This window comes from Luteimonas fraxinea, assembly GCF_021233355.1.
Lineage (GTDB): Bacteria > Pseudomonadota > Gammaproteobacteria > Xanthomonadales > Xanthomonadaceae > Luteimonas > Luteimonas fraxinea.
This window is the reverse complement of record NZ_CP089507.1, coordinates 3,771,051-3,999,806: the sequence shown is the minus strand read 5'-3', so window position 1 is coordinate 3,999,806 and position 228,756 is coordinate 3,771,051. Positions and strand designations below refer to the sequence as shown.

209 protein-coding genes, 2 tRNA genes and 2 pseudogenes (2 of these 213 running past the window's edge) are annotated in these 228,756 nt (G+C 65.5%); 119 read left to right on the top strand and 94 right to left on the bottom strand.

Annotation, left to right across the window (positions count from 1 at the left end; all coding sequences use genetic code 11):
* Positions 1-1,259: the 5' portion of an ATP-dependent nuclease gene (locus tag LU699_RS18245; RefSeq protein ID WP_336246135.1), read on the bottom strand. The gene continues 832 nt to the left of window position 1, outside the view; 1,259 of the gene's 2,091 nt are visible here — the first part of the coding sequence; the start codon lies at positions 1,257-1,259; its stop codon lies off the left edge, out of view.
* 845 nt (positions 1,260-2,104) lie between these two features.
* On the opposite strand from LU699_RS18245, the pseudogene LU699_RS18240 reads away from it, so the two are divergent.
* From LU699_RS18240 to LU699_RS18225, 7 genes and pseudogenes are all read left to right on the top strand, one after another.
* Positions 2,105-2,931, top strand: a pseudogene (locus LU699_RS18240) (DUF932 domain-containing protein).
* 78 nt (positions 2,932-3,009) lie between these two features.
* Entirely contained in the window at positions 3,010-3,273 is a 264-nt protein-coding gene (locus LU699_RS18490) for a ParB N-terminal domain-containing protein (protein WP_425491647.1), read from the top strand.
* Positions 3,249-3,800: a ParB/RepB/Spo0J family partition protein gene (locus LU699_RS18485; protein WP_425491646.1), complete on the top strand. Its 552-nt coding sequence runs from the start codon at positions 3,249-3,251 to the stop codon at positions 3,798-3,800. Before LU699_RS18490 ends, LU699_RS18485 begins: the two co-directional genes overlap by 25 nt.
* Positions 3,801-4,118: 318 nt before the next feature.
* Complete coding sequence (locus tag LU699_RS18480; protein WP_425491645.1) at positions 4,119-5,048, top strand: hypothetical protein; 930 nt, start codon at positions 4,119-4,121, stop codon at positions 5,046-5,048.
* A 749-nt stretch (positions 5,049-5,797) separates the two neighbouring features.
* Positions 5,798-6,109, top strand: a complete 312-nt coding sequence (locus tag LU699_RS18230) for a DUF736 domain-containing protein (RefSeq protein ID WP_232580399.1) — start codon at positions 5,798-5,800, stop codon at positions 6,107-6,109.
* Positions 6,110-6,284: 175 nt separating this feature from the next.
* Positions 6,285-6,491 (top strand): helix-turn-helix domain-containing protein, encoded by a 207-nt coding sequence (locus LU699_RS18475; RefSeq protein WP_425491644.1) that lies wholly within the window; start codon positions 6,285-6,287, stop codon positions 6,489-6,491.
* The gene (locus tag LU699_RS18225; RefSeq protein WP_232580398.1) at positions 6,488-6,805 is read left to right on the top strand and encodes a hypothetical protein; all 318 of its coding nucleotides are present in this window, start codon (positions 6,488-6,490) and stop codon (positions 6,803-6,805) included. The genes LU699_RS18475 and LU699_RS18225 overlap by 4 nt, the downstream gene beginning before the upstream one ends.
* Positions 6,806-6,920: 115 nt before the next feature.
* Here the strand turns inward: LU699_RS18225 and LU699_RS18220 are convergent, their stop codons facing one another.
* Positions 6,921-7,742 carry a hypothetical protein gene (locus LU699_RS18220; protein ID WP_232580397.1) on the bottom strand — a complete coding sequence of 274 codons (822 nt, stop codon included), beginning with the start codon at positions 7,740-7,742 and terminating at the stop codon, positions 6,921-6,923.
* Positions 7,743-7,746: 4 nt separating this feature from the next.
* Positions 7,747-8,079 carry a helix-turn-helix domain-containing protein gene (locus LU699_RS18215; RefSeq protein WP_425491643.1) on the bottom strand — a complete coding sequence of 111 codons (333 nt, stop codon included), beginning with the start codon at positions 8,077-8,079 and terminating at the stop codon, positions 7,747-7,749.
* A gap of 279 nt (positions 8,080-8,358) precedes the next feature.
* Between LU699_RS18215 and LU699_RS18210 the strand changes: the two genes are divergently transcribed.
* The 9 genes from LU699_RS18210 (at position 8,359) to LU699_RS18170 (ending at position 15,838) form a co-directional block, all read left to right on the top strand.
* On the top strand, positions 8,359-8,709 hold the full coding sequence (locus tag LU699_RS18210; protein ID WP_232580396.1) for a DUF2958 domain-containing protein: 351 nt from the start codon (positions 8,359-8,361) through the stop codon (positions 8,707-8,709).
* A 337-nt stretch (positions 8,710-9,046) separates the two neighbouring features.
* Positions 9,047-9,844 (top strand): DUF2285 domain-containing protein, encoded by a 798-nt coding sequence (locus tag LU699_RS18205; RefSeq protein ID WP_232580395.1) that lies wholly within the window; start codon positions 9,047-9,049, stop codon positions 9,842-9,844.
* An 83-nt stretch (positions 9,845-9,927) separates the two neighbouring features.
* Positions 9,928-10,212 (top strand): helix-turn-helix transcriptional regulator, encoded by a 285-nt coding sequence (locus LU699_RS18200; protein WP_033938359.1) that lies wholly within the window; start codon positions 9,928-9,930, stop codon positions 10,210-10,212.
* A gap of 26 nt (positions 10,213-10,238) precedes the next feature.
* Positions 10,239-11,072 carry a replication initiator protein A gene (locus LU699_RS18195; RefSeq protein WP_232580394.1) on the top strand — a complete coding sequence of 278 codons (834 nt, stop codon included), beginning with the start codon at positions 10,239-10,241 and terminating at the stop codon, positions 11,070-11,072.
* 265 nt (positions 11,073-11,337) lie between these two features.
* Entirely contained in the window at positions 11,338-11,976 is a 639-nt protein-coding gene (gene parA / locus LU699_RS18190) for a ParA family partition ATPase (RefSeq protein ID WP_182060299.1), read from the top strand.
* Positions 11,973-12,260, top strand: a complete 288-nt coding sequence (locus LU699_RS18185) for a chromosome partitioning protein ParB (RefSeq protein ID WP_232580570.1) — start codon at positions 11,973-11,975, stop codon at positions 12,258-12,260. The genes parA and LU699_RS18185 overlap by 4 nt, the downstream gene beginning before the upstream one ends.
* Entirely contained in the window at positions 12,257-12,814 is a 558-nt protein-coding gene (locus tag LU699_RS18180; RefSeq protein WP_232580387.1) for a DUF2840 domain-containing protein, read from the top strand. The genes LU699_RS18185 and LU699_RS18180 overlap by 4 nt, the downstream gene beginning before the upstream one ends.
* Positions 12,811-13,398: a S26 family signal peptidase gene (locus LU699_RS18175; RefSeq protein ID WP_232580386.1), complete on the top strand. Its 588-nt coding sequence runs from the start codon at positions 12,811-12,813 to the stop codon at positions 13,396-13,398. The genes LU699_RS18180 and LU699_RS18175 overlap by 4 nt, the downstream gene beginning before the upstream one ends.
* A gap of 448 nt (positions 13,399-13,846) precedes the next feature.
* Positions 13,847-15,838: a relaxase/mobilization nuclease domain-containing protein gene (locus LU699_RS18170; protein ID WP_232580384.1), complete on the top strand. Its 1,992-nt coding sequence runs from the start codon at positions 13,847-13,849 to the stop codon at positions 15,836-15,838.
* Between the two features lie 14 nt (positions 15,839-15,852).
* Here the strand turns inward: LU699_RS18170 and LU699_RS18165 are convergent, their stop codons facing one another.
* The gene (locus tag LU699_RS18165; RefSeq protein ID WP_232580382.1) at positions 15,853-16,782 is read right to left on the bottom strand and encodes an AraC family transcriptional regulator; all 930 of its coding nucleotides are present in this window, start codon (positions 16,780-16,782) and stop codon (positions 15,853-15,855) included.
* Positions 16,783-16,896: 114 nt separating this feature from the next.
* Here LU699_RS18165 and LU699_RS18160 point away from each other — a divergent pair, with 114 nt between their 5' ends.
* The 21 genes from LU699_RS18160 (at position 16,897) to LU699_RS18060 (ending at position 36,474) form a co-directional block, all read left to right on the top strand.
* Positions 16,897-17,868, top strand: a complete 972-nt coding sequence (locus tag LU699_RS18160; RefSeq protein WP_232580381.1) for an SDR family NAD(P)-dependent oxidoreductase — start codon at positions 16,897-16,899, stop codon at positions 17,866-17,868.
* 143 nt (positions 17,869-18,011) lie between these two features.
* A complete protein-coding gene (locus tag LU699_RS18155) occupies positions 18,012-19,109 on the top strand; it encodes an MFS transporter (RefSeq protein WP_232580380.1) in 1,098 nt (365 codons plus the stop codon).
* 65 nt (positions 19,110-19,174) lie between these two features.
* Positions 19,175-20,119 (top strand): LysR family transcriptional regulator, encoded by a 945-nt coding sequence (locus LU699_RS18150; protein WP_232580379.1) that lies wholly within the window; start codon positions 19,175-19,177, stop codon positions 20,117-20,119.
* Positions 20,116-20,379, top strand: a complete 264-nt coding sequence (locus tag LU699_RS18145) for an EexN family lipoprotein (protein ID WP_232580378.1) — start codon at positions 20,116-20,118, stop codon at positions 20,377-20,379. Before LU699_RS18150 ends, LU699_RS18145 begins: the two co-directional genes overlap by 4 nt.
* Positions 20,380-20,615: 236 nt before the next feature.
* A complete protein-coding gene (locus tag LU699_RS18140; protein WP_232580377.1) occupies positions 20,616-22,613 on the top strand; it encodes a conjugal transfer protein TraG in 1,998 nt (665 codons plus the stop codon).
* Entirely contained in the window at positions 22,610-23,074 is a 465-nt protein-coding gene (locus tag LU699_RS18135) for a CopG family transcriptional regulator (RefSeq protein WP_232580376.1), read from the top strand. Before LU699_RS18140 ends, LU699_RS18135 begins: the two co-directional genes overlap by 4 nt.
* A gap of 68 nt (positions 23,075-23,142) precedes the next feature.
* Positions 23,143-24,114: a P-type conjugative transfer ATPase TrbB gene (gene trbB, locus LU699_RS18130; RefSeq protein ID WP_425491663.1), complete on the top strand. Its 972-nt coding sequence runs from the start codon at positions 23,143-23,145 to the stop codon at positions 24,112-24,114.
* Positions 24,111-24,494, top strand: a complete 384-nt coding sequence (locus LU699_RS18125) for a TrbC/VirB2 family type IV secretion system protein (protein WP_232580374.1) — start codon at positions 24,111-24,113, stop codon at positions 24,492-24,494. Before trbB ends, LU699_RS18125 begins: the two co-directional genes overlap by 4 nt.
* Entirely contained in the window at positions 24,491-24,760 is a 270-nt protein-coding gene (locus LU699_RS18120; protein ID WP_003487982.1) for a VirB3 family type IV secretion system protein, read from the top strand. Before LU699_RS18125 ends, LU699_RS18120 begins: the two co-directional genes overlap by 4 nt.
* Positions 24,761-24,772: 12 nt before the next feature.
* A complete protein-coding gene (trbE, locus tag LU699_RS18115) occupies positions 24,773-27,220 on the top strand; it encodes a conjugal transfer protein TrbE (protein ID WP_232580373.1) in 2,448 nt (815 codons plus the stop codon).
* Positions 27,217-27,945, top strand: a complete 729-nt coding sequence (gene trbJ / locus LU699_RS18110; protein ID WP_232580372.1) for a P-type conjugative transfer protein TrbJ — start codon at positions 27,217-27,219, stop codon at positions 27,943-27,945. The genes trbE and trbJ overlap by 4 nt, the downstream gene beginning before the upstream one ends.
* A gap of 12 nt (positions 27,946-27,957) precedes the next feature.
* Positions 27,958-28,260, top strand: coding sequence for a hypothetical protein (locus LU699_RS18105; RefSeq protein WP_232580365.1), 303 nt, complete (start codon positions 27,958-27,960; stop codon positions 28,258-28,260).
* Positions 28,257-29,648, top strand: coding sequence for a P-type conjugative transfer protein TrbL (gene trbL, locus LU699_RS18100; protein WP_232580364.1), 1,392 nt, complete (start codon positions 28,257-28,259; stop codon positions 29,646-29,648). Before LU699_RS18105 ends, trbL begins: the two co-directional genes overlap by 4 nt.
* Before the next feature lie 12 nt (positions 29,649-29,660).
* Complete coding sequence (gene trbF / locus LU699_RS18095) at positions 29,661-30,365, top strand: conjugal transfer protein TrbF (protein ID WP_232580362.1); 705 nt, start codon at positions 29,661-29,663, stop codon at positions 30,363-30,365.
* Positions 30,362-31,351, top strand: coding sequence for a P-type conjugative transfer protein TrbG (trbG, locus tag LU699_RS18090; RefSeq protein WP_232580361.1), 990 nt, complete (start codon positions 30,362-30,364; stop codon positions 31,349-31,351). Before trbF ends, trbG begins: the two co-directional genes overlap by 4 nt.
* A 2-nt stretch (positions 31,352-31,353) precedes the next feature.
* Positions 31,354-32,646 (top strand): TraB/TrbI/VirB10 family type IV secretion system protein, encoded by a 1,293-nt coding sequence (locus LU699_RS18085; RefSeq protein ID WP_232580359.1) that lies wholly within the window; start codon positions 31,354-31,356, stop codon positions 32,644-32,646.
* Positions 32,643-32,903, top strand: coding sequence for a DUF2274 domain-containing protein (locus LU699_RS18080; protein ID WP_232580358.1), 261 nt, complete (start codon positions 32,643-32,645; stop codon positions 32,901-32,903). The genes LU699_RS18085 and LU699_RS18080 overlap by 4 nt, the downstream gene beginning before the upstream one ends.
* Before the next feature lie 94 nt (positions 32,904-32,997).
* A complete protein-coding gene (locus LU699_RS18075; protein WP_232580356.1) occupies positions 32,998-33,735 on the top strand; it encodes a type IV toxin-antitoxin system AbiEi family antitoxin in 738 nt (245 codons plus the stop codon).
* Complete coding sequence (locus LU699_RS18070) at positions 33,732-34,652, top strand: nucleotidyl transferase AbiEii/AbiGii toxin family protein (protein ID WP_232580351.1); 921 nt, start codon at positions 33,732-33,734, stop codon at positions 34,650-34,652. The genes LU699_RS18075 and LU699_RS18070 overlap by 4 nt, the downstream gene beginning before the upstream one ends.
* Positions 34,653-35,284: 632 nt before the next feature.
* Positions 35,285-35,875 (top strand): hypothetical protein, encoded by a 591-nt coding sequence (locus tag LU699_RS18065; protein WP_232580349.1) that lies wholly within the window; start codon positions 35,285-35,287, stop codon positions 35,873-35,875.
* Positions 35,815-36,474 (top strand): class I SAM-dependent methyltransferase, encoded by a 660-nt coding sequence (locus tag LU699_RS18060; protein ID WP_269781312.1) that lies wholly within the window; start codon positions 35,815-35,817, stop codon positions 36,472-36,474. The genes LU699_RS18065 and LU699_RS18060 overlap by 61 nt, the downstream gene beginning before the upstream one ends.
* Positions 36,475-36,686: 212 nt before the next feature.
* Here LU699_RS18060 and LU699_RS18055 read toward each other — a convergent pair whose 3' ends face one another.
* A complete protein-coding gene (locus tag LU699_RS18055) occupies positions 36,687-37,823 on the bottom strand; it encodes a PIN domain-containing protein (RefSeq protein WP_232580340.1) in 1,137 nt (378 codons plus the stop codon).
* Between the two features lie 377 nt (positions 37,824-38,200).
* Positions 38,201-39,288 (bottom strand): IS3 family transposase gene (locus LU699_RS18050; protein ID WP_232580339.1). Its coding sequence is split into 2 segments (ribosomal slippage): positions 38,201-39,036 and positions 39,036-39,288, totalling 1,089 coding nucleotides; the frame shifts between segments, so codons are not numbered across the junction.
* Positions 39,289-39,484: 196 nt separating this feature from the next.
* Between LU699_RS18050 and LU699_RS18045 the strand changes: the two genes are divergently transcribed.
* Genes LU699_RS18045 through LU699_RS18035 form a run of 3 tightly spaced genes read left to right on the top strand, consistent with a single transcriptional unit; the run spans position 39,485 to position 42,346 of the window.
* Entirely contained in the window at positions 39,485-39,943 is a 459-nt protein-coding gene (locus LU699_RS18045) for a hypothetical protein (RefSeq protein WP_232580337.1), read from the top strand.
* Positions 39,937-41,208 carry a DGQHR domain-containing protein gene (locus LU699_RS18040; RefSeq protein WP_232580336.1) on the top strand — a complete coding sequence of 424 codons (1,272 nt, stop codon included), beginning with the start codon at positions 39,937-39,939 and terminating at the stop codon, positions 41,206-41,208. Before LU699_RS18045 ends, LU699_RS18040 begins: the two co-directional genes overlap by 7 nt.
* A 4-nt stretch (positions 41,209-41,212) precedes the next feature.
* Positions 41,213-42,346: a ParB N-terminal domain-containing protein gene (locus LU699_RS18035; RefSeq protein WP_232580335.1), complete on the top strand. Its 1,134-nt coding sequence runs from the start codon at positions 41,213-41,215 to the stop codon at positions 42,344-42,346.
* A gap of 14 nt (positions 42,347-42,360) precedes the next feature.
* Here the strand turns inward: LU699_RS18035 and LU699_RS18030 are convergent, their stop codons facing one another.
* The 5 genes from LU699_RS18030 to dndB are packed head-to-tail and all read right to left on the bottom strand — an operon-like array spanning position 42,361 to position 48,418.
* Positions 42,361-43,521, bottom strand: a complete 1,161-nt coding sequence (locus tag LU699_RS18030; protein WP_232580333.1) for a cysteine desulfurase family protein — start codon at positions 43,519-43,521, stop codon at positions 42,361-42,363.
* Complete coding sequence (gene dndE / locus LU699_RS18025; RefSeq protein ID WP_232580332.1) at positions 43,521-43,892, bottom strand: DNA sulfur modification protein DndE; 372 nt, start codon at positions 43,890-43,892, stop codon at positions 43,521-43,523. The genes LU699_RS18030 and dndE overlap by 1 nt, the downstream gene beginning before the upstream one ends.
* Positions 43,879-45,867, bottom strand: a complete 1,989-nt coding sequence (gene dndD / locus LU699_RS18020; protein WP_232580331.1) for a DNA sulfur modification protein DndD — start codon at positions 45,865-45,867, stop codon at positions 43,879-43,881. The genes dndE and dndD overlap by 14 nt, the downstream gene beginning before the upstream one ends.
* Entirely contained in the window at positions 45,867-47,303 is a 1,437-nt protein-coding gene (dndC, locus tag LU699_RS18015) for a DNA phosphorothioation system sulfurtransferase DndC (protein WP_232580330.1), read from the bottom strand. The genes dndD and dndC overlap by 1 nt, the downstream gene beginning before the upstream one ends.
* Positions 47,300-48,418 (bottom strand): DNA sulfur modification protein DndB, encoded by a 1,119-nt coding sequence (gene dndB, locus LU699_RS18010; protein ID WP_232580329.1) that lies wholly within the window; start codon positions 48,416-48,418, stop codon positions 47,300-47,302. The genes dndC and dndB overlap by 4 nt, the downstream gene beginning before the upstream one ends.
* 963 nt (positions 48,419-49,381) lie before the next feature.
* Here dndB and LU699_RS18005 point away from each other — a divergent pair.
* Positions 49,382-49,687, top strand: a complete 306-nt coding sequence (locus tag LU699_RS18005) for a helix-turn-helix domain-containing protein (protein WP_232580569.1) — start codon at positions 49,382-49,384, stop codon at positions 49,685-49,687.
* Positions 49,688-49,705: 18 nt separating this feature from the next.
* On the opposite strand, the gene LU699_RS18000 is transcribed toward LU699_RS18005, so the two are convergent.
* Positions 49,706-50,005: a helix-turn-helix domain-containing protein gene (locus LU699_RS18000; RefSeq protein ID WP_232580328.1), complete on the bottom strand. Its 300-nt coding sequence runs from the start codon at positions 50,003-50,005 to the stop codon at positions 49,706-49,708.
* A gap of 348 nt (positions 50,006-50,353) precedes the next feature.
* Between LU699_RS18000 and LU699_RS17995 the strand changes: the two genes are divergently transcribed.
* Positions 50,354-52,738, top strand: a complete 2,385-nt coding sequence (locus LU699_RS17995) for a TonB-dependent receptor plug domain-containing protein (protein ID WP_232580327.1) — start codon at positions 50,354-50,356, stop codon at positions 52,736-52,738.
* Between the two features lie 67 nt (positions 52,739-52,805).
* Positions 52,806-54,863, top strand: coding sequence for an Atxe2 family lasso peptide isopeptidase (locus LU699_RS17990; RefSeq protein WP_232580326.1), 2,058 nt, complete (start codon positions 52,806-52,808; stop codon positions 54,861-54,863).
* Positions 54,864-54,875: 12 nt separating this feature from the next.
* On the opposite strand, the gene LU699_RS17985 is transcribed toward LU699_RS17990, so the two are convergent.
* The 4 genes from LU699_RS17985 to LU699_RS17970 all read right to left on the bottom strand — a co-directional run bounded on the left by LU699_RS17985 (position 54,876) and on the right by LU699_RS17970 (position 58,242).
* Positions 54,876-56,615, bottom strand: coding sequence for an asparagine synthase-related protein (locus LU699_RS17985; RefSeq protein WP_232580325.1), 1,740 nt, complete (start codon positions 56,613-56,615; stop codon positions 54,876-54,878).
* Entirely contained in the window at positions 56,615-57,268 is a 654-nt protein-coding gene (locus LU699_RS17980; RefSeq protein WP_232580324.1) for a lasso peptide biosynthesis B2 protein, read from the bottom strand. Before LU699_RS17980 ends, LU699_RS17985 begins: the two co-directional genes overlap by 1 nt.
* A 52-nt stretch (positions 57,269-57,320) precedes the next feature.
* Complete coding sequence (locus LU699_RS17975) at positions 57,321-57,467, bottom strand: benenodin family lasso peptide (RefSeq protein WP_232580323.1); 147 nt, start codon at positions 57,465-57,467, stop codon at positions 57,321-57,323.
* Between the two features lie 154 nt (positions 57,468-57,621).
* Positions 57,622-58,242: a GntR family transcriptional regulator gene (locus tag LU699_RS17970; protein WP_232580322.1), complete on the bottom strand. Its 621-nt coding sequence runs from the start codon at positions 58,240-58,242 to the stop codon at positions 57,622-57,624.
* 502 nt (positions 58,243-58,744) lie between these two features.
* Between LU699_RS17970 and LU699_RS17965 the strand changes: the two genes are divergently transcribed.
* From LU699_RS17965 to LU699_RS17945, 5 genes are read left to right on the top strand one after another with little or no spacing between them, the layout of a single operon-like run.
* A complete protein-coding gene (locus tag LU699_RS17965) occupies positions 58,745-59,806 on the top strand; it encodes an alpha/beta hydrolase (protein WP_232580321.1) in 1,062 nt (353 codons plus the stop codon).
* A gap of 31 nt (positions 59,807-59,837) precedes the next feature.
* Positions 59,838-60,326 (top strand): (R)-mandelonitrile lyase, encoded by a 489-nt coding sequence (locus LU699_RS17960; RefSeq protein WP_232580320.1) that lies wholly within the window; start codon positions 59,838-59,840, stop codon positions 60,324-60,326.
* The gene (locus LU699_RS17955; RefSeq protein WP_232580319.1) at positions 60,304-61,083 is read left to right on the top strand and encodes a carboxymuconolactone decarboxylase family protein; all 780 of its coding nucleotides are present in this window, start codon (positions 60,304-60,306) and stop codon (positions 61,081-61,083) included. Before LU699_RS17960 ends, LU699_RS17955 begins: the two co-directional genes overlap by 23 nt.
* 17 nt (positions 61,084-61,100) lie before the next feature.
* A complete protein-coding gene (locus tag LU699_RS17950; protein WP_232135090.1) occupies positions 61,101-61,985 on the top strand; it encodes an aldo/keto reductase in 885 nt (294 codons plus the stop codon).
* A gap of 53 nt (positions 61,986-62,038) precedes the next feature.
* Positions 62,039-63,220 (top strand): aldo/keto reductase, encoded by a 1,182-nt coding sequence (locus LU699_RS17945; RefSeq protein WP_269781311.1) that lies wholly within the window; start codon positions 62,039-62,041, stop codon positions 63,218-63,220.
* 33 nt (positions 63,221-63,253) lie between these two features.
* Here LU699_RS17945 and LU699_RS17940 read toward each other — a convergent pair whose 3' ends face one another.
* On the bottom strand, positions 63,254-63,832 hold the full coding sequence (locus LU699_RS17940; RefSeq protein ID WP_232135092.1) for a flavodoxin: 579 nt from the start codon (positions 63,830-63,832) through the stop codon (positions 63,254-63,256).
* A gap of 137 nt (positions 63,833-63,969) precedes the next feature.
* On the opposite strand from LU699_RS17940, the gene LU699_RS17935 reads away from it, so the two are divergent.
* On the top strand, positions 63,970-64,872 hold the full coding sequence (locus LU699_RS17935; protein ID WP_232135094.1) for a LysR family transcriptional regulator: 903 nt from the start codon (positions 63,970-63,972) through the stop codon (positions 64,870-64,872).
* 29 nt (positions 64,873-64,901) lie between these two features.
* On the opposite strand, the gene LU699_RS17930 is transcribed toward LU699_RS17935, so the two are convergent.
* From LU699_RS17930 to LU699_RS17915, 4 genes are all read right to left on the bottom strand, one after another.
* A complete protein-coding gene (locus tag LU699_RS17930) occupies positions 64,902-67,088 on the bottom strand; it encodes a xanthine dehydrogenase family protein molybdopterin-binding subunit (protein WP_232135097.1) in 2,187 nt (728 codons plus the stop codon).
* 34 nt (positions 67,089-67,122) lie between these two features.
* Complete coding sequence (locus LU699_RS17925; protein WP_232135099.1) at positions 67,123-68,070, bottom strand: FAD binding domain-containing protein; 948 nt, start codon at positions 68,068-68,070, stop codon at positions 67,123-67,125.
* A gap of 1 nt (position 68,071) precedes the next feature.
* Entirely contained in the window at positions 68,072-68,713 is a 642-nt protein-coding gene (locus LU699_RS17920) for a 2Fe-2S iron-sulfur cluster-binding protein (protein WP_232135101.1), read from the bottom strand.
* A gap of 435 nt (positions 68,714-69,148) precedes the next feature.
* Complete coding sequence (locus LU699_RS17915; protein ID WP_232135103.1) at positions 69,149-70,042, bottom strand: LysR family transcriptional regulator; 894 nt, start codon at positions 70,040-70,042, stop codon at positions 69,149-69,151.
* Positions 70,043-70,211: 169 nt separating this feature from the next.
* Here LU699_RS17915 and LU699_RS17910 point away from each other — a divergent pair, with 169 nt between their 5' ends.
* A complete protein-coding gene (locus LU699_RS17910; RefSeq protein ID WP_232580318.1) occupies positions 70,212-71,573 on the top strand; it encodes an FG-GAP repeat domain-containing protein in 1,362 nt (453 codons plus the stop codon).
* Positions 71,574-71,739: 166 nt separating this feature from the next.
* Here LU699_RS17910 and LU699_RS17905 read toward each other — a convergent pair whose 3' ends face one another.
* From LU699_RS17905 to LU699_RS17895, 3 genes are all read right to left on the bottom strand, one after another.
* Entirely contained in the window at positions 71,740-72,117 is a 378-nt protein-coding gene (locus LU699_RS17905; protein WP_232135106.1) for a hypothetical protein, read from the bottom strand.
* Between the two features lie 136 nt (positions 72,118-72,253).
* The gene (locus LU699_RS17900; RefSeq protein ID WP_232135108.1) at positions 72,254-72,814 is read right to left on the bottom strand and encodes a hypothetical protein; all 561 of its coding nucleotides are present in this window, start codon (positions 72,812-72,814) and stop codon (positions 72,254-72,256) included.
* Positions 72,811-74,001 (bottom strand): RNA polymerase sigma factor, encoded by a 1,191-nt coding sequence (locus LU699_RS17895; protein ID WP_232135111.1) that lies wholly within the window; start codon positions 73,999-74,001, stop codon positions 72,811-72,813. The genes LU699_RS17900 and LU699_RS17895 overlap by 4 nt, the downstream gene beginning before the upstream one ends.
* Positions 74,002-74,004: 3 nt before the next feature.
* On the opposite strand from LU699_RS17895, the gene LU699_RS17890 reads away from it, so the two are divergent.
* The 4 genes from LU699_RS17890 to LU699_RS17875 all read left to right on the top strand — a co-directional run bounded on the left by LU699_RS17890 (position 74,005) and on the right by LU699_RS17875 (position 77,200).
* Positions 74,005-74,883, top strand: a complete 879-nt coding sequence (locus LU699_RS17890) for an amidohydrolase family protein (RefSeq protein ID WP_232135113.1) — start codon at positions 74,005-74,007, stop codon at positions 74,881-74,883.
* Complete coding sequence (locus LU699_RS17885; RefSeq protein WP_232135115.1) at positions 74,880-75,161, top strand: hypothetical protein; 282 nt, start codon at positions 74,880-74,882, stop codon at positions 75,159-75,161. Before LU699_RS17890 ends, LU699_RS17885 begins: the two co-directional genes overlap by 4 nt.
* A gap of 303 nt (positions 75,162-75,464) precedes the next feature.
* Complete coding sequence (locus LU699_RS17880; RefSeq protein ID WP_232149382.1) at positions 75,465-75,905, top strand: helix-turn-helix transcriptional regulator; 441 nt, start codon at positions 75,465-75,467, stop codon at positions 75,903-75,905.
* Positions 75,902-77,200, top strand: coding sequence for a type II toxin-antitoxin system HipA family toxin (locus tag LU699_RS17875; RefSeq protein WP_232135119.1), 1,299 nt, complete (start codon positions 75,902-75,904; stop codon positions 77,198-77,200). The genes LU699_RS17880 and LU699_RS17875 overlap by 4 nt, the downstream gene beginning before the upstream one ends.
* A 280-nt stretch (positions 77,201-77,480) precedes the next feature.
* Here LU699_RS17875 and LU699_RS17870 read toward each other — a convergent pair whose 3' ends face one another.
* The 4 genes from LU699_RS17870 to LU699_RS17855 are packed head-to-tail and all read right to left on the bottom strand — an operon-like array spanning position 77,481 to position 81,315.
* Entirely contained in the window at positions 77,481-78,752 is a 1,272-nt protein-coding gene (locus tag LU699_RS17870) for a hydroxymethylglutaryl-CoA reductase, degradative (protein WP_232135121.1), read from the bottom strand.
* A gap of 37 nt (positions 78,753-78,789) precedes the next feature.
* Positions 78,790-79,554 carry an enoyl-CoA hydratase/isomerase family protein gene (locus tag LU699_RS17865; protein ID WP_232135123.1) on the bottom strand — a complete coding sequence of 255 codons (765 nt, stop codon included), beginning with the start codon at positions 79,552-79,554 and terminating at the stop codon, positions 78,790-78,792.
* On the bottom strand, positions 79,554-80,777 hold the full coding sequence (locus tag LU699_RS17860) for a CaiB/BaiF CoA transferase family protein (RefSeq protein ID WP_232135125.1): 1,224 nt from the start codon (positions 80,775-80,777) through the stop codon (positions 79,554-79,556). The genes LU699_RS17865 and LU699_RS17860 overlap by 1 nt, the downstream gene beginning before the upstream one ends.
* 46 nt (positions 80,778-80,823) lie before the next feature.
* Positions 80,824-81,315 carry an Lrp/AsnC family transcriptional regulator gene (locus LU699_RS17855; RefSeq protein WP_232135127.1) on the bottom strand — a complete coding sequence of 164 codons (492 nt, stop codon included), beginning with the start codon at positions 81,313-81,315 and terminating at the stop codon, positions 80,824-80,826.
* Positions 81,316-81,844: 529 nt separating this feature from the next.
* On the opposite strand from LU699_RS17855, the gene LU699_RS17850 reads away from it, so the two are divergent.
* Positions 81,845-82,930 carry a helix-turn-helix domain-containing protein gene (locus LU699_RS17850; RefSeq protein WP_232135129.1) on the top strand — a complete coding sequence of 362 codons (1,086 nt, stop codon included), beginning with the start codon at positions 81,845-81,847 and terminating at the stop codon, positions 82,928-82,930.
* A gap of 31 nt (positions 82,931-82,961) precedes the next feature.
* Positions 82,962-84,311, top strand: coding sequence for an alpha/beta hydrolase (locus tag LU699_RS17845; RefSeq protein WP_232135131.1), 1,350 nt, complete (start codon positions 82,962-82,964; stop codon positions 84,309-84,311).
* Positions 84,312-84,485: 174 nt separating this feature from the next.
* Here the strand turns inward: LU699_RS17845 and LU699_RS17840 are convergent, their stop codons facing one another.
* The 3 genes from LU699_RS17840 to argE form a co-directional block, all read right to left on the bottom strand.
* Positions 84,486-86,609, bottom strand: a complete 2,124-nt coding sequence (locus tag LU699_RS17840) for a TonB-dependent siderophore receptor (protein ID WP_232135133.1) — start codon at positions 86,607-86,609, stop codon at positions 84,486-84,488.
* 135 nt (positions 86,610-86,744) lie between these two features.
* Positions 86,745-88,067 carry a spinster family MFS transporter gene (locus tag LU699_RS17835; protein WP_232135135.1) on the bottom strand — a complete coding sequence of 441 codons (1,323 nt, stop codon included), beginning with the start codon at positions 88,065-88,067 and terminating at the stop codon, positions 86,745-86,747.
* A complete protein-coding gene (gene argE, locus LU699_RS17830; protein WP_232135137.1) occupies positions 88,064-89,236 on the bottom strand; it encodes an acetylornithine deacetylase in 1,173 nt (390 codons plus the stop codon). The genes LU699_RS17835 and argE overlap by 4 nt, the downstream gene beginning before the upstream one ends.
* A 280-nt stretch (positions 89,237-89,516) precedes the next feature.
* Between argE and LU699_RS17825 the strand changes: the two genes are divergently transcribed.
* The 4 genes from LU699_RS17825 (at position 89,517) to LU699_RS17810 (ending at position 95,297) form a co-directional block, all read left to right on the top strand.
* Complete coding sequence (locus LU699_RS17825; RefSeq protein ID WP_232135139.1) at positions 89,517-90,401, top strand: alpha/beta hydrolase; 885 nt, start codon at positions 89,517-89,519, stop codon at positions 90,399-90,401.
* A gap of 283 nt (positions 90,402-90,684) precedes the next feature.
* Positions 90,685-92,145: an APC family permease gene (locus tag LU699_RS17820; RefSeq protein ID WP_336246134.1), complete on the top strand. Its 1,461-nt coding sequence runs from the start codon at positions 90,685-90,687 to the stop codon at positions 92,143-92,145.
* Positions 92,146-92,183: 38 nt separating this feature from the next.
* Positions 92,184-93,620 (top strand): amidase family protein, encoded by a 1,437-nt coding sequence (locus LU699_RS17815; RefSeq protein WP_232135141.1) that lies wholly within the window; start codon positions 92,184-92,186, stop codon positions 93,618-93,620.
* Positions 93,621-93,650: 30 nt separating this feature from the next.
* Positions 93,651-95,297 (top strand): alpha/beta hydrolase fold domain-containing protein, encoded by a 1,647-nt coding sequence (locus LU699_RS17810; protein ID WP_232135143.1) that lies wholly within the window; start codon positions 93,651-93,653, stop codon positions 95,295-95,297.
* 264 nt (positions 95,298-95,561) lie between these two features.
* Here LU699_RS17810 and LU699_RS17805 read toward each other — a convergent pair whose 3' ends face one another.
* On the bottom strand, positions 95,562-96,176 hold the full coding sequence (locus LU699_RS17805; RefSeq protein ID WP_232135145.1) for a TetR/AcrR family transcriptional regulator: 615 nt from the start codon (positions 96,174-96,176) through the stop codon (positions 95,562-95,564).
* Between the two features lie 132 nt (positions 96,177-96,308).
* On the opposite strand from LU699_RS17805, the gene LU699_RS17800 reads away from it, so the two are divergent.
* The 5 genes from LU699_RS17800 to LU699_RS17780 are packed head-to-tail and all read left to right on the top strand — an operon-like array spanning position 96,309 to position 102,870.
* Positions 96,309-97,472, top strand: coding sequence for an isovaleryl-CoA dehydrogenase (locus LU699_RS17800; protein WP_232135147.1), 1,164 nt, complete (start codon positions 96,309-96,311; stop codon positions 97,470-97,472).
* A 10-nt stretch (positions 97,473-97,482) separates the two neighbouring features.
* Positions 97,483-99,090 carry a carboxyl transferase domain-containing protein gene (locus LU699_RS17795; RefSeq protein ID WP_232135149.1) on the top strand — a complete coding sequence of 536 codons (1,608 nt, stop codon included), beginning with the start codon at positions 97,483-97,485 and terminating at the stop codon, positions 99,088-99,090.
* A gap of 23 nt (positions 99,091-99,113) precedes the next feature.
* Complete coding sequence (locus tag LU699_RS17790; RefSeq protein WP_232135150.1) at positions 99,114-99,902, top strand: enoyl-CoA hydratase-related protein; 789 nt, start codon at positions 99,114-99,116, stop codon at positions 99,900-99,902.
* Positions 99,899-101,968, top strand: a complete 2,070-nt coding sequence (locus LU699_RS17785; RefSeq protein WP_232135152.1) for an acetyl-CoA carboxylase biotin carboxylase subunit — start codon at positions 99,899-99,901, stop codon at positions 101,966-101,968. Before LU699_RS17790 ends, LU699_RS17785 begins: the two co-directional genes overlap by 4 nt.
* On the top strand, positions 101,965-102,870 hold the full coding sequence (locus LU699_RS17780) for a hydroxymethylglutaryl-CoA lyase (protein WP_232135154.1): 906 nt from the start codon (positions 101,965-101,967) through the stop codon (positions 102,868-102,870). Before LU699_RS17785 ends, LU699_RS17780 begins: the two co-directional genes overlap by 4 nt.
* 115 nt (positions 102,871-102,985) lie before the next feature.
* On the opposite strand, the gene LU699_RS17775 is transcribed toward LU699_RS17780, so the two are convergent.
* Genes LU699_RS17775 through LU699_RS17755 form a run of 5 tightly spaced genes read right to left on the bottom strand, consistent with a single transcriptional unit; the run spans position 102,986 to position 109,149 of the window.
* The gene (locus LU699_RS17775) at positions 102,986-104,083 is read right to left on the bottom strand and encodes a branched-chain amino acid aminotransferase (protein WP_232135156.1); all 1,098 of its coding nucleotides are present in this window, start codon (positions 104,081-104,083) and stop codon (positions 102,986-102,988) included.
* 9 nt (positions 104,084-104,092) lie between these two features.
* Positions 104,093-105,505 carry a dihydrolipoyl dehydrogenase gene (lpdA, locus tag LU699_RS17770; protein ID WP_232135158.1) on the bottom strand — a complete coding sequence of 471 codons (1,413 nt, stop codon included), beginning with the start codon at positions 105,503-105,505 and terminating at the stop codon, positions 104,093-104,095.
* 3 nt (positions 105,506-105,508) lie between these two features.
* The gene (locus LU699_RS17765; protein ID WP_232580317.1) at positions 105,509-106,855 is read right to left on the bottom strand and encodes a dihydrolipoamide acetyltransferase family protein; all 1,347 of its coding nucleotides are present in this window, start codon (positions 106,853-106,855) and stop codon (positions 105,509-105,511) included.
* Positions 106,856-106,858: 3 nt separating this feature from the next.
* Positions 106,859-107,896 (bottom strand): alpha-ketoacid dehydrogenase subunit beta, encoded by a 1,038-nt coding sequence (locus LU699_RS17760; protein WP_232135162.1) that lies wholly within the window; start codon positions 107,894-107,896, stop codon positions 106,859-106,861.
* 2 nt (positions 107,897-107,898) lie between these two features.
* Positions 107,899-109,149 (bottom strand): 3-methyl-2-oxobutanoate dehydrogenase (2-methylpropanoyl-transferring) subunit alpha, encoded by a 1,251-nt coding sequence (locus tag LU699_RS17755; protein WP_232135164.1) that lies wholly within the window; start codon positions 109,147-109,149, stop codon positions 107,899-107,901.
* 348 nt (positions 109,150-109,497) lie between these two features.
* On the opposite strand from LU699_RS17755, the gene LU699_RS17750 reads away from it, so the two are divergent.
* The 5 genes from LU699_RS17750 (at position 109,498) to tadA (ending at position 113,411) form a co-directional block, all read left to right on the top strand.
* Positions 109,498-110,409 (top strand): LysR family transcriptional regulator, encoded by a 912-nt coding sequence (locus LU699_RS17750; protein ID WP_232135165.1) that lies wholly within the window; start codon positions 109,498-109,500, stop codon positions 110,407-110,409.
* A 124-nt stretch (positions 110,410-110,533) separates the two neighbouring features.
* The gene (locus LU699_RS17745; RefSeq protein WP_232135167.1) at positions 110,534-110,728 is read left to right on the top strand and encodes a DUF2256 domain-containing protein; all 195 of its coding nucleotides are present in this window, start codon (positions 110,534-110,536) and stop codon (positions 110,726-110,728) included.
* Complete coding sequence (locus LU699_RS17740; RefSeq protein WP_232580316.1) at positions 110,721-112,268, top strand: cryptochrome/photolyase family protein; 1,548 nt, start codon at positions 110,721-110,723, stop codon at positions 112,266-112,268. Before LU699_RS17745 ends, LU699_RS17740 begins: the two co-directional genes overlap by 8 nt.
* Before the next feature lie 80 nt (positions 112,269-112,348).
* The gene (locus LU699_RS17735) at positions 112,349-112,906 is read left to right on the top strand and encodes an NADPH-dependent FMN reductase (RefSeq protein ID WP_232135171.1); all 558 of its coding nucleotides are present in this window, start codon (positions 112,349-112,351) and stop codon (positions 112,904-112,906) included.
* Positions 112,907-112,913: 7 nt separating this feature from the next.
* Positions 112,914-113,411 carry a tRNA adenosine(34) deaminase TadA gene (gene tadA, locus LU699_RS17730; RefSeq protein WP_232135173.1) on the top strand — a complete coding sequence of 166 codons (498 nt, stop codon included), beginning with the start codon at positions 112,914-112,916 and terminating at the stop codon, positions 113,409-113,411.
* A gap of 182 nt (positions 113,412-113,593) precedes the next feature.
* On the opposite strand, the gene LU699_RS17725 is transcribed toward tadA, so the two are convergent.
* The gene (locus LU699_RS17725; RefSeq protein WP_232135175.1) at positions 113,594-114,061 is read right to left on the bottom strand and encodes a DUF2721 domain-containing protein; all 468 of its coding nucleotides are present in this window, start codon (positions 114,059-114,061) and stop codon (positions 113,594-113,596) included.
* 100 nt (positions 114,062-114,161) lie between these two features.
* On the opposite strand from LU699_RS17725, the gene orn reads away from it, so the two are divergent.
* On the top strand, positions 114,162-114,725 hold the full coding sequence (orn, locus tag LU699_RS17720) for an oligoribonuclease (protein ID WP_232135177.1): 564 nt from the start codon (positions 114,162-114,164) through the stop codon (positions 114,723-114,725).
* 104 nt (positions 114,726-114,829) lie between these two features.
* On the opposite strand, the gene ppsA is transcribed toward orn, so the two are convergent.
* Entirely contained in the window at positions 114,830-117,208 is a 2,379-nt protein-coding gene (ppsA, locus tag LU699_RS17715) for a phosphoenolpyruvate synthase (protein ID WP_232135179.1), read from the bottom strand.
* 113 nt (positions 117,209-117,321) lie between these two features.
* On the opposite strand from ppsA, the gene ppsR reads away from it, so the two are divergent.
* From ppsR to LU699_RS17680, 7 genes are all read left to right on the top strand, one after another.
* On the top strand, positions 117,322-118,143 hold the full coding sequence (ppsR, locus tag LU699_RS17710) for a posphoenolpyruvate synthetase regulatory kinase/phosphorylase PpsR (RefSeq protein WP_159681783.1): 822 nt from the start codon (positions 117,322-117,324) through the stop codon (positions 118,141-118,143).
* A 100-nt stretch (positions 118,144-118,243) separates the two neighbouring features.
* On the top strand, positions 118,244-118,753 hold the full coding sequence (locus LU699_RS17705; RefSeq protein ID WP_232135181.1) for a DUF1249 domain-containing protein: 510 nt from the start codon (positions 118,244-118,246) through the stop codon (positions 118,751-118,753).
* Between the two features lie 95 nt (positions 118,754-118,848).
* Positions 118,849-118,924 (top strand) — tRNA-Ala (locus LU699_RS17700).
* Positions 118,925-118,975: 51 nt separating this feature from the next.
* Positions 118,976-119,051 (top strand) — tRNA-Glu (locus LU699_RS17695).
* A 109-nt stretch (positions 119,052-119,160) separates the two neighbouring features.
* Positions 119,161-119,544 (top strand): CopL family metal-binding regulatory protein, encoded by a 384-nt coding sequence (locus LU699_RS17690; protein WP_232135183.1) that lies wholly within the window; start codon positions 119,161-119,163, stop codon positions 119,542-119,544.
* Positions 119,545-119,613: 69 nt separating this feature from the next.
* A complete protein-coding gene (locus tag LU699_RS17685) occupies positions 119,614-121,467 on the top strand; it encodes a copper resistance system multicopper oxidase (protein WP_232135185.1) in 1,854 nt (617 codons plus the stop codon).
* Between the two features lie 437 nt (positions 121,468-121,904).
* A complete protein-coding gene (locus tag LU699_RS17680) occupies positions 121,905-122,702 on the top strand; it encodes a copper resistance protein B (RefSeq protein WP_232149424.1) in 798 nt (265 codons plus the stop codon).
* A 241-nt stretch (positions 122,703-122,943) separates the two neighbouring features.
* Here LU699_RS17680 and LU699_RS18470 read toward each other — a convergent pair whose 3' ends face one another.
* The 3 genes from LU699_RS18470 to LU699_RS17670 form a co-directional block, all read right to left on the bottom strand.
* Positions 122,944-123,768, bottom strand: a complete 825-nt coding sequence (locus LU699_RS18470; protein WP_425491662.1) for a TniQ family protein — start codon at positions 123,766-123,768, stop codon at positions 122,944-122,946.
* Between the two features lie 41 nt (positions 123,769-123,809).
* Positions 123,810-124,724, bottom strand: a complete 915-nt coding sequence (locus tag LU699_RS17675; protein WP_232135190.1) for a TniB family NTP-binding protein — start codon at positions 124,722-124,724, stop codon at positions 123,810-123,812.
* Positions 124,725-125,245: 521 nt separating this feature from the next.
* Positions 125,246-125,836, bottom strand: coding sequence for a TetR/AcrR family transcriptional regulator (locus LU699_RS17670; RefSeq protein WP_232136157.1), 591 nt, complete (start codon positions 125,834-125,836; stop codon positions 125,246-125,248).
* Between the two features lie 171 nt (positions 125,837-126,007).
* Here LU699_RS17670 and LU699_RS17665 point away from each other — a divergent pair, with 171 nt between their 5' ends.
* Both LU699_RS17665 and LU699_RS17660 read left to right on the top strand, forming a co-directional pair.
* Positions 126,008-126,796, top strand: coding sequence for an SDR family NAD(P)-dependent oxidoreductase (locus LU699_RS17665; protein WP_232135257.1), 789 nt, complete (start codon positions 126,008-126,010; stop codon positions 126,794-126,796).
* Between the two features lie 66 nt (positions 126,797-126,862).
* Positions 126,863-127,870 (top strand): NADP-dependent oxidoreductase, encoded by a 1,008-nt coding sequence (locus LU699_RS17660; protein ID WP_232135259.1) that lies wholly within the window; start codon positions 126,863-126,865, stop codon positions 127,868-127,870.
* Between the two features lie 42 nt (positions 127,871-127,912).
* Here the strand turns inward: LU699_RS17660 and LU699_RS17655 are convergent, their stop codons facing one another.
* The 4 genes from LU699_RS17655 to LU699_RS17640 all read right to left on the bottom strand — a co-directional run bounded on the left by LU699_RS17655 (position 127,913) and on the right by LU699_RS17640 (position 130,501).
* Positions 127,913-128,551: a flavodoxin gene (locus tag LU699_RS17655; RefSeq protein WP_232135261.1), complete on the bottom strand. Its 639-nt coding sequence runs from the start codon at positions 128,549-128,551 to the stop codon at positions 127,913-127,915.
* Between the two features lie 55 nt (positions 128,552-128,606).
* Complete coding sequence (locus LU699_RS17650) at positions 128,607-129,011, bottom strand: (R)-mandelonitrile lyase (protein ID WP_232135263.1); 405 nt, start codon at positions 129,009-129,011, stop codon at positions 128,607-128,609.
* A gap of 229 nt (positions 129,012-129,240) precedes the next feature.
* Complete coding sequence (locus LU699_RS17645) at positions 129,241-129,912, bottom strand: class I SAM-dependent methyltransferase (protein ID WP_232135265.1); 672 nt, start codon at positions 129,910-129,912, stop codon at positions 129,241-129,243.
* A gap of 184 nt (positions 129,913-130,096) precedes the next feature.
* Positions 130,097-130,501 (bottom strand): DUF4124 domain-containing protein, encoded by a 405-nt coding sequence (locus tag LU699_RS17640; protein WP_232580315.1) that lies wholly within the window; start codon positions 130,499-130,501, stop codon positions 130,097-130,099.
* A 334-nt stretch (positions 130,502-130,835) separates the two neighbouring features.
* Between LU699_RS17640 and LU699_RS17635 the strand changes: the two genes are divergently transcribed.
* The 11 genes from LU699_RS17635 to LU699_RS17585 all read left to right on the top strand — a co-directional run bounded on the left by LU699_RS17635 (position 130,836) and on the right by LU699_RS17585 (position 141,431).
* Positions 130,836-132,068, top strand: coding sequence for an MFS transporter (locus LU699_RS17635; RefSeq protein WP_232135269.1), 1,233 nt, complete (start codon positions 130,836-130,838; stop codon positions 132,066-132,068).
* 222 nt (positions 132,069-132,290) lie between these two features.
* The gene (gene mdcA, locus LU699_RS17630) at positions 132,291-133,937 is read left to right on the top strand and encodes a malonate decarboxylase subunit alpha (RefSeq protein ID WP_232580314.1); all 1,647 of its coding nucleotides are present in this window, start codon (positions 132,291-132,293) and stop codon (positions 133,935-133,937) included.
* 9 nt (positions 133,938-133,946) lie between these two features.
* Positions 133,947-134,267, top strand: a complete 321-nt coding sequence (gene mdcC / locus LU699_RS17625) for a malonate decarboxylase acyl carrier protein (RefSeq protein ID WP_232135273.1) — start codon at positions 133,947-133,949, stop codon at positions 134,265-134,267.
* Positions 134,264-135,172: a biotin-independent malonate decarboxylase subunit beta gene (locus LU699_RS17620; protein WP_232135275.1), complete on the top strand. Its 909-nt coding sequence runs from the start codon at positions 134,264-134,266 to the stop codon at positions 135,170-135,172. The genes mdcC and LU699_RS17620 overlap by 4 nt, the downstream gene beginning before the upstream one ends.
* A complete protein-coding gene (gene mdcE / locus LU699_RS17615; RefSeq protein ID WP_232135277.1) occupies positions 135,169-135,879 on the top strand; it encodes a biotin-independent malonate decarboxylase subunit gamma in 711 nt (236 codons plus the stop codon). The genes LU699_RS17620 and mdcE overlap by 4 nt, the downstream gene beginning before the upstream one ends.
* Complete coding sequence (mdcG, locus tag LU699_RS17610; RefSeq protein ID WP_232135279.1) at positions 135,872-136,522, top strand: malonate decarboxylase holo-[acyl-carrier-protein] synthase; 651 nt, start codon at positions 135,872-135,874, stop codon at positions 136,520-136,522. The genes mdcE and mdcG overlap by 8 nt, the downstream gene beginning before the upstream one ends.
* Positions 136,519-137,376, top strand: coding sequence for a triphosphoribosyl-dephospho-CoA synthase MdcB (gene mdcB / locus LU699_RS17605; RefSeq protein ID WP_232135281.1), 858 nt, complete (start codon positions 136,519-136,521; stop codon positions 137,374-137,376). The genes mdcG and mdcB overlap by 4 nt, the downstream gene beginning before the upstream one ends.
* Positions 137,373-138,293, top strand: a complete 921-nt coding sequence (gene mdcH, locus LU699_RS17600) for a malonate decarboxylase subunit epsilon (protein ID WP_232135283.1) — start codon at positions 137,373-137,375, stop codon at positions 138,291-138,293. Before mdcB ends, mdcH begins: the two co-directional genes overlap by 4 nt.
* 86 nt (positions 138,294-138,379) lie before the next feature.
* Positions 138,380-139,747, top strand: a complete 1,368-nt coding sequence (locus tag LU699_RS17595; protein ID WP_232135285.1) for an SLC13 family permease — start codon at positions 138,380-138,382, stop codon at positions 139,745-139,747.
* A 103-nt stretch (positions 139,748-139,850) separates the two neighbouring features.
* Positions 139,851-140,564 carry a GntR family transcriptional regulator gene (locus tag LU699_RS17590; RefSeq protein ID WP_232135287.1) on the top strand — a complete coding sequence of 238 codons (714 nt, stop codon included), beginning with the start codon at positions 139,851-139,853 and terminating at the stop codon, positions 140,562-140,564.
* Between the two features lie 87 nt (positions 140,565-140,651).
* Positions 140,652-141,431: a TerC family protein gene (locus LU699_RS17585; protein WP_232149506.1), complete on the top strand. Its 780-nt coding sequence runs from the start codon at positions 140,652-140,654 to the stop codon at positions 141,429-141,431.
* A 174-nt stretch (positions 141,432-141,605) separates the two neighbouring features.
* On the opposite strand, the gene LU699_RS17580 is transcribed toward LU699_RS17585, so the two are convergent.
* The 6 genes from LU699_RS17580 to lexA are packed head-to-tail and all read right to left on the bottom strand — an operon-like array spanning position 141,606 to position 149,282.
* A complete protein-coding gene (locus tag LU699_RS17580; RefSeq protein WP_232135291.1) occupies positions 141,606-142,367 on the bottom strand; it encodes a class I SAM-dependent methyltransferase in 762 nt (253 codons plus the stop codon).
* Positions 142,368-142,374: 7 nt separating this feature from the next.
* Positions 142,375-143,379: a DUF5829 family protein gene (locus LU699_RS17575; protein ID WP_232580313.1), complete on the bottom strand. Its 1,005-nt coding sequence runs from the start codon at positions 143,377-143,379 to the stop codon at positions 142,375-142,377.
* A 6-nt stretch (positions 143,380-143,385) separates the two neighbouring features.
* Entirely contained in the window at positions 143,386-146,634 is a 3,249-nt protein-coding gene (locus LU699_RS17570; RefSeq protein ID WP_232135295.1) for an error-prone DNA polymerase, read from the bottom strand.
* Positions 146,631-148,052, bottom strand: coding sequence for a Y-family DNA polymerase (locus LU699_RS17565; protein ID WP_232135296.1), 1,422 nt, complete (start codon positions 148,050-148,052; stop codon positions 146,631-146,633). Before LU699_RS17565 ends, LU699_RS17570 begins: the two co-directional genes overlap by 4 nt.
* Positions 148,053-148,063: 11 nt before the next feature.
* The gene (imuA, locus tag LU699_RS17560; RefSeq protein WP_232135298.1) at positions 148,064-148,681 is read right to left on the bottom strand and encodes a translesion DNA synthesis-associated protein ImuA; all 618 of its coding nucleotides are present in this window, start codon (positions 148,679-148,681) and stop codon (positions 148,064-148,066) included.
* A gap of 1 nt (position 148,682) precedes the next feature.
* Entirely contained in the window at positions 148,683-149,282 is a 600-nt protein-coding gene (gene lexA / locus LU699_RS17555) for a transcriptional repressor LexA (RefSeq protein WP_232135300.1), read from the bottom strand.
* Between the two features lie 246 nt (positions 149,283-149,528).
* On the opposite strand from lexA, the gene LU699_RS17550 reads away from it, so the two are divergent.
* Positions 149,529-149,879 carry a hypothetical protein gene (locus tag LU699_RS17550; protein WP_232135302.1) on the top strand — a complete coding sequence of 117 codons (351 nt, stop codon included), beginning with the start codon at positions 149,529-149,531 and terminating at the stop codon, positions 149,877-149,879.
* A gap of 12 nt (positions 149,880-149,891) precedes the next feature.
* Here the strand turns inward: LU699_RS17550 and LU699_RS17545 are convergent, their stop codons facing one another.
* Together LU699_RS17545 and LU699_RS17540 are read right to left on the bottom strand one after the other, a co-directional pair.
* Positions 149,892-150,296 (bottom strand): hypothetical protein, encoded by a 405-nt coding sequence (locus LU699_RS17545; RefSeq protein WP_232135304.1) that lies wholly within the window; start codon positions 150,294-150,296, stop codon positions 149,892-149,894.
* A 124-nt stretch (positions 150,297-150,420) separates the two neighbouring features.
* A complete protein-coding gene (locus LU699_RS17540) occupies positions 150,421-151,728 on the bottom strand; it encodes a replication-associated recombination protein A (RefSeq protein WP_232136158.1) in 1,308 nt (435 codons plus the stop codon).
* Between the two features lie 112 nt (positions 151,729-151,840).
* On the opposite strand from LU699_RS17540, the gene LU699_RS17535 reads away from it, so the two are divergent.
* A complete protein-coding gene (locus LU699_RS17535; protein WP_232580312.1) occupies positions 151,841-152,692 on the top strand; it encodes a calcium-binding protein in 852 nt (283 codons plus the stop codon).
* 94 nt (positions 152,693-152,786) lie between these two features.
* Here the strand turns inward: LU699_RS17535 and lolA are convergent, their stop codons facing one another.
* The 3 genes from lolA to LU699_RS17520 form a co-directional block, all read right to left on the bottom strand.
* Complete coding sequence (lolA, locus tag LU699_RS17530) at positions 152,787-153,419, bottom strand: outer membrane lipoprotein periplasmic chaperone LolA (protein ID WP_268738727.1); 633 nt, start codon at positions 153,417-153,419, stop codon at positions 152,787-152,789.
* Positions 153,420-153,564: 145 nt separating this feature from the next.
* Entirely contained in the window at positions 153,565-155,946 is a 2,382-nt protein-coding gene (locus tag LU699_RS17525) for a DNA translocase FtsK (protein WP_232135309.1), read from the bottom strand.
* Between the two features lie 46 nt (positions 155,947-155,992).
* Positions 155,993-157,060 (bottom strand): alanine dehydrogenase, encoded by a 1,068-nt coding sequence (locus LU699_RS17520; RefSeq protein ID WP_232135311.1) that lies wholly within the window; start codon positions 157,058-157,060, stop codon positions 155,993-155,995.
* Between the two features lie 154 nt (positions 157,061-157,214).
* Between LU699_RS17520 and trxB the strand changes: the two genes are divergently transcribed.
* The 6 genes and pseudogenes from trxB (at position 157,215) to LU699_RS17485 (ending at position 163,727) form a co-directional block, all read left to right on the top strand.
* Complete coding sequence (gene trxB / locus LU699_RS17515; RefSeq protein ID WP_232135313.1) at positions 157,215-158,180, top strand: thioredoxin-disulfide reductase; 966 nt, start codon at positions 157,215-157,217, stop codon at positions 158,178-158,180.
* A 17-nt stretch (positions 158,181-158,197) separates the two neighbouring features.
* Positions 158,198-159,508 (top strand): DUF2254 domain-containing protein, encoded by a 1,311-nt coding sequence (locus LU699_RS17510; protein ID WP_232135314.1) that lies wholly within the window; start codon positions 158,198-158,200, stop codon positions 159,506-159,508.
* On the top strand, positions 159,505-160,632 hold the full coding sequence (locus tag LU699_RS17505) for a GNAT family N-acetyltransferase (RefSeq protein WP_232135316.1): 1,128 nt from the start codon (positions 159,505-159,507) through the stop codon (positions 160,630-160,632). The genes LU699_RS17510 and LU699_RS17505 overlap by 4 nt, the downstream gene beginning before the upstream one ends.
* Complete coding sequence (gene aat / locus LU699_RS17500) at positions 160,629-161,372, top strand: leucyl/phenylalanyl-tRNA--protein transferase (RefSeq protein WP_232135318.1); 744 nt, start codon at positions 160,629-160,631, stop codon at positions 161,370-161,372. The genes LU699_RS17505 and aat overlap by 4 nt, the downstream gene beginning before the upstream one ends.
* Positions 161,373-161,496: 124 nt before the next feature.
* Positions 161,497-161,715, top strand: coding sequence for a translation initiation factor IF-1 (gene infA, locus LU699_RS17495; protein ID WP_055248081.1), 219 nt, complete (start codon positions 161,497-161,499; stop codon positions 161,713-161,715).
* 138 nt (positions 161,716-161,853) lie between these two features.
* Positions 161,854-163,727: pseudogene (locus LU699_RS17485) on the top strand (DUF885 domain-containing protein).
* 73 nt (positions 163,728-163,800) lie between these two features.
* Here the strand turns inward: LU699_RS17485 and clpA are convergent.
* Entirely contained in the window at positions 163,801-166,086 is a 2,286-nt protein-coding gene (gene clpA, locus LU699_RS17480; RefSeq protein WP_232135320.1) for an ATP-dependent Clp protease ATP-binding subunit ClpA, read from the bottom strand.
* 78 nt (positions 166,087-166,164) lie between these two features.
* Positions 166,165-166,485 (bottom strand): ATP-dependent Clp protease adapter ClpS, encoded by a 321-nt coding sequence (clpS, locus tag LU699_RS17475; protein ID WP_232135322.1) that lies wholly within the window; start codon positions 166,483-166,485, stop codon positions 166,165-166,167.
* Positions 166,486-166,570: 85 nt separating this feature from the next.
* Between clpS and LU699_RS17470 the strand changes: the two genes are divergently transcribed.
* From LU699_RS17470 to LU699_RS17450, 5 genes are read left to right on the top strand one after another with little or no spacing between them, the layout of a single operon-like run.
* On the top strand, positions 166,571-167,107 hold the full coding sequence (locus LU699_RS17470) for a type III secretion system chaperone family protein (protein ID WP_232135323.1): 537 nt from the start codon (positions 166,571-166,573) through the stop codon (positions 167,105-167,107).
* Positions 167,107-167,589, top strand: coding sequence for an NUDIX hydrolase (locus LU699_RS17465; RefSeq protein ID WP_232135325.1), 483 nt, complete (start codon positions 167,107-167,109; stop codon positions 167,587-167,589). The genes LU699_RS17470 and LU699_RS17465 overlap by 1 nt, the downstream gene beginning before the upstream one ends.
* Positions 167,586-168,707 carry a tRNA 2-thiouridine(34) synthase MnmA gene (gene mnmA / locus LU699_RS17460; RefSeq protein ID WP_232135327.1) on the top strand — a complete coding sequence of 374 codons (1,122 nt, stop codon included), beginning with the start codon at positions 167,586-167,588 and terminating at the stop codon, positions 168,705-168,707. Before LU699_RS17465 ends, mnmA begins: the two co-directional genes overlap by 4 nt.
* Positions 168,707-169,291: a high frequency lysogenization protein HflD gene (gene hflD / locus LU699_RS17455; RefSeq protein ID WP_232136160.1), complete on the top strand. Its 585-nt coding sequence runs from the start codon at positions 168,707-168,709 to the stop codon at positions 169,289-169,291. Before mnmA ends, hflD begins: the two co-directional genes overlap by 1 nt.
* Positions 169,292-169,297: 6 nt before the next feature.
* On the top strand, positions 169,298-169,939 hold the full coding sequence (locus LU699_RS17450) for a histidine phosphatase family protein (protein WP_232135329.1): 642 nt from the start codon (positions 169,298-169,300) through the stop codon (positions 169,937-169,939).
* A gap of 215 nt (positions 169,940-170,154) precedes the next feature.
* Here LU699_RS17450 and acnB read toward each other — a convergent pair whose 3' ends face one another.
* From acnB to LU699_RS17410, 8 genes are all read right to left on the bottom strand, one after another.
* Complete coding sequence (gene acnB, locus LU699_RS17445) at positions 170,155-172,746, bottom strand: bifunctional aconitate hydratase 2/2-methylisocitrate dehydratase (protein WP_232135331.1); 2,592 nt, start codon at positions 172,744-172,746, stop codon at positions 170,155-170,157.
* Positions 172,747-172,793: 47 nt separating this feature from the next.
* Entirely contained in the window at positions 172,794-173,195 is a 402-nt protein-coding gene (locus LU699_RS17440; RefSeq protein WP_232135333.1) for a type II toxin-antitoxin system VapC family toxin, read from the bottom strand.
* Entirely contained in the window at positions 173,192-173,464 is a 273-nt protein-coding gene (locus LU699_RS17435) for an AbrB/MazE/SpoVT family DNA-binding domain-containing protein (RefSeq protein ID WP_232135335.1), read from the bottom strand. The genes LU699_RS17440 and LU699_RS17435 overlap by 4 nt, the downstream gene beginning before the upstream one ends.
* Before the next feature lie 132 nt (positions 173,465-173,596).
* On the bottom strand, positions 173,597-175,003 hold the full coding sequence (locus LU699_RS17430; protein WP_232135337.1) for an OprO/OprP family phosphate-selective porin: 1,407 nt from the start codon (positions 175,001-175,003) through the stop codon (positions 173,597-173,599).
* 195 nt (positions 175,004-175,198) lie between these two features.
* Positions 175,199-175,975 (bottom strand): ABC transporter permease, encoded by a 777-nt coding sequence (locus LU699_RS17425; RefSeq protein ID WP_232135339.1) that lies wholly within the window; start codon positions 175,973-175,975, stop codon positions 175,199-175,201.
* Complete coding sequence (locus tag LU699_RS17420) at positions 175,959-176,750, bottom strand: ABC transporter ATP-binding protein (protein ID WP_425491097.1); 792 nt, start codon at positions 176,748-176,750, stop codon at positions 175,959-175,961. Before LU699_RS17420 ends, LU699_RS17425 begins: the two co-directional genes overlap by 17 nt.
* A 51-nt stretch (positions 176,751-176,801) precedes the next feature.
* Entirely contained in the window at positions 176,802-177,830 is a 1,029-nt protein-coding gene (locus LU699_RS17415; protein ID WP_232135342.1) for an ABC transporter substrate-binding protein, read from the bottom strand.
* Positions 177,831-177,887: 57 nt separating this feature from the next.
* Entirely contained in the window at positions 177,888-179,195 is a 1,308-nt protein-coding gene (locus LU699_RS17410; RefSeq protein ID WP_232135344.1) for a 4-oxalomesaconate tautomerase, read from the bottom strand.
* On the opposite strand from LU699_RS17410, the gene LU699_RS17405 reads away from it, so the two are divergent.
* Both LU699_RS17405 and acnA read left to right on the top strand, forming a co-directional pair.
* Positions 179,106-180,005 carry a LysR family transcriptional regulator gene (locus tag LU699_RS17405; protein ID WP_232135346.1) on the top strand — a complete coding sequence of 300 codons (900 nt, stop codon included), beginning with the start codon at positions 179,106-179,108 and terminating at the stop codon, positions 180,003-180,005. The genes LU699_RS17410 and LU699_RS17405 overlap by 90 nt on opposite strands.
* A 190-nt stretch (positions 180,006-180,195) precedes the next feature.
* A complete protein-coding gene (gene acnA, locus LU699_RS17400; protein ID WP_232135348.1) occupies positions 180,196-182,961 on the top strand; it encodes an aconitate hydratase AcnA in 2,766 nt (921 codons plus the stop codon).
* A 156-nt stretch (positions 182,962-183,117) separates the two neighbouring features.
* On the opposite strand, the gene LU699_RS17395 is transcribed toward acnA, so the two are convergent.
* The 11 genes from LU699_RS17395 to ndk all read right to left on the bottom strand — a co-directional run bounded on the left by LU699_RS17395 (position 183,118) and on the right by ndk (position 194,466).
* Positions 183,118-184,155 (bottom strand): DUF2272 domain-containing protein, encoded by a 1,038-nt coding sequence (locus tag LU699_RS17395; protein WP_232135350.1) that lies wholly within the window; start codon positions 184,153-184,155, stop codon positions 183,118-183,120.
* Positions 184,156-184,236: 81 nt separating this feature from the next.
* On the bottom strand, positions 184,237-185,367 hold the full coding sequence (moeB, locus tag LU699_RS17390; RefSeq protein WP_232135352.1) for a molybdopterin-synthase adenylyltransferase MoeB: 1,131 nt from the start codon (positions 185,365-185,367) through the stop codon (positions 184,237-184,239).
* 303 nt (positions 185,368-185,670) lie between these two features.
* The gene (locus tag LU699_RS17385; protein WP_232135354.1) at positions 185,671-186,903 is read right to left on the bottom strand and encodes a molybdopterin molybdotransferase MoeA; all 1,233 of its coding nucleotides are present in this window, start codon (positions 186,901-186,903) and stop codon (positions 185,671-185,673) included.
* Positions 186,896-187,483, bottom strand: a complete 588-nt coding sequence (mobA, locus tag LU699_RS17380; protein ID WP_232135356.1) for a molybdenum cofactor guanylyltransferase — start codon at positions 187,481-187,483, stop codon at positions 186,896-186,898. The genes LU699_RS17385 and mobA overlap by 8 nt, the downstream gene beginning before the upstream one ends.
* Positions 187,480-188,892, bottom strand: a complete 1,413-nt coding sequence (der, locus tag LU699_RS17375) for a ribosome biogenesis GTPase Der (RefSeq protein WP_232135358.1) — start codon at positions 188,890-188,892, stop codon at positions 187,480-187,482. Before der ends, mobA begins: the two co-directional genes overlap by 4 nt.
* 378 nt (positions 188,893-189,270) lie before the next feature.
* On the bottom strand, positions 189,271-190,491 hold the full coding sequence (gene bamB, locus LU699_RS17370) for an outer membrane protein assembly factor BamB (RefSeq protein WP_232135360.1): 1,221 nt from the start codon (positions 190,489-190,491) through the stop codon (positions 189,271-189,273).
* Positions 190,491-191,123: a YfgM family protein gene (locus tag LU699_RS17365; RefSeq protein WP_232135362.1), complete on the bottom strand. Its 633-nt coding sequence runs from the start codon at positions 191,121-191,123 to the stop codon at positions 190,491-190,493. The genes bamB and LU699_RS17365 overlap by 1 nt, the downstream gene beginning before the upstream one ends.
* A gap of 104 nt (positions 191,124-191,227) precedes the next feature.
* The gene (locus tag LU699_RS17360) at positions 191,228-192,061 is read right to left on the bottom strand and encodes a helix-turn-helix domain-containing protein (protein ID WP_232135365.1); all 834 of its coding nucleotides are present in this window, start codon (positions 192,059-192,061) and stop codon (positions 191,228-191,230) included.
* Entirely contained in the window at positions 192,058-192,870 is an 813-nt protein-coding gene (pilW, locus tag LU699_RS17355; protein WP_232135367.1) for a type IV pilus biogenesis/stability protein PilW, read from the bottom strand. Before pilW ends, LU699_RS17360 begins: the two co-directional genes overlap by 4 nt.
* The gene (gene rlmN, locus LU699_RS17350) at positions 192,857-194,032 is read right to left on the bottom strand and encodes a dual-specificity RNA methyltransferase RlmN (protein WP_484497421.1); all 1,176 of its coding nucleotides are present in this window, start codon (positions 194,030-194,032) and stop codon (positions 192,857-192,859) included. The genes pilW and rlmN overlap by 14 nt, the downstream gene beginning before the upstream one ends.
* Positions 194,033-194,040: 8 nt before the next feature.
* The gene (gene ndk, locus LU699_RS17345; RefSeq protein WP_133392641.1) at positions 194,041-194,466 is read right to left on the bottom strand and encodes a nucleoside-diphosphate kinase; all 426 of its coding nucleotides are present in this window, start codon (positions 194,464-194,466) and stop codon (positions 194,041-194,043) included.
* A gap of 216 nt (positions 194,467-194,682) precedes the next feature.
* On the opposite strand from ndk, the gene LU699_RS17340 reads away from it, so the two are divergent.
* The 3 genes from LU699_RS17340 to LU699_RS17330 all read left to right on the top strand — a co-directional run bounded on the left by LU699_RS17340 (position 194,683) and on the right by LU699_RS17330 (position 199,021).
* Positions 194,683-195,303, top strand: coding sequence for a TetR/AcrR family transcriptional regulator (locus LU699_RS17340; protein ID WP_232115468.1), 621 nt, complete (start codon positions 194,683-194,685; stop codon positions 195,301-195,303).
* A gap of 52 nt (positions 195,304-195,355) precedes the next feature.
* On the top strand, positions 195,356-197,728 hold the full coding sequence (locus LU699_RS17335; protein ID WP_232135369.1) for a 3-hydroxyacyl-CoA dehydrogenase/enoyl-CoA hydratase family protein: 2,373 nt from the start codon (positions 195,356-195,358) through the stop codon (positions 197,726-197,728).
* A gap of 87 nt (positions 197,729-197,815) precedes the next feature.
* On the top strand, positions 197,816-199,021 hold the full coding sequence (locus LU699_RS17330; RefSeq protein WP_232135371.1) for an acetyl-CoA C-acyltransferase: 1,206 nt from the start codon (positions 197,816-197,818) through the stop codon (positions 199,019-199,021).
* A gap of 91 nt (positions 199,022-199,112) precedes the next feature.
* On the opposite strand, the gene LU699_RS17325 is transcribed toward LU699_RS17330, so the two are convergent.
* The 3 genes from LU699_RS17325 to LU699_RS17315 form a co-directional block, all read right to left on the bottom strand.
* Positions 199,113-199,790, bottom strand: a complete 678-nt coding sequence (locus tag LU699_RS17325) for a YiaD family glycine zipper/OmpA-like lipoprotein (RefSeq protein ID WP_232135372.1) — start codon at positions 199,788-199,790, stop codon at positions 199,113-199,115.
* Between the two features lie 148 nt (positions 199,791-199,938).
* Positions 199,939-201,417, bottom strand: a complete 1,479-nt coding sequence (locus tag LU699_RS17320) for a WS/DGAT/MGAT family O-acyltransferase (RefSeq protein ID WP_232135374.1) — start codon at positions 201,415-201,417, stop codon at positions 199,939-199,941.
* Positions 201,418-201,479: 62 nt separating this feature from the next.
* Positions 201,480-202,895 carry a cryptochrome/photolyase family protein gene (locus tag LU699_RS17315; protein WP_232135376.1) on the bottom strand — a complete coding sequence of 472 codons (1,416 nt, stop codon included), beginning with the start codon at positions 202,893-202,895 and terminating at the stop codon, positions 201,480-201,482.
* Between the two features lie 197 nt (positions 202,896-203,092).
* On the opposite strand from LU699_RS17315, the gene LU699_RS17310 reads away from it, so the two are divergent.
* Positions 203,093-203,533 (top strand): SufE family protein, encoded by a 441-nt coding sequence (locus LU699_RS17310; RefSeq protein WP_232135378.1) that lies wholly within the window; start codon positions 203,093-203,095, stop codon positions 203,531-203,533.
* Positions 203,530-204,798, top strand: a complete 1,269-nt coding sequence (locus LU699_RS17305; protein WP_269781304.1) for an MFS transporter — start codon at positions 203,530-203,532, stop codon at positions 204,796-204,798. The genes LU699_RS17310 and LU699_RS17305 overlap by 4 nt, the downstream gene beginning before the upstream one ends.
* Positions 204,799-204,873: 75 nt before the next feature.
* Here the strand turns inward: LU699_RS17305 and dksA are convergent, their stop codons facing one another.
* Positions 204,874-205,893, bottom strand: coding sequence for an RNA polymerase-binding protein DksA (gene dksA / locus LU699_RS17300; RefSeq protein WP_232135379.1), 1,020 nt, complete (start codon positions 205,891-205,893; stop codon positions 204,874-204,876).
* Positions 205,894-206,005: 112 nt separating this feature from the next.
* Here dksA and yidD point away from each other — a divergent pair, with 112 nt between their 5' ends.
* From yidD to LU699_RS17285, 3 genes are all read left to right on the top strand, one after another.
* Complete coding sequence (yidD, locus tag LU699_RS17295; protein ID WP_232135381.1) at positions 206,006-206,242, top strand: membrane protein insertion efficiency factor YidD; 237 nt, start codon at positions 206,006-206,008, stop codon at positions 206,240-206,242.
* Positions 206,239-207,591 carry a dihydroorotase gene (locus LU699_RS17290; protein ID WP_232135383.1) on the top strand — a complete coding sequence of 451 codons (1,353 nt, stop codon included), beginning with the start codon at positions 206,239-206,241 and terminating at the stop codon, positions 207,589-207,591. The genes yidD and LU699_RS17290 overlap by 4 nt, the downstream gene beginning before the upstream one ends.
* A 76-nt stretch (positions 207,592-207,667) precedes the next feature.
* Positions 207,668-208,504, top strand: a complete 837-nt coding sequence (locus LU699_RS17285; RefSeq protein ID WP_232135385.1) for a M23 family metallopeptidase — start codon at positions 207,668-207,670, stop codon at positions 208,502-208,504.
* 239 nt (positions 208,505-208,743) lie between these two features.
* On the opposite strand, the gene folE2 is transcribed toward LU699_RS17285, so the two are convergent.
* The 7 genes from folE2 to efp all read right to left on the bottom strand — a co-directional run bounded on the left by folE2 (position 208,744) and on the right by efp (position 214,753).
* On the bottom strand, positions 208,744-209,658 hold the full coding sequence (gene folE2 / locus LU699_RS17280) for a GTP cyclohydrolase FolE2 (protein WP_232135387.1): 915 nt from the start codon (positions 209,656-209,658) through the stop codon (positions 208,744-208,746).
* A 138-nt stretch (positions 209,659-209,796) separates the two neighbouring features.
* Positions 209,797-210,471, bottom strand: a complete 675-nt coding sequence (locus LU699_RS17275) for a phytoene/squalene synthase family protein (protein ID WP_232580309.1) — start codon at positions 210,469-210,471, stop codon at positions 209,797-209,799.
* Positions 210,468-211,154: a phosphoglycolate phosphatase gene (locus LU699_RS17270; protein WP_232135391.1), complete on the bottom strand. Its 687-nt coding sequence runs from the start codon at positions 211,152-211,154 to the stop codon at positions 210,468-210,470. Before LU699_RS17270 ends, LU699_RS17275 begins: the two co-directional genes overlap by 4 nt.
* Positions 211,151-211,861, bottom strand: coding sequence for a bifunctional 2-polyprenyl-6-hydroxyphenol methylase/3-demethylubiquinol 3-O-methyltransferase UbiG (ubiG, locus tag LU699_RS17265; protein ID WP_232135393.1), 711 nt, complete (start codon positions 211,859-211,861; stop codon positions 211,151-211,153). The genes LU699_RS17270 and ubiG overlap by 4 nt, the downstream gene beginning before the upstream one ends.
* Positions 211,862-211,871: 10 nt before the next feature.
* On the bottom strand, positions 211,872-213,215 hold the full coding sequence (locus LU699_RS17260; protein ID WP_232135395.1) for a TRZ/ATZ family hydrolase: 1,344 nt from the start codon (positions 213,213-213,215) through the stop codon (positions 211,872-211,874).
* Between the two features lie 2 nt (positions 213,216-213,217).
* Complete coding sequence (locus LU699_RS17255; RefSeq protein WP_232135397.1) at positions 213,218-214,054, bottom strand: PA3715 family protein; 837 nt, start codon at positions 214,052-214,054, stop codon at positions 213,218-213,220.
* Between the two features lie 132 nt (positions 214,055-214,186).
* Positions 214,187-214,753: an elongation factor P gene (gene efp, locus LU699_RS17250; protein ID WP_232135399.1), complete on the bottom strand. Its 567-nt coding sequence runs from the start codon at positions 214,751-214,753 to the stop codon at positions 214,187-214,189.
* A 93-nt stretch (positions 214,754-214,846) separates the two neighbouring features.
* Here efp and epmB point away from each other — a divergent pair, with 93 nt between their 5' ends.
* Entirely contained in the window at positions 214,847-215,890 is a 1,044-nt protein-coding gene (epmB, locus tag LU699_RS17245) for an EF-P beta-lysylation protein EpmB (protein ID WP_232135401.1), read from the top strand.
* Positions 215,891-215,913: 23 nt separating this feature from the next.
* Positions 215,914-217,995, top strand: coding sequence for a GGDEF/EAL domain-containing response regulator (locus LU699_RS17240; protein WP_232149573.1), 2,082 nt, complete (start codon positions 215,914-215,916; stop codon positions 217,993-217,995).
* Positions 217,996-218,025: 30 nt separating this feature from the next.
* Here the strand turns inward: LU699_RS17240 and LU699_RS17235 are convergent, their stop codons facing one another.
* A complete protein-coding gene (locus LU699_RS17235; RefSeq protein WP_232135406.1) occupies positions 218,026-218,442 on the bottom strand; it encodes a nuclear transport factor 2 family protein in 417 nt (138 codons plus the stop codon).
* A gap of 221 nt (positions 218,443-218,663) precedes the next feature.
* Between LU699_RS17235 and LU699_RS17230 the strand changes: the two genes are divergently transcribed.
* Complete coding sequence (locus LU699_RS17230; RefSeq protein ID WP_232135408.1) at positions 218,664-220,343, top strand: long-chain fatty acid--CoA ligase; 1,680 nt, start codon at positions 218,664-218,666, stop codon at positions 220,341-220,343.
* A gap of 168 nt (positions 220,344-220,511) precedes the next feature.
* A complete protein-coding gene (locus tag LU699_RS17225) occupies positions 220,512-221,426 on the top strand; it encodes a crotonase/enoyl-CoA hydratase family protein (RefSeq protein WP_232135410.1) in 915 nt (304 codons plus the stop codon).
* 21 nt (positions 221,427-221,447) lie between these two features.
* Here the strand turns inward: LU699_RS17225 and LU699_RS17220 are convergent, their stop codons facing one another.
* The 4 genes from LU699_RS17220 to prfB form a co-directional block, all read right to left on the bottom strand.
* Positions 221,448-223,598, bottom strand: coding sequence for an ATP-binding protein (locus LU699_RS17220; protein ID WP_232135412.1), 2,151 nt, complete (start codon positions 223,596-223,598; stop codon positions 221,448-221,450).
* 10 nt (positions 223,599-223,608) lie between these two features.
* Complete coding sequence (locus tag LU699_RS17215) at positions 223,609-224,664, bottom strand: response regulator (RefSeq protein ID WP_232135414.1); 1,056 nt, start codon at positions 224,662-224,664, stop codon at positions 223,609-223,611.
* A gap of 164 nt (positions 224,665-224,828) precedes the next feature.
* Positions 224,829-226,349, bottom strand: a complete 1,521-nt coding sequence (gene lysS / locus LU699_RS17210; protein ID WP_232135417.1) for a lysine--tRNA ligase — start codon at positions 226,347-226,349, stop codon at positions 224,829-224,831.
* 93 nt (positions 226,350-226,442) lie between these two features.
* A protein-coding gene (gene prfB, locus LU699_RS17205; protein ID WP_232580308.1) for a peptide chain release factor 2 occupies positions 226,443-227,571 on the bottom strand; the annotation gives its coding sequence in 2 pieces (ribosomal slippage) (positions 226,443-227,495 and positions 227,497-227,571; 1,128 coding nt in all).
* A 136-nt stretch (positions 227,572-227,707) separates the two neighbouring features.
* On the opposite strand from prfB, the gene LU699_RS17200 reads away from it, so the two are divergent.
* Positions 227,708-228,756, top strand: partial view of a tetratricopeptide repeat-containing diguanylate cyclase gene (locus LU699_RS17200; protein ID WP_232580307.1) — the 5' portion only. Its footprint extends 910 nt past the window's final position; only the first 1,049 of its 1,959 coding nucleotides appear in the window; its start codon is at positions 227,708-227,710; its stop codon lies beyond the right edge, outside the window.

Sequence of the window (228,756 nt, the reverse complement as noted above, 5' to 3'; positions counted from 1 at the left end):
CGAATCATTACGGGCAGGAGCAATCTCTCAACATTGCCTTCAACGAGAATAGCGGCATCTGAGAAAAAGAGATCGCAGTGAGTCAGCTTTAAATATCGTTCTAGAAAATCACGATCGTCTGGCTGAGCTTGGTAGAACGCCGATAAATTTAGAACTTCTGTCAACTGTTCCTTGCCGACTTTCTTGCGTCGGAAATAGCGGATTGGCTTGAAGCCTCGCTCGTAAAGGATGTGTGGCGAGTGGGTCGTGACGACCATTTGACTGCCAAAAATACTTCCATCGTCGCCCTCTATATTGAGAAGCTCAAGAACATTGCGGATGAAGACCTGTTGGAGTTGGGCGTGCAGATGGGCCTCTGGTTCCTCCACGAAAATCAGGTGCAATGGGGGGCGATTGTCCATCGTCGCCCACCTGGCTTGGGCGTCAAGAATCTCCACAACCATGTAGATCAAATTCTTGAACCCGAGCCCGTTATAACTGTCGGGAAGGGTGGCAGTGTCTTCGCCATCTCCGATCTGGTAGTGGACCCGCGCGTCCTGGCTCATGACGTGGGCGGGGTCCAGCGCCGACATAATCTTCAGTCGCGGGTTATTGATGCCTGGATAGCCAAGCTTAGCGAGCCGATCAAGCGTCGGCTTGAATACCCCATCTAAGTGAACATTGAGCGCTTGTTCGGATTCGAACAGCGCCCTAAGGGCTGTGTGATCGTCTTGCCTCTGATTAAGGTTGCGCTTGTAGAAACGGCTCAACCGCTTTGACAAATCTTCCGATCTACCGCCGGCTTCCGGATTAGGATCAGAAAGGTGTCGCTGAGCCCCGAGGTTGTCGATATGAATAAGCGATTTCAGAATCGTTCCGCCGCCTGGCTCACCACCTAGTTCATCTGGAACATAGTCGCCGATTTCGCGGAAGCTCTCATCGAATTGCGTGCGGTCCAAGATGAAGTAGCGCAGCTCATATTCGCTCTTTAGTTCGCGCTGGAGATAGTCCGTCATGGAGCGAGGCCAGGGAATATATTGCGACTCGGGCGGCAATTCCGCAGCCTGCCCTGTACCTTTGGCTTTAGCTTCTTGGTAGTTTTGAATGAGGTTAATGGCGCTTCGAGCTGTCAGGGAAACTCTTATGCCGACCTTGGTTCCTTCCCACGCTGTACTCGGAAGTAAGGGAATTACTAGATAGAGGTCTGGCGCTGCAACTTCGAACCAGAGATCAAGGTCTATGCTTGGGAGTGAGAAACCCTCGGGAATCGGGTCGGCCAAGTTGATATTCACAGCTTCATCGAAAGTCTTCCAGCACGAAGAGCTGAAATCATAGAGACTGAAACGATCCCTTCCACCCGTGACGAAAGCATGGATGGCCTGAGTTGCCGACGTTTTTCCACTGTTATTCGATCCTACGAATATTGATATGTCGTCAGCCAGCTCAAATGAGCATCCTTCAGGCGTCGAAAATTCCTGAGACGATACGAGTGAAGATGCACGAACCCCTCCGCTATGTTTTTTAAATTAATAGCAAGCTATATTCGCCGAAATATGGCGGAGCGTTCGAGTCTTGTCAGAGCCGATGTACAGCTCTGGCCGAAGGCAGCCAACTCGTACAAATCGATAATAAGCGAAACACATCAGTACGTCTCCGCTTTGCGGACCGCGCTGCTCCAGGTTCGCTACCCGCTCATCCCTGGCGGGACTGGCTATCGCCAGCCTTCCACATCCCTGACGCCTCCGGCCCGGCTTCCAGCTTCGGGCCTGCGCGCTTCGCTTGCGTGCGGTCTGCACATCAAGGCGGCCGTTGCCTTGTCCAGCCGTCTCCCCTGACTTCATCACCTTGCTCGCGACTGTAGCCCGCGGCCGTGTGCCGTCAAGGCGCGCAGGGCCCTGTCCTCGGCTGCGCCTGCGGGCCGCACCAACCCTGCGCTTGTTTCCTTGACGGCCCCCGTCCGCGCGCTCCTGACCGTCGCGGGCGATGAACTCAGGAAAGACGGTGGCAACAGGGCCAACCGGGTTCCTCGTGCCGACCGCACCGAACAGCCGAAAGGCTGGGCTCCGAATCTAGGAATCCGGTGTGCGGTTTGAACAGCAAACCCTTCTTTGTCAGGAGAAAGACCATGCAACTCGCATCCCGATTCGCTTCCCGTTCCCCGTCGCTGCGCAGCGATTACCCGCTGTCCGATGACCAAATCCGCCGCGTGGCCCCGTCCATCTTCGCGGACGTCCCGCACGAAAGCCGTTCTGAACGGTACGCCTACATCCCCACCGCCGCCGTACTGACAGAACTGCGCAAGGAAGGGTTCCAGCCCTTCATGGTGGCGCAGACCGCGTGCGCAGCGAAGACCGCCGCGACTTCACCAAGCACATGATCCGGCTGCGCCATGCCAACCAGATCAACGATGCAGAAGCCAATGAAATTGTCCTGCTGAACTCGCACGACGGCACCAGCAGCTATCAATTGTTGGCTGGCCTGCTGCGCTTTGTCTGCCAGAACGGATTGGTATTCGGCGACACCGTGGCCGATGTGCGCGTACCCCACAAGGGCGACGTGGCCGGACACGTCATCGAAGGCGCTTACGAAGTGTTGAGCGGCTTCGACCGGGTGAAGGAATCCCGCGATTCCATGCGCGCCATCACCTTGAACGATGACGAATCCGAAGTGTTCGCCCGCGCCGCGCTGGCCCTCAAGTACGACGACCCCGACAAGCCCGCGCCCATCACGGAATCGCAAATCCTGATGCCGCGCCGCCACGACGACCGCCGTCCGGACTTGTGGAGCGTGTTCAACCGCACGCAAGAAAACCTGACCCAAGGCGGCCTGCGCGGGCGCAGCGCCAACGGACGCCGCCAGCAGACCCGTCCGGTGCAGGGCATCGACCAAAACATCCGACTGAATCGCGCGCTTTGGCTGCTGGCCGATGGCCTGCGCCAGTTGAAAGCCTGAATCCCCACGCGGCAGGGGCAGGCAGCAGCCCTTGCCGCTTCTCTCGCTGCTGCATCCCAACCGCAAGGAGTCATCACCATGAACGCCGTCCTGAAAACCGAAACCATCGCCATCGAAACTGCCGCGCCGCTGGAAGTGGCCGACCCGAGCAAGAACATGATTTTGGTTCCGCTCTCGCAGTTGCTGCCGCGCCGCTCCAAGCGCAACGCACGCAAGACCCAGCGCCTGTCCATTCCCGAACTGGCCGCGAGCATCGCCCGCATCGGCCTGCTGCAAAATCTCGTCGTCATCCTTACGCCGATGGCGAGCAATACGAAGTGGCGGCTGGCGACCGCCGCCTGACCGCGTTGAAGCTGCTGGCGAAGAAGAAGCGCATCCCCGCCGACTTTGAGGTGCCTTGCCTGCTGGTGCCCGATGCCTCGGCGCGTACCGTCAGCCTCGCCGAGAACCTGCTGCGCGAGCAGATGCACGCGGCCGACCAGTTCGAGGCGTTCGCCGCGCTGGTCAAGGAAGGCCGACCCATTGAAGACATTGCCGCCGACTTCGGCGTGACCCCGCTGGTGGTGCAGCGCCGCTTGAAGCTGGCCAACGTCTCGCCGCGTCTGCTGGCCGACTACCGGGCCGGGAATGTCACGCTGGAACAGTTGATGGCCCTGACCATCACCGACGACCACCCCGCGCAGGAAGCCGCGTTCTACGGTGCGCCGGAATGGCAGCGTGGCGCGTCCGCGTTGCGCGAACGCCTGACCGAACGCGAAATCGACGCCACGCATCCGCTGGTGCGCTTCGCCGGGCTGGACGCCTACACGGCGGCGGTGGAGGCATCCGCCGCGACCTGTTCGCGGAAGGCGACGCCGGAACCTACCTGACCGACGCCGCGCTGCTGGAAACGCTGGTGCGCGGGAAGCTGGATGCGCTGGCCGAGGATGTGCGCGCCGAGGGTTGGGCATGGGTGGAAGCCGTGCCGCACATGAGCTACGCCGAGCGGCAGGCGTTCCAGAACGCACCGCGCCAGCGCCGCGAACCGAGCGCCCGCGAAGCCCGTCGCATCGCCTCGCTGCAAACCCGCTCGACAAGATCGACGCCGAACTGGAAGAAGCCTACGACGCCGAGGACGAGACAAGACCGAGGCGCTGGAACCGCGCCGCGAACAGGTCGCCGGGGAACTGCAAGCCGTGGAGGAAGCCTTGCAGGGCTACGCCCCGGACGTGCGCGCCGTGGCCGGTTCCATCGTCACGCTCGACCGCGAGGGAGAGGCCGTGATTCATCGTGGGCTGCTGCGCGAAGCCGAGGCCAAGGCGCTGCGCACGCTGGAAAAGCTGCGGCAGGGTTTCGGCAGCATGGAAGGCGAAGCCGGGAACGACGACGAAGGCGAAGACGCGGAGCAGCCCAAGGCCGCGAACCTGTCCGACCGGCTGGCGCAGCGGTTGAGCGCGCACCGTACCGCCGCGCTGCAAATTGAAGTGGCCCGGCATCCGCAGGTCGCGCTGGCCGCACTGGTGCATGGCATGGTGCAGGCCGTCCTGCAGGACGGCCACTACCACGACGGCCTGCCGCTCGGCGTGCGCCTCACCGTGAAAGACCGGCTGGAAAGCATGGCCCCGGACTGGCCCGATTCGCCCGCCGCCGTAGCCCTGCGCGAGTTGCAGCAAGTCGCTGGCGAAGCGTTGCCGCAAGACGGCGCCGAACTGTTCACCGCGCTGCTGGCGATGGAGCAAGGCGAACTGGTGCGGTTGCTGGCGGTATGCGTCGCCGCTACGGTTGACGTGGTGACACCCCGCGCCACGGCGCACCAGCCCGGCGCGGAACTGGCGCAGGCCGTGGGGCTGGATATGGCGGCATGGTGGCAGCCCACCGCCGAAGGCTACTTCAAGCACGTTTCCAAGGCGGTGATTCTGGAAGCCGTGGACGAGTTTGCGCCGTCGCACGCTATCCGGCTGGCGAAGTTGAAGAAGGCCGACATTGCCAGCGAGGCGGAACGGCTGGCCGATGGTACGGGCTGGATGCCCGCCGTGTTCAAGAGCGGACATCATACGGAGCCGCAGGAAGGCGCGCAGGACGTGGATGCACCGGAAGATGCCGCCGACGAAGTGGAAGCCCACGCGCTCGCCGCGTGACATAGCAGCATAGCCCCGGCGCACAGCGCCGGGGTTTCACCTCAAACCGGGCGCGGCAGGTCTGCCGCGCCCGGTTTCAACGTCCACCGCAAAACCGCCCCGTCGCCGCCTTCGGCCAGGCGACGGAGCGGGCGCGCAACGGCCTTGCGCGCGGTACGGCGATCGGAGCCCGCTGACGCGGGCAAGATTTCGATGGCGCCCCGCCGCAATGGGCGGGGCTTGTGGGCTACGCCCCGGCTTGCTGCGACAGGTTGTGCAAAAGCGTGCCGTTTTCGACGCTGGCGGTTCATTGCCCGCACGTCACGAAGGACGGTTCACCGACACGCCGCCCGGCCTTGCCTATGGAACTTCCACACCACGCCTCAAGCACGTTGCCGCAAGCAGCGGCAAGGGGCGTTCTCGCTTGCCGTTGGGCTGTTGGCCTTGCCCGCGTCAGGGTGCAAGCCGGTGAAGCCGTCACGCGGGATGCCGAGTCGGCCATGTCTCCATTCGGGACAGGCGGCCCGTGCGTCCTTGGCTTGTCGTGAATCCTGGCGAGGGCGCGGCTGCGCCTTGGGCTTCATGGCCGCAACCTTCCAGCGAAAACAATTTCCCCGCCGCTGCGCGGCTTCCTCGCGCAAATTCTTTTCGCTTCCAAGTTCTCCACGGTGTTGCGACCGCTGCGCGGTGCGGCCAGCCCATTCCCCGCCGGCCGGTTCACAACAAGGACGCACTGGCGCGACCTTGTTCAACCCGAAAGGAGAAACATCATGGCTAACATCGGCACCTTCACCGCAGACAAAGACGGTTTCACCGGCACGCTTCGCACCCTGACGCTCAACGTCAAGGTCAAGCTGGTTCCCGACGACAAGGGGACAACGACAACGCCCCCGACTTCCGCCTGCAGGCGGCCGGGCACGACATCGCGCGGCATGGAAGAAAACCAGCGAGCCGGGCGGCCCTACGTGTCCGTGACCCTCGACGATCCTTCGTTCCCGGCGACGGTCTATGCCCGCCTGATCGAAGGCGAGGACGGCACGCACGACCTGATCTGGTCGCGCAGCAAGCCCAAGGCGGCCTGACGGCCGCCCACCGCGCCCCGCCACTCCCGGCGGGGCGCTTCACTCCACCGGAACAAGATCGGTGCGGCCGAGCAGATCATGCCCGGGCGAAAGAAACATTGCTATTGACGTTCCAGAAACGTTTCTGTATCGTTTCCAAAGCCTTGGAGAGCAACGATGAACAGAGACGCGGCGATTGGTAAGCGCATTGCAGCCTTGCGATGAAGTAGGACTCAAGCAGAACGAGCTGGCCAAGAAACTCACCTGGAGCGCGGCAGTGCTGTCCCGCGTCGAGAATGGCGACCGAGCGTTGGCGGCGGAGGAACTTCAAACCGTGCTTGATGGTATCGGCACGGCTGATGCGCTGAAGCTGCGGAGATACTGGAGCGCCAGTGGCAGATGATCCCAGAGCCTGCCCTTGGCGACCCGGATGCTGACCTGCTGTGGGACGCAGAACAGACGGCGCAACAGGTGCATGCGCTTGCCGAGCGTCCCGATGTGAAACAGTTCTACGAGCGCCGATTGGTTCGCTATCAGGAAGAATTGCTCGCCAAAGCGGCAAGCGTGGCAGACAAGCGCTATCGGGCGGCTTTCATAGGAACTATTGCAGTGGGCAAGTCCACTGCGATTTGCCGTGCGGAAGGGCTCGAAATTCCGGGCAGCAAGGGAATGCCGAAAGCTGTCTTGGAAACCGGCGCGGGCGGTAACCATCTGTGAAGTGCATGTCCGGCGTGGCCCTGGATATGGACTTATCGTGGAGCCCTGCACCGAAGATGAAGTACGGCGGCACCGACTTCGCAAACTTCTTGTGAATCCTCCACAAGCGTCGCGTTCAGAGACCGACGGCGGCGGAAGGGAATTCCGGAGGTCGAGCGCGCATTGCGATGGGCGGCTTCGCGTCGCCGCAGCGAAAAGCGCTCGGGTCGGCACGTGTCAGCGCTGTGGTGCGAAAGCATCGCATGTGTCCAAGTCCATGCGAAAAAAAGCTCGGGAGCGCGCCGCAGTTCGCCTGACCATCTGGCTGGACAACAACGAAGCAATTCCGGCACAAACCAAGCGGCATGTCCACGACAGTCTGGTGGCGGCTGTGGGTGCACACCGCGCACCGTCTATGCCGCCATCGTAAGAGACGGAGATTGGGTGGAATCTCAACTATGCCCACCAGCTCAGTCATGGTGCCCGGCGCATCGCGGCCGGTATTGCTGAACCGAAGTTGCAGAAGTTCAAGGAGATCGCCGAGAACCTGCTGCAAGACGATCAGTTCAGTGATGCCCATGACCTCATCCATCAAACAGTCAGGACGATGGAAGCCGGCTTCGATGCGCTTGTCCGAAAAGCCCAACTGGTTGGGCAAAGCATCCATTCGGATGAAATGACCGCTGACGCCAACTTTTGGAAGACGTGCTATGGCGAATGGGGAAGAGGTTCTGGCTATCGTGATCGCATCAACTACCACAACCAAAGCTGGTTCAAGGAGAAGAACGAAGGTGGAGCTGATGCCCGCGTCATGCAACTGGTTACGGATAGTTGCATGAAGCAGTCGTAACCGTTCGCCATCTGCTAGCGCAAGATGAGAAGATCGCAGTACGACCGATTGAAGCCTTGCCGCGCACATTGCGGCCGGGCGGTGCTGCTGGCGCAGCACGTCACGCACGCGCCTACGGCGTGTCGCGTTCCTTCAATATGGCCTCAAGTTCCTGGCGCACCTGCGCCAGAAGCTGATCGGTCTTGCGCGTGCTGTCGCCGGCATACGCCAGCGTCAGCAGCGTGAGCGGATGCACGTCCATGACCTCGCACAGCGCGGTCAGCTTGTGCATGGTCGGGCTTTTCAAGTCGCGCTCCAGCGAACTCATGTAGGTGCGGCTGGACACGTCGGAGAACGCTTCCTGGCTCAAGCCACGCGCTTTCCTGATCGTCCGTATTGCCGTCGCCAATGAGTGTTTCGCTGTCACCAACTTGGTTTCCCCGTAAAAACCAAGATGACAGCCCATTGCAAACAATAGGGCTACAATCTAAAGTGTTCATTCCTGTTGGCCGAGCCGCTTTCGTTCTTTTACGGAAATCCGCAACTGCGGATTTCACCAGACCCGGGGAGTCGCATCCGTGCCTTTCCTGACCTGCATAATTCCGCTTCTGCGTTTCTGCGCATGTACGGATTCGATGGCTTGCGCCTTCGTGCTTTTCCGCCAAAGCACGCATCCGCTTCAGCGGTTCCGCGCTTCGGTGGAAAATCGTATCCGTGCATGCTCGGGTGCGTGGGGATTCGAGCCATGACCCAGCCGCTCGTCACCGCTGAACAGCGGGCGCAACTGCTCGCCGTCGGCGAGGCACGCGCCGCTGGTCGGAGCATCGACCCGATGCCGACGGTACGGCTGTTCACTCCTGACGCGCACGCCACTTGGCTGCTGGCCGCGCTCGACCCGACCGATGGCGATACGGCATGGGGTCTGATCGACCTGGGAATAGGCATGCCCGGCCTGGGCCATGTGAAGCTGTCCGATCTGGCGTCCATCGTCGGGCCGCGCAAGCAGCCGGTGATGCGCGATCGCTACTTCCAGCCGGTGCGGCTGTTGTCGGAGTACCTGCGGCTGGCTGAAGAAAACGGCTTGATCACTGACTGACCAACCCCAGTCAACAACAGCGCATTCTGACTATTTCAGTCTTACTCAAGACCCGGAAGGTCTGAATCCACACTCTTGCACCGAAGCGGTGCGCTTCTGCTGGAAACAGTCATGATCTTTGGCGCGGGCTGCTGCACGGTGCTCCATGCTGCGCACCATTTTCGTGGCGGCGCAGCCGTCGCATTCAGACGATTTCCGCAATGCCCTGGAGCGAATCAGTCTTGACACCAGCAGTTACAGCTTACCCCGATCTTGATGACGACTTGATGGCGACTCGATAGCTCTTGCACGCCGGAATCCGTGGCGACGTTCCTGCTGAACGACAGGAGGTTGCGTCATGGCTGACCCGAGCGCCGAATACTGGTATCCGACCGCTGCGTATCTCTACACGCTGCACCTCGACGGCCCCGCGCTGGCGTGGGAATACCTGCGCCGCCACCCCGACTACCGCCGCGACTGGCTGCGCCGTCGCCGTCGGCCGGAGACGGCGCACGCCTGGGGGCTTCGCCTGCTGGAAGACCCTGCCCTGGATGCGCGCGACGCGCATCCGATCTGGTTCCCGGATGCCGACACAGTGGTTCAGCTCTACCCGGATGCCGACCCGCCACCCGATGCGTTGGCCTTCGCGTTCTGGCGCATTCCCGGCCAGAAGCATCTGATCCACGATGGCAAGCGCCTGGTGGTGCTGGCACGCTGGCCGGGGTGCTGCCTGCGGCTGGTGATCGCTCCCGGCCTGGAGGATGGCATGGCCTACGCCTATGCCATCCGCGCCTGCGCCACACCTTGCGTCCGCTATCAGGCACTGGCGACCGAGCTGGACAAGCTGGCCATCGCTGGCGAGGCCTTACCCGCAGGAACGGCAAGGTCACGACCGACGCTCGCCGCATTGCTGGAGTTGAACACGCTCCAGGCGCTCGACGGCACCCTGGCGGGCGCGTCCTTGCGCGACGTGGCCGAAGGGCTGTTCGGCGCCGATGCCGTCGCCGCCGACTGGCACGCGGACAGCGCCTTGCGCGCCCGCGTTCGCCGGCTGGTGCGCCGGGGCGATGCGCTGATGCGCGGCGGCTATCGCCGCCTGGCACAGCTTCCGTCCGTTGCACAGGGACGCGCTGCATCCCCTGCAAAACGTCCCTGAGCAGGAAGCCTTGCTTTCTTGAGACTGCCTCCATCCGGTCGCGCTGTGTGGCCGGGCTTTGCCGACCGATGGAGGTTCACACCATGCGACCCGCACCCTTGCGGCCTGCCGCCGCTGCTGTCGCTGCGCCCGCGCAGCCCCAACGCTACCTGACCAACGACGAAGCCGCCGAGTATCTGCGCCTGTCGCCGCGCACGCTCGAAAAGCAGCGCGTGATCGGCGGCGGCCCGAAGTTCCGCAAGTTCGGCCGCCGCGTCATGTACGCGGTGGCCGACCTCGATGCCTGGGCCGACCAGCGCAGCTACGAGGCCACGTCCGATCCGGAATACGCCGAACGCCACGCGGGCGACTACCGTGATGGCCGCTGATCGTTGGCTTGCCGGTGGCTGCCGTCATGTCCAGCCCACGGCAGGAGCGCGAACAGCTCGATCTGTTCCGTGCCTTGCCCGGCGACATGGCACCGCGCGACAGCCAGGACTTGATGGCCTTTCCGTTCTTCTCACTGGCGAAGTCGCGGCGCACGGCGCCGATCGACTTTCGCAGCGGGAACATCACCATCCGCGTGGAAGGCACGGCCGAGCACGGCATCGCCACGATATGGGATGCCGACGTGTTGATATGGGCGGCCTCGCAGATCGTGGAAGCGCGCGACGCGGGCATACGCCCGTCGCGCTGGATACGCGCCACGCCTTACGAGATTTTGCGCTTCATTGGACGAGGAACATCCCTCAACGACTACCTGCGCCTGAAGGCCGCGCTGGATCGCCTGCAATCGACCAGCGTGGCCACGTCCATCCGCGAAACCACGGGAAGGCGCTTGCATCGCTTCTCGTGGATCAACGAGTGGAAGGAACTGGCCGACGCCAGCGGCGTGCCGCTGGGCCTCGAATTGATCCTGCCGGACTGGTTCTACGCGGGCGTGGTGGACGCCGCCCTGGTGCTGACCATCGACCCCGCGTACTTCCGCCTCAAAGGCGGCATCGAACGCTGGCTGTACCGCCTCGTGCGCAAGCACGGCGGCAAGCAGCCGGACGGCTGGCAGTTCGACTTCCGGCACCTGCACCGCAAGTCGGGCAGCGCGGCACGCTTCTCGGACTTCGCCTACGACCTGCGCGTCCTGGTGGCGCGGCAGTCGTTGCCCGGCTACGTCCTCGGCATCGAGGCGATGCCGGACGAAGGATTGGAACTGCTGACCTTCCGGCCCGTGCTGCATACGGCACGGGGATAACTGCGGTAAAGCCTGTGGACGGCCTCGTGCTATCAGGAGTACCGGGTATCGTGCTATCAGGAGTACGCCTATCGTGCTATCAGGAGTACGAAAACGCCGGAAAGCCAATAACGGCGCGGGTTTGCGTCCCCTCTAACTTACCTAACTATAAATCTCTAACTTTTGGTAGAAGCGCGCCGATTCAGTGGACAACCACCGAACGGCACGGCGAACAGCGTTTCGCACGACAGGCAAAGCCTGGCTTTCCAGCGTGGAGGGCCATGCAATGATCGTCGCCTTGCTCAACCAGAAAGGCGGCGTCGGCAAGACCACGCTCGCCACGCACATCGCCGGCGAACTGGCGATGCGCGGGCAGTCGGTCATCCTGCTGGATGCTGACCCGCAAGGTTCATCGCTGGACTGGACGCAGCGCAGAAGCCAGCAAGGCTTGCCGCGGCTGTTCAGCGCCGTGGGCTTGGCCCGCGAAACGCTGCACCAGGAAGCGCCAGAACTCGCCCGCCGCGCAGATCACGTCATCATCGACGGGCCGCCGCGCATCGCCGCCTTGGCGCGCTCCGCGCTGCTGGCGGCCGAGCGCGTGCTGATTCCCGTGCAGCCCAGCCCGTATGACCTTTGGGCCAGCGCCGAGATGGTGGCGCTGATCCGCGAGGCGCAAGTCTTTCGGCCTGCGCTGCGCGCGGCCTTCGTCATCAACCGCCGCGTCAGCACCACGGTGATCGGTCGGGAGGCGCGGCAGTCGCTGGCCGAACAGCCGCTGCCGGCGCTGCGCGCCGAAGTGCGCCAGCGCATCGTCTTCGCCGACAGCGTGGCCGCCGGTCGGCTCGCACGCGAGACGGCGCCCGACAGCGCCGCCGCGCGCGAGATCGCCGCGCTGGTGGACGAACTGCTGCGGTGGCCGACATGACAGCGAAGCCACCACCACCGAACAGCAAACGCACGGCCAAGCGCGTCGGCATCGGCGCACGTCCGCCCGCGAATCCGCACGCCGAGGCGTGGATTCGCCAGGGCGATGCCGATGCGCTGAACAAGGGCGACCTCTACACCGCACGCCTGACCCTCGACGTGACGCCCGCGCTGCGCGCGCGCATCAAGATCGCCGCCTTCGGCCAAGCCGTGACCGTGGCCGAATTGCTGCGCGGCCTGCTGGAGCGGGAGTTTCCCGAGAACCGCATGGAGAACCTGCCATGAACGCATCCATCACGCCTGCCGCTCACGCGGCGACGGCTGCACCGGCTACCGTGCCGCCGCCTTCGCTTTCGACGCTCGCTGGCCAAGCTGGGAGCGTGCCCCTGACTCGCGTATCGCTCGCCTACATCGAGCCGCGCTTCAAGCTCTACCTGCGCTTCGGCGAACCGGCGCGCACGCTCCAGCTCGACCGCTGGCGGCGCTGCGCGGTGTTCTTGCCAAACGCGGTTCTGTGTCGCATCCGCTGGCAGGCCAACGACTACGGCACGATCCGCTGGCAGCTCATGGTGATGCAAGCCGCCACGCCGCTCGATACCGTGCAGCGCATCCCCGGCGTGCGGCCCGGCGCACGCCTGCTGCTGCACGCCGAAGGCGAGAACGCGGTGCGTGCCGTGCTGGAACGCATCGACGGCATCGACGCGCAGGGCATCGCCGCCATCGACGTGTCGCCTGCGTACTGGCGCACGCTGGGCAACCGTCTGGCGTCCCGCCTGGCGCTGCCTGAATACACCGCCGAGCGGCACGCCGCCTGGCTGACCGGGAGGGCGCTGCCATGACCGCTCATTCCACCACCGCACGCACGCCCGAAGCCGCGCCGCATCCTCGCTCGCGCCTGCGCGCTCGCATTGTGCTGGCGGGCTTCGCCGCGGTCGGCCTCGCTGCGCTGGCCTGGGCGGCTTTCGTGCAGCCGCTGCCGCGCCTGATCTACAACCCGTCCGACAGCGTTCCGGTCGGCTGGTATCACGTGCAGCCGCTTGACCATCGGGCCGCCTCGCTGCCGGTCGGCAGCATCGTCCTGACCCGATTGCCTGCCAACGCTGCCGCGCTCGCTGCGCAGCGCGGCTACCTGCCTGCTCACGTTCCGCTGCTCAAACGTGTGGGCGCGGTCGCGCCGCAACACGTCTGCATCGTCGCCGGTCAGGTTCGCATCGACGGCGTGCCTTCGGCCGCCGTGCTGCCTGCCGACCGGCTGGGCCGGCCGTTGCCATCCTGGCCGCAATGCCGCCGCCTTGCGCCTGGCGAACTGCTCCTGTTGAGCGTGACCAATCCGGCGTCGTTCGACAGCCGCTACTTCGGCCCGGTCAGCGCATCCTCTGTGATCGGCGTCGCGCATCCGGTCTGGCTGGAGACACGCCCATGATGGCTGCCGATTCGCTGCACGGTGCCGTGCCTCTCATCGTGCCATCGGGCATGTCGTTCCGGCCGCCACCGCCGTGTCGTCGCGCGTGCAGTGCGTGTGCATTCGCACCGCACCTCGCGATGCATTCGGCGCAGCCGTCCAACGTGCAGGCGTCTTGCCTCGAACGCGCCCGGCCTGCGGCCACTGGCGCGTTCCCCGGCGTGCTGGCTGCGAGCAGCGCAGCGCCGCCGGGCCGCCGACGCCCGAAGCGACAGCGAAGGGCAAAGGCGGAAGGCAAGACAAAAGGACACGGCACCGGGCCGCGTCGAAAGCCTGTCTGCACATGGGGGTGGCGCGGCACGGAGTGGCTTCGCCCCCGTGCCGCGTGGGGCGCGAGGTTCGCGCCAATGCAGGCATGTCCGCGTGCTTCGCACGACAGAGCACGCCAGAGCTTGCAGGGAGCGCAGCCATGACCGACCGCCGCGACGACGATTTCCGCGTGCGCCCCAGCGCCCCAAAGAACCGGGGCAAGGGCCAGGGGCAGAGCTTCGTTTCCACGGTGCTCAAGCAAGCGGGCAAGGCCAGCGGCGGCAAGTCCTCGATGCGCCACTCCGCAGCCGGTGGCAGCGACGCACGCGCCGGCCAGCGTCCCGGCTCGCGCCTGGGGCGCGGCCATACGGCAGCACGCTTCGCCGGCGCGAAGCTGACCCCCATGTCGCGGCGCGTGACCATCAAGACGCTGCTGGTCAACCAGCGCAACGCCAGCCCGCAATCGCTCGCCAAGCACCTGCGCTACATCGAGCGCGACGGCACCGGCCGTGATGGCGAGCCGGGCCGGGCCTACGGGCCGCAGACCGACGAAGCCGACCTTGATGTCTTCAAGGAGCAGGCCGCCGACGACCGGCACCATTTCCGCTTCATCGTCTCCCCGGAGGACGGCGCCGAGCTGGACGACCTGCGCACCTACACCCGGCATCTGGTGAACCGGATGGAAGCCGACCTGGGGACGCGGCTGGATTGGGTGGCGGTGGATCACTGGAACACCGACAACCCGCACACCCACCTGATCGTGCGCGGGCGCGACGACACCGGCAAAGACCTCATCATCGCCGGCGACTACATCGCCCACGGCTTCCGCCATCGCGCCGCCGAGCTGGCGACGGAATGGCTGGGGCCGCGCACCGAACTGGAGATCCAGCAGACCTTGCAGCGCGAGGTGGAGCAAGAGCGGTGGACGAGCCTGGATCGCACCCTGCAACGCGAGGCCGGCGAAGACGGCAGAGTACAGATCGAACGCTTCAACGAACCCCGGCTGCAACGCCAGCGCCTGCTGCTGATCGGCCGCCTGCAACGCTTGCAGCGCCTGGGCCTGGCCGACGAGACGCAGCCCGGCACCTGGGCGGTTCACGCCGATACCGAGAAGACCTTGCGCGCCCTGGGCGAGCGTGGCGACATCATTCGCACGATGCAGCGGGCCATGAGTGGCCAGCCGCGCGAGTTGGCGGTGTTCGAGCCGGGCGACGACGGGCGAACCATTATCGGTCGCGTGGCTGCGAAGGGGCTGGCCGACGAGCTGCACGACCGGGGCTATCTGGTCATCGACGGCATTGACGGCAAGGCTCACTACGTTGCCTTGAACGCCCGCGACGAACTGGCGAGCTATCCCACCGGCGCGGTGGTGGAGGTGCGCGGTTCCGCCGAGGTGCGGGCGGCCGACAAGAACATCGCCACGCTGGCGAGCGATGGCCTGTACCGCACCGATCACCACCTGGCGATCGAGCAAGGCCGAGCCAAGCCCGGCCGCGACCCGCAAGAAGTCGTCCCGGCCCACGTCCGCCGGCTGGAAGCCCTGCGCCGGGCCGGCATCGTCGAGCGCGTGGCCGAAGGGCTGTGGAAGGTGCCGGACGATCTGCCCGAGCAGGGCCGCCAGTACGACGCGCAGCGCCTGGGCGGTGTCGCCGTGGAACTGAAATCGCACCTGCCCATCGAGCGGCAGGCCCGCGTCATCGGCGCGACCTGGCTGGATCAGCAGTTGATCGGCGGTGGTCGAGGGCTGGGGGACCTGGGCTTTGGAGGCGACGCCAAGCAGGCCATGCAGCAGCGCGCCGACTTCCTCGAAGAACAGGGGCTGGCGCAGCGGCGCGGGCAGCGGGTCATCCTGGCGCGCAACCTGCTGGACACGCTGCGCAACCGGGAACTGGCGCAGGCCGCCAAGGACATCGCCGCCGAAACCGGCCTGGAACATCGCCCGGTAGCCGACGGGCAGCGCGCCGCCGGCATCTACCGGCGCTCGGTCATGCTCGCCAGCGGGCGCTACGCGATGCTCGATGACGGCATGGGATTCAGCTTGGTGCCGTGGCGGCCAGTGATTGAACAGCGGCTGGGGCAGCAGATCGCTGCGACGGTGTGGGGTGGCGGGGTGTCATGGGAGATTGGACGACAGCGTGGCCCGCAACTTTAAGTGTGAATCTCCCCTTATTGTTGCGGAACGGGCGCCAATTTCTCCCTATATTCACGGGGTGAGCATTTCATGATGCGCTTGAAAGCATGGCTAAACGCACTGTCGGAGTCATACCCCAACTTCTGCGCTATCGAGGAAATGGTGGTGTGGTTGGCTTTCAGGGATCGTGTGGCTAGCTGCATACGCCAGCGTGAGACGTACTCCAAAGGAGCAATGCCGGCCTTCTGCTTGAACCGCAAGGCAAGAGTCGAGCGAGAAACACCCGCTACTTTGGCGAGCTCTTCGACCGTCCAAGAGCGGGCTGGATCGGTATGGATGGCCTGGATAACTGCCCCGATGCGTGGGTCGGATATAGCCAGCAACCAGCTTGGCGTACTGTTTCCTTCCTGGGTCAGATAAATCCGAAGAACCTGCACCAACATGATATGGCCTAGATGTTGAACCACAATCGCATTGCCTGGAGATGGATTAGCAAGTTCATGGGCAAGGTGCTGTAAGGCCCAATTCAGCACGGAGGCTTGATCTGAACCTCTTTTGATGACTGCGACAGGAGGTAGTCCCTCGAATAGAAGGCCAGCTTCCTCACCGAAGGCAAAGCGTCCCCCGATCAGGAAAAACGCATCGGCGGTTCCACAACGGGCGACACCGTTGATCGCATGGCAGTAAATCTCATCCGAATGGATAGCGGGCAACGCCAGATCGCTGCGAAGTGAGAACGCACGTTTGCGCGACAGCAGAAAACAATCTCCAGCCGTCAGTTGGATAGGTTGTTCCACGCCCTCCACCGTCAGCCAACACGTCCCTTCAACGATCGCATTGAACTTGATGCCATCGGGCGGCGGAAAGTCGATGGCCCAGTCTCCACCCGCCTTCAAACCTGCGAAGACGGAGCTTTGAGTGTTCAAAAGGGAGAGAACTTCAGATAGTGGATCCATGTAGCGCATCGGACGATCTCGACAGAGAATTGGAGTTTGCTGCATTCACAGTCCTAAGTCTAGCCTGGACAATGCTGGGTATGGGCTTACCCCGATTCCACGTCAGGTTCACAAGGACACTCCATGACCAGCAAACAGTCTCCTATCCACTCCGGTTTCGGAGCGACAACCACCGCAGCAGAGACGCTTGTAGGGCGCGACCTATCCAACACCACTGTCGTTGTCACTGCAGGTCATTCCGGCCTAGGCCTAGAGACAACACGAGCATTGGCGAATGCCGGTGCGCGGGTCATTGTCGCTGCGCGTGATGTAGAAGTTGCTCGTGCAAAGACCAGCGAAATCTCCGGCGCCGAAGTCGAGGGGCTGGATCTTTCCAGCCTTGCCAGCGTGCATGACTTCGCGAGACGCTTCCTGGCAACCGGCCGGCATATCGACATCTTAATTGGCAACGCGGGCATCATGGCTTGCCCTGAAACCCGTGTGGGACAAGGTTGGGAAGCGCAGTTTGCCACCAATCACCTTGGGCATTATGTTCTGGTAAATCTGCTCTGGCCGGCACTCAAGGGTGGCGCCAGGGTGGTGGCCGTGTCGTCAGCCGGGCACCACCAATCCGGCATCCGCTGGGATGACGTGCAATTCAAGCACAGTTACGACAAGTGGCTGGCCTATGGGCAGTCGAAGACGGCCAATGCATTGTTTGCTGTCCATTTGGATCGTCTCGGTCAGAATGAAGGCGTGAGGGCTTTCTCCCTTCATCCTGGGAAGATTTTTACGCCACTGCAACGCCATCTGTCGCAGGAAGAAATGATTGCTGCCGGCTGGCTCGACACCAGTGGCAATCCCGCAGACCCAACGTTCAAGACAACGCAGCAAGGCGCCGCGACCCAGGTTTGGGCCGCAACATCTCCCCAACTGGAAGGCATGGGCGGCCTTTACTGCGAAGACTGTGACATTGCCAGTCTTGCTTCCGGTGACGACGATTCATTCGTCGGCGTGCGCGAGTACGCGATCGACCCTGAACAAGCACAGCGTCTTTGGGCGCTTTCGGCAGAACTTACCGGCATTGATGCTTTATCGGCGCAAAGTTCGGCTTAGTTCGGATCTGAAAATATACGAATCCGTTCGAATCCCAATGGGGCAATCTACTTGCTTGCCGAACGGAATGTGCTCATTCACTAGATGCCGAGATCGGTTCAAGGTCGTCCACAATGAAGGGAAACAATATCGCAATATGCGGCATGTTCTTCATGCTGGGATTGTGCTTCGGAAGCTGGAGTTCACGAGTCGCAACGATAAAGGACGAGCTTTCGCTGTCCGATGGCGTACTCGGAAGCACACTGTTCGCCATGTCAGCCGGCCTGGTGCTTTCATTGCCGGCAGCGGGGTGGGCTATTGCAAAGCTAGGAAGCAGGGTTATCGGAGTGGCGGCCATTATTGCCAATGCCGTTCTGTTGGCCCTCATTCCCTTTGCCATGGATGCCTACCAACTGGCGATTCTGTTGTTCGTCTTTGGGTTTTCCTATAGCGCAGTCAACGTATCGAACAATACACAGGCGAGTCTATCGGAGGTCATCAGCGGGAAAACGAAACTACCATTTTTCCACGGAATATGGGGACTGGCCGGATTCGTCGGCGCAGGAATTGGTACGTTAATGATTGGCCAAGATATTGCCTTGCCTCTGCATTTCGGAGTGATATCGTTCATTGCATTGATATCCGCACTGGCGTGCTGGCGGTTCCTGCACGACAAGCCGAGCCTAGAACAATCCGGTAAGGCGTTCGCAATACCGGATAAATCTCTGATCAACTACGGCCTGATCACCTTCTGCTCCATGGCCTGCGAAGGCATCATGTACGACTGGAGTGTCGTTTACTTTCAAGATGTCGTTTCACCCGAGCGAAAGTTTGTCGGTCTTGGATTCACTGTGTTCATGGGGGCAATGACCATTGGCAGGCTTGCACTGAACCGGTTCGTGGACCGATTCGGCATAAGAAGAACTTTGCAATGGAGCGGGATACTTACGTTGATTGGCATGGCGATGACGGTGCTGCATCCCAGCCTGCTGTCGTCGATTGTCGGTTTCTGTCTTGTTGGATTCGGTATCGGAGCTGTCATTCCGTTGGTAGCAAGTGCTGCCGCGAAATCTTCAACCATGGCACCAAGCTCCGCCATAGCTTCTGTTCTGACAATTGGGTTCCTTGGCCTGCTTATCGGGCCACCATTGATCGGATTTCTATCCGATGCATTTGGACTTCGATATGCATTTCTGCTCTGCGTGCTAATGGCATTCGGAATAATTTACCGGGCAAGTAAGATATCAGATCAATCGCCATAACTTACTGCTGAAATTTAGTCATCCGAAGCAACGGGGTAAAAACAGTGCGAGCGAGAATGTGAGACATGGAGTTGCGTCATCTTCGTTGCTTTCTAGCGGTGGCCGAAGAACTGCACTTTGCCCGTGCCGCCGAGCGGTTGCACATCGAGCAGTCGCCGTTGTCGCGGGCCATCAAGGAACTGGAGGAAGAACTGGGCGTGGTGCTGTTCGCCCGCACCACACGCAGGACGCAGCTGACACGCGCGGGCAAGCTGTTCCTGGATCATGTGCCGCGCGTCTTCGCCGCTTTGCAGCAGGCGCGCGACAGCGTGAAGGCAGCCGCCAACGGCTTCCACGGCCAGTTGCGCATTGCACTGTCCGATGGCATCACGCCGTCGCGCCTGCCAGCGCTACTGGCGCTATGCCGACAAGAGGAACCGGAAGTCGAAATCCGCCTGACCGAAGTGCCGCTGGCGCAGCAGATCAAGGGGTTGCACGACGATCTATACGACGTGGGCTTTGCCCGCGCCGATGACGCCGGCGATGGCATCGTCGCCTTGCCCGTCTGGAACGATCCGCTGACGGTGGCCGTGCCCGCGCGCCATCCCTTGCTGGCCCACAAGCGCATCCCGCTCGAAGAACTGCTGCGCTACCCGCTGGTGCTGTGCGATCAGCAGGCGTGCGAAGGCCATGCGCGGCAGGTCGAGCGCGTGCTGCGCCGCGTGGACATGGAACCGCTGGTGGCCGAGCGGGTGGCGTCCTGCGACCTGATGATGGCGCTGGTTTCGGCCGGCTTCGCCCTGGGCCTGACCGGCGCCGCGCACATTGCGGCCAGCCGAGAACAGGGCGTCGTCGCGCGGCCGTTGGTCGGCCGTTCGCCGATGCTCACGACCTACCTGCTGCGCCTGGATAGCGAACCTTCGGAAACGCTGGCCCGCTTCATCGGGCGCGTACAGGCCATCGAGTCACCGGAAGACACAGGGCCAACACCGGACGACGATCCCGACTCCCTGGAGGACTCCGAACCATGAAGAAGCCCATCCCATTCTTGTTGGCTGCGATACTGACTGGCTGCGGCCCGACCGAAACGCCAGAGAACAAGAACGTGCCGACCGTTGAAGAACTGGCGTCCGATCCCGCGCGCCTGAAAGAGCTGCGCCAGCAATGCAAGACTGATCGTGCCACGCTGGGCGACATGCTGTGCAACCGGGTGGCCGAAGCCACGCGCAAGCGGTTTTATGGTGACGGCGATACGCCCTACACACCGCCGAAGGAGCCGCCCAAGTTCTGATCGCGTTCGATCCGCCGCGAAACTTCCATTCTTCTGCCCGACACGCCGCAATGTGCCCTCGCTTGCGGCGTTTCTCTTTGGCGCGATGCAGGTCCAATTCTTTCCAATTACTCGACCTTTCTTCCGATAACGGTCTTTGACCGGCACCGACCCGGCACTGATCCTCGCGCTATGCGGCACGTCCTTGTGCCGCGTGTGAGCGAGGAATCAGCGCAGGAGAAATCGGAGGCCAGTCTATGCAAGGTCAGGGCGTGCTGTTCGGGCAGATCGTCGCCGTCTTCGGCATCGTGATCGCCGGTGTGTGGGGTGCCACGCAATGGACAGCCGCCGCCCTGGGCTATCAGCTACGCCTTGGCTCGCCCTGGTTCGACTTCTTCGGCACGCCGGTCTATTACCCTTGGCGGCTGTTCGAGTGGTGGTTCTTCTTCGACGCCTATGCGCCGCAGGTCTTCGACACCGGCGGCGCGATTGCGGGCGGCAGCGGCCTGCTGGCCGTGGTGGTCGCCATCGCCATGTCGGTGTGGCGCTCGCGACAGGCCAAGCTGGTCACGACCTACGGCTCGGCGCGCTGGGCCGATGCCGCCGACATCCGCAAGGCCGGCCTCGACCAGCCTGCCGGCATTTTCCTCGGCAAGTACCGCAACGACTATCTGCGCCATGAAGGCCCGGAACACGTCCTGACCTTCGCGCCGACGCGCTCGGGCAAGGGCGTGGGCCTGGTGGTGCCGACGTTGCTGTCCTGGCCCGCATCCGCCGTCATTCACGACATCAAGGGCGAGAACTGGCAGATCACCGCCGGCTGGCGTTCACGTTTCTCGCATTGCCTGCTGTTCAACCCGACCGATGCCAGTTCGGCGGCCTACAACCCGCTGCTGGAGGTGCGACGCGGCGCGCATGAAGTGCGCGACGTGCAGAACATCGCCGACATCCTGGTCGATCCCGAAGGCGCGCTGGAGAAGCGCAATCACTGGGAGAAGACCAGTCACGCGCTACTGGTCGGCGCGATCCTGCATGTGCTCTACGCGGGCGAGGACAAGACGCTGCGCGGCGTCGCCAACTTCCTCAGCGACCCGGCTTGCCCGTTCGAGCTGACCTTGCATCGGATGATGACGACGAGGCACCTGGGCGATGCACCGCATCCGGTTGTCGCATCCGCCGCCCGCGAAGTTCTCAACAAGTCGGACAACGAGCGGTCGGGCGTCTTGAGCACGGCCATGTCGTTCCTCGGCTTGTACCGTGATCCGACCGTGGCCCAAGTCACGTCACGATGCGACTGGCGCATCGCCGACCTGATTTCTGCCGAGCATCCCGTATCGCTGTACCTGGTGGTGCCGCCTTCGGACATCAGCCGCACCAAGCCGCTGATCCGGCTGATTCTCAACCAGATCGGCCGGCGGCTCACCGAATCGCTTGATGGCAGCGACGGCATCGAACGCCGCCACAAGCTGTTGCTGATGCTCGATGAGTTTCCGGCGCTGGGCCGGCTCGACTTCTTCGAGACGGCGCTTGCCTTCATGGCCGGCTACGGCATCCGCAGTTTCCTCATCGCGCAGTCGCTCAACCAGATCGACAAAGCCTACGGCCAGAACCATTCGATTTTGGACAACTGCCATGTGCGCGTGACGTTTGCGACGAACGACGAACGCACGGCCAAGCGCATTTCCGAAACGCTCGGCACGGCCACCGAACTGCGCGCGCAGCGTAACTACGCCGGCCACCGGCTCGCGCCGTGGCTCGGGCACCTGATGGTGTCGCGGCAGGAAACGGCGCGGCCGCTGCTGACGCCGGGCGAAGTGATGCAGCTTCCGCCCGATGAATCCGTGGTGATGGTGTCCAGCGTCGCGCCGATCAAGGCGAAGAAGCTGCGCTACTACGCGGACGCCAATTTCAAGCGGCGCGTGCTGCCGCCGCCCATGCTGGCGGCAGCACGCTATGCCGACGCACCACCAGCCCGCGCCGACGACTGGAGCGGCTTGGCGATCCCGGCCGTACCCGCCGCACCCGCGACGGTATCCGCTGATGCCCTGGGCGGCCCCGATGACGGCGGCCCGCGCCGCCAGCCGGAGCTGACCGAAGTCACCGAATACAGCCCCGAACCGCTGTCCGCAGGCAATGACCTGGCGCTGCTCGATGACGACGATCTGCCGCTGCCGCTTCCCGGCCAGCTCGACCCCGCGATGCAGCGCACGGCCCGGCTGGCATCGCTGAACCCCAACGACGGAATCGACCTATGAGCCAATACCGACTCAACCTGTTCATCCAGCCCGAGCACGCCAAGCGCCTGGACGAATTGGCCGCCAAGAAAGGTGTCTCGAAATCCAGCATCGTCGCGGCGGCGCTGGCGTCCTGGTTGTCGCCGGACGCGGGCGACCAGCGCGAGGCAGCCATCGCCAAGCGGCTGGATCGGCTGTCGCGCCAGACCGAGCGCATGGAGCGTGACCAGAACATCCAGATCGAAACGCTGGCGCTGTTCGTCCGCTACTTCCTGACCGTCAGTACACCCGTGCCCGAGGCACATCAGGACGCCGCCCGCGCCCAGGGCAAGGCCCGCTTCGAGCAATTCGTCGAACAACTCGGCCGCCACCTGCTGCGCGGCCGCAGCCTGGTGCGGGACGTGGTGGAAGAACTGCATCCCGACCCGATGCGGATGGATGACGCGGCGGCGCTGGCCGAAGCCCAGGAGCGTGCCTCATGAGCGCCGTTCCGCAGATCCCGCCCGAGCCTCGTTCGTCGGCCGCGACCTCGCTGGATCGCCGCATCCAGATGTTGCGCACGGCAATGGGGCCGCTGATCGCCGCAGCACTCGAAGACCCGGACGTGGTGGAAGTCATGCTCAACCCCGACCGCACACTATGGATCGATCGGCTGTCGTCGGGCCGTGCGCCGTTGGGCGTGGAGCTGTCCGAGGCCGATGGCGAACGCATCATCCGCCTGGTCGCTGCCCACGTCGGCGCGGAAGTGCATCGTGGCCAGCCGCTGCTGACCGCCGAGCTGCCCGAGACGGGCGAACGCTTCGAGGGCATCCTGCCACCTGCCGCACCGGGGCCGGCCTTCGCGCTGCGCAAGCGTGCCGTGAACATCATCGGCCTGGATCGCTACGTGGCCGACGGCATCCTGACCGCCGGCCAAGCGGACTTCCTGCGCCGCGCTGTGCGCGAGCGGCAGAACGTCCTGATCGCAGGCGGCACCAGCACCGGCAAGACCACCTTGGCGAATGCGCTGCTGGCCGAGATCGCCGCCACCGGCGATCGCGTGCTGGTACTCGAAGACACCATCGAACTGCAATGCGCGGCCCGTGACCATGTACCGCTGCGCACCCGTGCGGGCGTGGTGTCGATGCAGGAGCTGGTGCGCGCCACGATGCGCCTGCGCCCAGACCGGGTGATCGTCGGCGAAGTGCGCGGCGGCGAAGCCCTCGACCTCATCAAAGTGTGGGGCACGGGACACCCCGGCGGCATCGCCACGATCCACGCCGGTTCCGCGCTGGGCGCGCTGCTGCGCCTCGAACAGTTGATTCTCGAAGTTGCGGTGAATCCGCCGCGGGCGCTGATCGCCGAAGCGGTCAACGTCGTCATCCACATCGCCGGTCGTGGCCGCAAGCGCCACGTCGAAAGCATTGCTCGCCTCAATGGCTTCGACGCTGCCGGCTATCGCCTGGCGGACGCGATGGAAACGCCGTTTCCCGCGCTGGCGCCTTCTTTCCCGTCCCCTGACCACCCTGGAGAACTGCCATGACGCAGATGAACGCTGTTGCTTTCCGTTTTTCCGTAAATCCGGCCTCAATCCTTGCGCGCCTGCGGCGCCTGGCCGCGCCGGCACACAACGGCCTGCTGCTGGCCGCCGTCATGCTGATGACGGCCGGCACGGCGAAGGCCGCCGGTTCCTCGATGCCGTGGGAAGGCCCGCTGCAATCGATCCTCGACTCCATCCAGGGGCCGGTCGCGCGCATCGTCGCGGTCATCATCATCATCGCCACGGGCCTGGCGCTGGCCTTCGGCGACACGTCGGGCGGCTTCCGCAAGCTCATCCAGATCGTGTTCGGCTTGAGCATCGCGTTCGCCGCGTCCTCGTTCTTCCTGTCGTTCTTCAGCTTCTCCGGTGGGGCCGTCGTATGAGCACGGCCAGCGATCTTCCGGGCTTCGAGGTGCCGCTGCATCGCTCGCTGACCGAGCCGATCCTCATGGGCGGCGCGCCGCGCACGGTGGCGATCGCCAACGGCACGTTGGCCGCCGCCGTCGGGCTGGGCCTGCAACTGTGGATTCCGGGGCTGGTGCTCTGGCTCGTCGGCCATTCGCTGGCGGTGTGGGGCGCGCGCGTCGATCCGCAGTTCATGCAGGTCTTCGCCCGCCACATCAAGCACAAGCCACTGCTGGACGTGTAGGGAGACGCCGCGATGCTGAACCTTGCCGAATACCGCCAGCGTCCGGCCTTGCTCGCGGACTGGCTGCCGTGGGCCGGGCTGGTCGCGCCCGGCGTCGTCTTGAACAAGGACGGCAGTTTTCAGCGCACGGCGCGCTTTCGCGGACCTGATCTGGACAGCGCTACGCAAGGCGAGCTGATCGCAACGTCGGCGCGGCTCAACAACGCGCTGCGCCGCTTGGGTTCGGGCTGGGCCTTATTCATCGAGGCCGAGCGCCGGCCGGCGGCGGACTATCCGCACTCCGACTTCCCCGAGCCACTGTCCTGGCTGGTCGATGAGGAACGCCGTGCCGCCTTCGAGGAGTCGGGGCATCACTTCGAGAGTGGCTATCACCTGACGCTCGCGTACCTGCCGCCCGAGGAATCGCGCGCCCGCGCTGCCAAGCTGCTCTACGAGAACTCGCCCGGCGACGGTGTGGACTGGCGTGGCCGGCTCGATACCTTCATCGCGGAAACCGATCGCGTCTTCGACCTGCTCGATGGCGTGATGCCGGAAATCGCCTGGCTCGATGACGCTGAAACGCTGACCTATCTGCACGCGACCGTCTCGACACGACGCTACCGCGTGGGCGTGCCCGAAGTGCCGTTTCACATCGACGCGCTGCTGGCCGACTCCGCGCTGGTCGGTGGCCTGGCACCCATGCTGGGCGACCAGCACCTGCGCGTGGTGTCGGTGCGCGGCTTTCCGACTTCGACCTGGCCGGGGATTCTGGACGACCTCAACCGCCTGGGCTTTGGCTACCGCTGGAGCACGCGCTTTGTCTGCATGGACAAGGCCGAGGCGGAAAAGGAACTCGGCCGCCTGCGCCGTCAGTGGTTCGCCAAGCGCAAGAACGTCGTCGCGCTGTTGCGCGAAACCATCTTCCAGCAGGAGTCGCCTCTGGTCGATACCGACGCCAGCAACAAGGCGGCCGACGCCGACGCTGCGTTGCAGGAACTGGGCAGCGATCAGGTCGCCTTCGGCTACCTGACGGCGACCGTCACCGTGATGGACACGGATGCCGGCGCGGCTGACGAGAAGCTGCGCATGGTGGAGCGCGTCATCCAGGGGCGCGGGTTCGTCACCATCCCCGAAACGCTGAACGCCGTCGATGCGTGGCTGTCCTCGATCCCCGGCAACGCTTACGCGAACGTGCGCCAGCCCATCGTCTCGACGCTGAACCTGGCGCACATGATGCCGCTGTCGGCGGTATGGGCGGGGCCGGAGAAAAACGACCATCTGGACGGCCCACCACTGATCGTCACCCGCACCGATGGCGCCACGCCGTTCCGGCTGGTGACGCACATCGGCGACGTGGGGCACACGCTGGTCGCCGGTCCGACCGGCATGGGCAAATCTGTCCTGCTGGCAATGCTGGCCTTGCAGTTCCGCCGCTACTTCGGCTCGCGGATCTTCGCCTTCGACATGGGCCGCTCCATGCGCGCCACCATCCTGGGCCTGGGTGGCGAGCACTATGACCTGGGCGCCGATGGCGGCATCGCGTTTCAGCCGCTCGCGCGCATCGACCGTGAGGGCAACCGCACCTGGGCGGCTGAATGGATCGAGGGCCGGCTGCTGCATGAAGGCGTGACCGTCGGCCCGGACGAGAAGGCGGCCATCTGGTCGGCGCTGGGAAGCCTCGCGGGTGCGCCGCAGGAACAGCGCACGATGACCGGGCTTTCCGTGCTGCTGCAATCGAACGCGCTGCGTCAGGCGCTGTCGCCCTATGTGCTCGGCGGCGCCCACGGCAAGCTTCTGGACGCCGACCGCGACCGGCTGGGCAGCGGCGACGTGCAGGGCTTCGAGATGGAAGAACTGATGCACAGCCCCGCCGCCGTGCAGGCGGTGCTGCGCTATCTGTTCGCGCGCTTCGATGAGCGGTTCGACGGCGCGCCCACGCTGCTGATTCTCGATGAGGCGTGGCTGTTCCTTGACGAACCGTCCTTTGCGGCCCGCATCCGGCAATGGCTCAAGACGCTCAGGAAAAAGAACGTCAGCGTCATCTTTGCCACACAGTCGCTGGCCGACATCAAGGACTCGACCATTGCGCCCGCGATCATCGAGAGCTGCGCGAGTCGGATTTTCTTACCTAACCCGCAGGCCACCGAGCCGCAGATTCGCACGATCTACGAGGGCTTCGGCCTCAACAGCCGGCAAATCGAGATCGTCGCCACCGCGCAGCCCAAGCGCGACTACTACTACCAATCCCGTCTCGGCAATCGCCTGTTCGACCTCGACCTGGGGCCAGTGGCGCTCGCCTTCGCGGGCGCATCCACCCCCCAAGACCAACGCGACATTGACCGCGTGCTTGCACAAGCCGGCGCTCCCGGCTTCGCGGGCGCGTGGCTGCGCCATCGCGGCCTCGACTGGGCCGCCGACCTGCTGCCGTCCGCACCGGCGGCTGCTTCCTTCTTGTCCCAACTATCGGAGAACCAGCCATGAAAAAGCGTCTTCTCGCCGCCACTGTCGCGGCCATGCTCTGCACCGTCTCTACCGTCCAGGCGCAATGGGTCGTGGTCGATCCCACCAACCTCGTGCAGAACACGCTCACCGCCGTTCGCACGCTGGAGCAGATCAACAACCAGATCAATCAACTGCAAAACGAGGCGCAGATGCTGATGAACCAAGCTCGCAATCTGGCGAGCCTGGACTTCAACATCGTCAACCGCCTGCGTTCGACGCTCGCCACCACCGAGCGTCTGATCGCCGAGGCGCAGGGGCTGGCCTTTGATGTGACGAGCATGGATCGGGAGTTCGCGCGTCTGTATCCCGAGCAGTACGCCGCCACCGTCAGCGGCGACCGCATGGCCCAGGACGCCCGCGAACGCTGGCAGAACAGCTTGAACGGCCTGCACACCGCCATGCGGATGCAAGCCCAGGTGTCGCAGAACCTGACCCAAGACGAAAGCGCGCTGGCCGATCTGGTCAGCCAGAGTCAGTCCGCCACCGGCGCGCTGCAAGCGATGCAGGCGACGAACCAGCTTCTGGCCCTGCAGGCCAAGCAGTCCATCCAGGCGCAGCAGCTCCAGATCACGCAAGACCGTGCGGCCTCGCTAGAACTGGCGCGGCAGGCGGCGGCCACCGAGCGCGCCCGCGAAGTGCGGCGGCGCTTCCTCGGCACCGGCACGCCTTACACGCCGCAGCGCGTGGACTTCTACGGCAACTGACGGGAGACAGCCATGCGGTGTGTCCTCGCCCTGTCGGCTTCGCTGCTGGCCCTGCTGCTGACCGCGTGCGGCCAGCAGCAGGCCGAAGACTTTGCCGACATCTTGACCACAGATCCCGTGCGGCTCAAGGCGCTGCGCGAGCAATGCGCGGTCGACCGGCAAGCCGTGGGCGAGGACGCCTGCCGCGCAGCAGCCGAGGCGTTCCGGCGGCGCTTCTTCGCCGGCCAGACCGGGCCGGACGAATACCGGACGCTGGCCGAGCTGCCGCCGATTCCCCCCAGCTTCGATGAGCCAGCCGTGGAGGACACGCCATGAACGACGTGACCATCATCGACCGCTTTCTGGACACGTTCTCGCGCTACATCGACTCGGGCTTTGGGCTGTTGCAAGGCGAAGTGGCGTTCTTGACCGCCACGCTCATCGTCATCGACATGACCATCGCCGGCCTGTATTGGGCCATGAGCCACGCGACCGGCCAGGGCGAAGACGTGATCGCCAAGCTGCTGCGCAAGGTGCTCTACGTCGGCGCCTTCGCCTACATCATCAATAACTTCAACTGGCTGTCCGGCATCGTGTTTCGCTCGTTCGCCGGCCTGGGCCTGACGGCCACCGGCTCGGCCATCACGATGGAGAACTTTCTTCAGCCGGGGCGGCTGGCGAAAACCGGCATTGACGCGGGTGCGCCGATTCTGGAGCAGATCGGCGACATGGCCGGGTTCCCCGAGGTGTTCGTCAATCTCGACCCCATCGTGGTGATGTTCATCGCCTGGCTGGTGGTGGTGCTCTGCTTCTTCGTGCTGGCGATCCAGCTTTTCATCACCCTCATCGAGTTCAAGCTGACCACGCTCGCCGGGTTCGTGCTGGTGCCGTTCGCGCTTTGGAACAAGACCGCATTCCTGGCCGAGAAGGTTCTAGGCAATGTGGTGTCGGCTGGCATCAAGGTCTTGGTTTTGGCTGTGATCGTCGGCATCGGTTCGGGCCTGTTCGCCGAGTTCCAGACCGTGCCGGATGAGCCGTCCATCGACCATGCCCTGGTCGTGATGCTGGCCTCGCTTGCGCTGCTGGCGCTGGGCATCTTCGGGCCGGGCATCGCCACCGGCCTCGTGTCGGGTGCGCCGCAGCTTGGCGCGGGCGCGATGGCCGGGGCCGCTGTCGGCGCTGTTGGCACGGGCGTGGCCATTGGTGCCGCCGCGACTGGCGTGGGCGGTGCGGTCATGGCCGGGGCGCGCATGGCGCCGGCCGCTGCCAGGCTGGCCGGCAGCGGTGCGCGTGCCGCTGCCTCGACGGCCGGCAGCGCCCGGTCGGCGTTCCAGGCCGGTTCCGCCGCAGCCGGTGGCGGGGCCAAAGGCGCGATGGCGGGCCTGGGTAACGTCGCCAAGACCGGTGCGCAGGCCACCGGCCAAAAGGCCGCCGCCGGGGCGCGCTCGCTCAAAGACCGGACAGCCGCCGCTTTCCGCGCCGACGGCGCGGCACCGGCTTCTGGCGGCGGTGCGGCAGCGGCCAGTGGCGCTGCCGCCCAAGGGGATGCAGCCGGAGGCGATGCCCCGGCCGCCGCCGGACAGAAGCAACCGGCCTGGGCCAAGCGTCTGCACCGCCGCCAGCAGATGACCCATGCCGCGACCACCACCGCTCACACGCTGCGCGGTGGCGATGGCGGCGGCTCCGGCCAGGGGCCGAGCCTGCGCGATTCCGATGATTCATAAGGAGAGACGACCATGCGATTCAAGCGACCGCAGGTGCGCTATGCCGACACGCCGCAGCCTGCCACTCCGTATCAAGCCGCTGCGCAGGTGTGGGACGAGCGTATCGGCTCGGCCCGCGTGCAGGCGAAGAACTGGCGGCTGATGGCCTTCGGCTGCCTGGTGCTGGCGCTGCTGATGGCTGGCGGCCTGGTCTGGCGCTCGGCGCAGTCCATCGTCACGCCCTATGTGGTGGAAGTGGACAACGCCGGCCAGGTACGCGCCGTGGGCGAAGCCGCCACGCCGTACCGGCCCAACGACGCGCAGATGGCGCACCACATCGCGCGCTTCATCACGCTGGTTCGGTCGCTGTCCATCGACCCCATCGTCGTGCGCCAGAACTGGCTCGATGCCTACGACTACACCACCGACAAGGGGGCGGCGGTGCTCAACGACTACGCCCGCAGCAATGACCCGTTCGCCCGCATCGGCCGCGAGTCGGTAGCGGTGCAGATCACCAGCGTGGTTCGCGCCAGCGACACGTCGTTCAACGTGCGCTGGACGGAACGCCGCTACGTCAATGGCGCCGCCGCCGGCTTGGAGCGGTGGACGGCCGTGGTGTCCATCGTGCTGCAAACCCCGCGCACCGAGGAACGTCTGCGCCACAACCCGCTTGGCATCTATGTCAACGGCCTGTCGTGGAGCCGCGAGCTGGATTCTTCCGAAGGAGCCAAGCCATGAACCTGCCTTTCCGCTTTTACGCTTTGCCGTTGTTGTTTCTTGCCCTGTCGGGCTGCGCCACGCAGGGCAAGCCGCCGCCGACCATTTCGCTCGATGAACCCGTGCAGGCCCAGCCGCTGCCCGAACCGCCCCAGCCGGTGGAGGTTGTTGCCATTCCCGAGCCGCTGGCGCTGCCGGCGCAGTTGAAGCCGCTGCCGGAGGTGGACGAGGCCAAGCCCGCGCCGGAACCGGCCGACGAGACCGTGCGCGTGTCGAAGGCCAATGCAGAGGCGCGCATCGCGCCCACGCGCGAGGGCTACGTCAACGCGATTCAAGTCTGGCCATACACCGACGGCGCGCTGTATCAGGTCTATGCCGCGCCGGGGCGCGTCACCGTGGTTTCGCTCCAGCCCGGCGAAGAACTGGTGACGGTCGCCGCCGGCGATACCGTGCGCTGGATCGTCGGCGACACGTCCAGCGGCAGCGGTGATGAGCTGCGCATCAATGTGCTGGTCAAGCCGATCCGTTCCGGGCTGAAGACGAACCTGGTCATCACCACCAGCCGCCGGACGTACCTGCTGGAACTCACTTCGACCGAACGCGCCTGGATGGCCTCGGTGTCCTGGGATTACCCGAGAGACCGGATGCTGGCCTTGCAGCGCCAGGCGCAGGCCGCGCAGGCGACCGCGCCGGTGGATACCGGCCTGTCGCTGGAGAAGATCCGCTTCCGCTACGCGATCAGTGGCAGCAATCCGCCGTGGAAGCCGCTGCGCGCTTTCGACGACGGCGAAAAGGTCTATATCCAGTTCCCGCCGGGCATCGCCCAAGGCGAGCTGCCGCCGCTGTTCGTCATCGGCGCGCAGGGCGACGGGCAACTGGTGAACTACCGCTTCCGCTCGCCGTACTACATCGTCGATCGGCTGTTCGGTGCGGCTGAACTGCGCTTGGGCGGGGACGGTGGCGACGTAGTGCGCATCGAGCGCACGGATGGCACGCGGAGGAACTGACCATGAGCCAAGACGACACTCCCGACGTTGCCGTGCCGCCGGCGGGCAAGGTCGAACCCGAAGCGGTGGCGCTGCGCGCCCAGCCGCATCCGGTCACACGGCTGAACCGGCGCACGCTGGCCATCCTCGCCGGCGGCCTGTCGGTCGCCGTGCTCGGCGCGCTGATGTGGTCGCTGCAACCGCAGCGACGCGGAGCCAACGAGCAGGCCGAGCTATACAACGTAGATCGCGTTTCACGCTCCGAAGGACTCGACCAGCTTCCGGCCGACTATTCCAAGCTGCCGCCGACTTTGCCCCCCGACGTGCCCGAGCTGGGGCCGCCGCTGCCGGGCGACCTTGGGCCGGCCATCGTGAATTCGCAGCAGCCGGCCGTGGCCGCCTACGCCACACCCGGTCATGACCCGGCCGAGGCGGAACGCCTGGCGCGGTTGAAGGAAGCCGAGGAAGCGGCTGCGTCGTCGGTATTCTTCCGCACCGGCACCCAGCAGGCCGCGCCGGTGGCGCAGTCGCTGGTGGCCGCCGCGCCGGGCTTCGCCGCCAATGCGGCCTTCGACCCGATGGCGGCCGGGCCGGCCTCGACGGCGGCCCAGCCTGCCGACCCAACCGCCGTGCAGAACCGGCAAGACCAGAAGGAGGCGTTCCAGCAAGCCGGCACCACGGAAACCCGTAATTCCGGCAACCTGCAAATACCGGCATCGCCGTATCAAGTCATGGCCGGCACGGTGATCGCCGGGGCGCTGGTGACGGGTATCAAGTCCGATCTACCGGGCGACGTGATTGCCACGGTCACGGAGCCGATCTATGACACGGCTACGGGCAAGTTTCTGCTGATCCCGCAGGGTTCGCGCATCCTCGGCCGTTACAACAGCCAGGTCAGCTACGGGCAGAGCCGCGTTCAAGTCGTCTGGAACCGGATCATCCTGCCCGATACGTCCTCGCTGACGCTCGACAACCTGGCCGGCACCGACCCGGCCGGCTATGCCGGCCTGGAGGATGGCGTCGATTGGCATTGGGATCGCATCTTTGCTGGCGCGGTGCTGACCACGCTGCTGGGCGTCGGTGCCGAGCTGGCCGCGCCGGAGAACCGCCAGAACGGTGATCGCGTCATCATCGCCGGGCGTGACAGCGCGCAGGACAGCATCAATCAGGTCGGCCAGGAGATGACCCGGCGCAACCTCAACATCCAACCCACGCTGACGGAACGACCGGGCCTGCCGGTGCGCATCATCGTCAACCGGGATCTGGTGCTGCGACCGTACCAGCCGCTGTTCTTCAATCGGGGGATTTCACGATGAGCACGACCAAGAAGCTGCGGCTGGGGCCTCTGCCCAAGACCGAAAGCATCAAGCTGACCTTCGCGTGCCCGGCCAGCCTGAAGGCCGACCTTGAACGCTACGCCGCGCTGCACGCGCAGGCGTATGGCGAGACTGTCGATGCCGTGACGCTGATCCCGCACATGCTGGAGGCGTTCATCGCCGGCGACCGGGGATTTAGGCGGGGCAGGGGAGACGACAACCGGCCGTCTTCCCGCGCGGCTATACAGAAGGGGTGAAAGTTTGAATAAGTTTTCATTGTCGTATCCAGACTACGATTGGTAGCGCCATATCAAATTGACTCTCGCTTGGAAAAGTTGTAAAAATCGTAGTATGGCTACGACTACTAAAAGCAAGCTAAATGCGCTCTACACCCGGCTGGCACCGGGGACGCCACTGACCTCCGAGGATTTGGCGGCGCTGGGCATCTCCGCCGACTTGGCCGTCCACTACGTCCGGGCAGGATGGCTCACGCGCCTGGCGCGCGGCGTCTATGGCCGTCCGAACGACACCCTGGCTCTGCATCCCAGCCTGCTGCTGTTGCAGCGCAGGTTCGCGGGGTTGCACGTTGGCGGCAAGTCGGCCCTGGACTGGTACGGCGTGCGCCAGTACGTGTCGCAGCAGCCCGCGCTGCACCTGTATGGCTGGACGGCAGCGCGTCTGCCGGAATGGTTCACCGAACGTTTCCCGGCCGAGTACCACCGCAAGCGTCTGTTCGACGAGCAGCCGGACGTCTTGCTACACGTCGGCCCGTTCGAGAAGCGCAGCGGGGCGCCGCAGGTGTCCGCGCCGGAGCGCGCATTGCTGGAACTGTTAAGCGAAGTCGGCGTGCGTCAGCCGTTGCAGGAAGCCCGCGAACTCGTCGAAAGCGCCTATAGCCTGCGCGCTGACGTGCTGCGCGAACTCCTGCAACGCTGCACAAGCGTCAAGACCGTGCGGCTGTGCCTGCAACTTGCCCGCGAGGCGTCGCTACCTTGGGCAGCCAAGCTCGATCCGGCCAAGCTGCCGACGGGCAGCGACCGGCCCTGGGTGTCCCGATCGGCTGATGGCCTGCTGGTGCTCAAGCCATGAATCCGGTCTATCTCGATACCGCGCGGTTGCTAACGCAGGTGGCGCCGCTGGTGTTCGTGGACGGCACCTTCGCATTGAAGGGCGGCACGGCGATCAATCTGTTCGTGCGCGACATGCCGCGCTTGTCGGTCGATCTCGATCTGGTCTTTCCCGATCACACGCTGCCGCGTGACGCGGCGCTGACGCGCATCAACGAGGCCGTCCGGCAGGCCGCAGAGCGCTTGAAGAAGCGAGGATTCCAGACGCATGTGCCGGCGGCAGCAGCAGGGGAGACCAAATTGCTGGTACGCCGCGGCTCGATCCAGGTCAAGATCGAAGTCAACTTCGTCATGCGCGGCACCGTGCAGCCGGTGCGCCGCGCTTCGCTCACACCGACCGCGCGCGATGTGTTGATGGCCGATCTGGACATCCCGGTGGTGTCGCTGGAGGACGTGTACGGCGGCAAGCTGGTGGCGGCACTGGATAGGCAGCACCCGCGCGACCTATTCGACGTGATGCAGCTCTTTGCGCACGAGGGCATCACGCCTGGCATCCGGCGCGCTTTCGTGGTCTACCTGTCCAGCAGCAACCGGCCGATCCATGAAGTGCTGTTCCCTCCGCTGAGGGACATCCGGCACGACTACGCGCACAACTTCCAAGGCATGACGACCGAGCCGGTACCACTCGATGCGTTGCTCGCCGCGCGAGAACGCATGGCGCGCGAAATCCATCAGGGCTTGGACCAGAGCGAGCGGCGCTTTCTGTTGTCGCTGGTTGCCGGCACGCCGGAGTGGTCGTTGCTGGGCATCGCGCACCTTGAACAACTGCCGGGCATCCGCTGGAAGCTGCACAACCTGGCGCAGTTGCAGAAGACCGATTTGAAGAAGTTTGCCGAGCAGGCCGACTTGCTCGCGACGCGGATGTCTGCGTTATCCTAGGCGCTGATTGATGACAGGCCGATCCCCCGTAAACCCGCGTCAGCAAATGATGTGCGTTTCTGACGGTAAAAGCGACGGTAGAGGCCCATGTCGATCACCGAAAATCCCTTAAGCCACGCGGGTCTGCGTGGCTTGTTGATGATCGAGTGGGAGTGAAGCGAGCAGCGCCCGACCACTTGCGTAAATCGCGGACCGGCTCGTCTCAACGAGCCTTCAGCATCTTCGTAGCCTAGGTGCAACGAAAACGACTTGTGCGCCGTTTCCCTCTATGCAGCTTGAGTATCCCGACAGCGCCTTCCGCGGACGGAGCCATCGTGCAAGTCCGGCAAAAGCCTGGTCTGTTCTTGTTGGGCAAGCGGCACATATCGACAAGACTGAGGAACGCTCCTATGTTTAATACGGCTTAAGGCTAAGACTGGTCCGGGCTACGCAGGTTATGACCCTAATTCGGCTGAAGATCAGAATGAGCCTTACTGGGCGGGTGAGCAAATGAAGAAGCTGAGCGCCATTAGCGCGAGATCACTAGCCGCCCGCGACTGCCGAGAGCCCGGAATCGTCCGTACGCGGATGACAATGAGCGACCGGCGCCTACAAATTTGCAGGCCGATCTGGTCGGCGAGGCTTTCCTCGACATGAATCCCACGCCTCTAGAATCGATAGAGATATTAAAGAACCGCCTCGCCAGTGAGCTCGAAGATCGGAAATGGGGATTCCGACAGCGTGAGCTTCAGTACTTGGAAGCCGGTCAGCATCTGCGGTCGTTGAATCAACTGATGTGGCAGGTTCCAAGCATCGTAATCGCGATCACCGGCGGCCTTTGGTACGGGGCCACTACGGTTGAAGACCCAAGAGCTCGCATCGCGGTTCTGATTTTTGCTGCTTTCTTTAGCCTTCTGGCTATTAGGATAATTCGACGCCTTCGCCGTCTGATACAAACACAAATCGATAAGCAGGATCAGTTTTCCGCTGAGACGCCGAATACGGCAGGGCCTAAGAACATTGTCATTAACTGCTGGACCGCCGCGCTTCTCGGTTCAGCCATTGTCAGCCTGCTTGGCGCCTCTCATCCCTCATCATTGTCAAAGAAGCTGGCTCCCTCCAAGGAAGCGGACCGTTCCGCACTAAGAATTGAGGTGGTCGCGAAACCGGCGTTGCCTCGTTTATGCATTGCCGTCCCTCTAGTCAAGCCGCCGACAAACGCCTTGCGAAAGCCGCCGCCGTGAGTCGAGCAGCTTGGTCCGCTTACGATGAAGCTAGTGACAGGTTCTTTCAGACCTATGAGAGCCTTCGCTTTTCGTCTACCCATCGATCTTTTCTGCGATTTCTTCCTGCACCAGGGGCAAGGTGCTTGGACATTGGTGCGGGATCGGGTAGGGACGCATCCGCACTCGCAGCGCGAGGATATGAAGTTACTGCGGTCGAGCCAAGTCATGGTCTTCGAGCTCTTGCTGAGGCCAAGCATCGCAAAGCAAAAATTAGATGGATCGATGATTATTTGCCGAACCTAGACAAGGTGAAGGCTCTTAGGGATACCTATGATTTCATCCTGTTAAGTGCCGTTTGGATGCACATCGAGCCGAGGGATCGTCCGCTCTCTCTGCAGAGCATGAAGCAGCTACTCAGTATAGACGGAAGCATTGCGTTAACTCTCAGAATCGGTGCCGAGCTGCCCGACAGGCCGATGTACCCCATCGACGTCTGCGAATTCATTGCTCAGTCGGCAGCCGCTGGGCTGGAAGTGATTTATCAGGGGCGAAAATCTGAGGACTACTTAAAACGTACAGAAGTGCGGTGGATCAAGATTGTTCTTAAGCATCGTTAGAATCGCGCTTCCGCTCGTCATGCGCTTTTCAAATTTTTCAGTAACAGAGATGCCTTAAAGCGCAGATTTCCAGGCTTAGTTTGAGCGATCCGATCGCTGAACGATTTCTCGAAAAATCTGGATCTTGAGGCACGCAAGATGGAGTGCTAAAGACTTGCGCGGTTCGAAAACGCGCATCCCCTACTCGTGGATTGAAAGTCAGTCTTGGACCATTAGCGCGCGTCGAACTCGAAATTTGTGGCGCTTAGCCGGTAGTTGGTCGAGGCAATGTCGAAGGACAGGTTCCAAGCAGACGGAGGCTTGGCGAGCGAGACGTTCGTCAGGTGGACGAATACTGCGACATCTATCTGCTCAGGGAAGGACTTCTGATCTCGCAGAATCAGCGTTTCGTCCTTATCACGTGAGTCGTAGACGTAGAGCTCGGCTGAAACATTCACGTCTACTTGGACAGCTGCTCTCACTTCCGCGATCCATGTGTCGTCAGCATCGTCGTCTCGCCAGAGCATGATGTATTGTTCGAGGTTGAGTCGTTTGATGCGCACATCGACAACCTCTGCTTCCATGCGGCCACCTAGGTCAGGCGTTAGGTTGAGAACATCCCACTCGGAATGCGCGACATGTCGCTCGATCGCTTCGTTTACAGCGCTGTAGCCGGGAGACGTTGAATGAAGGATGTGCGCTTCGATCGCATCGGAAATGTCTTGCGCCGACTTGCCCGTTGCTTGAAATAGCGACGTAAGATCGTCGAGGGACGACACTGCGTAGATTCGGTCCGAATCCGCAGCGAAGCGTTGGCAGCCTTGGTCTTTGGTTACGAAAATTCCAGTCGAGCCCAGGCGTTCTGCGTATCTATGCAGGATCTGCAGCGTTACGGCGTCCGGGAACTCGGATTTCTTCCCATCTTCAAAGGGCGGACTCTGCCGAAAATAGTCTGCGAACACGGCCTCTACTGATACATCCTCCCAGGTAAGAATAGTGCCGCTACAGCGTTGCGCGTAGTCGAGGAGTTCTTGATCGAAAGTGCGCTCAGCATTGCCTACGACGTTCAAATCATCGAGTGCGGACGATATCGAAGAGACATCCTGCGATGCCGCGCGCCGGATCCCCGCAATGGCCGCCGCAATGGAATCGCTATGCTTCTTCACTGACTTAACGCGATGGCGCTTAACTTCTTCGGCCACAACAGGGCTGAAAACAAGATGGAGGCTGTCAGGCATCTGAGCGGGAAGCTGATTGAGCGCGCCACTCGTGAACTGAAAGCCGGTCTCAAATAGAACGTTTGTATCAATCGAGATGAAGGCGATCGTCTTGTTCCAGATGTCGTCGGGCGTTGGCGTCTGTGCTGGCATACCGGGCTCAGGGTTTGTTCAAGGGAATCCGAAAGCGCGGGGCTACACCGCTCGCAGCGCCTGAGCATACGAGGATTGAGTTCGAGGTTTCCCATTAGATGCGTTCTGACCGACGCGGATGCAGCGCCGCTCAGATGCAGGGCTACTTCCCGATCAAGTCCTCCTAGGGAAGCTTGGTGCACAGATGCAATGTTACAGAGGTGCATTTGTGCGCATCAATCCGCGATTCGATCGCTCTTGCTCATCATTGACCTATTTATCTCGCACTGGGTCGTGAGGCAGCGACCTTACGGCGCAGCACGGGGCGCTCCGAATGCTGGTGGTGCAAGGCTGGGCGTGGGTAATCCCCCCATTTTTAGCAGTCGCCAAAAGTGGAGCTATGCAGCTATCGCTAGCTTCTGCATCGGGGTGATGCCACCAAGCGCCATGTTCGGGCGCTCGTGGTTGTACGTCCATAGCCAGCGCGTGGCCTTGTCCTGCACCTGGTCGATGGTGTCGAACAGGGTTCGTGCGAGCGAGCCGTAACGAACAGTGCGGTTGTAGCGTTCGATGTAGGCGTTCTGTTGTGGCTTGCCCGGTTGGATATGCTCGATCTTGATGCCTTGGCGCTCGGCCCAGCTCAGCAGAGCGCCACTGATGTACTCCGGACCATTGTCGCAGCGGATTGAATTGGGCTTGCCGCGCCACTCGATGATCTGCTCCAGAGACCGGATCACACGCGCCGCGGGCAACGACAGATCCACCTCGATCCCGAGGCCCTCGCGGTTGAAGTCGTCCAGCACGTTGAACAGCCTGAAGCTGCGGCCATCGCTGAGCTGGTCGTGCATGAAGTCCATCGACCAGACCTGGTTGATCGACTCGGGGACCGACAGCGGCTCGGGCTTCTCACGCACGATTCGCTTCTTCGGCTTGATCCGCAGATTCAACTCCAGCTCCCGGTAGATGCGGTAGACGCGCTTGTGGTTCCAGCCAAAGCCCTTGACGTTGCGCAGGTGCAGGAAGCACAGCCCAAAGCCCCAATCCTTGTACGCAGTGGTCAGTCGGACCAGCCAGTCGGCGATGTGGGCGTTCTCCTCGCAGGCCTTTGCCTCGTAGCGGTAGCAGGTCTCGCTGACGCCGAAGGTCTGGCAGGCATGCCGGATGCTGGTGCGTTCGTCCTGAACTGCGCATCGGGCCATCTCCCGGCGCTGAGATGGCCTCACCATTTTTTTGACATCGCCTCCTTCAACAGGTCGGCGCTGAGCTGGGCGTCGGCGTACATCTTCTTGAGTCGCCGGTTTTCATCCTCCAGCTCCTTCATGCGGACCACCATGGACACCTCCATGCCGCCGAACTTGCTGCGCCACTTGTAGAACGTGGCCGAGCTGATGCCGTGCTCGCGGCACAGCTCAGGGACCGGTGTGCCGGCCTCGGCCTGCTTGAGCACGGCAATGATCTGGCTGTCGGTGAAGCGGGACTTCTTCATGGAACCTCCTCGGGAAAGCGTACGAGAAAATTCCACTTCTGACGTCAGCTATTGCGCGGGGGGATTACCCGTGGAGCGACGCCACGTGTAGGATTGCCTCAGAAGTGCCGAGAATTGGCGTAGGGAAGCAGCACCGGGGGCGGTCTTGGCAAGAGGGCGTTATCACGACATTGTGTTCGCGGCTGGCGAGTTCGCGATGTTCAATGTGCAGTTCTACGTCGACATCAAGAAGTGGCGCGCGTTCAAATCAAGCGCGTCCTTGAACTGGCAGCGCACGCGTTTTCTGAAGGCAAACAAGTCTTCGGTGCCCAAGGAGCGGGGCGTCTACGCGTTTACGGTGTTGATGGACAGTCCAGACATGCCAACGCACGGTTACATCCTCTACATGGGGATCACTGGGGACAGCTCGGGTTCTGACTTGCAGGTTCGCTATGGGCAGTATTTGGCAGATGCGAGGCGAATGAGTAAACGAGTCAAAGTCTGCGCAATGCTCGACCAGTGGAAGGACGACCTGTTCTTCAATTTTGCGCCCGTGCCAGACAAGCGTGTGAGTCTTGCCAAGATCGAGCGTAGCTTCCTTAGTGCAATCGTGCCTCCTGTCAACAAGACGGATATCGACGCGTCAGTGCGCGACGCAAGGGATGCAACATGGTAGCCAAAGCAAAAGACATGCTTCTCTTACCAGCGCTCAGAGGCGGAATGGGAGACTGGATCTACTACTCGTGCCTGATACCTGCGGCTGAGCTAGCGAGACGTGTTGATTACGCGGCGCACATCCACGAAAGCAAAGCGCTCTCCGATCTCATTCAGCGCTCTTTGGAAGGCAGCCGAGCCAAGAGTGTGAGTAGCTACTTAGAAAAGACCCCCCAACGCTTTTTCAACTCGCTCGTGCTCGCGACCTACGGCGGGAAGCCGAAATGGCTTGAGGTCGGGAATCTTCATTCCGAGACAAGCGCCGCAGTGTTGCAAGCGACCGACCCGCAGGCGCTTGAATCGTTCGGCTTTCTGAGCCTCAGCGGCAACGAAAAGATTTTCGCGGTGGATGGCCAGCATCGGTTGGCGGGTATCAAGAAAGCAATTGGGGACGGCTTTGATTTCGGAGGCGAGCGCCTGGCTGTGATATTCATTGGACACAATGAGAAGGAGCGAGAGCGCACAAGGCGTCTTTTTACAACGCTTAACAAGACCGCGAAGCCGGTGGCGAAGGCGGACATCATTGCACTGGATGAGGACGACTCCATGGCCATCATCGCCCGGCGATTGGTTGAGTCCCACCTATGGTTTAAAGAACCCAAGATCCTCGTATCTTCAAGCACGTCGCTTCCGGTCACAAACCGGATTGCACTGACGAACATCGTGAATCTCTACGACATCTTGAAGCTTGTTTTCAAGTTCAAAGATGAGCTCAAGAAGGACGAGAGCCTGCGCTTTTATCGCCCGTCAGATGTTCGTCTAGATGATCTTGAAGCTTATGCGGTGAAGTTCTTCGGGTCGCTTGCGAAGGCGTTTGCGCCGGTGAAAGAGCTTTTCTCTGCGAAGGACAACGAGGCCGCGATTACGCATAAATACCGAAGTAGTAGTGGAGGGCATCTTCTCTTTCGACCCGCCGGACTCGAGATCTTCACGCGCCTCGCAATCAGCTACGCCACGCGCCATGGCCTCACGCTGTTCCAAGCGATTGATGCACTCAAAAACGTTCCGACTGAACTTTCGGCGAGGCCCTACCGAGACATTATCTGGAATCCAGAAAAGCGGACCATGGTGCTCGCGGGGCGCAAACTCGCGCGAGATCTCCTGGACTACATGGTCGGGCTTACCGATGTGAAGGATGACGCATTGCTTGAACGCTACCGCCTGGCGACAGGGGACGAGGCATTGAAGCTTCCGCGCCGGCTGCCCAAACCGCCCGGGAGGTCCTGAGCAAATGCTGATCGAAGAATTGAAGGCCAAGGTGCTCGCGGTCGATCAGATCTACTTGGACCCAAACAATCCTCGGTTTTGGAGTGAAGCGACCAAACATCCGGTTGCGGAGGAGAGGGTCTCCCATGAGGCGGTTCAGCGGCGCACGGGGACGGAGATCGACCCGTTTGGCGTGCAGGATCTATATAACGGGATGCTCCAAAACGGGTTTTTGCTGCTTGACCGCATCGTCGTACGGCCGCTCAGGACGACGACAGGCGGGTTCATCATTGTCGAAGGCAATCGGCGCTTCCGGGCGCTAACGAAGCTGAGGGCCGACATTCAAGGAGGGCGCGTGAGCTCGCCTGATGCGGTTGACGAGGCCGTGTTGCGCCGCTTCGTGGAGCGCACCGGGAAGATTGAGGTAATGGTTTACGAAGGGAATGAGCCGGGCGACATCTCTTGGGTATTTCAGGGTATCCGCCATATCAGCGGCATCAAGACGTGGGCGCCCGCGCAGCGCGCCAAGCTCGTTGCTGATCAAATCGATTTGCATGGCAGTTCAATCTCCAAGGCGGCGCAGCAGTTCGGGATGTCGGCGGTTGAGGTCGGCCGTCTCTACCGCACGCACCATGCTCTCCGGCAGATGAGCAAGGATGAGGAGTATCGAGAGCGTGCGCGCAACGATCACTTTTCACTCTTCAACGAGGTGCTGAAAAGCACCACGCTCAAGAATTGGCTTGGGTGGAGCGAGTCGAACAAGGCGTTTGAGAATGTGGATAGCCTTCGGCGTCTGTATTCGTGGATCTCGCCTTGCGATGAGCATGATGGGCAGCGGCGCATCCACGAACCTCGCCAACTGAAAGATGTCGCTTACCTGGTGGAGAACAGGCAGGAGAGCCTGCTCTCTGAGATCGACGCCTTTACCCTGACGGTGCAGGCGGCGCGCGCAAAGGCCGGCGAGAGCGCTGATAAGGGCCAAGACTGGCGCAAAGCGATGCGCGCGACCGAGGAAATGCTGGGGAAGCTACCGCAGTCCGCGATTGCAGATGATCCTGACGAATTTCTTCGCTATCTCCGGAAGCTCGAACAGGTGATTTCCGATCGCATTGGGCTGGTGGAAGGCGTCATTGAGAAGATTGATGCGGGGCAACGCTGAGGATTGACGCTTAGCTACCCGCTGATCGCCCGGAGCGTTTGGACGCTTTCTAGGATTCGCTCGACCACGGGTGCGATTCCCTCGGTCGGCGTGCTCTTGCCGGGTGAGAAGCGAAACGCCCGCTGCGCACGCGGAATGTCTCCGAACATTGCTTGAAGGACATGTGAGGTCTTGACTGCATCAGTGGAGCAGGCGCTCGATGCTGAAAAGGCAACGATGTTCCGCATGGCTCGGATAAGTGCGAGCGGCTCGACGCCTGCGATGGAAAGCGAGAGGTTGTTCGGCAAGCGCTCGGCGTAACCGTTGACCTCCACGCCGTCCAGCGCTCCGGTGAGGTTGTCACGGATCTGCGCGGTGATTTGCGACGTATGATTTGCTGTAGTCCGCCATTCCTTCGCGCACAGCGCCATCGCCTCGCCAAATCCGACAATCAGCGGAGTGTTGAGCGTGGCGCTTCGCAAGCCTTTCTCGTGGCCACCACCCCAAGTGAGCGGAGAAAGCTTCGTGCGCGGGCGACGCCTGCGCACATATAGGGCGCCTACGCCCTTGGGGCCGTATATCTTGTGGCCTGACAGGCTGGCCATATCCAGCCCCAGAGCGTCTACGCTCACATCGCAATACGCTGGCATTTGAGCGATGTCGGAGTGCAGCAGTGCGCCGCCCGCGGCGCAGAGTGCTGAGATCTCGGTCAGTGGCTGGAGCGTGCCGACCTCATTGTTGGCGCCCATGATCGAGACCAAGAACGTCGTGTCGCGCAGCGCACTTTCGAGCTCGTCAAGCCGCACGCGTCCTGTCTCGTCCACCCCGAGATACAGAACCTGATGCCCCTCGTTCTCCAGAAGGCGAAACGACTCGAGCACCGCTGGATGCTCGATCGCGCTGGTGATCAGCCGGCGCGGCCCTCCGGCCGCGCGCACCGATCCCACGATCGCGAGGTTGTCGGCTTCGGTGCATGACCCCGTAAAAATTATCTCGCCGGCCGATGCGCCAAGCGTTTTTGCGACCTGCTCGCGCGCAGTTTCTACTGCGCCAGCGGCCTCGATTCCGTAGACGTGTTCGGTACTTGACGGGTTGCCAAACTGCTCCGAGAAATAGGGGAGCATCGCGCTCAGCACGCGCGGGTCAATCGGCGTCGTTGCGTTGTGATCGAGGTAGAGCGGGCGCGGAGCGCTCATTAGCGATCAGCCTTGCGCAAGAAGAGATCTGCGGGTGAGCGAAGGCGAACGGACAGCGAGCCGATGCCACGGTGAATGTGGCAGCGCAGGAGCTCCAATACGCGCGCATTGGACGGCGTCTTGTTGCTCGTCTCTTCTTCTACGACAGAGATAGCCGCGAGAAAGAGTTGAGTTTGCTCACCCGTGAGCGTCGACGCGTTGAACTCTTGCCCATCTTCATCGGGCAGTGGTGCATTGCCAATCGGTCCGTCTTCGAGAGAACTCATCAGCGCATAGCGGCACAGAAGGTTTGGCGTGATCCGCATCCGCTGGCGCATTGCACGCAGCTTGCTGGTCGCGTCTGAAGAAATGCGGAGCTTAGAGTAGTGCACTGGATGCTCCCTTCCGGCTTTTGAAGTAGCCAGTCGCCACCGCTGTGCGGCGCTCGTCCGGCAGATATTGGAGGTGATGGGTCTGGGCGACGAAGTCCGAAAGCTGTCCCACCATGTCCACATCTACTTCAGTGTCGGTGGAGAGCACGACGACCTGATGACTCACTTCGGGTAGATAGCGCTCCAAGATTGCTGCGCGGTGATCACTATCTAGACGCGCGAGCGGCGTGTCGATGATGACCGGCAGCGAACGCCCGCTGGTCTTGGCCAGCGCCCAGAGAATGGCGATTGCGAAGACCTGCTTTTCGCCAGCGGACAGGCGCACGCGTGGGATCTCGGCACCATCCTTGCCAATCAGGGTCGCCTGGAAATTGTCAGCGCTGATGCGAACTTCCCGCACCAGGTCGCCCTTGCGCGCCAGACGATTGAAGCAATCGACGAATGCGACTTCCAAGGCGCGCACTTTGCTGGCGATCAATGCGGTCTCGTAAGCCGCGAGCGAGGCGGCGATGCGGCTCGCGAGCTCGGTCTGACGCGTGCCTCGCCGATCTTCTGCTTGGCTGATCAGGAGCTTCTCGCGTGACTTGTCGAGCGTCGCGCGCCTGTAGTGCAGCGCATCGAGCGACTCCTGCAGTACTTTCAGACGGCCCTGCGTCTGTCCGTAGGATTGCTCCGCGCCCCGAAGCTCATCAAGCAGATAGCTCGCAGTCGTCTCGTCCACGCGCGCAAGGGACGTGTCGATCTCTCCAATACGCTCCTCGAGCGTGCGCAGGCGCTCGGCGAAGCCTTGCACGATGGATTGCTGCGCGCTTGCCTGCGTCAGTATCTGGGTGGCGTTCCCCACGGCGGTGAGCGCGCGCGGGGCGGCCGGCGCGTCGGACGCCTTGAAGGTGGCCTCGAGCAGCGCCTGGAAATCGTCTTTGTGCTCTTGCGTCCAGCGGCGCTGTGTTGCGGCGTCGGCTTTCTTCTGCCATGCGTTGAAGCGCTTCTGCAGGCGTGAAGCTGCGTCCTGATCCGCTGCGCCAGCTTTCGCGAGCGCGAGCTGTAGGCGCGCAACCAACGTGGGCGCCACGAGCCACGGCCAGAGGCCTGACGAGCCTTCCTTGAACTGCGCGAGCAGGGTGGTGCGCTCGTGATCGAGCGCGCTACGCTCGGCCGTCAAGCTTGAGCGCCTCAGCGCGACTTCGCCGCCGCCCACAGTGAAGCGCTGCTGCGCCTTTGCTGATTCGCGGCGCTGACCGTCGAGCTGGGTTTGCAGGTCTGCGCGCTGGTCGCTCAGGCTGCGCACTTCTTCGTCGATCTTGTCGCGCTCGGCGAGGATCGTTTCCAGCTCCTGATTTGAACCTACATCACTGCGTTGATTTCGAGAGAGGTAGAGGCCAAGGTCGGTGCGCAGACGCCCCACAAGATCGATGCCCAGAAGACTGCGGATCGCGGCACTGAGCTGGTGGCCATCGGTGGAGTCTTCGGCGATCTCAGTGATCTTCTCGCCGTCGAAGAAGAAGAGCTGAGAGACGCCGACGGGCAAAAGCTCGTGGAGGAAGTTCTGCCACTCATTCCGAGGCACTACCGTCACGGTCTCCCCGTTCTTGCGCAAGTCCATGCTCTCTTGCACGACATTGCCCCGCACCGTCCAGGCGCGGGAGACCTCGTAGATGTGCACCACGCCCGATTCAGCGAATTCGAACTCGATCCCAACCGATGCTCGGCCAAGGCCGCCTGCGCTCGGGCCCGTATGCACGCGCGAGCGCAGATAGTCCTCATAAGCAGATTGGGACGTGCGCTCGCCAAGCGCGAGCTTTCCATAGAGCGTCAAACGCACGGCTTCGAGCAGACTCGTCTTGCCCGCGCCGTTCTTGCCGCCTACCAAGATGATCGGGCGCGCCTTTCGCGCGCCGCGCGTCGGCTGGACGTCGATCACTTGCCTGCCTGCGTAGAGACCGAAATCTTCCAAAACAATGTTACGAATCAGCATCAGTCGACTTCGGCAGGGGGCGCGGATGGAATCATCGTGATGTCAAGCGTGCTGCGACGCTCGGACACCACCTCTTCGAGCGGGCGCCACTCCTCGGAAAGCGCGTCTTCAATCCGGTGATGCACAGCGTGGCGCCGCTTCATGCCATAAGTAGAGCGCTCGATATCCAAAAGCCGCACGACGAGCTCCATTGGCACGTCGTTCTCGGCGCATATCTTTTCGAGCAGCAGGCCATCGGCATGCGAGTAGTGCGCCGCATCGTCGACGACCCAGTCGAGTTCGACGCCGAGTGCGTCGCGCACAATCGCGGGCATCGAGTCCTGCCAGTCGCCGCGCTCGGTCCGCCAGATGTTGCGGATCGCGTGCAACTCGGTCTCGTGAATGAGCTGAGTGGCTTCGCCAGGCGGGGCGTCGGCCTGCACCTGCTTTTGCGCCTCCAAGAGCTCCCGGAGGAGCTTGCGGCAGAACTCCATGGTGTAGGGGCCCGGGATCACGTCGTCGGACTCGGCCTTGAACGACACTTGCCCCGTGCGGCGACGGAAGTCGCGCACTTCCCGCTTTTTTGCGGGATCCTGCGTCGCAGCCAGCATGTCGCGGTAGTCGAGGAGCGGCGTCATCCAGTCCTGGCCGGAGTCGATCATCGCTTCCATCGCCTTGTCCTTGGTCACCACAGTGCAGACCCAGCAGCCAAACCGCGAATTGCCGCAGCTTGGTGTGGTCTTGTCGACCACGAGCGGACACTCGCCGGCCTGGGCATTCCGATACATCGCCACTAGGTCGCGATTGTCATTGCCCCAAGGCGATTGGTTTTGCAGCAGATACGACCAGACCTCGTCGGTGCTGAACGCCTCGATCGGCGAGTAGACGAAGGCATTATTGAGTGAGGAATGGCGCGAGAGGCGCGAGCCCTTAATCTTGTGGAACGACATCACTTGGGCGCGCGTAGCGCTCTCGGCAGAACGCACGCCGAGCACCATGATGACCTCACCAAACTCCGCTACACGATCGAGAATGAATTCGTTCGCTGGCTCGATTTTGAGTCGCTCAGTGCACCAGCGAAAACGCCGCGACGGGGCAGGGTAGCCTCGTCCGATCATGTTGACCCAGAAGCTGCGATCGATCCGCGGCACGACCTTGTGGGTGCGAAACGGCATGCCCTGGGCGATCGCTGCGTCATTGATACGCTCAAGCGTCGCATCGATGTAGTTCACGATGACGGGCGTCTCGACCAGCGTATCGGAGCTGATCACATAGACCGGCTTTGCGCGCTGCTCAGGCGGAAGGGCTGCAAGCGCAGTCCAAACCACTTGCAGGGCACACGTCGAGTCCTTGCCGCCGCTAAAGCCAAGTACCCAAGGGCGGGTGTCTGCGAGATAGAGTTCGCGGACTTCTTCATACAGTGCGGGGATAGAACTTGCGGCGCGTTGGTGAGTCATGCAGCGACCTTGGATTTTTGGGATCTACGCGGGGGCGGCGGGAGCAACGCTTCTAGGCGCGCCGACTCTTCGCTCAAAGGTAGATCGAGCTCACGCGAGATGACATTGGCAACGGCGATAGTGCTCTGGCTGGTCTTGTTGATCCGGCCGCCCATCAATGCGCGGCCTTCCCAAAGCGACGTGTTGGCGCGAGACCAGTCAATGTCGCGAAGGCTCTTCAGGCGCGTCTTCCAGTCCCGGGGCTCCTCTCTGATCAACTGCGCACCCACGACGCCGATCGCTTGAAGAGCAATGCCGTGGGCGTGGACATAGTCGCGCCGAAGCTCATGCGCAACGACTGCGCGCTCAGCCACTCGCTCCCAGTCCGGCATGTTGGTGATCACCGCCTTCCAAAAATCTACTGCCAGTTCGAGATCGCCTGGCGAGAAGGCCTTATCCTTGGATCTGCAGAGCAGGCGACCCGTAGCCTGGTGAAGCGAGCTCAGCGTAAAGAGCTTAAGAGAGCGGTTGGAGATGCTGGTCTTTTCAAGATCAGTGAACTCTCGGAATAGCGGAATGGCTTGAATCAACTGACGCACTAGCTTGGCCTGCTCGTCTCGATGGTCATAGAGGAGCCGGATAGACTTGGTCGGGCGCACCGCGTGCACGTTGAGGTCGGCGAACATTTGCTGGGAGCGCTTCAAGCCGCCATCGACGAACAGCACGATCGAGATCGATTCATCTCCGAGCTCAGGACGCTCGATAAGCGCCTCCTCAATTGCGGCGCGGCGATGCTGCCCGTCGTTAATGAGGATCGTGGCGCTCATCCCGATCTGAAGCTGACCGATCGACCGCATCGGGCCAGAGCGCTCCACCGGCTCGAACTCGATCTCGCCATCGACAGAAGCGCACAGAGACGAGAGGATGTATTCCTTCGAATGGTCAACCATGTAGCGGGAAATCTGGGGTACCCGCACCCGGTTCAGCACCCTTTGGGCACGCAGCTCGGCCGGCAGAGCCTCGTCATCAAAGCGAAAAAGCCGTGGCACAAGACGGAGCGGGCACATCAGCACGTAGTACGCCCGCCCGGCTTGGATCCCGCGCATTGCGGTGAACCGGTAGCTGTTGGATTCCATGAGTGGAAGTTTGTTATTTCGCTTTGGACGTTCCTTTTAATGATAGTGCGTGAGCGCTGTGAACGCTAGGGCGAGTGATGTCCATACAGGAGCGGGATAAGAGGCAGTGGGCGAAGCTTTAGCGGTACAAGATTGCCCTGCTGGCGTTACTTCTCGATCGGAGCGGGGCTGTGCACACAGAGAGTCAGTCGACATGCTCATGCGGTTCGGTGCTTCGCTCTACCCAGGCAAGGCATGATTGTTGAGGTTGTACCTCTGCTCCTCGTCCCGCTCTGCACTAAGGCGCGGATGCGGCGCCTAGCGCCTCAATGTCCTGGGTTGTCACTGGACACTTCTCGCGTTCCAGAAAGAGCCTAGGCAGCGGCACGCTTGCCTGTGGGCTGACGGGATGAAATCTGACAGGCCCCAGCCATTTGCCCTTATTACTATCGGATTGCACGCGACGTAGGATGAGGCCGTTGTCCTGGCCACTTCACCTAAGTACCTGTTAGGGGACGAGGGCGAGAACCCTCAACAAAGCGCCGACGACCAAAGCCCCGCTAGCGGGGCTTTGTTTTACTCAGTGCCTCAGCGCGTTCGCTTACCTTTGTTCTTGAACTCCGAGAACACCTGCGGAGCTCTTCATCTTCGGCATAGAAGTAGGCGGTCGGGACGCTAAGCACCGCTGCCTGCCGCTGCAGGGACTGCAGGTCCGATCTATGCACCTCGATTTCGTAGCGGTTGCCGACCTCCGGCCGCAAGCGGCTGGACGCCGGCGACCGCCTGTAACCAGTGATAGCGACTGCACATAGAAGTTAGGCGGACAAAAGTTTCTTGTGCCCTACCTAGGCGCCTGTCTCAGCCAGCGGCCGGAGCAGGGTGCTACATTTCATGAAGAGACTGCCGCGCAGGAGCGGAGCAAGGCATGCTGACAACCCCCAGTTCTAAGTATCAGATCACGTGCCGAAGGCTTCGCCCCGCGCTATCTTTTCTGCCCGCATCAAGCAGGCGAGGAAGCTGCGTGGCATCGATAGCCAGCGAGCACTGGGTGCGATGATGGGACTGGACAAAGAGCGCGCCAGCAGTCGAGTCAATCGCTACGAGAGAGAGTCAAGCGGGGTTGACTTGAAAGGGCTGGCCGAGCTTGCAGACGCACTGCAAGTGCCTATGGCCTATTTGGTTGCAGAGGACGAGGCCACGGCCGAAATCCTCCTGTCGCTCTCATTGCTTTCAGTCAAGCAGCGGAAAGACCTGGTTGCTTGGATCAGTGAGAAGTTTGACAAAAACTGAGCCCGCATATCCTGCGACTCAGCGCCTGCTCTTCGACCTCAGCTGGGCAGCGAGCTTCCGTTGCTCTCCTGGTGGCAGGCTTGCTGCAGCAAGGATGATGTCCGCCAGCGTATCGGTGTCTGCCAAGAGATAGGCCAAAGGAACGCCGAGTTCCTTGGCCAACTTGCTAGCGGTTTCAAAGTCCGGCTCGGAGGTTCCGCGCTCATACCTTGTAACTCTGCTGGACACGACGTCCTCCGACAGGCCGATTCTTCTTCCAAGCTCCCTCTGGGAGATGTCCAAGGCCAAGCGTGCCTCTTTCAGCCGCTTGGTGAACATGCTGCTGATTCGAGACGCCATGAGCCGTCGAAGCCGTTCCTGTGTACGCACAGGATGGCTTTCTAGCCCCTCACATGTATGCTACAGTATATGTAGCACTTCTTTTCGTATTCCGTGAATTCTAGTAGCGGTAGAAGGCGAATCAGCGCTGGAGAGTACGTATGCCGATGAGACGGAGGCTGTACGTTTGCCTAATAAGCTACATTTAATGTAGCTGATCAGGGTCGTAGTGAGGAAATGCGCAACGGGTCGGTAGGGCCCTTGGTGTCGTGTGGAAACCATGCCGCGCTAGTGCGCGGCGGCTAAGCCGCAACTAATGAGCGGCGACCTATGGAGAGGGTAAGTAGCATGAATATAGGCAAGCTCAACAAAGCGATTTCCGTCGTTCTACTCGCCAGTGCCGCGGGGCCTGGGGCGGTTTCTACAGCGAGAGCGGTGACATCCGGCGAGGGAGATAAGCAGAGTTCTGAGCAATCTGCAGACAGATCAGGCAGAGAGACAGAAGCTGTTCAACTCGACACGATCCAAGTCACAGGCACCCGCATCCGTGGCGGCATAACGCCCTCGCCAGTGGTGACTATCGGCATCGAAAGCATCCGGGAAGAGGGCTTTGGGGATCTTGGCGAGGTGATTCGAGCAGTGCCTCAGAACTTCTCTGGAGGCCAGAACCCGGGTGTCCCCAGCCTCGGCTACTCCGGTGCCGGGATGCAGAACCAGAACATCACCGGCGGCTCGGCACTGAATCTGCGTGGCTTGGGTCCGGATGCCACGCTGACGCTGTTGAACGGCAAGCGCATGGCCTATGGGGGCATGACGCAGGCGGTGGATATCGACGCCATTCCGGTCGAGGCAGTCGAGCGTATCGAGATCGTGGCGGATGGTGCCTCCGCGATCTACGGGTCCGATGCGGTGGGTGGGGTGGGCAATGTGATTCTGCGACGGGATTTCGAAGGCGTCGCGGTCGGCGCGCGGTTTGGCGGGGCAACGGCGGGTGGACTTGCAACACGCGAGTACACCGCCACCGCCGGTACGGCATGGGCCAGTGGTGGTCTGCTGGCGACGTTCAAGACGGGCAGCGTGGATCCGATCTACGCGCGGCAGCGCCCCTATACCCGCCACATGACGCACCCGACCACGCTGTATCCGGGCAGCGATCTGGATAGCGGCCTGCTCAGCGTGAACCAGGCGCTGGGCGCGCATGTCGAAGCCCGCTTCGACGTGCTGCGGACGGAGCGCGACCAGGCCTACAACCTGTTCTCGCCGGATGGGCGGATCAACCGCGTTAACTCGGAGACGGCCACTATGCTGTTGTCGCCAAGCGTGGAGTTCTTCCTGCCAGGCGACTGGTCGCTCACGCTAGGGGGTTCGCGCGCCAGAAGCGTGCATCTCCAGTACCAGCGCTGGGAGATCGTCGAGACGGGCGCGGCCACGCCCTCGGTGCACGACTGCCTGTGCAACGAAAGCACCATCTATGAGATCGGCGGCGAAGGCCCGCTGTTCGTAATGCCTGGCGGTGAGGTTCGGGTGGCGGCGGGTGTGGGGTATCGAAGCAACGATTACCTGCACTTCAACTACCTGGCCGACGCGGCGACAACGCAAGGCCGCGATAGCAGCCGCTTTGCGTACGCAGAGCTCAGCGTGCCGCTGTTGGGGAATGCTGATGCTGGGGAGGGTGGACAGCACCTGGCGTTGACGGCTGCGTTGCGCACCGAGGACTACGACAGCTTCGGCAGCGTGACGGTTCCAAAATTGGGGCTGGTGTACGCCCCGAGATCCAATCTCACCATGAAGGCGTCATGGGGCAAATCCTTCAAGGCGCCGACGTTGCATCAGCGCTTCTTCGCGCCGTACGCCATGCTGACCGCGCCCGCTTACTTCGGTGGAAGCGGCTATCCAGCCGGCAGCACGGTGCTGGCCATCGGCGGTGGCAACCGCGAACTGGAGGCAGAGCGGGCATCCACGTGGACGGCGTCCCTGGCGCTGCACCCCGTTTCGATTCCCGGACTGGACCTGGAAGCCACGTGGTTCGACATCGATTACACGGGCCGCGCCCTGGAGCCGATCACGAACTTCGCGGAGGCGCTGAGCAATCCGATCTATCGGCAGTTCATTACCGTCAATCCCAGCGGCGAGGCGCAGGCCGAGCGCGTGGCCAGGTCCACGATCTTCTACAACTTCGCGGGCACGCCCTATAACCCGGATGACGTGGTGGCACTGGTCAACTTGCAATACACGAATGTCGCGCGCCAGCGGATCCGTGGGCTTGACCTGTCCGGTACCTACCGGGCGGACATCGGTCCGGGCCAGATGACCCTGCGCGGTTCTGCGAGCTGGTTGGACAGCACGCAGCAAAGCACAGCCCTGCAGGCGCCGTTCGATCTGTCGGGCACGCTGCACAACCCGCCCAGGTTCCAGGCGCGCGCGGGCACGGTGTGGAATCAAGGCGGTTTCTCCGCGTCCTTGTTCGCGAACTACAAGACCTCGCTGAAAGACGTCCTGCACGACGCGCGCACTCCGTCCTACACCACCGTTGACGTTGCGGTGCGATATGCAGCGCCGCAACCGCGCGGGCTGTTGTCCGGCACCGAGGTGTCGATCGCGGCGCAGAACCTGTTCGATCGTGAGCCTCCGTACAGCATCGCGTGGTTGCCTGGCTTCTCGCTCCCCTACGACGCCACCAACTATTCGGCGGTGGGTCGCTTCGTGAGTCTGGGGCTGTCGAAGCGCTGGTGAGCGTGCCTCAGCGACGGCATGAGCATGCCGTCGCTGCGGTCGATCTGAACTGTAAGCGAGACCTCTCATGAAAATTTCTCTTGGCTCACTGCTGTTGGTGACCGCGATCTGCTGCGCCTCCGACGCACGTGCAATTTCCCCACGGCAACTTATCGAGACTGTCGATATCGGTTTGCCAACCATGTCGCCCGATGGGGATCGCGTGGCGTTCCGGGTGGAACGGCCGTCGATCGAGCGCAATACCTACGACACCGCGTGGTACGTGCAGCGGCTCGACGACGGCGCGCTGCCTGTGCGGGTCGCAGAGGGCGGCGTGCCGTTGCGGGACTCTGCAGGCTTGCCGGTGCCTGCGTCCGCTGTCTGGTCAAGCGATGGTCGATGGCTCTACTACCGGGCGCTGATTGACGGGCGTATCGATGTCTGGCGTGCCGCAACCGATGGCTCGGGCACCACACCGCTCACGCTGGATTCGGCTGACGTGCAGGCGTTTCAACTGCTGGCGGATGATAGGTTGGTGTACAGCGTGGGGCCAAGCCGGGCAGAGGTGAGCGCGGCGGAGCAGGGCGAGTACGAGCGCGGGATCCGGATCGACGCGAATGCGCCAACGAGTCAGAACCTCTTTCGGTCCGGCTTTACCGAAGGGCGCTTGGGGACTCAGCGTCTCGGCTTCTGGTTCGATCGTGTGCCGCTGCTGGCGCACAAGCCGGTCCACTGGATCCAGATGGATCCCGGTTCCGGCGAAAAGCAGCGGCTTGAAGCGGAACCCGCATCGCCAACCACGGTTGAACTGGCTGTCCTCCAGAAGGCATGGGGCGAGCCGTTCAAAGGGACGCGTGAGCGCGGCGGCGGGCGTGTCGCGTTTCTGGCCAGGCGCAGTGCGACTGATGGGGGAGGGCGGGCAACCCGGCTTGTCACGATGACGGATCGATCGGGCGATAAGCCAGTTCTGTGTGCCGCCGATCATTGCATCGGTCAGAACATCACGGACCTGCAATGGCGGCCTGGTCACGACGAGGTGGTGTTCACGGTGACCGATCCGGAAGCGGGCATGGCGCAGTCCATCTTTCGATGGAACGTCGAGACGGGCACCGTGCACCCGGTGACGCGATCCGATGGTTTGCTCAGCGGCGGTCGCGATGAGCGCAGCGCATGCGGTGTGTCCACGGGCGCGCTTGTGTGTGTGGCAGCCGGAGCGGCCGTACCGCCGAGACTGGAGCATGTCGACTTGGCGACGGGCGAGCAACGATTGCTGTTCGACCCGAACGCAGCGCTTGCCCAGGCCGTTGCTGCCAACGGCACTCCGTGGCTTCTGCAGTGGACCGATGCCGAGGGCAACCGTTTCTCGGGGCAGTTTTTCCCCGCGAAGGCGAGGGGCAATAGGCCGCCGCCGCTGTTTGTCACCTACTACAAATGTCCGGGCTTTCAACGCGGCGGCTATGGCGACGAGTGGCCGCTGGCCGCGTTTGCGGCGCATGGAATCGCGGCGTTGTGCATCAATGCGGCGCCATTCCAGGCCACGGCTGTGGAGCGGTATTCGACGGGATTGTCTGCCGTTGAAGCTGCGGTCGCGCTATTGGGCGCCGAGGGTGAGATCGATCCGGCCAGGATCGGGATGGGCGGGCTCAGCTTCGGCACCGAAGTCACGATGTGGACCGCCATGCATTCCAGGCTGCTGTCGGCTGCTTCGACCACATCGCCGATGCTGTCGCGCACGATGTATCTGCACGGCAGTCTCAAGGGCGAGGCGTTCTTCAACGGACTTGAGGGCACCTGGCAGTCCGGGGCGCCGGAGGACACACCTGCGCAGTGGCAGGTGCTGGCGCCCGAACTGAACCTGGACAGGATCGACGCGCCGATCCTGATGCAGATGCCCGAGCAGGAGTACCTGTGGGCGCTGGACTACGCAATTCCACTGATCCGCGAGAAGCGGGCGGACATCTACGCCTTTCCACACGAGGCGCACTTCAAGTTCCAGCCGCGCCACCTGCTGGCGGCTAACGAACGCAACCTTGATTGGTTCCGATTCTGGTTGCTCGGTGAAGAAGACGCGGACCCTGCCAAGCACGCGCAATACGAGGTGTGGCGTTCGATGCGAGACGCCAAGGCGCTCGCGGCGACACGCTAACAAAACAAGCTGTCAGTCCTGATGGCGCAGCCAGCTTTCCACCATGCAGAGCGACAGGATTCGCAGGTACTGCTGATCCCTCGGCGGTGCGTCTTCGGACAGAACGCGCTCCAGTGCGTGCACATCCAGCAGCAGGTGTTCCCTCAGATGACCTGACATCAGCAACGTGCGTATTTCACTCCGGTTCCGCTGGTAGATCGCACCAAGGTACCCGGCAAACGTGCCCTTGCTACGTCTTTCGAGCACGCGTGCAGGCAGGACATCCGCGAACGCGTCGCGCGCGACCGCGCGATTACGTCCGCCGGCGAACCACATCCATGTGGGCGTCCTGAGCGCAGCTTCCATCACGGGCTGCGACAGCAGCGGCATGCGGACCGGGCGGCCGCCGCAGCGCGGTGTGATGTCCCGGAAAATCTGCGTGCCGGCAAGCCCGACAACGCGTTCCCGGTCGCCGGGCAATGTGTCTTGCGGCACATCAAACCAGGGGTGACGCTCTGGCGTGAGAGCCACGCGCGATGGATCGACGAAGGAGAGATCGGGCCGCAGAAGCGGTGCGCGCGCCGAGCGCACCTTCTTCAGAGACAGTCCGCCTGCCCGCCAGAAGGTGCAGTTGTGCAGGGTTGCCAGGTCGTTGACGGTCCTGGTCCACGCAAGCAGGCCCTTGGTCCGCAGCGCGTCAACGGCTGGGCTGGCGCTGCTGAGGTAGCAGAAAACGGTGTCTCCGCCGGCGCCCGATAGATGGCTGTTCACCCGATGGTGTTCGCCTGCAGCGGCTAGCAGGTCACTGACAGCATGTTGAAGCACGCCCATCCGGGGCGCGACGGAATTCGCCGGCGGTGCGGGATTGACGGTCGCCGCTTCGAGGCCGAGATCCAGGACATCAAGTGGAAGCTGCAGCTGGTCCGCCACCTGTTGTGCGTAGATCCGCTCGTCCGTCCCTGGGATAGGGGTCTTGAGAGAAGACAGCACAACATGCGAGTCGGTACCTTGGGTCGATACGGCAACGATTGAAGAATCGAGCCCACCAGAAAGCTCAACCAGCGACGAGCCATCAGTATCGATCCATGTCCTGACGACCGAGGTGACTGCATCACGAATCGAACGTGCCGCGGTGGCTTGATCGTCATACCGTGCGTCATGGGCGACGAATCGCCAGGGATTCCAATCTGATGTCACGGACGCTTGGGCACCGTCCAATGTCATCGTGCAACCGGGGGGAAGCTCGCTGATCCCTGCCAGCCCAGACCTTTGTGCCTTGTGTGTGGGAAACGACAGGCAGTGCGCGATGAACTCCCAATCGACTTGTCGCGTATACAGCCCTGAGGCAGTTGCCAGAGATATGTCCGAGGTGATGAAGGCTGCGGCGTTGTCGACCCGATAGACACAGGGAATTCCTCCCGAGAGGTCGCGAAAGATCGAGAGTCGTCCGGTCTCTTTGCTTTCGTGCAGCAGCAGGTAGTCGCCCCAGCAATGCTTGAGCACTGCACTTCGCAATGCTTCGATCGGCTTGTGAGCTGCCGGATCCAATGCGTCCTGCAATGCCGCGCCTGTTCGCGCGAAGAGATGACCGATGACCACACTGCCGTTTGCAAGCGGGGAGAGCGGAGTGTCGGTAGAGAAATAGATCTTGGAGCGGCCCAGAAGCACACACCTGCTCAATCCAAGGCGGGCGAATTGCATGTCATAGGCCGTCGCCTCCGAAGAATCCGGAAAGTTCGGTGCGTTGACGAGCACGATGTAGCGGCAAGCCATCAGATCACCCGTATCGGCGTGTACGACTCCACGTTTCCCAGTGTGTCGTTGAGGATCGTCTCGCCGGCTTGCAGCCAACAGTGGGCTGAGAACGGCGCGCCAGTCACACCAAAGACGAGGTCGGCGCGAAGGCCCCTGCGTGCCAGGAAGCGGAGCAGGGCGAGGGAGTCGAGGAGACAGACTGGTGAGACGGGAACGTAGGGGCGAACGCGACGGAATGAGAGAGCGGCATCGGTTGCTCCGTCCCAGCCTCGCCGAACTACGCTCGACCTATCGCATTTGCGGGCCGGTACTTCGCTCAGGGCGGACTTGAGGCCTCGCGTCTTGAGCAAATGGCGCGTAGCCACAACGATCCACGCGATCTCGAGAAGGGTCGATACTTCGAGCGGCGCTGAAGACACTGGCCGCTCCAGCGCGCTGGTGACAGGGGCTATGAACGACTTCCGGATGACGGTTACAGCGCGGTCTTCATCTTGCACATCGCCTAGAGCCGTTGAGCCATCAGATGCCCCAGGGATTTGCTCGAACTGCGTAATGAGTCGCGGCTCATCCGCCTTATCAATCTGGAAATAGCGGTCTCGTGCGATATCCAGAAAGATCAGTCGGCCATTGACTTTGCAGCAGGAGATGTCTTCGCTGAGCTCGTAGTGCATCAGAAGGCCCTCGCCAACGAAAAGGGCGCATCTTTCGATGCGCCCTTGTTGGTCACTCGTCGGAAATTCCGGAACCCATCAGGGTGCCGACGAACTCGTTGATGCCTGCGGGACCCTTGGTCTCGATGCTGGCCACGCCGAGCTCGATGACCGCAACCGGAGCCGCGGTGCCGGCGGTGGTGGTGTCGTTCGTATCCATTTCAGTCTCCTCGGGTTGTGTCATGGCGATTCCATGACGAGCCGAGTGTCGGGAGACAGAAAAGTAATTTTCAAATAATTCTTGTTGTGTACTTTGAGTACTACGACGAACCGTGAAACGCGTCGTATACACCTTTGGGCAAGCGCAAGCCGCGTCAGTGCAGTGCGTCGCGCGCTTCCGACAACAGATGCACCGTGGCGGACACGAGCTTGCGGCGGCGGGCGTGGTAGGTACCCAGCGCGCACTTGAGGCGCGGAATGTCAGCACACTCCCATGCATCCATTAGATCGGCCAGCTCCGCGCGGGCGTCAGGCACGAGTGCGCGCTTGGCGGTGCGGATGGGGGCGAGCCGATCATTGGCGTTCTGCGCCGCGAATCGCATTTCCTGCTGAGGCGTGCGACGCGCAATGGCGTCGAACAGCTGCCATGTCGCTTTGGCGATGTTGTCCTGCGCGTCCAGACCTCGCGGCGGCCTGCCATTGGGCAAGGCACCGTGATCAAGGGCAGCGAGCAACCGGTCTTCCATCCACTCGTAAAGCGCGCGTAGTGCAGCTTCGGTGGGGAAGGGCATGTGGAATCCGTCACGCCCTCGGTCGAGCACCAGCCGCTCGCCGCTCAGATGGTGCAGAGCGAAGCGAACAGGTGTGAGGCTGGCATCGAACTCAAGAGCGAGCGAGGCCGGCTCGATGCGTTGGCCGGGTGCGAAGCGCCCGCATTGCAAAGCGCGACGGATCTGTCCGTACAGGCGCGCTCCTTTCGACTGGCTCGCGATCATCGCGGCACTCCATGTCAGCGTTACCCCAAGTCCTGCAGCTGATATTACATTCACGTGACGCGGCTGCAATGCGTGACAAAGCACACTTCAATCGAAGCCCAACAACGATGTTGGCCCTGGTCTCCCATTCCGAGCCTGCAGCGCTACGACGGCCCCTGAATGCGAACGCGATTGCGTTCAAATTGTCTGTCGTCAATTCCGGCCTCGGGTTGCTTCAGCGGCCGCTCTTGGGGGTTCGAGGGTCGTCCTAGAACACGCGGACTCATACGCTCAAGATATGAGTTCTATTCAACCTCCGATCTTTACTTATCAATGTCGCGCCGCTAGTTTGATCAGCGGTGTCGGCATTGACGTTTGTTTCCTGCACCGAAGCTCGGTGCGGTGATGCATTCGACCAGCGCACGCCCGACCGGATGTCATGGCATGCCGTAAGCACCACGATGCGTCATCACTATCCCGACGCTTGACGACGCGTTTCTGCGCGATAGGAGTTCTCAACCAGATGCATCGCACTTTCAGCGCCACTCTACTTGCGCTCGCGGTGAGCGTCGCATCCGTCTCCAGCAACCCGGCGATGGCCGCCGATTACCGCGCGAATCCGTTCACGCTGACCTATGCGGGCGCGGTCGAAGAGAACGTGCCGGGGCAGCTCAACGTGCATCCCGTGACGTACACCCTCAACGGTCTGCACATCGCCGCAAACGTCTACACGCCGGCTGGCTACGATCCTGGCAAGACATATCCGACCGTAGTCGTTGCGCATCCCAACGGAGGTGTGAAGGAACAGGTAGCAGGTCTGTATGCGCAACGGCTGGCAGAGCAGGGGTACATCACGATTGCAATGGACGCCGCCTATCAGGGCTCGAGCGGTGGTGCGCCCGGGGGCGTCGATCGACCGTCGTATCGCATTGAAGACATTCACGGTGCAGCCGATTTCATCACCGGTTACCCGGGCGTGGACGGTGCACGGCTCGGTCTGTTGGGCATTTGCGGTGGTGGTGGCTATGCGCTGGCTGCGGCGCAGACCGATCAGCGGTTCAAGACCATCGCGACGGTGAGCATGTTCAACTCGGGTCGCGTGCGTCGTAACGGTTTCGCCGACTCCCAGCTCGACAGCATCCACGAACGGCTGCGCCTGGCGTCCGAGGCACGTGCCCAAGAGGCCGCCGGCGGATCCGTCGTCTACTCGGGTGATGCCGACATGACCGATGCACAGATCGCCGCGTTGCCGTTCGAGATGTATCGGCAGGGCTACGAGTACTACTGGAAGACGCATGCGCATCCGGGCTCAACCTTCCGTTACACCACAAGCAGCCTGCTCGACCTGATGCGCTGGGATGCGACCGATCAGATCGAACTGATCGACCAGCCACTGCTGATGATTGCCGGCAGCAAGGCCGACAGCCTCTACATGACCGAAGAGGCGTTCGCCAAAGCAACGGGCACGCAGGATAAAGAACTGTTCCAGATCGACGGCGCCACCCACATCGAGACGTATTGGGTGCCGCAATACGTCGATGCTGCGATTGGCAAGCTCGGCGAGTTCTATGGCCGCACGCTTTGAGCGCGGCGTTTCCATTACCAGGAGAGAGCGCATGAGAACGCCTTCTGTCATGACCGCTGCGCTGCTCGGCGCCTCGATGTGTGCCGTCGCCCCAGGCGTGACGGCTGCCGAGTCGGACCAGCAACGGATCATCCGTGCAGGTGATCAGCCATCCTCCGAAGGCCCATCGATCTCGTTCACTGGGCGCGTACGTGTTGACCCTCTATTTCCGGTCGACGAAAGCGTCAATGCATCAGGCGCCTACGTCACATTCGAACCGGGCGCACGCTCGGCCTGGCATTCGCATCCGGCGGGACAGCGCCTCATCGTGGTGGCGGGCGTCGGTCTGACCCAGGAGTGGGGCGAGCCTGTTCAAGAGATTCGGCCCGGCGACGTGGTCATCTGTCCCGCTGGCGTCAAACACTGGCATGGCGCCGCCTCGACCACAGGCATGACCCACCTGGCGGTGAGCGGCGTGCTGGACGGAAATACCGTGGAATGGATGGAGCAGGTGAGTGATGACCAGTACAACGCCCGCTAGACGACTGAAAGTGATGGCCGCTTCGTTAAGTCTTGGCCTCGGTCTGGTGACGACGGTGGTGCACGCCAGTCCACGGAACGCGCCGCCGGCAGAGGACGCAGCCTGGCCGGTGTCGGAGACGCTTTCAGAGAAGCAGCAGACAATTCCGTTGATCGCGGCGGCAATGGCCAGCGGCGATATGCCCCGACTCAATGCGTCGCTGGAGCGCGGTCTGGATGCCGGGCTCACTGTCAGCGAGGCGAAAGAGGTCCTGGTGCAGCTCTACGCCTACTCTGGCTTTCCGCGCAGCCTCAACGCATTGGGCGAACTGCTGAAAGTGGTGGAGACGCGTCAGGCGCGCGGCATTGCGGATTCGTTAGGAAGCGAGCCCAGCAAGGCGATCCCCACCGGCGAGGCGCTGATCGAGATCGGCACCGCGAACCAGACGATGATCTCCGGCGCACCGGTTCGGAACGCGGTGACGGAATTTGCGCCCGTCATCAACCAGTTTCTCCAGGCGCATTTGTTCGGCGACATCTTCGAACGCGACAACCTGGACTGGCAAAGCCGGGAGCTGGCGACTGTCGGCGCACTGGCGGCAATGCCCGGCGTCGAAGCGCAGCTGCGTTCGCACATGGCGGCCAGCAGGCGAGTGGGCCTGACCGCTTCGCAGTTGCGGGAACTGGTCCAGCTGCTGGAAGACGGCGGGAATCCGGATGCCGCCAGGCGCGCTCGCGAAGCGCTCGATCAGTCCCTGGTTCCAGCGTCGCGACCGTAAATGCAGGGGTGATCGATATGAACGCAACACACACCATTCCTCTGAACAACGGCGTCGTGATGCCGTCGCTTGGCCTGGGTGTGTTTCAGGCGAAACCCGAAGTCACCGCTGCCGCCGTCGAAGAAGCTTTGCGGTTGGGCTACCGGCTGATCGACACGGCAGCGGCATACGGCAACGAGCGCGAGGTGGGCGAGGGTATCCGCCGATCCGGTCTCGCCCGGGGCGACGTCTTCATCGAAACGAAGGTGTGGATCAGCGATTTCGGCTATGACGCCACCCTGCACGCATTCGAGAAGAGCGCCGGAAAGCTCGGTGTCGAGCAACTGGATCTGTTGCTGTTGCACCAGCCGCTGACCAGCGCATTCGACCTGACGCTCGGTGCCTACAGGGCGCTCGAACAGCTTGTGGCCGACGGACGGGTGCGCGCCATCGGCGTCAGCAATTTCATGCCGGACATGTTGCAACGGCTGCTCGCCACCGCCTCGATCGTGCCGGCCGTGAACCAGATCGAAGTGCATCCGTACTTCCAGCAGTCCGAACTCCAGGCCGTGCACGAAAAACACGGCATCGTGACCCAGGCCTGGTCCCCCATCGGGGGCATCACGTCGTACGCGGGTGGAGGCAAGCGCACGTTCGACGATCCAGGGATCCGGCAGATCGGCAGCGACGTCGGCAAGTCGCCTGCGCAGGTCATGCTGCGCTGGCATCTGCAGCGCGGCCGCACGGTCATCCCGAAATCGATCAGGCCCGAACGCATCGCCAAGAATCTGGACGTGTTCGATTTCGAGCTCTCGGCTGCGCAGCTCGCAGCGATCGATGCGCTCGACACCGGCGTCCGCGGCGGCCCCGAGCCGGACAGCATCACGCTGGACACCTACGGCCGCGAGATTCCCGAAGCCTGACGTCCTCAGCGCCCAGAGACGCCGCATCCACTTGCCGAGATGTTGAGAGCCCCATGGATAATCGACTGACCAATACGCACCGCCGCACGCTTCTCAAAAGCGCCGCTACGATCGCCGCCGCATTGCCTCTTGCCGCTGCGTTTTCGACATCTGGAGCGTCTGAACGGCAGGCCGCAGCGGCCGCTCGCGATCGTGACGCGAATGGATCAGGCGTTCCTGCACCGCTGACCGGTCGCCGGAGACTCGGCGCGCTGGAAGTGTCCAGCGTGGGGCTCGGCGTGCAGAACATGAGCCGCACGTACCAGACTACGATTCCGTCGCGTACCGAGATGCATCGCATCATCCGGGCAGCCTTTGATCAGGGTCTGACCTTCTACGACGCGGCGGAAGCCTACGGTCCGCACGAGGTCGAACGGATCCTCGGCGAGGGCGTCGCGTCGTTCCGCAACGATGTCGTGATCGCCACCAAGTTCGGCTGGAACATCGACCTGGAAACGGGCGCGCGTGGCCCCGGTCTCATCAGCCGCCCAGAACACATCAAGCGCGTGGTCGAAGGCATGCTGGGACGCCTGCGTACTGACCGTATCGATCTGCTGTATCAGCACCGGGTCGATCCGATGGTACCGATCGAGGAGGTGGCGGGTGCCATCAAGGATCTCCGCTCGGAGGGCAAGGTGCTGCATTGGGGTCTGTGCGAGATGGGACTCCAGACGCTGCGTCGCGCGCATGCCGAACTGCCTGTGGCGGCGGTCCAGAACGAGTACTCGATGCTGTGGCGCGGGCCCGAAGACGAGGTGATCCCCACCTGCGAAAAACTCGGGATCGGTTTCGTCCCGTGGAGCCCGCTCGGCGTAGGATTTCTCACCGGCTCGATCGATGCGCGGACGCGCTTTGCCGAGGGCGATATCCGGGGGATCGAAACGCGGTTCTCGCCCGAGAATCTGGCCGCCAACATGGCCCTGGTCCGACTGCTCCAGGAGTGGGCGGGCCGCAAGCGCGCAACACCCGCGCAGATCGCCCTGGCCTGGCTGATGGCACGCAAGCCCTGGATCGTGCCGATTCCCGGCACCACGCAGATGGCGCACATGCTCGAGAACATCGGCGCTGCCGGTGTGACCTTCGAGGCGGGCGAACTGCAGCAGCTGGACAGCGCGCTGGATGCGATCGAGATTAAAGGGGATCGCCTGCCACCGGCGGTCCAGGCCTTCAGCGGCGTTGAAGCGCCTCCGCGCTGAGCCTGTGTTTACGCCGGATCACGCAGAAGCGTTTCAGCTAGAACCGAGCCAGGCATTGACCGCGTCCATCGTCCTGCGTTCCTGATCAGCCTCCATCGAGAATGGGGGCTCGATGCGCGCGCCCGGTGCATGCGAAGCGAGTATCTCGCGCGCATTGCCCAGGCCGTATCCGCCGTGGGTGACAAATGGAACCAGTGTCTTGCCCGACAGATCGTGTTGCCGCAGGAAGCTGCGGATGACCGGGGGCGTTGTCGTGCCCCAGATCGGGAAGCCGAGATAGATCGTGTCGTACTTCGCGATGCCCGCCACACCCGACGCCAGCGGTGGCTCGAAGCCACTGTCGCGTTCCTGCCGCGCCTGTTCGACCGTTGCAAGGTAATCCGCCGGATACGCAGACGCAGGCTGGATCTCGAACAGATCCGCATCCACGGAACGCTGGATCAGCCCTGCGATGACACGCGTGTTGCCCGATCTCGAGAAGTACGCGACGAGCCGCGAGCGCTCAGGCTCCTGCCTGGCGACTTGCCCACAGGCGGCCGTCGCACCTGCCAGAGGCAAGCTTGCGAGCGCGCTGACCACTGCGCGGCGTGTTGCGTTGTGAATCTGACGCATCGGAATACTCTCCTGCTCCAGTCGGGTTGCTGCGTGTCGGCGCCCGGACTCGATGCGCTGTCTGCAGCACGGCACCGCTCAATCTATGCGCGTCTGGCGACATCCAGTAGAGGGCATAATCGGAATCAGTTCATAACGTGAGCGCATCAGTGCAGGAGAGCTACGACCAGCTTGCGATCTTCGCCACGGTGGCACGGGAACGCAGCTTCACCCGCGCGGCGGCCAAGCTTGGACTGTCCCAGCCGGCGCTGAGCCGTTCAATGCGCCAGCTGGAAGATCGCCTGGGCGTACGACTGCTGGCGCGCACGACGCGGAGCGTTTCGCCGACAGAGGCGGGCGAGCGCCTGCTTGAAGTGATCGCGCCGCGTTTCGAGGAGATCAACCACGAACTGGCGATGCTCAACCAGTTTCGCGACCGGCCAGCCGGCAAGCTCCGCATCACCGCTGGTGAGCATGCAGCGATCACGGTCCTGGAGCCGGTACTGGCGAAGCTGATGCCGGATCACCCGGATCTCAGCATCGAGATCATCGTGGACTACGGCCTGACCGACATCGTGTCCGAGGGATATGACGCGGGCGTGCGTATGGGCGAGCAGGTCGCAAAAGACATGATTGCCGTCCCCGTAGGCCCTCAGCTCCGGATGGCGGTTGTCGGATCGCCGTCGTACTTCAGCCGGTTCCCACGCCCGAAGAGCCCGCACGATCTGACCCAGCACAACTGCATCACGATCCGACTGCCGACCTATGGCGGCATCTTCGCGTGGGAGTTCGAGAAGAAGGGCAAGGAACTCAAGGTGAGAGTCGAAGGGCAGCTGGTCTTCAACAACATCGCGCTGCGGCTCAAGGCTGCGCTCGATGGACTCGGCCTCGCTTACATGCCCGAAGATCTTGTGGCCGAACATGTGCGTGCGGGAAGGCTGGTCAGGGTGCTGGCGGACTGGTGTCCGCCGTTTCCCGGATACCACCTCTATTACCCCAGCCGTCGCCAGACATCGGTCGCATTCGCGTTGCTGCGTGATGCGCTGCGCTGGTCGGCCTGACCCTCCCGACACTTCAGGCTGCCGGTGTTTCAGACCGGCAGGTGGGGATAGATCTTCTCGATCGTGACCGGGTACTGGCGGACCCTTGCGCCTGAGGCGTTGTAGATGGCATTCGCGACCGCCGCTGCGACGCCTGATATCCCGAGTTCACTGACACCTTTGGCTTTCATCGGTGAGGAGTGGGGATCCAGGTCGTCGAGGAAGATCACGTCCTGCTCGATGATGTCGGCGTGTACCGGCACCTCGTACGTCGCCAGATCGTGATTGACGAAGTAGCCCAGTCGCAGATCCACGGCCAGCGATTCCATCAGCGCGCCGCCGAGGCCCATCGTCATCGCGCCGATCACCTGGCTGCGCGCGGTTTTCGGGTTGAGGATGCGGCCGGCCGCGCACACGGCGAGCATCCGCGGGACACGGACCTCGCCGGTGAACCGGTTGATGCGCACCTCGCAGAAATGCGCGCCGAAGGTCTGGTGGGCGAGGCCGCCGCGTGCCTGGTCGAACTCGATGCCGTCCTCGGCCACGACTTCGCGGCCGGTGACCAGGCTTTGGAGCGGGATGCGTCGGCCGTCATGGACGAGATGGCCTTCGCGGAACTCGCTGCGCGCCGGATCCGCGCCAGCTGCCGCGCAAAGCGTGTCGCGCAGCAGCTGGCACGCCGCGTAGGTGCCCGATGTCGCACTGTTGGCACCGCGCTGTCCGAGTGAACCGGAGGCGCGCGGGAATGTTGAATCGCCAAGCCGGACATCGACCTGATCGAGCGGCAGGCCAAGCATCTCTGCGGCCGTCTGCCCGATGATCGTGTAGCTGCCGGTGCCGATGTCGGTCATGTCGGTTTCGACGATCAGCCTGCCGCTGGCCTGCAGGCGCACGCGCACTGCGGAGTCGGTGACGTTGTTGCCGCGGATGGCGCTGGCGACTCCCAGGCCCACGAGTTCGTCGCCGTCGATCACCGAGGCAGGCACGCTGTTGCGACGGCCCCAGCCGAACCGTTCGGCGCCGATCCGGAGGCAGTCGGCGAACCGGCGTGTGCTGAACCGCTTGCCCGAGGTCGGGTCGACATCGGTGTCGTTACGCAGCCGCAGTTCGACCGGGTCGAGACCGAGCTTTTCCGCCAGCTCGTCCATCGCCACCTCGAACGCCATCAGGCCGGGTGCTTCACCCGGCGCACGCATCGCATTGCCCTCCGGCAGGTCGAGCCGCGCCAGACGGGTCCGCATCAATCGGTTCGCTCCGGCATAGAGCGATGCGGTCGGAATCGTGGACCGCTCAGCGGGGCCGCCGACGAGATTGCCCGACCAGGTTTCGTGGCCGATGGCCTGGATCCGACCCGAGCGGTCGGCGCCGATGCGCACGCGCTGGCGTGTCGCCGGACGATGCGAGGTGTTGTTGAACATCAGGCTGCGCTCGAGCGCAATCTTGACCGGTCGTCCGCACTGTCGCGACGCGGCCGCCGCCAGCACTGCATCGCTGAGCACGCTGGCCTTGCCGCCGAATCCACCGCCGACGTAGGGCGTGATGATCCGGATGTCGGACTCGGGGAGATCGAAGATCCGTGACAGGTCGCGCATGCCCCACGAGACGATCTGCATCGCCGTCCAGATCGTCAACTTGCCAGCGTTCCAGGTGGCGACGGTCGCATGGGGTTCCATCATCGCGTGCGACTGGTCCGGCGTTTCGTATACCTCGTTGACCGTCACCGCGCTTCCGGCGAATGCCGCGTCGAAATCGCCGATATCGGTATCGGGGCTGCTCGACGGCGGCTCGTCAGGAAAGTGCGCAGATTTGAGATCGAATGCACCCGCCTGGCGGTCGTAGCGCACAGCGACCAGACGCGCCGCATCACGGGCCTGCTCGTAGGTGTTCGCCACGACCACAGCGACCGCCTGGTGGTAGTGCGAGACGACATCGGACACCAGCGGCAACGCCGCATAGAACTCGCCCTTGCCAAGGCGTCCCGCATTGCGCGCGGTGACCACGGTGACGACACCCGGCGCGGCACGCGCACGGTCAGTGTCGATGTCGAGCAGTCGGCCGTAGCCGATCGCCGCTCCGACGATCACGCCGTAGAGCTGCCCGGGGGCAACGTCATGTTGTTCGTAGGCGTAGCGGGCCTGACCGGCCGTCTTGAGTGGACCGTCGATTCGATCCACCGGTTGCCCGATCACGGTCTGACGATCGATCGGATTGGTGCCTGCGGGCTGGTCGAACTTCATCGGATCGTGCCTCGTGCAATCGCGTGATGCCGCATCACGCGCGGCTGCTCTGGATCGACGCCAGGGTCCGCTCGACCAGATCCAGCTTGAACCGGTTCTGTTCGGTGGCCGTCCCGGTGGCGGCGGCCTCACGACGCAACGCGTCGGTGATGGCGGCGGGGGACTGGACGGCTTCGCCGGTGGGCGTCCACGGCTTGTGCGACACGCCACCGACCGCCACTCGCCAGCCGGCATCGTCCACGATCGCGGCCACGGACACGAGCGCGAACGCGTAGGACGCACGGTCCCGGAGCTTGCGGTACACCTGGCGCCCAATGGCCGGCTTCGGCACCCGTACGCCCGTGATCAGTTCGCCGGCGACGAGGCCTGATTCGAGATGCGGCGTCGACTCCGGCGCGCGATAGAACGTATCCAGCGCGTGGCGCGCGGTGGTGCCGTCCGGGCGCAGCGTCTCGACCTGAGCCTCCAACACCCGCAGCGCGACGGCCATGTCGCTCGGATGCGTGGCGATGCATTCGCGGCTGCCGCCCACGACGGCAAGCTGGCGGCTGTAGCCACCCAGCGCGGCGCAACCGCTGCCTGGCAGCCGTTTGTTGCAGGGCTGGTTGGTGTCGTAGAAATAGGGGCAGCGCGTGCGCTGCAGCAGATTGCCGCCGGTCGTCGCCTTGTTGCGCAACTGTCCGGACGCACCGGACACGAGCGCGAGCGACAGCACGCCGTACTCGCTGCGCACGCGCGGATGCGCGGCCAGATCCGCATTGCGGACAAGCGCGCCGATGCGCAGTCCGCCATCGTCGGTCGTCTCGACGGTGTCCAGTCCGATCCCGTTGATGTCGATCAGATGCGACGGGGATTCGATCTGCAGTTTCATCAGATCGAGCAGGTTCGTGCCCCCGGCGATGAAGCGTGCGCCCGGCGTGCGCGTGGCCTTTGCCACGGCATCTGCCGGGGAAGTGGCGCGTTCGAAGGTGAACTGCTTCACGTCAGGCTCCCGATGTCTCGACGATCGCCGCAACGATGTTCGGGTAGGCGCCGCAGCGGCAGATATTCCCGCTCATGCGTTCACGAATTTCATGCGCACTCGTCTGCGGCGTCGCCGCCGGATCGTCGCTCGCGAAGCTGGGCATGCCGCGCCCGATTTCGTCCAGCATGCCGACGGCCGAACAGATCTGCCCTGGCGTGCAGTATCCGCACTGGTAGCCGTCGTGCTTGACGAACGCCGTCTGCAGCGGATGCGGCTGCGCGACCGTGCCGAGGCCTTCGATCGTGGTGACCGACGCGCCCTCGTGCATGACCGCGAGCGTCAGGCAGGCATTGATGCGACGTCCATCGACGAGGATGGTGCAGGCGCCGCACTGTCCCTGGTCGCATCCCTTCTTGGTCCCGGTCAGCCGCAGCTGCTCGCGAAGCACGTCGAGCAGGCTGCTGCGATTGTCCACCTGCAGCACGACCGGCCGGCCGTTGACCTCCATCGAAACGGTCGACTCGAGTACAGGAGCCTCGCGACTCACGATGTCATCTGTCGCCGCTTGCGCAGCGAATGGACCAAGCGACGCAACTGCGCCCGCAGTCGAGGACGCGCCCAGAGCGAGCAACTCCCGCCGGGTGAGCCGGATGCCTGTCATGAAAGCGCGGCTCCCGCCAGAACGGGCTTCGGCGCGAGTACCCGGGACGATGTGTCGTCGGAAGACGCCCGCACAGACGCCGTGTCGTCGGGCAAACGGCGCAGATCGTCGAACGTCGCGTAGGCATGACGCATCGGGCAGGGCCTCTCAAGCTGGCGCAATGGGCTGGCATTGATTCCCCCTCGGTTGCCGAGGAGCAACGCGCACCGGGGAAGAGGTCTCGATCGTATCGTCCCGCCGCAGGCGATTGAACGCGCAGCACGCGAATGCTCTTATGACCGGAGCGCATCAATCGATGAATGCAGCTGCTGCAGCTATGTGAAACGGCTCACAGGAGTCTGTACTGACCGTCTGAATCTTCTGCACCAACACGTTCCAGTGCACCGAAGGCTTGCGGACCTTTCGTCGCCCAGGTGAGAACACGCGAGGCACGCGTTACCGGTCGTACTTCAGTGCGTCTACGATGACTCTGAGTGCAGGGGTGACCTGCCGGCTCTTCGGAAAGTACAGGTGGTAGCCGGGCAAGACCGGACACCAGTCATCGAGCACACCGATCAGTTGGCCAGACGCGAGCATCGACGCGCATTGCGAACGCAGCAGGTATGCGAGTCCATGCCCCGCGACCGCCGCTTCGAGAATCAGTTCCGGGCGGTTGAACGCAAGGCGACCGGAGACACGCGTGCGTGTGGCCCTGCCGTCGCCCACGAACTCCCAGGCAGGGAAACCGCCCAACGATGGCAGCCAGCGGTTGATGCAGGAATGGTCGGCGAGATCACTTGGCGTGACAGGTGCGGCATGCGTCGCCAGATACGTGGGCGATGCGACCACCGCGATCGGTTCGGGCGGACCGATCGGCACCGCCACCATGTCTTTGTCCACGTTGCCGCCGAGACGGATGCCGGCGGTGTAACCGGCGACAACGATGTCCACCAGCCCGTTCTCGACGTCGACCTGAATCGCGATGTCCGGATACTCCGGCAGCAGACGATGCAGCGCCGGCCACAGGATGGTTTCGGCCGCGTGGTCTGCCGAGGTAATGCGCACCGTCCCCGATGGACGCCCCGGGTCTTCGGTCAACGCGGCAAGCTGCCCACGGATATCCGCAATTGCAGGCCCGAGTGTTTCGAGCAGTCGTGCGCCGGCTTCAGTTGGCGCGACACTCCGCGTGGTCCGAGCGAGCAGACGCACGCCCAGCCGGGATTCGAGACGACGTATGCGATGACTCAAGGCGGATTGCGACGTGCCCAGGCGTCCGGCAGCGCGGGTAAAACTGCGCGCTTCCGCAACGGCGACAAACGCCGCGAGGGTGCCCAGCTCGTCCTGCATCATTGATGATTTCTCCGCATGAGAGCGCTGAATTTCACCGTCGATCAGCTCTGGAAGTGGGATGTCGCTTGAAGATACATGACGTTACGTCATGGGCGCTGGTATGGAAACGGGCTTGGTCCAGGCGTGACGGGTCGCTAGCGTGGGCGATCCTCCATGCCGACGAATCTCCATGAAGCCAGTCCTCCTGCGAACGCCTGTTGCCACCGTGATCGCCTCGCTGCTGGCGGTGGGCGCCAGCGCCGCGCATGCGGAGCCGGCCCGCGATCCGGCCACCGACGCGTTCGTCCTGATCCCCGAATCGCCCTCGTCGGTCTTCGTCGACGCGACCGCAACCCACGTGCCGATCGCGCCCAGCCTGCACGCCACCGATTCGGTCTTCATCGACGTCGATCACGACGGGCACCTCGATGTCGTGGTGTCGGTCGAGTACGGCGTGAACCGGCTCTACCGCAACGACGGTACCGGCCGTCTGACCTATGTGCCCGACGCATTCGGCACGCGCATCCACGATAGCGAACACGTCCGCGCCGCCGATTTCGATGGAGATGGCCACATGGATGTCGTCTTCGTTGCCGAGTCCGACGAGATGCACCAGCTGTGGCTTGGCGATGGCCGGGGCGGCTTCACCGATGCCAGTGATCGCCTGCCAGCGCAGAGTCAGGGCAACGGACTGGCGGTCGGTGACGTCAACGGCGACGGTCTTCCGGACATCTTCGTCGGCAGCACCGGCGAGACCGGCCACAGTCCGGATGCGCCACTGGTGCGCGCGCGCAATCTTCTGTTCCTCAACGATCCGGGCAATCGCGGCCACTTCATCGATGCCACTGCCACGCATCTGCCTGACACCGACGACCAGACCGAAAGCGTCGTGCTTGCGGACATGGATGGCGACGGACACCTCGACGCCGTGCTCGCCAGCCCTGCCCACCCGAACCGCTTGCTGCTCAACGACGGCAGCGGCCGCTTCACCGATGCCTCAGATCGGCTCGACCTGCGCGTGCCGATGGAGACGCGCGAAGTTCAGGTGGCCGACGTCAACGGTGACGGCCTTCCGGACATCCTGTTCTTCAACATCACCAGCAACAATTTCGGCTGGGACAAGGATCCACAGACGCGGTTGCTGATCAACGACGGAAAGGGCCGCTTCGTCGATGAAACCGGAGCGCGTCTGCCCGCGCATACATTCTCCAGTTGGGCGGGCACCGTGGTGGACTTCAACGGTGACGGCGCGCCGGACCTGCTGGTCGGCGCGATCCAGGTGCCCGGATTCGTGCCCCTGCAGCTCCGTGCTTGGCAGAACGACGGCGCTGGTCAGTTCACAGATGTCACAGACGCAGTGGTGCCGGGTATCACTGTCGGCCGCAGCTGGAACACAGGTCAGGGCGATCTGGATGGCGACGGCAAACCAGATGTCTTCATCGGCGGGTGGGGCACGCAGGCACGCCTTCTGCTGACCGACCTCGACGCCTACAAGAACAGCTTGCCACCGATGCCTGCATTGAAGCCTGGTGTGCCTGTGGAGTTGCGCTGATCGCAGCGCGAGGGGAATCACTGGCGCTTACGTCACGGTTCTATCGAAATAGAAAACATCCAGGTCCAACGTCCGCTTCTGTTCGGAAGCGGATATCGCTCGTGTTCCATCAAAATTGCTTGATCAAGAATGCAGGGGTCTTCGGGATCCGCTGTCGTCTGGACCATCAGTAAGGAAGATCGTCCGGCTCACAACCTATGTAATCGGGCGCGGGCATGACCGAGAGGCGGGTTGCCATGATTGTGGTCCGCTCCTGCAGCAAAGCTTTGACCACACGATGCATCCCGTCCATGACGCGGCCATCCGGTGAAAGGATGATCGGATAGGCAAGGTCTGTCGCCTCGACCAACCGCATGTGCTCCATCAGATCTCGACACGTCGGTAGAGAATCGTCCGCGTCATACCAGTAGGGTTCGTCGATTTCGCGAATCTCGGACAGCTCTACTTCGGAGGGCTCCACGTTCCTCGTAAGCTCAATCAACCGATGAACATCCCACGCGAGCAGGCCGCGCTCGCTCTCGCGAAAGTGATACTGCTTGCGCATTGTCCCGGCTCGGTTTCGTATCGGATACGGATTGTAGTGTCCGTACGCAGGGGGCATGCAGCGCTTGATGTTTAGAGCAGTCGGACGTCTGCTTTCGGCCAGCAGCGGACGCGCTCGAACCGCCTTGGCTGGAGCTTCACGTCAGCCGTCGCATCGCCCGGTACTCGCGAAGACGTCCACGGCCCTGCCAACGCGAAAGCCAGAGTGTCCCCAGCACGCAGAATCCTGCGCAGACCAGCAGGTTCCGGGCCGGTGCCTGCCAGGCAGGATCCCCGGCAACAAATGCACTGATCGCGGCAACGCTGGCGTAGGCGAGCAGGACGAATGCGGCAACACGGGCGATGCGCAGGTCACGCAGGCCGGCGCGCAACTGGGTTAGTCGCGTATGCGCGTAGGAGCGCACGTTCTGTGCGGCGTCGGCCGGTGATGGCTGCGTTTGGCGTAGCAGGAGCCACCAGACGGTGGGCAGGTAGGCGACGAAGAAGGGCATCACCAGCCAGTACGCAGGTGTTGTCGCGCCCCCGAACAGTGGCCTTGTCAGAAGCGCGATTCCGACGAGTGTCAGCACGATCTCGAGGCACCGCCGAAGCCGTTGATGCCAGCGGGTGCGATGTACGCTCGCCACCAGCGCCGCGCTGTCGGCCGGTGGGCGCGCGGTTTGCCAGGCGGACTGCATCAGGTCGTCGAACTCGGTCATGCGATGTCTTCCTGCGAAAGCAGCGTTTTCAGGATGGCGCGGCCCCGATGCAGGCGGACGCCGACGTTCTCTTGCGAAATGCCAAGCAGGCTGGCGATTTCGCCGTAGTCGAAGCCTTCCAGTTGCAGCATCAAGGGTTGCCGCAGGCGCAACGGCAGCGTGACGAGCGCTTCGAACAGCCACTCGCTACGTGCACGCTCGGCTTCGTCGGTGGTGGCGGGGTCTGGCACGTCGTGCTGGGCAGGATCCAACTGCAGCGATGCGGGCGCACGCGTCGCCGTGCGCACATGGCTGGCGCCGAGGTTGTGTGCGACCCGCAGGACGAATGGGAGTAGCCGGTCGTGCTCGCGCAGCGTCGGCAGGGCCTGCCAGATCGCGAGCAGCACCTCCTGCATCAGTTCTTCGCGCAGCGCGGGGTTGAGCTCATAGCCGCAGACAGCGCGCCACAGTTGCGGATGGAAGGCGTTGACCTGGGACCACGAAGGCGGCATCGGACTCGGATTCGGTGGGATCAGATAGTCAGTCGTCGAGGAGCGCCGGTTTCTTACAGAAATGTTTTCGCGAGTTTGCGCGTAAGAAACCGGGTAGACGGCGCGACTGAAGCGGGTACACCCACACCGGATTTCAACATGCATCGTCTCATCTCGTGGTCCCTCACTGGACTGCTGGCCTGCGGGCCCGCGCTGTCCCTCCATGCGGCTTCGAAGCCACTGGCGCTTGACGGGGTACACATCGTCGACCTCGAAGCGGGTCGCAGCGGGAAGGCGCAATGCGTCCGGATCGAGCAGGGACGCATCGCGCGCATCGCGAGTGCCGGCAGCCGTGACTGCCGACGCGGTGCCACCGTCGTGCCGCTCGATGGCCGTTATCTGATGCCTGGTCTCATCGACATGCACGCACATCTGACGCTGGGCCCACTCGAGGTGCGCCGGGAGGGAGAGGAGGTGATCATCGAGGCACTGCCCGACGACGCGATTGCCGACCATAACGCTGCACGGCTGGTTGGATTCGGCATCACCACGATCCGCAATCCCGCAGGCGATCTCGCGGCGGCCATGCGCTATCGCATGCGGCGGGCCGAGGGAACTGTCACCGGCCCCGAAAGTTTCGATGCCGGGAAGGTACTCAACAATGTCGACCTGCCAGGCCTCGGTACCGGCGTCCAGACGGTAGACGACGTTCGCCATGCCGTGGCCGCGCAGGTCGACGCGGGCGCCGACTGGATCAAGCTCTACACGGGTCTGACGCCCGAGTTGCTGCAGGCCGGTATCGACGCGGCGCATGCGCATGACCGGCCGGCAGTGGCGCATCTGGAGGACGTAGCTTGGACGGACGCGTTGCCGATGGGACTGGACGGCATCGTGCATGTGATGCCGATCAGCCCGGATCTACTTGCCGCACAAGATGTCGAGGCGTATCGCGAAGCGCGCCGCCCCGGCACGTTCGGTTTCTTCGAGTGGTGGGAGCGCTTCGATCCCGAAGGCGCAGAAGCTGATCGGATGGTCGAGGCCTTCGAGCGCTACCGGCCCGTGTTCGACGCCACGCTTGTCGCCTTCCATGCAGCATTCGTGCAGGACCAGGCAGACAGCCCTTATCTGGATGAAGCCCGGCGCTACGCGCATCCGCGTCTGTTCGAGAACTGGACCTCGTTCTTCACCTTCGCGATCGGCTGGGAGCCAAACGACTTTGCGCGCGCACGGGCCGTGTGGCCGAAGGTGCAACGTATGGCCGTGCGTCTGTACGCGAGCAATGCACGCATGACGATCGGTACCGACATGAGCAATCCCTGGATCGCGCCGGGCGTCAGCTTCCATCGCGAGATGCGCCTGCTGGCCGACGCCGGTGTGCCGAACGCCCGGATACTGGCTGCGGCGACGTGGCAGGCCGCCGATGCATTGGGAGCCGGCGATCGCCTGGGGCGGATCGCGATGGGGTACGAGGCCGATCTGCTGGTACTCGATGACAACCCGCTGGAGGATATGGCGCATGCGCGTGAGGCACATGCGGTGGTCGTCGATGGCCGCTATCTCGATTCGGCTGCACTCGCCACGTTGCGGGGTGACGAATGAGCCCGCGCGAAGAACGCGCCGCGCCAAGCGTTGCACGCCGGGTCAGGCGTCCGTGGCGCTGGATCGCGCTGGGCGGCGTCGTTTGCGTGTTGGCCTGGGTCGCACTTGGCATCGGTCTTGTCGCAGGCGTGGACAGGACGGCGCGTCTGGTGCTGGTCACCGTTGCAGCGGTCGCCACTGAAGGTCTTGTCTGGCTAAGCGCCGCGCTGCTCGGACTACGGGTATTCGAAGCCCGCCGCCAACTTTGGCAGACCCTGCGGGCGCGTGTGCTGCGCTGAGTCGCGTCCTGGAGGAAGACGGGCGCCGCTTGGCGCCCGTTCTTATCAATATCGGTTCCAGGTTCACTTCCAACCAGGCCATAGCGACCTTCGCCGAGACGTCCAGCGCGCATGGGCTTGGCAGCGGATGATCCGCGTCGGCAACTCCCGCACCTACAAATGCGTGATCTCTCTGAGCGCCCTTGAGACCATCGACTTCATAGCCCCGACTGGGTGCACATTACGGTCTGTTGCGCGGGGCGAGCAGGCTCGAGGTGGTGCTAGCCGAACTGGATAGCGGCCCATGTGTGCGGGCTTCTGAAGATGACGTTGGCCACGAAACAAATCGTCTTTAATGACGACTTATTTGCATTTTATACGGGTAATCGTCATATTCGACGACATATGAACACTCCTGACCGCTATCACGTCCTGTCGCTCGCACAGCTGGGCAGCCGACTGGCGGCCCTGCGCGTGGCGCGCAACCTCACCCAGGCGGAACTGGCCGAGCAGGCAGGCGTGTCCAAGCGGACGGTCGAACGCCTGGAGGCGGGGGGCACGGCCACGCAGCTGTCCACGTTCCTGCGGGTCTGCGGGGTACTCGGGCTGGAAGGGCGGCTTGCGCAACTGGTGCCCGAACCGGTCGACAGCCCCGTGGCCCAGTTGCGTCAGCAGCGCCGCACACGCCAGCGCGCATCGGCGTCAAGCAAGGATGCCCCGGCGCCCAAGGCGAAGCCGGTCAAGAGCTGGAGCTGGGAGACATGACGATCGCCGAAGTCCAACTGTGGGGCCGGACGATCGGCGCGGTGTCGGTGCAGGCAGGCGCGACGACGGCCGCGTTCGAATACGTGCCGGAATTCCTCGGTAGCGGCATCGAGCTCTCACCGCTGCACATGCCGCTGCAGCCGCGCATCTATACCTTCCCGGAACTCGCGCAGCCCACGTTCCACGGCTTGCCCGGCCTGTTGGCCGACTGCCTGCCGGACCGCTTCGGCAATGCGCTGATCGACCAGTGGTTGGCGATGCAGGGCCGCTCACCGCAAAGCTTCAATGCCGTCGAACGTCTCTGCTACACCGGCGCGCGCGGCATGGGCGCGCTGGAATTCAAGCCGGTCAGCGGGCCAAAGGCCAGCCGTTCCGACACGCTGGACGTCGCGGCGCTGGTCGGACTGGCCTCCGACATCCTCACCCATCGCGAAGGTCTCGACGCCAGCCTCGAACGCCCGGCGCGGCAGAAGGCCATGCAGGACATCCTGCGCGTGGGCACCTCGGCCGGCGGCGCGCGTGCGAAGGCGCTGATTTCCTGGAACGCCGAGACCAACGAGGTGCGCTCGGGCCAGGTGGCGGCCGATCCGGGCTTCAGTCACTGGCTGCTCAAGTTCGACGGCGTGGCGGGCAACAAGGACAAGGAGCTGCTGGATCCGCAGGGCTACGGCGCCATCGAATACGCCTACGCGCTGATGGCACAGGCGGCCGGCATCGACATGAGTGAATGCCGCTTGCTGGAAGAGGGCGGACGCCGCCACTTCATGACGCGCCGCTTCGACCGCCTCGATGACGGCAGCAAGCTGCACATGCAGTCGCTCGGCGCACTGGCGCATTTCGACTACAACCTGCCCGGCGCGTATTCCTACGAGCAGGCCTTCCTCGTCATCCGGCAACTTGGTTTGCCGATGGCGGCCATCGAGCAGCAGTTCCGCCGCATGCTGTTCAACGTGGTGGCGCGCAACCAGGACGACCACGTCAAGAACATCGCGTTCCTGATGGACAAGCAGGGCCAGTGGTCATTGGCCCCTGCGTTCGACATCAGCTACAGCTACAACCCCGACGGCGACTGGACGGCCAGTCACCAGATGCGCGTCAACGGCAAGCGCGACGGCTTCACGCTGGAAGACTTCAAGGCGGTCGCTGCGGTTGCGAGCCTCAAGCGCGGGCGGGATCGAAAAATGCTGGATGACGTCATGGCTGCGGTCGAGGACTGGGCGACGTTCGCGAGCCAGGCTGGAGTGGATACGCAGCAGGCCGCGCAAGTCGGGGCGGTGCATAGGCTGCGGTTCTAACGTCTGATTCGAAGATGCCTCGGCTGTTTGGACATGGCGTACAGACGCCACGTCATCAGGAGCCAACACAATGCATCAGCGACCGCTGGACTTCGAGGTGAATCGGACACCTCGAAGCATCATCAAGCAGAGCAGGAATGCGGACTACCGCAACTGATCTCCTGGTTTGCGCAAAGCCTGTATCAGACGGCTCGCCAGATTGTCGCTGCCAATGAAGACGATCGGAGTCTCTGGCCGTTCGCCTTCCAGCCTCTTGCTCACGCGCTTGATCAGGGCCCGATTATTCGCCGCGTCGGAGCGCGGCGAGAATCTCCTGCGCGCGGTCCTGCCGGACATGGCCGTCCGCGACCAGGCGTTCGACCAGCGGGGCGATCTCGTGTACCTGCGCACCGGCCGCCACGGCGACGTTGCGGGCATGCAGCGACATGTGACCGCGCTGTATGCCCTCGGTCGCCAGTGCGCGCAGCGCTGCGGTGTTCTGCGCAAGGCCCACAGCAGCCGTGACTTCGGCAAGCTGCACGGCGCTCTGGACACCCAGCAGCTTTACCGCTGCTTGCGCGGTCGGATGCGTCTTCGTCGCGCCGCCCACGAGACCGAGCGCGAGCGGTAGCTCCAACGTGGCGACGAGATTGCCGTCGGCATCCTTCTCGAAGTGCGACAGCGATGTGTAGCGACCATTCTGGCAAGCATGGCAATGCGCGCCTGCCTCGATCGCGCGCGTGTCGTTGCCGGTCGCCAGCACGACGGCAGAGATGCCGTTCATGATGCCCTTGTTGTGGGTCGCGGCCCGGTAGGAATCCGCGGCCGCGAACCGGTAGGCATCCACGATGCCATCGACGACATCGGCACCGCCGAGTTTGCCGGCGTCATACACCGCGCGAACACGTACCAGACGCAGGTCGGCCTTGTTGGACAGGATTCGCAGGAGGCTGCGGCCGCGCGCGATCTCGGCAATGCGCGGCGCCAGCGCTTCGGCCATCGTGTTGACGGCATTGGCGCCCATCGCATCGCGCACATCAACCTGCAGATGAAGCACCACGTACTGCGCGGGGCCTGCATCGACAAGTCGTACCTGGATGTCACGTGCGCCGCCGCCCAGACGGACCAGCAACGGGTCCTGCGCATTCGCCAGCGCAAGCAGTTCCTCGCGTGCTTCGAGCAGACGCAGACGCGCACCCTGGGGATCAGCAACGTCGAGAATCTGTACCTGCGCGATCATCACCGGCGCCATGCTGGACGCATGGAATCCCCCGAGCTCACGGGCGATCAGCGCCGCGTTGCTGGCGGCCGCGATCACGGACGGTTCCTCGGTCGCCATCGGTACCAGATAGTCCACGCCATTGACGAGGAAATTGGCCGCGATGCCAAGCGGAATGGCGATCGTGCCGACTGCGTTTTCGATCATGCGGTCGGCAATCGCCGCCATGTCTGGATCGGGCTCTCGCAGAGCATCCAGCTGTTCGGCCTGCAGGCCACTGGCTTTGACGATCGTCTGGAAACGCTGGTCTGGTGCGAGCTTGTAGAAGCCCGGGATGCGGCTGGTGGTGTGCATGTAAGTCCTGGAAGGGAAGCGGTCCGCAAGCGGACGGTCAGTCGAACACCGGCGTCTGCCGCTGTGCGAAAGCGGCGAGGCCTCGGCGCGCGTCGGCACTGGTGAAGGCGCGTTGGCCCAGACGCGCTTCCTCGGCGAAGGCGTCACGCTCGGGCAGGTCGACCAGGCGCTGGACGGATTCCTTGATCACCGCCAGCGCGCCTGGACTCATCGCCTTGATGCGTTCCGCCAGCGCGAGCGTCTGCGGCATCAGTTCGGCGATGGGTACGACCCGATTCAGCAGGCCCTTGGCCAGCAACTCCTGCGCGGAGAATCCGTTCGCGGTGAGCAGCAGCTCCATTGCGTGGACATACGGCACCTGCCGGACCAGCCGCACCAGCGTGCCGCCGGCGGGCACGATTCCGAGAGAAGGCTCGGGCAGGGCGAACTTGGCGTGGTCGGCGGCAATGCGGATATCGGTGCCGAGCATGATCTCGAAACCGCCGCCCAGGCAGAGTCCGTTGATCGCGCACAGCACCGGCTTGTAAAGCTGCAGGTTCTTCAGATGCGCGTCGTCCCACTGCGAGATGTCGAAGGTGTCGTCCATCAATGCCGGAATCGACTCGCCGAGATCGGCACCCACGCAGAACGCCCGCTGGCCGCTGGCGGTCAGGATCACGACCCGCACTCGCGTATCGTCGCGAGCGGCGATGAAGGCATCGCCCAGCTCGCGGTACATCGACAGCGTCAGTGCATTGAGCTTGTCCGGCCGATTGAAGCGGATCATCGCGATCCCGTCGGAGACGTCGTAGGCAATTCCCATCAGATGGCTCCCATTGAAGTCATCGCCCGCAACGCGTCGGCATCGAGCCCGAGCAATTCGGCATAGACCTCCGCGTTGTGTTCGCCCAACCGCGGTGCGCGACCCCGCGTCTGCGCGTGGGTCCGTGAGAGTTTGATCGGTGTACCGAACATGTCGACGCGACCTCCCGGGTACTCGACATCGACGATCATGTCGCGCGCGGCGATGTGCGGGTCCTCGACCACTTCCCGGATGTTCTTCACCGCGCACAGTGGTATGTCATCCCCGGCCATGGCCTCGAGCTCGGCCTTTGTGTACTCGCGGAACCAGTCTTCGATCACCGGTTCGATGCGTCGCGTGTAGACCTCGGGCACGAAGCGCTTGGCCATCGTGTCGATCTCAGGGTCCTCGAGCAGGTGAGGCGCGCCGAACGTGCGGCATGACAGTGCCCACAACTTGTCGTTGTAGCCGCCGAAGAACACATGACCGTCCTTGCAAGGAAACTGGCCGTACGGGCGGACGAATGGATGTGCATTGCCGAGTGGTCCAGCGATGTCGCCGTCGACGGTGTATTTGACCACCGCGTTTTCGGTCAACGCGAGTACTGAGTCCTGTTGTGACACGTCGACCATCTGGCCGAGTCCGGTCCGCTCCGCCTCGCGCACTGCCGCGAGCACACCGATCGTCGCGAACAGCGTAGCCGACACATCACCGACGATCGTGCCCACGCGTACGGGCGGCCGGTCGGGGTATCCGTTCATCGACCACAGTCCGCCTGTCGCTTGACCACTGTTGTCGAAGCCCGGTTTCAGCGCGTTCGGGCCGGTCTGACCGAAACCGCTGATCGCGGCGTAGACGAGTCGCGGATTCTCCGCGCGCAGTGTCTCGTAACCAACGCCGAAGCGTTCCATGGTGCCGGGTCGGAAGTTCTCGACCAGCACGTCGGCACGAGCGACCAGCTGCTTGAGCAGATCGCGGCCGGTTTCATGCTTGAGGTTCAGCGTGATGCCTTCCTTGCGCCGGTTGTACTGGGCGAAGAACGCGCTGAAGCGGTCGTCGCCCGTGCCCACGAACGGTGGAAAGTCGCGCACATAGTCTGGGTCGGATGGATGCTCGATCTTGATCACGCGCGCGCCCAGGTCGGCGAGGATCATCGAGCAATACGGGCCGGCCACGACCCGGGTGATGTCGAGCACCAGCAAGCCGTCGAGGGGCCCGCGGCGCGGGGCAGGCGTCGCGCTCACAGCCGGTCTCCGACGCCAACAGCCGCGCCTTGCGCAACAGTTTTGCTCAGGCGGTTGCGCCGCCCGGGAGCAGGGGATATCCGCCGAAGGACTTCATGTCCTCCATCAAAAAGCTGGTGACGATCTTCTCCACGCCGAAATCGCCGTCCGTCATCTCGCGCATGATCCGCTTCCAGTCGTGGATATCCGTGACCAGCGCGCGTAACAGGTAGTCGTAATGCCCACTGATGCGAAGCGATTCCACGATCTCCGGCGTGCGCTGCGTCCACGCATCGAACGCCACGAAGCCGCCCACCGAATGTCGCTCGAACGAAACCTGCGCAATCATGATCGTCGCGGTGCGGATGCGGTCGATCGCCACCTGCGCGCGGTAGCCGGTGATCAGTCCCCGCTCCTCCAGATCGCGAACCCGTCGCAGACAGGCGCTTGGCGACAGGGCCACGCGGTCGGCCAGATCGCGGTTCTTGACCTGCGCATCCTCCTGCAGCGCCTGCAGGATTCGCAGATCGATCCGGTCGAGGGAATCCTTCAGTGACATGCGGGCAACCGGGCGTGACGACGTCTTCGATTCTGGCGGGTGCCTCTCCATCGGACAACTCCGTCATTCCAGGTGCGCCAACGTCGCGGCGAATCCATCCGTCCGCACGCGATCGACACGCGTTTGCGCCCGCGCGGATGCGGCAAAGTTGCGTGGCGCCTGGTGCTTCTTTCCGGAAAACAGTCACATAGACGTCACGGTCGTGTGCCGTTGCGCACTGGACAGCGTTCGTCGGGCGACCTTTTATGACGGGGTGTACTGAAGACATGAGAATCATGGCCTGGCCTGTCGCGGAAACCTGTTTCGAGCGTAGCGCCGCGTTTCCAGGGCGAAGTCGCCGAACAGGACGACGACTTCACCGAACCGGCCTTTCGATGCACGCGCATCCAGGACGGGGCCAAGCGTTCAAGCCGCAATCCGTCGCCCTCGGGAAGGCACGGATCCGTCGCCAACAGGATGCCGGCGACTTCACCACCGACCTTGTGGACACAGATGTCCCGGGATCGCGCAAGCATGGGAGTGAGGCCGGATGATGTTCGACGACCGAACCATCGAAGACATGTTGGACTGCGCCGTGCAGCCGGACGAAGCCGTTCGCTGGCGTGGCGGAACGCATCAGGAAGGCTGGCGGGAACCGCTTGTGTCGGGTCATGGATTTCGGCACCACTACGACGCTGCCATTGGCGACGGCGGCTGGGAGTTTCATCAGCTCAACGATGCAATGTCGATGGCGATCGTCGACTTCCGCGCTGCCCACGATGTCGCGCGTTTGCATCGCCATGACGACCACATCGTGTTCTGCGCGTGGATCGAAGGGCGCGGCACGATTTCCACCGACGACGTGCCCGCGGACGAAGCGCTGGCGCACGGCTTCTGCACGTTCTATGGGCTGTCGAGTGGCGGCGCCGTGCGCACCGTCTATGAGCCCAACCGCCCCCTGCGGTGGGTGACGATCTTCCTGAGACGCGATCGCGTGCGTGACGTACTCGGAATTGATGTCGAAGCGCTACCCGCCATCTTCCGCGACTACATCGTCGACGGCACGCCGATCGGCCTGCGCCACGTGCCGCTCACCGGCGGTGCGAGCATCGCCGCCAGTCAGGCCTTTGAATGCCCATACCAAGGCGATCTGCGGCGCCTGTACCTCGCGTCGAAGGCGAGCGAGATCATCTGCGCGGTCATTCAGGCACATGCGGACGGCAACGACGCCGATGGTCCGGTTCTGCGCCGTGCGGATGTAGAGAAGGTCCAGCTCGCCAAACAGGTGATCGAAGAGAACCTCGAGGAGCCGCTCAGCGTGGCCGAGTTGGCGGCCCTCGTAGGCATGACGATCAAGAAGCTTCAGTACGGATTCCAGGCGTTGTTCCGCGGCAGCGTTGGACAGGTCTACAAGCAGGTACGGCTTTCAAAGGCGATGGTTCTGGTGAGCAACAGCGACAAGCCGATGATCGACATCGCGTTCGAGTGTGGCTACGAATGCCCGGGGAGCTTCACCCGGGCGTTCAAGCTGGCGTTCGGTTCGAGCCCGACGCTGGTCCGCTCCACGACGTCGCGCGGCGCGCCGCACGCAGAGACCCGCAGGCCATTACTCGCTGCTACCGCACGTATGAACTGATCGGGCATAGCCGCCCGCACCTGGACACTGCATGACTTCTTTGCGTTCGTTTTTCGTCGTCACCGCACTCGCGAGTGCCTGCACCGCCGCACTCGCCGCGCCGTCCCTGCCGTCACCCGACGGCGGGTATCCGGTCGGCGTGGTCCGCACCGAATTCGCCGATCCAACCAGGCTGCTCGATGCCGCCGATCCCGACAGCGGGCCGCGACGCCTGCCGGCGGTTGTCTGGTATCCCGCCGTCGAGTCGGCGCTGGTCGACGGCGCCGCGTACCTTGCACCGGAAGCAGTCACAGCCACCGTGCCGGCAATCAGCCGGCTGTTCCGCTATCCGCTGCCGGAGGTGGAGACGCTCGTTGCCGTACGGACTGCCGCAAGCTTGCACGCGCGTCCTGCGACGCAGACCGGCGGTTTCCCGGTGGTGGTCTACAGCCATGGCCTGTTCCTGTACCCGGAGCAGAACACCGCGCTGGCGATGCTGCTCGCCAGCCACGGCTACATCGTGGTGTCGATCGCGCATCCGGGCGATTCGGCTGATCTTCGCCTGCGGGACGGCCGTCTGGTGGCGACCGCGCCTTTCGGACCGGGTGCGGCCGATGCGCGGTTTACTACAGCGTGGGAAGTGCTGATGGGCGCGGACGGACTGGCTGCGCGCCGAGAAGCGCTGGAGACCTACGCAAGTGCGCAGTCATCCACGCACATCGGGCTCGCCGCGGTGCGCTGGCGAGAGGACACCGAAGCCGTGGCCGCTGCGATCGTCGATGGTGCTACGCCGGCCGATCTGCACGACATCCTCGCCATTGCAGACCGCAACCGGCTCGCATTTGCCGGCATGTCGTTCGGGGGAGCGGCATCGGCGGCCGGCTGTCGTCGGGTTGCGGCGTGCCGGGCCGCGGTCAACCTGGACGGTCAGAACCTTGAGGCCGACGTCTACGACAGTCCGATCGGGCGTCCGCTGCTGCTGGTGCTCAGCGACTGGCCGCGTTACGGACTGTTCGAGGGCCAGCCACGCGAGACCGACTACAGCCCGAACGATCTCGCCTACGAACGCTGGCGGGAGGCCGGCACGACTGCGGACGTGGTTCGCCTGCGGTTGCGGGGCATCCGCCACATGGGGTTCACCGACTTCCACACGCTGTTGCCGGCGTCGATGCGCGACGAACGCTTCGGCGACATCGCGCCCGAGGCTGCGACGTCCGCGGTCGGCGACGTGGTACTCGCGTTTCTCGACGCATACGTGCGCGACGCCGATGTAACGGGCCTGGACCACGCCATCGATCGCCATCCTGCATTGGTCCGGCACGTGCCCACGCGCCTGCAGCGCTGGGCAGAGGTAGAAGCCACCCGCGAGCAACCGGGAACGGCACCTTCCAGCGCCCGGTGACGGGCGTTCTCCATTGCATCGGGCTGTGCGCAAACGCGTGCGCTGTTAACGACTCGGCGGTTGTCGCTACGCAGAACGCAGGCATCACTGCCTGCGTTCACTGGTGCATCGGTGACGTCTTCCCGACCGTTGCGATACCGGTGGCAGGCCCGGTACCGCGACGGCGTGGTGCCGTCAGAAGCGCCAGTCCAGGCTCACCGAGTACTCGCGCGGCGGGCCGTAGTAGCTCACCGAGTACAGGCTCTGGATGTACTTCTTGTCGGTGATGTTGTTGATGTTGGCCCGCAGTGTCACGTCCGGAGTGACGTCCCAGGCTGCGAAGGCATTGAGCAGCGTGTAGCCGCCCTGGCGGACCGGGTTGCTGGTGACGTAGCTCTCGAAGTTCGAGATCCTCTCCTGCCAGCGCCCACCTGCGCCGAACGACACCGCGGGCACAGCTGACAGGCGCGTGCTGAGCAGCAGATTGGCCGTGCGACGCGGCACCCAGCTGTAGGTGTCGCTGCCGTCTTCGCCGTCCATCGACAGCTGCGTGTAACCGAACAACAGGTTGATGTTTTCGCCCAGCTTGCCGGTGGCCTCGAACTCGAAACCTTCCGACTCGATGTCGACCGGTCGCGAATAGCCATACGCGTAGCCGTCCATAAAGCGCGTGCCGACGTACGTGGCCAGTCCGTCCTGCTTGGCGCTGAACCACGCCAGCGTAGTCAGCAGGCGCTGGTCCAGCCACTCGGCCTTGACGCCCACCTCGTAGTTGGTGCCCTTGCTCGGCGCGAAGTATTCGCGGTCGAAGTCGACTTCATCCTGCGGCTGGTAGATGTAGGAGTAGTTGGCGTAACCGGTGATGCGGTCGCTGAAGTCGAACGTCACGCCAGCGTAGGGCGCCAGGTTGCGGTCAGTGATGTCGGACATACCGCCGGCATTGTCGGCGCTGTCGCGCTGGAACTCCGCCCAGTTGAACCCGATGATCGTCTTGAAGCGATCGGTGAACGCAATGCGGGTGGCGCCGAAGACGCGGGTCAGACGCTGGTTCAACGCGGTGTAGGGCGCGCGTTCACCCCAGGCGGGCTCGGTGATCGCACCGCCTGCGTACGGGAAGCCGGGCAGGGCGCCGAACTGCGGGCCGGTGGTGTCGACCGGGTGGTACTCGTCGATGCCCTCGCTTCGCGCAGTGCTCGCACCGAACATCGCTTCGTGTTCGCGGCCGAACAGGTTGAAGCGACCGTTGACGGTGACGTCTCCGATATGGGCCTTGGTCTCGTAAGGGCTCTTGTAGGCCCACCCATACAGGCCTTCGCCGGTGGCCGGATCAAGACCGAACAGCGAGTACGCCATGAACAGCTGCGATTCGTGATCGTAGACACGGTAGTTGTAAGACGCCTTGGCCTGCCAGTTGTCACCCAACTGATGTGTGTACTCGACGAACGCGGCGTGCGTGGTCGAGTTCCAGTAGGTCCAGTCCTGGGTTGTCGAAGCGCTGCGGTCCCATTCGATCTGGTTGCCGTCGGTATCGATGAAGCTCAGCGCGCCCCACATGTTGCCGCTGGTGTCCGATTTCTGCCACGAGTAACCAAATGCCAGCGTGCCGTTCTCGCCGATCTGGCCGTCGACCACGCCGTACAGATACGAACGCTCGCTTTCGAAGTCGCGCAGGTAGGAATCGCTTTCCTCGCGCGCGACGACCACACGGCCGGCCCAGGTGCCGTCTTCGGAGAATGGCGTCGAGTAGTCGGCCTCGATGCGGCGACGTCCGTTCGATCCGGCGGTCAGCCCGACCTGTCCTTTCGCCTCGTTGGTGGGTCGCTTGCGGACGTAGTTGATCGTTCCGGACGCATTGCCCACGCCGGTCAGCAGGCCATTGGCGCCACGGATCACTTCCAGCTTCTCGAATCCGAACGCATCCATCGCGTTGGTGACAACGCCCCAGCCGTTGGGCAGGCCGACACCGTCGATCTGGGTGTTCTTGATCTCGAAGCCGCGTGCCAGGAATTGCGTCTGGTTGGTCGAGGTCTGTTCCACCTGGATGCCGGTCGCGAGGCGCAGTGCGTCGTTGAGGCTGTCGGCACCGAAGTCCTGCATCTGCTGGCTGTCGATCACGCTGATCGACTGCGGCGTTTCCTTGATGTCCAGGTCGAGATTGGTCGCACCGTTGCTGACCCGGTTTGCACGCTGTCCGACGACGAGTACGGCGTCGAGGTCCTTGGCATCCGTTGACTGCGTATCGGACACCGACGTGGCGGTGCTCTGCGCGAATACCGGCGTCGACAGCAGAGCAAGGGTGAGCGCACTGGGAACGAGCATGCGCCTGGCTGCGTGGTTCATTACGGCTTCTCCGTCGAAGGTCCCGCGTCGGGCGGCGGGGATGTCCCGCGCCCGGGTGACATGGTTTGATACCCCAGCGGGCGCCACCGGCGCTTGGCAGGTCAGCGCGAAGTCTTAGCCATTCGGTGCAGCAGTGGCCGACGCTTCGCGTATGGCGATGTCGCCGCGTACATGGCGCGCGGCCATGACGAAGCCGAATACCGACACCACCGATCCCATCGTCGCGGCGAGCATCGCGTAGCGAAGAGAGTCCTCGCCCAGTGCCGGCCGCCAGAGATCGCTGGCGATGCCGACGAACTGCGGGCCCAGTCCAAGCCCGATGATGTTGTCGATCAGGATCAGGGTGGCGACTGCGGTCGCACGGCTGCGCACGGGCACCAGGCGCTGGATGATGGTGATCGTCGGGCCGATGAAAGCGGCGGTCAGCGACAGCGGAATGATCGCTGCGGCGATTGCGATGCCGGTGTCGCCGACCAGAAAGCAGATCGGCGCCAGCGGCAGTGGCAGAGCTGCCGCGATCGCGGGGACCCATGAATACCAACGCGGATCGCTGCGGCCGAAGCGATCGGCGAAATGGCCGGCGGCATAGGTGGCCAGACCGCCGCACACACCCATGATCAGCGCCATCACCATACCGATCTCGGCAGTCGACAGACCGTGGCTGCGGGCCAGGAACATCGGGAAGAAGCTGCCCAGAGAGTAGGCCGTGAAACAGGTGGAACACGCGCCGAGCGTGGTCCAGCGGAACGCGCGGCTGCGCCACAGCTGCAGCATGACCTTGGAGAACGGTGGCGCGGGGTCCGCGACGACGATGCGGTCGTGGGCGCCACGTTGTGGGTCGCGGACCGTCACCAGCAGCACCACGGTCAGCACCAGACCGGGCAGGCCGGCTGCGATGAAGGCCGCACGCCAACCCCAGGCCTGGGCGATGAAACCGCCTGCAGCGAACGCGACGAGCACGCCAAGATTGGCGCCCGTGGCATAGATCGCCTGCGCGCGCCCGCGGCGCTCGGCGGGAAACAGATCCGTGATCATCGTCTGAGAGGCAGGGCCTGTACCGGCCTCGCCGACGCCGGTGAGGATGCGTGCGATCACCAGTTGCCAGAACTGCAGCACCAGACCGCAGGCGATCGTCATCAGCGAGAACAGCGCCAGTGACGCGGCGATCAGCCGGCGCCGGTTGACCCGATCGGCCAGCAACGCCAGTGGCAGGCCCATCGTCGCGTAGAAGAGTGCGAACGTCGGCCCGACCAGCAGGCCGAGGTAGGTGTCGGAGAGGTCGAACTCGGCTTTCACCTGTGGCAGCAGGATCGCCAGGATCTGCCGGTCGATGAAGTTGACCAGGTAGATCGACGTGAGCACACCGAGGATCCAGTTGCGTCCGCCGACGACGCGCCGGTACGCCTCACTGCCGGTGCCCACATCGAGGCGGCTCATCTACGCAACTCGTCGATGAGACGGTCCATGAACACTGCGCAGGCGTCGAGCTGGGCGAGTTCGATGTACTCGTCGGGCTGGTGCGCCTGCGCGATCCAGCCGGGCCCACAGATTACGGTCGGCAGGCCGGCGCCTTCGAACAGACCGGCCTCCGAGACGTAGGAGGCGACTTCGCATTCCGAAGTACCGAGCAGACGCGCAACCATGTCCAATGCGGGTGCATTGCCGGCGCCCGTCAGCGGCGGTACGTCGGACAGGATCTCGGTCGCGATACCGCAATCGTCGAAGCGCGCGCGGATCTCCGCGTCCAGTTCGCGGACCAGCGCTTCGACCTCGTCATAGACCGCGCGGGCCTCGGTCGGCGATGCCGAGCGGATGTCCCAGACGAAGCTGCATTCGCGCGCGAGTATGTTGGGCGCGGTGCCGCCGTTGACCAGGCCGATCGTGACCGTGGCATGCGGCGGCACGAAACCGCTGCCGGTTTCGGGAGCGGCGGCCAGGCGGTCGGCGATCGCGACAATTTTCGCCATCAGGCGCGTGGCGACCATGTTCGCGCTGACACCCAGATGGGTCTGGCTCGAATGCGCCTCGTGGCCAAGTACGGTTGTGCGCAGACCCATGATTCCCTTGTGCCGTTCGACCACACGCATCCCGGTCGGTTCACCCACGATCACGACCGCCGGACGCGGTACGCCCGCCAGCAGAGCGTCGATCAGCGAGGGCGCACCGAGCAGGCCGACTTCCTCGTCGTACGACAGCGCAAAGTGCACCGGGCGCCGCAGATTTGCGGCCAGCATCGCCGGCACCCGCGACAGGCCGGCGGCGATGAAGCCTTTCATGTCCGCGGCGCCGCGCCCGTGCAGGCGGCCGTTGCGCTCGGTCAATGTCCATGGATCGCTGTGCCAGTCCTGGCCGTCGACCGGGACCACATCGGTGTGGCCCGACAGCACAACGCCGCCAGTCACGTCGGGACCGATCGAGAACAGCAGGTTGGCCTTGCCGCCGGCGGGCGCGGGGACGCGCGTCGAACGCACACCCAGCGTAGCGAGCCAGGCTTCGACCGCCTCGACCAGTGCGAGGTTGGAGTTGCGCGATGTCGTGTCGAAAGCGACCAGTCTTGCGAGCCAGTCGTGCGCATTCGCGGATGCCGTGGGGTCGAGAGGGGGCAAGGGGGATCCTGACGATGGGACGTGTCCCGAGCCTAGCCGCGTCGCGCAGCAAAGGGCATGCCGATCGCGTTCGCGACTTCGCAGAAACAGATCGCGCGACGCGGATCGACCGCGTGGACGATCTGACGGCGGGACATCCGGCGAAGCGGCGGGCTCAGATGGACAAGTCCGGCGCCATGGATTCGCACAGCATGGCGGGTGCGGCGCGGAGCGTGCTTGTGTTCCGCATCGATGTAGGGAATGAATGGATCGCGGAATCTGTGGAACATCGGAGCGGAACATGGGACGCACTTGCAGCAGTCTGGTCTGGATGGTGGCGGTCGCTACCGCGCTCCTGGCATCCGTCGCGAGCGCATCGGAGCCGGCGGCGCCTGCGCGCCATGCGATGCCTGCTACCCAGACCTGGGATATGGACTCGGGCGCTGGCGGGATCTACCGGATCGCCGTGTCGCTGCCGGACGATCCAGGCGCCGCGCCGGCTGACGGCTATCCGGTGCTCTACGTGCTGGACGGCAACGCCTATTTCGCGTCGTTCGCGCAGGCGCGCCGAGTGGCGGAACACCTGCCAGTTGGCAAGGCAATCATCGTCGGCGTCGGGTATCCGACCGACGATGCCTGGGACGTGCGCCGCCTCAACGACTTCGTCGCGCCGATGCCCGATCCGCCGCCGCGCCAGTACCGGGAACTCGCGCAATACCCGAGTGGCGCACGCAAGGCCTTCCTGGATTTCCTGACCGGTCCGCTGCGCGCGGAGATCGCCCGCCGCTACCCCGTCGATCCGGAGCGTCATGCGCTGTTCGGACATTCGCTGGGCGGACTGTTCGCGTTGTATGCGCTTTACGAGCGACCTGACGCGTTCCATTCCATCGTCGCGGCCAGTCCGTCGATGGAGTGGAACGCGCAGGGCATTCTCGATGACGAACGCGTGTTCGTCGCGCGGCTGGCCGATGGCCGGGTGGGGCGCAACAGCCGCCTGATGGTGGTCGTCGGCGATCGCGACACCGATGACGATCCCGAGCCCGCGCGCGCGCTGGTCGCGCGCCTGGACCGGCTGTCGGGCCAGGGGTTGCGGGTCCGTCTGCTGCGCTATCCCGACGAGGTGCACGTGACCGTGCCGGCGCGCTCGGTGACCGACGTCATGCGGTTCGCGTTCGAGATCCGCTGAAGGCGCGCGTCTGCGTCAGGCACCGTTGTAGGCCGACATGTCTACGCGTTGCGGATGACGTCTTCGGATTACACAGGCCGGATCGGTGAACCGCCGGACAGTTCGGCCAAGTCGCGGAACGGGATGGCGAAGCGATGTGACGCTCGAGCCGACAGCATGCAGGCGTGACGAACGATCATTCCCGAACCACCTGCCAGTTTTCCGCTTGCCCGGAGCGCACAGCGACCCACGGCGACGAATGCATGCGGTTCGCGCGTGTGGTGCTGCGTAGGGTGGGCGGTCGATGACAACACCAACAGAGACGGGTCTCCAGATGCGACTCGGCTGGCCGGCGCTGCTGGTACTCGGTGTCGCGCAGATCCTGGGCGCCGGCGTCTACGTGCTGATCGGTACCGCCGCGTCGCTGTATGCGGGACCCGCCGTGACGGTGTCGTTCGTGATCGCCGGCGTGGCCTGTCTGCTGGTTGGCCTGTGCTACGCGGAGTTGTCGTCGAGCGTGCCGGAGTCCGGCTCGGCCTACAGCTATTGCAAGCACACGCTCGGCATCGGTCCGGCGTGGGCGTTGGGCTGGCTGCTGTTTCTGGAATTCAGCGTGGCGGCCTCGCTGCTGGCGGTGGGGTTCTCCGGGTATCTCGGCAGCCTGCTAGGGGACCTTGGCATCGTGTTACCGGTCGCGATCTCCACGCCTGCAATCCAATTGCTGCCGGCCACAAACGGCGCGTCGCTCACGGTCACCGGACATACGAATCTCGTCGCCGCGTTCGCGGTGCTGTGTGCAGGTGCGATCGTCGCGATGGGTACGTCACGCTCTTCGCTGGCCAACACCATCCTCGTGGTAGTGAAGGTGCTGGTGCTTGTTGCCTTCATTACCGTGGGTGCGACCGAAGTCGATCCTGCCAACTGGACACCGTTCGTGCCGCCCAACGAAGGTGGCTTCACCTACGGCTGGGAAGGCGTGATGCGTGCCGCTGCGTTGCTGTTCTTCGCATTCCTCGGATTCGAGACCGTATCGACGGCCGCAGCGGAAACCCGTAATCCGCAGCGCGATGTGCCGATCGGCATCCTCGGTTCCCTGGCGATCTGCGCGACGTTGTACGTGCTGGCAGCGATCGTCCTGACCGGCCTTGTTCCGTTTCGCGACCTCGACGTGCCCGATCCCATCGCCCTCGCGGTCGACCGCATCGGGTGGCCCCAGTTCGCGGTGGTGATCAAGATCGGCGCGCTCGCGGGGCTGGCGTCCGTGTTGCTCGCCAACGCCTTCGGCCATTCGCGGGTCTGCTACGCGATGTCCCGCGACGGCCTGCTGCCCGATCTCTTCAGCCGCCTGCACCCGGTACGCAACAGCCTCGCGGGCGCCAACCTGCTGCTCGCCGCGCTGGCCGCGATCAACGCCGCGCTGCTGCCGATCTCGGTCATGGCCGACCTGATCTCGTTCGGTGTCGCGCTGATGTTCGCGATGGTCGCGATCAGCCTGATCCGGATCCGAAGCACCGAGCCCGAGCGGATCGGCCGCTTCCGGGTACCACTTGGCGGCGTCCGCCTCTTCGGCATCTGGTTCGGCGTCGTCCCGGTCGGCGCTACCGTCCTGAGTTTCGCGATGACGTTGCCGGTAGCGCTGGACCTCATGCAGCAAGCGCTGGCCGGCGATTTGCTGCCGGTCTTCCTGCTGCTCGTGTACGCGCTGACTGGCGGGCTGATCTACCGCTTCTACGGGCGTGCCAGATCACGCCGACGTACGGCGTGATTGACGCGTTTCGTTTGCCACTTTTGCCGGAATCCCGCATGTCACGCACCACACTCACCCGCGCCGACGCTTTCGCCCTGGGTCGTCTCGATGCTCACGACCAGGCCGCCCTGCTGCGTACGGGCGACATCGATGCGGCAGGACTGACGGAGGCGGCGATCCAGCGTATCGAAGCGCTGGAACCACAGTTGCAGAGCCTGAGTCATCGCGCCTTCGGACTGGCTCGACGTGAGGCCGCGTCCATCGATGCGACTGCGACGCGTGGCGAGATGGCGGGCGTGCCGTGGTTACCGAAGGACTCGCTGGACTATCCCGGTATGCCGACAACTGGAGGCTCGCGCAGCCGCAGCGGCGTGCTGGTCCAACGTGGCTATCCGTACGTCGACCGTCTCGCGGCGCAGGGACTGGTGGCGGTCGGCAAGTCGGCGATGCCCGAGTTCGGATTGCTCGCCTCCACCGAACCCCTGCAGGGGCCGGTCACCCGCAATCCATGGTCGCTGGCACATTCACCTGGCGGCTCAAGCGGCGGCGCCGCGGCGGCGGTCGCGGCTGGCCTGGTGCCCGTGGCGCACGGCAGCGACGGGGGCGGGTCGATACGGCTGCCATCTTCATGCTGCGGCGTCGTGGGATTGAAACCGGGTCGCGACAGCACCGTGCGTGTGCGCGGTCGGCATCTGGCTGAGGACCTGCTCGTTGCCGACAGCCTGCACGCGCGTACCGTGCGCGACGCCGCTTGGGCGTTCGCTGCCACCCATCCGCACTCGGCGAGGCCAATGGTGCGGCAGCCGGCTGCACGGCGTCTGCGCATGGCGGTGATTGACACCGGTCTGCGTGGCGCAGCTCCCCATACCGATGTGCGTGGCGCAATCGCCTCGACGGCGGATCTGTGTGCGTCGCTCGGTCACCACGTTGAGTCCGCGCAGTGGCCGGTCGACGGTGATCTGTTGCTGACCGCGTTCGAGGACTTGTGGTCGCACCTGGCTGCCGACGCTACCGAAGCAGCGTGTGCGCTACTCGGCGGACGCCGCGCCGCGGATGCGTTGGAGCCATGGACGCTGGGACTGGCCGCACGTGCCGCCGGTTTACCGACCTCCGCACTCGAAGGCATTTACCGGCAGATCGCACAATTGCCGGCGCAGATGTCGACGTTCTTCAGCCGGTACGACGTCGTGCTGAGTCCGGTGACCAGCGCACCGCCCCCGTTGCTGGGCACGTTCGCCCCGGACGTCCCGCTGGACGCCCTGATGCAGACAATGTTCGCGTGGATCGACTACACCCCGCTGCAGAACATGGCCGGCACGCCGGCAATCTCCCTGCCGCTTTCGCACAGCAGTGATGGTCTGCCGATCGGCAGCATGTTCGCCGCCGACCGCGGCCAAGAGGACCTGTTGCTTGCGCTTGCCTACGAACTCGAGGCCGCTGCGCCCTGGGCCGAACGTTGGCCGGCACATTCGATCGCCGCGTTCGACGCCTGACCCGATTCCCGCTCCTCTTCCGGAAACCCCATGTCCGCTCTCCCGCTTTTCCAGCCGCGTACCTCCCGGGACGTGGCCGACCTGGTCGCCGCTCAGCCGCTGGCCTGGATCGTTTCCGGCCCTGCCGGCAGCCTGTCGGCCACGCCGTTGCCGGTTCAAGTCGAATGCGATGCAGACGGGCAGCCCCTGCGTCTGCTGGGCCACTTCGGCCGATCCAATCCGCAGTGGAAAGCGTTTGCCGACGATCCGCGCGCGACCGTGCTGCTGATCGGTCCGCATGGCTACGTGTCGCCGTCCTGGTTTGCTGACCGGAGCCGGGCGCCGACCTGGAACTACACGACGGTGATCTTCGAGGTCGACGTCGAACTGCGGGATACCGCAGAAGATGCCGATCGCCTGTTGCGACATCTGGTCGACGACGTGGAGCGTGGTCGCCCGGGACCGTGGGCCGTCGAGGAGATGGGGCCGCGCTATCTGTCGTTGCGCGAATACGTGGTCGGATTCCACGCCCACATACGCGACACGCGCGCGACGTTCAAGCTGGGCCAGGACGAACGCGATGATGTATTCGACGACATCCTGCGCGGCCTGTGGAATACCGGCCAATTGCCGCTGGCCACGTGGATGCGCCGCTTCGACAACGGTCGCGGCGCCGACGCCATCGCGTCGATCGAACCGCGTGCGCAGCCGCTCGATCCGGAGATCGCCGGTTTCATCGACAGCGTGATCGCCGAGGGCAGGCGCCTGGTGGGTGGGCGCGCGCTGGGTTGGCCCGCGCTGCGTGAGATCGTCGAGCAGGTGCGTCGCCCATGGCGCGAGGGCGGTCCGGTGATGGCGCGCACCGAAGAGATCTTCGCCGACACCCGCCACGGACCAGTGCGGCTGCGGATCCACGATCCGGCACCCGGTACGCCCAAGCCGACGCTGGCATTCCTGCACGGGGGCGGCTGGGCGATGTTCAGCCTCGACACGCATGACCGTGTAATGCGAGAGCTCGCCGCACGTGCAGGTGTCGCCGTGGTCGGCATCGACTACGCGTTGTCGCCCGAGGTGCGGTATCCGGTAGCGCTGGAGCAGGTGGTCGATGTCGTCCACTGGCTGGGCGCGAACGGGCCCGCGTATGGCATGGACGGCGAGCAGCTGGCACTTGGTGGCGACTCCGCTGGCGGCAACCTCAGCACCGGCGCGGTGCTGAAGCTGCGCGATGCGGGAGAGGGCCATCGGGTCGGTGCGGTGTTGAGCTATTTCGCCGGCTTCTCGCCGGATGCGTCCGCGCAGTCGCGCCGGCGCTACGGCACGGACGCGGACATGCTCACCGCGGTCGAGGTGGACACATTCTGGAACTACTACATCTCGCGTCCGGCCGATCGTAACGATCCCTATACCCACGGCCTGCTTGCCGACGTGGACGGGTTGCCGCCGTATTTCATCGGCGTCGGTGAGTGCGACGTGCTGACCGAGCAGAACATGGCGATGGCCGGGAAGCTGCTCGCCGCCGGCAACGACGTGCGGATCAAGGTCTATCCCGGAGCGCCACACAGCTTCATCGAGGCGGTGAAGGTGTCGAAGATCGCGCGCCAGGCGCTGGAGGACGGTGCCCAGTTCCTGCGGCGGGTTTTCGACCACAAAGGCGCGTGTATGGAGTCGCTCGACAAGAGCGGCACTTGCGTCGCTTGAACGTGCAAGGAGACAGCGCCTGCAATGCCGACGGCCCAAATGATCCGCCCAATCTCGAATGCCGCGAGGCAACAGCGGGATGGCGAGCAGGTCTCGGGCGTTCGGCAACGTGACCTCGGCCAGCGGGGCATCGCTCTGAAGATGCCGCGCCCCTTGCGCAACCCGAACATCTGGACATTGATCGCAACGTCGCAAGGCGGGAATTCAGCGAACTCGATGTAGCGCTTCGCCACAATCCAAATTCGGCCTGGCAACCACCAAGTGCTATCCGACCGACCCCGCCGCCCGCAAACACACCTCCCGGATCGACTCCACCAACTGCGCCGGCCCGGACGTCTTCTCTTTCAGGATCGGCGCCACCGGCCCGACCAGCGCTTCGGTGAACGCGCCGACGATGCAGGCGGCGGTGACGTCGGCGTCCTGGGCGGGGAATTCTTTGCGTTCGATGCCGGCCAGCAGGATGTCGCGGAAGACTTCGCCGAAGCGACGGCGGCCGCGGATACGTTCGGCGTCCACTTCGGGGTCCACAGGCTCGGCGATGAAGGCGTAGGCCAGGGCCGGGCCGGCGAGGGCGCGGCGCACGAAGGCTTCGATGGCGGCGCCCAACTGGTCTCGGGCGTCGGTGTGGGCAGCGGCCGCGCCGCGCAGAATCACGATCTCGGCGTCGATGGCGATGGTCAGCACTTCGACGAACAGTTCCGTCTTGGACGGGAAGTAACGGTAGATCAGCCCGGTCGATACGCCGGCCTCGGCGGCGACGGCGGCCACCTGGGCCTCGCGGAAGCCGCCCACGGACACCAGCGTGCGCGCGGCGTGGACGATCCGCTCGCGGTTGCGGGTCATCCGCTCTTCCATCAGGTCCGAACGCCGGTAGCTCAAAACGTGATCCTCAGTTCAATTTTTGAATATTAGTTCAATTCTTGCCTCGAACCCGCTAGCCTGTGCCGATCGGGACCACTGCGCAGGCGCGATGCCATGCGGGTCGTCGTCCCCGGGAACCTGGAGTCCAGCATGCGTATTCCGTCCATCGATTTCCAACTCGGCGAAGAGATCGAGATGATCCGCGAGTCCGTGCAGGACTTCGCCGCGCAGGAGATCGCGCCCCTCGCCACGCATGCCGACGAGGCCAACCAGTTCCCGCACGCGCTGTGGACCAAGCTCGGCGCGCAGGGCCTGCTGGGCATCACCGTCGAAGAAGAATACGGCGGCACGGGCCTCGGCTATCTGGCCCACGTGGTCGCGATGGAGGAGATCTCGCGGGCCTCGGGCGGCATCGGTCTGTCCTACGGCGCGCACTCCAACCTGTGCCTCAACCAGCTGCGCAAGAACGCCAGCGAAGCGCAGAAGCAGCAGTACCTGCCGAAGCTGTGCAGCGGCGAGTACGTGGGCGCGCTGGCGATGAGCGAGCCGGGCGCGGGTTCGGACGTGGTGGGCATGAAGCTGCGCGCGGAACTGCGCGGCGACCGCTACGTGCTCAACGGCAACAAGATGTGGATCACCAACGGCCCGACCGCCGACGTGCTGGTGGTCTACGCCAAGACCGATCCCGATGCCGGCCCGAAGGGCATCACCACTTTCATCATCGAGAAGGGCTTCAAGGGTTTTTCGACTGCGCAGAAGCTCGACAAGCTCGGCATGCGGTCGTCGGATACCTGCGAGCTGGTGTTCGAGGATTGCGAAGTGCCGGTCGAGAACGTGCTCGGCGAAGTCGGCGGCGGCGTCAAGGTGCTGATGTCCGGTCTCGACTACGAGCGCCTGGTGCTGTCGGGCGGTCCGCTGGGCTTGATGGCCGCGGGTCTCGATGCGGTGCTGCCGTACGTGCACGAGCGCAGCCAGTTCGGCGAAGCGATCGGCAACTTCCAGCTGATGCAGGGCAAGGTCGCCGACATGTATGTCGCCTACAACGCCTGCCGCGCCTACGTGTACGCGGTGGCGAAGGCGGCCGACGCCGGCAAGATCACCCGTCAGGACGCCGCCGGCGTGATCCTCTACGCGGCCGAGAAGGCAACGTGGCTGGCCGGGCAGGCGATCCAGGCGCTGGGCGGCAACGGCTACATCAATGAATACCCGGTGGGCCGCCTGTGGCGTGACGCCAAGCTCTACGAGATCGGCGCCGGCACGTCGGAGATCCGGCGCATGCTGATCGGCCGCGAACTGTTCCGCCAGACCAGCTGAAGGAGCACCGATGGCCATCCTGCAGAGCCGGATCGATCCGGCCGGTGAGAGTTTCCAGACCAATGCCGCTGCGATGCAGACGGCGCTCGACGATCTGCGCGCCACGCATGCGCGCATCGCCCAGGGCGGCAGCGAAGCCGCGCGCGAGAAGCACCGCAAGCGCGGCAAGCTGCTGGTGCGCGATCGCATCGATGCACTGATCGATCCCGGCGCGCCGTTCCTCGAGGTCGCGCCGATGGCGGCGCACGGCATGTATGGCGGCGAGGTGCCCAGCGCGGGTGTCGTCGCCGGTATCGGCCTGGTCAGCGGCGTCGAATGCATGATCGTCGCCAACGATGCGACGGTGAAGGGCGGCACCTATTACCCGATCACGGTGAAGAAGCATCTGCGTGCGCAGGAGATCGCGCAGCAGAACCGCCTGCCGTGCATCTATCTGGTCGATTCCGGTGGCGCGTTCCTGCCGATGCAGGACGAGGTGTTTCCGGACCGCGATCATTTCGGCCGGATCTTCTACAACCAGGCCAATCTCTCGGCGCAGGGCATTCCGCAGATCGCCTGCGTCATGGGCTCGTGCACCGCCGGCGGCGCTTACGTGCCGGCGATGAGCGACGAGACGGTGATCGTCAAGGAACAGGGCACGATCTTCCTCGGCGGTCCGCCGCTGGTGAAGGCCGCGACGGGTGAGGAAGTGGACGCAGAATCGCTGGGCGGCGCCGACGTGCACACGCGCATCTCGGGCGTGGCCGATCACTTCGCCGAAGACGACCTCGATGCACTGGCGCGCGTGCGCGACATCGTGGCCTCGCTCAACTGGCGCAAGCAGGGCGAACTGCTAACGCAGCCGTCTGAAGAGCCGGCGTATCCGGCCGAAGAACTCTACGGCGTGATTCCGGCCGATACGCGTAAACCATATGACGTGCGCGAAGTGATCGCGCGGCTGGTCGATGGCTCGCGCTTCGACGAATTCAAGGCGCGCTACGGCACCACGCTGGTCACCGGCTTCGCGCATCTGCACGGCTACCCGATCGGCATCGTCGCCAACAACGGCATCCTGTTCTCCGAGAGCGCGCTCAAGGGCGCGCACTTCGTGGAACTGTGCGCCAAACGCGGCATTCCGCTGCTGTTCCTGCAGAACATCACCGGCTTCATGGTGGGCAAGAAGTACGAGAACGGCGGCATCGCGCGTGATGGCGCCAAGCTGGTCACCGCGGTGGCCTGCGCGAAGGTGCCGAAGTTCACCGTCGTCATCGGCGGCAGTTTCGGCGCCGGCAATTACGGCATGAACGGCCGTGCGTATTCGCCGCGCTTCCTGTGGATGTGGCCCAACGCGCGCATCGGCGTGATGGGCGGCGAACAGGCGGCCGGCGTGCTGGCCACCGTGCGCCGCGATGGCATCGAAGCCAAGGGCGGCACGTGGTCTGCGGAAGACGAGGATGCGTTCAAGGCCCCGATCCGCGAGCAGTTCGAGCAGCAGGGGCATCCGTACTACGCCAGCGCACGACTGTGGGACGACGGCATCATCGATCCGGCCAAGACCCGTCGCGCATTGGGGCTGGCCCTGTCGGCGGCATTGAACGCACCGAACGAAGAGACGAAGTTCGGCATCTTCCGGATGTGACCGGGCGCGACGAGGACACCGCAATGACCGACACACCGAATATCGGGATCGAACGCAACGGCGCCGTGGCGACCTTGTGGATGGATCGCCCCGAGCGTCACAACGCGTTCGACGAACACCTGATCGATGCGATTGATCGTGGCCTGCAGGCGCTCGGCGCGGACGACGCCGCGCGCGTCGTCGTGCTGGCCGGACGCGGCCGCAGTTTTTCTGCCGGCGCCGATCTCGACTGGATGCGCCGCGCGGCCGATTACGACGTCGCGCGCAATCGCGACGAGGCCGAAGCGCTGGCGCGCATGCTGCGTCGCCTGGCGGAGCTGCCGAAGCCGACGATCGCGCGCGTGCATGGCGCGGCGATCGGTGGTGGTCTTGGCCTCGTGGCTGCCTGCGATATCGCGGTCGCCAGCGACAAGGCGGTGTTCGCGACGTCCGAGGTCAAGTTCGGACTGATTCCCGCGACCATCGGCCCCTACGTGCTGCGCGCGATCGGTCCGCGCCAGGCCGCGCGCTATTTCCTGACCGCTGAACTGATCCAGCCGGCGAAGGCCTACGAGATCGGGCTGGTGCATGAGGTCGTCGCCGACGACGCGCTCGACGCCGCGATCGACACCTTGGTGCAGGCGCTGGCGCAGGGCGGCCCGACTGCACAGGCCGAATCCAAGCGGCTCATCCGCGATCTCGATGGCCAGACCATCGGGGATGCACTGATCGCCGACACCGCCGCGCGCATCGCCGGCATCCGCGCTACCGACGAAGCCCGCGAGCGCCTGGACGCCTTCCTGTCAACACGCCGCGCAAAGGATGCTCGATGACCACTGGAATTTCCGAAGGCGCGCTGTTCGACACCGTGCTGATCGCCAATCGCGGCGAGATCGCGTGCCGCATCATCGCGACCTGTCGCCGGCTCGGCATCCGCACGGTGGCGGTGTACTCCGATGCCGACCGCAATGCGCGCCATGTGCGTCTGGCCGATGAGGCGGTGCACATCGGCCCGTCGGCTGCGCGCGAAAGTTATCTGCGCGCCGACAAGCTGCTGGACGCCGCACGCCGCACCGGTGCGCAGGCGATCCATCCGGGCTACGGCTTCCTGTCCGAGAACGCGGCATTTGCGCAGGCCTGCGCCGATGCCGGCGTGGTCTTCATCGGTCCTAGCCCCAAGTCGATCCAGGCGATGGGCGACAAGCGCGAAGCCAAGGCGTTGATGCAGGCCGCCAATGTGCCGGTGACGCCGGGCTATCACGGCGACAACCAGGATCCCGCGTTCCTGCAGCAGCAGGCCGACGAGATCCGCTATCCGGTGCTGATCAAGGCCAGTGCCGGCGGTGGCGGCAAGGGCATGCGTCTGGTCGAGAAGAGTGAGGACTTCGCAGCGGCACTGCTGTCCTGCCAGCGCGAGGCCGAGAGTTCGTTCGGCGATGCGCGTGTGTTGATCGAGCGTTACATCGTGCGGCCGCGCCATGTGGAGATGCAGGTCTTCGGCGACAGCCACGGCAACGTGGTGCATCTGTTCGAGCGCGATTGCTCGGTGCAGCGTCGTCACCAGAAAGTTCTGGAAGAAGCGCCCGCGCCCGAACTGAGCGACGCGCAGCGCGAGGCGATGGCGCAGGCTGCGGTCGCCGCTGCGCGCGCGGTCGATTACATCGGCGCCGGCACGATCGAGTTCATCGTCGGCGAGGGCGGCGATTTCCACTTTATGGAAATGAACACCCGGCTGCAGGTCGAACATCCGGTCACCGAGATGGTCACCGGCATCGATCTCGTCGAATGGCAGTTGCGCACGGCCGCCGGTCAGGCGCTGCCGCTGCGTCAGGACCAGATCCACCATCGCGGCCATGCGATCGAAGCGCGTCTGTATGCAGAAGACGCGCTCAAAGGCTTCCTGCCGTCGACGGGCACGCTGCAGGTCATGCAGTTCCCCGAAGCGAGCGCGCATGTGCGCATCGACACCGGCGTGGAGCAGGGCGACGCGATCAGCCCGTGGTACGACCCGATGATCGCCAAGCTGATCGTCTGGGACGAAGACCGTCCGCGTGCCCTGCAACGTCTGCGTCAGACCATCGATGCGGTGCGCGTCGTCGGCGTCACCACCAATGCGGTGTTCCTCGGACGCCTTGCGCGCCAAGCGGATTTCTCTGCCGCGCGCCTGGATACCGGACTCGTTGCACGCGAGATCGACACGCTGCTGGCGCCGTTGCCCGAGGCCGACGATGCGGCGTGGATGCTCGCGGCACTCGGCCTGTGGGCGCATTCGCAGGCGGTAACGGACAGCGCGACTTCGAACCCCTCTCCCTCCGGGAGAGGGGCAGGGGTGAGGGCCGCTTCTCCTTGGTCAATCGCCGACGGCTGGCGCCTCGACACCCTCGCCGCTCGCTTCATCGAGTTGTCGGCGAACGGACAACACCGCCGTATCGCGTTGCGTCAGGACCATAACGGGCTGCGCATCGGCATCGATGGCGAGACGGCCACGCCGGTCAATTTCGAATGGACCGCTCCGACGCTGACCGCCGCCATCGACGGCGTGCGTCGCAACGTCGATGTGCTGGTGCACGGCACGCAGGTCGTGCTGTATCGCGGCGAAGACCGCTTCGTCTTCGAACACGTCGATCCGCTGCATCGACACACCGGCGCCGAAGCGCATGCCGGCGCGGTGATCGCACCGATGCCGGGGCGCATCGTCGAACTGCTGGCACCGCTCGGTACGCCCATCAAGAAGGGCACGCCGCTGCTGGTGATGGAAGCGATGAAGATGGAGCACACGCTGCAGGCGCCGCACGACGGCGTGGTCAAGGCGTTTCTCGCGAAACAGGGCGATCTGGTGGCCGATGGCGCGGTGCTGGTCGACTTCGTCGAAGGCGATGCAGAGGAGGGCGCGGCATGAGTGATTTCGTCCGCGTCGTCGAAGTCGGTCCCCGTGACGGGCTGCAAAACGAAAAGACACTGGTGCCGGCCGCGACCAAGATCGCGTTGATCGACCGGTTGTCGGTCTGCGGCTTCCAGGTCGTCGAAGCCACCAGCTTCGTCAGCCCGAAGTGGGTGCCGCAGTTGGCCGATGCCGAGGAAGTGCTTGCCGGCATCCAGCAATGCGACGGCGTGGCCTATCCGGTGCTGGTGCCCAACGCGAAGGGGCTGGAGCGTGCGCTTGCATCCGGTGTGCGGCACATCGCGGTGTTCACCGCGGCCTCGGATGCGTTCAACCTCAAGAACACCAATATCGATGTCGACGGCTCGCTCGAACGGCTGAAGCCTGTCGTCGAGCAGGCGCGTGCTGCGGGTGTGTCGGTCCGTGGTTACGTATCGACCGTGCTCGGCTGCCCCTATCAGGGCCACGTGCCGCTCGGTGATGTGGTGCGCGTGGCCGATGCCCTGCACGCGATGGGCTGCGACGAGATCTCGCTCGGCGACACCATCGGCGTCGGCACACCTGCAAAGGCGCGCGAGATGCTGCTGGCTTGCGCGCAGACCGTGCCCATGGCGCAGCTCGCCGTGCACTTCCACGACACCTACGGCCAAGCGCTGGCCAACGTGCTGGCCTGTCTCGAAACGGGCGTGCGCGTGGTCGACAGCGCCGTCGGCGGCCTCGGCGGCTGCCCCTACGCGAAGGGCGCCAGCGGCAACCTCGCCACCGAGGATCTGCTGTACATGCTCGACGGACTGGGACTGCGGACCGGCATCGACCTGCAGGCGGTGACCGACACGGCGGTGTGGATCAGCGGCGAACTGGGCCGCAAGCCGGCCAGCAAGCTCGCGACGGTGGCGCTGGCGAGGAACGCCGCTGCCTGATTCAAGGCGTCGACAGAGTTTGCCAGCGAGCCGCTGAAGTCGATGCGGATAATCGCAACGCCAGTAAGAAAACGGCCCGCAATGCGGGCCGTTTTCCGTCACCTGACGCGATGGATCAGACCAGACGCGTCAACCAGCCATGCCGGTCCGGCGCGCGGCCGTACTGGATGTCGAGCAGATCCTTGCGGATGCCCATCGTGATTTCGCCCGGCTGCGCATCGGCATCGCCGACACTGAAATCGGCGCCCTTGAGCACGCCGATCGGCGAGATGCTGGCCGCGGTGCCGCAGGCGAAGACCTCACTGATCTCACCCGAGCGCACGCCTTCCATCCACTCGGCGATCTCGACGCGGCGTTCGGTCACGGTGTGGCCGCGATCGCGCAGCAGCTGGATCACGCTGTCGCGGGTGATGCCCTCGAGGATGCTGCCGGTCAGCGACGGGGTGATGACGCTGCCGTCCTTCTGCACCAGGAACACGTTCATGCCGCCGAGTTCTTCGACGTATGTATTGGTTTCCGCATCGAGGAACAGCACCTGCGCGCAGCCGTTTTCGACCGCCTCGCGCTGCGGCAGCAGCGACGACGCATAGTTGCCGCCGCACTTGGCCGAACCGGTGCCACCGCGGCCGGCACGGGCGTAGTCGCGCGAGAGCCAGATCGAGACCGGCTTGATGCCGCCCTTGAAGTAGGCGCCGGCGGGGCTGGCGATCACGTAATAGGCCACGCGACGCGCCGGGCGCACGCCGAGGAAATCCTCGTTGGCGATCATGAAAGGCCGGATGTACAGGCTCGATTCGCCGCCGCCCGGCACCCAGGCTTCATCGGTCTTGACCAGCTGCTTGATCGACTCGACGAACAGATCCACCGGCAGTTCCGGCAGCGCCATGCGACGGGCCGAATGCTGCAGGCGACGACCGTTGGACTCCGGACGGAAGGTCCACACCGAACCGTCGGCATGACGGAACGCCTTCATGCCTTCGAAGATTTCCTGGCCGTAATGCAGCACCGCGGCGGCGGGCGAGAACGTCAGCGGGCCGTAAGGCCGCACGTGCGCGTCGTGCCAGCCGTCCTCGACGGTCCAGTCGATGGCGACCATGTGATCGGTGAAATGCACGCCGAAACCGGGATCGGCGAGGATCTTCTCGCGATCGGCCTGCTCGCGCGCCTGCTGCGAAGGGACGTGGCGGAAGGTGGGGAACGTGGCGTCAGTCATGCGCGGGACTCAGATGTGCAGGGCGTGGCCGAGTGCGCGGAGTGCGGCTTCCTGCACGGCTTCGCCCAGCGTCGGGTGGGGGTGGATGGTACCGGCGATGTCTTCGAGCGTTGCGCCCATCTCGATCGACTGCACGAATGCGATCGACAGTTCGGACACCTGCACGCCGACGGCCTGCCAGCCGAGAATGCGGTGATCGCCCGCGCGCGCGACCACGCGCACGAAGCCATCGGTCGACTCCAGCGACATCGCGCGGCCATTGGCCGCGAACGGGAACATCGAGGTCTTGATCTCGATGTTCTGCGCCTTGGCTTCATCCGGCGACAGGCCGACGACGACGACTTCCGGATCGGTGAAGCACACCGCCGGAATCGCCGCCGGCATGAAGTGGCGCTTCTTGCCGCTGACCACTTCGGCCACCAGTTCGCCCTGCGCCATCGCGCGGTGCGCCAGCATCGGTTCGCCGGCGACATCGCCGATCGCCCAGACGTTGCGCATCGAGGTCTTGCACTGATCGTCGATCTTGATCGACTTACCGGCGAGATCGAGACCCAGCGATTCGAGATTGAAGCCATCGGTCTTCGGACGACGACCGACCGCGACCAGGATCTGGTCCGCGTCGATCGTGAGTTCGTTAGCGTCCGGATCGCGCACGCGCAAGGCGCCGCCATCGGTGAGGCCGAGCACGCTGTGCTTAGTCAGCACCTTGACGCCCGACTTGTCGAGGTGCGTGGCGACCGGCTTGGTCAGCTCACTGTCGTAAGCCGGCAGGATGCGGTCCTGCGCTTCGACCACGGTGACTTCGCAGCCGAGCTTGCGGTAGGCGGTGCCGAGTTCCAGTCCGATATAGCCGCCACCGACGACGATCAGATGCTTCGGCAGCGACGTCGGCGATAGCGCTTCGGTCGACGAGATGACCTTGCCGCCGAACGGCAGGAAGGGCAGTTCCACCGGCTCCGAACCGGTCGCCAGCAGTAGGTGCTCGCACTTGATGCGCAACGTGCCGCCGTCCTCGCCAGCGCCGGCGACATCGACGGTCTTGCCGTCGACGATCGTCGCCCAGCCCTTGATCAGCTGCGCGCCGTTCTTCTTCAGCAGTGCGCTCACGCCGCCGGTCAGCTTCTTGACGATGCCGGCCTTCCACTCGACGGTCTTGGCCAGATCCAGCGCCGGCGCCTGCACGCTGATACCGAGCGGAGACGTGCCGGCCGCATAGCTCGCGACCTTGGCAAATTCCTCGGCGGCATGGATCAGCGCCTTGGACGGAATGCAGCCGATGTTGAGGCAGGTGCCGCCCGGATTGACGCCTTCGACGACGATGGTCTTGACGCCGAGCTGGCCGGCGCGGATGCCGGCGATGTAACCGCCGGGGCCGCCGCCGATGACCAGCAGCTGGGTTTCGATGGTCTGGGTCTGGCTCATCAATTACTCCACGAACAGCAGTGCAGGGGTTTCCAGGCGCTGACGGATCGCCTGCACGAATTCGGCCGCGTCCATGCCGTCGACGATGCGATGGTCGAACGAGGACGAGAGGTTCATCAGATTGCGCGCGACGACCTGGCCCTCGCGGAACATCGGCCGTTCGATGATGCGGTTGACGCCGACGATCGCCACTTCCGGATGGTTGATGATCGGCGTCGACACCACGCCGCCGACCGGGCCGAGGCTGCTGATGGTGATCGTCGAGCCGGACAGCTCATCGCGGGTCGCCTTGCCTTCGCGCACGGCCGCGGCAAGACGGCCGATCTCGGCGGCGGTCTGCCACAGGTCCAGCGATTCGGCATGCGCGATCACCGGCACCGACAGGCCCACCGCGCTCTGCGTCGCGATGCCGAGCTGCACGCCCTCGTAGCGCGTGACGATGTTGGCCTCGTCATCGAAACGGGCGTTCATCTGCGGGAAGTCGCGTGCCGCAAGCACCACCGCGCGTGCCAGCAACGGCAGCAGGGTCAGCTTGCCGCGGGTCTTGCCCCAGCGGTCGTTGAGCTTGGCGCGCAGTGCCTCGACTTCGGTGACGTCGATTTCTTCCACGTAGGTGATGTGCGGAATGTTCGACCACGACTGCTGCATCTTCTGCGCGATCTTGCGGCGCAGGCCCATGATCGGCACCTGTTCTTCGCCGGTGCGACGCGCATAGCTGCTGCCGCCTGCGCCACCACCGACCGGCTGCGCCTTGCCGCCGGCTTCGGCGTAGGCGTCGAGATCGGCGTGCAGGATGCGGCCACCCGGACCGGTCGCCGGCACGTAGCGCAGCTCGATGCCCAGATCCCAGGCACGGCGACGCACGGCAGGCGAGGCCAGCGGCTGTTCGCCGGCCGCGAGCACGCTGTTGGTGACCGCGCTGCGCGCGTCCGACTTTGCGGCCGGTGCAGGTGCCGCGGCCTTTGCAGGCGCGGCAGCGGGCTTGGCTTCCGCTGCCGGTGCCGGCTTGGCGTCGGCTGCCGGCTTCGGCGCTTCCGCCTTGGGCGCGGCAGCGGCGTCTGCGGGCTTCGCCGCGGCGGGCGCACCGGCGGACGCGGCATTGCCGGCGCCCTCGACTTCGAGGCGGATCAGCTCGCTGCCGACGGCCATCATCTCGCCGGGCTTGCCGCCCAGAGAGACCACGGTACCCGCGACGGGCGAGGGGATCTCGACCATGGCCTTATCGGTCATGACCTCGGCCACGATCTCGTCCTCGGCGACCTGGCCGCCGACTTCGACCTTCCAGGCGATCACTTCGACTTCGGCGATGCCTTCGCCGATGTCCGGCATCTTGATGACGTGATGTCCCATGGCTCAGTCCTCCAGCACGCGCTGCAACGCTTCGATGACCCGGGCCGGGCCCGGGAAGTAGTCCCATTCCTGCGCATGCGGGTAGGGGGTGTCCCAGCCGGTGACGCGTTCGACCGGTGCCTGCAGGTGATAGAAGCAGTGCTCCTGCACCAGCGCGACCAGCTCGGCGCCGAAGCCGCAGGTACGCGTGGCCTCGTGCAGCACGATGCAGCGGCCGGTCTTCTTGACCGAGTCGGTGATCGCGTCGAGATCCAGCGGCCACAGGCTGCGCAGGTCGATGACCTCGGCGTCGATGCCGGCATCTTCGGCCGCGGCCTGCGCCACCCACACGGTGGTGCCGTAGGTCAGAATCGTGACCGCCTTGCCTTCGCGGACGATGGCGGCCTTGTCCAGCGGCACGCTGTAGTAGCCCTCGGGCACGAGGTTGTCGGCGTGCTTGGACCAGGCGACGACCGGGCGGTCGTGGTGGCCGTCGAACGGGCCGTTGTAGAGGCGCTTGGGCTCCAGGAAGATCACCGGATCGTCGTTCTCGATCGAGGCGATCAGCAGGCCCTTGGCGTCATACGGGTTGGACGGCATCACCGTACGCAGGCCGGCCACGTGGGCGAAAATCGCCTCCGGGCTCTGGCTGTGGGTCTGGCCACCGTAGATGCCGCCGCCGCAGGGCGTGCGGAACACCAGCGGCGAGGTGAACATGCCGTTTGATCGATAGCGCAGGCGCGCGGCCTCGGACACGATCTGGTCGTAGGCCGGATAGATGTAGTCGGCGAACTGGATCTCGGCGACCGGACGCAGGCCATAGGCGGCCATGCCGATCGCCGCGCCGGCGATGCCGCTCTCGGAGATCGGTGCGTCGAACACGCGCTGCTTGCCGTACTTGGCCTGCAGGCCGTCGGTGCAGCGGAACACGCCGCCGAAGTAGCCGACGTCCTCGCCGAACACGACGACGTTGTCATCGCGTTCCAGCATCACATCCATCGCCGAACGCAGCGCCTGGATCATCGTCATCGGCGAACCGCCGTTGTTCTGGGTTTCGCTCATGGTCAGACTCCCAACTGCTGGCGCTGGCGACGCAGATGGTCGGGCAGCTCTTTGTAGACGTCGTTGAACATGTCGGCGGCACCTGGACGGTTGTCGCTGCCGAGCAGGCCGTGGGTCTCGGCTTCCTTCAATGCACGCGAGACTTCCGCGTCGAGTTCGGTGCGCACTTTCTCGTGCTGTTCGTCGCTCCACAAGCCGCGCTTGACCATGTGTGCCTTGAGGCGGTCGATCGGATCGCCGAGCGGGAAGTGCTGTGCGTCGTCGGCGGGGCGGTACTTGGACGGATCGTCCGAGGTCGAGTGCGGACCGGCGCGGTAGGTCACCCACTCGATCATCGTCGAGCCCAGATTGCTGCGTGCACGTTCGGCGGCCCAGCGCGAAGCGGCATAGACGGCGAGCAGATCGTTGCCGTCCACACGCAGCGACGGAATGCCGTAAGCGGCACCGCGCGCGGCGAACGTGGTGTTCTCGCCGCCGGCGATCGCCTGGAAGGTCGAGATCGCCCACTGGTTGTTGACCACGTTGAGGATCACCGGCGCGCGATAGACGTGCGCGAACACGAGCGCGGCATGGAAATCGCCCTCGGCAGTCGCGCCGTCGCCGACCCATGCGGTCGCGATCTTGGTGTCGCCCTTGATCGCCGACGCCATCGCCCAGCCCACGGCCTGGATGTACTGGGTGGTCAGGTTGCCGGAGATCGAGAAGAAGCCGGCGTCCTTGTACGAGTACATGATCGGCAGCTGGCGGCCCTTCAGCGGGTCGGCGGCGTTCGACAGGATCTGGCACATCATGCTGACCAGCGGTACTTCCCTGGTGATCAGGATGCCCTGCTGGCGATAGGTCGGGAACTGCATGTCGCCGTCGCGCAGCGCCAGTGTCTGGCCGACTGCGATGGCTTCCTCGCCCGTGCATTGGATGTAGAACGAGGTCTTCTTCTGGCGCTGCGCGATCAGCATGCGAGCGTCGAACGCGCGGGTCTTGAGCATCGCGTGCATCGCGCGCAGCAGCACCGCGTCGTCGATGTCGGCGGCCCACGGGCCGACGGCGTCGCCGTTGTCGTCGAGCACGCGGATCAGCTGGCTGGTCAGCGGTGCGGTCTGGCTCGCCGGCACATCCAGCGCAGGCTTGGCGACGCTGCCGGCCGGGCTGAGCTGCAGATAGGAGAAGTCGGTGGCCTGGCCCGGGCGGGCACTCGGCTCGGGCACGTGCAACCGCAAGGGTTCGGTCGCGGCCGGATTCTGGGATGTGGGCATGTCAGGGGCCTCGCTGGGCATGGGTCATGGAGCTGCAGGCATGCCGGCGGCGGGGGGCGGCGGCAATGAAGAGGGCGGTACGGTCGCTCGACCCGCGGTCGGGCGTCGGCAGAGCTGGGGACGCGGCGGCACGCGCTGCATGCGCGCGCGGGGGCGGACTGGACGGGGCACGGTGCAAGAACGCTTCTCCCGGTCGGACGGGCGTCGGCCCGCGGCTTTCAAGGCGGCGTGGAGCGTGACGCAGTCCGCCAGACGTGAAGTCTAAAGGCGTCGACGAATATCGTAAATTTGTTTAATTGACTATGAGGTATCGTTTATCCAGATACCAAAGCCCCGCCGGAGTGGTGCATGCAGATCCCCGCCAACATGTCGCTGCGGCAACTGCGCTATTTCGCAGAGGCCGCCGAGCTGGGCCAGTTCTCGCAGGCCGCGCGCAAGCTGCATGTCTCGCAATCGGTGATCACCACGGCGGTCGCCCAGCTGGAAACCCTGCTCGGGCTGCGCCTGTTCGACCGGATGCCGCACGGCGTCGCGCTGACCGCAGAAGGGCACCGCTTCCATCAGCATGTGCGCCACATCCTCGACACGCTGCAGGATGCGCTCAGCGAACCGATGTTCCTGGCCAACACCCTGGCCGGCACGGTACGGGTGGGCGCGTCCTACACGGTGCTGGGCTATTTCCTGCCCAGCCTGCTGGCGCGGTTCAAGCGCTCGTATCCGCTGGTCGAGATCGACCTGATCGACATGGACCGGGTCGAGATCGAACGCGGCGTGGCCGAGGGCGCGCTCGACTTCGGGCTCTGCATCATCTCCAACATGGTCGAGCCCTACACGCTGAAGCGGCAGTTGCTGATCCGTTCGCGCCGGCAATTGTGGCTGGCCGAGTCGCATCCGCTGGCGCAGCAACCGGTGATCGGGCTGGCCGACGTGGCGGCGTATCCCTACATCATGTTGAAGGTGGACGAGGGCGAAGCGTCGGCGCTGCGCTACTGGCAGTCGGTGCAGCGCGAGCCCAACGTCGCCTTCCGCACCTCCTCACTGGAAGCGTTGCGGGGTCTGGTGGCCTACGGATTCGGCGTGAGCATCCTGTCCGACATGGTCTATCGGCCGTGGTCGCTGGAAGGCCGCCGGATCGACGTGCGCACGCTGGACGATGCGGTGCCGCCGATGGAAGTCGGCCTGGTCTGGCGGCCTGATGAAGCGCTGTCGGCACCGGCGAATGCGCTGCACCAGTTTCTCGTATTCGCGTGCAGCGCTTGAGCGTTCGCAGCCCGGCCACTCGCGGCGGCGTCGCGGAGATCGGGCGTTTGCTACCAGACCGATCGCATGCCCTGCGACGCACATCCGGATCATCGCGGCGTTGCACGGACAGGACAGAGTAGCGATGCCACGCAAGCGCGACGGCGAGTTTGCCGGCAACAAGTCCTATCTGCCCAGCAAACCCTGCGCGGTCTGCGGACGCACGATGACCTGGCGCCGTGCATGGGCGAAGACCTGGGACGAGGTGCGCTATTGCTCGGAGCGCTGTCGTCGCAACAAGCGCGCTGCGGCCGCGCCCGATACGTCACGTGATGACTGATCCGATCCGCCATCTCATTATCGTGCTGGGCGACCAGCTCGATCCGACCGCGGCGGTCTTCGATGGCTGCGATCCGACGCATGATGTCGTGTGGATGGCGGAAGTCGTCGAAGAGTCCACGCACGTCTGGTCCACGAAGATGCGGACCGCGCTGTTCCTGAGTGCGATGCGGCACTTCGCGCAGGACCGATGTCACGAAGGCTGGACGGTCGACTACCGGCTGCTCGATGACCCGGACAATCGCGGCACGCTTGGTGCCGAACTGGCGTCAGCTGTCGAACGCCTGCGCCCGCAGTCCGTCAGGATGACCGCCCCGGGCGACTGGCGCGTGCTGCAGGCAATCCGCGATGCGACCTCGGCCGCAGGTGTCGAACTGGTGATCGAGCCGGACCCGCACTTCTACTGCGACGTGCGCGTATTCGCTGCATGGGCGCGGGGTCAGCCGGAACTGCGGCTCGAAACCTTCTACCGCCACATGCGCCGCACGCATCACGTGCTGATGGACGGCGACACCCCCGCAGGCGAGCGCTGGAACTTTGACACAGAAAACCGCGCGCCGTTCGACGCGCAGGGCCCGGGCGTGGTGCCCGCGCCGCCACACGTCGAGCCGGACGCGATCACGCGCGAAGTGCTCGACCTCGTGCGCACGCGTTTTGCCGATCATCCCGGTGGACTGGATCGATTCGCGTGGCCGGTCACCCGCGCGCAGGCGCTGCACGCACTCGAACGCTTCGTCGAAGAACGTCTGCCGGCCTTCGGCCGCTGGCAGGACGCGCTGTGGCCGGACGCGCCTTGGCTCTGGCATTCGCAGATCGCGTCCGCGCTGAATCTCAAACTGCTCGCGCCACGCGAAGTCGTCGACGCGGTCGAAGCCGTATGGCGCGCGGGCAGGGCAACGCTGGCGGCAGCCGAGGGCTACATCCGTCAGATCCTCGGCTGGCGCGAATACGTGCGCGGGGTTTACTGGACGCAGATGCCGCGCTACGCGGAATCAAACGCGCTGCAGGCGACTGGCGATCTGCCCGGCTTCTACTGGACCGGTGATGCGCCGATGCCGTGCCTGGCCGATGCGCTGCAGCAGACGTTGACGCTCGGCTACGCCCACCACATCCAGCGGCTGATGGTCATCGGTCTGTACGCGCAACTGCTGGGTGTCGAGCCGGCGCAGGTGCACCGCTGGTTTTTGGCCGTGTACGTCGACGCGGTGGAATGGGTCGAGATGCCCAACGTGCTCGGCATGAGCCAGTTCGCCGATGGCGGGCTGATGTCCAGCAAGCCCTACATCGCCAGCGGTCGCTACATCGAGCGCATGAGCGCGGGTAGTTACTGCCGCCGATGTCCGTTCGATCCGGGGCAGCGCACCGGTCGGCAGGCCTGTCCGTACACGCGCCTGTACTGGGATTTCATGCTGCGCCACGAAGCGCTGCTGGCCGCCAATCCACGCACCGCACAGCAGGTACGCAGCCTGGAACGGCTCGATGCAGCCGAGCGCGCATTGATCCGCGAGGAAGCCGCTCAGTGGCGACGCGATTCGCGTTGAACAACGCCGCGCCATCGCGGCTGCGGTAAAGTCGCCGCCGAACTGCGGCGCGGTGCCGCCAGCCTCGGGCGGATTGCGACATGGTCAGACTTCTCGGCATCTCAGGCAGCCTGCGCGCCGCCTCGTACAACACCGGCCTGCTGCGCGCTGCACAGACGTTCGCTTCCGACGAACTCACGATCGACGCAGCCACGCCGCACGGCATTCCGCTCTACGACGGCGACGTCGAAGCGCGTGACGGCATTCCGGCCGCGGTCGAGGCCTTGAAGGCGCAGATCCTCGCCGCCGATGGCCTGTTGCTGGTGACACCCGAATACAACAACGGCATCCCGGGCGTGTTCAAGAACGCGATCGACTGGCTGTCGCGGCCCGGCAGCGGAATCCCCGCACTGTTCGGCGACCGCCATGTCGCGGTGATCGGCGCATCGCTCGGCGGCTTCGGCACGATCCTGTCGCAGACGGCATGGCTGCCAGTGCTGCGCACGCTCGGTTGCCGGCAGTGGGCCGGCGGTCGTCTGCTGGTGTCGCGCGCGGGTCAGGCCTTCAACGAGGACGGCACGCTGCAGGACGAGAAGGTACGCGCGCAGCTCGGCACGTTCGTGCAGGACTTCGCCGCGCACATCCGTGAGACGCGCTGAGGTTTCGATGTCGCTGCTGCTCACACCGAACGCCGGAGATGCCGACGCTGTATGGATGACACGCGCACTGGCCCTCGCCGAGCGCGCGATGCACGAGGACGACGAGATTCCGGTCGGTGCGCTGGTCGTCGATGCGGACGGCACCGTGATCGGCGAAGGCTGGAACCGCAACATCGCCGAGCATGATCCCAGCGCGCATGCGGAGATCGTCGCGATGCGTCGCGCCGGCGCTGCGCTCGGCAATCACCGGCTCATCGGCTGCACGCTATACGTGACGCTCGAACCCTGTGCGATGTGCGCGATGGCGATGATCCATGCGCGCGTCGCGCGGGTCGTGTTCGGCGCATTCGATCCCAAGACCGGCGCCGCAGGCAGCGTGTTCGATGTGCTGGGCGACGCGCGCCACAACCATCGCATCGAAGTCACCGGCGGCGTATGCGCCGATGTCGCCGGACCGATGCTGACGAACTACTTCCGAGCCAAGCGCGGACTGACACCGCGCTGATCGCTCGCGCCAGATCAACGCGCGTTCTTTTTCGGATTGTGGCCAATCAACACCTCTCCCTCAGGGAGAGGTCGAAGCGCGCAGCGCTTCGGGTGAGGGCTAGGGCTCAACCCGCCAATGCCTAAAAAAGCACCCTCATCCGCCCGTCGGGGACCTTCTCCCAGAGAAGGACAACACAAAGCTCAAATCAACGGACTGCGCCGATTCGCCTTGCGGTGCGCATCGTCCATTTCCTCATTGACCGCATGCACGGCCATCGACGCCTCGCGTGCCAGCAGCAGACTGGCTGCGAACATCGCCAGCACGCCGAGGCAGGCCAGCAGCGTCGGCGCCTGCTCGAACTTGTGGCCGAAGAAGGAATCGCCGGCGACCGTCAGGCTGGTGCCGACGAAGCAGCTGATCGCCACATACAGCAGCTGGCTGCCTCGCAGGATGATGCGGCTGCGGCGACGCTGCAGTGCGATCCGCGTTTCGAGGATGCGACGGTCTTCTTCATCGTTGCCTTCGTCGTCGGCAAGGTCGCGCAGCAGCGAACGGGTACGGTCGATGACGCGCGCAAGCCGTGCATTCGCGGATCCAAGCAGCGAGGCGGTGGCGGTCAGGAAGAACGCCGGGGCGAGCATCGCGGTGAGAATGGCGTAGTGCGTCAAGGCGGGATTGGACAACATCTGGGAAGGGAACACTGCGGACCTGGCGGCAGCGACGGCTGCGATATCATGCGCCGTCACTCCGCGTAAGGCGAATGCACGCATGAATGCCGACAAGGCCATCGAGGGCCGGCTGATCTGGATCGATCTGGAAATGACCGGCCTGGATACCGACCACGACCAGATCCTCGAGATCGCCACCATCGTCACCGACGCCGAGCTCAACGTGCTCGCCGAAGGCCCGGAACTGGCGATCGTGCAGCCACTCGACGTGCTGGAAGCGATGGACGACTGGAACCGGACCCAGCATCGCCGTTCGGGCCTGTGGCAGCGCTCGGTGGAGCAGGGCGTGGGACTGGCCGAGGCGCAAGCGCGCACGCTCGAATTCCTGCAGCTGTGGGCCGAGCCGGGCAAGTCGCCGATGTGCGGCAACTCGATCTGCCAGGACCGCCGCTTCTTGCACCGGCAGATGCCGGCGCTGGAGAAGTTCTTCCACTACCGCAATCTCGACGTCAGCACGATCAAGGAACTCGCGCGCCGCTGGGCGCCGCAGGTGCTGTCGGGTTTCACCAAGCATTCGGCGCACACCGCGCTCAGCGACGTGCGCGATTCGATCGACGAACTGCGCCACTATCGCCGGCACATGGCCGCACTTGCGAGTCCCTGACGCGCGGTTCCGCGGCCGCAGCACCCGCTGCCGACCGACGCCACACAGCAGAACGCCCGGGCATCAAGTCCGGGCGTTCTGCGTTTCAACGCTGTCGCTGCGCATCAGCCGGCGCGTGCCTTCGACTTCGCGAGCTTGAGCCAAGTATCGACCACGGTGTCGGGGTTGAGCGACACCGACTCGATGCCCTCGTCCATCAGCCACTGCGCCAGATCCGGGTGATCGCTCGGACCCTGGCCGCAGATGCCGATGTACTTGCCCTTGGCGCGCGCGGACTTGATCGCCATCGACAGCAGCTTCTTGACCGCCGGATCGCGTTCGTCGAACAGGTGCGCGACGATCGACGAATCGCGGTCCAGGCCCAGGGTGAGCTGGGTCAGATCGTTGGAACCGATCGAGAAGCCGTCGAAGATGTCGAGGAACTCGTCGGCCATCAACGCGTTCGAGGGCAGCTCGCACATCATGATGATCTTCAGGCCGTTCTCGCCGCGCTTGAGGCCGTTCTTCTCCAGCACCTCGATGACACGACGCCCTTCGTCGAGCGTGCGCACGAACGGGATCATCACCCAGAGATTCTCCAGGCCCATCTCGTTGCGGACCTTGAGCACCGCGCGGCATTCCAGCGAGAACGCCTCAGTAAACGACGGATCGACATAGCGGCTGGCGCCGCGGAAGCCGATCATCGGGTTCTCTTCTTCCGGCTCGTAGCGCTTGCCGCCGATCAGGTTCGCGTATTCGTTGGACTTGAAGTCCGACAGACGCACGATCACCGGATTCGGCGCGACCGACGCGGTCAGCGTGGCGATGCCTTCGGCGAGACGGTTGACGTAGAAGTCGACCGGGCTGCCGTAACCGATGGTCTTGGCGTCGATCTTCTTTTTCGTCTCCGGATCCTGCTTGTCGTACTCGAGCAGGGCGTTGGGATGCACGCCGATGTGCGCGGCGATGATCATTTCCAGACGCGCCAGGCCGATACCGGCGTTGGGCAGCTGGCCGAAGTCGAACGCGCGCTCGGGGTTGGCGACGTTCATCATGATCTTCAGCGGTGCCTCGGGCATCGAGGTCAGATCGGTGGTGATGCGCTCGAACGGCAGGATGCCGCTGTAGATGAAACCGGTATCGCCTTCGGCGCAGCTGATCGTGACTTCCTGGCCGTCTTCGATCATGTCCAGCGCATTGCCGGTGCCGACGACGGCCGGCACGCCGAGTTCGCGGGCGATGATCGCCGCGTGGCAGGTGCGGCCACCGCGGTTGGTGACGATTGCGGCAGCGCGCTTCATCACCGGCTCCCAGTCGGGGTCGGTCATGTCGGCGACGAGCACGTCACCGGGCTGCACGCGGGCCATGTCGTCGAGCGAACGCACCACACGTGCGACGCCGGCGCCGATCTTCTGGCCGATCGCACGGCCTTCGCAGACCACTTCGCCACGCTGCTCGAGCGAGAAGCGCTCGATCTGGGTGTTCTTGGCGCGCGACTTCACCGTCTCCGGGCGCGCCTGCACGATGAACAGCTTGCCGCTGGCGCCGTCCTTCGCCCACTCGATGTCCATCGGGCGCTCGTAGTGCTCTTCGATGATCAGCGCCTGACGCGAGAGTTCCTGCACGTCCTCGTCGGAGATCGAGAAAGTGTCGCGCTGTTCGGCCGGCGTGTCCTCGATGCGCACGCGCTCGCCCGGCACATCGGAATAGACCATCCGCAGCTGCTTGCTGCCGATGCCGCGACGCAGGATCGCCGGCTTGCCGGCGCGCAGCGTGGGCTTGTAAACGTAGAACTCGTCGGGGTTCACCGCGCCCTGGACGACCATCTCGCCCAGACCGAAGCTCGACGTCACGAACACCACGTCGCGGAAACCGGATTCGGTGTCGAGCGTGAACAGCACGCCCGAAGCGCCGATGTCCGAACGCACCATCAGCTGCACGCCCGACGACAGGAACACGTCTTCGTGCTTGAAGCCGTGGTGCACGCGGTAGGCGATCGCGCGGTCGTTGTAGAGCGAGGCGAAGACTTCCTTGACCTTGACCACCACGTCGTCGGCGCCGGTGACGTTGAGGAACGTCTCCTGCTGGCCGGCGAACGAGGCATCGGGCAGATCTTCGGCAGTCGCCGACGAACGCACGGCCACGGCGATGTCACCGCCACCGTTCTCGGAAGCGAGCTTGTCGTAGGCGGCGCGGATGTCCGCATCGAGATCGGGCTGCAGCGGCGCGTCGATGACCCAGCCGCGGATCTCCTTGCCGGCCGCGGTCAGCGCAGCGACGTCTTCGACGTCCAGCGGCGCCAGGCGATCGAAGATGCGCTGGTGCAGATCGTTGTGGGCGATGAACGCCTTGAATGCATCCGCCGTGGTGGCGAAACCGCCGGGCACCGAAACGCCGAGCTTGGCGAGGTTGCCGATCATCTCGCCGAGGGACGAGTTCTTGCCGCCGACCTGGGCGAGGTCGGACAGGCGCAGGTCATGCAGCCACAGGATGTTGGCGCTCAAGGTGAGACTCCGTGTCGCGTTGATCGAGAAGGAGGTCGGGCAAGCCCGGCATCGAACGGCTATTTTAGCCCTCCCGGGCGCCGCGGCGCTCATCCGTGACTTCCGGAGTCCGCATGTCCAGTCCCCGCCCGGTGTTCTACGTGTCCGACGGCACGGGCATCACCGCCGAAACCATCGGCCACAGCCTGCTCACCCAGTTCAGCGGCACCCAGTTCAGCACCAACCGGATCCCGTTCGTCGACAACGAGGCGCGCGCGCGCGAAGTCGCGGGATTGATCCGCGCCCGCGGCGAGGCGATGGGCGTGCGTCCGATCGTCATCAGCTCCTGCGTCGACACCGGCCTGGCACTGGTGCTCGGGGAGAGCGGGGCGCTGGTGCTCGATGTGTTCGCGCCGTTCATCGAGCCACTGGAGCGCGAACTGCTGGAGACGCGTGAATCACGCGTCGGCCGGGCGCACGGCATGGTCGATTTCGAGACCTACCACCGCCGCATCAACGCGATGAACTTCGCGCTGACCCACGACGATGGTATGGCGACCAACTACGACGAGGCCGACGTGATCCTGGTCGCGGTGTCGCGTGCGGGCAAGACGCCGACCTGCGTGTATCTGGCACTGCATCACGGCGTGCGCGCGGCGAACTATCCGCTGACCGAGGAAGACCTCGAACACGATCGCCTGCCGCCGCGGCTGCGCGCGCATCGCGCCAAGCTGTTCGGGCTGACGATCGATCCGGTGCGTCTGGCGCAGATCCGCCAGGAACGCCGACCCAATTCGCGCTACGCGAAGCTGGAAACCTGCAAGCACGAAGTGGGCGCCGCCGAGGCCCTGTTCCGCGCCGAGCGCATGCCCTCTCTGAGCACCACGCACACCTCGATCGAGGAGATCTCCAGCAAGGTTCTGTCGACCCTTGGCATCGAGCGCGTCATGTACTGAGGACGTCGTTCCGGAGATGGGGATGGCGGACCCGGAACCCCATCCCGCACGCCGTCGTTCGATCCTGACGGATTCATCGCCGCGGATGTAGCATCGATCCATGGAAAAAGTCCTGACCCGCCGCCGCCCGCGCGTGCCCTCGATGGGGCGCTTCGGCTGGCTGATGGCGCTGTACGCGGAGAACCATGAGCGCCTGGTGCGCCTGTTCGATCCCGCGAGCCTCGCACCCGGCCGCTATCGCTCCGATGTGCCCGGCGCGCTGACGGTGCTGCTGGATGTCGTCGAGCAGCATCCCTACACGACGGAGCTGCGCCTGAGCTACGCGATGCTCGATCCGGTGACCGGCCAACCGGACCCATCCGCGCATCTGCGCCTGTATCGCGATGCGGGGCAGGTCGAGGCCACGCATTGCTATGTCGGCCGCCGCTGGCAGGACGTGATCGGCATGTTTCCACCGCCGGACGAAGTGGTGGATCACCGCCTGCGCATGAACACATTTCTCGGCAAGTGGCTGCAGTATCTCGACGATCAGGGACATGGGCTTGCAACTCTGGGTCCAAATCCGGATGATGCGCGGCTCGATCGCAGCAAGGCCGGCGCCACCGGCTGAGACGTTCTCCGGAACGAATCGAAGCGAACGAAGGAAGTGCGAAATTCTGTTGACGTTGCCGATACGGAACACTACAATTTCGCGCTCCCAAACGTGGGGCCATAGCTCAGCTGGGAGAGCGCCTGCATGGCATGCAGGAGGTCGGCGGTTCGATCCCGCCTGGCTCCACCACAATTTGTCTGTCGATCAAAGGCCGATCGATAGAATGATGCAGGTTTCTGCGTCCCCATCGTCTAGAGGCCTAGGACACCACCCTTTCACGGTGGACACCGGGGTTCGAATCCCCGTGGGGACGCCACTTTACAAACAGACGGGCAGCTCGCAAGGGCTGCCCGTTCTGCTATGTGCGATCTGTTCGTCGGCTCGCGTAATGCGGGCGCATTTGCGCGTCGACGTATACTCGCGGCATGCGTTCTTCCGCGCTCGTGCTGTTGCATCTGCTGCTCGCCGTCCTGCTGGCATTCGACGGCGTGGGCGCTGCGTTCGCAGCTGCGGGGCCTGCGCCAGCGATGTCGCACGCTGCACATTCGGCCTCCGAGACGCCGCCGCCGTGTCATTCGATGGCCTCCGACGCCGTCGAAGGCGACGCGCACGATCAGAACTCCCCGGCACCCGACAGCTGTTGCGACGGTGGCGACTGTCTATGTTTGCACGGCTGCGGCAGCGTGTTGCCGGTGGTGCCGCGTGTCGGCGCTTCCAGTGGCAGCACGGTCGTCGTCGCGCATGTGCCCGAAGATCGCGCCGCGCCGCATCTCGACGATCCCGTCCGACCTCCGATTCTTCGCGCCTGATCGCATCGCTGCCTCGACAGGGGCAGGGCATGGGTCGCCTCGCGACCCGGTTTCCGATCTGGAGCAGACATGACATTTCGAATTCCCACGGACGATGCCGTCGCGCCGTCGCGCCGTCGTTTCGTGCAGGGCCTCGCGCTGGGTGGCATTGCCGCCGCCGGTGCGGGCCTGTGGCCACGCGCCAGCTGGGCGCTGCAATCGCCGACGAGCCGCGTGCTCGCCGGCACCGATTTCGACCTCGTCGTCGGCGAGACCCTCGTCAACTTCACCGGCCGCACGCGACCCGCAGCCACGATCAACGGTTCACTACCGGCGCCGATCCTGCGCTGGCGCGAAGGCACGACCGTCGACATGCGCGTGCACAACGCGCTGCCCGCCGGTTCGATCTACGGCGACATGACCTCGATCCACTGGCACGGCATCCTGCTGCCTTCGAACATGGATGGTGTGCCGGGCCTGAGTTTCGACGGCATCCACCGCGGCGAGACCTTCCAGTACCGCTTCGACGTGCGCCAGGGCGGCACCTACTGGTACCACAGCCATTCCGGTTTCCAGGAACAGGCCGGCATGTACGGCGCGCTGATCATCGATCCGATCGAGCCGGAGCCGTTCGCGTTCGATCGCGACTACGTCGTGCTGTTGACCGACTGGACCGATCTGCCGCCACAGGCGCTGTTCGCGCGGCTGAAAAAGATGGCCGAGCACGACAACTATTACAAGCGCACGCTCGGCGACTTCATCCGCGACGCGCGCGAGGATGGCCTGCGGGCCACGATGGCCGAGCGCCGCGGTTGGGGCCAGATGCGGATGACGCCGACCGACATCTCCGACGTCAACGCGCACACCTACACCTATCTGATGAACGGCACGACCTCGCCGGGCAACTGGACCGCGCTATTCCGCAGCGGCGAGAAGATCCGCCTGCGTTTCATCAACGGCTCGGCGATGACGTATTTCGACGTGCGCATTCCGGGCTTGAAGATGACGGTCGTGGCGGCCGACGGCCAGTACGTGCATCCGGTCAGCGTCGACGAGTTCCGCATCGCCGTGGCCGAAACCTTCGACGTGATCGTCGAGCCGTCGGGGCAGGACGCCTACACGATCTTCGCCCAGGACATGGGCCGCACCGGTTTCGTCAGCGGCACGCTTGGCGTCCGCGAAGGCCTGCGCGCACCGGTACCCGATGTCGATGCGAGACCGATCCTGACGATGGACGACATGGGCCACGGCGGCATGCACGGTGGTGGTCATGCCGGGCACGGCGCGGGGCAGGGGCGTGCAATCGATTACGCGGCGATGGGACATGCCGCGGATCACGCTTTAATGGACCACGCTTCAATGGAGCACGCCTCGATTGATCATGCGTCGATGGAGCAGGGCGATCACGGCGCCGGCGCAATGCAGACGCATCCCGACAGCGAACGCAGCAATCCGCTGGTCGACATGCAGACGATGGCGCCGACGCACCGGCTCGACGATCCGGGCATCGGCCTGCGCGACAACGGCCGCACCGTGCTGACCTACGGGATGATGCGCAGCCTGTTCGATGATCCCGACGGCCGCTCGCCCGGGCGTGAGATCGAGCTGCATCTGACCGGCCACATGGAAAAGTTCGCGTGGTCGTTCGACGGCATCAAGTTCGCTGATGCGGAACCTCTAAGGCTCAACTACGGCGAGCGGCTGCGCGTGGTGCTGGTCAACGACACGATGATGACGCACCCGATCCATCTGCACGGCATGTGGAGCGATGTCGAAGACGCACAAGGCAACTTCCAGTTGCGCAAACACACCATGGACATGCCGCCCGGTGCGAAACGCAGCTATCGCGTGCGCGCCGACGCGCTCGGGCGCTGGGCCTATCACTGCCATCTGCTGTACCACATGGAAGCGGGCATGTTCCGCGAAGTGCAGGTGGTCGAATGAGCGCGCCGTCGACACTCGCACGCACCGGTGTGCTGGCCGCCGCATTGTGTGCCGCGATCGGTAGTGCCCACGCGCAGCACAGCGCACACGGGCATCATCCGCCGGCCAACAAGCCTGCTGCAGCGAAGCCGACGCCGCCGCGCGCGACGCCGCAGCGACCACGCGCGTCGAAACCCGCAGTGCCATCTGTTACAGATCCCCACGCGCATCACCGCACTCCGGCAGAACCCGCGGCGACACCTCGCACCCATGCAGTCCCTGCGGCCGCGCATCAGGCGAATGGAGGCGGGTACACGGCACCAGCAGCCGTGCACAACAGGCGTGCCGATGACCCGCATGCGCAGCATCGGGGCCGTGCCGCAGCCGAACCCGTAATCGAGCAAGATTATTCGGCGCACGCAGGTCACGCGGGACATCCGGAATCCCACAAGCCGGAGATGCCACCCGCAACCGATGACGCGCACGCGCATCATCGAAGTGAAGCCGCGCAACCAGCCGGCGATCTACCCGCCGACCATCCGCCACGCGAACCGCTTTCCCCGATCACCGACGCCGATCGCGCTGCCGCGTTTCCCGAGCATCTGCATGGTCACGAGATGCACGGCGACACCATCCGCAGCTTCGTGCGCATCGACCGTTTGGAAGCTTTCCCCGGCGACCACGGCAGCGGCCAGGCTTGGGAAGCGGATGCGTGGATCGGCGGCGACACCGACCGACTGTGGTTGAAGGCCAGCGGCGAACGCAGTGCAGGGCGCACACATGCCGCGGATCTCGACGTGCTCTATGGGCGCAGCATTTCGCCGTGGTGGGATGTCGTGGCCGGCGCCCGCCAATCGTTTCGACCGGGCCCATCGCAGACCTTCGCGGCGGTGGGCATCCAGGGCCTCGCGCCGTACATGTTCGAAGTCTCGGCCATGGCGTACGCCGGTGAAGGCGGTCAGGTCATCGGCGAACTCGAACTCGAGTACGAACTACTGCTGACGAACCGTCTGATCCTGCAGCCCGTGGTCGAACTCGCACTGGCGCGCCGCGACGATCCAGCCCGCGGCATTGGCAGCGGCCTGACGAAGGCCGAAGCCGGGCTGCGCCTGCGCTACGAGTTCACCCGCAAGTTCGCCCCGTACATCGGCGTCGTACACGAACGCGCGTACGGCGATACCCGGGGTCTGCGGGAAGCCACAGGAGTCGAACCCGACGACACGAAGATCGTGATCGGGCTGCGGACCTGGTTCTGAGTGGTGGCTGGGGAAGGTTGCGTCCAGAGATGGCCGCCACTGTCGTTGACCCTCTAACTATGTCGTTTGAGAAGAAATATTCTAGGCATATGAAATGAAAGCGATTTTTCTGGTCGCCAGCCCCTCAGCTGGTCGTTATCTGTCGGCATGCGACACGGTAAAGGGCATGCTTGGACGGCAGCGACATCGTTAAGGATCAAATGTGCCCGCTGTCCCGAGAGCAGCACTCATCTGACAACTGCTAGTTGGAACAGTCGCGCGCTCCAACGTGGCCCAACAGGTCTAAGATGCCTGGGGATAGTTCACCCGGGCACTCTGGCGTCAATGTCCATCCCGCGACCCATAGGCCTGCGCGGCGGATCGCGGGATCGGATAGATCCCGGAATGCGTCCCACCTGAGCTTCTTGACCGGATCCTGCTGATGCAGTGGACCCCGAATGAATCCGATCAGATTTCCACGGACTTGGATCTGACTGGTCAGTGGGAAATCTCTAAGCTCGTTCAAGTTGAAACTGACCGCTAGGAGCAGTTGACGAGCAATTTGCGGATTTCCGCGCAAATTTCCGGGCCACGGACTCCCGAAGTACAGACTCTGCTCCAACGCTTCCTCGAAAGACCCTATCAATTCGAGAATTTGCTGTTCCTGGAGTGTGTAGGCGGGGGACTGGAACGGCTGGGAAGGCGACCAAGTTGCCCAATTCGCCGGAGCCAGCTGGAGTAGGCTGCCGTGATTTCGACACCTAGTGCGGAGCACCCGATTCCAGTCGCGGCGGATAGAGAAGGGCTCACCTCGGGCTCGAGCCTCGTTCCAGCATGTCGGACAGAAGACGTTCCGGGCGTGGGGCGCCAGCAGCCATGCGGCATCCGGCTGCCTGTGGGGCAGGAGTTCTGCAGCTGGCATTCCGATCGCTGCTGCCATTCTTCGTAAGCCGAAGCATGAGGGCGAGTCAACATCTCCGGGTGATCGACGATCGTCCTGATTCAAAGATTCCCATAGTTGCTTCGGTGAGCACTCGTACAACGCAGCAACGCGGCTCAGCACCGAGCGCAGGGATTCGTCTGGCATAGGCGGCTGAATCCACCAGCGGTGAGCAGTCGCCTCAGCGCTCATGCGACCCTTCCCAACCTAGCTTGGACGGCAGCCTGCTTGGCTGCGGCGAGCGGGGCTTCGACCGCCGCCCGCTCGAGCAGTTTGCTTGTGATCTGATCTTCACCAGACTCAACCGAATGCGCTGCCGCATGGGTTACAAGTTGGACAATCGTTTGGAGCACCCCTCCAGACAGGCGGATCAGGTCTGTCGATAAAGTTGGCGAGGACAGATAAGAACGCTTTCGAAGCGGAAGCGCTTTTTCCAAAGTGTCGAGAAAATTTGTCAGGAACTCGTCACGTGTCCATAGAGGCAACTCTCGATATTTGAACCGTGCATTCAAGTGCTCATCCACCTGCATCGCGGCTGGCGCAGAAGAGGTACCTAGCGTCAGGATGGGGAGCGACAATTCGTTCATCAGAAATTTGATCGTGTCCAGCGCGATCCGCTGCTGACGCGCTGTTGTCGTCAGGATGTCCTGAATCTCGTCAACTACTAGCAACCGGACGTTCGCCGCGCTACAAAGTTTGAGCACCATGCGTTCGCGATCGCTGCCGGAGTAGCGCCCTGGATCCGGCACTCCGAGGCCGCCCAGGATCCTGTTGTAGAGAGTCTTGGCCTCACGGGCATTGGTCATGTTGATCGTCAACACAGGACGACTTGCTGCCTCGCCGTTCTCAGCTGGAGTGGCCGGATACCGCCGTTGAATAGCCCGCGAAAGCATGGTCTTGCCTGACCCCGGCTTGCCGGACACGACGAGTCCGTTCGCACGTGTCTGGGTTGGCATGTGGATCAGGAACTCGACATGCTGGAAGATAGGAACCAACCGTTCATGAGTGATGAATCGCTCGACGAGCATTCGGCCGGCGCGTTCCTCGCTGGAGAGATCGAGTAATCCTCGAACGCTGGGATCGAGGTGGTTGAAATCGCTCATCTCGAGCTCCTCAGATCCATTCTTCAAGATGGATCTCTGCTCGGCTTGGCGACGCAACAGGCGGAAGCGGAACTACTGCTGGCGGACTCGATCCCGTAGGAGGCGCAGGGCGCTTCCTTGGCCGACTGGTTCCACGGGCTCGACGTGCCGCCAAGCAAACCGAACCAAAGAGGCAGCCGAGACCGGCAGAACCAACCCGACGTCGTACCAAAGTGCACGATTGATGCGGTTGTAGGTTTGTAGGGACGCGCCATCGTATCGGAGCACGACATGGTTAAGGGAAATGTCGCACCGAGTTGGCTATACAGCCATTCGCGGCTGTCAGCTCTAAGTGGTTGATCGACATAGAAGCGGCTGTAGGAGAATGACACGGTTAGGGCTCATGCCATGGTTAGGGATCAGGCGACAGAGTTTGGGAACTACCGACAGCTGGCAGACCCTCCGCAGCCACCGCGTGACACTTGACATAATGTACATTATGCGAAGTTCTAGATAAGTCCCTGGTCGGCGCCTTCCACGCATCAAACCGCTTTGGCGCCACTCTTCTCCCGCATACCGAACGCCTTGCCCCGACACGCATCCAGAATCTCGTCCGCCAGCGGCGAGTCGTCCGGGCATGCGCGTGACAGCACCAGCGCACCGACGAGGCGCGCCATCGTCTCCAGCGTCTCTGCGCGCGAGCCCTGTCCGCTGTCTGGCGACGCGGCATCGCCCTTGGCGTTCTGGATGTCGGCCAACAAACCTTCGATGCCTTGAGCGAACGCGGCCCTGACAGCGTCCGTCTGACGTGAAGCATCCGCGCCGAGTGCGGCCATCGTGCAGCCGGCCCCGCGGTGGTCGCGGTGCTCGCGCGACAGGTAGTGCGCGATGAAGTCGGCCGGCGACTGCACCGCGGCACGTTGAGCAGCCTGTTCGAATCCACAGGCCGCAGCCTCGGCCATGAGGTCCGCCTTGGACTGGAACTGCTTGTAGAACCCGCCGTGGGTGAAACCGGCAGCCGCCATCAGGTCCGCGACGCCCACGCCGTCGTAACCGCGTTCCCGGAACAGCGCCGAGGCCGTTTCGACCACGTGTGCGCGGTTCGCCGATGCCTGCGCCTTGGTCACCCTCATGTCGCGGCCTCGTCTCGAATCAGGCGACAAGCATACATTGATGTCGATCATCATCAATCTATTGACTTTAAAGATTACGATCATAATCATTGCGGGGCGGAAGCGAAGTGCGCCTCCAGTCCAGCCCGGCACGGGCTGCCCCATCGATCCAATCCACACGAAGCCGACCCCATGCACGATCTACCCGCCGTCCTGATCACCGGTGCCTCCAGTGGCATCGGTGCCGTCTACGCCGAACGCTTTGCACAGCGCGGCCACGATCTCGTGCTGGTCGCGCGCGACCAGTCCCGTCTCGAGGCGCTGGCCGCCCGTCTGCGCGCTGAAACCGGGGTCACGATCGATGTGCTGCGCGCCGATCTGACGCATCCGCAGGATCTCGAAGCGGTGTCCGCGCGCCTGCGCACCGACGCGCGCATCGGCATCCTGATCAACAACGCAGGCGCAGCCCAGTCCGGCGGTTTTCTCGACCAGTCGAGCGACAGCGTCGCGCGCCTGATCGCGCTCAACACCGCGGCGCCGACGCAGCTCGCCGCGGCTATCGCGCCCCGCCTCGCCCAAACGGGTGCAGGCGCGATCGTCAACATCGGATCGGTGGTCGGCTTTGCACCGGAATTCGGCGCGCTGGTCTACGACGCGACCAAGGCATTTCTGCTGTATCTCTCGCAAGGACTGCGCCTGGAACTCGGCCCGAAGGGCGTCTACGTGCAGGCCGTGCTGCCCGCCGGCACGCGCACCGAGATCTGGGAACGGGCAGGTGTCGATCCCGCCACCCTGCCCGATCTGATGGACACCGCCGAACTGGTGGATGCCGCGCTGGTGGGGTTCGACCGGCTCGAAGCCGTGACCATTCCGCCGCTGCACGTGGCCGAACGCTGGGATGCACTGGACGCCGCACGTCTGGGTCTGATGTCGGATCTGCGCCAAGCGCATGCCGCTAAGCGGTATCACACCACGCGCTGATCCACTTCAGACGCGGCCGGCCGCATTGCGAACGGCGGACCCACGCAAGTTCAAGGACGCACCACGATGCAGGCACTCACGTTCAAGCGTTACGGCAAGTCGCCGGGTATTGGTTTCAGCGATGTGCCGCGCCCGGTCCCGGGCCCCGACGAACTGCTGGTACAGATCCACGCGGTGGGCCTGAATCCGATCGACAACGTGATTCCGACAGGCGCCTTCAAAGCTGTGTTGAAGTTCGATCTGCCGGCAACGCTGGGCAGCGATCTGGCCGGTATCGTTGTCGAAATCGGCCGGAACGTGACCCGTTTCAAGCCGGGCGATGCGGTCTACGCGAGTCTGTTCGATCTGGGCAACGGATCACTCGCGGAGTTCGCAGCGGTGCCCGAGCGCGTCGCGGCCCACAAGCCGGCCAATCTCGATTTCGTACAGGCCGCGTCGATCCCGATGGTCGGTCTGACCGCCTGGCAGGCACTGCGCGAGCGCACGAATCTCCAAACCGGCGAGAAGGTGTTCGTACCGGCCGGCTCTGGCGGCATCGGCACATTCGCGATCCAGCTGGCGAAGCATCTGGGCGCACACGTCGGCACCACCACCAGCACCGGCAATGTGTCGCTGGTGCGTGACCTGGGCGCGGATGAAGTCGTCGATTACACGCAGGACACGTTCGACACGGTGCTGCGCGATTACGACGTCGTACTCGGCACGCTGCGTGGCGACGTGATCGAACAGTCCGTCGGCATCCTGAAACCCGGTGGCCGCATCGTCTCGCTGGTCGGGCCGCTCGACCCGGCGTTCGCCCGTGCGCGCAAGCTCAACGGTCTGCTGGCGCTGGTGTTCGGATGGATGAGCCGGAAGATCCGGCGCCTCGCGGCGCAGCGTGACCTCTCGTATTCCTTCCTGTTCGTGCGTCCGGATGGCGCGCAACTCGCGGAGATCGCCACGTTGCTCGAATCCGGCCGGATCCGCCCCGTCATCGACCGGGTGTTTCCGTTCGATCAGGCGCATGAGGCGCTCGTCCATCTGGGCAAGGGCCGCGCCAAGGGCAAAGTCGTCGTCGAGTTGAAGCCTGGCTGACGGCATCGCGCGCGCGGCCAGTGATCGTGTGCCGCGCTGCCCTCACCGCTCGATCTGTCGAAGCGGCAGGCCCAGACGGCCCAGCCAGACATCCACATCGCGATCCGGACGAGCGGCGTCTTCGCCGCGTATCGCGAGACCGTCGCGCAGCCTCACCCCGGGTGCGATGTCCAGAATGTTCCCGCGCACCTGCCCCATGCGGCTCACGATGTAGGTCGCGAACGGTGCGAGCGCGGTGCCCGACAGCGCTGCAGCGTGGTCGGACAGGAAGCGCTTCATCGGCGGATTGAGATGATCGCCCCAGATCGGTGTGCCGAGAAAGACGATGTCGTAATCGCGGATCGACTCGACGCGCGTGGCCAGTTGCGGCCACGCGCCGCTGTCGCGTTCGCGCCGTGCCTGGGCGACGGTGGCGTCGTAATCCTCGGGATACGGCGTCGCGGTGTCGACGCGGACCAGATCGCCGCCGACGCGACGATGGATGGCCTCGGCGACGCTGCGCGTGTGACCGGTCCGGCTGTAGAAGACAGTCAGTGCGCGTCCCACGCCCCGCGCCTGCGCGCGGGCGGCCGGCACGCCGTGCAGGAAGCCGAAGCCAGCGAGACCCACGGCAACAGTGGCGCCCGCTGCGACGCCGAGAAAGCGGCGCCGATCGATGCCCGTCGCCTGGGGCCTGCTCACGGTGCGCGCCGGGTATCGGACGCGCCGATGTCGAGTGTCGGCATCAAGATCCGGATCAAGGCGTCTTGCCCGGATACTGCGCGTCGCTGACCTGTTCCAGCCACGTGACCGCCGTACCGCCCTGCGATTCGGCGATCGCGATGTGTGTCATCGCAGTCTCGGGTCCCGCGCCGTGCCAGTGCTTGATGCCTGGCGGAATCCAGACGATGTCGCCGACCCGGATCGGCTCGGCCTCGCCTTCCCAGCGCTGCACGAAGCCGGCGCCCGCGGTGACGATCAGCGTCTGTCCGAGCGGATGCGTATGCCATGCAGTGCGTGCACCGGGTTCGAACGTCACCGTGGCGCCTCCGACGCGCGCGGGCGCTTCGGTCTGGAACGGTGCATCGAGGCGGACCTGGCCGGTGAAATAGTCCGCCGGGCCTGCGGCGGACGGTTGACTGCCTGCACGGGTGATCTTCATGTCGGAATGCTCCTGCGCGAATACGGGAAAGACGAGGGCAGCATCAAAGTAGCGGCGAGGCGTGTGGCACGCGTCAGCGCCGCGTTGCGATGCGCCGGAACATCATGCGCGCGCCAGCTCTAACGCCGAAAACGCACTCGATGGTCCGCGGGATCAGGACAATCTGCCGCTGTCCGGCGAGCCGGCGCTGTTCCGCGAGGATCTGCAGCGGATCGGGCAGGACTGAAACCTACCCCGCGTACGCGACCCATCCCCGGAACGTGAGCGCCGCATAGAACAGGCTGGGCCGCTCAAAGCCTGCCTCCTGCAGGATTGCGGTCTCCGCTTCGGGGGAAAGTGTCGGCAGACGGCTCGCCATCATGTCGGCACGCTCGGACGCCTCTCCGGTGGACAAGCTGTCGACGGCTGCGAACGCGGCCCAGCGTCGAAACCAGCGCCGCTTCTCCACAACATCATCGGGCACGCTGTGATGCGCGATCACCAGCGGCGCGCCTGGTTTCAGACGACGCCGCAGTTCACGCAGGGTGTCGAGACGCGCGTCGCGATCCAGAAAGTGCAGTGTCAGCAGACAGGTCGCCCCGTCGAACGCGATGTCAGGCGCGGACGCGATGTAACCGTGGATGAGATCGACGCGCGACGCGTGCGGTCCAAGTGTGCGGGTCGCGAGCGCCAGCATTTCCGCGGACGGATCGACGCCGGTGAAACGCCATCCAGGACTGCAATCGGCGAACGCCGCCAGTTCCATCCCGCCGCCTGCGCCGAGCACAAGCACGTTTCCATCGGCAGGTACATGCTCATCAAGCAACACGTGCGCCATCCGATGCAGCGCATGGACGCCCGGCACCTGACGGACGACGTTGGCGGCGTATTCCGCGACTGCGGCTCGATCCGAGAAAGACACACCGCACTCCACTGAAAATCCAGAGCGCTAAATGTAACATTTGTTGTTACTTCAATTGTCGGTCGACGGATGTTGTTTAGCGGTGCCTGATCACTCGTATGAAAACTGATCGGCGCGAGACGTCGGCTTTTCCATATTTGCAGTGTCACCGCGCACGTGCAGAGCCACGCCTGGCCGGCTACTTTCAGCTACCAGGGCCGCGCGTGTGATTGCAATGCGCCGAGCGCAGCCTTGCATCGCCCGCGAGTGATTCGATGTTCCGGTAACGCCGGTGGCCACTGGTCGCTGCGGTCACGACACCGCACAGCGAATCCGACTTGTAGCTGCCATCGGCGTTCTGCGGGCTGCCGTAGCGCCGCGACAGTGCGGGATCGTTTGCAGCCGTGCTGGGCACGAAATTGCGGACGACGCGACCGTCGACCTCGATCTCGCGGTTCGTGTCGTACACGCGATCGATCCGGTCGCGATCACTGCAACGCTCGGACTGGTAGGTCACCGCGCCTTGCCAGTTGACGCATTTGTACACGTGCTGTGCGGCCACCGGACTGGACCACGCCAGCACGACGAGCAGCGCAAGCCGCTTCGACATCGAATCCATTCGTTGAAGCTCCATCCCCTGAACGGCGAATTCTAAGGAGACGTACACGTTTGTCGAGCGGCCATGCCCATCGCATAAGCGCCGCGGCGCATCGCCCTGCCCGCCGGTCATCCCGCACTTCGCGGCGGTCCGACCCGATCAAATGCCTTGCCGATCTCCAGAACGCGACAGACAGTGTCGCTGCCGCGCAAGACGGGCGCTGCGCGAGGCTCTAATCTGCAGCCCCCACATGACCCGCGCATCCGGCGCAGTCGCCCGGCCGCGATGATCAGCGGATTTCTGCTGACGCACGCTGCCGCGCCACACCGGAACGCCATCGCATCCGATGTCCGACCCCGTACACCTCCCTGAAGCCGCGGCTGCGCCCGCAGCCGACCTCTCCACCCCGCCCCAGGGCTTCGCGATCCGCGTCGTCGGTGCGGCGGCGTTCGCGCATCTGCTCAACGATCTGATCCAGGCGATGCTGCCGGCGATCTTCCCGATGCTGAAGGGCGATTTCGACCTGGACTTCGGCCAGATCGGCGTGATCGCGCTGGTCTACCAGATCACCGCGTCGCTGCTGCAGCCGTGGATCGGTCTATACACCGACAAGCGTCCCCTGCCCTGGTTGTTGCCGGCCGGCATGGCGGTGACATTCGTGGGCATCGGTGTGCTGGCGATGGCGCACAGCTACTCGATGTTGCTCGTCGCCGCGGCGATCGTCGGCGTGGGCTCGGCGACCTTCCATCCCGAAGCGTCGCGCGTGGCGCGGATGGGCTCCGGTGGTCGCTTCGGTACCGCGCAATCGACATTCCAGGTCGGCGGCAATACCGGTTCGGCGATCGGTCCTCTGCTGGCCGCGGCCATCGTGATTCCACACGGGCAGTCCGCCATTGCGTGGTTCCTGCTGGTCGCCGCGCTTGCCGTGTTCGTGCTGCTGCGACTGAGGAAATGGACGGTACTGCATGGCCAGGCGCGGTTGACGCGGCTTGCGGTCACCCGCGGCACGGGACTGCCGCGCGGCAAGATCGTGCAGGCGATCGCGGTGGTGTCGGTGCTGATGTTCGCGAAGTTCGTCTACATCGCCTCGTTCACCAACTACTTCACCTTCTATCTGATCCAGCGTTTCGGCGTGAGCGTGCAACAGAGCCAGGTCTATCTGTTCCTGTTCCTCGGCGCGATCGCGCTGGGCACGTTCGCCGGCGGCCCGATCGGCGATCGCATCGGCCGCAAGGCGGTGATCTGGATTTCCTTCCTCGGCGTCGCGCCGTTCGCGCTCGCCCTGCCCCACGTCGGCCTGGCGATGACGGCCGTGCTCGCGGTGCTCATCGGCCTGGTGATGTCGTCGGCCTTCGCCGCGCTGGTCGTTTACGCACAGGAAGCGGTGCCCGGCCGCGTCGGCATGATTTCCGGTTTGATGTTCGGTCTGATGTTCGGCATCGGCGGCATCGGCGCTGCCGCACTCGGCCAGCTCGCCGATGCACGCGGCATCGTCTGGGTCTATCAGGTCACCGCGTTCCTGCCCCTGCTCGGCCTGGCGACGGCCCTGTTGCCGGTGACGAAGGGGCGCAATCCCTGAGACGGTCGTTCGCACAACAGCCACGCGCACACGCTCGCGTCCGGCCCTGCCGTGTCGTTGCGCCGCTCACCGGAAGCCCGTCGCACCGGGCTTTGACAGCCAACCGCTGACCGAGTCTTCAGCGCTTGAATACGCCGCAACCGCCCGTCGGAATGCTGCGCTGCAAGGTTGCGCCTCTTTCATAATTATGGAGTAATTAATCCATCATCACGAGAGACCGACATGGCGCAGCCCAGCTGGGACCACCGCCAACGCAACCGCCGCACCCGTCTGGAGCGGGCGTCCGAGTGGACGACCGGACACGAGGTCGCCGCGCCCGATATCGGGCATCTGCTGCACGCGATTCTCGAACCGGGCGACAAGGTATGCCTGGAGGGCAACAACCAGAAGCAGGCGGATTTCCTCGCCCAGTCGCTCGCCGATCTCGACCCCGCCCGCATCCACGATCTGCACATGGTGCAGTCGGTGCTGTCGCTGCCGTCGCACCTCGACGTGTTCGAACGCGGCATCGCATCGAAGCTCGACTTCTCGTTCTCCGGCCCGCAGGCGGTGCGGCTGGCCAACCTGGTCGCCGAAGGCCGCATCCAGATCGGCGCGATCCACACCTATCTGGAACTGTTCGGCCGCTACTTCATCGATCTCACGCCGGGCGTCGCCCTGGTCGCCGCGCAGGCCGCCGATCGCCACGGCAATCTCTACACCGGCCCGAATACCGAAGACACACCGGTGATCGTCGAGGCCACCGCGTTCGGCGGCGGCATCGTCATCGCCCAGGTCAACGAGATCGTCGACACCCTCCCCCGCGTCGACATTCCCGGTGACTGGGTCAACTTCGTGGTGCAGGCGCCGAAGCCGAATCACATCGAACCGCTGTTCACCCGCGACCCTGCGCAGATCTCCGAAATCCAGGTGCTGATGGCGATGATGGCCATCAAGGGCATCTATGCCGAGTACGGCGTCAACCGGCTCAACCACGGCATCGGTTTCGACACCGCGGCGATCGAACTGTTGCTGCCCACATATGCCGAATCGCTGGGGCTGAAAGGCAGGATTTGCCAGCACTGGGCGCTCAATCCGCATCCGGCGCTGATTCCGGCGATCGAATCGGGCTTCGTCAAATCCGTGCACTCCTTCGGCTCGGAACTCGGCATGGAGCAGTACATCGCCGCGCGCGGGGATGTGTTCTTCACCGGCGCAGATGGTTCGATGCGTTCGAACCGCGCGTATTCGCAGACCGCTGGACTCTATGCCTGCGACATGTTCATCGGCTCGACGCTGCAGGTCGATCTGCAGGGCAACAGTTCGACGGCGACACGCGACCGCATCGCCGGCTTCGGCGGTGCGCCGAACATGGGCTCGGACGCGCGCGGCCGCCGCCACGCCAGCGAGGCCTGGCTCAAGGCCGGACAACAGGCGGCACGTCCCGGCGAAATGCCGCGCGGCCGCAAGCTGGTCGTGCAGATGGTCGAAACCTTCCGCGAACACATGGCACCGGCGTTCGTCGAACGCCTCGATGCCTGGGAACTCGCCGAACGTGCGTCGATGCCGCTGCCGCCGGTGATGATCTACGGCGACGACGTCAGCCACGTGCTGACCGAGGAAGGCATCGCCAACCTGCTGCTGTGCCGCACGCCGGAGGAACGCGAACAGGCGATCCGCGGCGTCGCCGGCTACACGGCCGTGGGTCTCGGACGCGGTCGCGCGATGGTCGAAAACCTGCGCGACCGCGGCGTGATCCGCCGCCCCGAAGACCTCGGCATCAACGTGCGCGACGCGAGCCGCGACCTGCTGGCCGCGCGCTCGGTCAAGGATCTCGTGCGCTGGTCCGGCGGTCTGTACAACCCGCCCAAACGCTTCCGCAACTGGTAAGGGCCTGCGATGGAAACCCTCGATTATCGATTCGATGGCACGTCGTCCGTGCGCTTCGCCGGCGATGCGGTGCTGGTTGGCGTGCTCGCCTCGGGCAATCTCGAAGTGCTGCTGGAACCGGCGCCGCAGAACGGGCAATTGGCCGTGCACATCGTCACCGCGGCGCAGGGCTTCGGCACGATCTGGCAGGCGGTGATCGCCGACTTCGCCCAGCGCCATCCGCTGCGCGATGTGCGCGTGTCGATCAACGATGCCGGCGCCACGCCCGCCGTCGTCAGCCTGCGTCTCGACCAGGCGGTCGAAACCCTGCACGCCGGGAGCCGCGCATGAGCCTCGCGCGCCGACACAGCTTCTACGAGGCGGATGCGCGCGAACGCATCGCGGGTCTGCTCGACGCGGATTCGTTTGTGGAATTTCTCGGACCGACGCATCGCGCGATGAGTCCGCATCTCGCGCAGCTCGACCAGCCGGCGGCCTTCGATGACGGCATCGTCGTCGGCGCGGGCACCTTGCGCGGCAAGTCCGTGCTGGTCGCCGCGCAGCAGGGTGAGTTCATGGGTGGCGGCGTCGGCGAAGTGCACGGCGCCAAGCTCACCGGCCTGCTGCGGCGTGCGGCTGCGCAGAAACCCGACGGCGTTCTGCTGCTGCTCGACACCGGCGGCGTGCGTCTGCACGAAGCCAACGCGGGGCTGATCGCGATCTCCGAAATCATGCGCGCCACCCTCGTCGCGCGTGCGGCCGGCGTGCCAGTGGTGGCCCTGATTGGCAGTGGCAACGGCGCATTCGGCGGCATGGGCATCGTCGCCCGCTGCTGCACGACGGTGATCATGTCCGAGGAAGGCCGGCTGTCGCTGTCGGGCCCGGAAGTGATCGAGACCGTGCGCGGCGTGGAGGAATTCGACTCGCGCGATCGCGCCCTGGTCTGGCGCGTTACCGGCGGCAAGCATCGCTATCTGATCGATCAGGCGCAGGGTCTGGTGCCCGATGCGATCGAGGCCTTCGCGCAGGCGGCGTTCCAGGCGCTGCAGCCGGACACGCCCAGCATCGACACCGACGATGCACTCGTCGCATTGCAGGCGCGCCACACCGCGCTGAAAGCACTCGCGCAGGCCTGGGGCGATTGCCGCGACGGCTTGGAGATCTGGGCGCTGCAGGGCATCGCCGATCCGGACCGCCTGCCGCTGCTCGAGACCGACGCCTTCCTCGCTGCTACGGCGAACCGGAGCCTGCCATGACCGCGCCGCTCGACACGCTGCTGGACGCGCTGTTTCCACGCGGTCATGCGATCGACATCAACGATTCCGTGCTCACCGGCAGCGCGACCACCGACGACGGCGAGGTCACCGTCATCGGCACCATTGACAAGATCGAAGTCGGCGTGGATCACGCACTCGCGCTCGCCGACACCGTACTCGCCAGCACCGCCGCGCATCCGCAGCGACCGATTGTGATGCTGGTCGACACCGCCGGCCAACGCCTCGCGCGTCGCGACGAACTGCTGGGCATCAACGGCTACTTCGCGCATCTGGCACAGACGCTGGATCTCGCGCGGCGACGCGGCGCGACGCTGGTGACCCTGGTCTACGGCGAATCGGTCAGCGGCGGCTTCCTGTCGTTCGGTCTGATGGCCGATCACATCCATGCCCTGCCCGATGCCCAAGTGCGGGTGATGGATCTGCGCGCGATGGCGCGCGTCACCAAACAGCCGCTGGAGAAACTGCAGGCCTTGAGCCGCACCTCGCCGGTGTTCGCGCCCGGTGTGGAGAACTACGTGGCGATGGGCGCGGTGCAGTCTGTGTGGGACGGCGATCTCGCGCAGGCGCTGCTGCAGGCCTTGCGCACGCCGGCTGACGGCGATCGCCGCGCGGTGCTGGGCGCGGAACGTGGCGGGCGCACGCTGTCGGCCCGCGTAGCAGCCGCGGTGGCCAACGGCGATGCCTGAGCGGCTCGCCCGCCACACGCTGGTCTGGCTGTCGGCGAAGGCCGACTGGCAGGCCGATGTGGCCGCACACGAGTCGCGCCTGACCGCGTGGTTCGCGCGGGGCTTTCCCGCGGTCGTCGCCCGGCGCACCGCGAGCGATCCCGATCCGCGCGTGCGCCTCGGCGTGCCGCTGCCGCCGAACGAAGGCAAGCAGCGCCTGTCGCTGGGCGTGCCGATGCAGCATGTGGTCTGTCACCAGTCGCCGCTGAGCCTCCGTGATGTCATCACGCGACTGGATGCGCACCTGCCCGACGACTGGCGCGATGCGCTGACTGCACTCGACGCTATCCGGCCGGCGCGTGTGTTCGGTGCATTCGCCTGGCAGGCGCTGACCGGTCTGGCGTACGTGCATGCGCGCTCGGACATCGATCTGCTGTGGACGGTGGACGACGCCGCGCAGGCCGATGCGCTGGTCGCACGTCTGCTGGCCTGGGAATCGAAGTCCGGCAAGCGTGTCGACGGTGAGCTGTGTCTGGCCGACGGCAGCGCCGTGCACTGGCGCGAGTACGCCGGCGACACGCGCCAGGTGCTGGTCAAGCGCATCGACGGCGCAATGCTAGAACATCGCGAGCGCCTGTTCGCCGCGCAGGACGTGGCCGCATGAACACCATCGCGCGCAGCGTTTCCACGCCCCGCGTCGACATCGACAACGCACGTCTGGGCCGGCTCGCGATCGCCAGCCTGCACGCCGAACTCGCCTGCGATCTGAAACCCGGACTGGTCACGCCGTTCGACACCGGCAGCCATGACGACATGGACGCCGGCACCTTCCTGCGCAGTTTGTTCGCGTTGCGGCATTACTTCCGCGCGATTGCATCCGCAGGCGCGCGCGGCGATGACTTCGAGGTGCTGCGACAGCACGGCATCGCGGCGGAGATCGCGATGCTGCGCGCGACCGGCGGCGTCAACACGCATCGCGGCGCGATCTTCAGTCTCGGCCTGCTGGTCGCCTCCGCAGCGTCGCATCGACAGACATCCGGCACGACGCCGACCGGCGAACAGGTCTGCGATGGCGTGCGGCAGTGGACGCATGCGCTCGATGCCGCGCCACTCGATCCGCACAGCCCCGGCCAGCGCGCACGTACGCGTCATGGCGTTGCCGGTGTGCGCGAACAGGCGGCGGCTGGCTATCCGATCCTGCGCACGCTCGCGCTGCCGACCCTGCGTCATGCATTGGGTGCGGGCCTGCCACGCGAAGCGGCGCTGTGCCACACGCTGATGCAGCTCCTCGCCCACGTCGACGATCTCAACCTGCTGCATCGTGGCGGCGCCGAAGGTCTGCGCTGGGCGCGAGAACAGGCGACCGGATTCATCGCTGACGGCGGCGCGTTCGCGCCCGCTTGGCGCGCGCGTCTGCAGACGCTCTGCAACGCATTCGCCGCGCGCCGGCTCAGCCCCGGCGGCAGCGCCGACCTGTTGGCCTGCAGCTGGTTTCTGCTGCAGCAGGAGGCTGTATGAGCCTCGCCCTGCTCTGCCCCGGCCAAGGCGCGCAGCATCCCGGGATGTTCGATCGCGTGCGTGACGTCGCAGCCGCACGATCGATCCTCGACGCGCTTGCGGATGTCCTCGGCCGCACCGCAGACAGCGCCGCTGCATCCGAAGACCGCTTCGACAACGCCAATGCGCAGCCACTTTTGTGCGCGGCCAGCCTCGCCCACTGGCAAGGCCTGCGAAACCGTGTGCCGACGCCACTGCTGGTCGCCGGTTACAGCATCGGCGAACTGGCCGCGCATGCGATCGCGGGCAGCGTCGACGCCCCGGCCTGCCTTGCGCTGTCGGCGCGGCGCGCACGGCTGATGGACGCGGCAAGCCCGCCGGATGCCGGGATGCAGGCCGTACTCGGCCTGGAACGCGAACCGTTGCAGGCGCTGTGCACCGCGCACGCGGTACACATCGCCATCGCCAACGGATCCGATCATTTCGTCGTCGGCGGTCGCCTCGATGCGCTGCAGGCACTGGCCGAAGTCGCGACCGCGCGCGGCGCCGAAGTCCGTCCGTTACCGGTGCACGTGCCGGCACATACGCCGTTGCTCGCAGACGCGGCGCGCGGATTCGCGCAGGTGCTCGCCGACGCTTCGATCCAGGCGCCGACGCTGCCGGTGCTCGCCGGCATCGACGCGCGCCCGGTGCGCGATCGCGCCGCCGTCGAACGCACGCTTTCGCTTCAGCTCGCGCAGACCGTCGAATGGGCGCAGGTCATGCGCCAGGCGTTCGAACGGGGCGCGCGCGTGTTCCTGCAACTGGGTCCCGGCACTGCGCTCGCGCGCATGGTCGCGCCCGCGTATCCGTGCTGCGAAGTGCGCGCGGTCGAAGAATTCCGAAGTCTGGACGGTGCTGCCGATTGGGTGCACGCCGCGCTGGGCCGGATGCAGTGAGTGTGCGGAACCACAAGTAAGCGTGTTGACCCGGGATGGCGGGCTTCCATCCGTGATGTCGCCGAGTCAGGTGTCTGGGATGGCGCATGAGTCCACAAATCGCAACGATCATCGGTCTGGTGATCATGTTCATCGTCGCCACCGCATTGCCCATCAACATGGGCGCGGTCGCGTTCGCGCTCGCCTTCATCATCGGCGGCCTGTTCGTCGGCATGGAAGGCAAGGAAGTGCTCGCCGGTTTTCCGGGCGATCTGTTCCTCACCCTGGTCGGCATCACGTACCTGTTCGCGATCGCGCAGAAGAACGGCACGATCGATCTGCTGGTGCACTGGGCGGTGCGCGCAGTGCGGGGACGCATCGTCGCCATTCCGTGGGTGATGTTCGTAGTCACCGCGGTGCTCACCGCGTTCGGTGCGCTGGGGCCGGCGGCGGTCGCGATCATCGGTCCGGTCGCGCTGCGCTTCGCCAAGCAGTACAAGATCAACCCGCTGATGATGGGTCTGCTGGTGATCCACGGCGCGCAGGCCGGCGGTTTCTCGCCGATCAGCGTCTACGGCAGCATCACCAACGGCGTCGTGCAGAAGGCCGGACTCGAGGTCACCGAGATGGCGGTGTTCCTGACCAGCCTCGGTTTCAACCTGATGATGGGCGTGATCTGCTTCTTCGCCTTCGGTGGCATCTCGCTGCTGCGCCGCGGTTCGGTGACGATGGCGGCGACGTCGGGCGGTGGCGAATTCGCGGTCGCCGGTGGCCCGCAGGCCTCGTCGCGACAGTTCGCGATCGAAGGCCACGGCGCTCTGCTGTCGGCCGGCGGCGGCACGCTGTCGAACGATCCCGATGCGCTCGAAGCGGTCGGCATGACCCGTGAGCGGCTGTTCACCCTGATCGGCCTCGCCGGTCTCGGTGTCGGCGCGCTGATCTACGATCTCAACGTCGGTCTGGTGTCGATCACCGTGGCCGTGGTGCTCGCTCTGCTCTCGCCCAACAGCCAGAAGGGCGCGGTCGACGGCATCAGCTGGTCGACGGTGTTGCTGATCTCGGGCGTGGTGACCTACATCGGCGTGCTGCAGAACGCGGGCGCGGTGGATTTCGTCGGCCACGGCGTGTCGAGCATCGGCATTCCGCTGCTGGGCGCGCTGCTGGTTTGCTACGTCGGCGGCATCGTGTCGGCGTTCGCCTCGTCCGCCGCGGTGCTGGGCGCAACGATTCCGCTGGCCGTGCCGTTCCTGATGCAGGGCCATCTGAGCGCGGCCGGCGTGATCTGCGCGCTGGCGGTGTCCTCGACGGTCGTCGATGTCAGCCCGTTCTCGACCAACGGCGCGCTGGTCGTGGCCTCGGCCGCGAAGGAAGAACGCGAAGCCCTGTTCCGCCGCTTCCTGATCTACAGCGGTCTCGTGGTCGCGTTCGCCCCGCTGCTGGCCTGGCTGATCTTCGTCGTGCCGGGCTGGATGTAAGTCTGTTCCACGCGGCGCCCGGCCTGTCGCCCCTCCGCGGCAGGCCGGGTCGTCCGCACACCAACCCCGATACACTGCAACGTCCTGGATTTCCGCTCAGATCATGGCCATCGGCTCCACACCCACGCGCAAACGTGCACCGCTCTACGAAGAAGTCGCCGAGCAGGTGCGCGAGCTGATCTACGACTATCAGCTGCCGCCGGGCGAATGGATCGACGAGCCCGATCTGTGCGAACGCCTCGGCATCAGCCGCACGCCGCTGCGCGAAGCGCTGAAGCTGCTGGCCGCTGAAGGCCTGGTGCAGATCGATGCGGGCCGCGGCAGTCGCGTGACCCGGCTGACGCTGGAGGATCTCAACCAGCTGTTCCCGGTGATGGCGATGCTCGAAGGGCGCTGCGCGCACGAGGCCGTGCGCAACATCGACGATGCTGGGCTTGCGCTGCTGGAAAGCCTGCACGCGGCAATGGAATCCGCGGTCGAGACCGGCAACATCGCCGAGTACTACCGCAACAACTACGTCATCCACGAGACCGTGCAGCGCTACGCCGGCAACCCGTGGCTGATCCGCATCACCCACGATCTGCACCGGATCCTGAAGATGCACCGCGGCCGGCAATTGCTGACGCCCGGCCGCACGGCGCAGTCGCTGTCCGAACACCGTGCGCTGATGGACTGCTTCCGCAAGCGCGATGCGGACGCCGCCGGTCGGACGATGGAACAGCATCTGCTGAGCCAGGGACAGGCGCTTGCGGCTTATGTCGCCTCGGGCGGACAGCTCAACGTGCCGGCCCCGCTGCCGACCTCCGGGTCGATCTGATCCACACGCCGCCGTCAGATCCTGCGTGCTCCGATGCGCGCCTGATGGCCGCCGCGTTGCCCGAACCCCACTGAGGACGTGTCACCGATGATGGAATTGATTACCGACCCGCAGGTCTGGATCCTGCTGATCACGCTCAGTGCGATCGAAATCGTGCTCGGCATCGACAACCTGGTCTTCATCTCGATCGCGGTGTCCAAGCTGCCGGTCGAGCAGCGCGAGTTCGCGCGCAAGTTCGGCATCGCGGTCGCGTGCATCACACGCATCGGCCTGCTGCTGATGCTGGCCTGGCTGGCCGGACTGACCGAGCCGCTGTTCGAACTCTTCGGGCGCGGCATCTCGGTGCGCGATCTGGTGCTGATCCTCGGCGGTCTGTTCCTGATCGTGAAGGGCGCGATGGAGATCCGCGAGCAGCTCAAGGGCGAAGACGGCGAAGCGCACGGCACGCTCGGCAAGGCGACGGCCTCGTTCGGCGCGGTGATCGCGCAGATCGCGGTCATCGACATCGTGTTCTCGCTCGACTCGGTGATCGCCGCGGTCGGCATGGCCGGCGACTACGTGCCGGTGATGGTCTGCGCGATCCTGCTGGCGGTCGCGGTGATGCTGCTGGCGGCGCAGCCGCTGGGCAAGTTCATCGACGCGAATCCGACGGTGAAGATGCTGGCGCTGACCTTCATCGTGCTGATCGGTATCTACCTGCTGCTCGACGGTTTCGGTCTGCACATCCCGAAGGGTTACATCTACGGTTCGATGGGCTTCTCGGCTGCGGTCGAGATGCTGAACCTGTGGGCCAAGCGCAACGCGATGCGCGTGCGCGGCGAGCGCACGCCGCCGGTGGACGAGCCGACCGATCCGATGCCGCGCTGAGGCGGCATCACCATCTGGCGGCGAGCCGTTTGATCGTCATGGGTTAAGGCGCCAAGTAACTCGATCGCTGTAAATCTGCGATCGCGCGCCAGATGTACCTCTCCCTATGGGAGAGGTCGACGCGCCCCGCGCGTCGGGTGAGGGCCGGCACGCTCAAGCACCAACCTAATCACCTCAAATCACCTCCGCCGCGATCACATAATCGTGGCCGGTCCGCAGACCACCGTCCTCGGCGATCCGCAGATGCGCCTCCATGCGCAAGGCTTCGGCATGGGCGTGCAGAGCAGCAGCGAGTTGGCGATCCGCCACGCGTTCGAGCACACGCCCGCACATGTCGAGCTGCCCGTCAACGAAGCGTGTGCCGAAGCGGATCGGCACCTGTTCCGCATGCAGCACGCGAAAGCCTGCACGTTCGATCTGACGCAGCGTCCAGTCGGCTGGATATTCGCGATACGGCCGATCGCCGGCCAGCAGCAGGCAGGCATCACGCAGACGCCCGATGCGCGTGACCAGACTGCCGGCCGCGTCGAGCGCATCGGGATGTTGGGGCACGTAGGGTTCGAGACCGACGACGTACAGACGACCGCCCGGCGCGACCAGATCGTAAAGACGCGCGAACAACTGGTCCTGCCAGTACGGCGCGAAGCCTTCGATCGCGCCAAGCAGATAGTCGGCGAGCACGGTGTCGTAGCGCTCGCCCGCGAGCAGCGTGGGATCGAGCCAGTTGCCGACGACCAGACGATCCACATCCCGCCGACGCGCGCCGATTTCCGTTTCAGTCGTCCGCGCCATCGACGCCGCGCCGGTAACGGCAGTCCAGCGATCGGTCTTCAGCGACAGCACCCAGCGCATCGAATTGCGGCCGGTGCCGGCATCGAGCACGGCGCCCCAAGGGCGATCGCCCTGCAGCTCGGCGATGCGGTGATACAGCGACATGGAATTCCTAGTGTGTTGCGGTGGGACAGACGGGTGCGGACTGCGCCGGAGACCTGCCGGCAAACCACCAGCGCGATTCGCCATCGGCGGCGAGCACGAGCCGGGTACTGCCCCAGTCCATCGCACATGGACCGTCGGCGCGCGGCGCAGTCTGCAGGTCGAGAGCCCGTAAGCCGGGCGCATCCGCTTCCGCCAGATGCAAGGTCCAGCCGAGCCCCTCTAACACGAGGTCTTCGCCGGATGTGCGGCGATCCAAGCCTGCCCGGCTGAGCTGATCGTCCAGCTGCTGCCGCAGTGGGCCGGGCACGCCGACATGCACACCGATGATGTCGATCAGGCCCTGCGCGTGCCGCCAGCGCGGCGCGAGCACGTCGGCGCGCGACGTTCGCGGCGTGGCATCCACCGACGGTGCGAGCCAGGCGACGAGTTCCGGGCGATAGGTCATCGCCCACAGAACGAGATGCGGATTGTCAGCCGTGGCATCGCGCTGCACGGCGTCGTACCACGGCACCGGCGGCGTCGTGCGACGCCAGTGCACGTCGCTCCGGCGCACATCCGGATACACGGCGCGCCAAGCCGTTTCCAGCCGACCGAGATCGCGCGGCGCGTCGTATCCGATCGCCAGACCTACCCTGCCGACGGGCTCGCCGAACCGGTTGCCGGGCGCGAAGAGTTCCAGATATGTCGTGCGTCCACGCAGGAACAGGCGGTCTGCCCCATCGTCCGGCGCGGCGTAGCCCGGCAGTCCGGTATCGGGCGGCGACAGCAGACGTGCGACTGCGTCGCTGCGCTGGATCGCATCGAAGCTGGCCTGATCCAGCACCACGTACAGGTGGTTGAGCGCGACGGGCGGCAAGCGCGCCGATGTCGTGACGGGAAGCGCAAGGCCGACGGACATCGCCGCCATGCAGAACACGGAGAGGACAGGAAGGCGGCGGGACACCATGCGGCGGGCCGGATTGAGCTGATTAGTTACGATATAACATAAAGGAATGGTGCCAAGCCGGACCACAGGCCTTCAGTGGAAATCCCGGGACGGCAACTGCATGCCGCCGAGCATGCCGCTGAGATCCTGCAGATCGCCGGCGATCAGATGGGCGACGCCGTCCACGCGCTCCCATCGGCCGCGCACCGCGAGCAGGCGCGATTCCAGCAACGCACGCCGACGCCGCAACGCGAGATGCGGCCAGACGATCACGTTGATCATTCCGGTCTCGTCTTCCAGCGTGACGAAGATCGTGCCCTTGGCCGTCGCCGGTCGTTGGCGTTGGGTCACAAGTCCCGCGACGTGCACGCCGCTGCCATGCCGGCGCTGCTGCAGATCGCGCAGGCCGATGATCCGGCGCTCGACCATCTGCGCACGCAGCAGGGCCATCGGGTGCTGGCCCAGCGTCAGGCCGGTGCTGCGGTAGTCGGACAGGATTTCCTCGCCCGCACGCGGCTCCGGCAGTTCGACCACGTCTTCATCGGGACTGCCCGGCAGCAGCGGCCGTTGCCGCTCGATGCCCGAGACCGCCCAACGCGCCGCGTTGCGATGTCCGGCCAGCGACGCCAGCGCACCGGATTCGGCGAGCACGCTGCGCGCCTTTTCGTCCAGACCGGCGCGCAGGCACAGGTCCTGGACGCTGGAAAACGGCCGACGCGCGCGTGCGGCGACGATCGCGTCGGCCATCGTTTCCGACAATCCGGCCACCAGACGCAGGCCGAGCCGGATGTCGGGCTGCGTGCCGGGATCGACGTCGCTGCACCACGGACGTCCGCCGACCAGCGTGCAATCGCGATCGCTGACCATCACGTCGACCGGCAACACCTCCACCGCCGCGCGATGCGGACTGCCGCGACGGGCGTCCTGCACGATCTGGCTCGGCGAATAGAAACCCATCGGCTGCGCATTGAGCAGGCCGCAGGCGAACGCGGCAGGCTCATGCCGCTTGAGCCAGCAACTGGCGTAGACCAGCTTCGCGAACGAGGCCGCGTGGCTCTGCGGAAAGCCGTAGGAGCCGAAGCCTTTGATCTGGTCGAAGATCTGGTCGATGAACTCCGACGCGTAGCCCTTGTCTTCCATCAGCCCGCGGATCCGCAGGCGGTGTGGTTCCATATCGCCGCCGCGACGCCAGGCCGCCATCGAACGACGCAGACCATCGGCCTCGTCGGCGTTGTAGCCGGCGTGGATCACCAGCTCCATGACCTGCTCCTGGAACAGCGGCACGCCGAGCGTCGGCCCGAGGATTTCGCGCACGCCTTCGGAGGGATACGTCACCAGCTCGTGTCCCTGCCGGCGTCGCAGATACGGATGCACCATGTCGCCCTGGATCGGACCGGGCCGCACGATCGCGACTTCGACCACGAGGTCGTAAAACTCTTTCGGCTTGAGCCGCGGCAGCATTGCCATCTGCGCGCGCGATTCGATCTGGAACACGCCGACGGTGTCGGCGATCTGGATCATCTCGTAGGTCCGCGCGTCCTCGCGCGGCAGGGTCGCGATTTCGAAAGCGCGTCCGCGCTGGCCGCGCACCAGATTGAGCGCCTTGCGGATGCAGGTCAGCATGCCGAGCGCGAGGCAATCAACCTTCAGCAGCTGCATGGTTTCCAGATCGTCCTTGTCCCACTGGATGATCGTGCGGTGGTCCATCGCCGCGTTTTCGATCGGCACCAGATGCGACAGCGATTCGTTCGAGATGACGAAACCGCCGACATGCTGCGACAGATGCCGCGGGTGGTCGCGCAACATCTCGGTGATCACGAGAATTTTTCCGATCAGCGGGTTGTCGAGATCGAACCCGGCCTCGCTGATGCGCTGTTCCATCGGCGCCTCGCCATTGCCCCAGCCGTAGCAATTGGCGAGCAACGCGATCTGGTCCGGCGGCAGACCGAAGGCCTTGGCGACATCGCGCACCGCGCTCTTGCCGCGATAGGCGATGACCGTCGCCGCCAGCGCGGCGCGTTCGCGGCCGTATTTGGCGTAGACGTACTGGATGACTTCTTCGCGGCGTTCGTGCTCGAAGTCGACGTCGATGTCGGGCGGCTCGTTGCGGTTCTCCGACAGGAAGCGCGCCATCAGCAGGCGCGTGTCGTCCGGATTCACTGCGGTGATGGCGAGGGCGTAGCAGACCGCCGAATTAGCCGACGAGCCGCGGCCCTGGCACAGGATGCCCTCGCCTCTGGCGAAGCGGACGATGTCGGCGACGGTCAGGAAGAACGCCTCGTACTTCAGCTTTGCGATCAATGCCAGTTCGAAATCGATCAGCTCGCGGACCTTGGGGGTCGGCCCGCCCGGCCAGCGAAGGCGAATCCCCTCTTCCGTCAGATGACGCAGCCACGTCGTCGGCGTGTGGCCCTCGGGCACCAGTTCGACCGGATAGTCGTAATGCAGTTCGCGCATGCCGAAACTGCAGCGCGCCGCAAGATCGACAGCGGCCTGCATCAGATCGGCGCCGTAGATGTTGCCGAGCGCGCGCCGCGAACGCAGATGCCGTTCGCCATTGCGGAACAGGTGCTCGCCGCAGTCGGCGATCGGTGTGGTGTGGCGGATGGCGGTCAACGTGTCCTGCAGAATGCGTTCGCGACGGGTGGCCATGTGGACGTCGCCACTGGCGACGGCAGGGATGCCGAGCGTGCGCGACAGCGCCAGCAACGCGGCGAGGCGCTCGGCATCGTCGCGTTCGCGGTGCAGTTCCACGGCCAGATGCGTCCGTACGGGAAACACGTCGCGCAACCAGGCGCCCTGCCCCGCTTCGGGCGTGGCACCCGGCAGCCATACGGCGAACACCCCGGGTGTTTTCCCTCGGAACTCGGCTTCGACATCCGCGCGCGAGAGCCGGTACTGGCCCTTGGTGCCGGCGCGGCGGCCGCGGGTGATCAGCGCGCACAGCTGCGCGTAACCCGCACGGGTTTCGACCAGCAGCACGAAACGTGTGTTGTCGATGAGCCGGAACTCGCTGCCGACGATCAGCTTGAGTCCGGTTTCCTCCGACGCCTCCAGCCCGCGCACGATGCCGGCGAGCGAGCATTCATCGGTGATCGCGAGCGCGCTGTAGCCGCAATGCACGGCGCGCGCGAACAGCTGTTCCGCGCTGGACGCGCCGCGCAGGAACGAAAAATCCGACAGGCAGTGCAGCTCGGCATACGCAGGCAGATCGTCGCGGGTGTCATGGGCGACGTCGTCGTTCGCGGCAGCACGCAGGCGCCCGGCAACACGCAATGCACGCGGCACATGACTGCCGGGCGTGTCGCGGTCCACGCCGTCGATCGCATCGTCCCAGCTCATGCGAACCAGCCGTGCAGCATCCAGCCCTCGAAGCGGCCCGGCGGCACGAATGCCCAGCCGCGCTGGCCCTCGCGGGTTTCGACGACGTAGTAATCGCGGCGCGCATCGGCGTCGTCCCACCAGCCGCTTTCCAGACGCTCCGGCCCGGACACGATGCGCAGGCCGGCGTCGTGCAGCGGCACCGGTTGCGGCAGCAGCCAGGCCGGACGCGGCGGACGCGCAGGTGCATCCGCAATCGCGCCGCCGCCATCGCCGATGCGGCGCGACCATGCGCGTTCGGGGCGCGGATCGCCGGCCGGCGTCACCCGATAGACCGCATCGTCACCGAGCCGTGCGCGCAGCCGTTCGCGCAGATGCGGCCAGTCGAGCGCCTGTTGCGGACGGGTATCGAACAGATCGCGCGCGGCCGGCACGAACGGTGGCAGCTCGCGCGCGAGCAGGCGCATCGCGACGACGGGCCTGGCGATTTCGGTGCGTTCGAGCCGGTTGCGCGCGAGTTCGAACAACATCGTCGACGTGCGCTCGGGTGCGAGCAGGCCGACCTCGACGTCGGTACTGCCCTCCTCGTGTTCCAGCCCGATCACGAAACGTTGCACGCCACCATCGCGCGCAGAGAGATACGTGCACAGGTCGTTGATCAGGCGCCGCAACGGAAACAGCAGCGGCGGATGCGCTTCCACTTCGTAACCAAGTTCGACGCGCATGTCGAAACGATCCGGCGGCGTGTAGCAGGCGACCGGATCGTCGCTCTCGCCATACAGCCTGCGCACGTGCGCCAGCACGTCCGCGCCGAACCGGCGCTGCACGCCAGCACCGGGCAATTCACGTAATGCACCGAGCGTGCGTACGCCCATGCGGTAGAGGCGTTCGCCGGCATCGCCCGGCAATGCGGCACGACGCACCGGCGTGCGATCCAGCAGCGCCGACAGTTCCGCCGCGCCGGTCACCGCGAAGCCATCGCGCAGACCGACCAGCACACGCGCGGCGGTCGGCGACGGCGCGAGCGCGATGCGATGCGCGAAACCCAGCGCCGACAGTTCCTCGCGCAGCGTGCGTTCGAACTGCGACCATGGCCCGAACAGACGGAAGCTCGCCTGCACTTCGAGCACGATCGCGCGCGACCACTGCTGGCTCACCAGCGAACTGTGGCGATACGCCCAGGCGGCCAGAAAACGATGCGCCGTCGATTCGGCCAGTGGATCGTGCGGTTGCGTGCGCACATCGGCCAGCAGCGCATGCGCGGCCGACAGGCGCATGCGGGCCTTCAGTCCGTGCGCGCCCGCCGCGTCGTTGACGCTGTGCAGCGTGCGCAGTTGCGCGGGCCCTTCGACCAGCGCGAACGGTGCGTCGGGATCCGGCAGACGACGGAGAACGGCGTCGAGCGCCAGTTGCGGCAGGAGAAGACAGGCCCAGAGCATCGCAGGAGCATTCAGCTCGCCAATCGCAGCGGTTGCGACGGCACCTGCCCGCCCCGGCATTTGCGCACCTGCCAGGCCTGCACCTCGGGCAGATATTCCAGCCTCAACGCCGCCGGCGAGGCGTTCGCCGCATGACGTCGATCGCGCAATGCAAAGGCATGGCAATCGCCGCTGTCGGCCGCCACCTGCAGGCGCCGCATCAACCGTGCATCACCGGTGTCGGGCCAGCCCAGCACGGCCGCACAGGCACCGCTGCGCAGACATTGCTCGAACGCCCACAGCGCATCGGTGTGCGATGCCTCGACGACATCCAGCGCGTCCAGCCGCACGCCTGCCGCCTGCCACGCCGGTGCATACGGTATGCACGGCGGCGCGACCAGCACCACGCGCCCGCCGGCGGCGGTGATGCGCGACAACGCCGGAAACAGCAAGGAGATTTCGCCGACGCCATCGGCAGGCAGCAGCAGTTCGGTCAATGCACGCGGCGGCCAGCCACCGCCCGGCAGCGCGGCATCGAGCGCGGCATGTCCGGTCGGCTGGCCGATGTCGGCGCATCGCGTGCCGCGTCCAGCCGACCACACCGTGCGCGCGGCGAGCAGAGCATCCAGCGATTGGAGTGCAGGCGCCATGTCAGCCCTGCCGCACCAGGCCGCAGTACAGGCCTTCGATCGCGAAGTCGGCATCGACGGCGACCACGATCGGCGCATGCGCGGGATTGCGCGGCAGCAGGCGCACGCCACCTTCGCGGTGTTCGAGCCGCTTGATGGTGATGGCATCGTCCAGCCGCGCGACGACGGTCTGGCCGTCGCGCGCATCGCGACTGCGGTGCACGCCGACGAGATCGCCTTCGAGAATGCCGTCGTCGATCATCGAATCGCCCTCGACCCGCAGCAGGTAATCCGGGCGCAACGAAAACAGGCTGCGGTCCAGCCACAGCACGCGATCGCTGCCGGTGTCCGGGCCGATCGGCACACCGGCGGCCACGCGTCCGAGCACCGGCAACGCCGCCATGCGTTCGCCCTGCCCCGGCAGCCGCAGCCCGCGCTTCTGACCGGCCTGCAATTCGACGAGTCCGGCCGAGACCAGCGCCTGCACATGCTTCTGCGCGGCATTGCGCGAAGCGAAACCGAAGGCGACGGCAATCTCGGCCAGGCTCGGCGGCGCACCTGCGGCGATGCGCTCGCGCAGGAATTCGAGGACGGCGGCACGCTGGGGAGACAGATCACTCATGGTGTACATTTGTACACCCTCGAAACGCGATGCGCCATGGGTTCCCGCATCGGCCTTCCAGTCCTTTTGCCGGGCTCGCGATGGTTGTGGCGATACGCCTGACCGGTTCATGCATGCGCCCTTGGCCGCGCGATGCGTGCACACCGATGGATGCACAGGAAAACGTTTACAGGGTTGCCCCTAGTGGTCCGCCCTGTATCCGGCGCCTAGCATCGAATCCAGTCTGTCTGGACTCCGGAGCGCCTCGTGGATCGGCAACGCAATCTGTTTCTGTTCCCCGCCCGCTGGCAGCGTTCGAACTGGCAGGCGATGGCGATCGTGCTGCTGGCGTTGCTGGTCGCATCCAACGCGGCCTGGTTGCATGCCAGCCGCAGCGATGACGATGCGGGCGCCTTCTCCCGCCAGCTCGGCCATCTGCCCTCGCCCGAGCGGGTGATTTACGAATACCCGAAGCCGGCCGTCGCAGCGCCTGCTGCACCGAAACTGGTGGCCTACCGTTCGACCCCACTCGAAGCTGGCGAACGCTGCGCCGGCGACCAGGTCATCCGTCGACTGCCGAACGGCTGGGAAGGCACCAACCGCCCCTGCAATCCCTGATCGCCCGGCGCCTCAGCCGCGCCCGCGGTGATTGCAGACCGCGGACACGCGCTCGTTGAGCCGGCGCAGATCGTCATAGCGGCGCTGTGTGCCGAGCTTACGCAAGGCGGTTTCGCGACTGGCACGTGCGGCCAGACATCGCGCGTGCTGGTCGTCGCGTCGGGGCGTCGTCGCACGTGTCGGACGATCCCGCGTCGATGTGACCGCACGACGCTGCGTCGGCGGTTTCGTCGGGCGCTGCATTGCCGTTGTCGCCGGCGGATCCTGCACCTCGGCCGTCCACGTCCGCAGGCTTTCGCCATCGAGGCAGGGCTGCGACTGGTAACTGTGGCCGCCACGACCATCGGCGCATTTGTGCACCGACTGCGCGGCGACCGGCCATGCGACGAACAGCAGCAGAACTGCACAGATCCGCATCGGCGTTCCCTCCATGGAAGAACCGCCTGTGAGCCTGCACGTGTGCCCCGGCTTGCACCATCGTGCGAACGCCCGCGCCGTTTCGGTCGCGGTCCGCAGCGATCGTCAGAAAATTCGCTGACGCTCAGTCGTCGCCGGCCTCACGGGCCTTGCGGATCGCCTCCGCGCGCGCGGCGCGCAGGACGTCGAGCTTGTCCTTGAGCTTGATCTCCAAGCCGCGCCCGACCGGCTGGTAATACACCCGCTCGCCCATCGCATCCGGGAACGCGGTCTGGTCGAGTGCGATGCCGTCTTCGGTGTCGTGGTCGTACTGGTAGCCGGTGCCGTAGCCGAGTTCCTTCATCAGCTTGGTCGGCGCGTTGCGGAAATGCATCGGCACATCCTGCGTGCCGTATTCGCGCACGTCGCGCTTGGCCTGATTGAAGGCCATGTAGCCGGCGTTGGATTTCGCGGTGCTGGCCAGATAGATCACCAGCTGCGCGAGCGCGAGTTCGCCCTCGGGACTGCCGAGGCGGTCATACGTATCCCAGGCATCGATGGACATCTGCAGCGCACGCGGATCGGCCAGACCGATGTCTTCCACCGCCATGCGCGTCATGCGCCGGGCGAGATAGCCGGGATCGCAGCCGCCGTCGAGCATGCGCGTCAGCCAGTACAGCGCGGCATCGGGATTCGAACTGCGCACGCATTTGTGCAGCGCCGAGATCTGGTCGTAGAACTGCTCGCCGCCCTTGTCGAACCGCCGCGTGCGATCGGCCAGCACCTGTTCGATCGTGCTGGCGGTGACTTCGCCGCCCTCGCCCGCCAGTTCGGCGGCGATCTCCAGCAGCGTCAGTGCGCGTCGCACATCGCCATCGGCAGCCACCGCGATCAGCCGCAACAGATCCTCGGCGATCCGCAGGCCGCGATCGCCCAGTCCGCGCTCGGCATCGGCCAGCGCACGGTGCAGCGATTCGAGGATGTCTTCGGGCGATACCGATTCCATCACGTGCACGCGGCAGCGCGACAGCAGCGCGGAGTTCAGTTCGAACGAGGGGTTCTCGGTGGTCGCGCCGACAAACACGATCGTGCCGCGTTCGATGTGCGGCAGGAACGCGTCCTGCTGGGTCTTGTTGAACCGGTGCACCTCGTCGACGAACAGCACCGTGCGGCGCCCGCCCTCGAAGCGGTGCGCGGCTTCGGCCAGTACCTGACGCACTTCGGGCAGGCCCGACAGCACCGCCGAGATCGCCTTGAATTCCGCGTCCGCGTAATGCGCCAGCAGCAGCGCCAGCGTGGTCTTGCCGCAGCCCGGCGGTCCCCACAGCACCATCGAATGGATCTTGCCGGCCTCGACCGCCGTGCGCAGCGCGGTGCCTTCGGCGACCAGACGACGCTGGCCGACCATTTCGTCGAGCTTGGCCGGCCGCATACGTTCGGCCAGCGGACGCATGGCGCTGCGGTCGACCTGCAGCAGGTCGCCGCCGTCGGCGCGGGATGGGCGGGAACGGGGCACGCGATTAACCTGTGACCTGGGACTGCAACGGAGTGCCGGGATGACGATATTGCGACACACGGACGTGATCACAACCGCAACGCTGCAACTGAAGTGGCTCGTCGGCGGCCTTCTGTTGCTCGCCGCTTTGACGACGGCTGCTGCGGACTGGCGCCGCGATGCGGTCGACACGCTGGTCCGCGAAAGCGGCGACCATCGGCTCGTGGTTCTCGGTGAAATGCACGGCACCCGCGAGATTCCGCTGCTGGCGGGCGATCTGGTCGAACGCTGGAGCACGTCCGGACCGGTGCTGCTCGCGCTGGAGATTCCGGCGAGAGAGCATCCGGCGCTGCGCGAGGTGGTGACCGGCGGTGGCACGGAGGCCTTGATAGACGGTCTGCGGCAACGGCCGTGGTGGACGCTGTCACCCGACCAGAGCGATGGCCGTCGCAGCGAAGACGTGCTGTCGCTGGTACAGCGCATCGGTGCGCTGCGCGGCGAAGGACGCGATGTCACGATCCTGGCGTTCGATCCGCGCAGTCAACGCTGCTTCGAACTCGATAACTGTGAAGCGGCGATGGCCCATGTCCTCCGGCGCGCGTATGACGCTTTCCCACGCGGGCGCATCCTGGTCGTCACCGGCAATGTCCACGCTATGCGAAAACGTCCGCCCAACGCCCCTGCTCTGTTTCCGCAGATGCCAATGACCGCACATCTGCGTGATCTTGTGCCCGTGTCGATCGACATCTCCGCGGCGCGTGGGGCGTTCTGGGCATGCATGGACGACGATGCTTGCCGGGCTTTTCCGGCGGACACCCTGCCGCGTAATGCAGGCCGCCAGCGCGACGATGCGCCCTACGACTACCGGCTCGTGCTGCCGGCATTCACGCCGATCCGGCAGGTCGGTGAAGCGGGCCGATAGCCGTTTTATAGATTCTGCAGAACGCAAACGGCCGCCCGAAGGCGGCCGCTCGATGCGAGGTCTCGCGAGTCCCGCAACGCGGGGCGCGACAGACTTATTCCTCGCCCACCACATCCACACCCGCCGGCGGCGTGTAGCGGAAGGTATCGGCAGCGAACGTCGGGTTGCGCTTCCAGCCGCTGAACCCGATCGTCGTGCGCTGGCCCAGCGTATCGTGGATTTCCATGCGCGACAGGCTGCCGTCGCTGCCGAAGCCCAGACGGGCGCGTTCGAACGCGGCGTTCTCGGCGCGCTTGGGGCGCAGCTCGAGCCAGTTCAGTCCACCGGCGCTGCCGGCTTCGGCGACGCTGAAGTCGCGGTCGAGCTTCGACGGGTCGATCAACGCGGCCAGCGGGCTGTCCTGTTCCTCGCTGCCCTGCGAACGGCGCGTGACCTGCTGCAGGTCGGGGTCGTAGACCCACACGGTGCGACCATCGGCGACGATCAGCTGCGGATACGGCTTCACGTATTCCCAGCGGAACAGACGCGGCGCCGACAGCGCCAGCGTGCCGCTCGAGCTTTCCTTGACCCGGCCGTTGCCGTCGGCGACCTGCTGGGTGAACTGGGCTTCGAGGCCCTTGAGGCCGCGCGTGAACTGCTCGAGCTGCGGGCGCGCATCGGCGGCCTGCGCGACGCCGGCCACCATCAGTACGGCAGCGGCGGCGAACCAGCGGGAATGACGGATCATCGAGCGCATACGGGAGAACCTCTGGGTTCGATATGACGTTGGATCGGAGTGTGCGAATTCTTTGCTGAATGCGGCGACGACGACGCAAGCCTGCGCTGAGGCCGTGCATCGACGATTCATCGCGGGTCGCGCAGCGGCGGCTCGATCAGCGCGGCGGTGGCGGCGGCGCGAGCACGCTGCGGTCGCCGTTGTGCTCGGGCGGCGTGACCACGCCGGCCGCTTCCATCGCCTCGACCAGACGCGCGGCGCGGTTGTAGCCGATCTTCAGTCGGCGCTGCACACCGGAGATCGAAGCGCGGCGCGTTTCGGTGACGATCTTGACCGCTTCGTCGTACAGCGGATCGCTTTCGTCGCCACCGCCGCCGCCGCTTTCCGGCAGGCCGGTCGCACCGACCACGGTGCCGTCGCCCATCGTCTGCACTTCGTCGAGCACGCCGGTGATGTATTGGGCCTGGCCGCTCTGCTTGAGGTGTTCGACGACGCGGTGCACTTCCTCGTCGGACACGAACGCGCCATGCACACGCTCGGGCATCGCCGTGCCCGGCGGCAGATATAGCATGTCGCCGTTGCCGAGAAGCGTTTCCGCGCCGGACTGGTCGAGGATGGTGCGCGAATCGATCTTGGAGCTGACCTGGAACGCGATGCGGGTCGGGATGTTGGCCTTGATCAGGCCCGTGATCACGTCCACCGACGGCCGCTGCGTGGCGAGGATCAGATGGATGCCGGCCGCGCGCGCCTTCTGCGCCAGACGTGCGATGAGTTCTTCGACCTTCTTGCCGACGATCATCATCATGTCGGCGAATTCGTCGATGAAGATGACGATGTAGGGCAGCGGCTCGAGCAGTTCGGCGACGTCGCTCGATTCCGGATTCGGCCGGAACAGTGGATCGGACATCGGCTGCCCGGCGTCCTGCGCGTCTTTCACCTTCTTGTTGAAGCCGGCCAGGTTGCGCACACCGACCGCGCTCATCAGCTTGTAGCGGCGCTCCATCTCCGCCACGCACCAACGCAGGCCGTTGCCGGCCTCCTTCATGTCGGTGACCACTGGCGCCAGCAGATGCGGAATGCCCTCGTAGACGCTGAGCTCCAGCATCTTCGGGTCGATCATCAGCATGCGCAGTTCTTTCGGGCTGGCCTTGAACAGCAGGCTCAGCACCATCGAATTGACCGCGACCGATTTGCCCGAACCGGTGGTACCGGCGACCAGCAGATGCGGCATGCGCGCCAGATCGGCGACCACCGACTGGCCGCTGATGCCCTTGCCCAGCGCCAGCGTCAGCGGGCTCGGCGACTTGTCGTATTCCTTGGAGCGCAGCAGCTCGGAGAGATAGATCATCTCCCGGCGCACGTTCGGGATTTCCAGGCCGATCACCGACTTGCCCGGAATCACGTCGACGACGCGCACCGACTTGACCGACAGGCCACGGGCGATGTCCTTGTCGAGCGAACTGATCTGGCTGACCTTGACGCCCGGCGCCGGCTCCATCTCGAAACGCGTGATCACCGGACCCGGCTGCGCTTCCTTGACCTCCACATCGATGCGGAAGTCCTTGAGCTTGAACTCGATCTGCCGCGACAGCGTTTCCAGCGTCTCCTCGTCGTAGCCCTTGGGCTGCGGCTTGGGATCATCGAGCAGCGACAGCGGCGGCAGGTCCGACCCGTTGGCGTTGACGCCGTGGAACATCGGGATCTGCTGTTCGCGCTTGGCGCGTTCGCTCTTCTCGACCACCGGCGGCACGACCGGCGCTTCGATCTTCACCGGCGCGCGCTTGGCCCGCAGTTCGGTGTCGACCTTGCGCGCCTCGGTGCGCTCCTCGCGGTGCACGCGGGCTTCCTTCCAGTCCGTCGCCTGCTTGCTGCTGCGGCGGAACAGCACCGGCAGCTTCATGACCCAACCGCCGAGGCGGTCCATCAACGCGAACCAAGACAGGCCCGTCGCCAGCGTCACCGACACCAGGAACAGCGCGAGCAGGAACAGATTGCCGCCGACCGGGCCGATCGCGCCGTAGAGCGAATTGCCGACCAGCCGACCGAGAATGCCGCCGCCACCGGCCGACAGGTTCTGCACTGCCGGCACCCGCAGGTACAGCAGACCGGTCGCCGACACCAGAAAGCCGACGATGCCGACCAGACGCAGGGCCGGGCCGAAATCGGCCGTGCCCTCGGGGTCGCGTTCGATGCCGAACAGCGCGATCCATGCGATCGCGCCGAGGATCACCGGCAACAGATAGGCGACGTAACCGCATAGATGCAGCAGTACGTCGGCAATCCACGCGCCAACCGGGCCGCCGACATTGTTCAGCGGCGCGGTGACGCTACCGGCATTGGTCCAGCCCGGATCGGTGTGCGAGTACGTGACCAGACACGCCAGCAGATACAGCAGCAGCGGCGCGATCAGGATCAGCGCGATGTCGCGGACCAGCCGCTGGCGACGCGGATTCGGCGCTGCCTTGGCGGACGCCGCGGGTGCGGCGTCCTTGGCTGCGCTGCGCGTGCGCTTGGAGCGGTCTGAAAGCGGTCGTGCCACCGTGCGTCTTTACCTGAGGAAGTCGGTACAGGCCTTTGATCTTACGTCAAAGTTTCATGCCCTGCAGCGCAGGATGCACAAGCTTGCCGCCTTCGACGTTGATGCCGCGGACCAGCGCCTGGTTGTCGCGCCACTGGCCCGAAGCGAGCTTGTTGACCCACGGCAGGATCGCCGCGCAGATCGCCTGCGACGAGGTCTGCGGCACGGCGCCGGGCATGTTGGTCACGCAGAAATGGGTCACGCCCTCTTCCACGTAGACCGGCTCCTTCCAGGTCGTGCCACGCGAGGTTTCGAAGCAGCCGCCCTGGTCGATCGAGATATCGACGAGCACGCTGCCGTCCTCCATCGACTTGATCATCTCGCGGCTGACCACGTGCGGCGCAACCGCACCGGTGACCAGCACCGCGCCGATCACCAGATCCGCCGAGGCAACCTCACGAGCGACGACGTCGTCATAGGGATACAGCGCGGTGACGTTGTTGCCCAGACGCATCATCTGTTCCATGCGGTCCTGGCGCTTCTCGAACACCACGACGTTGGCGCCGCCGGCCGCAGCCAGCGCCGCCGACGCACCGCCGGCCACGCCAGCGCCGAACACCACGACCTTGCCGCGCTCGGTCGACGGCAGGCCGCCGAGCAGCTTGCCCTTGCCGCCCAGCGGCTGGTGCAGGTAGTGCGTGCCGATCTGCACGGCGATCTTGCCGGCAATCACCGACATCGGCGCCAGCAGCGGCAGCTCGCCGTTGTCGAGCTCGACTGTCTCGAAGGCGACGCCGGTCAGGCCGATATCGAGCAGACGCCTGGTCAGCTCCGGCAGCGGCGCCAGATGCAGGTAGCAGAACAGCAGATGGTCCTTGCGCAGCAGCGCGAGGTCGCCTTCGATCGGCTCCTTGACCTTGACGATCAGTTCGCCCTTCTCGTACAGCGCGGCCGCGTCCGGCGCGATCTTCACGCCCAGACGGGTGTAGGCCTCGTCGCTGAAGCCCGACTTCAGGCCCGCGCCCTGCTGCACCCACACTTCGTGACCACGGTTGACCAGATCGCCCGCCGCTTCCGGCACCAGGGCCACGCGGCCTTCGAGGGTCTTGGTCTCACTCGGAATACCGATACGCATGTCGCCGACTCCTGCACAAAAAAACGCCGCTTTCGGCGGCGTGTCGCGGATGGATTGTTCCGGTCGGCTGACGCTGCCGAACCTTGTTTTGCGGGGGGCGCACCGCCAAGCTATGGACCACGTCAGGCCGCAGTGCCGAAGCCCGCGAGTATACATGAGCGTCCCGAATACCAGCCCCCGCCACCTCCGTCTGCTGATCCTCGGATCCGGCCCCGCCGGCTGGACCGCAGCCGTCTACGCCGCGCGCGCCAACCTGAAACCGGTGGTCATCACCGGAATGCAGATGGGCGGCCAGCTGATGACGACCACCGAGGTCGACAACTGGCCGGGCGACGCGCACGGGCTGATGGGGCCGGACCTGATGGCGCGCATGCAGGCGCATGCCGAGCGCTTCGATACCGAAACCATCTTCGACCACATCCACACCGCCGATCTGTCGCAGCGTCCGTTCCGCCTCAAGGGCGACAGCGGCGAGTACACCGCCGACGCCATCATCATCGCGACCGGCGCGACCGCGAAGTACCTCGGCCTGCCGTCGGAAGAGGCGTACAAGGGCCGCGGCGTCTCCGCCTGCGCCACCTGCGACGGCTTCTTCTACAAGGACCAGGACGTCGCCGTGGTCGGCGGCGGCAACACCGCGGTCGAGGAAGCGCTGTACCTGTCGAACATCGCCAAGACCGTCTATCTGGTCCATCGCCGCGACACGCTGCGCGCCGAGAAGATCATGCAGGACAAGCTCAACGCGAAGATCCAGGCCGGCAAGATCGTGCCGGCGTGGCATCACACGGTCGACGAAGTGCTCGGCAACGATGCCGGCGTGACCGGTCTGCGCCTCAAATCCGTACAGGACGACAGCACCCGCGAGATCGCCGTGCACGGCTTCTTCGTGGCGATCGGCCACACGCCGAACACCACGCTGTTCGAAGGCCAGCTGGCAATGAACAACGGCTACCTCGAGATCCGCTCGGGCATCGACGGCAATGCGACCGCGACCAACGTGCCGGGTGTGTTCGCCGCCGGCGACGTGACCGACCAGCACTACCGTCAGGCGATCACTTCGGCCGGCTTCGGTTGCATGGCCGCGCTCGACGCCGAACGCTTCCTCGACCAGCAGGGCTGAGTCCCGATGCCAGGCGCATGCGTTCCGGCCCCGCGCGCGGGACGCTGCGCATGACCCTGGCGCAACTGCGATTGATTCTGCGCCGGGAATCCCGGCGCATGTGGGTGCGCGCGACGATCTACTGCGGCCTGGCGATCGTCACCGCGCTGGTCGGCGCCCTGGTCAAGACCTGGATTCCTGAATCGCTGGCCGGCCGCATCGGTGCCGATTCGGTCGGCAACCTGCTCGGCATCCTCGCCGCGTCGATGCTGGCGGTGACGACATTCTCGCTGTCGACGATGGTCTCGGCCTACAGCTCGGCCTCGACCAGCGCCACGCCGCGGGCGACGCGCCTGCTTATCGCCGACAGCGGCGCCCAAGGCGCGCTGGCGACTTTCATCGGCGCGTTCCTGTTCGCGGTCGTCGGTCTGATCGCCCTGAGCACCGGCATCTACGGCGACAGCGGTCGCGTCGTGCTGTTCGCCGCCACCGTGCTGGTGATCGTGCTGATCACCCTGACCCTGTTGCGCTGGATCGAGCAGCTGTCGAGCTTTGGCCGGCTCGGCGCGACGATCAATCTGGTCGAGGACGTAACCCGGCGCGCGATGCGCCAGTACGCGGCCGATCCGTATCTCGGCGCGGCCCCCTCGCCCGGTGTGCCTGCAGATGCGACGCCGTTCGAGGCCCGGGACATCGGCTACGTCGAGCACATCGATGTCGCGCTGCTGGCGGCGATCGCAGCCGAACATGACGGCGAGATCCACGTGGTGTCACTGCCGGGCGTGTTCGCCGCCCCCGGTCGTGCGCTGGTCGCCGCACGCGGTCTGCCTGCAACCGATGCGGTTGTCGAGCGCGTGCGCAGCGCGTTCACCATCAGCGACGAACGCAGCTTCGAGCAGGACCCGCGCTACGGCTTCGTCGTGCTGACCGAGATCGGCAGCCGCGCGCTGTCGGCCAGCATCAACGATGCCGGCACCGCGATCGACATCATCGGCACCGTGACCCGGCTGATGTGCGAGTGGGCGCGGCTGGGCGTGCCGGCAGGCGCAACCGATATCCGCCATGCGCGCGTGTTCGTGCCCGCGATCGACATCGACGATGTGTTCGGCGATCTGTATCCCTCGCTGGCCCGCGATGGCGCCGGTCTGGTGGAAATCGGTATCCGCATGCAGAAGGGACTCGCGGCAATTGCCGCGTCCGGCGATCCCGTCTTCGCCGCGGCCGCCAGCCGCCACGCGGGACTGGCGATGGCGCGCGCGATGACCGCGCTGACGTTCGAGCCCGACCGCGAGCTGTTGCGGCGCACCGTCATCGAAGCCGGCGACAGCGTCGACGGACGCAGCGGATGACCGCGCTGCGCGTGCTGTCGCAACTGTCGGATGTGCCGGCAGCGGACTGGGATGCGCTGCATGACGGCAACCCCTTCGTCAGCCATGCCTTTCTCGCAGGCCTGGAGCAGCACGGCTGCCTGCGCGCCGAATGGGGCTGGACGCCGCAGCATCTGACGCTGTGGGACGACGACACGCTGATCGCCGCGGCACCCGCGTACCGCAAGACCAACTCGCACGGCGAGTTCGTGTTCGACCACGCCTGGGCGCATGCGTATGCGCAGTACGGCCATGACTATTTCCCGAAGCTGCTGGTCGCCTCGCCCTATTCGCCGGTGACCGGTCCGCGTCTGCTGGCGCGCGACGCCGCTGCACAGACCGCGCTGCGCGTCGCCATCGAACGCGCGACTGGCGATGCGGGCTGGTCGTCCGCTCACGTCAATTTCCATACCGCAGCGGAAGCGGACGCCTTCGGCGCTGACTGGCTGCCGCGCATCGACGTGCAGTACCACTGGCGCAATCCCAACGACTGGTCGACGTTCGATGACTACCTCGCCGCGATGGACCACAAGCACCGCAAGAACATCCGCCAGGAACGCGCCAAGGTCGCGCGCGCCGGGGTGACCTTCCGCGTGCTGCACGGCGACGAGGCCAGCGACGACGATCTCGCGACGATGTATCGCTTCTATCTGCAGACCTTCGCCGAATACGGCAACTCGCCCGCGCTGACGCTCGATTTCCTGCGGCATCTCGCCAAGACGATGCCGCGCCAGCTGGTGCTGGTGCTGGCCGACCTCGGCGACGTTCCCGTCGCCGGTGCGCTGTGCCTGCGCGGTGGCGACACGTTGTACGGCCGCTACTGGGGCGCGATCGCCACCCTGCCCGGCCTGCATTTCGAAACCTGCTATTATCAGGGCATCGACTACTGCCTGCGGACAGGCCTGCGTCACTTCGAACCCGGCGCACAGGGCGAACACAAACTCGCGCGTGGCTTTCTGCCGACGCTGGTGCACAGCCGCCACTGGATCGCCGATCCCGAATTCCGCCGCGCGCTGCACGAGTGGTGCGCGCAGGAAGCGCAGTCGATCCGCGGTTACGCCGCAACACTCGCCGCCAGCAGTCCGTTCCGGCGGCCCACGCCGTGAGCCTGCATCTGCCGCGCCTCGGCGTGGAGCCGGATGCGCCGTTTCCGCCGGTCGACAGCGCATTGCGCCGTCCCGACGGCCTGCTCGCGTTCGGTGGCGACCTGTCGGTGCCGCGACTGCACAACGCCTATCGGCATGGCGTGTTTCCGTGGTTCTCCGACGGCCAGCCGATCCTGTGGTGGTCGCCGGATCCGCGCACGGTGTTCGAGACCGCGGAGCTGCGCCCCAATCGCCGCTTCGCACGCACCTTGCGCGGCAGCGACTGGACCCTGCGTGCCGATACCGCGTTCGCCGAGGTCGTGACTGCCTGCGCGCAGGCGCCACGCCCCGGGCAGGATGGCACCTGGATCACCGATTCCATGCGCGACGCCTACGCCGCGTTGCACGCGGCAGGCGCCGCCCACAGCGTCGAAGTGTTCGACGGCGCCGAGCTCGTCGGCGGCATCTACGGCGTGTCGATCGGCCGGATGTTCTTCGGCGAAAGCATGTTCAGTGCCCGCACCGGCGCCTCGAAAGCGGCATTGTTCGGTCTCGCCCGGCAGATGCGTCACTGGGACATGCCGCTGATCGATGCCCAAGTCGGCAATCCGCACCTGGCGTCACTGGGCGCGGCCAGCTGGCCGCGTGAACGGTTCATCGAATCGGTCGACGTTCTGGCCGAAGCGCCGGCCCCGGTCATGGGCGCATGGACCGGGGCGTTCGGCGAAATCCCGGCCGCCTTGCTGGGCGCGCCAGACTGACGCTCATGGTTGGCTTTTTTTTGCATCGCCCGCAGCCGCGTGCGACAATACCCCGCTTTGTTGGCGCGAGCTCGAAATCATTCGAGCCGCGCGCCGCATCCCTAACGACGGATATTCCAGACGAATGGCGAAAGACGACGTCATCGAGTTCGAAGGCGCGGTCTCCGAGACCCTCCCGAACACCATGTTCCGGGTGAAGCTCGAGAACGGCCACGAAATCATTGCGCACATCTCCGGACGTATGCGCAAGAACTACATCCGCATCCTGACCGGTGACCGGGTCAAGGTGGAAATGACGCCCTACGATCTGACCAAGGGCCGCATCACCTACCGCATGAAGTAATTGCGGGACAGCAGTATCTTCCGAGGGCGGCCATGGGCCGCCTTCGTCGTTCCGGGCACTCGCCCGGTACACGGGCCGGACGGAACCGTAGGCCTGCAGGACATCCACGGGGTAGGCTCGGTCCACCTGACCGAACGGATGCCGCCGATGCCCCGATTGCCCGCCGTGACCGCGCTCACCCTCGCGCTCGCGTTCGCCCTGCCTGCCCTCGCGCAGACCGTGCCGACCGCGGGCGCCGCGCCCGCCGCGATGACCCAGGCGCCGCCTGCGGCCGAGACCGCACGCCTCAATGCCTGGCTCGACCAGCAGTACGAAGCCTCGCTCCGCTTCAGTCCGATCGGGCTGACGATGCTGGGCCGCAAGGATCTGTACGACCAGCTCGACGACGTGTCCGATGCGGCGGCGCAGGAACAGCTCGCCTGGCAACAGGCCAGTGCGGAAACAATGACGCGCATCTTCGACCGGGATGCACTCGATGCGGAGGGTCGTCTGTCCTACGACCTCTGGGCACAGCAGACGCGCGATGCGACGGCGCAGTTCCAGTTCCGCCGCAACGCCTACGCCTTCGACCAGATGATGGGCCCGCAGGCAATGCTGCCCACGGTGCTGATCAACTTCCACAAGGTCGACAGCGAGGCGGACTATCGCGCGTACATCGCACGCCTGCAGGCGCTGCCGACGATGTTCGACACCCTGCTCGGGCATGCCGCCACGAGCGCCGCGGCCAGCATCCGCGCCCCGGGTTCACCTACACCGGGGTGATCGCGCAGGCGCGCAACGTGATCACCGGCGCCCCGTTCACCGATGGCGAGGACACCGCCCTGTGGGCCGACCTGGTCGCGAAAGCCGATGCGCTGCGCGACGCCGGCACGATCGATGCCGAAACCGCCGACGCGCTCAAGGCGCAGGCACGCACAGCGCTGGTCGAGTCGGTCGGGCCGGCCTACGGCCGCGTGATCGCATGGTACGAAGGCGACATCGGCAACGCGCTGGAGAACCCCGCCGGTGTCGGCACCACGCAGTCCAACGGCAAGGCGTATTACGCCTCGCAGTTGCGCCGCAATACCAGCACCGACCTGACGCCCGAACAGGTGCACGACATCGGCCTGCAGGACGTGGCGCGCATCCACAAGGATCTGGAGACGATCAAGGCCGAAGTCGGTTTCGATGGCGACCTGCAGGCGTTCTTCCGCTTCATCGCCACCGATCCGCAATTCAAGTTCCCGAACACCGATGCGGGCCGCCAGGCGTATCTCGATGAATCCACGCGCCTGCTCGACAACATCAAGCAGCAGTTGCCGCAGTTCTACGGCCTGCTGCCGAAGGCAGATCTCGTCGTGCGCCGGGTCGAATCGTTCCGCGAAGAACCCGGCGCCGCGCAGCACTATTTTCCGAGCAGCCCCGACGGCACACGACCCGGCATCTACTACGCGCATCTGTCCGACATGAACGCGATGCCGAAGCCGGAACTCGAAGTCATCGCATATCACGAAGGCCTGCCCGGCCATCACATGCAGATCGCGATCGCGCAGGAACTCACCGGCCTGCCGCAGTTCCGCACCCAGTACCAGACCACCGCGTACTCGGAAGGCTGGGGCCTGTATTCGGAATGGCAGGCCAAGGAAATCCCGGGTACCTACGCTGATCCCTATTCGCGCTACGGGCAGCTGAGTTCCGAGCTGTGGCGCGCAATCCGGCTGGTCGTCGACACCGGCATGCACGCCAAGGGCTGGACCGAGCAGCAGGCGGTCGATTACTTCAACAACAACAGCGGCTTCCCCGAAGCGACGATCCGCTCGGAAGTGCAGCGCTATCTGTCGTGGCCGGGCCAGGCAACGGCCTACAAGATCGGCATGATCCGCATCCAGGAATTGCGCAGCAAGGCCGAAGAACGCCTCGGCGACCGCTTCGACGTGCGCGGTTTTCACGATGCGGTGCTCGGCGGCGGCGCGCTGCCGCTGGATCTGCTCGAGCGTCGTGTGGACGCGTGGGTGGAGGCATCTGCGCGCTGATCGAAGTCCGTATCCGCCACAAAAAAGAAGGCGCCCTCGGGCGCCTTCTTCGTGACACGGTCCGCGGCGCCGGTCAGTCGACCGTCGCGGTGAGCAGACGCTCCGGTTCCGCCCAGGTTTCGACGGTGAGTTCGCCGTCCTGCACGTCGATCGACACCCGGCCGCCGTTGGCCAGCTTGCCGAACAGCAGTTCGTCGGCCAGACGACGCTTGACCTTGTCCTGGATGACGCGCGACATCGGACGCGCACCCATCTGCGGATCGAAGCCGTGTTGGGCCAGCCAGTCGCGCGCGGCCGGCGTGGCCGACAGCGAGACGTTCTTGTCGTGCAGCTGCGACTCCAGTTCGATCATGAACTTGTCGACCACGCGCAGGATGTGCTCGAAGCCCAGCGACTGGAACTGCACCACCGCATCGAGACGGTTGCGGAATTCCGGCGTGAAGCTTTTGCGGATCACTTCCATCGCATCGCTGCTGTGGTCCTGGCGCATGAAGCCGATCGAACGGCGCGACGCCTGGGTGGCACCCGCGTTCGTCGTCATCACCAGGATCACGTTGCGGAAGTTTGCTTCGCGACCGTTGGTGTCGGTCAGCACACCGCGGTCCATGACCTGCAACAGGATGTTGAAGATGTCCGGATGCGCCTTCTCCACCTCGTCGAGCAGCAGCACGCAGTGCGGCGTCTTGACGATCTTCTCGGTCAGCAGGCCGCCCTGGTCGAAACCGACGTAGCCCGGCGGCGCACCGATCAGTCGGCTCACCGAATGCGACTCCATGTACTCGGACATGTCGAAGCGCACCAGCTCGATGCCGAGCTGCAGCGCCAGCTGACGCGTGACCTCGGTCTTGCCGACACCGGTGGGACCGGCGAACAGGAAGTTGCCGATCGGCTTGTCCGGGCTGCCGAGACCCGAGCGCGACAGCTTGATCGCCGAGGTCAGCATCTCGATCGCCGGGTCCTGCCCGAAGATCACCATCTTGAGATTGCGCTCCAGATGCTCGAGCACGTCCTTGTCGGTCGCGCTGACCTGCTTGGCCGGAATGCGCGCCATCTTGGCGACGATGGTCTCGACTTCCTCGACATCGATCAGCGCCTTGCGCACGCCTTCGGGCAACAGACGCTGACGCGCGCCGGCTTCGTCGATGACGTCGATGGCCTTGTCGGGCAGCAAACGGTCGGCGATGTGCTTGACCGACAGGTCCACTGCGGCCTGCAGTGCCTCATCGGCGTAGGTCACGTCGTGGTGCGCCTCATAGCGCGGCTTGAGGCCCTGCAGGATCTGGTAGGTCTCGCTGACGGTCGGCTCGACGATGTCGATCTTCTGGAAGCGGCGCGCCAGTGCGCGGTCCTTTTCGAAGATGCCGCGGTATTCCTGGAACGTGGTCGAGCCGATGCAGCGCAGCTCGCCCGACGCCAGCGCCGGCTTGATCAGGTTCGACGCGTCCATCGTGCCGCCCGAGGCCGAACCGGCGCCGATGATGGTGTGGATCTCGTCGATGAAGAGGATCGCGCCGGGATGCTTCTTGATCGCGGTCAGCACCGCCTTCAGACGCTTCTCGAAATCACCGCGGTACTTGGTGCCCGCGACCAGCGCGCCCAGATCGAGCGAGTAGATCGTCGCGTCGGCCAGCACTTCGGGCACTTCGCCATCGACGATGCGCTTGGCCAGGCCTTCCGCGATCGCAGTCTTGCCCACGCCGGCTTCGCCGACGTAAAGCGGATTGTTCTTGCGGCGGCGGCACAGCACCTGGATCGTGCGTTCCACTTCCTCGGCGCGGCCGACCAGCGGGTCGATGCGGCCTTCCTGCGCGGCCACGTTGAGATCGCTCGCGAACTCGGCCAGCGCATCGCCCTTGCCCTCGCCTTCGGCACCTTCTGTCCGGGCCTGCGCCGGATCCTCGTGCGCGCCGTCGGGCTCCTCGCCACCGCTCTTGGCGATGCCGTGGGAGAGATAGTTGACGACATCCAGACGGGTCACGTCCTGCTGGTTGAGGTAGTAGACCGCGTGCGAATCCTTCTCGCCGAAGATCGCGACCAGCACGTTCGCGCCGGTGACTTCCTTCTTGCCAGAGGACTGCACGTGGTAGACGGCACGCTGCAGCACGCGCTGGAACCCGAGCGTGGGCTGGGTGTCACGCGTGTCGTCTTCGGCCAGCTTGGTGACCGATGTGAGGATGGCCTGCTCGAGGTCGCCACGCAGGCGCTCGAAATCCGCGCCGGTGGCCTTGAGCACGGCCTCCGCGGACGGGTTCTCGAGCAGCGACAACAGCAGGTGTTCGACCGTCATGTACTCGTCGCGGGCCTCGCGGGCGCGCTTGTAGCACTGGCCGATCGTGAACTCGAGATCTTTGCTGAACATGGGGCGGTCGCCTCCGGCTTCACTGACACCCTAGATGGGGCCCGATTCCGGCAAACAAACCCTGCCCCCGTGGGCTTATTAGGCCTTTTCCATCGTGCAGAGCAAGGGGTGCAGATTGAGCCGTGCGTATTCGTTCACCTGCGCGACCTTCGACTCCGCGACTTCCCGGCTGTAGATGCCGCACACGCCCCGGCCGCGCGTGTGCACGTGGAGCATCACCTGGGTCGCGCGTTCGAGATCCAGCGCGAAGAACCGCACCAGGATCTCGACCACGAAGTCCATCGGCGTGTAGTCGTCATTGAGCAGCAGCACCGAGTACAGCGGCGGTGGCGCGACTTCCGGGCGGCCGGGGGCCACCGCAGTGCCGTGATCATGTTCGTGTTCGTGTCTGCGACTCATCCGCCGATTATACCGCCGCGCCGTGGATGGACGCCCCGGACCCCGGTCGTCAGAATGACCGGCATTCCCCCGACCCGGTGCCTCGATGCATCACCGCCGCCTGTTCCGGGCATCGCGCCTGTTGCCGCTCGCCTGCCTGCTCGCCCTGTCGCCGATCGTCGCGGCCGGAGAAGGCGCGCCGGAGCGTCAACCGCCCGCGGCCGACCTCGTCCCCAGCGCCGAAGACACGCTCGCGCAGCGGCTCGACGCCCACGGCGTGCGCTACGAGCGCGATGAGGACGGCGATTACCGCGTCGTGTTCGCCTGGCAGCAGGAGAACCGCAGCCAGCTCGCGTTCGTCGCCGGCAGCGCCCACGTGCTCGGCGACAGCGCAGTCCGGGAGGTGTTCTCGCCCGCCGCGCCGGTGCCCGCGGGCGGCTTCAGCGCCGAGCAGGCCGACATGCTGCTGCGCGACAGCCAGCGCAATATTCTCGGCGGGTGGGAGATCGCGGGCGACACACTGTTCTATGTGATCAAACTCCACGACGACGCTGACGGCGCGCGTTTCGAGCAGGCGCTCGAAATCGCCGCGCAGTTGGCCGACGACATGGAGCTGCAGCTCACCGGCGAGGACAATCTCTGATGGCGGTGTCCGCCGATCCGCGCTTCTGGCAGCCGGATGTGACCGTCGCCACCGTGGTCATGGATGGCGGCCGCGTGCTCTGCATCGAGGAGCGCGTCGACGGGCGCCTGGTGATCAACCAGCCGGCCGGCCATCTGGAACCGGACGAATCGCTGCTGCACGCCGCCGTGCGCGAGACGCTCGAGGAATCGGGCTGGACGGTCGAGCTGACCGGCTTCATCGGCAGTTATCTTTGGAAGTCCGCGCCGCGCCCGGGCGAGGCCAACGGCCGGCATTTCCTGCGTTTCGCCTTCGCCGCGCGCCCGCTGTCGCACGATCCGGCGCGCGCGCTCGACGAAGGCATCGAGAAAGCCACCTGGTTCACCCCGGCGCAGCTGCAGGCCGAAGCGGCGCGACACCGCAGCCCGCTGGTCTGGCAGGTCGTCGCCGATTGCCTCGCCGGCCAGCGCTTCCCGTTGTCGGCCGTGCGCCAGATTCCGTGAGCGCCCCGGAGGTCATCGTCGGCATGTCCGGCGGCGTGGATTCCTCGGTGGCCGCACTGCTGCTGCGCGACGCGGGCACGCCGCTGGCCGGACTGTTCATGCAGAACTGGGCCGAAGACGGCAGCGGCGACTGCCGGGCCGAGGACGATCGCCGCGACGCGGTCGCCGTCTCCGGCCGGCTGGGCCTGCCGATCCACTTCCGCGATTTCTCCGGCGAATACTGGGCCGGCGTGTTCGAGCACTTCATCGCCGAATACGCGGCCGGCCGCACGCCGAATCCCGACGTGCTGTGCAATCGCGAGATCAAGTTCAAGCATTTCCTCGAGGCGGCGCGCGACCTCGGTGCGGCCAGGATTGCGACCGGGCACTACGCGCGCGTGGACTTCGAAGGCGGCCGTTGGCGCCTGCTGCGCGCGTGTGACCGCAACAAGGACCAGAGCTACTTCCTGCACCAGCTCGGCCAGTCGCAGCTCGCTGCCACCCTGTTTCCGCTCGGTGATCTGCCCAAGACCGATGTGCGCGCCCTCGCCCGCACCGCCGGCCTGCCGACCGCGGAGAAGAAGGATTCGACCGGCATCTGCTTCATCGGCGAACGCGACTTCCGCACGTTCCTCGGCCAGTACCTGCCCGCACGCCAGGGCGAGATGCGCACGCCTGACGGACATCGCGTCGGCATGCATCCCGGCGTCTTCTATTTCACCCTCGGTCAGCGCGAAGGGCTGCAGATCGGGGGCGTGCGCGGCTTCGACGCGGCGCCCTGGTATGTGGTCGGCAAGGATGTGGGCGACAATGTGCTCTTCGTCGCCCAGGGCGCCGACACGCCGTACCTGCTGTCGTCGCATCTGACGAGCGAACCCGCACACTGGATCGCCAGCGACCCGCCGGCGCAGCGCTTCCGCTGCACCGCCCAGACCCGTTACCGGCAACACGAGGAATCCTGCGAAGTGACCATCGACGCGAACACCGGCCAGCTCGACGTGCGGTTCGACCGCCCCCAGCGTGCGGTCACGCCCGGACAGTCCGTGGTGCTCTACGACGGCGACGTCTGCCTCGGCGGCGCGGTCATCGCGCGCACCGACGCGCCGCTCGAACTGCGCGCACGCGGGGTGCCGGCATGATGGAGCAACGTGTCCTCGCCCTCGCCGGCATGGCGCAGGCGCTCAAGCAGGTCCGCCGCATCGCCGAGACCGGCCAGGCCGACGCCGCGGTACTGTCGACCGCGCTCGACAGCGTGTTCCGCATCGATGCCACGTCGCCCGCCGATGTCTACGGCGGTCGCGATGCGGTCGTGCCCGGCCTGATGCTGCTGCGCGACTATTTCGGCAACCAGGGCAGCGACCCGCTGCTGCCCAAGCTCGGCCTCGCGGTCGTGCAACTGGAGCGCCGCTTCATCCAGGACAGCGCCGTCAGCGGCGAAGTCCACCACGGCATCCTCGAGATCAAGCCCAAGGCCGAGGAGCTCGGACACACCCATCCGGAAGTGCTGGCCGCACTCGGCGCGCTGTATGCCGACACCGTGAGCCACTTGCGTCCGAAGGTGATGGTCCAGGGCAATCCGCATTACCTCGGCCAGGCCAACGTCGTCGCTGAAATCCGCGCGGTGCTGCTGGCCTCGCTGCGTTCGGCGGTGTTGTGGCGGCAGATGGGCGGCAGCCTGTGGGACTTCCTGCTGCGCCGGCAGCAGATGCTCAAGTCGATCTGACGCCGCATGGCGCGGCTGACCTTCGTCCGCCACGGCGAAAGCGTGGCCAATGCCGGCGGGCAGACCCTGCCTCACGCCACGATTCCACTGTCCGCGCGCGGACGCACGCAGGCCGACTGGCTGGCCACGCAACTGGCGGGCGCGATTGCCGGTCCCGTGTACGTTTCGCACTTCGATCGTGCGCGCTCGACCGCGCAGGCGTTCTGCGCGTTCACCGGGCGCGATGCGCAGGTGCATCCGCTGCTGCACGAATTCTCGGCGATCGATCCCGCGCGGATCGCAGGTCTGACCGGGGAACAGCGGCGTCCGTTGACCGAGGCCTACTGGACACGCGGCGACCGTGAGGAACGCATGGGTGACGAGGCCGACACGTTCGCCGAGGTCGTCGCGCGCATCGACGCCTTCATCGACGCGATGCCATCGCTGGACGACGACAGCGTGCTGTTCGGGCATGGCATCTGGTTCGGTCTGCTGGCATGGCGCCTGATGGGTTTCGCGGCCGACACACCCGGTGACATGCGCGCTTTCCGCCAGTTCCAGGTCGCGCTGCCGATGCCCAACTGTGCGGTCTACGAATTGACCGGCAGCGGCCGTCACTGGCATCTGCACTATCGCGCCGACCTCGCGCGCGGCATCGCCGCGCTGTAGAACGCGTACGCATTTCGCGCCCCTGCACGGCTGCACGCGCAATTGGCGGGCATCTGCCACGCCTCCATTGGAGAGCGCGGCTGTCCCGCGTCTGATCCGGAATCGGCACGCAACACGCCGAAGGTCGGATTGTGAGGACCCCGATCTACGCACGTAGAAGGCTTAAAAAAAACCCGGCGCAAGGCCGGGTTTTTCTTCTGCGCGAACCGCTGCCGTCAGGCGGCGGTCTTCTCGCCCGCGTCCACGTACTCCGCAATCTGGTCGAAGTTCATGTAGCGGTAGATCTCGGTCGCTGACGCATCCAGCACACCGACATCGGCCATGTACTCGGCCTTGGTCGGGATGCGGCCGAGGCGCGAACAGATCGCGGCGAGTTCGGCCGAACCCAGATACACGTTCGAGTTGCGGCCCAGACGGTTCGGGAAGTTGCGCGTCGAGGTCGAGAACACCGTCGCGCCTTCGCGCACCTGCGCCTGGTTGCCCATGCACAGCGAGCAGCCCGGCATTTCCATGCGCGCACCGGCGGCGCCGAAGGTGCCGTAATGGCCTTCCTTGGTCAGCTCGGCGGCGTCCATCTTCGTCGGCGGTGCCACCCAGAGCTTGGTCGGAATGTCGCGCTTGCCTTCGAGCAGCTTGGACGCGGCGCGGAAGTGGCCGATGTTGGTCATGCACGAACCGATGAATACTTCGTCGATCTCGACGCCGGCGACTTCGGACAGCATCTTCACGTCGTCCGGATCGTTCGGGCAGGCCAGGATCGGCTCGTGCACGTCGGCCAGGTCGATCTCGATGACCGCGGCGTACTCGGCATCGGCGTCGCCCTTGAGCAGCTGCGGATCGGCGAGCCAGGCTTCCATCTTCTCGATGCGGCGCTGGATCGAACGCGCGTCGGCGTAGCCTTCGCTGATCATCCACTTCAGCATCACGATGTTCGACGTGATGTATTCGATGATCGGCGCCTTGTCGAGGTGCACGGTGCAACCGGCCGCGGAACGCTCAGCCGAGGCGTCGGACAGTTCGAACGCCTGCTCGACCTTGAGATCCGGCAGACCTTCGATCTCGAGAATGCGGCCGGAGAAGATGTTCTGCTTGCCCTGCTTGGCGACGGTCAGCAGACCGGCCTTGATCGCGTACAGCGGAATCGCGTTGACCAGATCACGCAGGGTCACGCCGGGCTGCATCTTGCCCTTGAAGCGGACCAGCACCGATTCCGGCATGTCGAGCGGCATGACGCCAGTCGCCGCTGCGAACGCAACCAGACCCGAGCCCGCCGGGAACGAGATGCCGATCGGGAAGCGCGTGTGCGAGTCACCGCCGGTGCCGACGGTGTCGGGCAGCAGCATGCGGTTGAGCCAGCTGTGGATGATGCCGTCGCCCGGACGTAGCGAAATGCCGCCGCGCGTGGAGATGAACTCCGGCAGCGTGTGGTGCGTCTTGACGTCGACCGGCTTGGGATACGCCGCGGTGTGGCAGAACGACTGCATCACCAGATCCGACGAGAAGCCGAGGCATGCGAGGTCCTTGAGCTCGTCGCGGGTCATCGGACCGGTGGTGTCCTGCGACCCCACGGACGTCATCCGCGGCTCGCAATAGGTGCCCGGACGCACGCCCTGGCCTTCCGGCAGACCGATTGCACGGCCGACCATCTTCTGCGCGAGCGAGAAGCCCTTGCCGGTGTTGGCCGGCTGCTGCGGCAGACGGAACAGTTCCAGCGTCGGCAGGCCCAACGATTCGCGCGCCTTGGCGGTCAGGCCGCGGCCGACGATCAGCGGAATGCGGCCGCCGGCGCGCACTTCGTCGAACAACACTTCGGACTTGACCTGGAATTCGGCGATCACATTGCCGTCCTTGAGCGCCTTGCCGTCATACGGACGCAGTTCGATGACATCGCCCTGCTCCATCTGCGACACGTCGAGTTCGATCGGCAGCGCGCCGGCATCTTCCATCGTGTTGTAGAAGATCGGCGCGATCTTCGAACCCAGGCACACGCCGCCGAAGCGCTTGTTCGGAATGAACGGAATGTCCTCGCCGGTCCACCACAGCACGCTGTTGGTCGCCGACTTGCGGCTCGAACCGGTACCGACCACGTCGCCGACGTAGGCGACCAGGTGGCCCTTCTCCTTCAGATCACGGATGGCCTGGATCGGCCCGCGCTTGCCGTCTTCTTCCGGCACGAAGGCCGCGCCTTCGCGCGCGTTCTTCAGCATCGCCAGCGCGTGCATCGGGATGTCGGGACGCGTGGTCGCGTCGGGCGCCGGCGACAGGTCGTCGGTATTGGTCTCGCCCGGCACCTTGAACACCGTCAGCGTCATCGACTGCGGCACTTCCGGCTTGCTGGTGAACCACTCGGCGTCAGCCCAGCTCTGGATCACGCCTTTGGCGTTGGCGTTGCCGGCCTTGGACTTCTCTTCGACGTCGTGGAACGCGTCGAACACCAGCAGCGTGTGCTTTAGGCCTTCGGCGGCGATCGCGCCGACTTCGGCGTCGTCGAGCAGATCGACCAGCGGCTGCACGTTGTAGCCGCCGAGCATCGTGCCCAGCAGTTCGGTGGCGCGCGCGCGGGTGATCAGCGCGCTGCGCTCGGTGCCGAATGCGATGGCGGCGAGGTACGAGGCCTTGACCTTGGCGGCGTCGTCGACGCCGGCCGGCACGCGGTGGGTCAACAGGTCGAGCAGGAACGCATCCTCACCGGCCGGCGGATTCTTCAGCAGTTCGATGACGGCAGCGGTCTGCTGCGCATCGAGCGGCAGCGGCGGGATTCCCAGCGCTTCGCGCTCGGCAACGTGGTGGCGGTAGGCTTCCAACATGCGGGCAACTCCAGAGTCTTGTTCGTGTAGTACCGGGAAAACCGGTCTCAGGCCGACGGTACGATCAGCTTGAGACCCTTGAAATAGGTGCGGAAAAACGCGTCGTCGCGGGTGATCAGGCCATTGCACTGCAACAGCGCATGCGCCCCGACGAGGAAGTCGCGCGACGGGCGACCGGCGATGTCGCCGCGCTGCCAGGAACGGCGCTGCATCTCGCCGGCGCGCAACGCGGACTTCGCTTCGATCGCCGAGAACCGCACGCCCATGTCCTCGAGCACGGACATGGTGTCGGCGCCGTCACGCAGCGCGCCGCAGATCTCGGCCAGCGCGACATCGCAGACGACGACCGGGCCCGCGCTCAGGTACTGGCGCAGGCAGGCCTCGGCGGCGTCGGCCTGCGGGCCGTCGGCCAGCAGATCCACCAGCACGGGCGCGTCGACGGCGATCACTGGTCGGCGTCTCCGTCTGTTGCGATCTCGACCTCGACCTCATCGGCCGGCTGGCCACGCACCGCGCGCATCGCGGCGTCGGTGTTATCGAAACCTTCCAGCTTGAAACGGCCGCGGGCGCGCGAGACGGCGTCGTCGACGCTCTTGCGCAGCACGATCCGGCTGCCTTCCAGCTCGACTTTCAGGATCGTGCCCTTGCTCAGGCCCAGCGCATCGCGCACGGCCTTGGGCAGGGTGATCTGGCCGCGTTCGGCGACGGTGGCTTCCATGGCGGCCTCCGGAAAGTATGCGCACATTATACATACCTGAACCCGCATACCCAAGCCGATCGCCCGGAATGCGACGGGCCGGATTCATGCGAACCCGGCCCGTGATGAACGCGATGACGCTGGTCGCAGCCGTCAGAACGCCAGCTGGAACCGGGCGTTGAGCGTGGTGCCACGGTCCTCACCCTGGTAGGCGCCGCTGCGGTTGTCGGTCTTCCAGCGGATCGCGTCGAGCATGACCCGGCTGAAATCGTTGAGATACCAGTTCACGCCGACGGTCAGCGCATCGCCGGTGCCGCCGGTGGGCAGTTCGGCGTAATCGGCGTTCTCGTAACGCGCTTTGAGTTCCCATGCGCCCGGGCCGCCCGCAGTGACCGGACGTGCGATCTTGACCCGGCTCCAGGTGCCGGTCTTCGTTGCGTACGACGGGCTCGCGCCGGACAGGAACCAGCCTGCCGAGAGCGCCCAGGCGTCGTGGGTCACCCCGTAGCGCCCACTGCCACCGAGCCCCGAGACCTCGCGCGTGCCCCATTCGCCATAGCCCCAGAACGGGCCGCGCACGCCGAGCAGTTCGACGCCGTAACCGTGGCCGTGGGTGGCACCATTGAGCGTGCCGGGCGCGATCTTCACCAGGTCGTTGAGATGGCCGGAGATCGCCGAGCTGCGGAACACGCCGGTGCTGTTGGGCGCGATATCCTCATAGAAGCCCCAGGCGCCGAGATGCAGCAGGCCGCCCTCGCCCTTCACCGGATTCCAGTGCGCGCGACCGGCGACGGTCATCGAGTCGTTGCTGTCGCCGACGTTGTTGAGGTCATTGCCGGCGACCGACAGGCTGCCATGCCAGCTGTCGCCGTAGATGCGCTGGGTCAGGCCGACGCCGAACAGGCCGCGCTGCGGCACGATCAGGGTGCCGACCACGTTGCGGTCCTGGAACGGCGTATTGCCGGTGCCGCTGGAGCCGTCGATGCCGCGGTCGTTGAGCCGGTTGCCGACGGTGAGTTCCGCCTCGCGCCCGAACAGCGTGTGGCCGAGGGTCACGTAGGCCGACTTCCAGGCCACGCCGTTGTCGGCGAAATCGCCTTCGACCGCATACCCGAGATTGCCGTAGCTGCCTTCGAAGCCGAGACGTACCGAGCGGATCTCGGTGCCGGTGATGTTGCGCGCGTCGAAGTCCGAGCCGCGGGTGCTGGAGGTGTCGACGAAGACGCGGCCGCGTGGCCGGAACGTGGTCTGGCCGTCGCTGCTGGTGAATTGCGGCGCGCCCTTGGACCAGCTGACCGCCGGCGCCTTGGCCTGCGCGGCTTCAATCTTGGCGATGCGCTCGACGAGCGCGGGATCGGCGGCAGGCGCGGCCGGTGCCTGGGCGGCGACCGGCAGCGTGCCGGTTTCGAGCACGGACAGGCGCGCTTCGAGCTGGCGGATCTGTTCGGCCTGCTGGCGGACCAGCGCTTCCAGTTCGCCCGGCGCGGTCTGCGCGAAGGCGGTGGACGAGGCCAGCAGCAGGCCGACGGCCAGTGCATTGGGACGGGGGCGGAACGACATGCGCATCGTGCGATCTCCGGACACGGCACGCCCTCGGTACAGGCGGCCGCAGACAGGCCCGCCGCAAGGCGACGGGCAGACATTCGTAAGGAAGGCGCCGGTGCCGACGAGGTGGCACCGGCGCAGAAGCGCACCCGGACGTGGGGAACGGGTGTCGAAAACGTCCCGGCGCAGCGCGCGCCGGGACGTCGGCGGTCAGCTCGTGGCTTCGCGCGAGGCGTTGGGACGCCAGGTGATCAGGCGGTTCTCGGCGATGTCGAGGAAGAAATCGATGATCAGCACGAAGCCCGCCAGGATGATGATGCCGGCGAACACACCGACCGCATTGAAGTTGCCTTCCGCCTGCGCAATCAGATAGCCCAGACCCGCGGACGCGCCGAGGTACTCGCCGATGATCGCGCCGACCACCGCGAAGCCCACCGAAGTGCGCAGCGAGGACAGGATCCAGCTCGCGGCTGCCGGGAAGTACACATGGCGCAGCAGGTCACGACGGTTCGCGCCGAGGATGCGTGCATTCGCCAGCACCACCGGGTTCACCTCGCGCACGCCCTGCATCGCGTTGAAGAACGTGATGAAGAACACCAGGGTCACCGCCAGCGCGACCTTCGACCACAGGCCCAGGCCCAGCCACAACACGAAGATCGGTGCCAGCACCACGCGCGGAATCGCGTTGAAACCCTTGATGAAGGGATCGAGGATCCGCGCCGACCGCGGGCTCAGGCCGAGCCATACACCGCCGGTGACGCCGAGCACGGTACCGATCACGTAACCCAGCACCGTTTCGGTCAGGGTGATGGAGACATGGTTGTAGAAACTGGTGTCCATCAACCACGTGACCATCTGCCGGACGATGTCCCACGGCGCCGGGAAGAAGAACGGATCGATGAGGCCGGCCGATACACCGGCCTGCCAGCCGCCGAAGACACCGACGACGAGCATGATCTGGATGGCGCGGTCAGTCTTGGCGTGCATAGCTCTTCTCCACTTCGCCGCGCAGGCAGGCCCAGATATCGCGATAGAGGTCGGTGAACCGCTGGTCGAGCTTGATTTCCGCCACGTTGCGCGGCCGCTCGAGATCCACCTGGAAACTTTCGACCACCCGGCTCGATGGGCCGGAGGACAGCACGACGACACGGTCGCCGAGCGCGATCGCCTCTTCGAGATCGTGGGTGATCAACATCACCGCGCGGCGGTCTTCCTGCCACAGCCGCAGCAGTTCGTTCTGCATCAGATGCCGGGTGTGGATGTCGAGCGCCGAGAACGGCTCGTCCATCAGCATCACCTTCGGCTCGACGATCAGCGCCTGCGCCATCTGCACGCGCTTGCGCTGGCCGCCCGAGAGCTGGTGCGGATAGCGGTGTTCGAAGCCCTTGAGGCCGACCTTCGCCAGCCAGGCGTTCGCCCGCTGCTCGCGTTCTTTCGTGTCGACGCCCCGGAACCGCAAGCCGAGTTCGACGTTCTGGAACGCCGTCTTCCACGGCAGCAGCGCGTCCTGCTGGAACAGATAGCCCACCGATTCCTGCACGCCATTGACCGGCGTGTCGTCGATGCGGATGCCGCCCTTGGTCGGGTTCAGCAGGCCGGCAACGGCATTGAGAATGGTGCTCTTGCCGCAGCCGGTGGGTCCGACGATGGCGACGAATTCGCCGTCGGCGACTTCGATATTGACGTCGCGCACCGCGGTGAAATCACCGAAGGACATCGTGACGTTGTCGACCGACACCATCGAACGCGACGGGGTCGGCATCGGGACTTCATCCCGGATGCGGGCAACACTGGCGACAGCCATGGAACCTCCTTACTGCTTCGCGTCCGCGGCAACGCGGTCGACGAATACGTTGGTGTAGGTCTTCTCGAGATCGATATCGGCATTGGCGACATCGGTGTTGAACTCGCGCAGCACGAGCAGCGGCGTTTCCAGATCCTTCGGCTCGAAACGGCCGTCGCGGGTGAAGATCGCGCGCGCCTGTTCGACCGCCTTGGCATAGGTTTCGCGGTCGCCGGAGATGTATTTGTCCGGCAGTGCGGCCACGACTTCGGCCGAGGTGTGATCGGCGATGAACTCCAGCGCCATGCGTTCGGCGCGGACGATCTTCTCCACCGCTTCGGGGCGCTTGTCGAGGAACGCCTGCTGCGCGTACATGACCGACGTCGGATAGATGCCGCCGTAGACCTCGCGCGCACCTTCGTCGCTGCGCGCATCGATGAGGATCTTGCCGACGCCACGTTCGACGAGCAGCGTGCCGGCCGGGTCGTAGTTCACCAGCAGGTCGATCTTGTCCTGCTGCAGCGCCGCGACCGCGGCCGCGCCCGAGCCCACGCCGATGATCGAGATCTCGTCGACCGGAATGTTGTTGCGCGCGAGGTAATGGCGGACGAAGAAGTCCGACGACGAGCCTGGCGCGGTGATGCCGACCTTCATGCCGCGGATCGACGCCGGATTGGCCGGATCGAACGTGCTGTCGGGACGACCTGCCAGCACCAGTCCGGAGTTGCGCGACAGCAGCACGAACGCCACGACGTCCTTCTGCTTGGCCTGCATCTGGATGGTGTGGTCGTAGAAGCCGACCGCGACGTCGGTGGAGCCGGCGACCAGCGCCTGCAGCACCTTGGAACCGCCCTGGGCGAAGTTCTCGGTCTGGACGTTCAGGCCCACGTCTTCGAAGTAGCCGTTGGCATCGGCGATGAAGAACGGCAGGTTGTTGAGGTTGTACGAGCCGACGCTGATGCGTACCGACTCGCCCTCAGCGGACCCGCGGCTGCCGCTGCAACCGGCAGCACACACGATGGCCGCCGCGAGCACGGCGGTGATGAGACGCTTGTACATCGATCCCTCCCAGGATGTTGATGGCTTTGGACCGGGCGGACGCCCGGTTTTTTCAGTTCACGCAGCCGAACTCCATGGCGCTGCTGCGCTGCGCCGCGGATCCGTGCTGGCGAAGACGCGGCCCTCGAACAGTCGCCGTGCGGTCCGCACGACGCTGGCGACGATCGGGGCATCCATTGCGGGTCTGTGCAGTGCCACATCCAGGCAACCGCTCGGGTGTTCCAGTCGCACGCTGCCAGGCAGCGAGAGGCTGCCGGCCATTCGCTGCGCCACCGTCCCGTCGGTGACGCACGCGGTCGAGATGCCGACCGCGCCGGTGATCGCCAGCGCGCTGTGGCACTGGTGGGGCATGAAATAGCGCACCTGCAGCGCGCCGCCCGCCCGGGGCGGCAGCAGCAGCACGGGCTTGGGAATGACGCGATCGCCCGCATCGGCGATCCCCATCCTGCGCCCGGCCTCGATGCGGATCCGTTCCAGACGGGCCAGCATCGCGGTGTTCGCGTTGAGTTCGGCCACCGATTCCGAACCGGTCACGCCCAGGGCCGCACCCTCGAGCATCACCATCGGCATCGCGCAGTCGACGCAGCTCACCTCGACGCCATCGATCCATTCGCTGGCTTCGCCGGTGGGCAACAGTTTGCCAGTCCGGGCGCCGGCGGCGTCGAGGAAGGCCAGCGAGATCGGCGCCGCGGTGCCCGGGGCGCCGGCGATCGCGGTCTCGCCGCGGTAGTGCACACGGCCCTGCGGGGTCTCCACGGTGGCCAGGATCACCTTGCCGGTATTGACGTTGTGGATGCGCACCTCGGTCCGGGGATCGCCCGCGGCGACCATGCCCGACTCGATCGCGAACGGGCCCACTGCAGCCAGCATGTTGCCGCAGTTGGGTGTGGTGTCGACCAGTTGGCGATCGAGGCGCACCTGGGCGAACAGGTAGTCGATGTCGGCATCGGCGCGGGTCGGCGGGCCGACGATGGCGACCTTGCTCGACAGCGCGTTGCCGCCGCCGATGCCGTCGATCTGCAGCGGATGCCCCGCGCCCATGACCTCCAGCAGCAGGCGATCCCGCTCGGCGGGATCCGCCGGCAGGTCCGACGCGCGGAAGAACGGCCCTTTCGAGCTGCCGCCACGCATCAGGACACAGGGAACGCTGTAGAGATCGTTGGACATGAGGGTCGCAGATTGATATGAATATCGAATCAATTGATCGATTCGTTGCGATACTGGCATGGCCGGAATTGATCTGTGAAATGCTGATTTCAGGAGAATTGATACGTTATGAGCATCAATTGCGAAATCCTCGACCTGCGAGCTTTCCTGCTCGTGGCCGAGACCCGCAGCTTCCATCGCGCTGCCGAGGCCCTGCATGTCTCGCAGCCGGCGCTGAGCCGACGCATTCAGAAATTGGAGAGCGCGGTGGGCGCGCCTCTGCTGGAACGCACCACACGCAGCGTTGCGCCGACGGCTGTCGGGCAGAACCTGTTGCCGCTGGTGCGCCGGATGATCGAAGAGTTCGACGGCTCGCTGTTCGCCTCGCGCGGCGTCGATGACGGCCGTGGCAGCCAGGTCACGATCGCCTGCCTGCCGACGGCGGCGTTCTACTTCCTGCCGAGCGTCATCGCGCGCTTCCACGAAGACCATCCCAGCGTCCGCTTCCGCATCCTCGACATCCCGGCCACCGAAGGCCTGCAGGCGGTCGAACGCGGCGAGGTGGAGTTCGGCATCAACTTCATGGGCGCGTCCGATCCCGAGCTGGAATTCGACTCGCTTGTCGAGGACCCCTTCGTGCTCGCCTGCCGCCGTGATCATCCGCTGGCGACCAAGCGCCGCGTGACCTGGAGCGACATCGCCCAGCACCCGCTGATCACCGTGCATCGCACCAGCGGCAACCGCACCCTGCTCGACGGCGCGCTCGCCCGCGAGAACCTCAAGCTCAGCTGGTTCTACGAGGTGACGCACCTGTCGACCTCGCTCGGCCTGGTCGAAGCGGGCGTCGGCATTTCGGTGCTGCCACGGATGGCCACGCCGCAGCAGGAACACTCCATTCTGGTGACCCGCGAGATCGCGCCCCCCGTGGTGTCACGTACGATCGGCATCGTGCGCAGGCGTGGCGCGATGCTCTCGCCCGCCGCCGAGCGGTTCCTGCAGATGCTCAAGAGCACGTGGCAGAAACCGTGAGGCGCGCCCGACTGATGACATGTCCGCCACGCCGGCCTGCCTACACTGGCCGCCTCGAAGCGGTGACGCGCATCGACCGGGCGTCGCTTTGCATCACCCCGCAGCAACCCGGATGCCTGCGCATCCACGCATGCCCGCCACGACCGGTCCGACCGCGTCACCGCCAGCAACCCGCGACAGGAGCTACCGCATGACCGATACCTTTTCCACGCGCGCCGACCTCGACGTCGGCGGCCGCCGTTACGCCTATTCCAGCCTCCCGGCGCTGGGCAAGCAGTTCGACATCGCCCGCCTGCCCTATTCGATGAAGATCCTGCTCGAGAACCTGCTGCGCCATGAGGACGGCGAGACCGTCGCCGCGCACCACATCGAGGCCGTGGCGAAGTGGGACCCGAAGGCCGAACCGGATACCGAGATCGCCTTCATGCCGGCGCGCGTCGTGCTGCAGGATTTCACCGGCGTGCCCTGCGTCGTCGATCTCGCCGCGATGCGTGATGCCGTTGTGCGCCTCGGCGGTCGCCCGGAGCAGATCAATCCGCTGATCCCGTCGGAACTGGTGATCGACCACTCCGTGCAGGTCGACGTGTTCGGCCGCCCGGATGCGCTGGATCTCAACGGCAAGATCGAGTTCCAGCGCAACAAGGAACGCTACGGCTTCCTGCGCTGGGGCCAGAAGGCCTTCGACAACTTCAAGGTCGTGCCGCCCAACACCGGCATCGTCCACCAGGTGAACCTCGAGCATCTCGCACGCGTGGTAATGACCGCCGAGCGCGATGACGGCGTGCAGTGGGCGTATCCGGACACCGTGTTCGGCACCGATTCGCACACCACGATGATCAACGGCATCGGCGTGCTCGGCTGGGGCGTCGGCGGTATCGAAGCCGAGGCTGCGATGCTTGGCCAGCCGTCGTCGATGCTGATTCCGCAGGTCGTCGGCTTCAAGTTGACGGGCCGCATGCCGGAAGGCGCGACCGCGACCGACCTCGTGCTGACCGTCACCGAGACGCTGCGCAAGCATGGCGTCGTCGGCAAGTTCGTCGAGTTCTTCGGCGAAGGCCTGCAGCATCTGCCACTCGCCGATCGCGCGACGATCGGCAATATGGCGCCCGAGTATGGCGCGACCTGCGGCATCTTCCCGATCGACCAGGAATCGCTGAACTACCTGCGTCTGTCGGGCCGCAGCGAAGAGCAGATCGCACTGGTCGAGGCCTACGCAAAGGCGCAGCAGCTGTGGCACGAACCCGGTGCGCCGGAAGCCGAGTACAGCAGCGTGCTCGAACTCGACATGGCCGACGTACGCCCGTCGCTGGCCGGTCCGAAGCGTCCGCAGGACCGCGTGCTGCTGGAGAAGGTGCAGCAGAATTTCCGCGACAACGTCGGTCCGCTGGTCGCCAAGCGCAACAAGGCGAGCGCGGAAGATCCGCAGGTCGATCGTTTCGAGAAGGAAGGCGGCGGACAGCCGCAGGCCGAACGCCTCGCCGCACGCCCGGTGTCGAAGATCACGCTCGATGACGGCGAGCACGAATTGACGGACGGCTCGGTGGTCATCGCCGCGATCACGTCCTGCACCAACACCTCGAACCCGGCGGTGATGCTCGGCGCCGGCCTGCTCGCGCGCAACGCGGCGGCCAAGGGCCTGAAGGCCGCGCCGTGGGTCAAGACCTCGCTCGGGCCGGGCTCGCTGGTAGTGACCGATTACCTCGAAAAGGCGGGCGCGCTCGACGATCTGGAGAAGCTCGGCTTCTACGTCGTGGGCTACGGCTGCACGACCTGCATCGGCAACTCCGGCCCGCTGCCGGACGCGGTGTCGAAGGGCATCGCCGAGAACGATCTCGCGGTCGCCGCCGTGCTGTCGGGCAACCGCAATTTCGAAGGCCGCATCCACGGTGAAGTGAAGATGAACTATCTCGCCTCGCCGCCACTGGTCGTCGCCTATGCGATCGCCGGCACCGTCGACATCGATCTGACCGACGATCCGCTGGGCAAGGACCAGGACGGTAACCCCGTCTACCTGCGCGACATCTGGCCGACCAACAAGGAGATCGGCGACTTCATCGCGAAGACGATCGGGCCGGAGATGTTCGCCAAGAACTACGCCGACGTGTTCAAGGGCGACACGCGCTGGAACACGATCGAATCGCCCGACGGCGATCTCTACGAGTGGGACGAAGCGTCGACCTACATCAAGAATCCGCCCTACTTCGACGGCATGACCATGGACGTCGGCAGCATCGACGACATCCACGGCGCGCGGATCATGGGCCTGTTCGGCGACTCCATCACCACCGACCACATCTCCCCGGCCGGCAACATCAAGGGCGATTCCCCCGCGGGCCGTTTCCTGCAGGAACGCGGCGTGCAGCCGACCGACTTCAACAGCTACGGCTCGCGCCGCGGCAACGACGACGTCATGGTGCGCGGCACCTTCGCCAACATCCGCATCAAGAACCTGTTCTTCGGCGGCGAGGAAGGCGGCAATACGCTGTACTTCGGCGATGGCGAGCCGGAGAAGCTGTCGATCTACGACGCGGCGCAGAAGTACAAGGCCGCAGGCGTGCCGCTGGTGGTGTTCGCGGGCAAGGAGTACGGCACGGGGTCGTCGCGCGACTGGGCGGCCAAGGGCACCAACCTGCTGGGCGTGAAAGCCGTGATTGCCGAGAGCTTCGAGCGCATCCACCGCTCCAACCTCGTCGGCATGGGCGTGCTGCCGTGCAGCTTCCGCAACGGCGACAACGCGCAGAGCCTGGGCCTCGATGGGTCGGAGACCGTGGAACTCACCGGCCTCGCCAACGGCAAGTCGAAGACCGCGCAGATCGTCGCCAAGCGCGCGGACGGCACCGAGATCCGTTTCGAAGTCGACGTGCTGCTGCTGACGCCGAAGGAAATTGAGTACTTCCGTCATGGTGGTCTGCTGCACTACGTGCTGCGGCAGTTGGCGGCGAAGAAGGCGGCCTGAGCCTGGTCCGCCGAAGCACGGCGGGCTGCTGCATGACGTGCTGAAGCAGCGGTAGCGATGAAACCAGCATGATCTGAACGAGAAAGGCCCGCACATGCGGGCCTTTCTTTTCTGCAGGAGCGCGTACCTACAGGGCTGCGCCGGGATGCGCGAACCTCAAACCCCAGGGCACCGCGGCAAGCCATCGCCCACGCTGCACTCGACACAACACGGCGCAGTTTGCGGACGCGGCGTCGACTGGCCCGGCTGCAGCACATCCGGCACGGCCGGCATCGGCGGCGGCGCAACGTACAGCCCGGGCGACGGCGACAGCACGGCAAGCTCGTTGGCCGGTCGCAACTGCAACAGCACCGCCCAGTCCTGCCGGTTCGCATTGCAGGCCTGTGGCGCATCCGGGCTGCACGGCAGATCGTCCAAACCGCGCTGCGCCAGTGCGGCGAATTGTCCGCCGGCGGTCAGCGGCATCAGCCGCATCGTCACGCCATCGAGCACGTTGCCACCGACCAGCTGCGCCTGCCCGCCCTCGGCACCGACGACAATGTCGCAATGCATGCCGAGCCCGCCGTCCTCGCTGCTGAGCAGCGTCGCGAGACCGGCGAAACCGAACACGCGATTCGCCGCGCGCACGTAACACAGCATGTCGCCTCGCGCGGGGCGCGACGTCACCGGATCGGCGACGCGATAGGCGTTGGTCTCCGGGCTTCGATAGGCGTTGCGCACGTAGTCGACATGGCTCGGTGATCCGCTGAAGCCCGGCAGCGTCGCGCGCCGTGCGACCCAGGACACGAACGCCGCCGACCACGGCACGTCGACGAGAAAACTGCGACAGGCCGGAGACGGCTGAGTGCTCGTCGGCGCGAACATGCAGTCATAGGCGCCGGGCCGATGCTGGAGTTGGGACAGCTGGTCGGCGCCGCGCCAGTAACCGGCGACGCGGCGCCAGGCCTGCTCGCCATTGGTCAGCAGTGCGGTCTCGGCCTCGCGCACGGTCGAACCGGCATAGCGGCCTTCGACATCGATGAAAGGCCGGTGCCAGAGCAGATGTTCCTCGCACGCAGCGGCGGCGAGCCGGGTCGCAGGATCAGGCGATGCGACCTGCGCACGCAGCAGCGGACAGGGATCGGCCGCCAGCGCCGTGAACGGCGCGGACAGCAGCAGGCAGGCGAGCAGCAACAGGCAGCGCATCGATCGCATCGGGTCATCCAGTCCGCGCGGGACACGCGGTGGCCGCCATCGTGCCCCAGCCGCGCGTGAAGAGCAGGTCCGCTTGCGCGATCAGCCGGCGCAAAACGCCGCGTAGTCGATGTAGCCGGGGAACGCGCGGCCCGGTGCGCAGACCGGACAGTCGGGATCGGGCGACAGTCGCGTCTCGCGGAACTGCATGCGCAGCGCGTCGAACTGCAGCAGACGCCCGGCCAGTGGCGCACCGATACCAAGCAGCAGCTTCAACGCTTCGGTCGCCTGCAACAGGCCGACCACACCCGGCAGCACGCCGAGCACACCGACTTCCGAACAGTTCGGCGCGGCTTCGGCCGGCGGCGGTTCGGGAAACAGGCAGCGATAACAGGGACATGCGCCGCGTCGACGACCGGCGTCGAAAACGCTGACCTGTCCGTCGAAGCGATGCACCGCGCCGTAGACCAGCGGCACACCGTGCAGCACACAGGCATCGTTGAGCAGATAGCGCACCGGGAAATTGTCGGCGCCGTCGAGCACCAGATCGACGCCGCCAAGCAGGCGATCGACGTTGTCACTTGTCACGCGTTCGGCGATGGCTTCGATACGCGTGCGTGGATTGAGCGCGCCGAGTGTCGTCGCTGCCGATTGCACTTTCGGCTGACCGATGCGGTCTTCCGCGTGCAGGATCTGCCGCTGCAGATTGCTGCGGTCGACGACATCGTCGTCAGCAATCCGCAGCGTGCCGACGCCGGCCGCAGCGAGGTAATACGCCGCCGGCGACCCGAGACCACCGGCACCGATCACCAGCACGGTCGCCTCGGCCAGCCGCTGTTGGCCGGCGAGACCGATCTCTGGAAGCTTGAGATGCCGCGAATAGCGCTCGTGGAAATCGAGATCGACATCGCCGTCCGGCAGCACGGTGGGCAGTCCGTCGGCCTGCCAGGCGCTGGTGCCACCGGCGACGGATGCGATGTCCGTGTAGCCGAGCGCGGCCAGCGTTTCGGCCGCCTGCATCGAGCGTCGACCGCTCTGGCAGATCAGCAGCAGCGGTGCCTGCAGATCCGGCGCATGCGCCAGCGGCGCGGCTTCGAGCGTCGCGCGATCGACGCCGTCCGCGCCTTCGGCCATGCCGGTCACGCGCTCGTGGGCATCGCGCACGTCGATCAGGCGCACGCCCTGCTGCTGGCGTTGCCGGGCCTGCGCCGGCGAGAGTTCCTGGATGGCCATGGCGCGATTATCGCGCGGACGCGGGCGATGCGCGGGGAACGCTGCGGTTCGATCAGCAGCATCCGGCCGACGCTCGCGGACTGTGTGCTTCCCTCCCCCTTTGAGGGAAGGTGCCCGGAAGGCGGATGAGGGCGCTTTTGAATGCTTTCCTGTAGAGCCCCAACCCTCACCCGACGCGCTTTGCGCGTCGACCTCTCCCGGAGTGAGAGGTGCCCAGGTTCTGCAGCATGCAGACGCCGGACTGGCCTCATGCATCAGGGCGCCCAGGCGCCCGCGAGTCCCGCGGCCCCGACAGCGCAGCTGTCAGTACGGCAACACATCCACCGGCGTGCCGCTCGCGTAATCGCGCGGTCCCGCATCGAGCACGATCAGCGCGTCCGAATCCGCAGCGGCCTGCATGCGGTGCGAACCGTCCGCGGGATTCGGCTCGACCCACGAGATCCCGTCGTCGTCGATCCACCAGCGGCCGCGCAGCAGTTCGAGGCGTTCGTGGGTCTTGGTCCAGTCCGACGCCAGTCGCGCGCGGCGCAATGCTCGCGGCGCCCTGCCCTGCAGACCGTCGACGAGACGACGCCCGAGCGCGAGCCAGGTCGCGAGTACCGACACCGGATTGCCCGGCAGGCACAGGAACAGCGCGGGACCGAGCGTGTCGCCTTCGGCCAGCAGCAGCGGCATGCCGGGTTTCATCATGACCTTCCACACCCGCACGCGGCCTCGGCGCTGCAGCAGCTCGGGCAGCAGATCCTTCTCGCCGGCAGACACGCCGCCGCAGGTCAGCACGAGGTCGAAGGCTTCGCCGGCATGGCGCAGCGCGGACGTCACCTGTGCAGCGTCGTCGGGCAGCGTCGGAAACGCGACCGGTTCCAGACCTTCGGCGCGCAACAGCGCCATCAGCTGGTCGCGGTTGGAGTTGTAGATCTGCCCGGGACCGAGCGACATGCCGGGCTCGACGAGTTCGTCGCCGGTGGCGAACACCGCGACGGTCGGACGACGCACGACGTCGAGCTGCGCGAGCCCTTGCGAGGCAGCGAGACCGATGCGCGCCGGCGTCAGCATGTCGCCTGCCTGCAGCAACAGATCGCCGATATTCGAATCCTCACCGGCGCGGCGCACGTGCTGGCCGAGGCGCGGTGCGATGCGCACGACGACGTCCTCGCCATCGAGGTCGGTGTTCTCCTTCATCACCACCGTGTCGGCGCCAGCCGGCAGCGGCGCGCCGGTGGTGATGCGCACGCAGCTGCCCGCCTCGACCGTCAGTGCTGCATCGGGGCCGGCGAACTGCTCGCCGGTGAGGCGCAACCGCGTCGTCGCGCCATCAGTCGCGAGATCGGCATGACGCAGCGCGAAGCCGTCCATCGCAGAGTTGTCGAACGGCGGCTGCGGCAGCGTCGCGACGACATCGCGCGCCAGCACATGGCCATGCGCGCGCGACAGCGAGACCGTCTGCGGCTGCAGACGACGCTCGGCTGCGACGGCATCGACGATCGCGCAGGCCTCGACGAAGGACACGCGGAACGGGAATGTGGGCTCAGTCATGGGTGACTCCGGCCCGGACCAGATCGTCGGGCGTGTTGAGGTTGCCGAAGCGCACCTGCGCGAAGCGCAGCGTGCACATGCCGAGTGCGCGCTGCAGACCGCGCACGGAGAAGTCGTCGCCGGTCAACGCGCCGGCAGCGGCCACGCGCAATGCGGCCACCGGCCACAGCGCGACCAGGGGCTGCAGCCCGTCGTCGTCCTCCGCGCTCGCGCCGGTGTCGCCGGCTGCATCGACCAGTCGCGCCAGCACCGACGCATCGACGTGCAGCGCATCCACCGGCAGCGTGAACAGCCACGGCGTCGTGGTCGCCGCTGCGAGCGCGTCGAGACCGGACAACGGACCAGTGTCGGGATGTCGGTCGGGGATTGCCTCGATGCGCGCGTGCGCGTAACGCGGCAGGTCGCAATTCGCACTGACCAGCACGCGCGACGCATGCGCGGCGAAACGCTCGCGGAGTCGTTCGACCTGCGACACGCCATCGCGCAGCAGCCAGGCCTTGTCCAGGCCGCCCAGCCGCGTCGCGCGGCCGCCAGCCAGCAGGCCGACGGTCAGCGTGTCGCGGAACGGCGACGGGATCACTTGCGCTTGACGTGCCGGATCAGCCGCTTCTTCTTCGCCAGCTGGCGGTCATTGAGCACATTCTTCTTGTCCTTGTAGGGGTTGTCGCCCTCGCGGAACAGGAAGCGCACCGGCGTGCCGACCAGCTTGAAGCGCTTGCGGAAGAAATTCTCCAGGTAGCGCTTGTAGCTGTCGGGCAGCGTCCGCAGACGGTTGCCGTGGACGATGATCGTCGGCGGATTCTCGCCGCCCGGATGCGCATAGCGCAGCTTCGGCGCGTGGCCGCGCACGACCGGCGGCGGATTGGTCTCGTAGGCGATCTCGAGCGCCTTGGTGACTTCCGAGGTGCCGAACTTGTAGTTGGCCGACGCATGCGCACGGTGGATCGCCTGGAACAGTTCGCGCAGGCCCGAGCCGTGCTTGGCACTGATGCGCACCGCTTCGGCCCAGGGCACGAATGCCAGCTTGCGCGACAGCAGCGCTTCGGTCTGATCGCGCTGGTAGTCGGTGAGGCCGTCCCACTTGTTGACCGCGACGACGAGCGCGCGGCCCGAATCGAGCACCGCACCCAGCACGCTGGCGTCCTGGTCGGTCACGCCTTCGCTGGCGTCGATCATCACCACCGACACCTGCGAATGCTCGATCGCCTGCAGCGTCTTGATGATGGAGAACGTCTCGACCGCCTCGTCCACCTTCGACTTGCGACGGATGCCGGCAGTGTCGACCAGACGGTACTTGCGACCGTCGCGTTCCAGATCGACCTCGATCGAATCGCGCGTCGTACCGGCGACCTCGGAGGCGATCATCCGCTCCTCACCGAGGATGCGGTTGACCAGCGTCGACTTGCCCACATTCGGGCGGCCGACGAAAGTCACGCGGACGCGTTCGGGATCGCTGTCGAGCTGTTCGGACTGGCCCACTTCCGGCAGCTTTTCGAGAATCTCGTCGACCAGCTCGTCGATGCCGTGGCGGTGCGCCGACGAGATCGCGTGCGTGTCGGAGAACCCGTAGCGCGAGAAGTCGGCCTCGGCTGCGCGCGCATCGAGTCCGTCGGTCTTGTTGATGACCAGGAACGTGGGTTTGTCGATCTTGCGCAGCCAGCGCAGGATCTCGTCGTCGAGCGCCGAGGCGCCTTCGCGGCCATCGACGACGAACAGCACGAGATCGGCTTCGGCCGCGGCGGCGCGCGACTGCTTCGCGGTCGGTCCGGCGAGGCCTTCGTGTTCGAGATGGATGTTCTCGCCGGCGATGCCGCCGGTGTCGACCAGCGCGAACGGCACGTCGGGATTGAGCCGGCACACGCCGTAATGACGGTCACGGGTCACGCCCGGCTCGTCATGGACGAGCGCGTCGCGGGTGCGGGTCAGCGCGTTGAACAGCGTCGATTTGCCGACGTTGGGGCGGCCCACGAGGGCGACGAGGGGAAGCATGGGGCGGATTCCGTTCGAATGGGTCTTGCGTGTCGCGCGGGCATGGCCCGGAAGCACACGGCCCCGGGCAGGTGGCTGCCCGGGGCCGTCATTGTCGCACTTGCGGCAGGACAGGGCGTGTCATCGATCCCCGCGCATGTCGCGTTGGGGTCTGGAGCGGCGTCAGGTGGTGTCGCGCGGCGCAGTGCCTGACTGGCCGTCAGGTCAAGACGCGCGGTGCCGGCTGGCGCCGCTCCAGGCCCAACCCGGAGGGCCGCTCCTGCGCGCGCCCGGGCCGGCTTCATCGCTCGGGCGTGGACGGACGTCCACTTCCTCGCTCTTCCTTGCCCCGGACACGCGCAGAAGCGGCGCGACGTGTGCGGGGATTGATGACACGCCCTACTGCGCCAAGCGCCAGGCGGTCACGTTGCCGTCGACGTTCTGGACCACCAGCACACCGTCGGCGACGACCAGCGCGCCGCGGATCGGGTCACGGCCGGCGCGCTCGCGGGCGACGAATTCGCCGTCGTCGAGACGCATCCAGTGCAGATAGCCGTCGAGGTCACCGACCACGGCGTAGTCGCCCTGGATCGCCGCGCCGGTCAGGTTGCGACGCGCGAGCGCCGGCTGCTGCCACGCGGCGGTGCCGCTGAACTTGTCGAGCGCCCAGACGGTGCCGTTGGAATCGGTCACGACCACGCGCTGCGGCGACAGACCCGGACGGTTCGCACCACCGTGCTCGCTGACCCACAGCGGACGGCCGCTCGGGCCTTCCAGCGCCATCGTGCGGTGACGATAGCTGCTGGCGAACAGCACGGCGTCATCGAGCACCGGGGTGCCGTCGACGTCGGACATGCGCTCGAGTTCGGTGCGACCGTCGGGCTGGGCCACGGCCTGCTCCCATAGCGTGCGACCGTCGGACAGCGACAGCGCGGCGATGGTGCCGTCGTCGTTGCCGACGAACACGAAGCCAGGGCCGAGCACCGGCGCGTCGTTGCCGCGCACGGTCAGCGACGGCAGCTCGCGCACCCAGAACCAGCGACGCTCGCCGCTGGCGACGTCGAACGCGGTCACGCGGCCGTCGTTGGAACGCACCAGCACGACGCCCTGCCCGATCGCGGGCGCAGCGATGACTTCGTTGGAGACCTTGGCGGTCCAGCGCTCCGCGCCGGTGGCCGCATCGAGCGCGACCACTTCGCCGTCGAGGCTGCCAGCCACGACCAGGCCCTCACCGACGCCGGGGCCGCCGCTCAGGCGCAGGTCCGAGTCGTAGCGCCACACCGAGGCACCGGTCTGCAGATCGAACGCGCGCACGCCGCCCTTGATCGCGGCGAGATAGACGCGGCCATCGGCGACGGCCGGCGACTGGCGCACGCCCAGGCGGTCTTCGCCCTTGCCTGCGTTGGCCGACCACAAACGCGACACGCTCAGCGTTTCGGTGATGTCGGTCAGCGGCGCGGGCTCGGACAGCGCCTTGGCGTTGGCCTTCTCGCTGTTGCCGAACCAGCCGCGCACGGTGCTGCAGCCGGTCACGGTCATCACGCAGAGCGCGATCGCGGCGATGCGCACGAGGCGGTTCGGCGCATGGGAAGACGCGCCACGCGCGGTCTGGTGGGTCATCAGGATTCAACCTCGGGTTCGTCCGGCGTGCCGCCGACTTCGGAAAGCTTGAGTTCGACGAGACCACGCTGTTGCGCGGCGCTGTCGAGCTTGCGCAAGGCCTGCGCGTAATCCGCGCGGGCCTGTTCGTTCTGCTTGAGCGCGAAATGCGCGTCGCCGCGGGCTTCGAGCGACACCGCATCATCGGCATCGGCGAGCAGCTTGACCGCGTCTTCGCCGCGGCCGGCATCGGTCAGCAGACGCGCGAGACGCTGCTTCACCACCGCAGCCACGCCGGGCTCGGTACCCTTGACGGATTCGAGCGTTGCGATCGCGGCATCGCGATCGCCCTTGTCGACCTGCGCCTTGGCCAGCTGCAACGCGGCCAGTTCGCTGTACGCGGTATCCGGCAGGCCGGCCACGGTCTGCGAGGCCTTGTCGAACTCGCCCGAGCGGATGTCCAGCAGCGCGGTCTGGTAGGCCGAATGCTGTTCGACCGCCTGCGTATGCGTGCGGTTCTTCCAGTACTGCCAGCCACCGATGAGCGCGGCGCCGACCACCAGGCCACCCACCAGTCCCAGAGCGTTGTCGCGAAGCCAGGCCTTGACCCGCTCCCCCTGCTCGCGTTCGTCCAGCAACTCGTCAATCGCCATATGGTCTCTACGCCCGCTGTCGAAGGCGGGTCAAACGGATGAAAGAAGGATCGCGGGACCCCGCATCGATGCGGTGGTCCGGAACCCGGCGCGGTCGCCCGGAATTACTCGGAAGCCGGCGCCAGCGCGCCGTCGGAGGATACCGTAAAGCGTGCCACGTTGGCCCGCTGGAACCGGGACAGATCCTGAACGTCGCCGCCGCTCGATACTTCGACTGCGGTGGCATTGCCGAGCTTGACGCGGCTGACGGTGCCCGCCTCGAAGCGGCGTTCCTGGCCGGCCTGCACGAGTGCCTGCTCGACCTGCGCGCCATCAGAACCGATTACCTCGATCCAGCTGTCGCCGCTGAAGCGCATCACGAGACCTGCGCCTGCCTGTGCATCGAATTCGGTCGCGGCGGGCACAGCCGGCGCACGCTTGGGCAACGCGCCGAGCGAAGCGGTGACCGGCGTCGGACGCGCAGGACGCGAGGCTTCGGCGGGCGTCTGGATATTACCGTCCAGACCAAGCGAGGCAGTCTCGACCGGCCGGCTGTTGTCGACATGCGAACGCGTCGCCACCCAGACCGGCACCGCGATCAGCGCGGTGATCACCACGTACACCGCGCGTCCCATGGCCTTGTCGAGCATGCGCTGCATCGGCGGGGTGTAGGTACGCGGGGTGAGTTCAGGCGGACGCACATTGGCGTCGGACACACCGTCGGCCAGCGATTCGGGCAGTTTGAGCAGGCGCAGGTAGCTGCGCAGCTGGCCACGGATGAACACCGGCGCGCCGAGGCGGGCCCAGTCCTCGGCTTCGAGCGCGTCGATGACCCGCAGCTGCATGCGCAGCCGGGTGGCCACATCGGCGACCGTCAGCCCGGCCTCCATGCGCGCATCGCGCAGACGTTCTCCGACCCCAGGCGAAGTCGCTGGCATGGTCTGGTTCGAAGAACTCATGGTGGACTCGTTTCCCTTGGCTGTAGGTTCGGAGCAGACGGAAACTCCGCCCGCAAGCGTCGCTGGTATCGGTCGGCGGCCCCTGTGTCGCCGAGCGCGGTCTCGATCTGCACCGCAAGTTGCAATGCTGCCGTAGTTGCGGGGGCGGCGGCAAGCCGTCGTTGCGAAAAAGCACGCGCATCGAAGTAACGATGCTCGGAGATCAGGTAGCGCGACATCGCATCGAGGGCGACGACGTTCTCCGGATCGAGCTCCAGCGACGCGCGCAGGTCGCGTTCGACCCGCGCCGTATCGCCTGCGCTCATCGCACAGGCGCCGGCATTGGCGAGCGCGCCGGACGGATCGCCATAGGCCGGATCGCGCACTGCAGCGTCGAAATACGCCAGCGCGTCGGTCGCCCGGCCGTTGCGGCACAGCCAGGTGCCGTAGTTGTTGAGGTAGGCGCCCTGGTCGGGCGCGCGTTCGGCCGCGGCTTTGTAGTAGCCACCGGCCTGGGCACTGCGGCCGCGGCGGTCTTCGATCACCGCGAGCAGCGTATTGGCGTCGGCCGCCGTGCCCTCACCCTTCAACGCGTCCCGGGCGGCCTTGGCAGCGGCGTCGAAATTGCCGGCTTCGAACTCGCGCGACGCGAGCCCCAGCTGGCCGCGCGCCGCCTCACCGCGACGGAACTCCGCATTGCCGCGGGTCTCGTAGGTGCGCTGATCCGGGCGGAAATTGCTCTTGCCGCTGGGTTTGACGAAATCGAGGCGTGAACAGCCGGCCACTGCCAGCAGGAGAACGACGAAAACGGCAGCCTCAGGCAGCCGCATCGACACCTGGACCGCCCTGCGCTTCGAGACGCTTGAGATGTTCGGCCTGGCGACGCGTGCGATCGGCAACCTGGCCCTTGAGCTGGCCGCAGGCCGCGTCGATGTCGTCCCCGCGGGTGCGGCGCACCGGTGCGATGCGGCCCGATTCATTGAGCAGCTTCTGGAACCGGCGGATCGTCGCGTCGTCCGGGCGCTCGTAGCGCGTGCCCGGGAACGGGTTGAACGGGATCAGATTGACCTTCGCCGCGTCCTTCATCTGCAGACGATTGTCGAAATCGCGCATCAGACGGGCCAGTTCGCGTGCGTGCTGCGGCTGGTCGTTGACGTCCTTCATCAGCGTGTATTCGAAGGTGATCGACTCGCCACGCTTGCGCTGCGCGTAGCGCGCGCAAGCTTCCATCAGCTCGGCAATCGGGTACTTCTTGTTCAGCGGCACCAGCTCGGTGCGCAGCGCGTCGTTGGCCGCGTGCAGCGACACCGCCAGCGACACGTCGCTGACTTCGCCCAGCTTGTCGATCATCGGCACCATGCCGGCGGTCGACAGCGTGACGCGCTTGTTCGCCAGGCCGTAACCCAGGTCGTCGCGCATGATGCTCATCGCGCGGACGACGTTGTCGAAATTCATCAGCGGTTCGCCCATGCCCATCATCACGACATTGGTCAGGCGGCGCTGCTTGTGCGGCACGTTGCCAAGATGCCTGGCCGCCACCCAGACCTGACCGATGATCTCGGCGGTCGACAGGTTGCGGTTGAAGCCCTGGGTCGCGGTGGAACAGAACTGGCAATTGAGCGCGCAGCCGACCTGCGAGGACACGCACAGCGTGCCGCGCGACTTGTCGGGGATGTAGACGGTCTCGATCGCGTTCTTGCCGTCCATCGCCAGCAGCCACTTGTGGGTGCCGTCGGTGGAAGGCTTCTCGAACTGGATCTGCGGCACGAGGACTTCGGCATGCGCCTCGAGCTTGGCGCGCAGCGCCTTGCCCAGGTCGGTCATCTCATTGAAGTCGGTGACGTACCGGTGGTGGATCCACTTCATGATCTGGTGGGCACGAAAGCGCTTTTCGCCGAGAGTCTCGGCGAAAAAGCGCTCCATACCCTCGCGGTCGAGGTCGAGCAGGTTCTGCTTGGCGACGGTGGCGTCGATGGCGACCTCGGTCACGATGGCATCACTCAGCGGGAAACGACTTCGTCGTTCTTGAAGAAGTACGCGATCTCGGTCTGCGCATTCTCGACCGAATCCGAACCGTGGGCAGCGTTGGCGTCGATGGAGTCGGCGAAGTCGGCGCGGATCGTGCCCGGCGCGGCGTCCTTCGGGTTGGTGGCGCCCAGCAGGTCGCGGTGCGCGGCCACGGCGTTCTCGCCTTCCAGGGCCTGGATCATCACCGGGCCGGAGGTCATGAACTCGACCAGCGCGCCGAAGAACGGACGCTCCTTGTGCACGGCGTAGAAGCCTTCGGCCTCTTCACGGGTCAGCTGCTTGTACTTGGCGGCCACGATCTTCAGGCCGGCCTTTTCGAAGCGGGAATAGATCTCGCCGATGACGTTCTTGGCAACGGCATCGGGCTTGACGATGGAAAGAGTGCGCTCGAGCGCCATCTGGTGTTCTCCGGTCTGGAATGGGGCCGTCCACTCCGGAACGGCCGAGTCTACATGGAAAAACCCGCGCCGAAACGCGGGTTTAGCCAACATGGCTGCGGCAATTCTAACGTATCCGCTGCAACTGCGTCGGCCGCGGGCGGGTCGCCGGTCATTGACGCGTCAGGCGCTTGGCCCCCAGAATCCAAACAAGCGTTTGATCGAGCACCCGTCGTCATGGCCAGCACCGCCCAGTTCTCCACCAAGGACAAGATCCTCGGCGCCGCCGAAGAACTGTTCGCGACCCACGGGTTCGCGGGCACGTCGCTGCGCCAGGTCACCAGCCGGGCGGATGTGAACATCGCCGCGGTGAACTACCACTTCGGCAGCAAGGAGAACCTCGTCAACGAGGTGTTCCGCCGCCGGATGGACCAGATGAGCGCGCAGCGGCTCGCCCAGCTCAAGCGCGCATTGGCCGAACAGCCCGGCGAGATCGAGCCGATCATCGCAGCCTTCGTCGAGCCCGCGCTGGACATGGCCAGTGGCCGCGCCGGCAGCGGGGCCTTCGTCCGGGTCATTGCCCGGGCGTATGTGGAAAAGAACGACGCCCTGCGCAAGTTCCTCTCCGAGCAGTACGGGCATGTGCCGCGCGAGTTCGCAGGCGCCCTCGCCGTCTGCCTGCCGGATCTCGGCAAGGCCGAGCTCTACGGTCGCCTCGATTTTCTCGCCGGCGCGCTGACGTATGCGATGGCCGATTTCGGCCTGATCAAGCGTCCGCCGGGCACCACCGAACATGCGCACCGCACCCGGATCGCCGGCGAGCTGATCCGCTTCGCCGCAGCCGGGTTCCGCGCCTGACCACCAGCCTGGCTCACGCCGGGTTTCTTTTTGAAACAAAGGGATGGAGCAAATGTCTGAGAAACTGCTTGTACGTCGCGCCGCGGTTCTGGGTGCGGGTGTCATGGGCGCGCAGATCGCCGCGCACCTGACCAACGCCGGGATCGACACGGTCCTGTTCGACCTGCCGGCCAAGGAGGGCGACAAGGACGGCGTGGTGCGCAAGGCGCTCGCGAACCTGGCCAAGCTGAGCCCGGCCCCGCTGAGCAGCAAGTCGCTGGCCGAGGCCATCGTCCCCGCGAACTACGAAACCGGCCTGGCCGAACTCGAAAGCTGCGACCTGATCATCGAGGCGATCGCCGAGAAGATGGACTGGAAGCAGGACCTCTACCGCAAGATCGCCCCGCACGTGCCGGCGCACGCGGTGTTGGCCAGCAACACGTCGGGCCTTGGAATCAATGCCTTGGCGGATGTTCTTCCCGAAGAACTGCGCCATCGTTTCTGCGGCGTCCACTTCTTCAACCCGCCGCGCTATATGCATCTGGCGGAACTGATTCCGGCGAAGACCACCGACAGGTCAGTGCTCGAAGGCCTCGAAGCCTTCCTGACCACCCAGCTCGGCAAGGGCGTGGTCTATGCCAAGGACACCCCGAACTTCATCGGCAACCGGATCGGCGTGTTCTCGATCCTGTCGACGATCCACCACACCCAGGAGTCGAAGCTCGGCTTCGACGAGGTCGATGCGCTGACCGGTCCCCTGCTCGGCCGTCCGAAGTCGGCGACCTATCGGACCTCGGACGTCGTCGGCCTGGACACGATGTCGCACGTCATCAAGACCATGGCCGATACGCTGCCCGAGGATCCCTGGCACGCGTACTTCGCCTCGCCCAAGTGGCTGACCGCGTTGATCGAGAAAGGCGCGCTGGGCCAGAAGACCGGCGCCGGCATCTTCCGCAAGGCCGGCAAGGACATTCTGGTCCTCGATCTGGAGAAGCAGGACTACCGCGCCTCCGATCGCAAGGCGGCCGATGAGGTCGTCGCGATCCTCAAGACCAAGGACCCGGCCGAGCGCATGGCCCAGCTGCGCGCCAGCGAACATCCGCAGGCCCAATTCGTCTGGTCGATCCTGCGTGACCTGTTCCACTACAGCGCCGTGCATCTGGAAGACATCGCAGAGACCGCGCGCGACGTCGACCTGGCGATCCGCTGGGGCTACGGCTGGCAGCAGGGTCCGTTCGAGCTGTGGCAGGCCGCGGGCTGGAAGCAGGTCGCCGACTGGATCGCCGAGGACATCATTGCCGGCAAGACCATGAGCAGCGCGCCGCTGCCCGACTGGGTGTTCGACGGCCGCGAGGGCGTACACGCCGCCGAGGGCAGCTACAGCCCGTCCAGGAACGCCAAGCTGCCGCGCTCCTCGCTGCCGGTGTATCGCCGCCAGCGCTTCCCCGATCCGCTGCTGGGTGAGCGCTTCGAGCAGGGCGAGACCGTCTACGAGAACGACGGCATCCGCCTGTGGACGGACGGCGACGACATCGGCGTGATCAGCTTCAAGACCAAGATGCACACGGTCTCCGACCACGTGCTCGATGGCATCCAGGAAGCGATCGGCATCGCCGAGCGCAAGTTCAAGGGTGTGGTGATCTGGCAGCCGAAGGAGCCGTTCTCGGCCGGTGCCGATCTCGCCGGCGCGCTGGGCCTGCTGCAGGCCGGCAAGGTCGACGCGTTCGAGGCGATGGTCGAGAACTTCCAGAAGACCAGCCAGCGCATCAAGTACTCGCTGGTGCCCGTGGTCGCAGCCGTACGCGGTCTGGCGCTGGGCGGTGGCTGCGAGTTCCAGATGCACAGCGCGCGTACCGTCGCGCATCTCGAAAGCTACATCGGTCTGGTCGAGGCCGGCGTCGGCCTGCTGCCGGCCGGTGGCGGCCTGAAGGAACTGGCGGTGCGTGCGTCCGAGGCCGCGGGTCCGAACGGCGACGTGTTCGCCGAGCTGAAGAAGACCTTCGAGACCATCGCGATGGCCAAGGTGTCGAACTCGGCGGTCAACGCGAAGGAACTCGGCCTGCTGCGCGCCGACGACATCGTGACCTTCAACGCGTTCGAGCTGCTGCACGTCGCGCGCCAGCAGGCATCGGCGCTGGCCGAAGCCGGCTATCGCCCGCCGCTGCCCGCACGTGCGATCCGCGTCGCCGGCGACGTCGGCATCGCCACGTTCAAGATGCTGCTGGTGAACATGCTCGAAGGCCGTTTCGTCAGCGAATACGACTACGAGATCGCCGAGCGCATCGCCACCGTGCTGTGCGGCGGCGACGTGGACCGCAACGCGATCGTCGACGAGGACTGGCTGATCCGCCTGGAGCGCAAGCACTTCGTCGAGCTCGCCCAGCAGGAAAAGACCCAAGCGCGCATCGGCCACATGCTCAAGACCGGCAAGCCGCTGAGGAACTAGTGAGACAGGTCAGGCGCGCAGCGCGCGCAAGACGTCAGTGAGCGCCACTGACTCCCTCACTCTCTTACCTACTTACGAGACAACGCCATGAGCAAGCAGATCCAGGACGCCTACATCGTCGCCGCCACCCGCACCCCGGTGGGCAAGGCGCCGAAGGGCGTGTTCCGCAACACCCGTCCCGACGACATGCTCGCGCACGTGCTCAAAGCCGTCGTCGCGCAGGCGCCGGGCATCGACGTCAATCGCATCGACGACGCCGTGATCGGCTGTGCGATGCCGGAAGGCGAGCAAGGCATGAACGTGGCGCGCATCGGCGTGCTGCTGGCCGGCCTGCCCGACACCGTCGCCGCGCAAACCATCAACCGCTTCTGCTCGTCCGGCCTGCAGGCCGTCGCGCTGGCAGCGAACGAGATCCGTCTCGGCAACGCCGACCTGATGCTTGCCGGCGGCACCGAGTCGATGTCGATGGTGCCGATGATGGGCAACAAGGTCGCGCTGAGCCCGAGCGTGTTCAAGGATGACCACGTCGCGATCGCCTACGGCATGGGCATCACCGCCGAGAAGGTCGCCGAGGAATGGAAGGTCTCGCGCGAGGACCAGGACGCGTTCGCCCTCGCCTCGCACCAGAAGGCGATCGCCGCGATCCAGGCCGGCGAGTTCAAGGACGAGATCAGCCCGTACGAAATCGTCTCCCACCAGCCCGACCTCGCCGGCAATGCCGTGCGTCTGCGCAAGCTGCTGGTCGACACCGATGAAGGTCCGCGTCAGGACTCGTCGATCGAAGGCCTGACCAAGCTGCGCCCCGTCTTCCGCAACGGCCAGTTCGGCGGCTCGGTGACGGCCGGCAACAGCTCGCAGATGAGCGATGGCGCCGCAGGCATCCTGCTCGCCTCCGGCCGCGCGGTGCAGGACTACGGTCTGAAGCCGCTGGCGCGGTTCGTCAGCTTCGCCGTCGCCGGCGTGCGTCCTGAGGTCATGGGCATCGGCCCGATCGCGGCGATTCCGAAGGCGCTGGCGCAGGCCGGGCTCACGCTCGACGACATCGACTGGATCGAACTCAACGAAGCCTTCGCCGCGCAGGCGCTGGCGGTAATCCGCGACAGCAAGCTCGACCCATCCAAGGTCAATCCGCTGGGCGGCGCGATCGCGCTGGGCCATCCGCTGGGCGCGACCGGTGCGATCCGCACCGCGACCATCGTCCACGGCATGCGTCGTCGCAAGAACCGCTACGGCCTGGTGACGATGTGTATCGGCACCGGCATGGGCGCGGCAGGTGTGATAGAAGCGCTCTGACGCCGATCGGGTGGCCCGGTCACCGGGTCGCCATCCGCATCACAAAAAAGCCCCGGCACTGCCGGGGCTTTTTCCTGGAGCTCGCCGCTGCTTACGACTGCAGCGGAATCACGCGGATCTCGACGCGGCGGTTCAGGGCGCGGCCCTGATCCGTGCTGTTGTCCGCAATCGGACGCGTCTTGCCGAAGCCGACGATCTCGAAGCGCTGGCGTAGCAGGCCCTGACCCATGAGGTAATTACCCACCGAGTCGGCGCGCTGCTGGGACAGACGCTGGTTGACCGCGTCGGTACCGACGCTGTCGGTGTGACCGGAGATCTCGACGATCGTCTGGTCGTACTCGGCGAGCGTGCGCGCGACGTTATTGAGCGCCGGGTAGAACTGCGACTTGAGATCGGCCTTGCCGAAGTCGAAGGTCACGCCGTCAGGCAGGTTGAGCTTGATTACGTCGCCATCGCGGTCGACCTGGATGCCGGTGCCCTGGGTCTGACGACGCAGTTCGGCTTCCTGACGATCCTGATAGACGCCGACCGCACCGCCGGCGAGGCCGCCGACACCGGCGCCGACCATCGCGCGCTGACGACGCTCGGTCGCGTCGCCACCGCTGAGCAGGCCGGCAACCGCGCCGATGCCCGCGCCGATCAGTGCGTTGTTACGGGTCCGGTTCGCGTCGTCCGGCGCGTTGGTCTGGCCGGTGTAGGTGGCGCAGCTGGAAAGCAGCAGGGTGCTGGCGAGCGCGGTGGTGAGGCCTGCAGTGGTGAGTCTGCGCATGGTGTCGGTCTCCTGGTATCCGGTGCGGGCGAAGGTGCCCGGAACGTTGAATTCGGAGCCGAACTTAGCGTGTTCAGAATGCACGCGGGGTGACGGGGAATGCGTCTGGACGGACATCGTTCAGCACGGATACCCATGCAGCGCGCCGTCAGTCGAGCATCGCCTCCGCCGCCTGCGCATCGAGTGCCTGCGACCAGTCGCCCATCATCGCCAGATACAACAGCGTGTCGAACTCGCGCCGGAAGTGAGCGATCGCGGCATCGGGATCGGGCACCAGACGCGCATCGGCGACGAGGCCGAAATGCACGCGGTTGTCGTAGCTCAGGATCGACAGGCCGATGCCGATCGACCCGGTCTGCGGCACCCAGAACATCATCTCGCGCAGCGCGCAGCCGGCGAGATACAGCGGTTGCTGCGGGCCGGGCACATTGGTCGCCACTGCAGAGGCCTTGCGGCTGAAGAGATCGAGCGCGATGCCCTGCGCCGATTGCGGCGCCATGCCGAGCGCGGCCAGCAGACCGTAGGCGACGATCGCCTGGCGGGAATCCTTGAGTTCGCGCATGCAGTTCGCCACGCGTTCCAGGCGGCGCGCGGGATTCGCTTCGCCGACCGGCAGATCGAGAAACACCAGCCCGAAATGATTGCCGAGCTTCTTCGCGTGCTCCAGCGGGCGCAGATTCACCGGCACCGTCGCGCGCAGCGTCATGCCATCAGGATCGGCGCCGCGTTCGCGCATGTAGCCACGCAGCGCGCCGGCAGCCGCGGCCATCAGCACGTCGTTGACGGTGCAGTCGAACGCGCGGCCCACCGCTTTGACTTCGTCCAGGCACAGCGGCTCGGCCCAGGCGACGCGCTTGCTGACACCAAGCTCGCCGCGCAGCAGCGACGGCGGATCGTCCGACAGCGACAGCGCGTACAGCAGCTCGCGGGCGATCTCCCCGCCTTCGCGCGCCAGCATGTTGGCCAGGGTCGGATCGCGGTACATCGCCATGCCGCGATCGAGCACCTGCCCACCGAGCTTTTTGTAACGGGCGACCGCGCCGACGCGTCGCTCCACACCGGCGCCATCGGCCTTGAGCCAGGCCTGCGGCAGGGTCTGCGCCGGCTGCGGAAGGCGCTCGGTATCGGTCAGCGACAGCAGCACCTGCACCAGCGCGATGCCGTCGGCATAGCAGTGATGGATGCGCGCGACCAGCGCCGAACCGCCGGCGTAGTCCTCGACCAGATGGAATTGCCAGCGCGGCTTGCCGGGATCGAGCGGCGTCGAGGCGAGTTCGCCGGTGAACGCTTCGAGCGCGCGTTTTTCCTCGAGCGCGCTGCTGCCGGCGATCCGGCCCGGCAAGGCCGCACGCCGCACATGCCAGTCGAGATCGAAGTGCGCATCCTCGATCCAGGTCGCGCCGGTCGTGGCGTCGACGGCCTTCTGCCGGAACCGCGCGTAGGCGAGAAAGCGTTCGTCGACCAGCGCGCGCAGGGCGTCTACCGACATCCGCTCGGTGAACACCAGCACGGCGGTGATCATCATCGGATTGGTCGGCCGCTCCATGCGCAGCCATGCGGTGTCGACCCGCGTCATCGGCTGGCGGCGCAGGCGCCTGCGGCGTGATGGTGCGGCGGTCTCGGCCATCTCCCCTCCCAAGAAGTCAGCCATCCGAGTGGATCACGCGACCGCGGCAGGGTCAACGCGCGTCAGCGCGAGGCCTGGTAGGCAGCCAGTGCGGCCTCGCGGCCGGCAGCCAGATCGACGATCGGCGCAGAGGGATAATCGGGCGCGACAGACTTGAGCAGATCCGGATCGGTCCACGGACTGAAGCGCAGCGGCACCGGCAGGCCGGCGAGTTCGGGCACCCAGCGCGCGATGTAGCTGCCGTCGGGATCGAACTTCTGCGCCTGCGTGACCGGGTTGAACACGCGGAAATACGGCGAGGCGTCCGCGCCGGTGCCGCCGATCCATTGCCAGCCCAGGGTGTTGTTGGCGAGATCCGCATCGACCAGCGTGTCCCAGAACCAGCGCGCGCCTTCGTGCCAGTGGATGCGCATGTGCTTGCACAACCAGCTGCCGACGATCATGCGCACGCGGTTGTGCATCCAGCCGACGTGCCAGAGCTCGCGCAGGCCGGCGTCGACGATCGGCACACCGGTACGCCCACGCTTCCAGGCATCGAGCGCGGCCGGTTCGACACGCGCCCACGGGAACCGCTCGAAGCGCGGATTGAAGTTCTGCTCCGGCGTCTTCGGAAAATGGTGCAGCAGGTGGTGGGCGAACTCGCGCCAGCCCAACTCGCGCACGTAGGCGTCGATGTCGGGCGCGGTGGACGCATTGCGCTCACCCTCGAGCGCGGCGACCACGCGCCAGGGCGCGATCTCGCCGAAATGCAGGTGCGGCGACAGGCGCGAGGTGCCGGCCTGATCGGGGCGATCGCGACTTGCGCGGTAACCGCGCAGTGCGCCGTCGATGAAGACCTCCAGCGCCTCGTGCGCGCCCGCCTCGCCCGGTTCCCAGAACGTCCAGAAGCCGGCGTCCCAGTCCAGCGTCGGTGCCAGCTGCAGATCGTCGAGCGCGACGCCCGACGGCCCGGTGTCCACGGCGGGCAGTGTGCGCGGCGCATCCCAAGTGTCGGGCAGATTCAGTTCGGTCAGCGCCTTGCGCCAGAACGGGGTGAACACCTTGTATGCCCCCTCCTGCCCGGTCTGCAACGACCAGGGCTCGAGCATCAGCGCACCGTTGTGGCTTTCGGCGCGCACGCCGGATTCGCGCAGGTCGCGCTTGATCCCGGTGTCACGCGTTTCGATCGCCGGGTCGTAGCGCCGGTTCCAGAACACGGCCTCGGCCTCGCAGGTGTCGACCAGCGTCTCGAGCGTGGCGTGGCTGGGGCCATGGAACAGGCGCAGTTGGCTGCCGCGCTTGCGCAGCTCGGCGTCCAGCGCGGCCAGCGAGCGATGACGCCAGGCGTTCGAAGCAGCGCCCGGGGCCCAGTCGCCCTCTTCGTCGGGCGCGTGGATGTACACGCAGACCGGCGCGAAGCCCGCGTCCAGTGCGGCGCGCAGGGCTGGATTGTCATCGAGTCTCAGTTCGTTCCGGAACCAGACGATCGCGTTTGCCACAGCGCCTCTCCCCTTGCGCCGAACCGCGGCGGACATTCTCTGAATAGGCGTGAGGATCGTGAGAAACCGGTGTCTTGTAAACCTCAGCGAACGTGGAAGTGGGCGATCGCCGGACAGCGCGGGCTTTGTCCTCGAAGCGGATCGGTCACAATGTCGGGCTTGCGAACGCGTGTCCGCGTCTGAGAGCCGACTCCCCCGTGACTGCCAACAAGTTCCCCCTCGAAGCCAGCCCGGCCGACGCCCAGCGCGCGATCGCCGAAGAGTTCGCCTTTTTCGGCGACTGGTCCGAGCGCTACCAGTACCTGATCGATCTGGGCCGCAAGCTGCCCGAATTCTCCGATGCGCTGAAGACCGAAGAACACCGCCTGCACGGCTGCCAGTCGATGGTCTGGATCGTCGCCTCCGGTGACGCCGAGCGCCTCGACTTCGCCGCCGCCAGCGATTCGGCAATCGTCTCCGGCCTGATCTATCTCGCCTTGCGCGTCTACGGTGGCCGCAGCGCACGCGAGATCGTCGACACCGATGCCGAGTACATCGGCGACATCGGGCTGGCGAAGCATCTGTCACCGACCCGCAACAACGGTCTGGCCGCCCTGCTCGCCTTCATCCGCGACCGCGCGCAGCGCGCGCTGGCGTGAGCACCGCGCCGCCGCCGGAGCCCGACGAACCCGGCGTTTCCGATTCCAGTCGCGCGGCGCCGCTGCGCAACCGCAATTTCCGCGCCCTGCTGGGCTACCGCATCTTCACGATCCTGTCGTACCAGATCGTCGCGGTCACGGCCGGCTGGCACATCTACGCCGAAACCGGCAATCCGTGGATGCTCGGCCTCATCGGCCTGGCGGAAGTACTGCCCTACTTCTGCGTCGCGCCGTTCGCCGGCTATCTGGTCGACCATCTGCCGCGGCGCAAGCTCGGCATGGCGGCCGCCGCGGGTCTGGCGATCACGCCGCTGCTGCTGGCGCTGCTGACCTCGGGCCTGATCGACGGCAGCATCTGGTTGCTGTACCTGCCGATCATGCTGACCGGCATGGTCCGCGCGTTTCTCGGCCCGGTTTACAACGCCCTGTTCGCCCGCGTGCTGCCGCGCGACCAGTTCGTGCGCGGTGCGAGCCTGGGCAGCATCGTGTTCCAGAGCGCGATGGTGATCGGCCCGGCGATCGGCGGCCTGCTGATCAAGCCGCTCGGCATTCCCGGCGTGTTCCTGCTGGCATCGATCCTCGCGCTGGTGGTGATCGTCTTCCTCGGCCGCATGGGTGTCACCGAGCCGCCGCAACTGCTGCAGCGCGAGCCGGTGTTCGCCAGCATCGCCGAGGGCGCGCGCTTCGTGTTCGGCCACCAGATCCTGCTCGCGGCATTGGCGCTGGACATGTTCGCGGTGCTGTTCGGCGGCGCGATCTCGCTGGCGCCGGCTTTCATCCACGACATCCTCGCCTACGGGCCGGAAGGCCTGGGCATTCTGCGCAGCGCGCCGGCGCTGGGCTCGGTCGCAATGGGGATCTGGCTGGCACGCAATCCGATCCAGCGCAATGCGGGCCGCTTCCTGCTGTGCGCGGTCGCCGGCTTTGGTCTGTGCATGGTCGGCTTCGGCCTGTCGACCGCATTCTGGCTGTCGGCGTTCTTCCTGCTGCTGTCGGGCATGTGCGACGGCGTGTCGGTGGTGATGCGCTCGACGATCATGCAACTGTCGACGCCCGACCACATGCGCGGCCGGGTGTCGTCGATCAACGGCCTGTTCGTCGGTTCGTCGAACGAGATCGGCGCGTTCTACATGGGCTCGATGGCACGCCTGCTGGGCCTGGTGCCGGCGGTGGTGATCGGCGGCTTCGTGACGATGGGCGTGGTCGCGACAACCGCGATCAAGGCACCGAGGCTGCGCCGGCTGGATCTGCGCGACCTGCAGTGATCCGGTGCCGCGCACGGGCGCGGATACGAAGAAGCCCGCTTGCGCGGGCTTCTTTTGACACCGGGACGACGACGATCAGTCGCCCATCTGCTTCTGCATGTGCTCCCAGCGTTCCTGCTCGTCGATCGTACGCTCGGCGGTCAGACGTGCTTCGAGACGGTCGAGACCGATCTCTTCGCCCGAATCCACGCTGTAGCCGTACTCGCCCTCGTCGACGCGCTTGAGCGTGCTGTCGATCTTGCCGATCAGCTTGCGGTAGCGGTCACGGGTACGCAGTTCGAGCGAGTTCTCGGTTTCGCGGGTGGCACGTTCGGCTTCGTCGCCGACGTCACGCACTTCGTCCTTGAGATTCTCGATCGTCTGCTTGGATTCTTCGACCAGATCCGCACGCCAGTTCTGCAGGCGCTGGCGGAAGTACTCGAGCTGCAACGCACTCATGTACTCCTCGTCGGCGCCGGGCTTGTAGCCCTGCGGAAGAATGGGACGACCTGTTTCTGCATCGGTCTTGTACTGCACGACCTTCACCTTTGTTCTTGGCGCCGGCTCTTGCTGGCGCGCAACGCCCGCGACGGCGACTTTGCCGACCGGACGTGGACGCTTCGTGGGAGTGGATGCCGGCACCGGCTTCGGCGCGGCGGCTTTCGCCGGAGCGGGAGCCTTCTTCGGGGCCTCCGTCTTCGGGGCGGCAGCGGACTTGTCGGCGATCGACTTGGCCGGTGCTGCCTTCTTCGCGACGGGCTTGGTCACCGCTGCGGGAGCAGCGGCCTTCGGCTTCGTCACAGGCGGGGTGGCCGCGGCTTTCGCCGGGGCTGCCTTCGCCGTTTTCTTCGCAGGCGCGCCCTTCGCAGGCATGCTCTTGGCAGCCGCCTTCACCGGCGCTGCCTTGGGCGGCGCTGGCTTCTTCGCGGGTGCCTTGACCGGCGCCTTCTTCGCAGCTGGCTTGGCGGGCGCGGCCTTGGCGACAGGCTTCTTCGGGGCCGGTGCCTTCTTGGCGGGTGGCTTGGTGACGGGGGCAGCCTTCTTCCCGACGGCTGCCTTCGCGGCGGGCTTTGCGGCCTTCTTGACGGCCTTCTTTGCGGGTTTCTTGACTGCCACGTGCTGCGATCCTTGTCATTCCCTTGGGCGGGGAAGCGGCGTGTTATACCCTGCATGCCCCTGCAGCAGCAACCGTCCCGACCCCCGTGTTCATCGCCCCTGCCGAGATGCCGTGATCGCGCGCCTGCTCATCTTCCTGCTGCGCGGCTACAAGCGCTTCATCAGCCCCCTGCTCGGCCCGCGCTGCCGCTTCCATCCCAGCTGCTCGTCGTACGCGATGGTCGCCATCGCCCGCTTCGGCGTGCTGCGTGGCGGCTGGCTGGCGCTGCGCCGCCTGTCGCGCTGCCATCCCATGCATCCGGGCGGGAACGACCCCGTGCCGATGCCGAACCTGGACCCCAAGCCATGACCTCGACCCTGATCCGCAACGCACGCCTCGTCAACGAAGGCCGCATCTTCGACGGCGACCTGCGCGTCGGCGCCGACGGCCGCATCGCCGCGATCGGCGGTGACCTCGCCGCCCGCGATGGCGACACCATCGTCGACGCCGCAGGCCGCTGGCTGCTGCCCGGCATGATCGACGACCAGGTGCACTTCCGTGAGCCGGGCATGGAGCACAAGGCCGACATGGCGACCGAGTCGGCCGCGGCCGTCGCCGGTGGCCTGACCAGTTTCATGGACATGCCCAACACCAGCCCGCCGACGCTCAGCGCCGACGTGCTGCAGGACAAGTACGACCGCGCCGCCGGCCGCGCGCGCGCGAACTACGGCTTCTACATGGGCGCGAGCAACGACAACCTCGACCACGTGCGCCGGATCGACCCACTGACCACGCCGGGCGTCAAGGTGTTCATGGGCGCCTCGACCGGCAACATGCTCGTCGACAATCCCGAGACGCTCGACGGCATCTTCCGCGAGACCCCGGTGCCGATCATCACGCACTGCGAGGACACGCCGACGATCGACGCGATCCAGCGCGAGTACGTGGCGAAGTACGGCGACGACATTCCGGCCGAATGCCACCCGGACATCCGTTCGCGCGAGGCGTGCATGAAGTCCACGCAGCTGGCGCTGTCGCTGGCACGCCGTCACGACACCCGCCTGCACGTGCTGCACATCTCGACCGCCGACGAGCTGGCGCTGTTCGAGCGCGGCCCGCTGGTCGATGCCGCCGGCAAGCTGCGCAAGCGCATCACCGCCGAGACCTGCATCCACTTCCTGCGTTTCGATCGCGCCGACTACGCGCGACTGGGCCACAAGATCAAGTGCAACCCGGCGATCAAGGACGCGTCCGACCGCGAAGCGCTGCTGCGCGCGCTGGCCGACGACGTCATCGACGTGCTGGCGACCGACCACGCGCCGCATCTGCTGAGCGAAAAAGAAAATCCGTACACGCGCGCGCCGAGCGGCCTGCCACTGGTGCAGTTCGCGCTCAACGCCGCGCTCGAATGCGTGCACGAAGGCCACTTCGACATCACCCGCGTGGTGCAGAAGTTCGCGCACGCACCGGCGCAGCTGTTCGATGTCGCCGAGCGCGGCTTCCTGCGCGAGGGCTACTTCGCCGATCTGGTGATGGTGGAGGACACGCCGTTCACCGTGACGCGCGAGCAGGTGCTGTCGAAGTGCGGCTGGTCGCCATTCGAAGGCACCACCTTCCGCTCGCGCATCGCTTCGACCTGGGTTAACGGGCGTCTGGCATGGGACGGCGCGCAGCTCGTCGGCGAAGCGGCCGGCCAGCGTCTTGCGTTCGAACGCTGACGCCTTCGCGACACCGTGTCTTCATCGCCGGGCGCGTAGCGTGCCCGGCGCATTCCCTTGCTGCCCGGACCACCGCATGCCCCTGCTCCGCCGTCTGCCGCTCGCATGTTTCCTGATCCTTGCACTGCTTGTTCATGCAGTACCGCTGGCAGCGCAGGACGCGGGTGATGTGCGGTTCCCGGCGCAGGTGCAACAGGGCAGCCTCGTGATCGGCAAGGTGCCGGCCGGCAGTCAGGTGCAATACCGCGATCGCGCGCTGCGCGTGAGTGGCTACGGCACGGTGGTGCTCGGCGTCGGGCGTGACGAGTCCGGCCCGGTGCAGGTAGCGGTCACGCGCGCCGACGGCAGCCGCCAGTCGGCGTCGATCGCGATCACCCCGCGCGACTGGCCGGTCGAGCGCGTCAACGGTGTGCCGCCGGCCACGGTGAATCCGCCGGCGGCGATCGCCGAACGCATCCGTCGCGAACAGGCGCAGGTCACCGAAGCGCGCGTGCGCGACGACGACCGCGTGGATTTCGGCAACGGTTTCATCCGTCCGGTCGAAGGCCGCATCAGCGGACGCTTCGGTCGTGCCCGCTCGTACAACGGCCAGCCCGGCTCACCGCATTCGGGCATGGACATCGCCGCGCCCACCGGCACGCCAGTCAAAGCGCCGGCTGCGGGCATCGTCACGTTCGCCGGTCCTGATCTCTATCTCACCGGCGGCACGCTGCTGCTCGACCACGGGCATGGCGTGAGCTCGAACTTCCTGCACCTGTCGCGCATCGACGCGAAGGTGGGCGATCGCGTCGAACAGGGTCAGGTGATCGGCGCCGTCGGTGCGACCGGGCGTGCGACCGGGCCGCATCTGCACTGGGGCATGAACTGGCTGGATGTGCGGGTGGATCCGCAGCTGGTGCTGGAGCGGCCGTAGCCGATTCCGATCTGGCGCACTGATCGCGCGATTTCGCACGCGTTTGTCTAGCTCGTCATTCCGGCGAAAGCCGAAAGCGCTCCTCAACAGCCGGCTGGCTGGTCATCCAGGGACTCGTGGATCGAGCACATCGCAACGGCAAGTCACTGGATTCCGGCTTTCGCCGGAATGACGGACCAAAACGTCTGCAAAGCGACCGAGTCATCAGGCAACCACACGCCACACTCTTCAGGGAAGCGTTACGGCCCACTCACCCGCGCCACCGCGTCGTGCGCGTGCAGGCTTTCGAAATGCGAGACCTTGGCCTCGAACCGCGACACCCGCGGATCGGCCGACAGCGCTGCGGCAACCCGGCGGGCGGCGTCTTCGCAGAACATCAGGTTCTCGGCATTGAGGCTGGCGAACGCCTGTTCGTCCTCGCGCTTGACCGCGGTCTGCACCGGTGTGCCGAGCGCGTGTTCCAGCGCGTCGACGATCGCGAGAATCGGAAACGTGTCGACATCCGCGGCCAGGATCAGGCGCACGTCGGCACGGCTGCGCTGGGCATGTGGCGTTGCGGCCAGACCGCGCGGCGATTCCAGCCACTCGCGCACTGCGTCGTATCCACTCGTCTCCGGCGTGAAATCGCCGGCGAAGCGCGCGGCGTTGAGCTGGCGCGACAGCGCAGCCGATGCCGGACAGGTGCTGGAATACTCGACCGACAGCGAGAGCGTCAGCGCCAGACCGTCCGGGCCGAGCACGGCGTCGATCTCGACCGGATAGGTCTTCCAGCCACTGTGCGCACTGGCGAGCGCGGGGCGACGCAGCAGCTGGCCGTAGCGCAGCGTGAGCTGCACGCGATCGGCGAGACCGCGCTGCGAGTCGATGCAGTCACGCAGCACGCGCGCCAGCGTGTCGCGATCCAGCACCTGGCTCGACAGCGCGTCCTGCAGATGCAGGTACAGGCGCGACATATGGATGCCGCGTGCGTCGGGATCGATCAGGTTCACGCCGATGTCGGCAGAGGCCGGCACCGTGACCGCGCCGCCAGCGGCATCCTCGATGCGCAGCGGCAAGGCGATGTTGCCCATGCCCACCCAGTCCAGCAGGCGCGCGGCCTGGGCCTGGTCGCCGGCAACGTCAGGAAGGCGGTCGGTGGAGGATGCGGTGCTCAAGACGGGACTCGTGGCGTTGGGCGGGAATGACGCAACGGGCGCCGGTGTGCGGCGCCCGTCGTGGGGGTTCAGTCTACCGGTTCGTCCGCATCGACCCCCGCAACGCTGCGTTTCCGCGCGCGTTCGCGCAGGCGATGTTCAGCGCGGACGCGCGGCCCGCCAGCTCGACCACAGCACGCGCGGACCCGGCACCGGGCGGCTCACGCCATCACGCGCGAGCACGCGTAGACGTGCGCCGAGGATCGCGTTCGCGATCCGACGCGGACGCGTGCCACCACCGGGCGCAGGCCAGTCGGCCAGCAGCTGCGTGGCGAGCGGCTGGTCGGTGCGCACGAACGCCTGCATCGCCAGCAGCGGCGTGGCATCGATACGACCGTCGCCGCTGTCACGACTGCCATCGCCGAACAGGCGCGATTCGCAGGCGGCGATCGCCAGCGCGAGATCCTGCAACTGGGCGAGATTGCGCGCCGTATCGGCGGGATGCTCGCGGTTCGCGGGCAACAGGCGCAGTGCCAGGGCGAGCGTCTGCCAAGGCGCATCGACGCGCTGCAGCTGCGACCCGAGCGGATGCCGGCGCGCGCCCTTGCCCCAGCCCTGCAGCTCGTCCTGCCACCACGCGAGTTTCGCCAGACCCGGCGTCGCGTCGGTGCCGGCCCAGGCCGCATCGCACAACTCGTCGAGCAGCGAGAACCACGGCGCGGCGCGATCACGCTGTTCCGGCGCGACGAAGGCCATGCCGATGCGCCATTCCGGCCAGCGCGCCTGCCACTTGCCGACGAAATCCTCGTCGCCCGACTGCATCGTCGCGTTCATCGCTGCGGCCAGCCGGCGGGCTCGACCAGTGCCTGCACCGCGTCCAGCATCACGTCGCCCTGCCAGGCGACCGGATCGTCGTCGTCGAGGCGGTAGCCCCACAAGGCGACGACAGACGGCATGCCTGCCGCCCGCGCCGCGGCGATGTCGCGCGCATCGTCACCGACGTAGACGCAGTCGGCCGGCGCGATGCCGATCGCGTCTGCCGCGTGCAGCAACGGCAGCGGATGCGGCTTGCGTTCGGCCAGCGTGTCACCGCCGATCAGCACCGCGCAGCGGTCCTGCCAGCCGAGCTGCGGCAGGATTCGCGCCGCCAGATATTCGGGCTTGTTGGTGACGATGCCCCAGGGCGTGCCGGCGGCTTCGAGCGCGGCCAGCATCGCTTCGACGCCATCGAACAGCACGCTGTGGCGGCCGAGTTCCTCGGCGTAGACCGCGAGAAACTCCGGCACCAGCGCGGTCACGCCGTCGGTATCGAGTTCGGGAAACGCGACCGACGCCATCGCCCGGGCGCCCCGCGAGACCACGGGCCGGATGTCGGACAGCGTCAACGGCGGACGATCGCGGCTGGCGAGCATCCGGTTGACGGTCGCGAGCATGTCGGGCGCGCTGTCGAGCAGCGTGCCGTCGAGATCGAACAATGCGCCGGCCGGAAACCGGGCAGCAGGAGTGGAATCGCTCACTGCGGCTTCCGCGCCCAGGCCAGGTAATTCACGTCGGTACGCGGAATCAATCGCGCGCCGTTGCGCCAGGGCTCGTACATCAACCCGGTGACGTCCTGCAGTTCCAGACCGGCTTCGCGCAGCCAGCCGCCCAGCTCCGACGGCTTGATGAAGGCCGCATACTGGTGCGTGCCGCGCGGCAGCAGGCGCGCCACGTATTCGGCGCCGACGATCGCCAGCGCGAACGCGGCCGGCGTGCGGTTGAGCGTGGACACGAACAGCGAGCCGCCCGGCTTGAGCAGCGTGGCGCAAGCTTTCAGGATCGAGGCCGGGTCCGGCACGTGCTCGAGCATTTCCATGCAGGTCACCGCATCGAAGCTGCCGGGCTGCTCTGCAGCCAGCGCCTCGACGGACTGCACGCGGTAATCGACCTGCACGCCGCTTTCGAGACCGTGCAGCTTCGCGACCTTGACCAGATCCTCAGCCAGATCGATCGCGGTCACGCGCGCGCTGCGCTGCGCCAGCGCCTCGCTGAGCAGGCCGCCGCCGCAACCGACATCGAGAATGCGTGCGTCGTCGAGACGGGTGCGCTCGCGCACGTAGTCCAGGCGCACGGGATTGAGCGCATGCAGCGCCTTCTGCGGGCCGTCGGCATCCCACCAGCGGTTGGCGAGCGCGCCGAACTTGTCGAGTTCGGCCTGATGGAAGTTATCGCGTGCTGCCGTCATTGCAGTGTCCTCATGCGCCGTTGCGCAGCGTGGCGATGCGCGCGCGCCATTGACGCGCGTTCGCGGTGATGGCGTCGAGATCGAAACCGACCAGGGTGCGCGACTGCAGCTTGGGCTGGCCGGCGATCCACACGTCGCCGACCTGGTGGCGGCCGGTCGCGTAGACCAGTTGCGAGACCACGTGATGCAGCGGCTGGGTCTCAATCGGCGACAGATCGACGCAGATCAGGTCGGCCTGCTTGCCCGGCTCGATCGAACCGATGCGGTCGCCGAAGCCGACCGCCTTCGCGCCGCCGAGCGTCGCCGCGCGCAGCGCGGTGAACGCATCGAACCCGGCCGCATCGTTGGCGACCGCCTTGGCCAGGATCGCCGCAGTGCGGGTCTCGCCGAACATGTCGAGATCGTTGTTGCTGGCCACGCCGTCAGTGCCGATCGCGAGGTTCACGCCGGCGCGTTCCAGCGCACACGCCGGACAGAAGCCGGAGGCCAGCTTGAGATTGGATTCGGGGCAATGCACCACGCTGACGCCGCGTTCGGCGCACAGGTGGATCTCGGCGTCGGTCAGCTGGGTCATGTGCACGGCGATCAGGCGGTCGTTGACCAGCCCGAGGCGATCGAGACGCGCGATCGGCCGCTGGCCGTACTGCTCGACCGACTGCTGCACTTCCTGCGCGGTCTCGTGCAGATGCAGATGCACCGGTAGATCCAGCTGGTCGGCGAGCATGCGCACGCGTTCGAAATTCGCATCGTTGACCGTGTACGGAGCGTGCGGCGCAAAGGACATGGAGATCAGCGGGTCGTCGCGCCACTGGTCGTGCACTTCGCCGGCACGTTCGAAATACTCATCGTCGCTGGACGCCCACGCGGTGGGGAAATCGATGACCGGCAGGCCGACGCGCGCGCGGAAGCCGTGGCGCTTGTAGACCGCAGCCTGCACGTCGGGGAAGAAGTAGTTCTCGTTGACGCAAGTGGTGCCGCCGCGAATCATCTCGGCCAGCGCAAGGGTCACGCCGTCGGCGACGAACTCCGGGCCCATCACCGCGCCTTCGATCGGCCAGATGTGCTCCTGCAGCCAGACCTTCAGCGGCAGATCGTCGGCGATGCCGCGTAGCAGCGTCATCGGGTTGTGGGTGTGCGCGTTGACCAGGCCCGGGAGCAGCGCCGAGTTCGGCCTCGACACCGTCTCGGCCGGTGCGAAACGCTGCCGCGCTTCGGCGATCGGCAATACCGCGACGATGACGCCGCGATGCACCGCGACCGCGTGGTCGTCGAGCACCACCGCATGCGGTTCGACCGGCACCACGTGCGCGGCTTCGATCAGCAGGTCGATGGATTGCGGGGTCGCGTCATGCATGCTCATTTGTCCTCGGGGGCCTGGGTCCAGAAGAACCCGTTTTCCAGTGCGCTCGTGTCGTAGCGCGTGCCGTCGTAACGCACGATTCGGCTGTCGCGACGGCGCACGGTCTGTTCTGCGTCACTGGTCGCGGCGCTTTCGATACGCGCCACATTGGCGGTCACGCGCAGATCGGCGAAACCGTTGTGTGCACTCCGCTCTACGCCGATGGTGAACGCCGCTTCCTCGGTCACCAGACGCTGGTTCTGGTCCCAACTGCAGGGCTCGCCTTCCACCCGCGCCCAGAAATCGGTGTACGAATTGAACACCGGTCGGAGTGCGTCACCTTCGCGCACGTACAGTGTGAGCTCGTCATTGAAGCGGCCGTCCGGACAACTCGGGCCCGGCGCGGAACTGCGCACCTTCACGCCGAACGCGCGCACGCCCTTGGCGAGGTCGTAGCGCGCGGTGTCGAGCATCAGTCCGTCCTCGATCAATGCGAACGCCGCATCCTCGGTGAGGTCGGTCTCGTGCACGGCGAGGATGTTGGCCTCCTGGGCACCGAGCACCGCGATCACCAGACGCAGCACGCGCCCGTCATCGTCGGATTCGGGCAAGGGATAGGCCACCGCCGCGAGTGCGAGCGACTCGTCGTACGGCCAGACCTTGCAGGCTTCGGCCACCAGCGGCACGTCGTCGCCCGTCGGCAGCAGCGACGCCTGTGTCAATGCATAGAGGGTCTGCAGCGGACAGGCGTCCTTGGCGGACGCCATGCCCGACGCGGCTGCAGTTGCGAACAACAGCGCGCCGGCTGCAAGGCGCCGGCGCAACCGCTTCGAGGTGAATTCAACGATGCGCACTGGCAAATGCTCGATCCGCGACGCAAATCGCTTCGCAATTTCGCTGACGATGAACATGGACACTGGATCCCCGCCTGCGCGGGGATGATTGATCCGCGACGCAAATCGCTTCGCAATTTCGCTGCGGATCAATCACTTCACCCGGCTGACGTACTCGCCCGAACGGGTGTCGACCTTGATGACTTCTTCCTGGCCGACGAACAGCGGCACGCGGACCACGGCGCCGGTCTCCAGCGTCGCCGGCTTGCCGCCACCGCCGGAAGTGTCACCGCGCACGCCCGGATCGGTCTCGGTGATCTGCAGTTCGACGAAATTCGGCGGCACCACCTGGATCGGCGTGCCGTTCCACAGCGTGACGACGCACTGCTCCTCACCCTTGAGCCACTTCTCGGCGCCGCCCATGCCCGACTTGTCCGCCTGGAACTGCTCGAAGGACTCGGGATCCATGAAGTGCCAGGACTCGCCGTCGCTGTAGAGATACTGCATGTCGGTATCGACGACATCGGCCGCTTCCAGCGAGTCGGTCGCCTTCATCGTCAACTCGACGACGCGGCCCGACTTGATGAAACGGTATTTGATGCGGGTGAACGCCTGACCCTTGCCCGGCTTGACGTATTCCGTCTCGGTGATCACGCAGGGTTCGTTGTTGACCAGGATCTTCAAACCGTTCTTGACGTCGTTCAAGCCATAACTGGCCATCGTTCACTCCTGCTGGGCCGGTTGCACCGGCGTCTACAATATGGGGTTTCCCGGCCGCGACTCGCGCGGACGGCTCTACGGATTCAATCGCACATGATACCCGCAGCCCCCCTCACGATGCAGCCGCGGCGCTGGCAGCAGGCCTGGCGCGAGGCCATCCGGGACCCCCGCGAGCTGCTGGCCCTGCTCGGCCTGCGCGAGGTCGCGCTGGGCGTGTCCGACGCCGCGGCCGCGCAGTTCCCGTTGCGGGTGCCACGCAGCTTCGTCGCGCGCATGCGCCATGGCGATCCGCACGACCCGCTGTTGCGCCAGGTGCTGCCGCTCGACGCGGAAATGCGTCCGGTCCCCGGCTTCGGTCTGGACGCGGTCGGCGACGGCGCCGCCAAAGCCGGCCACGGGGTGATCCACAAGTACGAAGGCCGCGCCCTGCTGGTCACCACCGGCAGCTGCGCGGTGCATTGCCGCTACTGCTTCCGCCGGCATTTTCCGTACGCGGAGGAAACCGCGGCGGCGAACGGCTGGCGCGAGGCGATCGCCGCAGTCCGGGCCGACCCGAGCATCGAGGAAGTCCTGCTGTCGGGCGGCGATCCGCTGTCGCTGGCCACGGCCAAGCTCGTCGAACTCACCGATGCCCTGCGCGAGGTCCCGCACGTGCGCCGCCTGCGCATCCACACCCGCCTGCCGATCGTGCTGCCCGAACGCGTGGACGCCGAGCTGTGCGACTGGCTGGCGTCGTTGCCGTGGCCGGTCGCGATCGTGGTCCACGCCAACCACGCCAACGAGTTCGATGCCGACGTGGACGTGGCGATGCGTGCCCTGCGCGACACCGGTGCTGTACTGATGAACCAGGCAGTGCTGCTGCGCGGCGTCAACGACGATGTCGACACGCTCGCCGCACTCGCCGAGCGCGGATTTGCCGCCGGCGTGTTGCCCTACTACCTGCACCAGCTCGATCGCGTGGCCGGCGCGGCGCATTTCGAGGTCGACGACGCCACCGCGCTCGCCTTGCACGCGGCGCTCGTCGCCCGCCAGTCCGGGTATCTGGTCCCGCGTCTTGTGCGCGAGGTCGCAGGTGATGCGTCCAAGCGTCCGATGACCGGTCACGGCGATGGACGGATCACCCCCTCCGTGGCATAAGGCGGTCTGCCCTGGAGACCCGAATGTCGACACGAGCCGACACTGCCCTGCGCCTTCTGATCGTCGACGACCGCGTCGAGGATGCCGAGGCGCTCGCCAGCGGATTGCGCAATGCCGGCATCGCGGTGCGTCCCCTGCGGCCCGAATCGGACGACGATCTGGGCCGCATCATCGGCAGCCAGTCGCCCGACGTGGTCATCGCCGCGCGCAACTCGACCGTGCTGCCGTTCGCGCAGGTCATGCAGCGCATCGCCGACAGCGGCCGTGATCTGCCGGTCATCGCCCTGGTCGACACGCTGGTCGAAGCGGACTACATCGACGCGATCCAGTCCGGCGCCCGCGCCGTCGCCCTGCGCCATGCGCCGCAGCAGCTGTTGGCCTGCGTGCGCGAAGCCTGGGCCGATCGCGACGCGCGTCGCGGCCTGCGTCGCCTCGAAGCGCGCGTGCGCGAAACCGAGCGCCGCTGCGACGCGCTGATCGATTCCTCGCGCGACCCGATCGCCTACATCCACGAAGGCATGCACATCCGCGCCAATGCGGCGTATCTGGAGATGTTCGGATACGAGAGCTTCGAGGATGTCGAAGGCATCTCGCTGCTCGACATGGTCGCGCCGCAGCACGTGGAATCGTTCAAGGCGCTGCTGAAATCGCTGAGCAAGGGCGAGCCGCCACCGCCCCGTCACGAGATCGAAGCGCGCGATGTCGATGGCAATGCGTTCCCGGCATCGATGGAGTTCGCAACCGCGCAGTACGAAGGCGAGCCCTGCCTGCAGGTGGTGTTCCGCCGCCGCGAGGAACTCGATGCCGACCTCGTGCTCGAACTCGAAGAGCTGCGTCACCGCGACCAGGTCACCGGCCTGCTGAACCGACCGACCTTCCTGCGCGCGATCGAAGACGCGGTCGACGACGCTGCGCAGTCCGACGGCCAGTATGGCTTCCTGATGCTCGAACCCGATCACCACCAGCAACTGCTGGCCGACATCGGTCTCGATCACGCCGACGACCTGCTGGCCGCAGCGGCCGAACATCTGCAGACGCTGGTCGGCGACGACGCCACGGTCGCCCGCTATGCCGGCCACACGCTCGCGATCCTGCTGCGCGGCCACGATTACCACGCCACCTCGGCGACCGCCGAGCGCATCCGCGCGGGCTTCGCCGATCACGTGTTCGAGGTCGGCGAACGCTCCAGCGTCATCACCGTCAGCATCGGCGGCGTGCAGGTCGGCGAGAAGATCGCGAATGTCGCCCAGGTGCTCGCGCGTGCGACGACGGCGCTGGAATCGGCGTCCGGCACCGGCGGCAATCGCTGCGAAGTGTTCGATCCGAGTGCGGTCGATCGCGTCGAGGAAGAGCGCATCCAGGCCTGGGTGGCGCGCCTGCGCGGCGCACTCGACAGCGACGGCTTCGTGCTGCATTACCAGCCGGTCATCAATCTGCAGGGAGACAACGCCGCGGTCTACGACGTGCTGCTGCGCCTCGACGGTGGCGACGGCGAACTGATCGCGCCCGGCACTTTCCTGCAGATCGCCGAAGACAACGGCATGCTCGGCGAGATCGACCGCCACGTCGCCGCGCGCGCGATCGCCGCGATCGGCCAGCGCCTGCGCGCCGGTCATCCGACGACGCTGCTGGTCAAGGTCAGCCAGGCCTCGCTCGACGGCGACGCGTTCGCGGACTTCGTCGGCGAACAGCTCGCCGAGCATCAGGTGCCCGGCGAATACCTCGTGCTGCAGTTGCCCGAGGCCAAGGTGTTTACGCATCTCAAGGCGACCCAGGCCTTCGCCGCGCGCATCGCGCGCTTCGATGGCCGTTTCGCGCTCGAACAGTTCGGTGTGGGTCTGGATTCGTTCCAGTTGCTGAGCCATCTGCAGCCGCATCTGCTCAAGCTCGACCGCAGCTTCACCGACGATCTGCCGAACAACAGCGAGAACCAGGCGCGCATCGGCGAGATCGCGCGGCGTGCACGCCAGGTCGGTATCCGCACGATCGCCGAGTTCGTGCAGGACGCGGCCAGCATGTCGATCCTGTTCGGCGCCGACATCGACTACGTGCAGGGCAACTTCCTGGCCGCCGCCAGTCCGGGCATGCAGTACGACTTCGAGTGATGCGAACGCGGCGCCGCCGGGCGCTGCGACTCACTGCAGGACCGGCGTCCACGTCAGGCTGGTGATCCGCCAGACGCCATCGCGCAGACGCCAGCCGCTTTCGATCCGCCACGCCTGCGCACTGTCGGGTAGCAGTGCACTGCCTTCGCCGCCAGTCAGCGCGGCGCGCGTGCGCACCGTCGCGCGGTCCTCGCCCTGCAAGGTCACATCCACTGGTCCGGTCAGCACCCCAATGCGCTGGTGCCGCAGCATCAGCACCGCCGCCATCTGCCGCGCGGCGCGCCGATCCATGTTCTGCGGGCCGATGAAATCCTCGTCGAGCACGTCCGCGACATCCGACGCGCTGCGTTGTTCGATCGCCGTCTGCAACGCCACGACCTGCGCACGGATCGCGTCTTCGGGCGCCTCGCGGCTGCAACCCGCGAGTGCCAGTCCGCACGTCAACACCAGTGCGGTTGTCCAACGCGTCCACCCTGCCCTGCTGCGCATATCCCGCATGTTTCAAACCCCGTGCTTTGTCCAAGGAATGCGCATCGATCGGCACGCAACCGACGCGATTTACGCCGCATCGCGCCTTGCCTCCCCCTAGAGCCTATGCTCCAATCGAGCGAATTGCACAGGTACGGTCACCCGTTCGAGTGACGGCCTTCAATCAGGGAGAGGATTGCATGACCGATCAACGTCCGTGGCTGGCGAACTATCCCGCAGGCGTGCCTGCGGAAATCGATCCCGGGCAGTACCGCTCGGTGCCGGCGGTTCTGGACGAGGCCATCGCGAAGTTCCGCGACCGGCCCGCGTTCTCGAACATGGGACAGACGATCACCTACGGCGAACTGGACGCGCGCAGCCGCGACTTCGCCGCCTATCTGCTCGGCGAACTCAAGCTCAAGAAGGGTGATCGCGTCGCGATCATGATGCCCAACTGCCTGCAGTATCCGATCGCGACGTTCGGCATCCTGCGCGCGGGCCTGACGGTGGTGAACACCAACCCGATGTACACGCCGCGCGAGCTGCGCCATCAGCTGGTCGACTCCGGCGCCGCTGCGGTGCTGGTGATGGACAACTTCGGCAAGACCGTGCAGGACGTGCTCGCCGACACCCAAGTCAAGCAGGTTATCACCACGGGCCTGGGCGATCTGCTCGGTTTCCCGAAGGGCGCGATCGTCAATTTCGTGCTCAAGCACGTCAAGAAGATGGTGCCCGACTACGCGATCCGCGGCGCGGTGCGGTTCCGCGATGCGATCGCGGCCGGTGCGAAGCACGAACTGCCGGACGTCTCGATCACCCACGACGACATCGCGTTCCTGCAGTACACCGGCGGCACCACCGGCGTGGCCAAGGGCGCGATGCTCACGCACCGCAACCTGGTCGCGAACATGCAGCAGGCGTCGGCCTGGATCGGACCACTGGCGCGCGAAGGCCAAGAAACGATCATCACGGCGCTGCCGCTGTATCACATCTTCGCGTTGACGGCGAACGGACTGGTCTTCATGCGCCTGGGCGCGAAGAACATCCTGATCACCAATCCGCGCGACATGCCCGGCTTCGTCAAGGAACTCAAGCGCGAGCCTTTCACCGCGATCACCGGCGTCAACACGCTGTTCAACGGCCTGCTCAACACGCCCGGTTTCTCCGACATCGATTTCAGCCCGCTGCGGCTCACCCTGGGTGGCGGCATGGCCGTGCAGCGCTCGGTCGCCGAACGCTGGAAGCAGACCACCGGCGTCACGCTCGTCGAAGCCTACGGCCTGACCGAAACCTCGCCCGCGGCCTGCATCAACCCGATGGATCTGGCCGAGTACAACGGCGCGATCGGTCTGCCGGTGCCGTCGACCGAAGCCTGCATCAAGGGCGAAGACGGCGCGCAGTTGCCGGTCGGTGAAGTCGGCGAACTGTGCATCCGCGGCCCGCAGGTGATGAAGGGCTACTGGCAGCGCGCGGAGGACACCGCCGAGGCGATCGACGCCGACGGCTGGCTGCACACCGGCGACATGGCGAAGATGGACGACAAGGGCTTCTTCTTCATCGTCGATCGCAAGAAGGACATGATCCTCGTGTCCGGCTTCAACGTGTATCCGAACGAAGTCGAAGACGTCATCGCGATGATGCCCGGCGTGCTTGAAGTCGCTGCGATCGGTGTGCCGGACGAGAAGTCGGGCGAAGCGGTGAAGGTCGTCATCGTGCGCAAGGATCCCTCGTTGACCGCCGAGCAGGTCAAGGCGCATGCGCGCGAACATCTGACCGGCTACAAGCATCCGCGCATCGTCGAGTTCCGCACCGAACTGCCCAAGACCAATGTCGGCAAGATCCTGCGCCGCGAACTGCGCGACGAAGCGCCAAAAGCGTGACGCAGTTCCCAAATCCGGGTGACGGATTTGGCATTCACTGTTTAGCTCATTGAAATCCTTGCCCTTTTCGCCCGATGCGCGCATAGAAGCCGGCATCGGGCGAAAACTTTTATCGGGACAGCCTGCCGGGCGCCCGACCGGCAGGAAGTCCGTTTCAGGGGATTTTCAATGCACAACGTCGAGCTGCTGCACGGTGACGCAACCGCCGCACTGTCCACCATCCGTATCGAACATGACGCGTCCAATGATTCGCATTGGTGCTTCATGCATGCGCAGCAGGCGTTCTCCGATCCCACCTATCGGGCCTGTTTCTCTCCCGCGCTTCTGCGGGAATTACGTCTGTTCGCACAGCAGACGATCGACCGGATCTCGAGCCGCGCGCAGGCCGAGCCGGCCCACGTGTCGCACATCGTGCTCGGCGCCGACAGCCACGTGTTCAATCTCGGCGGCGACCTCAAGCTCTTCGCCTCACTGATCCGCGATCGCAATCGCGATGGCCTGTTGCGCTACGCGACCGAGTGCGTGGACAACATCCACCTGCTGCACACGCGCCTGCACCGCAATGCGCACACGGTGGCGTTGGTCGAAGGCGACGCGCTCGGCGGTGGTTTCGAACTGGCGCTGGCCTGCCAGACGATCGTCGCCGAAAGCGGCGTGCAGATGGGCTTCCCCGAAGTGCTGTTCGGCCTGTTCCCTGGCATGGGCGCCTACTCGCTGCTGGCGCAGAAGGTCAGCCCGAAGGTCGCCGAAGAAATGATGCTCAACGGCGTGATGTACAGCAGCGACGAACTCCACAAGATGGGCATCGTCGACGTGCTGGTGCCCAAGGGCGAAGGCACGCGCGCGGTGCACGAGGTGATCCGTCAGAACCGTCGCATCGCCGCCGCGCGTCTGGCATTGCACGAAGTGCGCGAGGGCGCGCATCCGGTGACCCATGAGGAACTGATGCGCATCACCCGGATCTGGGTGGACACCGCGCTGCAGCTCGGTGATCGCCAGCTGCGCACGATGGAGCGTCTGGTGCGCGCGCAGCTGCGCCGGCCGGAAGCGGTGACCGAAGACCAGGCAGCCGACGTCGGCTGATGGTCTGACGCGACGCCCGGGTCAGGCTTTTTCGGACCCGGGCATGCCGGCCCGCGGCAGATCGCCGCGGTCGCGCAATGCAACGAGCGCCTGGTCGAGCTGCTGGCCAAGTGTCTGCAGCAGGCCGCTCCATTCCTTGAGCAGTTGCTCCGAACGCATGCCCATGCCGGTCGACGCGGTGTCGGCCAGGCGCACGGCGCCCATGTTGCCGGCCGCGCCTTTCAGCGCGTGGCAGGCATCGCGCGCCGCATCCCAGTTGCCCACGCGCGCCGATTCCTGGAAATCGACGAGGCATTTGCGCGCATCACGCGTGCATTCGCCGAGGAACCGCTGCACGAACGGCTCACCCAGTCCCATCTCGCGCAGCTCGTCGAGGATGTGCTGCGAGATCACGCTGCCATCGGCGTCGCGGGCGACGACCTTCGGCGCTGCAGGTGCCACGGGCGCGGCCGTGCTGCCCAGTGCGATCTCGGCGAGTTTCTCGAGCATGCGCTCGATGACGATCGGCTTGGTCAGATACGCCATCGCACCGGCGCGCATGCAGGCCTCGCGCGCTTCGGCGGTCGCATCGGCGGTCAGCACGATGAAAGGCGTGCGGCGTCCACTGCCCGCTTCCATGAAACGCGTCTGCCGGATGATGTCCAGACCATCGGCGCCTGGCATGTGCAGGTCGGTGATCACCGCATCGAAGGTCTGCGCTTCGAGCGCCATCAGCACGTCGTCGCCATCGTCGACGATGTGCGGACGATGCCCGGCCTTCTCGAGCAGGCGTCGCAGCACCATGCGGTTCGCCGGCTGATCATCGGCGACGAGGATGCGCATCGGTTCGACGCGCGCGCGATGCCGTACGAACGGATCGTCGAACGGAATGACGTTGCTGACCGAAGCCGGCGCCTCGTCGTCGCGTTCGACCACGCCCAGCGGAATCTCGATCCAGAAGTGCGAGCCTTCGCCGAGGCGGCTCTCGACATGGATCTGCCCGCCCATCTGCTCGGTCAGGCCCTTGGCGATCGTCGTGCCCAGACCCGTGCCGCCGAAGCGACGGCCCAGGCCGGTTTCGACCTGTTCGAACGCATCGAAGATGCCGGTCAGCGCCTCGGGCGGCATGCCGATGCCCGTATCGCGCACCGAGAACCGCAGCTGTACGCGCGAAGGCGCCTGCTCGCCGGCGACCGCATCGATGGCCAGCGTGACCTTGCCCTCATCGGTGAACTTGATCGCGTTCGACAGCAGATTCACCAGCACCTGGCGCAGCTGGTTGCTGTCGCCGTGCAGCAGCGTCGGCACGCCATCGGCGACCTTCGCCTCGAACTGCAGGCCCTTGGCGTGCGCGCTCGGCATCAGCATGACCTGGATGCCGCGCACCAGCTCGGGCAGCGAGAAGTCGGCGTGGCTGCTGCGGAACTTCCCGGCCTCGATCTTGAAGATGTCGAGCACGTCGTCGACCAGCACCTGCAGCGCCTTGGCCGAGGTCTGGATCACATGCGCGCTGTCGCGCTGTTCGGCAGTCAGCGGCGTGGTCACCAGCAAATCGGACATGCCGATGATGCCGTTGAGCGGGGTGCGGAATTCGTGGCTCATATTGGCCAGAAAACGGCTCTTGGCCTCGCTGGCGGCCTTGGCCGCGCGCGTGGCCTCGGTGAGCGCACGCAACAGCGAGCTCAGATACAGCGGCACCGCGACCAGACCGACCAGCAGGCCCAGCGCCAACGACATGTTCTGCTGCCAGTACGGCGTGAGCGCGACCGCGGTGCCGAAGGTCACGACCGCGAAGCCGATCGCCGCATACAGATAACGCGGACCGAAGCGCAGGCCGTTGCCGACGGTGACCCACATGATCACCACGTACAGCCAGGCCAACAGGTCGCCGAGCAGGAACAGGCCGACGCCCATCAGGCTGTAATCGGCCACCATGCCCAGCACGCGGCGCGGATGCGAGACACCCGGGCGCCACAGCAGCCAGATGAAGATACCGAGCGCGACCGCGTATTCGATCGCGAGATAGGCTTCCGACAACCACAGCTCGCGCGCGACTTCGGGCTTGCCGCCGACGAACAGCTGCAGATAGGCGTAGATGACCACCAGCATCACCAGACGCACGGTGGCCTGGCCGTGTTCGCTGTCGTGGCGGTCGGACAGACGCGCGCGCAACCAGCCGAAGGCGGCGTTCATCGCGGACAACTTACTGCAACGGCCCGACGGGCCGTCCGCCGAACTGGGCGCAGATGTGCTGCAGACGCGGCACGTTGGACAGCATCGCCTCGACGCAGCGCGGATCGAAATGACGGCCGCTGTTCTCGCCGATGTAGGCGAGCGCTTCCTCGATCGACCAGGCGCGCTTGTACGGGCGCTTGGACATCAGCGCGTCGAACACGTCGGCGATCGCGACGATGCGCGCTTCCAGCGGAATCTGTTCGCCGGCCAGGCCATCGGGATAGCCGGTGCCGTCGAAGCGTTCCTGATGACGCAGCGCGATCAGTGCGCTGAGCTGGATGAAACGGTTCTGGCTGTTGCTCAGCAGCTCGTAGCCGATCTGCGGATGCTGGCGCATCTCCAGCGTTTCTTCGGCCGTCAGCGGGCCGGGCTTCATCAGGATGGCGTCGGGAATCGCGATCTTGCCGATGTCGTGCAAGGGCGCGGCGAGCTCGATCATCCGCACTTCGTCTTCGAACAGGCCCATCGCTTCGGCGACCATGCCGGCCACCGCGGCGACGCGTTCGAGATTGGCGCTGGTGCTGGCGTCGCGATACGCGATCGCGCGCGCCAGCCGGGTCAGAGTCTCGCGCTCGCGTTCCTCGACCTCGTGCATGCTCTTGAGCAGGCGCTGCTCCAGCGACAGCGCACGTTGCTTCACTGATTCGGACTGCTGGCGCAGCTGCAGGAGATTGCGGCAGCGTGCGCGCAGTTCGCGCGGACGCACCGGCTTGACCAGGAAATCGATGACGCCTGCTTCCAGCGCGGCCTGGCGGATCGGCTCGTCGCCGACCACGGTGACCAGCACGATCGGCACATCGCGGTGCATCAGCGGACGGCGGAAGCGACGCGCGAACTCGAGACCGTCGACGACCGGCATGCGGTAGTCGAGCAGCAGCAGATCGGGGCGGTGATCGTCGCACCAGCGCAGGGCGTGCTCGGGGTCTCCGAAGTCGAAGACTTCGAGCTCCGGACTGATGTCCTCGAGGATATGCCGCAGCATCGTCCGCGCGGACGTCTGATCATCGACGATGACGATGTTCATGCTGCTGGTCTCCCTACGGTTTCCCCTGACCCGCATCATCGCGGGCCATCTCCCTCGGAAGCAAGTCCCGCGCCAGCCTCAGGGCAAATCCCTACCCGCCAGCCGGGCCGTGCCCGATGGTGAGAACGGGAAGCGTGGCTGCCGCCGGACGGCAGCAACTGACCTCAGGCGTCGGCCTGCGGGCGCATGTACGGGAACAGCAAAACGTCGCGGATCGAGGAAGACCCGGTCAGCAGCATGACCAGGCGGTCGATGCCGATGCCCAGGCCACCGGTCGGCGGCAGGCCGACTTCGAGCGCGCGGATGTAATCGGCGTCGTAATGCATGGCCTCGTCATCGCCACCGTCACGGGCATCGACCTGGGCGCGGAAGCGCGCAGCCTGGTCTTCGGGATCGTTGAGCTCTGAGAAGCCGTTGGCGATCTCCTTGCCGCCGATGAACAGCTCGAAGCGGTCCGTGATGCCCGCCTCGCTGTCGGACTCGCGCGCCAGCGGCGAGACTTCGACCGGGTAATGGGTGATGAAGGTCGGCTGGATCAGGCCGGTCTCGACGGTCTTCTCGAAGATCTCCAGCAGCAGCTTGCCCCAGCCGTAGCCGGCCTTCACGTGCACGCCCAGACGCGCGCAATGTGCGGCGAGCGCTTCACGGTCACGGCAGTCGGCGACGCTGATCTCCGGGTTGAGTTCGCGCACCGCTTCTTCCAGCTTCCAGCGACGGAACGCCGGACCGACATCGATCGCGTTGCCGTCCCATTCCAGCGCCGTGGTGCCGACCGCCTGCACCGCGACATCGCGGATCAGGGTTTCGGTCAGATCCATGACCTCTTCGTAGGCCACGTAGGCCTCGTAGAGTTCGAGCATCGTGAACTCGGGGTTGTGTCGGGTCGACACGCCTTCGTTGCGGAAATTGCGGTTGATCTCGTAGACGCGTTCGAAGCCGCCGACGACCAGACGCTTGAGGTAGAGCTCGGGCGCGACGCGCAGGAACAGGTCGAGATCCAGCGCGTTGTGGTGCGTGGTGAACGGCTTGGCCGCAGCGCCGCCGGCGATGTAATGCATCATCGGCGTCTCGACTTCGAGGAAGTCACGCATGTCGAGCCACTGCCGGATCGCGCCGACGATGCGCGAACGCTTGACGAATACCGCGCGCGCGTCTGGCGAGACGATCAGGTCGACGTAGCGCTGGCGATAGCGCTGCTCCACGTCGCTCAGGCCATGCCACTTGTCCGGCAGCGGACGCAGCGACTTGGTCAGCAGGCGCAGCGACGAGGCCTTGACCGACAGTTCGCCGGTCTTGGTGCGCATCAGCGTGCCTTCGGCGGCGACGATGTCGCCGACGTCCCAGCCCTTGAACGCGTCGTAGCGCTCGCCGAGCGTGGCCGACTGCAGGAACAGCTGGATGCGACCGCTGACGTCCTGGACCGTCGCGAACGCGGCCTTGCCCATGATCCGCTTGGCCATCAGACGGCCGGCGACGGCGACCTGCACGCCCTCGGCCTCCAGCGCTTCGCCGGTCCAGCGCTCGGCGTCGCCGTGCGAGCGCTGCAGCGCGCCGGCCTCGTCGCGGCGACGGAAGTCGTTCGGGAACGCCACGCCCTGCTCGCGCAGCGCGCCCAGTTTGGCGCGACGCTCGGCGATCAGGGCGTTCTCGTCGGCGGGCGTCTGCGGTGCGGGGGCGTCGGTCATGGGTGCGGTTCGTTCGTATGCGAAGGGGAAGTCACGCGCGACCGGAGTGGCCGGTCGCGCAGTGCCGACGCGGCGCGTCGGCGGATGGATCGATCAGACGGCGTCGGTACGTTTGGAACCCGCCGCCAGACCCGACTTCAGGCTGGCTTCGACGAATTTGTCGAGATCGCCGTCGAGCACCTTCTGCGTGTCGCTGCGCTCCACGCCGGTGCGCAGATCCTTGATGCGGCTCTGATCGAGCACGTAATTGCGGATCTGGCTGCCCCAGCCGATGTCGGACTTGGTGGCTTCCAGCGCGTCCTTCTCGACGTTGCGCTTCTGCACTTCCAGCTCGTAGAGCTTGGCGGCCAGCATCTTCATCGCGGTGTCGCGGTTCTGGTGCTGGCTGCGGCCGGTCTGGCAGGCGACGACGGTGTTGGTCGGGATGTGCGTGATGCGCACCGCCGACTCGGTCTTGTTGACGTGCTGGCCACCGGCGCCGGACGAGCGATACACGTCGGTACGCAGGTCGGCCGGGTTGATGTCGATCTCGATGTTGTCGTCGACTTCCGGCGACACGAACACCGAGGTGAAGCTCGTATGGCGGCGGTTGTCGGAATCGAACGGCGACTTGCGCACCAGACGGTGGACGCCGATCTCGGTCTTCAGCCAGCCGTAGGCGAACTCGCCCTCGACGCGCACGGTCGCCGACTTGATGCCCGCGACCTCGCCGCCGGACACTTCCATCAGCTCGGTCTTCCAGCCGCGCGTCTCGGCCCAGCGCAGGTACATGCGCAGCATCATCTCGGCCCAATCCTGGGCCTCGGTGCCGCCAGCGCCGGCCTGGATGTCGACGAAGCAGTTCGCCGAATCGAGCTCGCCGGAGAACATGCGCTGGAATTCCAACTTGTCGACTTCGACGGCGAAGCCTTCGACATCGTCGACGACCGCCTGCGCGGTGTCCTCATCCTGTTCGGACTCGGCCAGTTCCAGCAGTTCGTTCGCGCCTTCCAGACCTTCAGTCAGGTTGCGGATGCCGTTGACGGTCTTGTCGAGCGTCGAGCGCTCACGTCCCAGCGCCTGTGCGCGCTCCGGATCGTTCCAGATGGTCGGGTCTTCGAGCTCGCGCTCGACTTCCTCTAGACGCTCGCGACGGGCGTCGTAGTCAAAGAAACCCCCTGAGCGCATCCAGCCGACCGCGAAGGTCGACGATGCGCTGGCGAACGGGATTGAGTTCAAGCATGGCCGATGACGTCCGGGGAAACCCGCGATTCTAGCAAGTCCGCCCCGCCGCGTCCCCGCAGGCCGCACCCCGGGCGCCCGCTTTGCCGCTAGAATTCCGCCGGCCATTGGGGGCACTGGCAAGGGGATCGACCGGAATGACGATGCGCGACGCGCGCGGCTGGCTGCTGGCCGGCGCGATGATGATGTTCGGATGCGCGCCTGCAATGGCGGCGGCGCCCAATGCAGAGCCCGGTCACCCGCTGGCGGCGCAGGTCGAGCGTTGCTTCGAACTGCGCGAGAGTCGCCCGGCAGAAGCCATCGCGGTCGCCCACGCTGCGCTGTCGGGTACGGATTTGCCGGCGCCCGAAGAGATCAAGCTGCAGACCTGTCTGGCGCGCGCCTCCGCGCTGACCGGCGATGCGCTGACCGCGATCGATGCGGTGGACCGCGTCGAAGTCCTGCTCGCCGCGTCACCGCAATCGCCCGAGTTCGCGCTGCGTGCGCTGTCCAATGCCGGTGCGGCGCTGCAACTGGCCGGCGATGTGCCGCGCGCACTGGCGCTGTACACGCGCGCGTTCGAAGCCGCCGAAGCCGGCGATTCCGACATCGCCCAGATCAAGATGCTCAACAACGTGGGCAACATCCACAGCGAAGAGCTGGAAGCGTTCGACGACGCGCTCCGGATCTTCGCGCGTGCACAGGCGATCGCCGACAAGGGCGGCCTGTCGGAGCCGATCCTGAGCTACAACCAGGGCCTGAACCATCTGCGCGCCGGACGCGAGGCGGATGCGCGCGATGCATTCGCCGTGGCGCTGCCGCAGGCGGAAGCCATCGCGCTGGGTGTGGTCGAGCAGCGTGCGCGCGCCGAACTGGCCGCGCTCGACGCCACCGGCCTCGAGGCGCTGCCGACGCTGGTGCGCATCGCCGATGCGCAGCGCAGCGACGATCCATCCGGCGCCGCGATCACCCTGATGCGCATGTCGCGTCTGGCGCTCGATGCCGGCCAGGCCGCGCAGGCACTGGCGCATGCGCGCGACGCCGTCGGAATCGCCCGCGCCGGCGCATTCCGCATCGAGTATCGCGATGCGATGCGCGCCGAAGTCGCCGCGCTACGGGCGCTCGGACAGTACGAGGCCGCACTCGACGTGCAGCAGACCCTTCGCGATGTCGAGGTGCGCGCGCTACGCAGCCAGAATCTCGGCAC

Excerpts from the sequence above, each read along its gene's own strand:
- LU699_RS17825 (WP_232135139.1), top strand. The coding sequence starts at position 89,517 with ATGGGACGCACTTGCAGCAGTCTGGTCTGGATGGTGGCGGTCGCTACC.
- ndk (WP_133392641.1), bottom strand. The coding sequence starts at position 194,466 with ATGGCGCTCGAGCGCACTCTTTCCATCGTCAAGCCCGATGCCGTTGCC.
- LU699_RS17360 (WP_232135365.1), bottom strand. The coding sequence starts at position 192,061 with ATGAGTTCTTCGAACCAGACCATGCCAGCGACTTCGCCTGGGGTCGGA.
- LU699_RS17760 (WP_232135162.1), bottom strand. The coding sequence starts at position 107,896 with ATGAGCGAAACCCAGAACAACGGCGGTTCGCCGATGACGATGATCCAG.
- LU699_RS17260 (WP_232135395.1), bottom strand. The coding sequence starts at position 213,215 with ATGCATGACGCGACCCCGCAATCCATCGACCTGCTGATCGAAGCCGCG.
- LU699_RS17885 (WP_232135115.1), top strand. The coding sequence starts at position 74,880 with ATGAGCCCGCGCGAAGAACGCGCCGCGCCAAGCGTTGCACGCCGGGTC.
- LU699_RS17220 (WP_232135412.1), bottom strand. The coding sequence starts at position 223,598 with ATGAACGCCGCCTTCGGCTGGTTGCGCGCGCGTCTGTCCGACCGCCAC.
- LU699_RS17680 (WP_232149424.1), top strand. The coding sequence starts at position 121,905 with ATGCCACCCGCAACCGATGACGCGCACGCGCATCATCGAAGTGAAGCC.
- LU699_RS17775 (WP_232135156.1), bottom strand. The coding sequence starts at position 104,083 with ATGACTGACGCCACGTTCCCCACCTTCCGCCACGTCCCTTCGCAGCAG.
- LU699_RS17705 (WP_232135181.1), top strand. The coding sequence starts at position 118,244 with ATGGAAAAAGTCCTGACCCGCCGCCGCCCGCGCGTGCCCTCGATGGGG.
- LU699_RS17570 (WP_232135295.1), bottom strand. The coding sequence starts at position 146,634 with ATGAGCTGGGACGATGCGATCGACGGCGTGGACCGCGACACGCCCGGC.
- LU699_RS17640 (WP_232580315.1), bottom strand. The coding sequence starts at position 130,501 with ATGTCGAAGCGGCTTGCGCTGCTCGTCGTGCTGGCGTGGTCCAGTCCG.
- LU699_RS17425 (WP_232135339.1), bottom strand. The coding sequence starts at position 175,975 with ATGCACGCCAAGACTGACCGCGCCATCCAGATCATGCTCGTCGTCGGT.
- LU699_RS17840 (WP_232135133.1), bottom strand. The coding sequence starts at position 86,609 with ATGCTCGTTCCCAGTGCGCTCACCCTTGCTCTGCTGTCGACGCCGGTA.
- LU699_RS17880 (WP_232149382.1), top strand. The coding sequence starts at position 75,465 with ATGACGTTGGCCACGAAACAAATCGTCTTTAATGACGACTTATTTGCA.
- ubiG (WP_232135393.1), bottom strand. The coding sequence starts at position 211,861 with ATGACGGCAGCACGCGATAACTTCCATCAGGCCGAACTCGACAAGTTC.
- LU699_RS17930 (WP_232135097.1), bottom strand. The coding sequence starts at position 67,088 with ATGAAGTTCGACCAGCCCGCAGGCACCAATCCGATCGATCGTCAGACC.
- LU699_RS17950 (WP_232135090.1), top strand. The coding sequence starts at position 61,101 with ATGAACGCAACACACACCATTCCTCTGAACAACGGCGTCGTGATGCCG.
- LU699_RS18230 (WP_232580399.1), top strand. The coding sequence starts at position 5,798 with ATGGCTAACATCGGCACCTTCACCGCAGACAAAGACGGTTTCACCGGC.
- LU699_RS17565 (WP_232135296.1), bottom strand. The coding sequence starts at position 148,052 with ATGCTCTGGGCCTGTCTTCTCCTGCCGCAACTGGCGCTCGACGCCGTT.
- LU699_RS17415 (WP_232135342.1), bottom strand. The coding sequence starts at position 177,830 with ATGTACAAGCGTCTCATCACCGCCGTGCTCGCGGCGGCCATCGTGTGT.
- LU699_RS17900 (WP_232135108.1), bottom strand. The coding sequence starts at position 72,814 with ATGACCGAGTTCGACGACCTGATGCAGTCCGCCTGGCAAACCGCGCGC.
- trbJ (WP_232580372.1), top strand. The coding sequence starts at position 27,217 with ATGAAAAAGCGTCTTCTCGCCGCCACTGTCGCGGCCATGCTCTGCACC.
- LU699_RS17785 (WP_232135152.1), top strand. The coding sequence starts at position 99,899 with ATGACCACTGGAATTTCCGAAGGCGCGCTGTTCGACACCGTGCTGATC.
- LU699_RS18120 (WP_003487982.1), top strand. The coding sequence starts at position 24,491 with ATGAGCACGGCCAGCGATCTTCCGGGCTTCGAGGTGCCGCTGCATCGC.
- clpA (WP_232135320.1), bottom strand. The coding sequence starts at position 166,086 with ATGTTCAGCAAAGATCTCGAGTTCACGATCGGCCAGTGCTACAAGCGC.
- LU699_RS17820 (WP_336246134.1), top strand. The coding sequence starts at position 90,685 with ATGACAACACCAACAGAGACGGGTCTCCAGATGCGACTCGGCTGGCCG.
- dndD (WP_232580331.1), bottom strand. The coding sequence starts at position 45,867 with ATGCTGATTCGTAACATTGTTTTGGAAGATTTCGGTCTCTACGCAGGC.
- dndB (WP_232580329.1), bottom strand. The coding sequence starts at position 48,418 with ATGGAATCCAACAGCTACCGGTTCACCGCAATGCGCGGGATCCAAGCC.
- LU699_RS17685 (WP_232135185.1), top strand. The coding sequence starts at position 119,614 with ATGACATTTCGAATTCCCACGGACGATGCCGTCGCGCCGTCGCGCCGT.
- LU699_RS17850 (WP_232135129.1), top strand. The coding sequence starts at position 81,845 with ATGATGTTCGACGACCGAACCATCGAAGACATGTTGGACTGCGCCGTG.
- LU699_RS17505 (WP_232135316.1), top strand. The coding sequence starts at position 159,505 with ATGACCGCGCTGCGCGTGCTGTCGCAACTGTCGGATGTGCCGGCAGCG.
- LU699_RS17665 (WP_232135257.1), top strand. The coding sequence starts at position 126,008 with ATGCACGATCTACCCGCCGTCCTGATCACCGGTGCCTCCAGTGGCATC.
- LU699_RS18080 (WP_232580358.1), top strand. The coding sequence starts at position 32,643 with ATGAGCACGACCAAGAAGCTGCGGCTGGGGCCTCTGCCCAAGACCGAA.
- LU699_RS17335 (WP_232135369.1), top strand. The coding sequence starts at position 195,356 with ATGTCTGAGAAACTGCTTGTACGTCGCGCCGCGGTTCTGGGTGCGGGT.
- lexA (WP_232135300.1), bottom strand. The coding sequence starts at position 149,282 with ATGAGTGATCTGTCTCCCCAGCGTGCCGCCGTCCTCGAATTCCTGCGC.
- LU699_RS17325 (WP_232135372.1), bottom strand. The coding sequence starts at position 199,790 with ATGCGCAGACTCACCACTGCAGGCCTCACCACCGCGCTCGCCAGCACC.
- LU699_RS17800 (WP_232135147.1), top strand. The coding sequence starts at position 96,309 with ATGCGTATTCCGTCCATCGATTTCCAACTCGGCGAAGAGATCGAGATG.
- LU699_RS17420 (WP_425491097.1), bottom strand. The coding sequence starts at position 176,750 with ATGCCGACCCCGTCGCGTTCGATGGTGTCGGTCGACAACGTCACGATG.
- LU699_RS18160 (WP_232580381.1), top strand. The coding sequence starts at position 16,897 with ATGACCAGCAAACAGTCTCCTATCCACTCCGGTTTCGGAGCGACAACC.
- der (WP_232135358.1), bottom strand. The coding sequence starts at position 188,892 with ATGCTTCCCCTCGTCGCCCTCGTGGGCCGCCCCAACGTCGGCAAATCG.
- LU699_RS18195 (WP_232580394.1), top strand. The coding sequence starts at position 10,239 with ATGTCCAGCCCACGGCAGGAGCGCGAACAGCTCGATCTGTTCCGTGCC.
- LU699_RS17215 (WP_232135414.1), bottom strand. The coding sequence starts at position 224,664 with ATGAACATCGTCATCGTCGATGATCAGACGTCCGCGCGGACGATGCTG.
- imuA (WP_232135298.1), bottom strand. The coding sequence starts at position 148,681 with ATGGCGCCTGCACTCCAATCGCTGGATGCTCTGCTCGCCGCGCGCACG.
- LU699_RS17985 (WP_232580325.1), bottom strand. The coding sequence starts at position 56,615 with ATGGCTTGCCGCTACATCGTGCTCGTCAACGCACCGAACTTTCCGGAT.
- LU699_RS18155 (WP_232580380.1), top strand. The coding sequence starts at position 18,012 with ATGTTCTTCATGCTGGGATTGTGCTTCGGAAGCTGGAGTTCACGAGTC.
- LU699_RS17865 (WP_232135123.1), bottom strand. The coding sequence starts at position 79,554 with ATGGGAATTGCCTACGACGTCTCCGACGGGATCGCGATGATCCGCTTC.
- dndC (WP_232580330.1), bottom strand. The coding sequence starts at position 47,303 with ATGACTCACCAACGCGCCGCAAGTTCTATCCCCGCACTGTATGAAGAA.
- LU699_RS18065 (WP_232580349.1), top strand. The coding sequence starts at position 35,285 with ATGAATCCCACGCCTCTAGAATCGATAGAGATATTAAAGAACCGCCTC.
- LU699_RS17940 (WP_232135092.1), bottom strand. The coding sequence starts at position 63,832 with ATGCGTCAGATTCACAACGCAACACGCCGCGCAGTGGTCAGCGCGCTC.
- LU699_RS17635 (WP_232135269.1), top strand. The coding sequence starts at position 130,836 with ATGTCCGACCCCGTACACCTCCCTGAAGCCGCGGCTGCGCCCGCAGCC.
- LU699_RS18030 (WP_232580333.1), bottom strand. The coding sequence starts at position 43,521 with ATGAGCGCTCCGCGCCCGCTCTACCTCGATCACAACGCAACGACGCCG.
- LU699_RS17595 (WP_232135285.1), top strand. The coding sequence starts at position 138,380 with ATGAGTCCACAAATCGCAACGATCATCGGTCTGGTGATCATGTTCATC.
- LU699_RS18135 (WP_232580376.1), top strand. The coding sequence starts at position 22,610 with ATGAGCCAATACCGACTCAACCTGTTCATCCAGCCCGAGCACGCCAAG.
- LU699_RS17470 (WP_232135323.1), top strand. The coding sequence starts at position 166,571 with ATGCATCACCGCCGCCTGTTCCGGGCATCGCGCCTGTTGCCGCTCGCC.
- LU699_RS17740 (WP_232580316.1), top strand. The coding sequence starts at position 110,721 with ATGACTGATCCGATCCGCCATCTCATTATCGTGCTGGGCGACCAGCTC.
- LU699_RS18060 (WP_269781312.1), top strand. The coding sequence starts at position 35,815 with ATGCATTGCCGTCCCTCTAGTCAAGCCGCCGACAAACGCCTTGCGAAA.
- LU699_RS17520 (WP_232135311.1), bottom strand. The coding sequence starts at position 157,060 with ATGCGTATCGGTATTCCGAGTGAGACCAAGACCCTCGAAGGCCGCGTG.
- LU699_RS18175 (WP_232580386.1), top strand. The coding sequence starts at position 12,811 with ATGACCGCTCATTCCACCACCGCACGCACGCCCGAAGCCGCGCCGCAT.
- LU699_RS18490 (WP_425491647.1), top strand. The coding sequence starts at position 3,010 with ATGAACGCCGTCCTGAAAACCGAAACCATCGCCATCGAAACTGCCGCG.
- LU699_RS17815 (WP_232135141.1), top strand. The coding sequence starts at position 92,184 with ATGTCACGCACCACACTCACCCGCGCCGACGCTTTCGCCCTGGGTCGT.
- trxB (WP_232135313.1), top strand. The coding sequence starts at position 157,215 with ATGAGCGTCCCGAATACCAGCCCCCGCCACCTCCGTCTGCTGATCCTC.
- infA (WP_055248081.1), top strand. The coding sequence starts at position 161,497 with ATGGCGAAAGACGACGTCATCGAGTTCGAAGGCGCGGTCTCCGAGACC.
- LU699_RS17650 (WP_232135263.1), bottom strand. The coding sequence starts at position 129,011 with ATGAAGATCACCCGTGCAGGCAGTCAACCGTCCGCCGCAGGCCCGGCG.
- LU699_RS17980 (WP_232580324.1), bottom strand. The coding sequence starts at position 57,268 with ATGCACTACGAGCTCAGCGAAGACATCTCCTGCTGCAAAGTCAATGGC.
- LU699_RS18035 (WP_232580335.1), top strand. The coding sequence starts at position 41,213 with ATGCTGATCGAAGAATTGAAGGCCAAGGTGCTCGCGGTCGATCAGATC.
- LU699_RS18145 (WP_232580378.1), top strand. The coding sequence starts at position 20,116 with ATGAAGAAGCCCATCCCATTCTTGTTGGCTGCGATACTGACTGGCTGC.
- efp (WP_232135399.1), bottom strand. The coding sequence starts at position 214,753 with ATGGCCAGTTATGGCTTGAACGACGTCAAGAACGGTTTGAAGATCCTG.
- LU699_RS18165 (WP_232580382.1), bottom strand. The coding sequence starts at position 16,782 with ATGCGCTACATGGATCCACTATCTGAAGTTCTCTCCCTTTTGAACACT.
- LU699_RS18045 (WP_232580337.1), top strand. The coding sequence starts at position 39,485 with ATGTTCAATGTGCAGTTCTACGTCGACATCAAGAAGTGGCGCGCGTTC.
- LU699_RS17765 (WP_232580317.1), bottom strand. The coding sequence starts at position 106,855 with ATGGGACATCACGTCATCAAGATGCCGGACATCGGCGAAGGCATCGCC.
- LU699_RS17585 (WP_232149506.1), top strand. The coding sequence starts at position 140,652 with ATGATGGAATTGATTACCGACCCGCAGGTCTGGATCCTGCTGATCACG.
- LU699_RS17590 (WP_232135287.1), top strand. The coding sequence starts at position 139,851 with ATGGCCATCGGCTCCACACCCACGCGCAAACGTGCACCGCTCTACGAA.
- LU699_RS17330 (WP_232135371.1), top strand. The coding sequence starts at position 197,816 with ATGAGCAAGCAGATCCAGGACGCCTACATCGTCGCCGCCACCCGCACC.
- LU699_RS17670 (WP_232136157.1), bottom strand. The coding sequence starts at position 125,836 with ATGAGGGTGACCAAGGCGCAGGCATCGGCGAACCGCGCACACGTGGTC.
- LU699_RS17845 (WP_232135131.1), top strand. The coding sequence starts at position 82,962 with ATGACTTCTTTGCGTTCGTTTTTCGTCGTCACCGCACTCGCGAGTGCC.
- LU699_RS17835 (WP_232135135.1), bottom strand. The coding sequence starts at position 88,067 with ATGAGCCGCCTCGATGTGGGCACCGGCAGTGAGGCGTACCGGCGCGTC.
- LU699_RS17435 (WP_232135335.1), bottom strand. The coding sequence starts at position 173,464 with ATGGAAGCCACCGTCGCCGAACGCGGCCAGATCACCCTGCCCAAGGCC.
- LU699_RS17275 (WP_232580309.1), bottom strand. The coding sequence starts at position 210,471 with ATGAACGCGACGATGCAGTCGGGCGACGAGGATTTCGTCGGCAAGTGG.
- LU699_RS18105 (WP_232580365.1), top strand. The coding sequence starts at position 27,958 with ATGCGGTGTGTCCTCGCCCTGTCGGCTTCGCTGCTGGCCCTGCTGCTG.
- LU699_RS17340 (WP_232115468.1), top strand. The coding sequence starts at position 194,683 with ATGGCCAGCACCGCCCAGTTCTCCACCAAGGACAAGATCCTCGGCGCC.
- LU699_RS18125 (WP_232580374.1), top strand. The coding sequence starts at position 24,111 with ATGACGCAGATGAACGCTGTTGCTTTCCGTTTTTCCGTAAATCCGGCC.
- lolA (WP_268738727.1), bottom strand. The coding sequence starts at position 153,419 with ATGATCCGTCATTCCCGCTGGTTCGCCGCCGCTGCCGTACTGATGGTG.
- moeB (WP_232135352.1), bottom strand. The coding sequence starts at position 185,367 with ATGGCCATCCAGGAACTCTCGCCGGCGCAGGCCCGGCAACGCCAGCAG.
- LU699_RS17450 (WP_232135329.1), top strand. The coding sequence starts at position 169,298 with ATGGCGCGGCTGACCTTCGTCCGCCACGGCGAAAGCGTGGCCAATGCC.
- LU699_RS18470 (WP_425491662.1), bottom strand. The coding sequence starts at position 123,768 with ATGCCAGACGAATCCCTGCGCTCGGTGCTGAGCCGCGTTGCTGCGTTG.
- LU699_RS17960 (WP_232580320.1), top strand. The coding sequence starts at position 59,838 with ATGAGAACGCCTTCTGTCATGACCGCTGCGCTGCTCGGCGCCTCGATG.
- LU699_RS17285 (WP_232135385.1), top strand. The coding sequence starts at position 207,668 with ATGCCCCTGCTCCGCCGTCTGCCGCTCGCATGTTTCCTGATCCTTGCA.
- LU699_RS17385 (WP_232135354.1), bottom strand. The coding sequence starts at position 186,903 with ATGACTGAGCCCACATTCCCGTTCCGCGTGTCCTTCGTCGAGGCCTGC.
- LU699_RS17855 (WP_232135127.1), bottom strand. The coding sequence starts at position 81,315 with ATGTCACTGAAGGATTCCCTCGACCGGATCGATCTGCGAATCCTGCAG.
- LU699_RS17995 (WP_232580327.1), top strand. The coding sequence starts at position 50,354 with ATGAATATAGGCAAGCTCAACAAAGCGATTTCCGTCGTTCTACTCGCC.
- LU699_RS17580 (WP_232135291.1), bottom strand. The coding sequence starts at position 142,367 with ATGTCGCTGTATCACCGCATCGCCGAGCTGCAGGGCGATCGCCCTTGG.
- LU699_RS18140 (WP_232580377.1), top strand. The coding sequence starts at position 20,616 with ATGCAAGGTCAGGGCGTGCTGTTCGGGCAGATCGTCGCCGTCTTCGGC.
- LU699_RS17465 (WP_232135325.1), top strand. The coding sequence starts at position 167,107 with ATGGCGGTGTCCGCCGATCCGCGCTTCTGGCAGCCGGATGTGACCGTC.
- LU699_RS17675 (WP_232135190.1), bottom strand. The coding sequence starts at position 124,724 with ATGAGCGATTTCAACCACCTCGATCCCAGCGTTCGAGGATTACTCGAT.
- mdcH (WP_232135283.1), top strand. The coding sequence starts at position 137,373 with ATGAGCCTCGCCCTGCTCTGCCCCGGCCAAGGCGCGCAGCATCCCGGG.
- LU699_RS17965 (WP_232580321.1), top strand. The coding sequence starts at position 58,745 with ATGCATCGCACTTTCAGCGCCACTCTACTTGCGCTCGCGGTGAGCGTC.
- orn (WP_232135177.1), top strand. The coding sequence starts at position 114,162 with ATGAATGCCGACAAGGCCATCGAGGGCCGGCTGATCTGGATCGATCTG.
- LU699_RS18055 (WP_232580340.1), bottom strand. The coding sequence starts at position 37,823 with ATGCCAGCACAGACGCCAACGCCCGACGACATCTGGAACAAGACGATC.
- mdcG (WP_232135279.1), top strand. The coding sequence starts at position 135,872 with ATGCCTGAGCGGCTCGCCCGCCACACGCTGGTCTGGCTGTCGGCGAAG.
- LU699_RS18070 (WP_232580351.1), top strand. The coding sequence starts at position 33,732 with ATGAATCCGGTCTATCTCGATACCGCGCGGTTGCTAACGCAGGTGGCG.
- mdcE (WP_232135277.1), top strand. The coding sequence starts at position 135,169 with ATGACCGCGCCGCTCGACACGCTGCTGGACGCGCTGTTTCCACGCGGT.
- LU699_RS17790 (WP_232135150.1), top strand. The coding sequence starts at position 99,114 with ATGACCGACACACCGAATATCGGGATCGAACGCAACGGCGCCGTGGCG.
- LU699_RS18215 (WP_425491643.1), bottom strand. The coding sequence starts at position 8,079 with ATGGGCTGTCATCTTGGTTTTTACGGGGAAACCAAGTTGGTGACAGCG.
- acnB (WP_232135331.1), bottom strand. The coding sequence starts at position 172,746 with ATGTTGGAAGCCTACCGCCACCACGTTGCCGAGCGCGAAGCGCTGGGA.
- trbB (WP_425491663.1), top strand. The coding sequence starts at position 23,143 with ATGTTGCGCACGGCAATGGGGCCGCTGATCGCCGCAGCACTCGAAGAC.
- trbG (WP_232580361.1), top strand. The coding sequence starts at position 30,362 with ATGAACCTGCCTTTCCGCTTTTACGCTTTGCCGTTGTTGTTTCTTGCC.
- LU699_RS17225 (WP_232135410.1), top strand. The coding sequence starts at position 220,512 with ATGCACAACGTCGAGCTGCTGCACGGTGACGCAACCGCCGCACTGTCC.
- LU699_RS18210 (WP_232580396.1), top strand. The coding sequence starts at position 8,359 with ATGACCCAGCCGCTCGTCACCGCTGAACAGCGGGCGCAACTGCTCGCC.
- LU699_RS18205 (WP_232580395.1), top strand. The coding sequence starts at position 9,047 with ATGGCTGACCCGAGCGCCGAATACTGGTATCCGACCGCTGCGTATCTC.
- LU699_RS17230 (WP_232135408.1), top strand. The coding sequence starts at position 218,664 with ATGACCGATCAACGTCCGTGGCTGGCGAACTATCCCGCAGGCGTGCCT.
- LU699_RS17510 (WP_232135314.1), top strand. The coding sequence starts at position 158,198 with ATGCGTTCCGGCCCCGCGCGCGGGACGCTGCGCATGACCCTGGCGCAA.
- LU699_RS17430 (WP_232135337.1), bottom strand. The coding sequence starts at position 175,003 with ATGTCGTTCCGCCCCCGTCCCAATGCACTGGCCGTCGGCCTGCTGCTG.
- mdcB (WP_232135281.1), top strand. The coding sequence starts at position 136,519 with ATGAACACCATCGCGCGCAGCGTTTCCACGCCCCGCGTCGACATCGAC.
- LU699_RS17780 (WP_232135154.1), top strand. The coding sequence starts at position 101,965 with ATGAGTGATTTCGTCCGCGTCGTCGAAGTCGGTCCCCGTGACGGGCTG.
- clpS (WP_232135322.1), bottom strand. The coding sequence starts at position 166,485 with ATGAGTCGCAGACACGAACACGAACATGATCACGGCACTGCGGTGGCC.
- hflD (WP_232136160.1), top strand. The coding sequence starts at position 168,707 with ATGGAGCAACGTGTCCTCGCCCTCGCCGGCATGGCGCAGGCGCTCAAG.
- LU699_RS18075 (WP_232580356.1), top strand. The coding sequence starts at position 32,998 with ATGGCTACGACTACTAAAAGCAAGCTAAATGCGCTCTACACCCGGCTG.
- LU699_RS18185 (WP_232580570.1), top strand. The coding sequence starts at position 11,973 with ATGACAGCGAAGCCACCACCACCGAACAGCAAACGCACGGCCAAGCGC.
- LU699_RS17990 (WP_232580326.1), top strand. The coding sequence starts at position 52,806 with ATGAAAATTTCTCTTGGCTCACTGCTGTTGGTGACCGCGATCTGCTGC.
- bamB (WP_232135360.1), bottom strand. The coding sequence starts at position 190,491 with ATGACCCACCAGACCGCGCGTGGCGCGTCTTCCCATGCGCCGAACCGC.
- ppsR (WP_159681783.1), top strand. The coding sequence starts at position 117,322 with ATGTCCAGTCCCCGCCCGGTGTTCTACGTGTCCGACGGCACGGGCATC.
- LU699_RS18180 (WP_232580387.1), top strand. The coding sequence starts at position 12,257 with ATGAACGCATCCATCACGCCTGCCGCTCACGCGGCGACGGCTGCACCG.
- LU699_RS17410 (WP_232135344.1), bottom strand. The coding sequence starts at position 179,195 with ATGCAGGGCCTCGGCAGCGCGATGGAAGCTGCGGGTCTCGGCCACGAG.
- LU699_RS17910 (WP_232580318.1), top strand. The coding sequence starts at position 70,212 with ATGAAGCCAGTCCTCCTGCGAACGCCTGTTGCCACCGTGATCGCCTCG.
- LU699_RS17915 (WP_232135103.1), bottom strand. The coding sequence starts at position 70,042 with ATGATGCAGGACGAGCTGGGCACCCTCGCGGCGTTTGTCGCCGTTGCG.
- epmB (WP_232135401.1), top strand. The coding sequence starts at position 214,847 with ATGATACCCGCAGCCCCCCTCACGATGCAGCCGCGGCGCTGGCAGCAG.
- LU699_RS17905 (WP_232135106.1), bottom strand. The coding sequence starts at position 72,117 with ATGCGCAAGCAGTATCACTTTCGCGAGAGCGAGCGCGGCCTGCTCGCG.
- LU699_RS17920 (WP_232135101.1), bottom strand. The coding sequence starts at position 68,713 with ATGACAGGCATCCGGCTCACCCGGCGGGAGTTGCTCGCTCTGGGCGCG.
- LU699_RS17660 (WP_232135259.1), top strand. The coding sequence starts at position 126,863 with ATGCAGGCACTCACGTTCAAGCGTTACGGCAAGTCGCCGGGTATTGGT.
- LU699_RS17290 (WP_232135383.1), top strand. The coding sequence starts at position 206,239 with ATGACCTCGACCCTGATCCGCAACGCACGCCTCGTCAACGAAGGCCGC.
- LU699_RS17955 (WP_232580319.1), top strand. The coding sequence starts at position 60,304 with ATGACCAGTACAACGCCCGCTAGACGACTGAAAGTGATGGCCGCTTCG.
- LU699_RS17755 (WP_232135164.1), bottom strand. The coding sequence starts at position 109,149 with ATGCCCACATCCCAGAATCCGGCCGCGACCGAACCCTTGCGGTTGCAC.
- LU699_RS17690 (WP_232135183.1), top strand. The coding sequence starts at position 119,161 with ATGCGTTCTTCCGCGCTCGTGCTGTTGCATCTGCTGCTCGCCGTCCTG.
- LU699_RS17875 (WP_232135119.1), top strand. The coding sequence starts at position 75,902 with ATGACGATCGCCGAAGTCCAACTGTGGGGCCGGACGATCGGCGCGGTG.
- LU699_RS18225 (WP_232580398.1), top strand. The coding sequence starts at position 6,488 with ATGATCCCAGAGCCTGCCCTTGGCGACCCGGATGCTGACCTGCTGTGG.
- LU699_RS17870 (WP_232135121.1), bottom strand. The coding sequence starts at position 78,752 with ATGCACACCACCAGCCGCATCCCGGGCTTCTACAAGCTCGCACCAGAC.
- LU699_RS17810 (WP_232135143.1), top strand. The coding sequence starts at position 93,651 with ATGTCCGCTCTCCCGCTTTTCCAGCCGCGTACCTCCCGGGACGTGGCC.
- trbL (WP_232580364.1), top strand. The coding sequence starts at position 28,257 with ATGAACGACGTGACCATCATCGACCGCTTTCTGGACACGTTCTCGCGC.
- LU699_RS18000 (WP_232580328.1), bottom strand. The coding sequence starts at position 50,005 with ATGTTCACCAAGCGGCTGAAAGAGGCACGCTTGGCCTTGGACATCTCC.
- acnA (WP_232135348.1), top strand. The coding sequence starts at position 180,196 with ATGACCGATACCTTTTCCACGCGCGCCGACCTCGACGTCGGCGGCCGC.
- LU699_RS18170 (WP_232580384.1), top strand. The coding sequence starts at position 13,847 with ATGACCGACCGCCGCGACGACGATTTCCGCGTGCGCCCCAGCGCCCCA.
- mdcC (WP_232135273.1), top strand. The coding sequence starts at position 133,947 with ATGGAAACCCTCGATTATCGATTCGATGGCACGTCGTCCGTGCGCTTC.
- LU699_RS17795 (WP_232135149.1), top strand. The coding sequence starts at position 97,483 with ATGGCCATCCTGCAGAGCCGGATCGATCCGGCCGGTGAGAGTTTCCAG.
- LU699_RS17970 (WP_232580322.1), bottom strand. The coding sequence starts at position 58,242 with ATGATCGCGAGCCAGTCGAAAGGAGCGCGCCTGTACGGACAGATCCGT.
- LU699_RS17945 (WP_269781311.1), top strand. The coding sequence starts at position 62,039 with ATGGATAATCGACTGACCAATACGCACCGCCGCACGCTTCTCAAAAGC.
- LU699_RS18150 (WP_232580379.1), top strand. The coding sequence starts at position 19,175 with ATGGAGTTGCGTCATCTTCGTTGCTTTCTAGCGGTGGCCGAAGAACTG.
- LU699_RS17320 (WP_232135374.1), bottom strand. The coding sequence starts at position 201,417 with ATGGCCGAGACCGCCGCACCATCACGCCGCAGGCGCCTGCGCCGCCAG.
- LU699_RS17395 (WP_232135350.1), bottom strand. The coding sequence starts at position 184,155 with ATGCGATCGATGCGCTGCCTGTTGCTGCTCGCCTGCCTGCTGCTGTCC.
- pilW (WP_232135367.1), bottom strand. The coding sequence starts at position 192,870 with ATGCGGCTGCCTGAGGCTGCCGTTTTCGTCGTTCTCCTGCTGGCAGTG.
- parA (WP_182060299.1), top strand. The coding sequence starts at position 11,338 with ATGATCGTCGCCTTGCTCAACCAGAAAGGCGGCGTCGGCAAGACCACG.
- LU699_RS17540 (WP_232136158.1), bottom strand. The coding sequence starts at position 151,728 with ATGCGTCCGCTGGCCGAACGTATGCGGCCGGCCAAGCTCGACGAAATG.
- LU699_RS17975 (WP_232580323.1), bottom strand. The coding sequence starts at position 57,467 with ATGGATACGAACGACACCACCACCGCCGGCACCGCGGCTCCGGTTGCG.
- LU699_RS17895 (WP_232135111.1), bottom strand. The coding sequence starts at position 74,001 with ATGGCGAACGTCGTCTACCGTCTGGACGCCGGTACCGAGGCCTGGCAG.
- lpdA (WP_232135158.1), bottom strand. The coding sequence starts at position 105,505 with ATGAGCCAGACCCAGACCATCGAAACCCAGCTGCTGGTCATCGGCGGC.
- LU699_RS17405 (WP_232135346.1), top strand. The coding sequence starts at position 179,106 with ATGAGCATCAATTGCGAAATCCTCGACCTGCGAGCTTTCCTGCTCGTG.
- LU699_RS17620 (WP_232135275.1), top strand. The coding sequence starts at position 134,264 with ATGAGCCTCGCGCGCCGACACAGCTTCTACGAGGCGGATGCGCGCGAA.
- LU699_RS17240 (WP_232149573.1), top strand. The coding sequence starts at position 215,914 with ATGTCGACACGAGCCGACACTGCCCTGCGCCTTCTGATCGTCGACGAC.
- mdcA (WP_232580314.1), top strand. The coding sequence starts at position 132,291 with ATGGCGCAGCCCAGCTGGGACCACCGCCAACGCAACCGCCGCACCCGT.
- LU699_RS18200 (WP_033938359.1), top strand. The coding sequence starts at position 9,928 with ATGCGACCCGCACCCTTGCGGCCTGCCGCCGCTGCTGTCGCTGCGCCC.
- tadA (WP_232135173.1), top strand. The coding sequence starts at position 112,914 with ATGTCGCTGCTGCTCACACCGAACGCCGGAGATGCCGACGCTGTATGG.
- LU699_RS17745 (WP_232135167.1), top strand. The coding sequence starts at position 110,534 with ATGCCACGCAAGCGCGACGGCGAGTTTGCCGGCAACAAGTCCTATCTG.
- LU699_RS17545 (WP_232135304.1), bottom strand. The coding sequence starts at position 150,296 with ATGCGGATCTGTGCAGTTCTGCTGCTGTTCGTCGCATGGCCGGTCGCC.
- trbF (WP_232580362.1), top strand. The coding sequence starts at position 29,661 with ATGCGATTCAAGCGACCGCAGGTGCGCTATGCCGACACGCCGCAGCCT.
- LU699_RS17735 (WP_232135171.1), top strand. The coding sequence starts at position 112,349 with ATGGTCAGACTTCTCGGCATCTCAGGCAGCCTGCGCGCCGCCTCGTAC.
- LU699_RS17750 (WP_232135165.1), top strand. The coding sequence starts at position 109,498 with ATGCAGATCCCCGCCAACATGTCGCTGCGGCAACTGCGCTATTTCGCA.
- LU699_RS17365 (WP_232135362.1), bottom strand. The coding sequence starts at position 191,123 with ATGGCGATTGACGAGTTGCTGGACGAACGCGAGCAGGGGGAGCGGGTC.
- lysS (WP_232135417.1), bottom strand. The coding sequence starts at position 226,349 with ATGACCGACGCCCCCGCACCGCAGACGCCCGCCGACGAGAACGCCCTG.
- LU699_RS18040 (WP_232580336.1), top strand. The coding sequence starts at position 39,937 with ATGGTAGCCAAAGCAAAAGACATGCTTCTCTTACCAGCGCTCAGAGGC.
- trbE (WP_232580373.1), top strand. The coding sequence starts at position 24,773 with ATGCTGAACCTTGCCGAATACCGCCAGCGTCCGGCCTTGCTCGCGGAC.
- LU699_RS18085 (WP_232580359.1), top strand. The coding sequence starts at position 31,354 with ATGAGCCAAGACGACACTCCCGACGTTGCCGTGCCGCCGGCGGGCAAG.